The organism is Priestia sp. YIM B13491 (assembly GCF_042787605.1).
Lineage (GTDB): Bacteria > Bacillota > Bacilli > Bacillales > Bacillaceae_H > Priestia > Priestia megaterium_E.
Genome location: NZ_JBHZOR010000003.1, coordinates 229,008 through 448,450, shown reverse-complemented (window position 1 = coordinate 448,450; position 219,443 = coordinate 229,008). Strand labels below are relative to the sequence as shown.

The window sequence follows — 219,443 nt, the reverse complement described above, 5'->3', positions numbered from 1 at the left end:
AGTAAAAAGAGTTCATAAAAAACGGCGGGGCAATCACCCCGCCGTTTTTTTAGTGATGTGATGAAATGTGCAGCTTCTTTTTTCGATACATGAGCGCAGTCATCTTCATTTCTTTTCGAAACTGATTAATAAAATAGCTTGTACTATTAAATCCTACTTGATAAGCGACGTCCGTCACATTTGCTTCCGCTTGCTGCAGCATAACTAAGCTTTGCTGAATTCGATAGTTTAATACATAGGTCAAAGGCGATTTTTTTAACATTTTCTTAAAATATCGACAGCATTCAGAACGGCTCAATTGTCCGGCTTTGGCAATATCATCAAGCGTAATCTTTTCAGCAAAGTGCAAATGAATCCAATTGAGCATTTGCTTCATCCGCTGATTTTTGATCATTTCTTTTTCATTGTATTTCAGCTGCAACCCGTTAAGAATTAAATTTTTCCACAGTATGCTGAGTTCAGAGGCAATCTCTATTTCATAGTGGTGCAGCTTCTTATGAATCCATGTGTGTATCTTATGTATAGACTCTAACACGTTATTTCCCCAGGATTGCTTTGGACCGATGAATAAATGTGATAGATTCGTTGCATGAATGTAGGGATAAACGTAATTTGTAAAAAGCTCTTGCGGCACAAGAAAATGAGGAGAAACATTTAAACAAATGTACACGCAGCCAGATTTGTTTGTGTCTTCAGTCATATGAAGACATCCGCTGTTAATAAACAGTCCGTAGCCTTGTTTTACAGTCACTGTTTTTTCATTTATTTGAAAAGACGCATCTCCTTTTATAACTAATACAAATTGAAGCTCATCATGCCAGTGAAGAGGGATGTAGCCGTTGATGTGATCACTGATCGTCGTTTGATAACATGCTACTGGCAGCTCAACGGTGCGATGGGTCGTTAGCTCTTTTAAGTTTTCATCAATTTTAAAATGGGCTGCTGGCATACATGGTCACCTCAATATATTTATATTTTTTAATGCAATATGCGTATTTCCCGCCCCGTTTTTCATTTATTATAACACTATTCTTATAATAAAAGTGAGGGATGAAAGATGAACAATCTCAGCCGGAAAAAAGGGTTCTTCTTTGTAACAACTGGAGCTATATGTTGGGGGATGGGAGGAACGGTTGCTCAAAAGCTTTTTCAAGAATTTGAAATCAGTGTAGACTGGCTTGTTTCAGTACGGCTGCTCATTGCGGGTTTTTTGCTGCTAATGATTTCATGTATAAAAAATAATCGTTCTCACGTACTTGGAGTATGGAAGAACCAAAAGGCAGCTCTTCAGCTCGTCGTTTTTGCCATATTTGGTATGCTCGCCGTTCAGTATACGTATATGGCTTCTATTAAGCATGGAAATGCAGCAGTAGCTACGCTGCTGCAGTATTTATCACCGGTGATGATTATCGTTTATTTGCTTTTGCGCAAGCAGTCTATATTTACGCGACAAGACGTCATCACTGTTTTGCTGGCACTGGGGGGCTGCTTTTTTTTATTAACAAACGGCTCTATTTCTCAGCTGTCTGTTCCTGTATCTGCCGTTGCTTGGGGAGTGCTGTCAGGTGTAGCAGCAGCATTTTATACGCTGTATGCGGTGCCGCTGATCAAAAAGTACAGTTCGCTTGTCATCGTTGGCTGGTCAATGGTAATTGGGGGAAGCGTAATGAGCTTTATTCATCCTCCTTGGGAAGCGTCAAGCTTATCACCAATAACCTGGGGATATATTTTATTTGTCATTATTTTTGGCACGATGCTTGCTTTTTGGTTTTATGTAGAAAGCCTGCAAAGTCTTTTACCTAAAGAAACGAGTTTGCTTGGAAGTTTAGAGCCTTTAGCCGCTGTTATTACAACCGTTGTTTGGCTGAAAGAGCCTTTTGGTTTTTATCAATGGATAGGCACAGCTTGTATTATTGGATTAGTTTTATTACTCACACGAACGAAACAAGCATCTTCTAAGACGACACTTTCAGCATAAATAGGGGCTTGCTAAAAGAAGAAGCAAACCAATGTCACTTTTCCGCCGAATCTGTAGAAACTCGTTTGACTTTTAAAATCTTTACATATTGAATAAACACTCTTTCTTTTGTAGAGACATTTAATTTAGCAAGTCTTGATGCGTCATCCCGGTTTTTAGCAGATTCTATCACAAAAGTTCCTTTGATTTTGGCTTCATCTTTTAGAACGGAATACTGTATTTCAAATCGTTTTGCTTTCGTTTTCTGCATAGTGATTGATAAGCTCCTTTGCCTGGTAAATTGATGTATTGCTATGAAATAAGCTTCGATAAAAAGGAATAAAAGAACGTAACATATACTACTAAATGAAATGCAGAGCGGCAGTGACTTTTATCACACCACAACCTAGTATTTCATCTTTTTACCAAAAAAGATAGGGTGTTTTACCGTCGCTGCTTATAAAAACTTTTATTCTTTCTGCTTGACCTAGAGTTAACTCTATGGTTTATCTTGTAGTAGTATCATTTCAAGGAGGGGCTTTATATGAAGTATCATACAATTGCTAATACTGACTTACACGTATCAAATTTAATTATGGGAAATATGCGTTTAACAGAGCTTTCGTTACCAGAAGCAGAGAAGCTAATCCGCACAGCGATGGAAGAAGAAATTAACTTTTTTGACCATGCTGATATTTACGGTCCTGATTATGTGGGACAATGCGAAGAGTATTTTGCAAACGCTATACAAATGAATTCAAGTCTTCGTGAGAAAATGGTGATTCAAAGTAAATGCGGCATTAACGCAGCGAAAAATTACTATGACTTTTCAAAGAAGCATATCATAGACTCTGTTAACGGTAGCTTAGAGCGCTTAAAAACAGATTACTTAGATCTTTTATTACTTCATCGCCCAGATCCGCTAATGGATCCTGAAGAAGTAGCAGAAGCGTTTAATGAGCTTCAAAGCAGCGGAAAGGTACGTCACTTCGGGGTGTCGAACCACAACCCAGCGCAAATTCAGCTGCTTGAAAAATATATCAACCAAAAGCTTGTCGTAAACCAAGTGCAGTTCAGCATTGCACATACGCCAATTATAGACTCTGGTATTTCTTTAAATATGGGCATCGACCAAGCTGTGAACCGCGACAGCAGCGTGCTTGAATATTGCCGTTTAAATGATATAACGCTTCAAGCGTGGTCGCCATTCCAAAACGGATTTTTCGAAGGACCTTTCTTAGGCGACAAAGAGAAATTTGGAAAGCTAAACGAAGTGATTGATCGCATAGCAAGTAAGTATAGCGTGACGAATACAGCGATTGCCGTTGCGTGGATCACAACTCATCCTGCAAATATTCAAGTGGTGCTTGGTACTACAAATATTCAGCGTATGAAAGATGCAAGTAAAGGTTCAGAAATCAAGTTAACGCGCGAAGAGTGGTACGATATTTATAAAGCCGCTGGCAACATGGTGCCTTAAGCGCTGCAGTTTTTAAAATAAAGCAGGTAACTCCGTTCGGATATGGAACGGAGTTACCTGCGTTTTACGATAAGTAACTACTGGTTAAGCTAGAAAAAGATTTAGCAGCAGCTCAATTATTTTTGTGACGCCAAGACCTAACAAAAAGGCAATAAAACCGCCAATTACAATGGTAAGCATCATGTGAGCAGTATTCATCGTATTCATCCTTTCAGGTTTAAATATATGTTGCTTGCTGCTTGTACAAAAAGGCTGCAGCATAAAGAGCTCAATGAAGAAGACTATAAAAGAATAAATCCTCGAGATAACTAGAGGTCAAGACAAACTCATCATGTTTTTCTGAGAAGTTTAAGGTGTAGGAGGAAGCAGTATGACGTATACCATTTCACAAGTGGCAAAAAAATTGAACGTGACAATTTATACCATTCGCTATTATGATAAAGAAGGGCTTTTTCCATTTTTAGATCGTACAGCGTCAGGGAATCGTATTTTTAAAGAACAAGATATTGAATGGATTGATTTAATCTGCTGTTTAAAAAGCACAGGTATGCAAATCAAGGACATTCGGACGCTTATTGAAAACTGTACGCTTGAAAATGCCGTGCTTGATAAAAGCCTGCAAATGCTGATGGATCATAAAAAAGCGGTACAAAAAGAAATCGAAGAAATCCATCACAAGCTTGAGACGATTGATTATAAAATTAAGCACCTGCCGGAAATGTACGAGCGAATTGTTAACAAGCCTTCAAACTAAACAAAAAAGGAAGCGTAAAAATGATCGAAAAAGTAGTACCTCTCACTGCAGAGAATATGCAGCAGTGCATTAACTTGTATATGAATGTATTTACAAAAACACCTTGGAATGAGCCGTGGACAGAGAAATCAGCTAGAGAAAGGCTGACTGATTTACTGAACACACCTAAATTTATGGGCTATTTATTTTATGACCAAGGAGAGTTGATTGGAATGATTGCAGGTCACGCAAAAAAATCATACAGCGGTATGACCTTTTACGTGGCCGAGCTTTGCGTCAGCGCAAGCGCGCAGGGAAAAGGGTACGGTTCAGCTATCTTAAGCCGGTTTGAGAACGAACTTCAAAGACACGATATCAACAGCTTGTATCTCTTGACGGCGACTGGAGGAGCTGCACAGGCTTTTTATGAAAGAAACGGCTATAGTGTCAATGATCAGCGCGTTGTCTTGAAAAAAACGTTTGTTTAATGTTTAGCATCTACATAGAGCAGGAAGAGAGTTGCAGAGTGACTCTCTTTATAATTAATCTTTTTATCTATTAATATGTAGAAGAAAAGGAAGTATGAACAAGAAAAATAAGGTGATGGGAAGAAATAGACAAGAAACAGCAGATTAAAAAAATCTATTTTTTTATAATGGCTAGTCTTATTATTACCTGGTTCATAAGCACATTTAAAAACAGTGCCCATTATGTGGACACTGCTTTTTCATAATAAAGTGGAAAGCTAGCTTTTGGTAAAAAAATTAGCGGAAATGAAGCTGTTTATCACTATTTCTAATGATTAGCAACCGCCAAATCCTCCCCAGCAAGCACAGCCGATGATGATTAATAAAATGAATAATACGATGATTAAAGCAAAGCCACTGCCAAATCCGCAGCCGCCGCCGTAACCGTAACCGCCATAACCACAGCCACCATAGAAGCCCATATATTTCACCTCCAAGTTCTGAGTACATTTTTAACATATGCCTGAAATGCAAAAGTGCTCCAAAAATATCCAATGATTTCAATGAAAATAAAAAAAAGATAAGAAAATAAGATGGACACGGTACTTTTTTTCACTTTCTACATAGGATGAATCATCCCAAGATCTCATATATGAGCCCCCATGTTATAACAAAGCAGGCTAATACCAATTCCTCCTTAGCCTGCGTACATAATGAAGGAGAAGCCGAAGAATTTTTTCTTCGGCTTCTTATTTTTTACTATGAAATAAACACGTTAGTACTTTCCCTATACCATTCTAAGTCAGGATCCGCTTTTTTGTATGTATTAGGTACTAAAGAGAAATCAAGCTCATTTTCATATAAACCTAGTAATTTGTTTTTTTTCGTAATTCTTTTCCCTTATTTTCAGCATAACCAAGATATTTGCCCAAGACAGCGACTAGGTAAATGCATATTCATGGGTGAAAGCAAAAACAAAAAAACGGAGGTTTCTCTTATGAATTCAGAAATGCATTTTTTACCTACTATGTATTCTCAAGATCATCATCAACTTCAACACACAGATGAAAGGTTTATTGGCAGACCGTTTGGCTTTGGCAGACCGTTTGGTTTCGGACGCCCGTTTGGCTATGGCTTTGGCAGACCATTCGGCTATGGCTTTGGAGGTCCATTTTTAGGAGGATTAGCAGGAGGGCTAGTAGCAGGTTCACTGTTATCACCATATGGCTTTGGCGGCTACGGTTACGGTGGTTATCCTTATGGTGGCTTTGGCGGTTACGGCTATGGCTTCGGCGGCTGCTGTTAAACGTAAATAAAAGAAAAATCTCAGAAAAAGTATTTTTTACCCCATTCTTTTCTATAAAGAAGTCTGTTTTGGAACGTAAGGCTTTATATCCATCCACAGTTAATCAGAGCGTGCACCCCGCTTAATATAAAAAACCACTTGGTGATTTCCCAGGTGGTTTTTTATTTTTACATAGGGAAGAAATTAAAAATAGCCGCAGAAAGGGATAAAGAAAAGATGTTAGAATCGTGCTTTTGGTTCTTTACATTACAGTAAGAAACGCTTACTATGTGAGAAAATGGAAAATGTTAATGAAGCATTCTTTTTACATAACTTTCTGTGAGAAGTAAAAAAGGGAGAGACATACCATGGTCGAAAGTCATACTATTTATTTACGCCCCTTAACTGTCAGCGATGCGCACGACAGCCTTCGGTTGCAAAAGGACAATCGCGGTTTTTTTGAACGGTTTTCTATGATTCGAGAGCATTCTTTTTATACGTTGGAAAGCCAAGTAGAAAAAATTCAGCGTCATGAAGAGAACAGGAAAAACGATGAAGAATACTATTTTGGTCTTTTTCAAAAAGAGAATAATAAGCTGATTGGCACCATTAGTCTTTTTCAAGTGCTGCGCGGATCTTTACAAAGCGCGTTTATCGGCTATTTTCTAGATCAGCATTATAATGGAAAAGGGTACGCAACAGAAGCCGTAAAAGCACTTGTTGGCTATGCGTTTGAAGAGCTGCATCTTCACCGCATTGAAGCCGGCGTTATGCCACGTAATTTGCCTTCTCAGCGCGTACTTGAAAAAGCAGGGTTTCATAGGGAAGGAATTGCTAGAAAAAATGTAAATATTAATGGTATATGGGAAGACCATCAAGTCTTAGCTATCCTTAACCCTAATGATGACATAGAAGAAATAAACGAGTTCTTAAAATTTTGATATACGTTTTTACATTTAAATTTTATAATGAGAATAAGAGAATAGAACAGTCTATATTTAAATAGTAGGTGACTAAGGTAATGGAAGAGAGGAACATCAATGAAAAAGCCGTTTGGGATGTATTGCAGATGGCTAGCGAAGTAGTCGGAAGCAGGACGCTGTTTGTAGGGATTTTCGACGAACAATTTTCAGTTATGAAAGCCTTTAATAAAGAAGGGGGAAGCCTTGTAGAGGATGGACTGACGCTGCCGTTAGAGCTTGCGGTATGCAACTTAGTCACGTGTGATGAGCCCCTTGTTATTCCCAATACAAAACGCGATGTTAGAACGTCTAATTTAGCCATCATTGATGGTGCCCGGGTAGGTTCTTATTTAGGAACACCGATTGTGCTAGAAGACGGGAGAATGTTTGGTACTTTATGCGCGGTCGATCCGGATCCTTATCAGTTTAGCGAAAGTGAAATTCAAGGGTTAAACCGGCTGGCTGGTATTTTGTCTCATATTATTTATAAAAATCAAGCGGCTGTTTTGCCGAAAATTGAAGAGAAAATTCTGCAGCTTGATAAACTGGCGCTCGTAGGGCAGCTGGCAGCAGGGTTAGCGCATGAGATTCGAAACCCGATGCAGTCGGTGCGCGGTTTTATTCAATTTTTATTTAATGAAAATGAACAGGCAGAGCCTTTTCAAAAAATTGTTCTTGATGAACTGGACCGTATGAATGAACTTATTAACAACTTCTTGCTTGTCACGCAGCCAACAGCGCCTAAAAAAGAAATCGTATCGATTGTAGAAGTTATTCATGATACCGTTGCTTTCTTGAAAAGTGAAGCTGCGCTGTATAATGTCGAAATGAACGTAAGAATAGAAGGAGCCATTCCGCTTGTATCAATCGATCCTGCTCAAATGAGACAAGTGTTTATGAATCTTTTGAAAAACGCCATTGAAGCAATGGAGAAAAAGAAACGCGGGGAAGTAAATCTTATTATCAAAAAATGGGAAGATTGTGCTCTTATTGATATTCAAGATACCGGTTCTGGGATTCCGCTATCCATTATTAATAAAGTAGGAAATCCATTTTTCTCAACAAAAGATGGAACAGGCATGGGGTTAGGGCTTTCTATTTGTAAAACAATCATCAACGAGCATAACGGTAAGCTTTCGATTGAAAGTGATGAGAACGGGACAGTAGTGACGGTTAAGCTGCCTTTGACGCTTTAAGATAAAACAAAAAAGAAAGGAGAGCAAGCCTCATCCTTTCTTTTTTTGCTGACCTTTTTAATATGCTGAACTGTCTTCAATCCAGTATTCATAGTCTTCCGCATCTTTTTTATTTAACTTTTTGCCGTTGATGTAAATTTTGTCCCATTCGTAAATTTGTTTATCCAAATAAACATTAAATACAATGCGTACATGCTCTTTTTCTGTATAATCGTAGCCGGTAAATTGTACAACGTGATGACGGCCTTCTTTTTTAATATAGGTCCATTTTGGATGATCGTTGTACATTTCAAGCGTAATTGCTTCGTCGCCGTAGCGAACTACATCTTTAATATTCGTTTTTGTTGGTAAAAATGATAATCCCGCTCCGACTCCAAAAGTAATCACAAGCGCTAAGATGCTTAAACCAATAGCAATTCCGATGTGAGTGCCGCCTTTTATTTGCAGATAAGCTTCTTTCCGCTGCTCCGGCTGAGCTTCGGCTCGAACTAACACGTTTTTAACTTGGTTATAATACCAGCGGTTGGCACATAGCCCTGTAATAAGTGAAGCACCGCCGAACACAATTGCATCCGACCACTCTGGTATGTCTACAAAGCACAAAAGGGAAAACCAAATTACCTCAATAAGCGTTAAAATAAAAAAGTGCTTATACATTTTTCGGTATGCAAACCACGCGCTTGTCAGAAAAAAGGCTGCCCAGTTCCACGTGTTGTTTTTAGCTGGATTAGCTTTTTTTCCCCACTTCAAATCATAATAGGACGTATTTGTTCGAACTACTTTATGCTCTTCTTCAAAAGACAGGAGTTCATTTACTGCTTGTTCTTCCATTTAAAACACCTTTCATTGGTTATAATCTATCATCTAAAATGACTCTATTATTATACATTATTTCTATTATTTTTCTATTCTTCCTTAAATTATTTTTAAAGTAAGAATATTTGTGCTATGGGTTTTTTAACGGGAACTTTCATAAAAAAGAAGAATATGGTAGATTTGAAGAAAAAGGAGGTGCTTAAACGTGAATCGTTTAAAGAAAGCCCTGCACCAATCGTGGTCAATTCATTCAAGCACGAAGTGGACGGCTGACAATCCTTCCAAAGGACAGTGCGGCGTGACAGCTCTTGTCGTTCAAGATATCAAAGGAGGAGGTATTTTAAAAACTCCGTGTAAAGAAGGCTGGCATTTCTATAATCAGCTCAACGGACAGCGCTGTGATTTTACACAAGAACAATTTCGCGAGCCTCTCCATTATGCAGACATTTTGTCCAGTCGGAAAGAAGCGTTTATGGATACGAATAAAGAGCAATATGAGGCTTTAAAGAAAAACGTAATGGCCTGTTTCATACATAAAAATTCCCTTTAGAAAGGAACACATAAATGAAAAGTATTCAGTATTCCATTGTTGATGTATTTGCACAGAGAAAATATACGGGAAATCAGCTCGCAGTTTTTAAAGACGCAGGAAGCCTTTCAGACAAAGAGATGCAGCAAATGGCTAAAGAAATTAATTTCTCTGAAACGACGTTTATTACGTCTTCTTCTGCAAAAGGGGAATATAACGTGCGGATTTTTACACCTAATGAAGAAGTGCCATTTGCAGGCCATCCGACGCTCGGTACCGCTTATGTTATCCGAGAAGAACTAGAAGAAAAAGATACAGAGGAGCTTATTCTTCATTATAAAGCAGGTCCTACGCCCGTTACATATGATGAACAAAAAGATGTACTATGGATGACACAAAGTCAGCCGACGTTTGGGAAAGTGCTTGATAAAAAGCAAGTGGCGGATGTGTTAAACCTTGATGAAGCTTATATCGACACGCGTTTTCCCGTTCAAGAAGTATCCACCGGTCTGCCTGTCATCCTTGCCCCGTTAACATCATTAGAAGCAGCTAAAGAAATAAATGTAGACAAAGAAAAATATTTCAAACTGATAGAAAATACAGAAGCAAAAGCAATTATGGTCTTTTCGCGGGAAACCTATCACCAAGATCATCAGCTAAACGTACGGGACTTTGCCGACTACTACGGCGTTCCAGAAGATGCAGCAACCGGCAGCGCCAACGGCTGTTTGGCAGCATATTTAGTTAAATACGGCTATTTTAATCAGACCGTGATTGACATACGTGTAGAACAAGGATACGAGATAGAAAGACCTTCACTGCTGTATGTAAAAGCTAGTTATGATGGAGAAGCTTTTCACATTAAAGTAGGCGGAAAAGTAGAGATGATTGCGCGCGGTGAATGGATTTTGTAACAAGCCGTTCATCTGCTGTTCACAATAAGTTCTTATCCTAATAAAAACGCAATAGGACCACGGCGTTTGGTTACACTAGTAAACAGATAGATACTGAAAGAATAAATGATGGCGGCCAAAAGGCCGCCATTTTAAATGGTTGATAAAAGGAGTGGCAGAAGAAATGATTCACATTTTACTGGCGGATGACGATGAGCATATGCGGCAATTAGTTCGTCACTATTTGCAGCTTGAAGGTTATGTGGTGCATGAAGCAAAAGACGGTGAGGAAGCTTCGGGTCTGCTTGCTAAGCAGCACATTCATTTAGCGGTTGTCGATATTATGATGCCTCATAAAGACGGATATGAAGTTTGCGAAGAAATACGCAGCTATTATGATTTTCCCATTATTTTATTAACAGCAAAAGATCAGCTGGAAGACAAAGAGAAAGGCTTTTTAGCGGGAACGGATGACTATGTTACAAAGCCGTTTGAACCAAAAGAATTGATTTTCCGAATCAAAGCCCTGCTTCGCCGATACGAAGTGGTAAATGAAAAAATGATCGTGCTGAACAACACCTCTATCGACCGAAAAAGCTATGAAGTGCACTGCAGCGGACGACTGTTAATTCTTCCAATGAAAGAATTTGAATTATTAGCTCAGCTTGCGAGCTATCCAGGAAGAATTTTCACAAGAGAAGAATTAATTCATCTGATATGGGGAGCGGATTTTAACGGAGATAACCGCACAATCGATGTACACGTAAAAAGGCTGCGCGAAAGGTTTGGACATACCGATGATTTTGTCATTACGACGGTTCGAGGCGTCGGCTATAAGCTTGAGGTGACGGCAAAATGAAGACGCTCTATTTGCGGATTGTCCTGACAACCATTGCTGTAATGGTATTTAGCAGTCTCCTAGCGTTTATTTTAGCAAACGTTTATTATCAGTACAGCTTAAAGCCTTATAACGATCAAAAGCTTACGCGTATGGCAAAAGACATTGCGAGCTTTTACGAAAGTAATAGGGGCGTGGATCAACAAGCTTATTTACAGCATATCAGTAAATTGGGCTATCAAATATATGTGGTGGACAGGAGCGGACATGAGACGTTTTACGGACGGGAATTTAGAAATCAGCGCTTAGAAAAGAGTGCTGTCAAACAAGTACTGGACGGAAAAATGTATCACGGAATTGCAAACTTTCCTTCACAGGTGTTTGTGACGGGATTTTTTGATAATGTGTTAGCCAATACCATCGGCGTGCCGTTAAAAGGAGAAAGTAATAAGCAGCAAGCGCTGTTTATCCGCCCTGATATTCAGCTGCAGTTCGGGGAAATGCGCATTTTTTTCTCGGTTATTTTACTGCTGATGATTGTATTAAGTATTTTATTTGTACTTATTAGTACGCGTTATTTAGTAAAACCAATTGTCAAACTAACGGAAGCGACAAAACAAGTGGCAAAAGGAAAATACAACGTCGATCTGTACGTGAAGCGCCGAGACGAAATCGGGGCGCTTGCTTCACATTTTTCCGAGATGGCTAAAAGTTTAGAGCAGCTTGAAGAGATGCGCCAAGAATTTGTATCCAACGTGTCGCATGAAATTCAGTCTCCGCTGGCGTCCATTCAAGGGTTTTCGAAAACGCTCCGTTCTGCTCATCTTTCAGATGAACAGAGAAATGAGTATCTGTCTATTATTGAAGAAGAAAGCCGGCGCATGTCGTCACTCAGCAAACAGCTGCTTACGCTTGCTTCACTTGATAAAGAAAGTGAGCATATCGAAAAAAGTACGTTTGATGTTGCAGCTCAAATCAAGCAGGTGCTGTTTATGACGGAGTGGAGCTGGCGTGAAAAAGAGCTGGCTATTGAAATGGATCTTCCTTCAACGATGATTTCAGGCGATCAAAAACTGCTTCATCAAGTGTGGACAAATTTGATTACAAACAGCGTAAAGTTTACGGAAGAAGGAGGCACGCTGTCTCTTCGCGTTGGTATGGAAGACACGCATTGCCACGTGGAATTTCAAGATACGGGAATCGGCATGTCAAAAGAAAGCCTCCCGCATATTTTTAATCGTTTTTATAAGGAAGATAAAGCAAGAAGCCGGACCGAAGGAAGCAGCGGGCTTGGCTTAGCGATTGTGAAGCAAATTGTCGAAATGCACGGAGGTTCCATTCACGTTGAAAGCGAAAAAGGAAAAGGCAGCACCTTTCACGTTTATCTTCCGAAAATGTAATGAGCCGTTCATCTTCCATTCATTTTCTATTTTTATACTTTAAATAGAATGAAAAAAGGAGATGAAAGAAACATGTTTTTGGCTTTACGTGAATTGAAACATGCGAAGCTGCGCTACTTACTCATTGGCGTGATTATGGTGTTAATTGTATGGCTTGTGCTTTTTGTATCAGGCTTAGCAAAGGGGCTTTCCTCTGACAATGCTTCAGCTGTTCAAGAAATGAAAGGAAATTACGTTGTGCTTCAAAAAGAAGCGGATCAGCGCCTGACGCGCTCTGTTTTATCCATAAACAAAACAGAAGATATTCAACAATTAAGCGGCAAGAAAAATGCTGAGCCGCTTGGTGTGATGATGACAGCAATTATAAATGAAGGAAAAGCGAAAAAAATAGACGCCTCGTTTTTTGCCATAAGCACAAGCGGCTTTTTAGCTCCGAACGTAACAGAAGGGAAGATGATTACGGACGATGCGAAACATGAAGCCGTGGCGGACTCTTTGCTAAAAGAAGAAGGAGTAAAGCTAGGTGATATGATAAAAGATACGGCTTCAGGAAAAAGCTTTAGGATTGTTGGTTTTACAAAAAATCAGTCGTTTAGTCACGCGCCTGTTATTCATATTAATCTTACAGAGTGGAAGACAATTGAAAGCACAGGTGCTTTTAATGCAGTGGTGTTAAACATGAACGATAAAAAAGCACATGCTCTTCAAAAAAAGGAGTCTAACATTGACGTGATTAGTAAAGATGAAGCGTTAAAAGGAATTCCTGGCTATCAAGAAGAACAAGGCTCGCTTTTAATGATGGTCGCGTTTCTGTTTATCATTGGCGCTTTTGTATTAGCCGTTTTTTTCTACGTGATGACGCTTCAAAAAATGAATCAGTTTGGCGTGTTAAAAGCGATAGGAGCAAAAACAAGTTATTTAGCGCGAACGATTTTATCTCAAGTGGTTATGTTAACTTTATGCAGTCTCGCTATCAGTATTGGATTGACATACGGAGTAGCTGCCATTTTGCCTGATTCGATGCCATTCCACTTGGATGTATCGCTAATTGCCGGCTGTTCGGCGCTGTTTGTAGCTGTTTCTGTACTGAGTTCATTATTGTCGCTGTATCGCGTAGCAAAAGTAGATGCGGTTGAAGCGATTGGGAGGGCTGTTTAATGAGTGAAGAAAAATTAGTTTTAGAGAATGTTAGCAAGTCGTTTGGAGACGGAGAAAACGCTGTAGTTGTGTTAAATGACCTATCGCTGCGTGTAAAAGCAGGAGAGCTTGTGGCGATTGTCGGTCCTTCTGGTTCTGGGAAAAGTACCTTTTTATCCATTGCAGGCGCGCTGCTTTCACCGTCTAGCGGACGTGTGATTATTGACGGAGACGAGATTAATAAAATGTCTCCATCACAAATGAACAGCATTCGCCTGAAGAAAATTGGCTTTATCTTTCAAGCAGCTAATTTAATTCCGTATTTAACGGTTCGCGATCAGCTTCTTCTTGTCACGGAACTAGAAGGAAGTCGAAATAAAGAAGCGAAAAAAAGAGCGGATGATTTGCTTGAAAAGCTAGGGCTTGCTCATCGAAAGCATCACTATCCTGAAAGTCTATCGGGCGGAGAACGCCAGCGGGCAGCGATTGCAAGAGCGTGGATGAATAACCCTGAAATTATCTTTGCAGATGAACCGACGGCAAGCTTGGATTCAGAGCGAGGAAGAGCAGTCGTGCAAATGCTCGCAGATGAAGTAAAGCTAAGGGGCAAATCAGCTGTAATGGTTACGCATGACCAAAGAATGCTGGATTTATGTGACCGCATTGTGTGGATGGAAGATGGAAAATTAGTAGAATCAAACAGCGTGCAAGTTTAAAAAAGTGCTGCTCTTGACAAGAGCAGCGCTTTTTTTGCGTTCTTCATTGTGCATATATTTGTCGTCTCGATTTGGAGCTTCCATACGTTTGCTTCTTTATTAGTAGATGGGTTAGTTATTCATATTCCACTTCTTTAAAAAGCGTATAGCCAAAATAAAACAACGCTATTTAGGAAGGAAGAAAATAAGAAACAGGAAATGAAAAGGCAATGAAGAAATAGTAAAAAGGTGATGAAACGATGAGAAAATGGAAAACAGCCGCGTTTGGACTTATCGTAGCAAGCTTTACGGGATGTTCAAGCAGTGGAGTTCTTGAAGAATCCCCGCCAAAAGCGTATCTCGAAGCAAACAACCACCTTTATGAAACAAAAGTTGGCACATACTGCTGGAAAGAGACGTGTGTGGATAAAGCAGGCCCTTTAGAATTGTTAAAAACCGAAAAGCCTATTGAAGTTAAAGCAAATAAATCGCTAGCGCTTACTATCAAACATAAGCGGCAGCCTAACGAGAGGCATATGGTACAAATACAAAACAAAAATGAAGTGGACGTACCACTAAAGAAAAATAAGCTGAAAGCACCTTCTGAAGCAGGCACTTACTACTACTCATATTCAGTATTGTGGATGGATAAAAATCAAAAAAATGTATCCAATGGAGATGCGTTGTACGCGTTTGTGCTGGAAGTAAAATAAGGAGAGAGCATATGCAAACCCCTATTATTCTCATTGGACCTATGTGCGCTGGAAAAACGACGGTCGGTGAAAAAGTGGCAAAAAAACTAAATGTTCCTCAGTGCTCAATGGATGAAGTGCGATTTTCCTACTACCGGGAAATAGGATTCAGCAAAGAAACACAGCAAAACGTTCGAGAAAAACAAGGATTTCAAGGCATGTACGCCTATTGGAAACCGTTTGAAGCCTATGCTGTTAAAAGAATACTAGAAGAGTACAAACATGCGGTCATTGATTTTGGCGCGGGTCACTCAGTGTATGAAGACATGGGGTTGTTTCAGCAAGTAGAAAAGACGTTAAAACCTTACCAGTCTCTATTTTTATTGCTTCCTAGTGCTGATAAAGAAGAGTCTATACAACTATTACATCAAAGATTGCAGCAAATAACGGATGATAAAGATGTTTTTGAACTTAACAAACATTTTGTAACGCATCCATCAAATGAGATGCTGGCAAAGCAAACGATCTACACAAAAGAAAAATCGGCAGATACAGTAGCCGAAGAAATTATTTTATCTATATCAAAGGAGTGGAAGAAATGATTAAAAAAGTTGGTCAAATTATGGTGTATGTAAACGATCAAGATCAAGCGGTAAAGTTTTGGACAGAAAAAATGGGATTTCAAGTTATGTCTGAACAAAATAATAAACAAGGCATGAAGTGGATTGAGCTAGCGCCGGTAGCGGGTGCTGAAACAACTATTATCCTTCATAACAAACAGCTAATAGCAAAAATGCAGCCAGAATTAAATGTCGGGACTCCTTCGCTGCTGTTTTTTACAGAGAATGTGGATGAACTATACGGAGATTTAACAGCTAAAGGCGTAACGGTAGGAGAAATTGTATCCATGCCTTCAGGAAAAGTCTTTAACTTTTCAGACAGTGAAGATAACTATTTTGCAGTTATGGAAACCGTAAGTAATAAATAGAAGAAAAACAAAAAACACCGGGAGTATATACATTCTTCTCGGTGTTTTACAGGCAAAACAGGGGGAATTACTCTTCATTACCATTAGTGAAATTAAATTCAGTTAGCTTATTTCGCCCGTACTTTCCTGCGATTTGTCCTTCTTGATTAGCATTTTGCCCGCCGTTTTTGGCAATTTGTCCACCTTGAGATGCGTTTTGTCCACCGTTTATAGCAATTTGTCCGCCTTCATATGCAATATTTGTATAATAATTAATGGTTACACAGCATGGTTTTTTCTTGCGAGAACGCTTTTTAGAAGAATAATCGCTTTCTACATAATATTTTCCATCTGCTGAATTGTAGTAGCAATAATATTTTTTTATAAGATTCACTCCTTTCATCATAACTACTATATTTTATTCGTTATGCAAAGGTGTGCTTGTACACACGTGTATTAATATTCGTTTTATTTCTACAGAACGTAATAAGCTATTTTATAAGTCAAGGAGTGATGCTTCTCATGATAAAACTAATAGGAGAAAAAGTGTCGTTAAGAGAAGCGACACAGGAAGACGTTAATGAACTTTATTACTGGAAGTACGAAGAAAAAAACCAAGAAGCAAAAAAGTGGAATGCTCCGTACATACCAGAACGAAGACTCACGAAAGAAAAGTATATAAACTCATGGAAAAAAGAATATGAGCTTTTTCCGTCAGTTCCTCGAATACTTGCGATTATTATTAATGAAAAAACGGTGGGGACCGTGAGCTGCTATTGGGTGGACAAGCATACAAACTGGCTGGAAACCGGAATTGTCATTTACGACCCAGACTATTGGAGCGGAGGATACGGAACGGAAGCTTACCGCATGTGGATTGATTTTTTATTTGAATCTACACATTTACATAGACTCGGTATGTCCACATGGTCAGGCAATATCAGAATGATCAAAACAGCGGCAAAAATAGGGATGAAAGAAGAAGCGAGAATCCGAGAAGCACGTATCGTAAACGGTAACTATTTTGACAGCATTAAAATGGGCATTCTGCGAAGGGAATGGAACAAAAAGATGCAGCAGGAGCTTTAATACCCTGTGTGCTATGTTTTCCTGTAAACGTTTGTTTTTTATCCATAAGAATTAAGCAGTTTAGTTTGATATATCCTAATACGGGGAATAGAGGGGAGATGGGGACGTGTAAGATTTTTATATAATTTAAAACTTCTTCTTTCATGAACGGAAGAAGTTTTTCTTATGTGAAATCATGTCATATGTCAAATCTAGCATGTATAAGATAGAAAAGAGGCAATATAGCCGTACTCTCTCATACTACAAAAAAGTTAGAAACAAACTGTGTGTATCTTTATGAAAGAATGCACTTATGGCAGAGAGAATGATGGTTGCGATGGAGGTAACTAGATGAACGTTGATGGAGAAAATAAAGTTCCTCATTTTTATTCACTGCGGTCTGTTTCGCAAAAATTATTTGAGGTTATTACCAACCAGCTGAATGTCCGCACAACGTACGTAACTAGAAAAGGAGAAACAGCGATGACGGTCCTCAGCTCATATAACGAGAAGGAAGAAATTATTCCTGAAGGATACAGCGTTGAATACGGAGGTACATACTGCCGCTTAATCATTATGAATGACGGAGACGTTATGCATACGGCAAATCTGATGAAGGATGCCGTTACCAGACAGCTAGAAGTAACGGATCAATTGCAGGTAAAAGGTTTTTTAGGTGTTACATTAAAAGATTTAAAAGGAAATGTATTTGGAACACTCTGTGTAATGGACAAGGAAGAAAAAGAATTTTCAGGAGAAGATATTGCTTTTTTACAATCAATGGCAGGTATCTTATCTCATATGATCGATCTGGATGAAACACGATATCAGATGGGGTTTTTAAGTGTCCCAATCATTCCAATTACAGAAGGTGTTTCGATTCTTTCTCTTCAAGGTATTATTGATAAAGAGCGTGCGGATCAGATTATGACAGATGTGCTTCACGATGCAGCTCATAATGAAATAGATTACTTTATCATTGATTTATCGAAGCTGCTTCTGAGAGAAAAAGAGTTTCCGAATTTCTTCTTAAAAATGATTACAGCACTTCAGCTCATGGGTGCTCAAGCAGTTATAACAGGTGTAACGCCCACATTTGCGAAAGAGCAAATTAAAAATCATGATTTGAAAAACTTACAGTTAAAAGTCGTGAAAAATATTCAACAAGCTCTTCAATGTGTGGGGTATAACTTAATCAAAACATGAAGCAAGCCTTAGCTCTATGAGCCAAGGCTTATTTTTGTGTATGTATATAACAAGCTGGTATGATCAGAAGCTGTGAAAGCATCAAATGCAGCATAAAGTGAATATAGATAAAAAATATAACTTTATTGAAGCCTTGCGTGATGATTATTACGCATCTTTTGACGGTGTAAGAAATAGCCGCGGGAGAGGCCTGCGTATGGCTGATGATCTTTTTTGTGGTATGCAAAAACATCATGGGGGGAAATACATGCGAGTAAACTTCAAAAGGTCCGCACAAACGGATGTGAATATGAAAAAGAAACAGCCGAGAACACTTCAGTCCACGTTAAACACAATAGGGATACTTATGTTTATTGGAATTTTGATCAGGTGGTGGACCGTGCCGTTTGCCGTTAGTAAGGATCTTCAAATTTACTATAATCCAGATTTTCAAATGAAGCCCAGTGAGTGCAAGGAATTTCTTGCGTTCGTTTTATGCGCAGTAAGCGTGTATTTTAGTTTAGTAAATGTCTACTTTTTAGGAAAAACAGGTAAAACACTAGTCTATACCGTTCTTGTTTTACTGGCTGTCTTTAACCTCTATATGATGCTTGCACTTCTTGCTGTAGCCACGCATTAAAGGCGTGCGTGCAGCTTAAAAGAAAGAGGACAAACTCTCCTTTCTCCTTTAGAGTGTTTTACAATTTTTCTATGTAAAAAAACTGATAGGTCTTCAACTATCTTCATTAGTTGAGCTTTCATAGCACTTCCACCTTTTGATATTTTTTACCTGGCACATATGTAAATAGTATGTATGTTTTTACTTTCATACAATTCTATCAAGTCCATTAAAACAGTTTTATTTTCTAAATTCAACTGAAAAGTATTTTCATTATTTTTCCACAAACTAACCGAGATAAGCTGCTATAAGGTTTAAATAAAAAAAGAAAATTGAAATGATTTTTTACGAGTTTAATATCTTGACGAAAAAATATTTCAGGAATAAGATATGTTACATAAAGTAACGAGTGAAAGAAAAGTTACTTTTAAAAGATTATATTTTTCCTAACAGGAGGAAGAGATATGGAAGCGATGACTTTTGTTTTATTCGGTTCAACAGGTGATTTAGCGAAACGCAAAATTTATCCTGCACTCTATAATTTATTTGTAGATGGGAAAATCCCTAAATCAATTTCTGTTGTAGGACTAGGCAGAAGGAAGATGTCCGATGCAGATTTTCAGAAAAAAGTAGAAGAATCTATTCATACTTTTTCACGTCGCGTCGAAAAAGATTCATCTCTTATGCAGCATTTTCTTTCAGCTTTTCGCTACAGTCAATTGGATGCAACGAATGTTGAAGACTATAAAAGTCTGTTAAATCTAGTAGAAGCACGAGAAGCAGAACTAAACATTCCAAGCAACCGAATGTTTTATCTCTCCGTTGCCCCAGAATTTTTCGGTACGATCGCCGAGCATATTAAAAACAGTGGCTTAGGTGCTACAAAAGGTTGGAAACGGTTAATTATTGAAAAACCGTTTGGCCATGATCTACAGTCAGCTCGACAATTAAACGAAAACTTGAGCAAAGCGTTTAAAGAAAAAGAGATTTACCGCATTGACCACTATCTTGGCAAGTCGATGGTGCAAAATTTAGAAGCGCTGGAATTCGCTAATCCTATTCTTCAATCATTATGGAATAACGAACATATTGCGAATATACAAATTACAGCAAGTGAAACGGTCGGGGTAGAGGAAAGAGCAAGCTATTATGACCATTCGGGAGCCATTCGAGATATGGTTCAAAATCATATGCTGCAAATGCTGATGATGACGGCTATGCACTTACCGGCCCGCATTAGCGCTGATGATATTCGAAACGAAAAAATAAATGTGTTAAAAGCACTTCGTCCGCTTGTAAAAGAAGATATGGATCTAGACGTTATTCGCGGTCAATATGAGGCCGGAAAAATAAACGGCTCTTCAGTGGAGAGCTACGTAAATGAGCCCGGCGTATCACCATCTTCGCAGACGGACACGTTTTTAGCAGCCAGACTATATATCGATAATTCGCTTTGGAAAGGCGTTCCTTTCTACATTCGTACAGGGAAAAGAATGGCTGAAAAAGCGACGCGAATTGTTATTGAATTCAAAGACTCGTTAAAAGAGTTGTACTTAGACAAAGGAGAAACAACATCTCCAAATCTGTTGATCATTGAAATTAACCCGCATGAAAATATTACGCTGCAGTTGAACAGCAAAAATCCATTTAATCATGGTCATATTGAGCCTGTACAAATTAATTTTTCAGGTCAGCAAGAAGGAGCACCGGAAGCATATGAGCGTCTTATTGCAGATGCATGCGCCGGAGATTCTACATTTTTTGCTCATTGGAAAGAAGTAGAGCTAGCTTGGGAATGGGTTCAGCCGCTTCTTGAAGCATTTGAGGAAAATACAGTGCCGCTTTATAAATATTCTGCTGGTTCACACGGCCCTGATGCATCACATGCACTTTTAGAAAAAGACGGTTTTAAATGGTGGCTGGATGAAGAAACAGCAAGTCAATCACGCGAAGTGCAGCCAGTTTAATACAAACAAAGCGAAAGAAGGATGACACATGAGTACCAACATAGACACACTTGCAGTTAATACGATTCGCACCCTGTCAATTGATGCGGTGAACGCAGCCAATTCAGGCCACCCCGGGCTTCCGATGGGAGCGGCTCCGATGACCTATGCGCTATGGGCGAATCACTTACAGCATAATCCGGCAAATTCAAGCTGGTTTAACCGAGATCGTTTTATCTTATCAGCCGGTCATGGCTCAAGCTTGCTGTATAGCATGCTTCATTTAAGCGGATACAATGTATCAGTAGAAGATTTAAAAAGCTTTCGCAAGCTAAACAGTAAAACACCGGGACATCCTGAATTTGGCCATACGGACGGCGTGGAAGCCACAACAGGTCCTTTAGGTCAAGGAATTGCAAATGCAGTCGGAATGGCAATGGCAGAAGCTCATTTAGCGGCAAAATTTAACCAGTCAAAATTCCCAGTCATTGATCACTATACGTATACGTTAGTAGGCGATGGTGACTTGATGGAAGGCATTTCTTATGAAGCAATGTCCATGGCTGGCCATATGAAGCTTGGTAAACTTATCGCTTTATATGACTCCAACGATATTTCGTTAGACGGGGAATTAAATCTTTCGTTTAGTGAAAATATCCAAAAAAGAGCGGAATCTGCAAACTGGCAGTATTTGCGTGTAGAAGATGGAAATAACGTAGATGAAGTCACAAAAGCCATCGAAAAAGCGAAGCAGAACACCGAGCAGCCAACGCTTATTGAAGTGAGAACAATTATTGGCTACGGAAGTCCAAAAGTAGCGGGAACAAATAAAGCACACGGTAATCCGCTTGGAGAAGAAGAAGCAAAAGCAACAAAGCAAGCCTACGGCTGGAAAGCTGAAGAAAACTTCTATGTTCCAGAAGAAGTAAAAGCCCATTTTGAAAAGCTAGAAGAAAAAGGGATGAAAGCAGAAGCAGAGTGGAACGAGCTGTTTGCTTCTTACCAAAAAGAATACCCTATGCTCGCTGATGAATTAGAGCGTGCTATCACAGGCGAAGCGTTAATTGAAGTGAATGATATTTTAACATTCTCATCAGAAAAAGCGATTTCGACTCGTGTTGCAAGCGGAGAAGCTATTAATTATTTCACTAAATCTGTGCCATCTATTTTTGGAGGCAGCGCTGATTTATCGCATTCCACGATGACGGACATTAAAGAAGAAGGCCCTTACGCACCAGGATATTTCGGAAATCGAAATATTTATTTCGGCGTACGTGAACATGCAATGGGAGCGGCCGGAAATGGAATGGCCCTTCACGGCGGTGTGAAGCCGTTTGTCAGCACATTCTTTGTTTTTAATGATTACTTGCGTCCAGCGATTCGTTTGGCTGCACTGCAAAAGCTGCCGGTCACGTATGTGTTTACTCATGATTCCATAGCAGTAGGAGAAGATGGACCGACTCATGAGCCCGTTGAACATTTAGCTTCTCTTCGTGCAATTCCAAGGCTTACCGTAATCCGTCCGTCTGATGCAAACGAAACAGCTAGCGCTTGGGCTTATGCGCTTCAGCAAGCGGAAGGTCCTGTAGCCTTAGTGCTTAGCCGTCAAAACTTGCCTGTGTTTGAAGAAACAAAACAAAATATCAACGACCTAGCTAAAGGAGCTTACGTATTAACCGAAACAAACGATAAGCCGGAGCTGATTTTTATCGCTACAGGTTCTGAAGTAGCACTAGCGGTCAGTGCTAAAACTCAGCTAGAGCGTGAAGGTATATCTGTACGTGTTGTAGCAATGCCTAGCTGGGAGCTGTTTAACAAGCAGTCAAAAGAGTATCAAGAGCGCATCTTGCCTGAATCTGTTTCAAAACGAATCTCTCTAGAAATGGGAATTTCACTTGGTTGGGAACGCTTTGTAGGACCAAAAGGAAAAGTGTTAGCTATTGACACATTCGGTGCTTCAGGAACGGGAGCTGATGTGATGAAGCTGTTTGGATTTACAGAAGAAAACGTAGTGGCACAAGCAAAAGAATTACTAAAGGCTTAAATAAGAAGATAAATAGAAGGAGCTGTTCACATGAAAGTAGGATTAGTTGGTTTAGGGAAAATGGGGATTAACTTAGGACAAAACTTATTGGATCAGCGTCATAACGTTGTAGCATTTGACGTAAATTCAAACGCAGTGGAACAAATGAAAGAGTACGGTGCTTCAGGAGTATCAAGCTTGCAGGAGCTTGTGCAGTCACTAGAAACACCAAGAGTTGTATGGCTGATGGTTCCTCATACGGTTGTTGATTCTGTTATTAGTGAAGTGAAGCCTCTTTTAGCTGAAGGAGATATCGTAATTGAAGCTGGAAACTCTCATTACAAAGAGTCTATTCGACGCTATAACGAGTTAAAAGAAAACAAAATCCGCTTTATGGACGTTGGAACATCTGGCGGAATGGAAGGCGCTCGTAACGGAGCTTGTTATATGATTGGCGGAGATCGTGAAGCGTGGGAAATTGTTGAACCTATCTTCCGCGATACAGCAGTAGAAAACGGATATCTATACGCTGGTGAAGCAGGCAGCGGCCACTTTTTAAAAATGGTTCATAACGGCATTGAATACGGCATGATGGCTGCAATCGGAGAAGGATTTGAAGTTCTTGAAAAAAGCCAATTTAACTATGATTACGAAAAAGTAGCGAGAGTATGGAACAATGGATCTGTTATTCGTTCATGGCTAATGGAATTAACAGAAAATGCATTCTCTAAAGATGCTAAGCTAGATGACATCAAAGGAGTTATGAACTCTTCTGGTGAAGGGAAATGGACGGTAGAAACCGCTCTAGACCTTCAAACAGCTACGCCGATTATTGCAATGTCTTTACTGATGCGCTATCGCTCGCTTGAAGATGATACCTTTACAGGAAAGGTAGTTTCCGCACTTCGAAATGAGTTTGGCGGTCATGCTGTGGAAAAGAAATAACAAGTGAAATAGTGGGTATAGTAAAAAAAACTAATGGAGGAATGAAAAAATGAAATTTTTTATTGATACTGCAAACCTTGACGATATTAAAAAAGCATACAAAGTGGGCGTTTTATCTGGCGTCACAACAAACCCTTCTCTTGTTGCAAAAGAAGGCGTAAAGTTTGAAGATCGTATTGAAGAAATTTTAAAAACTGTTCCAGAAGTAGAATCCGTTTCAGCAGAAGTGACGCCGGATGCCCAAACAGCAGAAGACATGATTGCGCAAGCAGAAGAACTAATTAAAATTAATGGCGGGGATCAAAATATTACGATTAAGCTTCCAATGACAATCGCTGGATTAGAAGCGACTCGCTACCTTGCTAAAAAAGGTGTAAAAACAAACGTAACGCTTATTTTCACTGTGAACCAAGCGCTTTTAGCAGCTCGTGCAGGTGCAACATATGTATCTCCATTCCTTGGTCGCCTTGATGATATTTCAGAAGACGGCGTACAGCTTGTGGCTAAAATTGCCGAGTTGTTCCGCATTCAAAATATTGACTCTCAAATCATTGCGGCTTCTGTAAGACATCCGGATCACGTTACACGCGTAGCCCTTGCCGGAGCTCATATTGCAACGATTCCATATTCAGTAATCGAGCAGCTTGTTAAACATCCTTTAACCGAACAAGGAATCGAAAAATTTGCGGCTGATTGGAAAAATGCTGTTCAAAATTAAGTAAAAGATAAAGAACGTGCGCATTCTAGAAAAAGAATGCACCCGTTCTCTCATAATATCCTTAAAGAGGTAAACACCATGAATACAGTAGATGCTAAGATGATTAAAACCCAATACGGTTCAGAGGTTTATGTAGATGATGTAGAACATATTAACTTTAAAAGCCTTCATGCGCCGAAAGTTAACCAGCCGCTCTATCGCATTGAATTTGAAATTGGCTACTTTTTATTAAAAGAACACAGATATTACGAGTACGAAAAAAACTATTTTTGGCTTGCAGTAAGCGAAGATTTTAGTAAGCTAATTATTCAAGAACCTGATATGGAAAGCTTATTTGGAGCTAAAAGCGAAGAAGAAAGAAAGGCGACAAAAGAGCTTTTAAGTCAGTGGCTCATTCATACAGAGGCTTATAAAAAACAATTAAATCAGCATATTAATGAATGCAAGAAAAGTAATAAGACAAATGAGGGCATAACGGCTGTTTTAGAAAAGCTGCTGAATATTTCAGCAGCAGACATTGAACAAGCCCCGATTGAGAAATTAGCTGCCTCACGATCAGTTTAACTTAAAAAAGTAGGTAGGCATTCATAGCTGCACTTGAAAAAGATGCTTCGTTTAAAACGCGAAGCATCTTTTTTTCAGTTTCAACTATTTAACTCTTTAAAATTCCTATGTTAAAACGACTCTATTACTTATTTCGCTAAAGCCCCCGTTACTTGAATAACTTATACCAGTATAAAGTGGTTCCAATAGTAGGATTATATGACTGCTTTAGTGTGTCAACTCCACCTAGTATGAATCCTTGTTTTACATAAAATCTGCATGCACCAAGATTATCATCTTGTGCTTCCAAGGACATTCCTATAAGTTTTCTTTGTTTTGCCCACTCTTCTGCTTTATTTAAGAGAAACTTTCCAACTCCGCTGCCTCTATAGTCTTTTTTAGTAGCAATGTTTTCAATATAACAGAAGCGATTCCAATCCTTAATGATTCTAATCTGTCCTATGCAAGTATTATTCATATAAGCTAAAAACAAAGCTTTATCCTCTCGGTTTATATATTGGCTCCAATCAAGTTTGTCATCTGGAAAACGTGTTTCTCTAGCTTCATCAAAAAGAACTTCTTTATAAGACCACCTTCCTGATTGTAAACTGGGGACAACTCTGCCATATAGCTTAAAATAATCATTTGTCATATTGATATCCTCTATTAAGTCATTATTTAATGGAGAAATAATGAGTTTACTTTCACTGCCCAATAGTACACACTTCCTTTTATGATGTTTTGAAAATATTTTATTTAAGGATAAATAAACCCTATCTTATTCAATATGACTGCCCGTTAGCTGAATAAGCCTTTCTTTATACAATACTATAAAAAGGAAATTTTCCCTTGCTATAATTAAAAGCAGCAATCCTTACAAAAAGCACCTTAGGAAAATAAAGGATAGTAATAAAAACGACATAATTGTCGTTTTTACATTGACGAATCAATTCCAGGAGGTTACATTATATTAAAACGACAAAATTGTCGTTTTAATATAAGGAGGCTGAAATGATGCTTATTACGATGTTAACAACAGGAACGCGGGGAGACACCCAGCCTTTTATGGCTTTAGGATTAGAGCTAAAAAAGAAAGGATACCGTGTACGAATTGCGGCTTCAGAAGCTTATCAAAACTTCATAAAATCGTATGGATTCGAATATGCCATGCTTCGAGGAGATGTTTCTAAAATTATAGAGAGCGGAGCAGCAGACGACGCGATTAATGCAGACAATCCTCTCAAATTTTTTTCGAGCTTAAAAAATGAAAAGATGATGGGTATGATGATGAATATACAAGAAGATTTGCACAAAGCATGCAAAGGAGCCGATGCAATTGTATATCATCCAGGTGCGGCAATTGGTTACTTTGCTGCTAAAGAGATGAATATACCAAGCATTCTAGCCAGCCCTTTTCCAATGACACCAACAAAAGACTATCCAGCTTTAATTTTTTATGATCGACCACGATTTGGAAAAATATATAATAAGCTGACGCATCGTATTTTTGAATGGGGATTTTGGAAAGTAGTAAATGGTCCTTTAAAAAAATATTGGGTTCAGCAGCATGGAACAGGACCTAACGATTTTTCATGTCCATATCCAAAGCAGCGTACAGCAGCTAACCCAACCATTATTTCGTCAAGTCCCACTGTATTTTCCTTATCTAAAGATTGGCCTGAACACGTTCATTCCTACGGAAATTGGTTTATGGACAGTGACCATAGCTATCAGCCGGAAGAGAAGCTGGAAAGGTTTTTAAAGGCTGGAGAACCGCCAGTTTATATTGGATTTGGAAGTGTTGGTGATAAAAAAAACGCAGGCGAAACGACTGCTTTAGTGATTAAAGCCTTAAAACTTGCCGGGAAACGAGGTATCATCAATACAGGAGGAAGAGGAATGAATCACACGGAAGAGATAGCAGAAGACCTTTTATTTGTAAAAGATATTCCTCATGAGTGGCTGTTTCCTAAAATGTCTGCCGTTGTTCATCATGGAGGAGCAGGAACAACAGCCGAAGGCCTCCGAGCTGGTGTACCAAGTATTATTGTTCCTTATGGAAATGACCAATTCGCTTGGGGAAGAAAAATTCACGAGCTAGGAGCTGGAGCAAAAGCCATTCCGAGAAAAGAATTGACGGCTGAAAAATTATCCGCAGCCATTTCCTGTACGCAAGTTAATGAAATTCGATCCAAAGCACAAGAAATCGGAAAACAAATCCGAGCTGAAAAAGGAGCTGAAAAAGCAGCTCAGGTTATTATTGATGCACTCGAGACATTCGAAAATAAATAAAAAAGTAAGCGAGCGTGAAAAAATGCCAAAAGTAAGGGAAGGATACGCTGAAAAAAAGAAGCAAGAGATTTTAGAAGCAGCCAAAAGAGTATGCAGAAGCAAACCGGTGCATGATGTAGCCATGCGAGATATCGTTTTGGAAGCTGGAATGAGTCAGGGAGGCGTGTACAAATATTTTTCAAACCTTGATGAAGTATTTGTTGGACTTCTTAATCAAGAAAGCGTCAGCTATAAAGTAAAAGATAAAATTGAAGCCCTACTTCAGACAAAAAAAGATTCCTTTGAAATGTTGCATGATTTTATTATGTATATTGGAGAGCATATCCAAGAATCGATGACAGCAGGAGGAGAAATTTACTTTGAACTAGTAGCGTTGTATTCAAAAGACCCTCAGCGTTTTATGAAAATTGAAGATCAGCTAGTTGAAGTCTCTAACCTTAAATATATTCAAAAAAAGCTTCACGACTTTATTACGCAGCAAATAGAAGTAAAGAATTTCTCTCCGGCTGTACCAACAGATGATCTGCTGGCTTTTATGGCTACAGCGATCAACGGAATTACACAAAATCCAGCGCCGGTTTACAACGTCGATGAAAAGAAACAAGTTGCTGAGGCGGCAAACGTAGAACGGCATGTCAATACGCTTTCAATAGCCGTTCGAAAGCTATTAGGAGAATAAGTACAGCTGTAATATTAAAATGTATCTTATAATATTGTTAGCAGCGTTAAGTATATTTTTTAAAAAGGTTTTTTCACTTCTCCGTCTCCTTTGAATAGTTTTGCAAAAATTAAGCATAATACGACTGCAAACTATATTTAAGGAGATGGAAAAAATGAAAAAAGGGCTTATCATTGCTTCTTCAGTTCTTTTTCTTTCAGGCTTAGCTGCATGTGGAGGAAATAAAGACAATAACGCAATGGACAATACTCAAAATGACTTACGCAACACTTCTACAAACGACGGAGTTAATAACAATATCCCAATGGATAACACTGATCAGCCGACCAAGTCAGTTAAAGCAGCGCAAAATGTAGAAGATATGAAGGAAGTTGATGATGCATATGTGCTTCGCGATAATAATAATGCCTATGTAACAGTAGACCTAGCTGGAAATGACGCAGCGGACAACAATGATACCGGCAAGGTGAATACCGTAACGTATAACGGCGATACTTATCATGAAGTTTCAACTGATTTTGAGCAAAAAATTGCAGACCGCGTAAGAGAAGCAGATAGTAAAATCGACAAAGTATACGTGGCGTTTGTAAACACGGGCTTAGACAATATGAACAACAATAATAACGTACCTGGTGTAGATAAAAATGACAAGATGTATCGAGACGATGAAAAAGACAACAACCGTGATCCCGAAGATATTGTAGAAGATCCAAAAGATATGATGGACCGTAACAACAAAGATCAATAACATCAAAAAGGCCTCTGAATCACCAGAGGCCTTTGGTTCATTAACTAAGTTCAAGTAAAGAAATAAAAATCGGAAGAACACAGCAAGAAACGGCTGAAATAAAATCAAGCTCGTTCTGCTTTTTTGCAGAAAGCGTGAACTCCATCAAAATAATTGTGAGGATACTCATGAAAAGCGTTGCATAAAAAAGAAAATCGCGCTGACTTTCCACTAAAAACAACACCGCATTTAAAATCAAAATAACGGCATAAAGAAACTTAAGCAGCAAGTGAAGCTGCATGCTAAATTTATTCTCTTGTTTGTAGCGCAAGATATAAACAAAAAAGAAAATAAATAAAGTTAATTGCCATGAGGCAGGGAGTAGCTGCTGCCATAGATTGTCCAAGAAACTCATTCCTCCTATAAAACGATGATGCATATATGTAACACACACGTTTTTATTTTAAAAGTGAAGAGTATCTTTAGGCAAGAGCAATTTTTCATTTTTTATAGACTTTTAATATAAAAAAAGAAAGGTCATCACGACCATTCTTTTTACTTCACTTCAATTAAAACCTTCGTACCGTCAGGAAACTCGTCTACTTGATGGGAGATCCAAGACCCGGCGCCTCGGTTGTCTGAAGGCTTTACATATTCAATATCAGCACCGCTTCCGCCTTCTTCACAAAAGGCCATCGGAAACTCATCTCGGTCATAGCCGCTTTTAGTCGGAATGCCTTTTAAAGACTCACGGCGGTTTTCCTCAGCCCCGTCTCGGTCAATTGTACAAACAGCCGATTTTCCTTTATCGATTGCATGTTGAATGTGCGCTGCAGTTTCAGGGTAACGATCAGCAGGGAAGGTAATTACTTCATCGTAGGAGGTATTCGTTGAAGAGTTCTGCTCTAACGGATTTCCTTCAATCATAACAATAACGGCTAATACTAAAATTAAAATACCAGAAACAATTTTTTTCAATCTGTAAAACTCCTTTATAAAACGTTTATCACTTTTATTTTAAAGTAATAAGAAAAAAATGTAAAAACATATAATGGAACTAGTCAAAATTCATAAGAAAAATATAAGCTCACGTACAGTCGCTGAACGTGAGCTTATGTCTAATGATGAGAGTGATGATGATGCGTTTCGTTTTCAGCTGGCTGCAGTGAACGTAATTCTTCTTTCGATAATTCGCCTACTGCGACTTGCTGAGTAGGAAGGATGTGTTCACCGCGCGCGTTAATATCGGTTTTAATATAATAAATACCATCCTCTTTAAAGGTTGCTTTGGCTTTATACATACTGCCGTCATAATGCGCTTTTACTGTTTCAACTTTACCGGGAGCATCTTTTTTCCACACTTTAAACTGAACGCTTTTGGCATCATCCACCGTTTTATTTTCTTGTATTACGTGCACTTCTAGTACCTGTGTGCTCCGTGGTTTTATAGTTTCAGGAAGCATCACATGCGCAGACAGAGGATTTGGCTGCTTGTAGAGCTGATCTGCGTTACTGTTTACAGAGCACGCGGAAAGTAAAATCGTACTGAGTATGATCAATCCGGGTATTTTCCATTTGTTCATTGTTACTGCACCTCACATCGTTTCATAAATCATGCGTTTAAAAACCGCTTCAATGCTGGAATTCGTTTGATGACAAAGAAATCTAAAAGCCACACGATAACTAAGGACAGTCCGACTAAAGGAAAGACGAGACCAAACACCACGATTATACACGTCACAATTCGCATTGCATTTCCTTCAGGAACTTTAGGAGCGCCTATGTTTTTAGCTGGTTTTCGTTTCCACCACAGTAAGGCTCCGCTGATAGCAATACCAGCAATTCCGATACAAACAATGAGGCCCATAAGCTGATTTATAAACCCAAACTGTGTACCTTTATGAAGCGTAATACCAAGTGCAATCAATTTTCCCATAAATCCATAGTTGTCGTACCGATAATCGGCTAACAAAGCGCCGGTGTATTGATCAAGGTGAATGGTTGCTTCATCCTGAGCTCTTGGTGAAAAAACAGAGAGCGTATACACGCCTTGAGGTTCCTGTGGAATAGAAATGGTATAGCCGTCGTGCATATGCTGTTCTTTTGCCATATCTACAATGTCATCAAGCGATACTTTTGTATATTGCGAAGCTGTGGAGCTTGGAACTTCTAACGTTTCAGCTCCCCAAGGCACGTCCGCTACATCTTTTGTTTGCACGGTTGAAGTAGGTGCACTGCCTACCCAAATAGACGGAGGGTACCCAACGCCTGCGTTTGTGGCGATTTGCTGAAACGCATTGCCCCACAGTCCTGACCACGGAAGGCCCGTTAGTACGAGAAAAAGCATACCAGCTGAAATCCAAAAGGCCGGTACCGCATGAAGGTCTCGGATCAGTACGTTTTTACCTTTTGAAAAACGTGGAATCAGCACGCCTTTTATTTTGTCTTTTTTGCGCGGCCACCATAAAAAAGCGCCGGTTACAATTAAGACAACCGCCCAGCAGGCCGCAAGTTCTACGATACGATCACCGGCTGTTCCTGCCATTAGCTCTCCGTGAAATTCTTCAATTTGATTCATTAAGCGACTCGAATCATCCAGTTTTCCTACAATGTGACCATTGTGAGGATTAACAAAAATCGTATATGTATGGTCTTTTAATGAGATTCCTACTTCTGAAGAACGAGTGGAGCGTTCACTGGGCTTATACGTCAACACGTCAGCGCTTGGATACTTTTCCTTTACAGCCTGCACTTGTGCTGAAGGGGATGTAGACTGTGATTGAGCTTGAACATGATACAAGTCGTGGTACAGTCTTTCTTCAATTTGAGGCTTGAATAAATACACGCCCCCAGTAACAGCTAATATAAGAAGAAACGGAGTAAACACTAAGCCCGCATAAAAGTGCCAGCGCCATATAGCTTTGTATAGACCTTGAGAACGCGCCGTGCTTTTTTTAGTTGTACTCGTTGTTTCTTCGCGCTTTTCCTGCATCATTTTTTCCTCCTTTTTACTAACGAACGTGCTTTTATTATAGAAGGAAAGGGAGAATTAGCCATCACTCCTGAGAGTGATTGTTGGGACTTATAAGAGAAAGGTGCTGATAAAAAAAAACAGCTCGTGAAAGCTGTTAGTTCATTAAGCCATTTTGAAACGCATAGCTTGTCAGCTGCACGCGATTTTCTAAATGAAGCTTGCTTAAAATGTTTTTTAAATGACTTTTTACCGTGTGTTCAGAAATAAATAACTGCGCGGAGATATCTCGGTTTGACAGTCCTTTAGCCACTAATTGAAGTACTTCAAGCTCTCGTGCAGAAAGGGGAGTGTCGGGTTTTTTTATCGATGTTTCTTGCGGAAACTCTTTTAAAATTTGAAACGCAATTTCCTTTGACATAGGAACTTCATCTAAAGCGAACGCACGCAAATAGTCGTACCACACTTCAGACTGCAGGTTTTTTAACAAATAGCCCTGTGCGCCTTTTTTCAGCGCATCAAATAAATCCGTAATATCGTCTGAAACCGTGATAACCACAATTTTAACGTACGGAAACCGAAGTTTAATTTGTTTTGTCGCTTCCAACCCGTCCATCACAGGCATTCCAATGTCCATTAGTACGATATCGGGCATTAACTTTTCAGTCAGTTCAATGGCTTCTTGGCCGTTGGTTCCTTCGCCAACAATAATAAAATCTTCATATTCTTCTAAAATATCGCGAATGCCTTCTCTCGCATGGGCATGATCATCGACAATCAAAATCCGAAACGGCTGCATTTACATAACCCCCTTTTTAATGCTAACAATGGTTTGGTTCTGTTTTCGCTCAATGGAAAAGTCCCAGTTCATGTCCTTCGCACGATCTTTCATAATTTGCAAACCAAGACCTGACTTGAGAGAGTCGGACGTAAAACCTGTACCGAAATCTATAATTTCACAAATCCATCCCCCGGCCGTTTCAGTGGCTGTAATCCAGATTTTATTCGTTTTTGCATGTTTGATTACATTCATAGCCGCTTCCTTTACACAAGCAAACAGCTCGTTTTTTTCTTTCCTCGACAGCGTTGTTTCTGACAGTCTCCAATCTAGGTTTACATCTAGTAAATGAGTATGTGTTAAATCATCGACGTATTGATGAATGCTTTCGGTCCAGCTTTCGGAAGAGTCAGACGGAGAGTGTTTTAAATTCGTAATCGCTTGACGCGTATCATCATGGACATGCTGAAGGGTTTGTTTCATCCGGATAAAGTCAGGATCCTGTTCTAATTTATTTTTTCTTCCGAACTTGTTCATTTTAACAGATAGGAGAAACAGCGACTGTGCAATGCCGTCATGCAGTTCACGAGCTAATTTTTCACGTTCAATAAGTGCTGCTTTCTTTTCTTTTTCTTGTCTTAGTTCCTCTTGCATTTTTTCTAAAATAGAAAATAAATAGCGGACAAACACAAGCGTTACAGCAAAGACAAGGAGCGGAGAAAGCACATTTCCCATATCCATTGAGATGTAAGGGAGCAAAAAGGCATGACGAACATACTCCCAAAGCGCGATGGTCAGAGTTGGAAGAAGCAAAATCAGCCATTTAATTTGTCTATATTTCACGGTATCCCTTCTTTCGTCCATAAAATGTGTCTATATTTTATCATTTGAGCGGAAAATTACTAGAGGAAAGAAGAGAAATCACTCTTAAGAGTGATTAGTACCACCGGTAGCTGAACGGATAAAAGTAATGGAAAAAAGTCTCATCTGCAATATCATACAAGAAAAATTTTTGAGTGAATGGTATGGTTAAAAAGCTTAGTATGTGACAAGGAGGGGTCATTGATGGTAAAAGAAATTCGCACGGCGCACGTTGACGCCGATTTACATATTGAAGCTTATCGTTTTAAAGGGATTATGCAAAAGTTTCCTGCTCATTTTCACGAGTATTATGTGATTGGATTTATTGAAGAAGGTCAGCGTCATTTAATTTGCCAAGGCAAAGAATACGTCATTAATCCAGGCGATTTGCTGCTGTTTAATCCGTATGATGTCCATAGCTGTGAACAAATAGACGGCAAAACGCTTGATTATCGCTGTATTAACGTGCCGCCAGAAGTGATGAAAAAAGCTGTTTTTGACATTAACGGAAGTGAAAGTCTTCCGCGTTTTAACAGCAGCGTGGTGCAAAGAAGTGATGCTGTCTCTAGTTTAAAAGAGCTTCATTTGCAAATTTTAAATGGTGAGCGGGAGTTTAAGAAAGAAGAGTTATTTTTATATTTGCTAGAAGAACTCATGCAGGATCATTCAAATCTTTCTTTTCTTTCGTCAGCCGTTGACACGTCCCATGAAATTACAACGATCTGCAGCTATTTGGAAGACAACTATACAAACAAAATCACGCTGGATGAGTTAAGTCAGCTAATTGGATGGAGCAAATACCGGCTGCTGCGCTCTTTTACAAAACAAAAAGGAATCTCTCCATACAGCTACTTGGAAACAATGCGAATCAATCAGGCTAAAAAACTGCTAGAGCAGGGGAAAAAGCCCATTGATGTATCCTTTCTAACGGGATTTAGTGATCAAAGTCATTTGACTAAATTTTTTAAAAGTCAGGTGGGGTTAACGCCAAAACAATATATGAAAATATTTGAAAGTGAAAAGAAAACAGGATGCTAGCAATAGCTTAAAAGGGAGAGAAGAGCTGTGGATCATTTAGCTGCTTACATGCTGATGGCGCTGGTTATGTCGATGATACCTGGTGCTGATACAATTCTTATTATGAAAAATACGCTTCATCACGGAGCAAAAGCAGGACGTTTTACCATACTCGGCATGGCTACAGGCCTCACGTTTTGGACGTTAATTGCTGTGCTTGGCTTGTCTGTTGCTATTGCGCAGTCGGTGTATCTGTTTAACACGATTAAATACATAGGGGCAGCGTACTTATTTTACTTAGGCATCAAAATATTTCTGACAAAAAATACGCTCTCATTGAAGGCTATTTCAGAAGAAACAAAAACTGTAAAGTCTTCATCTAATCGCTGCTATAGAGAAGCATATATGCAAGGGGCTCTTAGTAATTTTCTTAATCCTAAAACGGTATTAGTTTATATTACGTTTATGCCGCAGTTCATTAACTTGGATGCACACATAAATCAACAGCTGCTGATACTTGGCTTTATTCTGACGCTTATAGCAGTAGGGTGGTTTTTAATCTTGGTGTATGTAATAGATTATGTGAAAAAATGGTTTAAAAAACCGATGTTTCAAAAAGCCTTTCAACGATGCAGCGGCGTGCTGCTGATTGGTTTTGGAATAAGAACAATAGTGTGATTATAGTTAGTAAGCAAAAAGAGGCTGGTATGAAAATTGTTAGTTGAAGGAAGATCCGAACGAGTTTGATTCTTGATTGAAAATCAAACTCGTTCGGATTTTTTTATTAGTATGATGAACATAGCTTTCATATATTTATTCAGTTATTTCTAGCTGTTGATTGGAGGGCAAGGCGAAGTCTTGCACGGAAATCAATAGCGGTGTCACAAGCCCCCCATACTAGTTCATGTATCCAATTTGCTCGTCTTTAGGTTGTATTGATTTAACTATGTCTCAATTTCTTTTCTTAACGTTTAAAAACACGTAAACGAAACAATTTGTCGTGTATCCACACCGAAAATGGTCCAAAAACGTCCGTTCCATCTAAATCCTGCAACCGATCGCGGGCCTACAAAAATAGGAAAATACCAGAAGCTAGAGCCGTTTCCAAGCCATATGAACGTGTTGCGGAATAGACATAGAGAAATGGCTCCTGGGTCAACAGCAAATGGAGTTGCCGTTTGTTGAGCCGGAATAAATGCCGGCGGAGGAGAAGTTGGGGCTTGCTGTGGGCTAGGTGTAGGTAAACCGCCTGGTGGTCTAGGTGGACCGGGGGGGAGTTGAGGTCCAGGAAATCTTGTCGGGTACAAATAAAAATCCATGTAGTTAATGTCCATTTTTTAATCACCTCGATTTTTTTATCACTATTTTATAAAGTATGAGAAAGTTGCCTAAATGGATTGGGCAATTATAGCGTTTTTTACATAGGCCTTTTTTACGAATAAAAGTTTGGTTCCTAAGTCCGAAGTAAATTCCTTCATGAACTCGATAAAAGCTGAATAGGATAAAACAGAGTGTGTTTTTAGAGGAGGACTTTTCATGGATAACAATCCAAAAAAGATGTTTACACCGGTTAAGACCTATCAACCTTTCCACAGTATCTATGATCCTTGCCGGCCGATAGGAGTTAAATATTATTCTACGCCGCCTCAATTATACATGGGATTTCAGCCGCCGAATCTGCAGCAGTTTTCACCGAAAGAAGCGCTAAAAAAAGGAACGCTGTGGCCGGCTTTTTGGGACTACTATGAAAATCCATACAAAGATAAGAAGAGGGATGAAGAATGAAAAATCTACCTCCGGAGTACTATCAGGATTTAGAAGAAATACAGGCGATTGATTTTGCACTAGTAGAATTAACGCTGTATTTAGATACCCATCCAAATGACCAGCAGGCTATGCAGCAGTTTAACGAATACGCGCAGCAGGCTATGCAGTTAAAAAGAACCTTTGAAACAAAGTACGGGCCGCTTCAGCAATATGGAAACAGCTATACCGACGGAAAGTGGAGCTGGGGAACAAGCCCTTGGCCATGGCAAATATAAGCAGATAAAGGCGGGAACGATATGTGGGTGTATGAAAAGAAATTGCAGTATCCAGTGAAAGTAAGCACGTGTAATCCAACGCTTGCCAAATATTTAATGGAACAATACGGGGGAGCGGACGGAGAGCTTGCGGCAGCACTGCGTTATTTGAATCAGCGCTATACAATTCCCGATAAAGTGGTTGGACTGCTAAACGATATCGGGACAGAAGAGTTTGCTCATCTTGAAATGATTGCTACGATGATTTATAAGCTAACAAAAGATGCAACGCCGGAGCAGCTGAAGGCAGCAGGATTAGCAGAACACTATGTGAACCATGATAGTGCACTTTATTACAATAATGCTGCTGGGGTTCCGTTTACAGCTACTTATATACAGGCAAAAGGAGATCCGATTGCAGATCTTTATGAAGACATAGCTGCAGAAGAAAAAGCAAGAGCTACATATCAATGGTTAATTGATATATCAGATGATCCTGATTTAAACGATAGCTTACGATTTTTACGAGAAAGAGAGATTGTTCACTCACAGCGGTTCCGCGAGGCCGTGGAGATTTTAAAAGATGACAGAGACAGGAAGAAAATCTTTTAACTAGTAAAAAAACATCCCCCTTGGCGAATGCATACGAAAGGAGGGATGTTTTTTATTATGGCAGCGTCGATTATACGCTGGAACTGCAGTGACAAGAAACAACCTTTAATTTCCCTTCAACATCTTTCCAAACTCGCGTATAGCTGTATTCGCCTCCGATCGATTCACCGGTTGCCAGTGCCCCATTCAACGCTATTTTTGTAATCGTAACGGCAAGTTCTTGAAACAGTTTAACTTCTTGTTCCAACACTTCAATACCCGCTATATCCAAACTTTTTGAGCGATGAGCATTTATATCTTGCTCTTTTGACAACCATTGCCCAAGATGATTCACAAAAATAAGTTCATCTGAAAGTAACTCTTCTAATAGCTCTACGTTATTAGAAAGCATGGCTGAGCGAAGCATTTCTTCGTATTCTATAACTCTTGCTTGATTCATTTTTAATCCTCCTTTACGCCTTGTGTAACTCTTTTCTATTTCCACGTTGCTTTTCCTTTAAACTTCTGCCCTTAATAAGGTGTGTTAAATTATGTTAATAGAGGGGATAAGTGGACTAATTTTCTGTAAGCACAAAAGATTCTGAAAGACTCGGTTAATTACCTTTAAATGGTATAAAATTAGAATGAAAGAACCTTTTCTTTCCACTTTTCTAGTTATCTTTTTACTATTAAGATGCAGTTTTTTATACTTGTAATTGTAGCGGAATGAACGTTCATTCCGTTTTTGGAAAGAGGTGATAAAGTGGAATCTACTCCAACAAAACAAAAAGCGATTTTTTCTGCTTCGCTTCTGCTGTTTGCAGAAAGAGGATTTGATGCAACCACGATGCCAATGATTGCAGAAAATGCCAAAGTAGGAGCAGGAACAATTTATCGCTACTTTAAAAATAAAGAAAGCCTTGTAAACGAACTGTTTCAGCAGCATGTGAACGAGTTTTTACAGTGCATTGAAAGCGGCCTGGCAAACGAAAGAGAAGGATACCGAGATGGGTTTCATCATATCTTTGAAGGTATGGTGACATTTACTAAAAATCATCCTCGTGCTCTTGGGTTTATTAAAACTCATAGCCAAGGAGCTTTTTTAACGGAAGAGAGCCGCTTCGCATATCAAAAGCTGGTGGAATTTGTTTGCACGTTCTTCAGAGAAGGACAAAAGCAAGGTGTGATTAGAAATCTTCCTGAAAATGCGCTAATTGCTATTTTATTTGGAAGTTTCATGGAAGTATATGAAATGATTGAAAATGACTATTTATCTTTAACTGATGAACTTCTTACCGGTGTAGAAGAGAGTCTGTGGGCAGCACTTAGCAGACAATCATGAAACTTAACAAGTGAAAGAGGGATAACATGACAATTAAAGAAATGCCTCAGCCAAAGACGTTTGGAGAGCTTAAAAATTTACCGTTATTAAACACAGATAAACCAGTTCAAGCTTTGATGAAAATTGCGGATGAACTAGGAGAAATCTTTAAATTCGAAGCGCCTGGTCGTTTAACGCGTTACTTATCAAGTCAGCGTCTAATTAAAGAAGCATGCGATGAATCACGCTTTGATAAAAACTTAAGTCAAGCGCTTAAATTTGTACGTGATTTTGCAGGAGACGGGTTATTTACAAGCTGGACGCACGAAAAAAATTGGAAAAAAGCGCATAATATCTTACTTCCAAGCTTTAGTCAGCAGGCAATGAAAGGCTATCATGCGATGATGGTCGATATCGCCGTGCAGCTTGTTCAAAAGTGGGAGCGTCTAAATGCAGATGAGCATATTGAAGTACCGGAAGATATGACGCGTTTAACGCTTGATACCATTGGTCTTTGCGGCTTCAACTATCGTTTTAACAGCTTTTACCGAGATCAGCCTCATCCGTTTATTACGAGTATGGTCCGTGCATTGGACGAATCAATGAACAAGCTGCAGCGAGCAAATCCAGATGACCCAGCTTATGATGAAAATAAACGCCAGTTTCAAGAAGATATTAAAGTAATGAACAACCTAGTGGATAAAATTATTGCAGATCGCAAAGCAAGCGGTGAACAAAGCGATGATCTATTAACTCATATGCTAAACGGAAAAGACCCAGAAACGGGCGAACCGCTTGATGACGAGAACATTCGCTATCAAATTATTACATTCTTAATTGCGGGACACGAAACAACAAGCGGTCTTTTATCATTTGCGCTGTATTTCTTAGTGAAAAATCCACATGTATTACAAAAAGCAGCAGAAGAAGCAGCACGAGTTCTTGTAGATCCTGTTCCAACCTACAAGCAAGTCAAGCAGCTTAAATATGTGGGTATGGTCTTAAACGAAGCGCTGCGCTTATGGCCGACGGCTCCTGCGTTTTCTCTATACGCAAAAGAAGATACGGTGCTTGGAGGAGAATATTCGTTAGAAAAAGGCGATGAACTAATGGTTCTGATTCCTCAGCTTCACCGTGATAAAACGATTTGGGGAGACGATGTGGAAGAGTTCCGCCCAGAGCGTTTTGAAAACCCAAGCGCGATTCCGCAGCATGCATTTAAACCATTTGGAAACGGGCAGCGCGCGTGTATCGGTCAGCAGTTCGCTCTTCATGAAGCAACGCTGGTACTTGGTATGATGCTAAAACACTTTGACTTTGAAGATCATACAAACTACGAGCTGGATATTAAAGAAACTTTAACATTAAAACCTGAAGGCTTTGTGGTAAAAGCAAAATCGAAAAAAATTCCGCTTGGTGGTATTCCTTCACCTAGCACTGAACAGTCTGCTAAAAAAGTACGCAAAAAGGCAGAAAACGCTCATAATACGCCGCTGCTTGTGTTATACGGTTCAAATATGGGAACAGCTGAAGGAACGGCGCGTGATTTAGCAGATATTGCAATGAGCAAAGGATTTGCACCGCAAGTCGCTACCCTTGATTCACACGCCGGAAATCTTCCGCGTGAAGGAGCTGTTTTAATTGTAACGGCTTCTTATAACGGACATCCGCCTGATAACGCAAAGCAGTTTGTCGAGTGGTTAGACCAAGCGTCTGCTGATGAAGTAAAAGGCGTTCGCTACTCCGTATTTGGATGCGGCGATAAAAACTGGGCGACAACGTATCAAAAAGTGCCTGCTTTTATCGATGAAACGCTTGCCGCTAAAGGGGCAGAAAACATCGCTGACCGCGGTGAAGCAGATGCAAGCGACGACTTTGAAGGCACATATGAAGAATGGCGTGAACATATGTGGAGTGATGTAGCAGCCTACTTTAACCTCGACATTGAAAACAGTGAAGATAATAAATCTACGCTTTCACTTCAATTCGTCGACAGCGCCGCGGATATGCCGCTTGCGAAAATGCACGGTGCGTTTTCAGCGAACGTCGTAGCAAGCAAAGAACTTCAACAGCCAGGCAGTGCACGAAGCACGCGTCATCTTGAAATTGAACTTCCAAAAGAAGCTTCTTATCAAGAAGGAGATCATTTAGGCGTTATTCCTCGCAACTATGAAGGAATAGTAAACCGTGTAATAGCAAGGTTCGGCCTAGATGCATCACAGCAAATCCGTTTGGAAGCAGAAGAAGAAAAATTAGCTCATTTGCCACTCGCTAAAACAGTATCAGTAGAAGAGCTTCTGCAATACGTGGAGCTTCAAGATCCTGTTACGCGCACGCAGCTTCGCGCAATGGCTGCTATAACGGTCTGCCCGCCGCATAAAGTAGAGCTTGAAGCCTTGCTTGAAAAGCAAGCCTACAAAGAACAAGTGCTGGCAAAACGTTTAACAATGCTTGAACTGTTTGAAAAATACCCGGCGTGTGAAATGGAATTCAGCGAATTTATCGCCCTTCTGCCAAGCATACGCCCGCGCTATTACTCAATTTCTTCATCACCTCGTGTCGATGAAAAACAAGCAAGCATCACGGTCAGCGTTGTCTCAGGAGAAGCGTGGAGCGGATATGGAGAGTATAAAGGAATTGCGTCGAACTATCTTGCCGAGCTGCAAGAAGGAGATACGATTACGTGCTTTGTTTCCACACCGCAGTCAGGCTTTACGCTGCCAAAAGATTTTGAAACGCCGCTTATCATGGTCGGACCGGGAACAGGCGTCGCGCCGTTTAGAGGCTTCGTCCAGGCTCGCAAGCAGTTAAAAGAACAAGGACAGTCGCTTGGAGAAGCGCATTTATACTTTGGCTGCCGTTCACCTCATGCAGACTACCTGTATCAAGAAGAGCTTGAAAATGCCCAAAATGAAGGCATCATTACGCTTCATACTGCTTTTTCTCGCGTACCAAATCAGCCGAAAACATACGTTCAGCACGTGATGGAACAAGACGGCAAGAAATTGATTGAACTTCTTGATCAAGGAGCGCACTTCTATATTTGCGGAGACGGAAGCCAAATGGCACCTGACGTTGAAGCAACGCTTATGAAAAGCTATGCTGACGTTCACCAAGTGAGTGAAGCAGACGCTCGCTTATGGCTGCAGCAGCTAGAAGAAAAAGGCCGATACGCAAAAGACGTGTGGGCTGGGTAAATAAAAAATAACCTTCGCTATTTAGCGGAGGTTATTTTTTATAGCCAGATTGAGACATAACTAAACCCATATCATCTAAAGACGAACAAAATCGAGAAATGAACTCGTATGGATCGCTTGTGACACCGCCGTTGATTTCCGTGCAAGACTTCGCTTTCCGCGGGCGGCCGGTGAGCCTCCTCGTCGCATGCGCTCCTGTGGGGTCTCACCTGTTCCGCTGTTCCCGCAGGAGTCTTCGTCTTGCCCTCCAATCAACTGCTAGAAGTAGCCATATACGTGAAACCTACATAATGAAAAAATCCGGACGAATTTCATTCTCTATTAAGAGTCTCAGTTCACCGTTCCTTCCCTCAAAAACTATTTTTGTCTCCACCTCATTTATATCGCCTTAGCGTTTCTTCTGCGTGACAGCAGATCTTTTGAATTAGCTCCTGAGGTTCTTCAATAAGGGCATGAGCCCCTAAGGTATAGAAAAAAGAAGCCATGTAGCTTAATTCATTTCCATCAGTTATTGTATCGATATAGCCATTCCCATCACGCGCCACCTTGACGTGATTTTCAAGCCACGGAACGCCTTTACACTGACGAACGCCTTCGTGTGTCAAGGTTACTTTTAACGAAATCGGCTGTGAGTTTACCGGTTCTGTTTCAAGCCATTCCTTTAACGTAAGAGATATATTTTTGTCTTTTTCTAAAACCTTTAATGAGTGAATACGATCCGCTCGAAACAATAATACTTTTTGCTTATCGTAAGAATAGGCAGGGCAGTACCATAAACCGTTATGAGCATAAATTCCAAGGGGTTTGACTTGTTTTCTTGTTTGACCCGCCTTTGAATCATAAAGAAATTCAATATATTTTCCTGCAAGGATTGCTTCTAAAAGCTCTTTTAAATAAGGAGTGTCAAGGTTTCTTTTAGGATTCCAAAACGCAATATGAGCACTCATTTTATCTACTTTTTTCTTTGTTTCCTCAGACAGGTACACATAAAACTTTTGAAGAGCCGCATGAATTTCTGCATCAAACGGAAGGTCATGATAATACTGCAGAGCTTGATAAGCAAAAAAGATAGAAATAGCTTCTTCTTCCGTAAACAAAATAGGAGGGAGAATACGATTTTTTAACACTTTGTAACCGCCGCTCCGTCCTTTTTCACTGTAAAGAGGCAGCCCTAATTCACTTAAGTCCAGTAAATAGCGCTGGACGGTCCGCACGGAAAGACCAAATTCCTCCGCTAGTTCTTTTGCCGTAAACGTTCTTTTTGTATTAATAAACATGAGCATATCAACAAGCCGTCTAGACTTAGCCATTTATTTTCACCTTTTTCTTTTAATATGACAAAAAGTGTCGTATTAAGATGATATCATACAGAAACAGTAAAGTTGAAAGGAGAAAAGAGAATGAAGAAAAAAATCGTCGTATATATTGCGGCAAGCTTAGACGGGTATATTGCAAGAGAAAACGGAGAGATTGACTGGCTGGAAAGCGTAGAAGGAGAGGGAGACAACGGCTACGAAACGTTTTATCAAACGTGTGATGCGGTCGTTATGGGAAAAGCCACGTACGACCACGTGCTGAAGCTCACACCTGAGTTTCCGTATCTCGATAAAAAGTGCTACGTGTTTAGCCGCTCAGCTCAAAGAAAAGATCAGTATGCAGAGTTTATAAATGAAAGCGTGGCGTCATTTCTCAATAACCTCAGTCAAGATACGAAAAAAATATGGCTGGTGGGAGGCGCTGATATTCTCGCTGATTTCTTAAAAGCAAAGAGGGTGGATGAATTTATTATATCGGTCATTCCCGTTTTGCTTGGGGCTGGTATTCCGCTGTTTAAACGAGGAATTCCCGAAATGAACTTGAAGCTTACCGATATAAAACAGTACGGGCAAATTGCTCAGCTTTATTATGAAAAAGAATAAGCTTTTCGTAATAAAAACTCTTTCTGCAGTGTCAGTGTGCTCAGCGTGTATGTAACATCCAGCTATTGTTATTTTAGGGACAGTGACATCAAGAGCGTCCTTTTTTCATAGTATATTTTTGGGGTGAAAAAATGCCAAGAGTAAATTATCGAGATTCAGACGTTGCTTTAATGGCAAGGATGATGAGAGCAGAAGCTGAAGGCGAAGGAAAACAAGGAATGCTGTATGTTGGAAATGTCATTGTCAATCGTCTTAAAGCAAACTGTTTAGATTTCAAGAATTTAAGATCCGTTCCGCAAGTTATTTATCAGGTGCAGGGAGGCAACTACTCGTTCGAGGCTGTTCAAAAAGGAAACGTATTTTATCAAAGAGCAAGAGGTGTTGAAAAAAGGTTAGCCAAAAAGAATTTGGATTATTGGAGAGAACATCCGGGGAAATATGCACTGTGGTACTTTAATCCATCCGCTCCATGCCCTCCAACCTGGTACGGTCAACCGGCTTCTGGTCAATACAAAAATCACTGTTACTATGAGCCAAAGCCCGGAACATGCGCTAGCGTTTATAACGGATAGCTTAGAAAATATGCTGCATTCTGAAAGTCTGGCCTCAAATCCAAACCTTTAGCTGCAGGTGACAAGGCAATCGTTCTTCATATAATAAGAGAAAGCCCTCTTTTAATAAAGGGGGCTTTTGCTAATTGATGCATTTCTCATTTTGCTTCAAATTTTATGTTTTTACCAGCAGCAAATTCAGATTGATCCTTCGCTTTTGTATCCTTTACCACCCAGGACGTCTTTACCTTAGCTGCTGCTAAAATTTCTTTAATTTGCTTATCGTTTAAGCCTTTCGTATAAAGGACAAATTCTCTTGTATAGATGTTTTTATTTTCTTGCTCTTTATCTGCACCGCTGCCAAACCAATATCTTATTTGCTGATCGTCTTTGATGTTATTAAAAGCTTCTTTATAGTTAGGTAGCTTAACTTGAATATTCGACAGGTAATCCGTGCCGCGTAACGTAAGGATCATATGTACTTTGTGAAAATCTTTTTTTGAAGGGCTTGTTAACCCTGATGTTCCAACTTCACTAAATTCTTTTTTCGTCAGCTGTTTAACTGTAGTAGAAACAGAAACTTTTGGATCTGAATTATTTGTCACAACGTCTTCGGTACTGCAGGCACCTAAAATGAACAGCGTTAAAAGAGCATAGACTGCTCCAAATGCTTTTTTCTTCATGCTCGTTCTCCTTTGTAATTGATAGATAATGGTACTCATTCGCTATGTTCATTGTATTTACCTCCATTTGTTTCAATGTCATGATTAATGAAGAAAAGTATAGAAACATTAAAAAGAGAAATGCCGAAGCATTTCTCTTTTGATTCTATGAATCTGGATTAAGCGAAGTATGCGTATACTCGGGCATACGCTCTTCTTTTTCCGTTAGCTGAGTATCGGGGCTTTGCTGCTCTTCTGAAATAGGAGACAGCGTAGATTTTTGTTCAGGATTCATGTTTGTTATTCCTCCTTATATAAAGTGAGCTGTTAATCAAGCGAAAGCAAATCATCTTGAATTTGTTGCGTTAAAGATGCCACTTGCTGCGTTAAACTGTCATTTTCCGCCTGGAGTTTTTGATAAGACTGATTTGCTTTTGAACATAGGTAAGGGTCTGTTTCCCACCAGTCCATGCCAATTTCTCTTGCTTTATCAATAGAAGCGACAAGCAGCCGGATTTTGATTGTTAAGAGTTCAACATCAGCAATTTGCACTTTAATATCTCCAGCAATAACAAGACCTTTATCTAATACTTTTTCTAATACTTCTACAATGGTGCCCAGATGCCCGTTATGTTCCGCCGCCATTTTTTCACTCCTTGTTATAACACTTTTCCTAGGGGACCTAGATCAATATTTAAATCTTCATTTGTAAAGCTAAACACTGATTTTAGCTCCTCCATTTTGTTCTCTAACTTCATCAACGCCACGCCCAGGTCTTCGATTTGAGCATCCGTCAGGTTTCCGCTGTCGACTCGGCGAATCGCATGCTTTTCAATGAGCTGCCGCAGTAATTCAATGACAGTTAAAACAAGCTGCGCTAGGCCTTGTTCAGCATTTTCCGCACTCAGCTCAATGCGGCCGTTTCGTTTGAGGTTATTTTCCATTTCGCAACGCCTCCGTTTCCTGTTCAAGCTGCCGAGAAGAAATGATTTGACGGTCATGAGAGCCTATCAGCGTTTCTACAGAAGAAATCAATACCCGCAAATCAAGATAGACTAAATCAATTCCGGCAATTGAAATCAATAAATCACCTTTAATGGCAATTCCTTTATCGAGGATCACATCTAATATATCAATGAGGGCGATGTCCTTTTGCTCCAGCGTTTGTTTTCGCAGCGATGTCATCCCGCATCTTTCTCCGAGCGCAGAGTGTCGATATGATAAGCAGGCCATGGTCCCGTTACTTCGATGTTCAGTCCCATTTCACTATAAAACGTTTGCTTGTCGCTAATGGCTTTTAAAAACGATTCTACATTGTTCTTTGAAAGAAGGTAGATGCTGTTCCAGCACATGCTGTAGCTCTCGCCGGTTATTTTTTGACTCCAGTTATTTTTGATTGTGTGGTAAGCGGCGTGGGGGCTTATCTCACTGTGTAAATGATCACAAAGCGACAGCTGTTCTTTTTCTGTTTCTTCTTCGATCAGCTTTTCTATCTTTTTACGTTCAAAAAACTGCCTGCCTGGAGGCAGCGTATTTATTTCTTCTTTTTTCTTTTGGATCGTTTCATTGTTCGTTAGCAGATAGTTCTTTAAAGAATTCGTATGGGCATATACTTTTATATTCCATTCTTCAGATCTTTTTAAAAGATGAAGAGAAGAGAGGGTTTTTTCTTTGTTATCAGCAATACTTTTTTGACAGCTATCCTTGCTTTTGTAGACCGTACAAAATTTCATGGGAAGAAGCGTGTAGTGACTTTGTAAGAAAAGAAGAATCTCATGGTGATGCATGGCTTTGTCCTGCAGCCATTTCATATCGTGCTCGATCTTTTCTTTCAGCATTTCTTCCGAATACTCATCGCTTGGCAAGTCGCATACAAATGCGGTAATGTCATCAAAGCAAAGAGCATAGATAGGGTTGTTCTGATCCATACCTTCAAGTGAAGGAAAGGGCATTTCATTAGCTTCTTCGGTTGGAACTAGACCATATAAATAAATGAGCTTTTCCATCTTTTAACCTCACTTTTGTTTCTTCGTCATTGATTCCCATCTTTTTAATTCATATTCTTTTGCTGCTTCATACCTCAGCAGCAGTTCTTTTTCTTTTTCCATATATGCATCTTCTGGTATTTCTCCAAGCTCATACATCATTTGAAGATGAACGATTTTTTGCTGAATAAAAGAGACATCGTAAAGTTCTTTATCCGCTTCTTCCTTGATTTTCTGTCCGACTTTTACAATGAGCGTAACAGGAGACAGCAGCAGTTTATGAATCATACATTCTCTTCTACTTTTAATTGAATATTGATAAAGTTATAAGCAGCCCACGGCCCGGAGTATTTAAAATCTGCTTTGTGCTTCCATTTTTCATACAGGTCATTTACACGTTCATCAAACGCTGCTTCTTTTTTTCGGTCAATTAAAAAAGAAGCGTTCAAAAGCATTGTTTCGACAATAGGAGGGTTTAGCTTAGACGCTTCAGCTATCGGTTCTAACTGTTCATACAGTTCGTTTTTACAGTCGTGCTGAAGCTTTAAAAAGAATTTCTGAGCTGTTTCTCCGTGGGCAATTTGTTTATAAAAATCAGCACTGGCAGAACGCTGGTTTCGTACTTGGTGCAAAGAAGAATCTTGATTCACTTTTTGTTTCAGCCAGTCCGGTTTCCCAATTACTTTTAGTCCGACTTCTATTTTTCCTTTTAACTGTGGGAAAAGAGAGGCGAACTGTGGATATAAGTTTTCTAACAGCATTTCAACATCTTGTTGGCTATGAAACACATTGCCAAAGCTGATGGGAATAACGGAATCATGTGCATTCATTACTTTGGAAATCACCTGCTGGTGCGCTGTGACGTTCTCTTTTGTAGGGTGATAAATTTTAAGAGGAAAGGCAGCGGCCACTATAGCGGCATCACGGTAATGAATGGTAAAAGTAGATCGTTCCTCGTGATCAATCGTAACGCTGCCAAACGTATGTGCCTCGGTAGCGGGGATGCTGCAAAAAATATAAATGCCCGTTTCTTCACTCATCGATTTTTGTTTCATTCCTTTCCATTAAAATAATTAGCCTATTTCTCTGCCGGAGAGCTTCGATAGCGCAGACTGGTGCGTGAAAAAGACGTAATGTTATGCTGCTTATTGACCAGCACTTCATAGATACCGAGCAGTTCATCTTTTGCATAGCGCCTCATATACTCCTGTTCTTCAAATGCTTCAAGTGTTATTTTCCATCCTCCATTTTGAATCGATTCATACGAAATAATTCGGTGAGGAGGAGCGACGTGTTCTTTAAAAAAATCAGTTACGGATTCCATGATTTCGGCTACTTTCACTTCTCTAATCCACCTTTATGAGTTTATAAATCTAAATCTTGTAAAAGGTTCAGCTGTTCAAGTTTCTTTCCGCTGTTATTCGAAGAAAGAAACTCTTCTCTTTCATTATGAAGCAGCCGAACTGCCTCGGCGTACCTCAGCCATGTGTCTACGCTCGCAATTACGATTCTGGCTTCAATGGTAATTAATTCAATACCAATAACGGAAATGCGCGCGAATACGTCAATTACGACACCTTTATCTAAAATTCGCTCCACCACTTCAGCTAGACTAGAGAAATCGTTTGATTTGTGAATCGTCATGATGAAAAATCCTCTCATGTTGCATAGTAGAATAAATACGTTTGCTAATCTTGCTATTAATGTGTGTGATATTGTAAAAAATATACAAATAAAACGTGCATAAATTAAAAATAGTATAAAATACCATGATTATTTTTGTTTAGATACGGGTAGAGTTAAGTACATTACTTTTATCCATTGATGAATGAAAACACATACATAAAAAACAAAGGGAGTGGAGAAAGATGAGAAAAGAAGAGCAGCCGGTATTATCTGATTTTATTGAAAAGGACCAATTTGAGTTAAATTCATATTTAACCTCTTTACTTGAAACGACAAGTGAAAAGAAAGAAAGTCAAAGTTGATGAATTGAAAATATAAAAAACTACTTTCCATATGGAAAGTAGTTTTTTCATTTACGAACTTGATATATTGGACAACGAGGTGAGAAAGATGAACAAAAGAGACGTGGTTTCGAGAAGTATTTTAACAAAAGCGACCGGCTTTTTGGCATCTGGTTATACTCATAGTTTAAATCCGTATGCCGGATGTGCATTTTCCTGCAAATTTTGCTACGTGCGAGAGCTGCCAATTCAGCGTTTTAAAGAGATGGAGTGGGGGACATGGCTAGAGCTGAAGGTCAACGCAGCTGAAGTCTATCAAAAAGAAATACAAAAACTGCGAAAAAAAGAGCAGCCGGTGCGCATCTTTATGTCTTCAGCGACAGATCCCTATCAGCCTGCTGAGCGTAAAGCAGGCATCACACGTGCCCTTTTAGAAACGATGATCAATCATCCACCTGATTTTTTATTGATTCAAACAAGGTCGCCCCTTGTGACGAGGGATATCGATTTGCTTTTACAGCTTCAAAAAGTATGTGATCTTCGCGTATCGATGACTGTTGAAACGGACCGAGAAGATGTAAAACAAATTTTTTCTCCTTATGCTCCGGGGATGAAACTTCGTATGAACGCGTTAAAAAAAGTAAAAGAAAGCGGAATTTCAACGCAAGTAACCATTGCTCCAATGCTTCCTTTCACGCCTGAATTCCCTAAAAAAATAGAAGGAATGATGGACCGAATTTGCATTGATACCTTGTACTTAGGAGACGGTTCCTTAGGTAAAACGTCTAAAAGGCTAGGGATGCCGGAATTATTTGAGAAGTACGGTTTCCTAGACTGGTATGACAAAGACATTCATGTCAAAGCCATTCGTTATTTTGAAAAATTTTATCCTTCTTCGATGATTTATCTTTCTCAAGAGGGATTTGCCCCGTAAAAAAAGAAGGGCTAGAAGAGCCCTTCTTTTTTGTATTAGTTTTTATACGTATCAAACATGTTTGTATCGTCAGGTACGTTTTCTAAGTAGCTGATTTTTCCGCTGTCATCTAGCTTAGCAATATCTTTTCCCGTTTGAGTAAAGACGCTGCCAGATGCACGTTTTCCGCACACTGCCCAAGGCGTTTCAAACTTATCTGTACCTTCAACTGCTTTCCAGCCTTCGAACATATGCTTAATATCAGCGTTTTCTTTAAACACCATTTTCACAAACAGCTTCCAGTTTTCAATGCCTTGCTTTTCGTGGCCGTTTAAGACAAATACGATATCGTCTGAAAAAAGTCCTACTAATTCTTCAAATGCTTGTTCGCTTGTACGTGATTGATCGAATAAATCAAAATATCTATTTAAGTTTTCCATGATGATCTCCTTTGGGTGCTACAGCACCATTTTTTCTTCTACTGTTGCTTTTAACATGTCCAGGTTTTCTTTCGGACATTTTTTGTTAATTTCATTTGTGAGCGTAGCAATGGTTTGCCGTTTTAAGATAGACTGCCACGAAGATTCAGCTTCTTCCATTAAATCGGATAATAAGCAAATATCTTTGTCTTTTAAGTTAAGCATGTCGTGAAAAATACCGCTTGATGAGTAAAGAGACTGCTTACCTTCAATGGCTACGTATACGTCATAAATACGAATTTTTTCCGGCGTTTTTTTTAAGCGAAATCCACCTTTGCTACCAGGAACGGAAGCAAGTAAATCAGCGCTAACCAGCTTGCGAAGAAGCTTTTGAAAATACGTAGGCGAGCCCCCAAGCTGAGTGCTGATGACATCTCCTGGCAACACAGCTTTTTCAGGCAAAAACGTAAGAAGCAAAATGGCATATACCGATTGCTCAACGCCTGTTTTCATATGCAAAAACATCATCTCCTGCTTTATGTGTACAACGTGGATAATGATTATCCGCGTTTAAGTTATCATACCGCTTATGAATCAAAAAGTAAAGCAGTTACTTAATATGCACGCGATATTCGTGTATACTGTGAAAGAAGCAGCAACAAAATACGGAGATGAGAGAATGACAACTATTGCAGATATCGCTCGGCTTGCAGGAGTAGCAAAAAGCACTGTATCCCGCTACCTTAACGGAGGGTCTGTGAGCGATGCGACAAAACGAAAAATCGAAGAGATTATTAAAGAAACAAACTATAGCCCAAATGCGTTTGCTCAAAGCTTAAAAGCAAAAAAAACAAACATCATTGGTGTAATTGTTCCGCGCATGGGTTCTTTTGCGACTTCCCGCACATTAGATGGTATTGACCAAGAACTTAGAGACCACCACTATCAAATGATTATTTCCAATTCTAATCAAGATTTAGAAAGAGAAATCGAAAATATCTATACGCTGGCTAAGCAGAAGGTAGCAGGTATTATTCTTCTTGCCGTTCAAATCACAAAAGCTCATTTGGAAGCGTTCCGCACAATTTCAATTCCCGTTTTGTTAATTGGACAGCAGCATGAAGAAGTCCATAGTTTAATTCACCAAGACTACGAGGCTGCATGCGACATTGGAAGGTACATAGGAGAAAAAGGACATAAAAAAATCGCTTTTTTAGGCGTAACCGAAAAAGACATAGCTGTAGGTGTAAAGCGAAAAGAAGGCGTAAAGGAAGGTCTTAAAGACAGAGACTGCGAGATCCGCTGTTATCAAACAAGCTTTAGCATGAGCGATGCAATCGGGGCCGCTACGGCTGTGATGAAAGAATTTAATCCGTCCATCATTGTATGTGCGACCGATAACATTGCGCTTGGCACATTAAAGGCAGCTTATTTAAACGGACTGCGCGTTCCGCAAGATGTATCCATTACCGGCTTTGGAGGCTACGAAATTACAGGTGTGATTCATCCCAGCTTAACAACCGTAAAATATTACTATAAAGAAGCGGGACAAATGGGGGCACAGCGAATTATTAAGCTAGTCAACGGAGAAGAAGTCGAAAAGCTTACACTTTCTAACTATGAATTGATTGAAAGAGAAAGCGTTGACAATCGCTTTGCATAAAAAAACGATTGACAGAATGTAGGAGATGCTATAGTATAAGTGGTGTAAATACAAACAAATAATTGAACGTATCTCCTAAAGGGGAGTAGCTTTAACAGCAAAGTCGTCATTACAGAGATTATCTCTCGGCTTTGTTGGCGACATTATGTTGTTAGCAAGACCTTTACCGCTTATTTGGTAAGGGTCTTTTTTGTATTCAATTATAAAAAGGGAGGAAAAGGCTCGGACATTTAGAGGAGAAACGTTACATAAAAAGAGAAGGTGGAGGTAACTATGGAGGAACTAATTGGCGTATCAGTGCAAGGTTTGCTGCAAATTATTTTTCTTGATTTAATTTTAAGCGGGGATAACGCAATTGTTATTGCAATGGCGGCTCGTAACGTACCAAAAGATTTACAAAAAAGAGCGATTTTAATTGGAACAGGCGGCGCAATTGGTCTTCGATTATTATTTGCGGCTATTATTGTCCCTTTATTGAAAATTCCATTAATCGGAGCGGTCGGCGGTTTAATGCTAGTATGGATTGCATATAAATTATTAGCGGACAATCACGATCACGGCGACAATCCTAAAGGTGGAGCAACGGTATGGAGCGCGGTTAAAACGATCATTATTGCAGATGCGGTCATGTCATTAGATAACGTATTAGCTCTAGCAGGTGTAGCTCACGAATTTGTCCCGATTATGATTGGTGTATTAATTTCAATTCCGATTATTATTTGGGGAAGCAGCTTTATCATGAAAGCAATGGAAAAATTTCCGATTATCATTTACGCTGGAGCGGCGATGCTTGCATGGTCTGCTGGAAAAATGATTGTTGAAGATAAAATTATCGGCGGATTTGTTCCAAGTACAGCTTTACATCTCGCTGTTCAAGTTATCTTAACTATTGCAGTTGTAGGCATTGGGTACATGAAAAACAAAAAAATGAAAAAAGAACAAGCCCACGCAGCTTAAAAAAAGAGCGTACGGATGATCCGTACGCTCTTTTTTTATGATTCGGGGTAGTGCATAAGCAAAAAAAAGCTTGCTTCTTCTTCAGAAGAATTGATATAGCTGTGAGAGGTATTTCCTGAAAAATGAAGAGCGTCTCCCGAGACTAATTCATGTTCTTCATTTTCAAAACGAACCGTTAATTCGCCTTCTTTAATAAGTAAGTATTCATCTCCTAAATGAGTTTTCGCTTCGTGCACGCATCCAGGCTTTAATGTGACGATGTAAATTTCAAACTTTTTCTCCGGATGATAAGGAAAAAAAGAATATACTAAGTAATCACCTTTGTTGTCCGTGATGGGATCTAGCTGTTTTATGCTTACTTTCTGCACATCCGGGGTGTCTTCTTTCATAAATACAGAAAAAGAGACTTGAAGGCCGTTGGCAATTTTCCAAAGCGTGGTAACCGTGGGACTGGATTTACCTTTTTCAATTTGAGCAAGCATTGCTTTACTAACACCGGTTAATTCGGAAACTTGATCAAGCGTCAAATTTCGATTTTTTCGTAATTTAACAAGATTTTTAGCAATAATATCTTGAATCGCGTCCATTGTTGTACTCCTTTAATTATTATAAAGATAGTATAACATACCGTTGTTTAATATAACGTATAGATGTATAATATAACAGAAAAGGAGGGAGTACGGTGATTGCAGAAAAAGCAGTACAGCAAAGAGAAAAAGTGGACTTAACGTTCAGACAAGGGGCTAAGGATTGTATCCCTACGCTACTCGGTTACATAAGCATAGGGCTTGCGGCTGGGATCGTTGGAGTATCCTCGCATCTTTCCGTTATGGAAGTTGCTTTATTATCAGCGCTCGTGTATGCCGGGGCAGCACAGTTTATTATTTGTGCACTGATGGTTGCAAACAGCTCGATTTCAGCTATTATTCTCACAACATTTATTGTAAACTTACGACACTTTCTTTTGAGCGCTACGGTCGCGCCTAAATTTACAAAATATTCGTTATTAAAAAACGTCGGAATTGGAGCCCTTCTAACGGACGAATCATTTGGGGTGTCTTCAAGTAAAATTGCAAAAGGTGAGCCAATTAATGACCGCTGGATGAACGGATTAAATATAACGGCTTACGTCAGCTGGATTATCGCCTGTACGACAGGAGCTATTTTTGGCCATATGCTATCTAACCCGGAAGCCTTTGGGTTTGATTTTGCCTTAACAGCTATGTTTTTAGCTCTGCTTGTTTTACAAATCGAAAGCGTGTTACCTTCAAAGCTTAATCATTACTTACGTTTAATTCTTTATATGGCGATTATTATGATTGTGCTGTCTTTTTTCGTACCCTCACATGTGGCCGTATTGATTTCAACGATTATTGTAGCGACAATTGGGGTGGTGACGGATAAATGAGCATCCACTACCCAACACTCATCGTTATTTTAGGGTGTGCCCTTGTTACCGTAGTTCCTCGCATTGTTCCGTTTTTAGTTGTACGTAACATCGCGCTGCCAGAACCCGTATTAAAATGGTTATCCTATATTCCTATTTGTATTTTAACTGCACTTGTTGTAGAAAACTTTATCATTCAAGCAAATGACAGCGTAAAGATTAACTGGCCCGTCATTATCGTAGTCATTCCAACCTTACTGATTGCCCTGAAAACAAAAAGTTTATCCATCACCGTTATTAGCGGAGTTGGAATGATGGCGCTGCTTCGTTTTTTTCTTTTATCATGAAAGCTCAAGTTATGCTCTTGAGCTTTTTTACTGTCTCCTTTACGCACGCTTTTTCATATAGTATGATAAGAGTGTAAATTAGAAGCCAATGAAAACTAAAATATAGATGAGGTGCTTTTATGAGCGGAGTAGTATCTAAATAGGAACAATTGAATGAAATAAATTAAATAAGCAAGACGGGTATTTTTTGGAGAATGAAGGTACCCTTTATTTGCTTATGGATTTATTTCACTGCCTATGAAGATACCTACAATGCTTTATAAAGGGTTCGGCATTTGTCGCGAAAGAGGCGTCTGTTTTTACAGAGCTTTCTTTCGTGATATGTGTTTAGACACCTTATGAACGCAAAAAGCTGTGGGATCACCACAGCTTTTTTTGTTTACCTTTTTCATTGCCTTCTAATAAATAGGTATCTTCATATGTGATGAAAAATCATAGTGAGGAGAAAAACCATGAATACGATGACATTTGAAAAATTACAGTATCAGGAATTAAAAGAAATCGTAAAAGCTCACTGCGTAAGTGAGCTGGGAAAAAAATTAATGGATAAACTTCAGCCGAGCACATCTCTTAAAACAGTAAAAAACCGACTTAAAGAAACAACGGAAGCACGAAGACTTCTAGATGCTGAGAAATCACTTCCGCTATCAGGTGTCTCAGGTATAGGAAGGGTCATCGAAAAGCTTGAAAAAGGCATGATTTTAGAGCCCGAAGAGCTAATACGCGTATCCGATTTTTTAAAAGGCTGCAGAAAAGTAAAACAATATATGGTGGATAAAGAATTTTTTGCTTCGCTCTTAAGTTCCTATGCCCATTCGATGAAAGAACTGACAGGTATAGAAGAGGAAATTAATTTTGCGATCAAAGCTGGAAAAGTAGACGCTGAGGCAAGCAAAGAGCTCAAGCGTATCAGAAGACATATAGAAGGAACGGAAGCGAAGATTTCAGAACAGCTTGCGAAATTTTTACGAAACGGGAAAAACAAAGAGTATATTCAAGACTTCTTCATCAGTAAAAAAGGAGACCGCTATACGATTCCGATCAAGGCATCCTATAAAAATCATGTTGGAGGAACGATTGTTGAAACATCTTCTAAAGGGTCAACAGTGTTTATAGAGCCGGCATCTATTACAAAGCTGAATGCGGAACTAGCGATTTTGAAAGCAGAAGAAGAGGTAGAAGAATATCAAATTTTAGCGTTTTTAACAGGTTTAGTGTTAGAGAAGCTAGCTGATATTCATATTAATTTAGAGCTAATTAGCCAATACGACATGGTGTTTGCCAAAGCAAAATACAGTAAACAGGCAGACGGAATCGAACCTAAAATTAATGATTATGGATATATTCATTTAAAAGGCGCATATCACCCGCTGTTAACTGGTAAAATTGTTCCGCTTCACTTCGAAATTGGCGAGAATTATCGAAGCTTAATTATTACCGGACCTAACGCAGGAGGAAAAACCGTTGTCTTAAAAACGATTGGGCTACTGACACTCGCTACAATGTTGGGATTTCATATTACAGCTGATGAAGGAACAGAAATTGCATTGTTTGAGCATATTTTTGTCGATATCGGCGACAACCAAAGTATTGAAAATGCGCTGAGCACCTTTTCTTCACACATGAAAAATATATCGGCTATTTTGCAAAAAGCAACGAACAATACGCTGCTCCTATTCGATGAAATTGGCAGCGGCACCGAACCGAATGAAGGAGCTGCACTTGCGATTGCGATTTTAGAAAAGTTTTATCATATGGGCTGCATAACGGTCGCGACTACGCATTACGGAGAAATTAAGCGTTTCTCAGAAATTCATCCTGACTTTATGAATGCCGCGATGCAGTTCAACAGTAAAACATTAGAACCGCTGTATCAGCTGTTAATTGGCACATCTGGAGAAAGCAATGCGCTTTGGATTTCAAAGAAGATGAAGGTAGCAGAAGAGATTTTACAAAAAGCAAAGTTCTATATGGAAAGCAAATCGTATGATACAGAAGTCGTCAGAAAAAATAAAATAAAAAAACCCACTATTTTGAAGGAACAGAAAAAAGACCGTGTTGAATACCAAATAGGAGATCGAGTCAAACTGTTAGATTATGAAAATCATGCGATTGTGTATAAGTCTAAAGACAACACAAACAATATAGTCGTACTCTATCAGAATGAGTTAATTGAAGTAAACGTTAAGCGAGTAGCTCTTGAAATCAAAGCTGCTGAATTATATCCCGAAGGTTATGACCTCAATTCGTTATTTATTAGCTATAAAGATCGAAAAGAACAGCATGATCTGCAGCGAGGATCAAAAAAAGCATTGCGGAAAATTGAAAAAGATATACGCGAAAATAGATAAAGCAGAAGCCCAGCACTTATAAGAAAGTGCTGGGTTTTGTTTTTATGCAGCTTCTCAAAAATACATAGCGCCCTTTTGTTAATGACTTAAAAGGTAAGGAGGCTTCCTTTAGCTATATTAGTAATCTATAGGTATAAAAAACATCTCTCACCTCTCTAATGTACCTGAGAGATGCGTTTAATAAATTATTCGTTTGTCGGAACGGGAAGACTCTTGAGAGTTGTAAAACAAAAAGCCATTTTTTTCGCAAAGTGTAAAGGAGGCTCTACAGATTGAATATGAAGATACATAAGGACCGGTTCTGTAAAAAGCCAATGGTTATGCAAAGCGCTTACGATAAGACCTTGCCGCGCAGCAGCTTCTGTAAAACGGGGGATTTCTTCTTGTAAAATAGCAATCTCAGCCAAGTTTAACGCGTTTCCCTGTGCGTCTATCGCTTCAAATGATACACCAACAGGAACGACAGAGCTGCTTTTCCGCCCTTGAACATAAGCTTGAAAGCTTCTTTTAAGAGACACTGAGCATCCTGTTGGACTAACTTTGCTTTTAGCGTTTAAAATCTGACCAAACTGCTGACAAATTTCACTTGTAGTATACATATAAGCTCCTGCCTTTCTTCTATACTCTTAGTAAGCTTTATGACATCAGAGCTTCACTTATGCAAACAGTGTTCTTATAAAAAAATCCCCTTCACGATGAAGAGGATTTTTTTATTATTCAGCATGCGATGAGCGTTCATTTAACAAATTTTCATAAAAACGGGCAAGTGAAGCAGAAAGGTATGGAATAGACCATAAAAAGCCGATTCCTAGTGTAATAATACTTAATAAAAACCAGCCCAGAAAGCTTAGCAGCAGCAGGAAGTACTGTCCTTTATAACCATTCATCAACCTGCGGCTTTCTGTAATCGCTTGATTCATCGAGTAAGTAGGATTGTCTTTACAAATATAGTACGTTTGTGAATATGCCAGTGCTTTGATAATTCCAGGAATCAGTAAAAGCAGTGACCACAGCATCACATAAAGAGTCATAAGTACATAAATCCCTAGTGACTTGACATAAAGACCGAAGTCTTGGAATGTTTTAAACAAATGTCCCAATCGGACAGATTCACCTCGCGCCAAGCCTAAAAATGCCCAGTAGTTCGCCATGAGAAGAGGCGAAAAGACAATGGCAAAGGCAGTTGAAATCCATGACGCCGAATCAGATTCATCTTTCATCCAATTGTCATAGCCGCCGCTTGCCACAATTTCAAATGGAATAGGCAGAAGCGTATATACTCCGTACGTCACCACCGTCAGTAGAATCGCAAGTCCCCAGCGATTCTTTAAAGAAGCTTTAGCTTCTCTTTTAATCGTACCGATGTTCATGTTGTTCCTCCTTTAATGTTGCAAAACAGTATCTTTTTGCTTGTATTAACATGTAAACCATGCACAATTGTTAATTTTGTATGAAATGAAAATAATAGTCAATAGGTTCTGAGATGAAAAGCAAAGCTCCTGCGAAAAATTTTTACTAGACAGATAGAAATCGCTAAATAGGGACAATCTGCTTTTGAAGAAGGAGGAGGTGCAAAAGCACTGTGTGCGATGCTTTATTTTAGTATGAAGTGAAACCCTCATGGAAAGACTTTCTAAGATAGGAGGGATTTCTATGTTTGAAATGATTAAAATGATGCAAGAAGTCTTAAATAAAAAGGAATTTTCTTATTGGGTTCATCAAGATCTTTTTAGTTTTCAATGGTGGCTCATAGTGGTGATAAACGCTCTTTTTCTGCTGCTTTTTTACTTTTTTATTGATAGACAGCGTCTCTTTTTTATGCTTCTCGTTTTTTTTATCAGCTTTGACATAGTCGGTTTGGTAGATGAATTCGGGAAATTTTTTAACCTATGGTGCTATCCTCACCAGATGCTTCCGTTTACAGATCGCTTCAATACGGTTGACTTTGCTATTATTCCGGTAAGTATCGCGCTTGTCTATCAATTTTTCAGTAAATGGAAATTTTTCCTTATCGCACATATCGTTACGTCTGCTGTTATTGCTTTTGTAGGTATTCCGCTATTTAGAGCGCTGCATTTATATGAATTGCTGAACTGGACAATTTTTTATTCTTTTCTCACAGTATTTATCATAGGAATTGTGGTGAAAATCATTAGCGATTGGATGGCAGGTAAGAATAGACGCTATAGAATCAGCTGAACAAACCATACTTATATCTATACGGGATATGAGTATGGTTTGTTTGTATGAAAATAACGCGTTATTTCTTTATAATAGGCGTAAGAGGAGATGAATAAAAAATGGAGAACGCTACCCAAATATTTTATGAATTAGAATGCATGCACTTAAAATCAGAAGTACGAACCTCTGCTAAAGAGCTTGTTAACATTCTTGCAGATGATTACGTGGAGTTTGGCAGTTCGGGCACGGTATGGAAACGAAAAGATTACAATACCAATCATGTACTTTCGCCAGATGTATTCGAAATCTCTCATTTTCATATAGACGTATTGTCTCCTGAATGCGTATTAACTACCTATCATCTTATGAACCATACGGCAAAAAAAAAGACGCTTCGCAGTTCTATTTGGCGAAAAAGAGAAGAAAAGTGGCGTTTGTTTTTCCATCAAGGCACCGCCACAAACGGTGATCAATAAATAAGATTATTCGGTTATTATTATACTTTCCCTCTATTTGATGCTATGATGAAAGTATATTTTGACGTAAGGGATGTTTTGAGATGAGCAAAAATAACGTAAAAAAAGAAGTGTTTTCATGGATTAAGTCCATTGTTATTGCATTGGTTATTGTAGTGGGAGTTCGCCATTTTTTATTTGCGCCAACTACAGTTCACGGTGAATCGATGTATCCAACGTTTGAAGATTCAAACCGCGTTATTTTAAATAAAATCAGTGATGTTGATCGCTTTGATATGATTGTATTTCATGCACCGGATGCAGATGAAAATTATATTAAACGTGTAATTGGACTTCCAGGAGATACGGTAGAAATGAAAAACGACGTTCTATATATTAACGGTAAAGCTTATAAAGAGCCGTATTTAAAAGAATCTAAAAAATCTCTTGCACCTAATGAAAAATTCACGGAAGATTTTACGCTTCAAACGCTGCCTGCAACTGATGGCAAAGTGAAGGTACCGAAAAATTCACTGTTTGTAATGGGGGACAACCGTCCTGTAAGTCATGATGGACGAGCATTTGGCTTCATTCCACAAAAATCAGTTATCGGAAAAGTGCAGTTTCGCTACTATCCGTTAAATGAAGTAGGCGAACCGAAATAAAAAAAGGAAAAAAGGCTGGCGGAATTTAATTCGCCAGTCTTTTTTATTGGGTTAAAAGAACTGATTTTAAAAAACGATTTGCTTTATGCACGTTAAACATCTTCTAGGAAATCAGTAAATTAGACCTTGTTTTTTTCTTTGTTTAGGAAATCATAAGGGTGTTTAAAAAGGGACTTCTAGGTGCCTATGTTACTTCAAAGTAAGAGATAGTACTGATAGGTAAGTAGTTTTTATGGGTATACAGATATATGAAGATAAAGAAACAAGGATTTTGGAAAGGAGCAGGTCAGCATGAAAAACGTATTAATCATTAATGGACACGAGTATTATAAAAAATCAAAAGGAGAGTTAAATCAAACGATTTTTAACGAAATGCAGCATTTACTCACTGATCAATTTGACATTAAAACAACGGTGGTTGATAAAGGCTACGAAGTAGAAGAAGAAATTGAAAAGTGGCTATGGGCTGATGGTGTGATTATGCAGACGCCTATTTACTGGTTCAGCATTCCTGGAAAGTTTAAGCAATATATTGATCGCGTGTATATGGATAACATTTTCTTTAAAGGTTCCAATCAATACGGGCGAGGCGGCTTATTAACGGGGAAAAAATACATGTTTTCTCTCACATGGAATGCGCCGGAAGCTATTTTCGACAATGACGAAGCTTTCTATGAAGGAAAAAGTTTAGACGAAGCCATTATGCATTTGCATAAAATGAATCAGTACGTCGGTATGAGTCCACTTCCAACTTACTCTATTCATGACGTAGTCAAACATCCAAACATTGATCACTACAAGCATAAATTAGAAAATCATGTAGCAGAAGTATTTGGAATAGGAGAGCATCAATAAGAGTATAGCCGTTCGTTTTCTAAGAGTATCCTTAGATTTTACAGCTAGTAAAAGAAAAAAATATAAAAAAGCTGCTTTCTATCCATGTAATGGATAGAAAGCAGCTTTTTTACGTGACAGTTTCAAACTTCAAAGTGTGAGGTGGGATAGTTTGTGTTTACCCGTCTATATCTAAATAAAACAATCTAAATGATAATGAAGTAGAAATTATTTATTCCGTTTGTTTATAAATTGTTTAAATATAAGAAGAAGCAGTTTAGCTTTGGAAAATAAGGGAAGAAACATACTAACTTGCCTGTGTATATTTAGAAAAGGAGGGATAAAGATGTCGTTAGCTCATTTTGATGATATTTCAGAAATTTGCTATGCATGTGAAAAACAGCCTCTTGGGAAAAGACAAAAACGCATTGGCGTATGGACGGAAAAAGAAATGAGAAAGCCTGTTGAAGAGAGAGTAGAAAATCAAAAGGTGGTCGCACTTTCTCGTTAATGTAAAAAAGCCTTTAGCTCATCTAAAGGCTTTTTTACATATTGGCGTTTGGACATGTGTGAAGGGTCATAGAAGCAATCGTTATAAATCTTCTAGTCTTTGAACTTTTTTGCCTTCTATTTTATGCTGTTCCATCGTTTCTTTTAACTCTTTGTTCGCCGTTGTCATCGTTGTTTCATTTGTTACGCCCATAAATGACCAGCCGTGAGATTCAAGCCAGTACTTGAATTCCCGCAAAAACTCTTCCTGCGTTCCTCCCGTATGATAAAAAGCTCCTTGAATTGTAATAGCCGGTTTCTCCGTGTTATACGTCACATACATTTTATTTGCACACATCCAAATAGACCTCCTTTATTAATAAACAAACGTAAATTGACAAAGAAGCGCTGAATCATTCCTCAATAGTTACACTATTTCTCTATTTGACTGCTGTTTTCCTTTTTATCTCTGCGATTAATCATAATTAAATCAAGTTTTTTACAGAAAGAGGAATGTAAGTAAACAGATAAAAAGCTCGTTTCGCAATGAAATCGTCATATTTCTACATATTCTTTAAGGGTCATGTAAAAGTTGTAACATAATGAATGGCACTGTAAGAAACTTAATCCAATTAGAACAAATGTTACTGTTTTTTTTAATGAAAAGGCGAATCTATGTGCTAAGGTAATAACAGGTTCAAATTTTAGGAGGTAGTTTTTGTGAGTAAAAAACGTGTAAAAAAATGGGCAGTTGCTTCTGCAGCGTCTGTAGCATTTCTAGCAAGTCAAGGAACAGCATCAGCAGCAGCTTCGCACAAAGTCGTAAAAGGAGATACCTTGTGGGGGCTTGGCCAACAAAATGGGGTTACGGTAGATGAGCTGAAAGGTGCTAATAACCGCCAAAACGACATGATTTACGTTGGAGAAACATTAACGATTCCTGACCAGGGACAAGCACAACCTGCCGCTAGCCCGGCAACATCTGTACATACAGTAGCACAAGGCGAAACGTTATATCATATTGCAACACAAAACGGCATGACTGTGGATCAGTTAAAAGCTGTTAACGGTTTACAAAGTGATATCATTACCATCGGACAAACATTAAAACTTCAAGGAGAAGCACCGGCGCCGGCACAAACTGCTCCGTCTACATCGGTTTCTGCACAAGATCAAGATTTACTAGCTAGATTAGTAGAGGCAGAAGCAAAAGGTGAGCCGTACCAAGGAAAAGTAGCGGTAGCAATTGTGGTATTAAACCGTGTAGCTTCACCGGAATTCCCAAATAACATTCACGACGTTATTTATCAGCAGCTAGGAAACGGCGTATATCAATTTTCACCAGTAGCAAACGGAGCAATTAATCAGCCTGCATCAGAAGAATCAAAACAAGCGGTAAGTGAAGCATTATCAAACCCGCATGAAAACGATGCACTGTTTTTCTATAATCCGAAAATCGCTGAAAGCCAATGGGTTGCAACGCAGCAAGTAACGGCAGTTATCGGAAACCATGTATTTGCAAAATAAGTAGATTTCTTTCAAATATAAACATATATTTCATATATATGTAATATTGATACAGAGGGACTTCCACAAAAAGTATTTTACTTAAAGTTAAATCCGAACCATTAATAGTTATTAATGGTTCGGATTTTTTTGTTGTTATGGTGAACATAGATTTCATGTATGTAGTTGTTTCGATCTCTTATGTATGAAGAGAGAAATAGCTATTTTTAAGTCTAATTAAACCTTGAAATGCCTTAACAGATCCATCTGTTAAGGCATTTTTTTGCTTAAATTTTAAGAAAACCATTGATTATTTAGAGAATAATGATATGATAAAGAAAGTCAATTGATAATGATAATCATTTACATATGATGTAGAGGAGGAGATAACTAGACTTCTAGATGAAAGAAAGGAGCAAGGAAAGTTGAAGTTTTATCAGTTAATTCTTGTGTTTGCTGTACTATCGATTTTGTCTCTTTTTGTAGGAGTACAAGATCTGTCAGCGATGGATCTGTTTCATTTAACAAAAGAAGAAAGCCAAACGCTGTTTTTTAGTCGTTTTCCTAGGCTTTTGAGTATTATTATGGCGGGAATGAGCCTTAGTATTTGCGGATTAATTATGCAGCAAATTACGCGAAATAAGTTTGTATCTCCAACAACGGCAGGAACGATGGACTGGGCAAGACTTGGTGTGTTGATTTCTCTACTAGTATTTGCTTCAGCAAGTCCTCTATTAAAAATGAGCATTGCTTTTATTTTCTCACTGGCGGGCAATCTATTGTTTATGAGAATACTAGACAGAATTAAATTTAACGATACGATTTATATTCCGCTAGTCGGTTTAATGCTCGGCAGTATCGTAAGTTCCTTAGCTACCTTCATCGCCTACAAATACGATTTGATTCAAAACCTTTCTTCATGGCTGCAAGGCGACTTTTCGCTAGTAGTCAAAGGGAGATATGAACTTTTATACCTGAGTATACCGCTCTTAATAATTGCTTATCTTTACGCAGATAAGTTCACGGTTGCTGGTATGGGAGAAAGCTTTTCAATCAATTTAGGTGTGAAATACAAACAAATCGTAAACATTGGATTAGTCATTGTGTCGCTTATTACGTCAATTACGATTTTGACCGTTGGCATGCTGCCTTTTTTAGGATTAATCATTCCAAATATCGTATCGATTTACCGTGGAGATCATTTGCGAAAAAGCCTGCCTCATACAGCGCTGCTTGGAGCTGTGTTCGTACTGGCGTGCGATATTTTAGGCAGAGTCATTATTTTCCCTTATGAAATCTCTATTGGGCTAATGGTCGGTGTAATAGGAAGTGCGATCTTTCTTTTTATGCTGATAAGGAGAGGTCGTTATGCATAACAAACATAAAATCATCATTCTCGCCGCGCTGGCCGTTTTATCAGTGGCGCTGTTTATCAGCTACGATTTAGGCTACTGGCAGTACACGCTGCCGCGAAGAATTGAAAAAGTCGCTGCGATTGTTTTAACCGGAGGAGCCATTGCGTTTTCATCCGTTATCTTTCAAACGATTACCAATAACCGAATTCTAACTCCTAGTATTCTAGGACTGGATTCACTGTATTTATTTCTGCAAACGTTTATTGTGTACATTTTTGGCTCGACGAATATTGTCATCATGAACAAAAATCTTAACTTTCTTCTTTGCGTTTCGCTGATGATTATCTTTTCGGTCTTGCTTTACATACTGATGTTCAAAAAAGCCGGTAAGAATATTTTCTTTATTTTACTGGTTGGAATTGTGTTCGGCACGTTATTTAAAAGCATGTCTTCATTTATGGAAATGCTGATTGACCCGAATGAATTTCAAGTTGTACAAGATAAATCATTTGCAAGCTTTAACAATGTGAATACCGATTTGCTATATATAGCAGCCGTCATATTTATCCTGCTTGGCATTTACGTGTGGCGCTTTACATCCATTTTTGATGTACTGTCGCTAGGGAGAGAACATGCGGTAAATTTAGGGATTGATTATGACGGGCTCGTCAAAAAAATGCTGATTGTGATCGCCATTTTTGTCTCAGTGGCTACAGCGTTAGTTGGGCCGATTACCTTTCTTGGACTGCTTGTTGTGAACCTTGCGAGAGAGCTGTTCAAAACGTACAAGCACACCTATTTAATGATGGGATCACTTCTGCTTAGTGTTATAGCCCTCGTCGGAGGAGAATTTATCGTTGAAAAAGTGTTCACCTTCAGCACCACGCTGAGCGTCATCATTGACTTTGCCGGCGGAATTTACTTTATTTATTTGCTGCTAAAGGAGAATAAATCATGGTAGAAGTAACAAATGTCAGTAAAACATACGGAGAGAAAACCGTTTTAGAAAAAACATCCGTCGTGATTCCAAAAGGGAAAATCACGTCATTTATCGGTCCAAACGGAGCGGGGAAAAGTACGCTGCTTTCAATTATGAGCCGTCTCATTAAAGCCGACTCAGGATCAATATCAATAGAAGGAAAAAATATAGAGAATATTGACAGCTCAGATTTAGCCAAAAAAATGAGTATTTTAAAACAGTCCAATCAGCTGAATATCAGGCTTAGCGTACGTGAACTCGTAAATTTTGGCCGGTTTCCTTATTCAAAAGGCCGGTTAACAAAAAGCGATGAACAAGCGGTTGATCAGGCGCTGAGTTACATGAAGCTTGAAAGTATTCAAGATAAATACTTGGATGAACTGAGCGGGGGACAGTGTCAGCGGGCTTTTATCGCCATGGTCATCGCACAGGACACGGAGTATATCTTCTTAGATGAACCGCTCAATAACTTAGATATGAAGCATTCTGTTGAAATTATGAAGCTGTTGAAACGTCTTGTAGAAGACTTAGGCAAAACGATTGTGATTGTCATTCACGATATTAATTTTGCGTCTGTCTATTCGGATTACATCGTGGCGCTTAAAAACGGTGAAGTAATCCGTGAAGGCCCAACAGAAACCATCATTCAAACGTCTGTATTAAAGGATATATACGATATGGATATTCCAATCGAAACGGTTAACGGACAGCGTATTTGCGTGTATTTTTCATAAAATTTATTCATGAGGTGACGAAAGTGAAAAAAGTGTTAGTAATGTTTGTAGCAGTTTTAACTGCGATTGTTGTAGCTGCTTGCGGTAATCAAGGAGCAAAAGAAACAACAGGTGGAGAAAGTAAGCAAAAAGAGACGGTAACAGTAACCGATCAGTTCAATAAAGACGGAATTAAAATTAAGAAAAATCCTAAAAAAGTTGTAGTATTCAGCATGGGTGCACTTGATACACTAGATAAACTAGGGGTTGAAGTAGCAGGCTTGCCAAAACAAGCGATTCCTGAGTATTTATCAAAGTATCAAGATGATAAGTATACGAATGTAGGGGGCTTAAAAGAACCTGATTTTGAAAAAATTGCAGAATTAAAGCCAGACTTAATTATTATTCAAGGCCGCCAAGCGGATTCATTTGATGAATTTTCAAAAATTGCGCCGACGATCTATATCGATACGGACAACCAGCACTATATGAAGTCATTTAAAGAAAATACAAAAGTACTAGGACAAATTTTTGATAAAGAAGATCAAGCGAAAAAAGAGCTAGCAGCAATTGATAAGCAAATTGCAGATTTGAAAAAACAAGCGGACAAACTAGATAAAAAAGCGCTTGTAATGATGGCAAATGACAGCAAAATGACAGCGTTTGGTCCGGGTTCTAAATACGGATTAATCCACGACGTATTCGGTATCAAAGCAGCAGACGACAGTTTAGATCCATCGGCTAAGCACGGCCAAAGCATTTCATACGAATATTTAGTTAAGCAAAATCCAGACTACTTATTCGTCGTTGACCGCGGTGCAGCGATTGGTGAAAAATCATCTGCTAAACAAATTGTTGAAAACAAGTATGTAAAAGAAATCAACGCGGTGAAAAACAATCACGTTGTGTATCTTGATCCAGGCCTTTGGTATTTATCTGGAGGAGGCCTTGAGTCAATGGCTGGCATGATTAAAGAAATCAAAGCAGGTATAGACAAGTAATAGAGAAAAGAGAAACTGAAACAAAAGTATTTTAATTGAAAGTAAATCCGAATGATTAATTAAATCATTCGGATTTTTTATTGTGGTGGAGAGAATATAGGTTTCATATCTGCAGCTGCTTCTAGCTGTTGATTGAAGTAATTAGTTATGTCTCAATCTCATTTTTAAGTGAACATTTTTCTGTCTGGCAGTGGTTTTGACTATAAAACGTTATAAACTGAACGAATACTAAAGAGCAAAGCGCAGGTATTTCTTTCTCTTTAGGTGTCTTTCTACTTATTAAATTAAGTTTATTAATAGGTGATTTTATCCATTTTCGTTCCAGTAGGAAAAAGATACAAGTTTAGTGATTAATTGAATAGCGAGAGGGAACGGAAAAAAGAGGAAAAAATCTCTAAAAGGAATTTAGTATATTAAAGGAGGAGTTAACATGTTTGGTCATCAAAAAGAACTGCAATTTGAAGTCAAAGTAGATCGCCCGGATCCGATGCTTGCTCGCCAGATTCAAGAAGTACTAGGTGGACAATTCGGTGAAATGACGGTAATGATGCAATACCTCTTTCAAGGATTTAACTGTCGAGGAGAAGAGAAATATAAAGATATGCTGATGGATATAGGTACAGAAGAAATTGGACACGTAGAGATGCTCTGTTCACTTATTAGTCAATTACTTGATGGAGCATCTCCAGAAGATCAAGCAGAAGCTGCGAAAGATCCTGCAACAGCAGCTATCATGGGAGGAATTAATCCTCAGCATTTATTAGTGAGCGGCCTTGGTGGTTTGCCTACTAATTCAAATGGAGTTCCATGGAACGGTTCATATATCGTAGCAAGCGGCAATTTATTAGCAGACATGCGTTCGAACTTGCATGCAGAAAGCCAAGGTAGACTTCAAGTAGCTAGGTTATACCATATGACAAAAGATGAAGGTGTACGCGCGACATTCCGCAAAATGCTAGCGCGTGATCGCTATCACCAGTATCAGTGGATGGAAGCTATAAACGAACTAGAAGAAAAAAATGGAGTAGTTGTTCCTGCATCTTTCCCTCCTGAGGCTGAAAAAGAATCACAGCCAGAAGCTTATGAGTTTTGGAACCTCTCAGAAGGCGCTGAATCAGAAGAGGGACCGTGGGCTACTGGAAGTGCCCCAGACGGAAGCGGTGAATATGTATATATCAAAGATCCTGTAGCAAAGGGACAGGTTCCCAATCCGGAAATTCCTGATACTTCGTTGCATCATGATTTAACTCGTAAAAAAGTTTCCTCTAAATAAAAGAAAGAAAGGCCCTCGATATGTGCGAGAGGTCTTTTTTTTTGCCTATAACAAAGGGTGTTATCCACGTGTTTCAATCAAGTTACCTTTTAATATCTAGAATAAAAAAGGCGCATAGGGAAACAGTAGGTATGTGCATATGTTAGTTTAAGAAAACAATCAGGTAATGTCAGTAAAAGGAGTGTTTGATATGTATTATTACAAAGAAGGATTAATCAATGGCATTAAACCGGATAAGCCCGATCCTGCGGCCGCGAAGGTACTGCAAGAAGCCTTAGGCGGGCAGTTTGGTGAAATGCGGACGATGATGCAATATTTCTTTCAAAGCTCTAACTTCAGAGGAAAAGAGACGCAGTATCGCGATTTAATGAAAGGTGTTTTTTTAGAAGAAATAGCTCATGTAGAACTCGTTCAAAATACCATTAATGCATTGTTAGATGAATCTGGCGGAGCCGGGGTAGGAAGTCAAGGTTCAGATCAGGCTCCTCTTGATGAAGCCGTAAAACATGCTAATCCTCATCACTATATCATGGGCGCTCAAAGCTCACTGCCAGTAGATGCGGGCGGAAATCCATGGAACGGCTCGTGGGTTTATAATCACGGAAATCTAGTGGCTGATTTGCTGAATAACGTTGTATTAGAATCAACCGGCGTTTTACAAAAAACAAGAATATACGAAATGAGTTCTAACCAAACGTTAAGAGAAACGCTAGGTTTCTTAATCGTTCGAGATAATGCTCATCAAAATGCGTTTGCAAAAGCTCTTGAAACATTAGGCGTGGACTGGGGAAAACTATTCCCTGTACCAAATTATGATATTAACAAATACCCTGAATGCAGAAAATTTGTCGAGATGGGGTATCATAACACGCAATTTGATTTTAGGTTAGATCCGCATCGAATGGGAGAAATATTTCAAGGACAGACGCCAAGCAGAAATGGCGGAGACTTGAGCGTAACACCTCCACCGGAAGCTTTTCCAGTCCCTCATTTATCTGAAATGCCAAATGAGCATGCTCCAGGTTTAGGAGATATGAATGCATAAAAGTATGTGAATCGACTTTAATTAAACAAAGCTAAAATAAATAAAAAACATTGACTGGGAGATAATAGTCAATGTTTTTTATTTGCTTTAGCGAAATTCTTTCATTTCGCTAAAGCAAAGCACATCTCGCCATTCCTGTAAGCGCATGATAACGAGCTTTTTTACATCTGTTTGTTAGTTTATTTGTTTTTTACAAGAAGAACAGGGAATACTTTCTTTAATCGCTTGTGATAGAAAGCTAATAAGGGGTATGCTGCTATGAGTAACCAAAAAGATGAATTTTTATTTAAACGAGAGCTCTATCGCTTAGTACAAGAATACAAACGCTGTAAAGTTGAAGAAATTAGACGGGCAATTAAAAAGGATATTCTTCTTTTGAAGAAGGTTATAAATAACTAAAATAGATAAGCACCGGCAAAAAAAGCTCATGTTAGTTAATAAATGAGCTTTTTTTTGCTGCTTTAAACTTGTTCAAACGAATTAGTATGTCTGTAAATAGTTTCAGGAAGATTATGGACCATGTTAAACAGAGCTAACGCAGTTGTTTCTAGTTCCTCATAACGATAAATGATATCGTTTTCAACATCGAAGATTTGAAAACTGTTTAATTGTTTTGAATAACTTAGTGTAAACCTATTGGCAAGAGTATGAGTAATGTCGCTATCTCTATAATTTACTAAATTTGCTATCATATGCTTAATTTCAGTTAGGTTCATCCACCAAGTCACCCTTTCATGTTATTTAGGTTATCATACCATGTCCAGGTAATTTGAATACTGTTTTTTACAATTTGTAACAACAATTTTTAAAATGAAACATAAAGGTAATAAAAAGTTAAAACGAGCAGCTTAACGTACGCTGAATATTTCCTATGAGGGTGTAGGCTTTTCTTTGTAGTGGGTCAACTCCAACTTTTTATCCGCGATTTCTTTTAGCCCAATACGAATCATACTGAATACCAAAATCCATAATATAACCGTTAAAATCGTATGTCCCGCTGGGAAAATACCTAGTATAGGTGAGTCCCAAAGAGCGTGCATAAAAACGACAAGCAAAAATACACCAAGAAATTTGGGTTTTATCAACATGTTCCACTGAAATTTCTTATCTCCTTGCACGATGCAGATGGCAGCGCCAGTCAAGGCAGCCCAAGCCACATGTCCTCCAGGAGCAAAAATACTGCGCCAGAGTATTGTAGAATAGAGCATGTGAAAGCTGCCGGAAAGAAGTGCTCGCAAAGCATAGCCAGCGGTTTCAAAAGCAGCAAAACCAGCTCCTATTGCAGCTCCTAAGAGAAGTCCGTTAAGGATATATCTATATTTAAGATTGCGTACAAAATAAATAACAGCGATAACTTTAGCCAGTTCCTCACATATTCCAATCACGATCACGTTTGTGTTATTTCCAAGAATATCATAAAACACAAGTGCTAATAAAAGTGAGAGGATTCCGCCAATAAAAACGACATAAACAATTTTGTAAATAGCAATATTCTGCGGAGCGTTCATTTCCCAAAAGAAAATGAGCGTAGTAAATGGCACTGCAAAAGCACCGACTACAATAAGACCGGGTATAAAGTTGATGTTTTCGAATAAGCTTACGCCTAGATATAGTCCTAAGTATGCAACAAGCGCAATAAGAAAGACTCTTGCAAAAAGCCAAGGCTTTGGCCATGTATTTACAACTTCTTCTATTTTAGGAGTCGTAAGCCCTGTTCCTACAATAAAAAGCCGTTCAGCTTCCATTTCACTGTGCTGTCGGAAGACTCGAGAGAATATATTTCGAAATTTAGGTTCAACCGAACGTTCATTTCTTGGAATTTTATCAACACGATGGGCAAACAAGTAGAATATGCTGTAGTTTTCGTCGTGGTCCACGATTTCATGGCCGCAATTTAAGCAGAATTTTACCCCTTCCGGATTAGAATAAGCGCAATGGGGGCATTTCATTTATCTTCCTCCTTTTTCTAGATACAAATCGTTTGACGCTTGTCTTATGACATCTTCTACATATATTATGTGAACTGATGAAAAAAGCATAAGAGGGTTTGATAGGTAATTTGCTTAAATAATGGAATGGTATGTATATAAAAGACAGAAGCTATTGCTAAAAGAGACCTCATGAAACCAAAAAAAGGCTGCGTCATAAGCCGAACATTCGACTTACAGCACAGCCCTTTATATGATTAAAAATGTGGATTTAAGCCTGTTTTCTTTACAATGCTACTACGCAATAAAAAAGCTTCCTGAAATAAAAACGATGACACCAATGACCATCATTAATGTTTCGCGGTCTTTTTTTCCTGGTTTTTTATTAGCAGGAAGCAGCGATTTTGAAAGAGGCTTGGCAAAAATGATGACAAGCATGCAAACAGCAGCAAAGATGCCAAGCGCCACCTGAAAATTACCTTCAATAAAGACGCATGCCATTAAAAGTACAAGACTTATTTTCAGAAAAATTTTTGATAGGTTCACTATCAACACTCCTTTAGAACACTTAATACGAAAGACTTAGTGATTTTTTTATATGCCTGTTGTTTTCTACGGCTTGAAGAAGAAAGTGAGCGACGTCAGAACGGCTGATGTTGCGTCCGTTTTCTGGTATGCTAGCTTCTCCTATACGATAATACGTAGTTAATGGACCGCTCGTTAAACCCATTGGCCGAGCAACAGTCCAGTCGAGCCCGCTTACCTTCAAGAGCTTCACGGCTTCGTGATGATCGCGAAGCACATTTTTTAAAATACGCTGAGCAAGCCAGCCCGTCATGCCTGGAATTTCTCCGTCGATTCCGGCAGAAGCCGTGTAGGCGATACGCTGAATTCCGTTTTCATTCATACATTGAATCAGCAGATTTGTCGTTTCTACTAAAAGGGTAGAATGCCCTAGATTTTCGGTTCCAAGACAAGAAATTACTGCATCACACCCTCGCATGGCCTGACACACTTCATAATAATCAAGCACGTCGCCTTGTATGATGTGTACGTTCGCATGCGTTATCTTAAGCTTAGATGGATTTCGCACAAATGCTTTTACATAATGTCCGTTTTTAATCGCTTGCTTTATTAATTCCTGTCCGGTCCTGCCGCTTGCGCCAATCAAAAAAATGTTCATACGATCAACCCTTTCGTTTCAATGTAGGTAGTAAAAACGAAATTTTCTTTTACCATAACACATTTTTCTCGATTTAGCTTGTCAAAACATAAAAGCTGCTTACGAGATTCACCAAAGTAAGAGGTATCCTCTGTTCTTTTTTAAAACTTATGTCATAGACTGTCTAGAAAACAAAGAAATGTACGAACGGTTTATAAAGGTGTTTAATGCTATAGAAGCGAAAGGGTATTATAGGAATAAGGGACGAACAGAAGGGGCGATGCACTATGAAAAAATCGGTAAGCCGAGCACGTATCATCATAGTACTAATAGGTTTTCCGCTCATCTTTTTCATTATGGCGCTTGTGACGGGTGAGTGGCGATATATGACTTGGACCATTCCGCCTGCACTGATGTCATGTTGGACGGCACTCTTTGTATTAAGGAAGCAAGAAGAAAGATAACAGGAAATTTGAACTATTGCATCGAATTTATAGAAAAAGTATAAAATGATAGAAAGCTATAGTAAGAAAATTTAATGAAGGACGGTGTGAAGATGAACGGACAACAGTTATTGTATGGGTTGCTTACGTCTAAAGGCGATATCCTAAGAGCTGCTTATGTGTTATGTGACCACCGCATTTATAGGGAAATGTCAGCACAGTATCAGCAAACGGAGCATACGGATTTTCAAGCGTCATTGGTAGAAGAAATGAAATTGCTTGAAAAACAGCCTGAAGTAGACATGCATCTGCATATTTTGCTTGAAATGGCGAAGTTTTTTGAACTTCCTGTTTCCCATGCTACAACAAATGGCGAGCTGTACGAGCTAAGCGATAACATTGGAAATTTGCTTGTATCTAAATACAATGAGCTGTTTTCAATTGCACGCTGTCATACGCTAGAAGACGTAATGCGCCATCAAATCCGACTGTTCTTTCATCTAATTGATTCGCAATACATGATTGCTACAAATCGTCAGCAAGCTGTGTTTCAGCAGCAGCTGATGAATTGGATTGAACAGCTGCCCCCCATGTATCAGGAAAGAATGATTGATGCATTAGGAGAATATCAGCAGGAAGCACTTGTGAAACTGCTGCAGAAAAAAGGGACAATTGAACTGTACAAACAGCTTCCTCCGCACGCATACCCTGCTATTTCAGGCCTTATGGCAACCGTAATGAGTATCTTTATTCCCGTTAATTACCCGCCAGCACTGCTATTTAGTATGAATGCGCCGCTGTTTTTAATGGCGAGCTTTGAAAGTCATGAAATTATTGCAAAACGCAAAGAAGCTGGAACTTTTTTACCGCTGTTATTAGTAGTTGTTCAGCTGATGTGGACGTACAAGCTTGAGCATCAGGATGAGCTGTTAAATTATCAGTCTCTGCTGATCAAGTGGTCATCTGTACACACAGCGTATCAAGATTATATGAAAAAGAAAGAGCAGTCACTGTTTGACCGTGAACGGTTAGACAGCTTTATTTACAAAACAGAGCAGTATGTTAAGCAGCTCCGCGCTACGGAGAAAAAGACGGTGAAGCAAATTGAAACGCTCAAAACAGCCATTCGCCATCAGCTTGATGAAATGGAGCTCACATCGTTAAACGGAGGGCTTGTGCTTCAAAAAATGATTGAAGAGCATGAATCATTAAAACAAGATGTAGAAGAACTGCAGCGCAAGCTTTCGATTAAAGGTGACTTCTTCTCTAAAGTAAGGCTGACGTTCCGTTCTGCAGAACGAGCCGTCAAAAGCAAAGTGAAAGAAGTAGAGCGTAAAAAAGTGCTTATGCAAATGACGGACTTTATTTTAGCAAATCGCTTGCCCGTATGCGTGGATATTCAAAATGAAATTTATAATTATCAAGACGAGCTGACGACGACTATTTTTCAAATTAATCAGCAGGTCGAGCTGCTTGAAGAAACAAAACAAAGCCGTCAGCTAGCCGATGCAAAAGTACGCCGCTATGATCAAGAAATAAAGCGATTTGAACGGAACTACTATGGCTTGAAAGAAGGGACCTTTGAAGAGATGGCACAGTAAAACTGGGACAAACACATTTTATCCGAACGAGTTTGATTCTCCATCAAGAATCGAACTTGTTCGGATTTTTTTATGGTGGTCGTGAACATAGGTTTTATGTATGTAATTGCTTCTAGCTGTTGATTGGAGAGCAAGGCTCTGCACGGAAGTTAACAGCTATGTCTCAAGCGATCCATACGAACTCATTCACCTCATTTGTCTGCCTTTACATTGGCGTAATTTAGTTATGTCTCAACCTTATTCTCTGTCTGTAGGAGAGGACAGCTGATCTTTATACTCATCTACATAGAGCATGCCGTTTGTTGACACAACTGCATACAGCACTTGGTTCAACTGAAGCTGACGATTTGAAAGCTCAAGGTTAATCCACTGTTCCGTATATTGAGATGTTAAATTTTTATGAATAATTTCTCCGTCCATGATGAGTTCTACCGGTAAATTCATTTCTTTAAACGGCTTAGACAAAACGTCCTGTTTGGCAATGTTTTGATAAGCAGTTTTCTTTAATACCGACAGTTTTCCGCTTACTTCTAAAACAGCAAATTCTACTTCAGCAATGTTGAACGTTCCTAGTTCTCGTAAATGCTGATTCAAGTCGTCAATAGAATATTTGACTTTTTTCATATTTGCTTCAAGAAGCTTTCCTTTTTCCATAATAACCGTCGGGCGTCCTGTAATCCATTTTCGCAAGCGCCTGCTTTTTAGAGCTGTTGATGCTAAAAGAAAATGAATGGCCACAAGAAAAGCAAAAGAAGCGAACATCGGCAGAAATTTTAATTTTAAATCAAATCCCATATTTGCAATGAACGACCCAATGATGATGGACATCGCAAATGTAAAATGATTATTATGCGTGTTAATTTGTTTTCCAATCAGGAAAGTTGTAATGCTTAAGATAATAAAAGAAACAAAGGTTCTAAGAAGGGACATGAGAATGTCTTCCATAAGTTGTGATGTCACCTGCTTTCTCATAAATAGAAAGAGTATCTATCTCTATAGCGTTATCCATTTAAAGGATCGTTATACAAGAAAAAACATCAAGAAAAATTGCGAATAATGCGTTCACATTCAGCTGCTTAAAAAGGGGCAGAAAGGCTGTAGGTAAGGGATAAAACCAAACAAAAAGAATGTGCAAATTCCTTTGAAATTTTTTGGAGGATTTGTTACAATAAAAGTGCTTATTTTTGTTCGGTAAGGATAGTTCGAAGTGTTCGTCTTGACTTATTGTAAGAGCAGGAATAGAGTAATACACAATGTGTGGATTGTCACACAAGGAGGAAAAGAGATATGTTACAAGGTAAAGTAAAATGGTTCAACGCTGAAAAAGGTTTCGGTTTCATCGAAGTAGAAGGACAAGACGATGTATTCGTTCATTTCTCTGCTATCCAAGGCGAAGGTTTCAAAACTTTAGAAGAAGGTCAAGAAGTTACATTTGAAATCGTTGAAGGCAACCGTGGACCACAAGCTGCTAACGTTCAAAAGTAATTTTTTTTATAAAGTTTAAGCCGATCAGCAGAACGTTTCTCTGGTCGTTCGTTAAACTAAACTGGGAGAAGGCCCCTTTTATAAAAGGGGTCTTTTCTTGTTCGCTTTTTACACCTTGTTGACGATTTCTTTGATTTTGTAGAAGTATTCAAATATGAAAAAAACTAGTCACGCAGTATAAAAAAAGCGTATAATGAAATGATGAAAATAGGAATTGTAGAGCAGAAAGGATTTTAAAACGTATGAACAACCAACTTCAAGAAACGATGGTCGATTCACGTCGTACATTCGCCATTATTTCTCACCCGGATGCCGGGAAAACAACGTTAACAGAAAAAATGCTGTTACTGGGCGGAATGATTCGTTCAGCCGGAACGGTTAAAGGAAAAAAATCAGGTAAGTTTGCTACATCTGACTGGATGGAAATCGAAAAACAACGTGGAATTTCGGTTACATCAAGTGTTATGCAGTTTGAGTATAAAGATCACTTTATTAACATCTTGGATACACCAGGACACGAAGACTTCAGTGAGGATACGTATCGTACCTTAACGGCTGTAGACAGTGCGGTCATGGTTATTGACGGAACAAAAGGGATTGAAGCACAAACGCTTAAACTTTTTAAAGTTTGTCGTATGCGTGGTATTCCTATTCTAACATTTATCAATAAATTAGACCGTGAAGGAAAAGAGCCGCTTGAGCTGCTTGAAGAAATTGAAGATGTACTCGGTATTGAATCATACCCTGTAACGTGGCCAATTGGCATGGGGAAACGATTCCAAGGAACGTATGACCGTTTTTCAAAACAAATTGAAGTATACCAAGGAAACAAAGAGTCATATTTTGCAGACTTTGACGGTGAAAATATCGACGATGAAATTAAAAAACACGTCGATGAAATGTATTTACCAGGCTTAGTGGATGATTTATCTCTATTAGACGAAGCAGGTAATGATTTTTCAATTGAAAAAGTAAAGCAAGGCCTGTTAACACCTGTTTTCTTCGGAAGTGCGATTGCAAACTTTGGTGTACAGTCTTTCTTTAATTCATTTTTACAATTAACATCACCGCCGCAGCCTCGTGAATCAACGAATGGCACCGTTCAGCCTACGGATGAAAACTTCTCAGGTTTCATCTTTAAAATTCAAGCGAACATGAACCCAGCTCACCGCGACCGCATTGCGTTCGTACGCGTATGTTCAGGGAAATTCGAGCGTGGAATGAACGTGACGTTAGCAAGAACGAACCGTAAAATGAAGCTAGCTCAGTCTCATCAGTTCTTGGCATCAAGCCGTGAAACAGTAGACACAGCGTATCCAGGGGATATCATTGGCTTGTATGACTCGGGTACGTATCAGATTGGCGATACCATTGTAGGAGAGGGAAAAGTATTCGAATTTGATGCTCTTCCAAAGTTCCCGCCTGAACTGTTTGTAAAAGTTCGTGCGAAAAATGCCATGAAATCTAAGCACTTTGAAAAAGGGATTAATCAGCTTGTACAAGAAGGAGCCGTACAGCTTTACCGTACGCCGTTCTTTGGAGATTATATTTTAGGAGCAGTCGGTGAACTTCAGTTCCAAGTGTTTGAACACCGTATGAAAGGTGAGTACAACGTCGATCTTGAATTCACGCGCATGTCTCATAACATTGCAAAATGGGTAGACAAATCAACAATTGAAGATCGCATGCTAGATTCTCGCGTGATGCTAGTAGAAGATCGTGATAAACATGCCGTTCTTATGTTTGAAAACGATTTTGTATGGCGTTTGTTCCAGGACAAATATCCATCTGTTAAATTCCTAGACCCGTTTAATCTATAAAAGAGTATAAAAAAAAGGAAAACGATACATACTACTTTCATAAGTAGACAGTCGATTTTCCTCCTTTGCTTAAGAGTCAGTATTTACTGGCTCTTTTTTTAGTGAGCCACTGATTTTAAATTTAAAAGAATGACTCCTGCAATGATTAATACGATGCCAAATACCATCGTGAGACTGCCGCTTTCTTTCCAAATGACTACGCCAATCACAGCTGTTACAGCAGTTCCTACACCAGACCAAATGGCATACGCAACGCTGAGTGGAATGTGCTGAAGCGATGTGGAAAGCGCATAGAAAGCAAGACCAAACCCTAATAAAACACCAAGACTAGGCCAAAATTTTGTAAATCCGTTTGATGCTTTTAACATAGATGTACCAAATAACTCTGAACTAATAGCAATCGCTAAAAATAAATAGGCTTTCATCGAAAACCCTCCTCTGTTAATTTCCGAAGTTGTTGTTGAATCTGTTTTTGCATGTCTGGGTCCACGGGTGCGAGCCCAAACATTTGACTGAACCATAATCCGTCAGCTGCTAAGCGCACAATGGTAGCAAGGACTGGATCAATGTCGTCTTGTTCAATGTGCTGTTGCCACTTTTCGTATTGCTTTTGAAAGTGCTGCAGGAGTTCAGGATTGGTTGCAATACCTGCAAGTAACCCCGCGCTCATCACTTGTTCACGCTGAAGGTCATGAAGCGTCTCAGCGAGATAAGCCCGGCTCCATTTGCCAGGAGAATCGTCATGTTCAACTTGTACGTTTAGTCCGTCATCATATTTCTTTGTGACTGAATACAGCATTTGCTTAATCAATTCATCTTTTGAAGAGAAGTGATACAACAAACCGCCTTTACTGACGCCGGCTTCTTTTGCTACTTTTTCAAGCGTCAAATTTCCAACGCCGTCACGCTGTACAACCTGCGTAGCTGCAAGCAATATATCATCAAATGTAGACACATGAATTTCCTCCTTTTTGATTTTCCCTAGAATACTTTACCGTCTGGACGGTTTGTTTGGCAATACTTTTATTTCGAATTTCAAAAAAAATTTTTGTGCACACTAAAATATAAAGTATAAAAACAAAAATAAATGAGTAAACAAAGGGTTAATCCCTTTACTATATGAAGAAAAAGGAAAAATAAAGCCTGGGTATATTAAGATAAAAGAAAGGTGTGAAGAAACGGATGAGGGATGTGTATCAAAGTTTTCAAGAATTATCTCAGTGTGAACGAGCCGGAATCGATTACGAAATAGAATGTGTCATTCGCCGGAGGGAAATTGTCGTGCTTGCGATTCATGGAGGAACGATGGAAATTGGGACAGAAGAAGTAGCGGAAAAAATAGCAGAAAAGCTGAATGCAACCGTGTACGTATTTAAAACGCTGAAAACAGAAAATCCGTTTGAATTGCATGTTACGTCTGCAAACTACGATGAAGAAATGGCGCGTCATCTTGTTAAAAAATCAGAAGTCACGATTTCTCTTCACGGTGCCTATAGCGATGTCTGCACGACTTATATCGGAGGAAGAGACGAAGAGTTAGAAAAAGCGGTGCGTCATGCGCTCTCAGGTTTTCCGATCAGTGAAACGCCCGTGCATTTAAAAGGCGTTTCACCTCGAAATATCGCCAACGGCAATCAGCGGCATAAAGGACTGCAGCTTGAAATCACCACTCCGCAGTATGAACAATTATTACAGAATAATCAGCTGTTTAACGAGTATGTGAATGCGGTAGTATCAGCTGTGAACTCAGTGATGTAAAGATAAATTCAACAGCTTCCTGTATATTAGCTGCAATAAAGGTTGCTTGTACGTCAGCCCATTTTTCCCGTGCATGTAATGTGTCGTGCCCAGCTCCTGTTAACACTAAAATACATTGTGCCCCTGCTGCATGGGCCGCTACGAGATCTTTCCACCGGTCGCCAATCACGATGCAGTTAGCCAAATTCAAGCTGTGCTCCTCGGCTGCTTTTAACAGCATGCCTGGCCTTGGTTTGCGGCACGAACAATTGTCCGAATCTTCATGAGGACAAAGGTAAACATCATCAAATCCAAAAGATAAAAGTTCAGAGAAAAACTGTGATTTCTTTACCTTTCCTTTTGCAATATCGGGCTGATTGGTAAAGGAAAACAGCGGAATGTTTTGTTTCTTTATGTCGATAATCGCTTGCTTTGCTTGGGGGAACAGCTGAAAATCACCTGGATATTGTATTTCATTACTGCCGCCAATGGTTCCGTCTCGGTCTAAAAATATTGCTTCAATCATATTCTTCACCTCTTTTTCTATCATAATATAAAACAGGATTAATTTGGTAAAAACTTTGTTTTTTGAAAAAAATCAAAGAAATATGACTGTCTTTTTACTTCTCATCATATGGATAAGTTAAATAGAAATGGTGAGGAGGGGAAGACAAGTGAACGAAGAATCGTTTTATTCACCATTTATAAGCGAAGAAGGAAAGAAAAAAACAATTGGAGAAATTGAGTTTTCAGATGTGCAGCGCATGATGGAAAAACATTTAGAAGAAGGCTATCAGCTTGAGTTCAAGCGCGAAGTAAGCTCAACGGTCAAACGGAAAATCCCAAATATCATCGCTTCGTTTGCCAATGAAAAAGGAGGGTGGCTTATTTTTGGCGTAGATGAAGACGACCATTCCATTAACCTGCTCGAGCGCAAGGAATATGAGCTGTTTATTAATAATATGCTTAAAGATGTCACCAATCCCATTCCTCGTATCGTTACGCGTTTTTTATCACCTGAAGATCACCCCGGGCAAGGTGTTTTTGTTATTTGGATTCCTGAAGGTCCGAACCCTCCGTACATGTCTTACGGGAAAATTTACAGAAGAATTGGAAGCGGCACATCTCCTGTTACGGAAATCGATGACCGCTATCATTTAGATCGACTCTATCAAAAATCCGAGGATCAAACGCAGCGAATAGAGGACTTTTGCACAAAAGAACTGTCTATCTATAACAGAAAATGGCAGATGCACGGGAAAAGCTATATTCATTACGGGATGTGTAATATGTACGTGCTGCCACTATATGATTTGCATTTAGTTGAACAAATGGAAGAAGAACGGTTAAAGCAATATATTTTAAGCAAGTCTAGCGAACCCAAACACTATTGTTTGGACGAGGAAAGTACGGTGATGCTGCATACACCGTTTGTTAAAGCCTCTTATTCAGCGGAATCCATCATTTTTCGAAGCACAGATGTGATTGATGCGTATGATAAAACAATTGCGTGGGAGCAGTTTTATAACGGATCAGCTAAGTTTCATATTCCTATTCCGTACATGGAAGAATCAAAACAAATTCATGACGTATTAAAGTCAAGGATTTCAAGCTACATCGATGAGACGATTTTTGAGCAGTTTCAATATATAAACGGACCCTTTTTTCTCACATCTTTAATCAGCTGCATCGGCGGATACATCGATTGTATGATGGAATTAAAAGCGGAGCTGGAAGATATGATTATTGTCATTGACTTAGAGAACGTTCGAAACGATGTGCTTTACTTTCCGCATGAGCAATTTCAAACATTTCTGGAAGGAGAAGGGCTCGTCTTTTCAGATAAAAAGCAATACCGATTTAATCGATCATTTAAAACGACAAAATTAGGAGGGAATTTGGAGCTTCTTGCCTACGTTGATTATATCGTGACAGCGTTTGGCCTTTCAAAAAACCAGTCCATTGACTTCCTTAAACACTCGTTAAATCAAGGATAAAATATACAATTTTTTGACAATAACTAAAAAAATGACAAAAGTGAAAAAAAGTATGATAATATCTTTCGTAAGTAATGAGCAAGTAAAGAAGAGAAAGGGGACTCTTTTTTACGGATGCCGTTGCTAGGTAGGGTTAAACATAAGGGGAGAAAAGGCAATGAAAAAAGCGACATCCATACTTCTAATTGTCCTAGCACTGGCTGGGTTAGGAGGAGTATGCGCTGCTTATTACCATCTGGAGCAGCAAAAGCAAACGGAAGAAATGACGTATGAACAGAACTACATAACCGTAAGAAATGCATGAAAAAACCAGCCGATCGGCTGGTTTTTTTGGGTTTCAAGTCATAGTAAGTAAAATAAAGATTTTGCTTGTTCAGTTTTTTTAAATAACTCCAATGATGTATAGACGCAAAATAGAAAGCCAACGCTTGAAAAAACAAAAAACAAGCGGAGAAAAGGGCGTTTTTTTTGAATGCGAAAGTACGTAAAAACAACGAGTGAACATACAAGCAGTACGCTCATAGCAGCAAATCGAATCGCGAGGTCTGCTAAATCATCAACCGTACGCTGAAACAATTTTAGCGTTTCATCGTTCAAATCAGTCTCAGGAATGTTCGTTTTGTCTTGCTGATTTAACACCCCTACATCCCATTTTTCTCGACTATAATCATGAGAAACCGTGTAGTAAAACGGACCAAGCTTTTTTTCATCTGCACCGTCGTCAGCAAGTGCTGAAGCTGGATGCATGAATGCTAGAACAAAAAATAAAAAGCTCCACTTTCTCATTACCAAAGCCTCTTTCTAACTCAGACTATCTCCCATTATAAACCAAAAATTTTTATGTTTCCATCATCCCTCTTTCCTATTTCCATTTCTATATATAAAGTGAAAGGGGGAATAAAAGATGGCAGAAAAAATTCAGCATTCAAGCCAGCTTCGCTTAGTATTAGAACAAGGAATAAAAGAGGATGGAAAACCCGATTTAAAGACCAAATCCTATATGAACATTCAGCCTGGAAGTTCTGCAGATGCACTCATTACAGCAAGCGAAACCATTGCCAGCCTGCAGTCGCTGCCGCTTGTTGAAATCAACGAAGTTGTCACGTTTTCACTTTTAAAATAAGAAAAGAGGTAGAGTATGAAAACTTTAACGATGCAGTTTTTAAATGAGTCACAAAAAGCAGTAAGTCTATCGATTGAATCACCAAAAGATACGTTAGACGCAGCAGCCATTGCAGCAGCAATGAACGCGCTGATCGCAAGCGATGTCTTTACTTCAAGCGGCGGAGCGCTCGTTGGCAGAAAAGGCGCCCAAATTGTCGAGCGAAATGTAACCGAATTTACGATTTAAAAATGAAAGTCCTTCCACTTCGGTGCGAAGGGCTTTTTTAAAAGGAGAGAGGAAGATGACAGAGTGGTTTACGCTTATCTCAGACGTTGGTTTTCCCGTTGTGGTGACGCTTTATTTACTTCACCGAATTGAAGCCAAGCTCGATACAGTTGTGCTATCCATTCAGCATTTAACCGACGAAGTAAAAAAGTGATTATGACAATTGTAAGGCAGTTGTCATGGAAAAGTTGACGGATTTGACACCTCACACTACAATTAGTAGTGTGAGGTGTCAAATATGAAAATTGAAAAATTCAAATTTAACGAAACCGGCCTTAATCGCTTTTTTGGCCCGCTGGAAGCAAAAATTATGACGGCTTTATGGGACGGAAGTGAAATGTCCATTAAAGATGTGCAGCACGTGCTTGAGAAAGAAAAAGCAGTGAACTTCAACACCGTTATGACCGTTATGAATCGATTGGTGGAAAAAGGCGTGTTGCAAAAGCGTTTAAAAGGACGTACGTCGATGTATCAGCCGATTCTTTCTAAAGAGGAATTTATCGACGCTCAGTCGAAAGAGTTAACGCACGAATTGATCGACGAATTTGGCTCGCTTGCTGTTACTCATATGCTTGATGCGTTAGAAGAGGTCGATGATTCACTGTTAAGCATGCTCGAATCAAAAGTCAAACAGTTAAAAAAGGATGAATAATCAATGAATCAAGGAATACTAAAGCGTTCTAAGCTTATTTTTAACCTGTGCTTTTTTATTGCCGTGACGTTGCTTATGCAAATGGGCATGTATGTGCTGCATTTGCTGTTTGGATGGAATTTATCGTTTAACTTAATTTTACTTTGTAACAAAGTAGCCCACTTTTTCGGCTTGTTTTTTATTGAATACATGCTGAATGCGGTTATTTTTCATACGATGTTTGTACTGTTCATTAAAGCTGTAAAGCAAGTGATTCAAATGCGGAAAGTCCGTAAAATGATTACGAAGCTGCGAAATGAAACAACAACGGCTCGCCTGCAAAAAGCGTACGGAAAGAATGTAACAGTTTTAACAACAGATCAGCCCATTGCATTAACAATGGGGTTGTTTACACCGCACATCGTTCTGTCTACAGGGTTGCTCTCAGTGCTTGATGAAAATGAACTAGAAGCTGTTATTTATCACGAGCAGTCACACGTTGCAAACAAAGATCCGCTCAAAACATTTTTACTCAGCACGCTTGCTTCTGCATTATGGTATATTCCGTTTATTAAATGGAGCCATAAACGTTTCAAAGTCATGCGTGAAGTGCTGGCTGATCAAGATGCCATTGTGAAAAACGGTACGTCTGCTCACATCGGCAGCGCCCTTTTAAAAATGGTTAAAACGGGACAGACAAGTCTTTCGTGTGCGCACGTATCGTTTGCTGATACGTCGGTTAATTATCGCATTCAATATATTTTAAATCCGGAAACGAAAATGCCGATGCAGCCTCCTGTTATTTTAACGCTGACGTCGCTATACGTGTTTTTTATTTTGTGCGCGCTAATTTTTACAGCTCTAACAGCTTTGTAAGTTTGTAAGAGAGAAAGAAAAGAAGGAGATGAGATTGTGTCAAAAGCAAAGAAAAAGAAAAAAGTAACGCCCAATCAGCAAACGCCCTCAAGCAAGTGGATTTTTTGGGTGATTGGAATTATTGCGGTCTGTATTTTAGGATTAATCGTCCTTTCGAATATGTCAAAGGGCGGAGGAGATGAAAAGGCCGCTCTTACATATGATAATCAGCCGTATCTTGGAAAAGAGTCAGCTCCGGTAGAAGTGGTAGAGTTTGGAGATTACAAATGCCCGGCTTGTAAAAACTTCACGGAATCTTTTTTCCCGCTGATTCAAAAAGATTATGTGGATACAGGTAAAGTGAAATTCTACTTTATGAACTATGCGTTTATCAACAACGACTCCTCTCGTGCAGCAGAGTTTGCCGAGACGGTATACAAAGAGCTTGGGAACGATACATTTTGGAAATTCCATGAACTTCTTTATAAAAAGCAAAACGCAGCGGATGAAAAGAAAGATGTCTTAACGGAATCTTACTTAGAAGATACGCTGAAAGAAGTATCTAGCGATGCCGATGCGAAAAAAGTAGCGAGTGCTTTTAAAGACGGAAAAGGAAAAAATGCGTTTGATCAAGATATGAAGACAGCCAATGATTTAGGCATTACGGGTACACCAACGATTTATGTAGGCGGCAAAAAATTTGAAGGAAAAACAATCGATGACTTTGATCAAATGGTCAAAGATGCGGCTAAGGAGAACAAATAATGAACAAGTCTTTGGTTTTCGGGTGGATTACAGCGCTTATCGCGATGCTTGGAAGCTTGACGTTTAGTGAAGTTCTTCACTTTATCCCGTGTGAACTTTGCTGGTATCAGCGAATTTTAATGTATCCGCTCGCGATTGTGCTAGGTGTAGCCGTGTACCGGAATGATACGTTCATCTACAAATACGTTCTGCCGTTTTCTGTGATTGGTATGACGCTTTCAGGCTATCATTATTGCCTGCAGAAGATACCGGCTCTTAAAGCATTTGAAACGTGTACAAGCGGTGTTCCTTGCTCAGGTCAATATATTAACTGGCTTGGGTTTATCACCATTCCTTTTTTAGCGTTTATCGCGTTTACCATCATTACAATTATGATGCTTGTTCTTCGCAAGCAGACGAAAAAAGCTTAACCTCCGGGTTAAGCTTTTTTGTATGAAAACAAAAAAAGTCCCGCTTCCAAGAAGCGGGTGCAAATAGGGTACATCTATGAAAAATGATGAAATTGTTTTGACAAGAACAGTATATAAAAGAAAAGTGAAAAAACGGTGAAAAGAGAAAAGCTTTTTTGAAAAACAAGGAGAAAAATATGTTTTTCTTATAAAAAAAGCCCCGCTCACAAAAAGCGGGGAATAAATAGGGGTCATTTATGAAAAATGATGAAATTGCTTTGACAAACTTAGTATACAAAAGAAAAGTGAAAAAACGGTGAAAAGATGGAAGCTTTTAGAAAAAATAAAAAAAGACCTGTTTTTGGGAAACAGGTCACTAGAAAGGGAGTAAAACTATAAAAAATATGCTAATTGGCTTTACACATACTATCTTACCGCCCAATAGTGAAAAAACAGTGAAAAGAAACATCAAACAAAAAAAGACCTGCTCTGGGGAAGCAGGTCTTCACAAAGGAGTAAAACTATGAAAAAAATATGCTAATTGGCTTCGCAAGTACTATCCTATACCTTTATGGTGAAAAAATGATGAAAAGAGAAACGGAATATAAAAAAAGACCTGCTCTGGGGAAGCAGATCTTCAAAAGGAGTAAAACTATGAAAAAAATATGCTAATTGGCTTCGCAAATACTATCCTATACCTTTATGGTGAAAAAATGATGAAAAGAGAAACGGGATATAAAAAAAGACCTGCTCTGGGGAAGCAGATCTTCAAAAGGAGTAAAACTATGAAAAAATATGCTAATTGGCTTCGCAAGTACTATCCTATACCTTTATGGTGAAAAAATGGTGAAAAGAGAAACGGGATATAAAAAAGACCTGTTTTGGGGAAACAGGTCTTTAGAAAGGGAGTAAAACTATGAAAAAAATATGCTAATTGGCTTCGCAAGTACTATCCTATACCTTTATGGTGAAAAGATAGTGAAAACGATATTAGGATATAGCTCCTATTTTTCCATATTATAGATTCATTTCTCTTTAATAGGGTATACGTTCATTAGAATCGATATAAACTTAAAGAGCTGCCAGGGAGGTATATATATGGAAAAGAAACACGAAGCAACTGCAAATCAGCGCGTGGTTCATCGCACTCGAAATAGCTGGTCAGGCTTTTTGTTTGGCGTAGGGTTAGTTGCTTTTATTGATGAAGCAGTGTTTCATCAGCTGCTTCATTGGCATCATTTTTATGATAAATCCACAACGGCCGCTGGTTTAGTGTCGGACGGTTTGTTTCATGCGTTCAGCTGGTTCGCTACAATTGCATCACTTTTTATGGTGGCAGATCTAAGGCGCCGAGGCGGCTGGTGGGTGAAAAGGTGGCTAGGAGGAGTATTGCTTGGAGCCGGGGCGTTTCAGCTTTATGACGGGACCGTGCAGCACAAGCTTATGGGACTTCATCAAATCCGGTACGGAGTGAAGATCGCACCTTACGACATTACATGGAATTTACTTGCATGTTTGATGCTGCTTATTGGCATCATGTTAACATGGTTTACACGTAAACAAGGTGCACATCATGATTAAATATGAAGTATTATCTCAGCTTTTATTAGCCCTGCCTTTTGTCGCTGCCTTTTTTTTATACATGTGGGCTGTAGCTTCTTCGAATGCAACGTATAGAAAATGGTCATTATATAGGACGTCCAGCTGGACACTTGGTATTTTATGCGCCATATTTTCTGTAGCCGGACCGCTCGCAGCCCGTGCTCATATGGACTTTACTGCGCATATGACGGGGCATTTGCTTTTAGGTATGCTAGCTCCGCTTTTAATGGCGTTAGGAGCACCTCTTACGCTGCTGCTTCGCACGCTTCCGGTTCATGCAGCCAGAAAAGTGTCAAAACTTTTAAAAGGACGGTTTGTTCGGTTCATCAGCAGTCCAGTGACAGCTTCTGTTCTTAACGTAGGAGGACTTTGGATTCTTTATACAACAAGTCTGTATGGCATGATGCATCACTCTTTTTTCGTACATGTCGCTGTACATATTCACGTGTTTTTAGCCGGCTATTTATTCACCGTATCGATGATTTCAATCGATCCTTCGCCGCATCAAAAAACTTTTACGCACCGAGCGTCCGTATTGGTTCTTGCTCTTGCCGCTCACGGTATTTTATCAAAATATGTGTATGCTCACCCGCCTATGCACGTCTCGGCGGAAGGGGCGCAGCAAGGGGCTATGCTGATGTATTACGGAGGCGATTTAATCGACTTATGTTTAATTGTGCTTCTTTGTTATGAATGGTTTAAGCGGGTTCAAAAAGTATCTCTTATATAAAAAACGCGCAGAAAGCATGGTGCTTTCTGCGCGTTTTTTTAGTGAATGTTTCGTTTTTTAAAGCGTCCTCCGCGGACTTCGGTAATATCTGCAACGGCTAAAAAGGCAGTAGGGTCAAAATCTTCAACAATGGTTTTTAGCTTTGATTCTTCAAGGCGCGTAATGATGCAGAAAATCACTTTTTTATCATCGCCCGTATAAGCACCTTCACCGTGCAAATAGGTAACGCCTCGACCTAGACGCGCATTAATCGCATCGCCGATGTCATCAGAATGATCACTAATAATCCAAGCTGATTTTGATTCTTCCAATCCTTCTACAACCGTATCAATGGCTTTAGCTGCAATGATGTACGCAAGGATGGAATACATGGCGCGGTCCCAAGTGAACACAAATCCCGCTGCTCCTAAAATGAAGAAGTTGAAAAACATCACAATTTCTCCTACAGAAAACGGAATTTTTTTACTGATTAAAATGGCAAGTATCTCCGTGCCGTCAAGCGCTCCGCCGTAGCGAATTACGAGTCCAATTCCAATTCCAAGAATAATCCCTCCAAAAACGGTAGCAAGAAGAACGTCTGCGGTAAACGCGGGGACTTTATGAAACATAGAAGTTAAGATGGATACAACCAGTATGCCAAAAATAGTGGAAATGGCAAATGTTTTCCCCATTTGCTTGTACCCGATAAATACAAACGGAAGATTTAGTACAAAAAGAAAGATTCCTAGATTTACCCCAGTAATATGCGAAAGCATGATGGAAATACCGGTAATTCCTCCGTCGACAACGTGGTTTGGAACAAGGAAAATCTCAAGTCCTGTGGCCATGAGCAGGGCACCGATCGCAATAGCGATGGCCCTTCCAAATACCTGTCCCTTGGACAGCTTTCGGTGCTGAATTTTCGCTTTTTCGAGTTCTGTCATTTGCATGTCTCCTTTGATGTCTCCTATGTATTTCTCACTTTAGAAAAGTGAAACTATCTTTAATTATACCTTACTATGCACAATTAGTGGGGATAGACGGCTTAATTACTTGTTTCACCATATAAAAAAAGCCTGCTTCAGAGTCATAAGCAGGCTTTTTAAGGAGTAAAACGATGAAAAAAGATAGTTGGCTTCACGGCTTTAACTATATAGAAACTTGATGAAAAAACAGTGAAAATGCCGGCATGTGCGCCAAGAAAATCGGGGATACTAGTTAAAAAAGCCAAAAGGAGATGACGAAATGAGCGTGTGGATGATGTATAATCACTTGATGCATTCGCAAACCTTTTTAAGCAGCGTATTAATTAGCGGTATTCTTCTTGTCAGCGGAGGATTTGTGTACGGCAGAATAATGAGCAAAAAGTGAACCTAATATTGCCACGGATAGGTTGTTGATGGAAGATGCTCACTAGTAGCTTGGTTAATGTTATACTTGCTCCATAAGCTTAGCGTGGAGGTGTCAGCATGAGCAAGCATCATGATTTAACAGCATCATACGGAGAATCGTTAGTGACGTGTGAACATCAGTTTGAAGCTAGCTATTACTATCATCAAGTGCGCGAACAGTGCATGAATCACATTCATGAAATAAGCAAAGCGGTAGATGAATTCACCGTTGATTTTACAGATGAAAGTTTGAAAATATTAGAGCTTCTTTACTATGATCTAGAAGACAGCAATTGTTTTGACTATTTTTCGATGACAAAAGAAGAATTCGAAGAGTGTATGGGCGTATACTTTGGTGAGGTGGTTACGTCTACTATTGACGAAGCGCGCTGGGTTGTGAAAGAATATCCGCTTATGGAAAACAAGTATGTGACCGGAATTGAAAAAGGGAATCTTTCACTCATGTTTCCCCACGGCTTTTTTAACCATAAAGAGCGTCATCCAGAGTGCGTTTTTACTCTTTACCATTTATATAAACAGCTGCAAAAATAGGAAAAAGGTGAACTTACGTTCACCTTTTTTATTGTCCCAGCTTTATGGGAATATAAATATCCATTTCATATGTATCACTATATAAATTGCTGTGTATAGCTGTATTTACAATTTCAAGAGCAGGACCTTCAATCATGCTGTAAGGAGAGTTCGGCAGCCATTCATTCCAGATGCTGTTGTACGTCGACCCGAGCGATGTAATGGGACCTCTGTGTTTAAACTGCAGGTATGTAAACGAAGGAAACGTATGAACGCTCATACCATTTGGAATACAAGCCGTATCAGCCACTTCTGTCCCTGCAATATAAAAATAATTTTCTTTTTTCGGAGCCATGCAAATGCCTGTAATCATATGAGGTTCTTTTGAAGAGCTAATCATTTCTTTTTCTTTAAGTATTTGCTTCAAAAGATTCTCTTTTTGATACTCTCCGTTTTTTGCTATGCCTATCACTGAAAATCCTTCTTTATATACAACTTTACCTTGCATAATCCACCTCGAATTTTTCAAGCTCTAGCTTTTATTCTATCAATCATAAATTACTTTACCGTGATTGTAACATAATCTTAAGTAGATATCGATGCAGAAAATGGAACATGAGCAAAGCTTCAAACACATGCTTAAGTTGCTCTATTTATTACATAAAAACAGCGCGGGAATTCGCGCGCTGTTTTTGCTGATGCAACACTTTATTTATATAACGTTTAGGAAGAGTAAATCCGGGAAACTCCTTAATATAAGTCAAAATGGTAGCTAAACCAGTAGTCGTCCTGCACATTCTTTGTGTTTGAAGCAACAATATGCTCATGACCTTGTTCATCCGTGGCAATCCAATTATAGTTGATATCCATTTTAATCGGATACATATTGCCTTTTTTAAACAAAATAACGGGGGGAGTTACTTCAACAAACTCGTTTAGTTTTTTAACAACATTTTCTTTACAGCGAATTAGCTCCATGTCTTTTTCTCCTTCGGTGTTATTGCACAATCATATTTTTTGCGTTGTGCACAATATATAATTTAAAATAACAAAGGTAAGTTTAGCACATTTTACAAAAAACAGAGAAATAAAAAGGAGCGATATCGATGAATGAACAAATTTTATTAGCAGAACGCCCAAAAGGAATGCCAACAAAAGATACATTTAAATACGAAAAAATTGAAATGCCTACAGCAAAAGAAGGCGAGGTACTTGTTCAAACACTGTATCTTTCTGTTGATCCGTATATGAGAGGACGCATGAACGATACAAAATCATATGTTCCTCCATTTGAGCTAAACGCACCGCTTGCAGGCGGCATTGTAGCACGCGTAACGGAATCAAAATCAGATCGCTTTAAAGAAGGCGATATCGTGACGGGTATGCTTCCTTGGAAACGCTATTCAGCTGCAGAAGCAAAAAACTTACAGAAAGTTGATCCAGAGCTAGCGCCAATTACAACGGCTATCGGGGTTCTTGGTATGCCTGGTCTCACAGCTTACTTTGGACTGCTTGAAATTGGTCAGCCAAAAGAAGGCGAAACAGTAGTCGTTTCCGGTGCAGCAGGTGCTGTTGGATCTGTTGTTGGTCAAATCGCTAAAATTAAAGGCGCACGTGTTGTCGGCATCGCAGGTTCTGAAGATAAAATTGCTTATTTAAAAGATGAGCTCGGATTTGATGAAGTGATTAATTATAAAAAAGGAAATGTAAAAGAAGCATTGAAAGAAGCGTGTCCTAATGGCGTTGATGTTTACTTTGAAAACGTCGGTGGAGAGATTTCAGATGCAGTTGTTAGCTTATTAAATAAATTTGCGCGCATTCCGCTTTGCGGCCAAATTTCACTGTATAACTTAGAAAAACAAGACGTTGGGCCACGTGTTCAAACACCTTTATTAATTAACAGTGCGTTAATGAAAGGCTTTATCGTAGCCGACTATGCAGACAAATTCCCTGAAGGCATTAAGCAGTTAGGCGAATGGGTGCAGCAAGGGAAAATCAAGTACAGCGAAAACGTTGTAGAAGGTTTTGAAAATGTACCTGAAGCGTTCCTTGGTTTATTTGAAGGAGCAAACTTAGGAAAACAACTTGTAAAAGTAGCAGAATAAGCGTAAAAACCGTGCGGGATCATTCCCGCACGGTTTTTTTACATGGTTGAAGCCGTTTGTTGTTTCGTTTCTTCTTCCATATGTTCACCAGTTCGTTCGATTGGCGAGCGTTTGTGATAGCGTCCAAGCAGTCCTGTCATGATGAAGATACCGATTAACGAATAAAGAACTTGAACTACGCCGAATACCACCGTTGCAGAGCCTACAATCAACACATCTGTCAAAAGCATTGTTTTACCTGGATTAATGCCAAATCGTTTATCAAGAAACACGCATAGCATGTTGATGCCGCCAAGAGAAGAGCCGTGGCGAAACAAAAAGATTAGTCCAATGCCGACAATAATGCCGCCCAAAACCGCGGCTACAAGCGGATGCGGAAGCGCAAATGAAAAGTTGGCAGCTAATAAATCGGACATCACTGACATCAGGCTAACGCTGATGAAGCTTTTTATCGTAAATTGCAGTCCAATTTGTGTAAGAGCCATAAAATAAAACGGTAGATTGATAATAAAGAACAATACCCCAAATGAAATACCGGTTAAATGCTGCAGCACGATGCCAAGTCCTGCCGTTCCGCCAATAACGAGGTTAGAAGCGGTTAAAAATTGAATTCCGATGGCAACGCATAAGCAGCCAAAGGTAATCCATCCCCATTGTTTTACGTGATTCATATCTCCATCCCCTTTTGTATATTTATACAATACTTTCGATAGAAAACACCGTCTTTTAATTCACAAAATCTATTTTACTATATATCTTTTCAAAAAAAAGCACTTTTGTGAGAGAATCTAACACAAGATAAAAAGTTAGATAATTCAGATTTATTAAGTTGTTTTGGAGCAAATTAATGATAAATCGATATGTTTCTAAAAAAAGATTAAAAAGAAAGAATGAAAAAAACGGATTTTGGAAAATGTATAAACAAATATTTGGATAATGGTTAAAAAAAGGGAGAAAACATTAGTTAAAACGAACTATTTAACTTTACATTTAAAATATTATTCGTCTTTATATTGATTTTTTGTGTATTTAAGGTAATATATAACATTATTAGAATGAAAATATGTAGAGATGGATGTGGATGCGAAATGAATAAGAAATTATCAGCGTTGACAGGGGTGGCTGTACTTGCTTTTTCACTGACGGCATGTGCCCCTCAACAGGAAAAAGAAGCGTCTGCTGAGAAAAAAGAACCCACTCAACACCTAGCTGATCAGCAAATCATGGCGGACGCTTGGTATCAAACATCCGGCGAAATGAAAGCTTTGTATTACCAAGGTTACAATACGGGCAAGCTGCGTTTAGATGAGGCGCTTGCAAAAAGTACCGATAAAAAGCCTGCCATTATTTTGGATTTAGATGAGACTGTGCTTGATAATAGTCCATTTCAAGCATCAGCAATCAAAACCGGCAAAGGATTTCCTTATAAGTGGGATGAGTGGGTGCAAGCAGCAAAAGCGAAAGCAGTACCAGGTGCTGTTGATTTCTTGACGTATGCGGATCAAAAAGGCGTAGATATTTACTATATTTCGGGCCGTACAACTTCTCAGCTTGAGGCAACAATTAAAAACTTAAAGAATTTACATATTCCTCAAGCAACCAAAGACCATGTGCTATTAACGGGTCCAAAAGATGAAGGAAAAGAAACGCGTCGTCAAAAAGTAGCGACAAATCATAATGTAGTTCTGCTGTTTGGTGATAACTTATCTGATTTTAGCGGCTTTGATAAAAAGTCCATTACTGATCGAAATAAGCTTGTAGAGGAGCAAAAAGAAGCGTTTGGCCAAAAGCTAATCGTATTTCCAAATCCAATGTATGGAGATTGGGAAGGAGCTATTTATAACTACGACTACTCAATTTCGGACAAACAAAAAGCTAAGCTTCGCCGCGAACAGCTTCAGTATTTCAATTGAAAAATAGGTTGAAACATAACGAAATCGCTCCAATCAAAAGGCGAACAAATTGGATACATGAGCTGAACCGCTTGTTACACCGCTGTTGATTTCCGTACAAGACTTCGCTTTCCGCGGGCGGCCGATGAGCCTCCTCGTCGCTTCTCTCCTGCGGGGTCTCATCTATTCCGCTTTTCCCGCAGGAGTCTTCGTCTCGCCCTCCAATCAACAGCTGGTAGAATGAAACCTATGTTCACCATCACAATAAAAAATCCGAACGAGGTTGATTCTTCATTAAGAATCAACCTCGTTCGGATTTCTCTTCAACTCACATATTGTTGTCCCAGCTTCTTTTAATCTTTTTACTATACCCTATTTAAACGATAGCTTGTCCAAATGATCCTGCCTTTTAAGAAAGAAGCCAAGGAGCATAAGGAGCTTGCTTCCACTCGTGTTTTAACATGCCATAAATCACAAGGTCATGGTAGTGATCATATAGGTATTCACCTTCTCTGCAAATGCCTTCTTCTGTAAAACCTAGGCGCGCAGGGATGGCTTTACTTTTTTCGTTATTAACGCCGCAGCGTATTTCGACTCGATGAAGGTTTAGCGTATTAAATGCATAGTTCAGGCATCCGTGTACGGCTCTTGTCATAATACCTTTTCCTTGAAAATCATGTCCAATCCAATAGCCGAGACTTGTACTTTTGTTTCCCCAATTAATTCCGTGAAAACCAATCATCCCGGCGATTTCTCCGTAGTACCGAATGATGGCCTGGAATCCTTGGTTATTATAATATTGAGCTCTCCATTCAGGGATGAGTTCATCATAGTCAGCAATACTTTGCATGCTATCTACCCATGGGAGCCATTCTTTTAGGTAAGGTCTTGACTCGTTAATAAGAGAAAGCAAGGGGAAAGCGTCAGTTGATTCAATCAAATGCAAACTAACTTCGTCATCAATTTTGTATTCAAACATACGAAAGCCTCCTGTGATGATGGGCCTGCTGAGATAAGCGTAACGTGTAGGCAGTTCTAACATCTAGTTTTTCTTTATTCTACCACAAGTAACAGAAGGGAGAACGAGGAAGTTTAGGCTAAAAGTAAATAACGCATAAAGTCGATAGGATTTTAATGATTAAAAAAATTAATAATTGAAAGCACTTTTATCAATATTTTTACAGAAAAGAAGCATATACAGTGATACAATGGAAGAAGAGATAAGGCGTTGTAAGTATACATACTTTCTAACAAACATGATATTGGATTGATAAAAGCAGGTGGTAAAAACATGGATGTACAACTATTAATAACGGTATTTGCACTCGGGTTTTTCGGGTCATTTTTAGCAGGTATGCTTGGAATTGGAGGATCAGTTGTTTTGTATCCGCTGCTGCTATTTGTTCCGCCTCTTGTAGGAGTGGGAATGTTCAGCGCGCACGAAGTAGCTGGTATAGGAGCCGTGCAGTCGCTGTTTGCGTCTGTTTCAGGAGCTCTTGCTTACAAAAAGGGCGGCTATTTGAATAAACCGTTAATTTTATATATGGGTATCAGCGTCTTAGTTGGCAGTCTCATTGGTTCAACGCTATCAAACTCGTTTTCAGAAGGAATGATCAATTTCATTTACGGCGTGATGGCAACAATTGCTGCAGGATTAATGTTTATGCCCAAAAAAAATAATCCAGCGGCCGATTCATTCGAAGTGACGTTTTCAAAACCTTTGGCAGCAGCTCTGGCGTTTTTAGTTGGAATTTGCGGGGGGATTGTTGGAGCAGGGGGCGCATTTTTACTTGTTCCTATTATGATTACCGTGTTAAAAATTCCTGTGCGCGTAACGATTGCAAGCTCATTAGCCGTGACGTTTATTTCGTCTATGGGAACAACATTTGGTAAAGTAATGACGCATCAAGTCCTTTTGCTTCCGGCGCTTATGATTATTGGAGCAAGCTTACTAGCAGCTCCAATCGGCGCTTTTGTCGGGCAAAAGACGAAGGTAGCGTCACTGCAAGTTATCTTAGCGATCGTTATTACGGCGACTTCGCTGAAAATATGGTTTGATTTACTAATGAAATCTATTCATTAAAAAAAGCTGCCTTTTTAAGGACAGCTTTTTTTATTTTGTTGTTGATGACACAAGGTGAGCGACTAAAATATAGCGTTCAGGTGCTGAACCAACGTAATTAAACGGATAACAGGTGCTGACGGTTAAAGTGGCTCTAGGCTTCGGCACAATAACAGTCCGGTCATCCGCATCAACGATTCGTACTTTGTTCACTTTGTATGTGAAGGTGCCTGCTGCCGTGTTCACCACGAGCGAATCGCCTTCACCCACGTCGCCAAGCTTACGAAAAACCGTATCGCGATGTCCTGATAGAACAGAATTGTCGTTTTGACCAGGCAGCACACTTCCTGCAAAATGACCCACGCCTTTTTCTAATTCATCTTCGTTCGTACCGTGATAAATCGGCAGCTTAGCGTTTAATTTAGGGATATATAATTCTCCCATTAAATCACCGATTTTCGGCTGTTTCGGGTAAGACACATTTGACACTTTCGGCTTTTTTTCCGGGCTAGCAGTACGAGAGTGTACCGTTTTTTTAGCTTCAACAGAAGAAGCTTCAGCAGAAGAGTCTGCTGTTGAAGAATCCTTGCTTTTAGAAACTGAAGCTGCGGCTGGTTCTTCTGTATCCATTGTTTTAAATGCCAAATAGCCTCTTGCAAATTTATAGGCGTTTGTGGTCGTAAACCAAAGACCAAAGCAAATGACGGCGGCTAAAAGGGAAAGAACAATCAACCGCTTTTTGCGATTGATTGTTCTTCTTGTTTTTCTTGGTTCCATTTTATGCGCGTCTCACTTTGCGGAAAAGAACAAAGCCAGCGGCTACAAGCACTAATCCAATTAATGTATTTGTTACATAATTAGAAGCCGTTTCCGGAAGTTTTCCGCCTTTAACGGTTTTTTGTACAGCGCCATTCGTTTGTTTCTTTACAGGTTCTTGTTTCTTTTCTACTGCTGGTTTTTGCGCTTGAGCTGGTTTTGCTGCAGCTTCAGCAGATTTTTCCACTTCTTTTCCTGTGTCTGTGATGATATCAGAATTAAACATATCGCCTGTGATCACCATGTCTGCTAAAAATTTACCGTCTGTTGTATAAAGAGAAATTTTTAGACTTGCATTTTTTAATTCTTCTAAGTTGATTAAATCAGTAAGAGAAAGCGGTCTTTCATTTCCGCCTTGTACAAGTGAAAACTTAGCGTCTAAATGGAAGATTGATAGCATTTCTTTATAAATAGACATTAATTCAGCGATTTGATCAGCAGATAATTCTGTTGCTGTATCAAAATCTTCGAATGCGGCTAAGCGCTCGCCTAATTGATCTAAGCGGTTAAGCGTTGCTTCGTTTGAAAGCTCATCTTCTAACGATGTAAAATGTGCTTCAATTCGATTTAATTCTTCTGAAGTTAAGCCTAATTCAGACTGCATAAACGATAGTAAGCCGCTTAAATCTTCTTCGCTTAATAATTCATCATCGTAAGAAGCGTCTTCTTCGTCATATGACTCATCATCTTCATACCAGTCGTCGCCCTCTAGATAGAAGCCAACATCCTCGTATAAATCATCTAGGTACACATAGTCGTCTAAGCTTTGACCGTTCTCTTTTAATAGCGCATTTAAGCTTGTTTTGTCTAAGTCAAAATCTGCATACACATCTTGCACGTTATGTAAGTCAGCTGCAATTGGTTCACCTAAAAAATCTTCTAAATCTGCGATTGTATCGAAGTTTTCAAGACTTTCATCGTACAGTGAAAGCGAATATTCAACGTCGTCTTTGGTTACTTCAAAGCCTCGCGTTTGGCTTACCGATTTTAAATACTTGTTGAAATCTGCGTCAAATGTTGACGCTGCTGCGAATGAAGACGTTGGAAATAAGCCAACAAACAGCAGAAATGATAATAGTATTGCCCCCAGTTTTTTCATCAATTTTCTCCTTTTTTTACGTTTTCTACAAGATTATATATGAAGAGTTATAAATTTACAATATATACTTATATTATATATACCTTGAATATAGTGGTAATTTAAGGGATTTATAGAACTATATATTTTGAGAACACTGTACGAAAGGGAGTGGAAAGCCCTAGATAGAAAAAGGAGGAAATAAAGAAAAAGGTTTATAATTTTTTTTAACAGAGGCAGAAATATAAAAAAGTATCAAAAAAGAACAGCACTTAGAAGCTGTTCTTTTTGAAATGATATGTAAGCCTTAGCATAGATAGTTGAAATTCGATACCGTTCCGCTTTAGAAAAAGGTGGTTACGAGTTATGATTTTAGTAAGGATAGTGAAGAAAAGTGAGAGCGCGGTTTTGTCAGCTCTATTTTGATTCCTTTTAGCCTTAAACGTTCTACAAACTGTTTGCGTTTTTTTCGCTTTTCATGCGGGGATTGATTCATATTTGCCTCATCCTCCATATTTAGTCAAGTAGCTAACATATCATTATCATAATCAAAAGATGACGGTTACACAATAAACATTCTCAAATATTCACAAAGATTTAAAATTTGTTACATTGATAGTGTACATGTACCCCATTCTCTTTTTTTATAACATCTCAATGTGCTGTTTTTAAATTGAAGTTTTGTAAATCCTGTCGCAGGCTAAAAAACGCGCTGACTTTTATATTTTGATTCACTGTGCTTAAAAGCTATACTAGTAGTGCGTATAGAAAAGAGTAAAACGAATTTTTACATCTCATCTATTCGTATACAAAAAAGAAAGAGGGATTTTGATGAAAACAGAACAGCAGTATTTTGAAGAAGGAAAATCAATTCAAACATATATGAACGACATGAGTACATTAAAAGAGGAAAGTTTAGCTGTTTATGAACAATTTCAGCTTCCTAAAGATGGACTGGCTGACAAACTAAAGGCTCACAAGCTTCATTTCTTAGCGATTACTGAAGATTGGTGCGGAGATGCGATGATGATTAACCCAATCATTCGTAAAGTAGCTGAAGCTGCCGGTATCGATGTGCGCGTTGCACTGCGAGATGCGGACACCGAATTAATTGACCGCCACTTAACAAACGGAGGACGTGCCATTCCGATTATTTTAATTTTTAATAATGAAGGGACGCTACTTGGGAAGTGGGGCCCCCGTGCTCCCGAAGTTCAGCAAATCGTCGATGAGCTTCGTGCCACGCTTCCTTCAAAAGAAGATCCTTCGTTTGAAGAAAAACAAAAAGAAGTCTTTTCTTCGTTACGAAGAAGATATAAAGAAGAACCGGCTCTTTGGTCTTATGTTTATAACAGCTTTAAAGAAAGGGTATTAGCTATTGTGAAATAACTTAAAAAAGCAGGATAAAATGAAGCGCTCATTTTATCCTGCTTTTTTTCTGGTTATTGCAACAAGATCGTTTGTATATCACTTTAAGGGAAAGGCAGCTCTTATGAATGTTAGTGTTCAAAACGCGTACTTTTAATTACAAAAACGCAAAAAATTCTAAAAATAAAAATATTTTTTATTCAAAACGCGTACTTTTTAACTTGATGATGATATAATAACAAATAATAAATGAAGAAAGGGGGCGCGTAAATGAATGGAAAAGCTTTTGGTTAGTATTTTTAAGCAGCATTTTTAAAGTTCAAAATGGATTTTATTTTTTAAATTTAATGAAAGCGCTTAATAACTCACTTCTCAGAAAATATAGAAGAAAGGTGTTAGATACATGAATAACTTACATAGAAAAATGGGAACGTTTTCTCTCATGATGGTCGGTCTTGGATCTATTATTGGATCAGGATGGCTGTTTGGGGCATGGAGAGCTGCTCAAATTGCAGGCCCCGCAGCAATTGCTTCTTGGATTATTGGAATGGTTGTTATTTTATTTATAGCTCTTTCTTACAGTGAACTAGGATCGATGTTTCCAGAAGCAGGAGGTATGGTTAAGTATACGCAGTACTCGCACGGCTCATTTCTTGGCTTTATTGCGGCTTGGGCAAACTGGATTGCAATCGTATCGGTTATTCCTGTTGAAGCCGTTGCTTCTGTTCAGTATATGAGTTCATGGCCGTGGGAGTGGGCGAAATGGACAGGCAGTTTAGTAGAAAACGGGATTCTTACCGGAAAAGGCTTGGCTATTGCTACAGGACTATTAATCATTTATTTTCTTCTAAATTACTGGACCGTAGGCTTATTTTCGAAAGCTAATTCACTTATTACTGTTTTTAAGATTGTAATTCCAGGGCTTACAATTGGTGCTCTTTTATTCGCAGGGTTTCACGGAGGAAACTTTTCATCTGCAGGAGGCGTTGCTCCAAATGGATGGGCAAGCGTTTTGACAGCTGTTGCTACGTCTGGGATTGTGTTTGCTTTTAACGGTTTTCAAAGCCCTATTAATATGGCGGGAGAAGCAAAAAATCCAGGTCGCTCTATTCCGATTGCAGTAGTAGGCTCAATTTTAATTGCAACCGTGATCTATGTATTGCTTCAAATTGCTTTTATTGGAGCGGTAAATCCTTCAGAAATCGTAAAAGGATGGAGCCATCTTAACTTTAATTCGCCGTTTGCGGATCTAGCGATTGCGTTAAATATTAACTGGCTTGTTATTGTGTTATATGCCGATGCTTTTGTATCGCCATCAGGAACAGGTATCACGTATACAGCTACCACGTCACGCATGATTTATGGTATGGAAAAAAATAAATATTTGCCGAATATACTGGGACGAGTTCATCCGCTTTATGGAGTTCCTCGTCAAGCCATGTTTTTTAATCTATTTGTCTCATTCATCTTTTTATTTTTATTTAGAGGCTGGGGAATTTTAGCCGAAATTATTTCTGTAGCTACGTTAATTTCATATCTTACTGGTCCTATCACAGCTATGACGTTAAGAAAAACGGGGACCGATCTTTATAGACCTTTACGTATAAAAGGGTTAAATGTAATAGCGCCTCTTGGCTTCATCTTTGCTTCACTTACTCTTTACTGGGCAAGATGGCCGTTAACTGGACAGGTATTATTTATTATTTTAATAGGGTTACCGATTTATTTTTACTACCAAGCAAAATCAAAATGGAAAGGCTTTGGTCAAAACTTCCGAGCCGGCGTTTGGATGATTGTCTACTTATTATATATGATGACAATCTCTTGGATAGGAAGTGAAAAATTCGGGGGACTCAATATTATTAAATACGGCTGGGATATGGGTCTTATTGCAATTGTTTCACTATTCTTTTATGCTTGGGCACTTAAAAGCGGATACAAAACCGAGTATTTAAAAGAAGCCATCGACGTTAATAATGAAATGAAAGCAGCGGAAGCACAGACTGCCTCAGCTAAAGAACAGATCATAGAAAAACAAATTAAATAAGTAGTGAAAATGAGGCTGGGACAAAAGTATTTCAGTTGAAGTCAAATGCGAACTATTAATTATTTTTTGATTGGTAGTTCGTGTTTTTTTGTTGTTATGTTGAATAAAGATTTTATGTGTATAGCTGGTTCTAGCAGTTAATTGGAGGGCAAGGCGAAGACTCCTGCGGGAAAAGCGGAATAGGTGAGACCCCGCAGAAGCGCAAGCGACGAGGAGGCTCACTGGCCGCCCGCGGAAAGCGAAGCCTTGCACGGAAATCAACTGCGGTGTAACAAGCAGTCCAGCTTATGTATCCAATTTGTTTGTTTTTAGATTAGATTGATTTAGTTATGTGTCAGCCTCTTCTTTTGTGGATGAATTTTATTTTTTTGAATACTAGATAGTAAAAAATGTTATAATGGTTGGAAAAATCATGCAGGGGGAGAACGACTTATGGATATCGTATCAATCACTTCTTTTTTAGGCGTAGCCGTTTTGCTTACGGTTATGCCTGGACCTGATAACTTATTTGTTTTAGCACAAAGCATATCAAACGGTAGATATGCAGGAATCTCGACTTCATTAGGGCTTTGTACGGGCTTGCTTGGTCATATAGCTGCAGCAACATTGGGTCTATCGGCTGTTATCTATCAATCGGCTTTAGCGTTTGCTATTGTAAAATACGCTGGAGCAGCTTATTTATTATATCTGGCTTATAAGACGTTTACAGCAAAAGATTCCGCTCTCGCTGTTGAAAACAAAGAAGCGCTTGAGTACAAGGTGCTATATAAAAAAGGAGTGATTATGAATCTGCTAAATCCAAAAGTTTCGCTTTTTTTCCTTGCTCTTTTACCTCAGTTTGTTAATCATTCAACCGGACACGCCACACAGCAAATGCTCGTTTACGGCGCCGTATTTTTAGTTCAAGCGCTGATTATTTTTACGTTAATTAGTCTATTTGCAGGGAAAGTAGGGGAGTTTTTGCGAAAATCTCCGGCGCTGTCTAAGCGGCTTAATCTCGTGCAAGGCTCTATCTTTACGCTTATTGGCTTAAAAATCGCTTTTAGTGAGAAATAGCAGAAGATAAGACGGCGAACCTGCTTTTTATCTCTATTAAAAGGCGTTGACATAAGTTAGTTAAAGGGAGATCCGAACGATAAATCCAATTCGTTCGGATTTTTTTATGTCTATGGTAAAAGCAGGTTTCATGTATGCAGTTGCTTCTAGCTGGTGATTGGAGGGCAAGGGGAAGGCTCTTGCGGAAAGCGAATTCTTGCACGGAAATCAACAGCGGTGTAATGAGATTCACGCTAGCTCATTTATCCGTCTTTATTTTGTGCTTTAAAACAGCGGAGAATACCTAGCGAAATCCTGCTTTCTTGTGTGAGTTTTTTTGAATGTTTTAAGGGGACGAACCCTTCTTGTCCAATCACATATATATATAGAATGAGAGATAACACATCAGGCAAAGCCGGTGTTAATCACAAGTTCTTTCATATTATGATTGAAAGGAAAGGTTCACATGAAAAAAGTATGGCTAGATGCAGGACACGGCGGTACAGATTCAGGCGCTTTAGGAAATAATTTGCGTGAAAAAGATATTACGCTGCAGCTTGTACTACACGCGCGGGCGTATTTAGAACATAACTATTCCGTAGATGTTCAAGTAACCCGTTCAACCGATGTGTTTGTTTCATTATCAGATCGAGCGAACCGGGCTAATGCATGGGGAGCGGATATTTTTGTTTCTATGCACATTAATGCTGGAGAAGGTACTGGATTTGAAACGTATCGGTATCCATCACAAGAGGGAAGTCAATCTTCTCTTTTACAAAAAGAGCTGCACACGGAGATTTTACCAACCATGCGCAAATTTGGGACGATTGCAGATCGCGGCTTAAAAACGGCTAATTACGCTGTACTGCGTGAAACAAATATGCCAGCTGTTTTATCAGAAAACTTGTTTATCGATACGACAGCCGATGCTGAAAAATTAAAAAACGCGACGTTTCTTCGAGAAGTGGGCGAAGCACACGCGCGTGGAATTGCTAAGTATTTAAACTTACCTTCTAATGGAGTTACATTCTATACCATTCAATCTGGAGATACATTTTATAGCATTGCAAAGAAGTATAATATCACCGTTCAGCAGCTGCAGGATGCAAATCCTGGCGTAGATCCTGCAAAACTGCAAATTGATCAGCAAATTGTTCTTCCTGTCACTACGTATACTGTACAAGCAGGAGATACGTTTTATAGCATTGCGAAAAAATATAGCATGACCGTTCAGCAGCTGCAGGATGCAAATCCTGGCGTAGATCCTGCAAAATTACAAATTGGCCAGCAAATTATCATTCCAGCTGTTTAATATCTGCAAATAAAAAAGATGACACGCTGCCGTGTCATCTTTTTTATTTATTGAACTAATCTTACAAGCATATGGGCAAGGTGATGCTGCTGTTCTTTGTCTCCAACCTTCCACAGTTCGTGAAGCAGGTTTTCCTCTCGATTGCGCGGCTCTTCATGTTTGGCAAGGTAATCAGCTACTTTTTGAGCTGTTTTAGCAAGCTGTTCTTCATTCATCCCTAACTTTTCGCCTTTTGAGACCTTGTCCCCTAGATAACTTTTGAATCCTTCGAAGCTTGAGAGAATATCCTCTTTTTTCTCCTCGCTCATAGAATTAATTGCTCCTTCAACTTTTGCTGAATGATTTGTTTCTACAGAATTACTCATAGTTTTTTTCTCCTCTCATGGTTATATTTGGGTGTTAGAAAGCATATTCCCTGAGGATTCAGTAAATAAACGTCCAAATGTGTTATTTTTACATTATGGCGTTTTACAAGGACTTAAAAAGGTGAGGTCAACCGAGATTTTATCAACCAATAGTAAAATGACAAAAAAGACTTTGAATAAAGAAATCAAAGTCTTTTACTAATTTTTATTTTATACTGAAGCATCATACCTGGGGCGTAGGAGTAGGCGGGGCATAGCCTTCCTTATATTTATCATCGATTTCTTGGCGAATGTCTTCGATGCTTTTGCCTTTGCTGTAGTCTACTACAGCTTGAGCCGCTATTTCTAAACAGACGCCGCATTTTGTTCCGTGATCATCCCACGTCACTGCCCCGTTTTCTTTGTTTTCGAAGATAAAACAGTCGTAGTTGTTTTGATGATTAGCTTCTTCTCCACATCCGCAGTAGCAAGGAATGTTTTCTAGTAAGGTTTGATGCTTAGCAGCGGCTGCATAAATAAGCTGCATGTCTTCGGGCTTGTCACTTAGAAAAGAGGGAAGAGTTTCACTATTTTTTGTTTCTTCTCGCTTATCACCTAATGTGTGCTGCTGATGTTCTTTATGTTGTGTTGCTTCTGTACGTTTGCCGCCTGAACTTTCTTTACTTTCGTTTCCGCAGCCGGAGACCATGCTTGCTGCAAGAACAACTGTTATGACCTTTGATTTTATCATCAAAATGTTCATCCTTTCTTCAATTAAAGCTAGACAATAATATGTAGACCTATCATGTTAAACAGGCATCATTCGTCTTTGAAGTCATTCATCAACTTTCTGCAAAATAATTTTCCGATACATACCTTTCAACATGACGCTTGAATTCTCCTTCAAGATAAGCTGATCTCGGCTTGCTTCAAACACATGTTCAAAAGAGAGCCCAATATCCGTTCCTAGTAATTTTACGAAAGGGCGGAATATTTTTTTAGGAAAAGCCGCTGATTTCTTTTTAGTTTCAAATTTATCAAAAATCAGGATAGTTCCCTTAGGCTTTACTACTCTTGTCATTTCTTTTAAAGCTTGCTCCGCATCAGGTACTACGCTAAGAATTAAGCTTGCTACAACTACATCAAACGAAAAAGAGTCGAATGTTAGCTGCTGAGCGTCCATTTGGTGGAAGGTTATAGATGGATTTTTGTATTTATCTTTTGCTTTTTGAAGCATTTCACTGGAATAGTCGATGGCTGTTACATTTACTTCATGAGGAATAAAAGCTAAATCTGCACCCGTTCCAACACCTACAAATAAAATGCGCTGTTCAGATGAAAAGTGGACGTCTTGAAAGACTTTTTTTCTGGCTCGATAAAACATCCCGTTATTAAAAAACGCATCATAAAAAGGAGCCCAACACTTATAAATAAATTGATTCCAGCGGTTATTCACGTAAACCCTCCTAGAAAATAAGCTTTCCAACGCCTGCTGGAAAGCTTATGGATTACATTTAATTTTTCATTTTGAGTAAGCGAAGACTGTTTAAAATAACAAGTAGCGCTGCTCCTGTATCGCTTAAGACGGCAATCCATAGAGTAAGCCACCCTGGGAAGATAAAGGCTAAGGCGATGACTTTAACAATAATAGAAAACCAAATGTTTTGTTTGATGACAGCTAATGCTTTGCGGCTTAGCTTCATCGTATGAGGAAGCTTTTCTAAATTGTCTGCCATGAGAACAATATCAGCTGTTTCCATGGCCGTATCAGTACCAGCACCGCCCATTGCAATGCCGAGATCAGCAGTTGCGAGGGCAGGGGCGTCATTAATTCCATCTCCAACCATAGCCGTTTGATACCCTTCATGTTGAAGCTGCTGTATGGCTTTCACTTTGTCTTCAGGCAGCAAATCGGCGAAATAGCGGTCTATCCGAGACTGAGAAGCAATCATTTTAGCTGTTCCTTCGTTATCACCAGTCAACATCACAATTTGCTGCATACCGTTTTGTTTGAGGCTTTCTAAAGCAGATACGGTTGTATGTCTGATGGTATCAGCTACGCTAATAATACCTAGAACACTTTTAGCTGTTCCGACAATAATAATCGTTTTACCTTCGTTTTGAAGCTTTTCAATATGAGACCAGCAGTGGGATAGAGGTGTTTCTAAATCTGAGAATAATTTTGCATTACCTGCGTAATAAACCGTTTCTTGAATTGTTGCCTGCACGCCTTTTCCTGTAAGGATTTTAAAATTTGATCCTTGTAAAGAACCGACTTTTTTCTCCTCTGCATAATCCACGATAGCACGGGCAATGGGGTGATTCGAATAGTCTTCAAGCGTTTTTGTTATCGCTAAAAGCTGATTTTCTTCAGCAGCAAGGGAAACAACCTCTGAAACAGCTGGTTTGCCTTCTGTCAGCGTTCCTGTTTTATCAAAAGCAATTGCATTGATTGCACCAGCTTTTTCTAAAAACGTCCCGCCTTTAATGAGCACGCCATTTTTCGCCGCGTTTCCAATCGCAGATACAATGGCCACGGGAGTAGAAATGACTAGCGCACATGGACAAGCCACAACTAATAATTCAAGCCCCTTGTAAAACCAGTCACTCCATGCACCATCAAAAAGGGGAGGGATGACCATAATGAATAAAGCTAAAATAAAGACGATAGGCGTGTAAATGGTTGCAAATTTATCAACAAATGCTTGAGTAGGCGCTTTTTTCTCCTGTGCTTCTTCCACTAAATGAATAATTTTGGAAATCGTCGTATCTTCCACTAGCTTTGTTACCTTAATTTCTAACGATCCGCTTTCGTTAATGGTGCCTGCATAAACCGTATCACCGATTACTTTATCAACTGGAATAGATTCGCCTGTAATAGGAGCTTGGTTGATACTGGATTCGCCGTTTATAATTTCACCATCTAGCGGAATTCGGTCTCCTGGCTTTACGACAATCACAGTGCCGATTGAAATATCTTCCGCTGCTTTTTTAATCAGCTGGCCGTTTTCTTTCACCCATGCTTCAGAAGGAGCTAAGTCCATCAAACCTCGTATCGAGTTTCTTGTTTGTTCAATCGACCTTGTTTGCAGAGCAACACCTAAAGCAAACAGCCAAACGACCGTAGCACCTTCAAGCCATTCCCCAATAACAGCTGCTCCAAGTGCTGCAACGGTCATTAAAACATTCATGTCTAAAGAACGGCTTTTAATTCCGTAATAAGCACTTTTAGCCGGCTTATATCCGCTGACAATCATGGCAATAGCGTAGAGTACAGTTGTCATATAAGAAGCAATTCCTGTATGAGAACCGATAAAACCTAATGCGATGAAAATACCCGAAAAAACAATCGGTCCATTTTGGCCTTTATGGTGCCGCGATTCAGCAGACTGCCTGCTGCTGGTTACTAAAGTAGCAGTATACCCAGCTTTAGATACTTCTTTAATAATGTCCTCCGCTTCGTTATCGTGCTCAATTTGTGCTTTTCCCGTTGAAAAGTTAACGCGTACGTCTTTGACAGCAGGAACTGTTTTTAAATGATTCACAATCGTGTTCGCACAAGCCGCGCAGTCCATTCCTTCAATCAAATACGTTTTCATTTTTTTATTTGATTGGATAGCCTCAATGTTAAACCCTAGTTTTTCTACTGAGCTTGGAATGAGTGACAAAGCTGACTCACTTGCAGCCGCTACCTGGAGCTTCCCTGTATTATAGTTGAGGGTTACGTGTTGAATATCGTTTAATGTTTTTAAACTTTTTTCAATCGTCGCGGCGCAGGAAGGGCAATCCATTCCATATACGCGGTATTCAGCCCTTTCTTCTATGTCACTGTCGCCTGGTACTATATCGTGATCACTGCAGCAAGAATGCTGGCCTTTGTCGGTTGTTAACGCAACCGTATCTGAACAGCAGCTGTGACTGTGTTCATGACTCTTTGTGCCACAGGAAGAAGGCTCCTCAGTAGATGCGGCTTCTGAAGAAGAGGAGCAGCAGGTCTTGCTTTCAATTTCTGTTGAAGAAGATCCGCTGCAGCAGCTTCCGGTATGCTGATGATTTTTTTTATCTTCGTGTTTCATTGTGTCCCACTCCCTATACGGTAAAAAAAACTTAAATGGTTACGTCTTCTTTTTTAGCAAACATGATATCAATTACTTGTTTAATATGTGCATCTCTTAAAGAATAAAAAGCTAACTTTCCTTCTTTGCGATAATTGGCAATTCCTATATTACGCAGCAGTCTTAAGTGATGAGAAGCAGTCGCAACTGTAGAGCCTACAATATTGGCTACGTCACATACACATAATTCCTCGCCTTTATACAGAGCCAAGACAATTTTAAGCCTCGTTTCATCTCCTAACGCTTTGAACAGGGCAGAAACCCCTTGAACAGCTTCGGCATCGATGGCAGGCTTAATACGATTTACTTTTTCTTCATTAAAACAATAAATATCACAGCGGTCTTTTGGCATGATTTCCTCCTTCATTCAAACGTTCAAATGATTGTTTGTTTATAATATATGTCAATTTTTAAAAATGTTCAAACATTTATTGAGTATTCGGAATTTTTTTCTGAGCAAAACATAAATATAGGAAGAATAAATATGGAGAGTATGCCTATTAGTGTATGTACTCTGTACTAAATGGTGCGGGCGAAAAGAGAATGACTTTACATGCAGAACAAAACAAAAAGCCACCCCTATAGGTAGCCTTTCAATGACTTTAAAAATGATAGCAATAATGAAATATAGCTTAAACTTTGTTTACTTAATTAGCGTTTTAATCGGTTAAATAATAAATCTGCTGCATTATTTAACACCTTGTCCGATTCTTTTAATCGTTTGTCTGAGTTTTCTAAATAGGATTGAGCAGATAATACAACATCTAACGGATCCTTGACATTCTTCTTCTCGGTACATACTAAATGCCCTACACCATTTTTCCAATGAATCGTGCACTTAAAATTTACAAATGTATCCTCGCTCGTTCTCAAACGCAAATGCCTGATGATGGGGTTAGATGAGGAGTGCTGTGACAGCATCCACATTGCTTGTTTCCGGTCGTCTTTATGAATAATGCTCCACAGACTGGAGACTGAAGAAAAATAAGAATGTGCTTGACTAGAAAAATGAAGGATTTCACCTTCTTGATTTAATTGAAAGTAAGGAACGGGGATCCATTTAAGTATGTTACTTTCCATCATGCACCTCTCCCAACTTAAGTAATCTCTTTTACCATATCACAATTACCTAATATTTGTATGATTTTTATTATTTTCCCCATGCTTTTCCCCGGTTTAAGCTGTAAAAGCTAAAGAATTATTCAGTTTAAAACACTTGAAAAAAGAACATACGTTCTATAAACTAAAAATTAAAGGAGCGAATTCTATGCGACAGCTACTTCAAGAAAGCTACTCTTCAAAACGACCTGTTGAAATTATTTATATGGACGATAAAGGATGTTTGACACAGCGATTTATTATTGTGTATAAAATTTATCCTCAGAGCGTAAAAGCTTGGTGCTTACTAAGGAACGAGAAGCGAACGTTTAAAATAGAGAATATCCTTTCATGCGGATTCAGCAATAAAAGGAAAAGCAGTTTTAGGCAGAAAGCTCACTCAATTTAAGAGGGGCTTTTTCATATCATTTCCTCTTATGGCGTGTGAATTATTTTCATACACTATATCCACCAGAAAGGGGAATGAACATGACATTAAATCAAGGAAATAAAACTAAACACATCACTAAAGGAAGAACGGAAAAAGGTGATATGACAATGCAGGGTGAGAAAAAACAGCATGAAGCACAAAGTACCTCTTTGTCTCATAACAATTGTCGGGCAAACCTTGATGGAGATTAATCTAAAAAAGGAAAGCTTTCGTTTCCGAAGCTTTCCTTTTTGGTGTATATCGCATTTTTAAGTTAACTTGTATTTTTCTGAGCCAATCATAATATAGTTTCTCGCTTCACGTGTTCATACTAAGCTATCTCGCATCCTTCACTCTTAGAATCATTTTTCTGACGCTTGTGCAACATTGGTTCTAATGTATTACTCATAAGCGAACCTCAGTTTTAACGCGAAAGAAAAGGGGAAATGAAAATAAAAATTCTGCGTTTCTTCATTATAATAAGAAAAAACGATCTGTTTACTAGTATTTAAATCTTTCGAAAAATCAAAATAAATAATGATTGATTTCGTCACTTTATTGTGGTTTCATAATAAAGTGTAAAAAGACCATTTTTCTTTCAGAGAGAAATGAGATAGAGTGCTTCTGTGTTGATTCTTTCTTTTGAATATAGTATACATACAGGGGTATAGAAATTAATTGGGAGGAAAACATGGCGATACTATATATGAGCATAGGTATTTTACTTTTATTAATTTGTTACAGTTTTTATAAACGCTATGTGCCGGTGCAGGGAATAAAGAAAGTGACGACCGCCGACTGTGCTTCTACAACGATTTCGTATGTAGATGTTCGTCATTTTCATGAAATGAAACAAAACCCCTGTCAAAAAGCAATCCATATTCCGCTTCCTTATTTAGAGAGACAGCATGAGGAAATTCCATATAAAGAAGTGGTCGTAATTGTTCCTGACAGCATTTCCCGAAATTTAAGCATTCGGCAGCTCAAAAAACATGGGTATCAGGTCAAGGGATACATGTGTGCGGAAAGATGTGTGTAATAAAAAGAACAGCAAATGACCCTTTATAAGGTTTCCTTTTGGAAATCTGTGATGTATAAGCTGAAAGATACCTGTGTCAAAACGGGTATCTTTTTTTGTTATGAAGATGAGAAGGGGGCAGGGAACGGTTTCTTTTGGTTCAACAGTTACTGAGTCTTTTAGCGTATTTTCATGACAAAAGGTTTGAAAAATCCCTTTTGTGGTAAAAAAAAACGTAGTTCTCCTAGTGCATAGACAGAGGTTTAATAGGCAGTTATAATTTAGGCAATTACATAAAAGGGGAGTAAGCTAAGGAAGGTGAATAGATGTGCGAAAGATAAAGCGGTTGCTATTTCTGTTCATTTGTATAGCGGTTGTAATTGTTGCGTATGAGATGATTCGATATCCGATTGAAAACAATGCTGCAAGTGTGCAGCAGCATTTGCGAAATTGGGAGCATAAAGAAAGTATTGATGGTTCTGCAAAGATTACGCTGCAAGATTTTAAACGGGTTGATCACTCTAATACATACATAGCCTTATTCTCCATACCTGGTGATAAAGAAGGAATGGCCGTATTGAAGCAAGGATGGAACAAACGCCTGCGTATTGAAGTCAGTACCAAAATGAGCAATTTAGTGGATTATGATGATATCCATACAAATAAAGGGACATATGCTCTGTTTACAGGAACAAATAGAAGTAAACAAATTGAGCGAGTAAAGGCGGCTTTGGTGCACGATACATATACAATTGATGCCGCGGTCCCAAAAAGTGATTATTTTGTGCTGTATGAAAAGATACCGAGTCATATTAAACATCCGTTTCCAGCAACGACAACGCTGCTGGATAAAGCAGGGGATGATATCACGGTTAAAGAATTTATGGATCAAGAGCTGCGTGAATAACACGCAGCTTTTTTCTATAATAAAAGCTTTTTAAAAAAATTCACGTTTTGTTCATATTTTCGAAAGAAAGAATTTTAAGCAAAAAAATCAAATATTTGCTACAAAGTAAAGGGGAATTAACGGGCAAAATAAGTTTCATACAGGGCGTCACATTTTCTTTGAAAATTTGTCACAAAATATTCAATTATGTCGATGTGTATTGATATATCAATGTTGAAGCAAACATACAAAGCTAATTTTGCAGTTATTCCTAAAGAAATAGTTAAGAAATGGGAGCTGAATCCTTTTATTTACATTTATTCATACCAAATTATGTGATAGAATATCGCAAGGTTGAAGCACTCTAACCCCATTGGTACAGTCACTATATTAGAATATTTTTAATATAAAAAAATAAAGCAAAAGGGACGAAAAAAATGTCATTTTGTATTACAATAGTAGTGGCCTACAAATAAGGGGGAAGAGAGTCTGTATAAAAATGTCGTTATCTAGCGAAAGATAGCGCATTTTGAATGTTCATCAATATAGGCTTCGCATCATGTGTTGTTAGAAAGGAGAGTTTTAAGTGAAACCAAAAAAAGGATTTTGGAAGCTAGTAGGTTTACTATCTGCGCTTTCACTAGTATTTTTGAGCGGTTGTTCAAAGCTTGCTGTATTGAACCCGCAAGGTCCTGTTGCAAAAACGCAATCTGATTTAATCATTTGGTCTATGTGGATGATGTTGATCGTGGTTGTTGTCGTATTTGCTATTTTTATATTTGTTCTTGTCAAATATCGTGAAAAACCTGAAAACATGGACTATGAGCCACCTGAGCAAGAAGGTAACTTAAAGATGGAGGTTATTTGGACAGCATTCCCAATCATCATCTTAATTCTATTAGCAGTGCCAACTGTTAAAGCGATCTATTCTGCAGAAGAAGTACCGGCAGAATCAAAGGATAAAGATCCAATCGTGATTCACGTTACATCTGCAAACTGGAAATGGATTTTCAGTTATCCGGAACAAAATATCGAGACGGTTAACTACGTAAACATTCCAGCGGATACGCCAGTGAAATTTGAGTTAACAGCTCAAGGGCCTATGAACTCATTCTGGGTACCAGAACTTGGCGGACAAAAATATTCGATGAACAACATGTCAATGCCATTATACTTAGAAGCTGATAAGCCTGGTTCTTATATGGGACGTAGTGCTAACTTCTCTGGTGAACATTTCACTCAAATGCAGTTCGAAGTTCAAGCTCAAACGGACAAAGACTTCAAAGAGTGGGTTAGTGACGTAAAAGGCACAGCTGGTAAATTGACTGAAAAGAAATATGATCAAATCCTAAGCCCAGGCGTTGTTGGTCGTCAAACTTACAACGGTACACATTTAAAATGGATTGACCATGCAAAAGATGTATACATTCCTGGCAAAGAGCTAGAACGTGGTACAGGACATGATCACAGCAAGATGAAAGAAGACGAAAAAACGAGTAATGAAGAAATGGAAAACATGGATCACTCAAATCATGAATAACATTCATTTATTACACTAAATAACGTAATGATTGGGGGAAGACATAATGAAGCTAGATGAATTTTTCGTCACTGGCGAACCTATGATTTACGCTGCTGATGCAGCAATCGCTATGACGGTCATCGGTATCGTTTTTGTCTTAACATATTTCAAGAAATGGAAATGGTTATGGACAGAATGGTTAACAACAGTTGACCATAAAAGACTCGGTGTCATGTACATCCTTTCAGCTGTATTAATGCTTTTCCGCGGCGGAATCGATGGAATCATGATGCGTATGCAGCTAGCATTCCCGGGTATGAACATTTTAGATGAACATCACTACAACGGAGTCTTCACGGCTCACGGTGTTATCATGATCTTATTCATGGCAATGCCATTTATTATCGGACTAATGAACGTAATCGTTCCATTACAAATTGGTGCGCGTGACGTAGCATATCCGTTCTTAAACGCAATTAGTTTCTGGACATTCTTTATGGGAGCAATGCTATTTAACCTTTCTTTCGTAATCGGAGGAGCTCCTGATGCAGGTTGGACAAGTTACTTCCCGCTTGCAGGTAAAGAATTCAGTGAAGGTATCGGAAATAACTTCTATGCCGTTTCACTACAGATTGCTGGTGCTGGTACATTAATGACTGGTATCAACTTCTTTGTAACAATCTTAAAAATGCGTGCCCCTGGCATGACAATGATGAAAATGCCAATGTTTACTTGGTCAATCTTCATCACATCAATTATTATTATTTTCGCGTTCCCTGTATTAACAGTAGCGCTTGCACTTATGACACTTGACCGTGTATTCGGAACAGCCTTCTTTACAATGGCTAACGGCGGTCTTCCAATGATGTGGGCTAACTTATTCTGGATTTGGGGTCACCCTGAAGTATATATCGTTATTTTACCGGTATTCGGTGTCTTCTCAGAAGTTATCAGTACACATTCTCGTAAGAACTTATTCGGTTATAAAGCAATGGTTGTATCAATGGTCGGTATCGCATTCTTAAGTTACCTTGTATGGGTGCATCACTTCTTTACAATGGGTAACTCACCGTCAGTTAACTCGTTCTTCTCAATCACAACGATGTTAATCGCCGTACCAACCGGAGTTAAAATCTTTAACTGGCTCTTTACAATGTATAAAGGCCGTATCAAATTTACGACTGCCATGCTTTGGTCATTAGCGTTTATTCCAAACTTCGTAATCGGTGGGGTAACAGGGGTTATGCTTGCGATGGCATCAGCCGATTATCAATATCATAACAGTTACTTCCTAATCGCTCACTTCCACTATGTATTAATCTCTGGTACAGTGTTTGGCTGTTTCGCAGGTTTATACTTCTGGTATCCAAAGATTTTCGGTCACACGTTGAACGAAAAATTAGGAAAAATTTCATTCTGGATTTTTGTTGTTGGATTTAACGTATGTTTCTTCCCACAATTCTTCCTAGGTTTAGACGGTATGACTCGTCGTATGCAAACTTATGCAGACAACCTTGGCTGGAACGGATTAAACTTAGTTTCAACAATCGGTGCATTCTTAATGGGTCTTGGCTTCTTCGTATTAGTAGTTAACTTATTATACAGTGCATGGAAAAACAAACGCGACACTGCAAACGATCCTTGGGATGGTCGTACACTTGAGTGGTGGACTAAATCACCAGTTCAAGCTTACAACTTTGCAGTAATTCCTCATGTGAAAGAGATGGATGCATTCTGGCACATGAAAAAACGTAATGAAACAGAAATTAAAGCAGAAGACTTAAAACCAATTCACTTACCAAGCAACTCTGGTGTGCCGTTTATCTCAGGTATTTTCTGGTTTATCGGTGGATTTGGCTTAGTATTTGAATGGATTCCAATGGCAATCGTTGGATTAGCAGGTATTTTTGCTTGTATGCTTGCTCGTTCATTTGATTATGATCCGGGCTTCTATGTAAAAGTAGATGAAATCAAGAAGGTTGAAGGAATTACAGGGGGTGACAAATAATGGCAGGACATTTAGATAAATCATTGCCGTTAGAATACCAAGAAGAACAAAGTCGCCTGAATATCCTTGGATTCTGGATTTTCTTAGGTGCCGAGATCGCGTTGTTCTCTACGCTGTTCGTAACGTACTTAACGTACCATACGCGCACAGCGGGTGGCCCTACTGCAGAAGAACTGTTCGTTGTTAAAGATTTTATGATCGAAACGCTGTTACTACTATTCAGTAGTTTCACGATGGGAATTGCCATCTTTAAAATGCGTAATAATGATTTAAAAGGACTTTTAGTTTGGTTTGTTATTACGCTTGTTCTTGGTGGAGGATTCCTTTTCTACGAAATTCGTGAGTTTTACATGTACGCAGTTCACGAAGGTGCAACAATGCAAACAAGTGCCTTCTTATCAGGGTTCTTTACACTACTTGGAACGCACGGTCTTCACGTAACAGTCGGTGTATTCTGGGCAATCAGTATTATTATTCAATTAGTAAGACGAGGATTAACACCAGTTACTGCTCGTAAAGTATTTATTATCGGTTTATACTGGCATTTCCTTGATGTTGTATGGATCTTCATCTTCACGCTTGTATACTTGAACGGATTGGTGGGATAAGACATGGAAAATAAACAAGGCCAAAAAGCAGGTTTTCCGCTTAGTCATGTATTTGGGCTTATCCTTTCACTAGCCTTAACATTCGCAGCGCTTGGTTTAGTAGTGCTAGCTGATCTATCAAGAAGCATTACGATGACTCTTATCATGATCCTAGCGTTATTACAAGCAGCAATGCAGCTAGTAATGTTCATGCACATGACTGAAAGTGAAAATGGTAAAGTACAGGTTGCAAATATTCTTTACAGTTTCTTTATTGCACTTTGTATCGTTGTTGGTACACTGTGGATTCTTGCAGCTCACTTTAACCATTAAAAATAAAACCACTTACTTCGGTAAGTGGTTTATTTTTTTTCATTCAGTTTATATTTCAACGTTTGATATTCTCCCGTAGCCACTTTTTTTACTACTTTTCCTTTATCATCTCTATAAACATTTACTTGTTCGTATACTTCAATTCGGTATCCGCCTCTTTTTTCTGTTTTAACATGAACTTCTTTGACCGACATATTTAATTGTTCCGCCTCGTCTTCATCAGCAGAGGTTTCAACAGCTCCTCCATCAAGTGAAAGGTGAGATAAGCTGTTAAACGACTGCTGGGAATTGTTATCAACGTAGCTTGTCACGACTAAAATGCCGGCAAAAAACAATACTAAAAAAAGCGTCCGGACTTTTATCTTCATTTTAAAACACCCCCGTAAACTGACAAACAAGCACGACTGCACCTAATATCCAAACGTAAATCGCAAACGTTTTTAACGAATGATGCTTTAAATAATTGATCATCCATTTTACGGCTACATAACCAAATAAAGCAGATGAAAGGGTAGCGACGAATAAAAAGAAAACGGAGAGCTGCTCGACTTCACCTGTGACTACATCTTTTAACTGAAGTAACACTGCTCCGCAAATGGCCGGAGTCGACAATAAAAAGGAAAAATAAGCGGCTGTTTCACGGTCTAATTTTCGCATTAACGCAGCTACCATCGTTAAGCCTGACCTGGATACAGCAGGGAATATCGCAGCTGCTTGAAACGAGCCGATAAAAAAAGCATCTCCGTATGAAATATGATCCATTTTTTTATAGCCATTTTTTACGGAATCACCAAACCATAACAGCAGTCCCGTCGCAAGAAATTCCCAGCCGATCGTTAGGCCAGATTTAGAAATGCTGTCAAAATAGTCTTTAAACAAAAGACCAATCGCAACTGCAGGGATCGTTCCTATCACTAAAAGCCCTGTAAGCTTGCTAAAGGGATGCCGAATAATATGCCATAGCTCACGCTTATAAAAGACAAACACAGCAAGCAGAGTGCCCATGTGCAGCATCGTATCTAAATACAATCCCGCATCGTCTAAGCCAAATAAGTGGCGCCCTAAATACAAATGCCCCGTGCTGCTTATCGGTAAAAACTCTGTAAGCCCCTGAATGATTCCCAAAATAAATGCTTCAAACCACGACATCTTATCACCTCATACAGCGTGTCCTTATTAGTAGTGTATAGAGGAAGTTCTGAGAACATGACAAAAACATGGAAGTATAGGCATTCATTTAGTGAAATAAATACGTAAAAATAGGTCATAGTATAAGAAGAGACGACCATTCTTATCTCCATCTCATCCACTATGGAAAGAGGTGCTTAAAATGATACGAAAATGGGTTGCTGTATGCGTCGTATTCGCTGCTTTTATTTTTCCGCAAGCAGTAAGTGCTGAACAGCCAAAAGTAGAGGTGTTTCAAATTGAAACGGGCAGAGTCGTTCGTTCAACGCCCAAACCTCCAAATGTTCAAAAAGAAGCCGAAAAAAGTATTGCGTCCATTACTGGTTTATATAAAAAGGCAAGTCCGCTTCCTAAAAAAGGCTATCTTGTTAAAGTACCTCTTGATCCAGCCGTGAAAATTGAAAATAGTGCGGTCAACACGCTGGCAAGTGAAGTTATTTTTGTTCTTGAACCGAACCAAAAACCAATCATGATGGTATTTGACAATGAAAATAGAACCTATTTTTTTGAATTTACTCATGATTTAACTCTTCTCAGAAAAGCATTACAGCTATAAGTCATCGAAATGATGGCTTTTTTTTACATAGACAGTTGACAGTTTATTATGATAAATGTAATATATTTAGAAAAGTCAGAAATAATAAGGGGGAGAATTATGTGATAGCTCTACGACCGTTCTCCAAAAAAGACTTTAAACAGCTAATGGATTGGATTCCCTCCGAGTCATTTATGGTGCAATGGAGCGGCTCTAGCTTTTCTTTTCCGCTTACTCCTAGACAGTTAAAACACTACATTCGATATGCAAATGAAGATGGTGCCTCTACCTATGCTTTTTCTGTCATAGATGACAATGAACAGCTTATTGGGCATATTTCTCTGGCTCATATTGATTATTATCATAAAACAGGAAGAATTGGCCGAGTGCTGCTTGGTGAAAAGTATAGAGGAAAAGGGTTTTGCGCGCACATGTTTGAAAAAGTGTTAGCTTTCGGTTTTGAAGAACTGGGCCTTCACCGAATTTCGCTCGGCGTCTTTGATTTTAACGAGCGGGCGATTCAGTCTTATGAACGAATTGGCTTTACACGCGAAGGCCTTCTTCGAGATGTCCGGCTTGTAGATGGACAGTACTGGAGCTTAATTGAAATGAGTATGCTAGAAAGTGAATGGGCACAGCGTGATGTGCATCAAAAATCAAGCTAACATCTACTAGTGAAAAGCCAGCTTCTCAACAAGCGGGCTTTTTTGACGTGTGCTTAAATTTCCTCAAGAAGGTATAAATTTTCATTCATTAAGGCATATAGAGAGTAAGTGATGTGTAAAGGAGGCCGTATGAATGAAAAAATACAAAGTAGGCATCTTAGCGGCATGTATGTTGCTTTTAGGAACCGCTGGGTTTGGAATTGTCTATCAGCATCAAACATCTGCTAAAGAGCAGCCTCATTCGTTTAATGTACTCGTTATGGGCGTAGATGAAAGGCCAGGCGATACGGGCCGCTCAGATGTATTAATGGTGGTCAATTTAGATAAAAGCCATAATAAAGCAAAAGTTATGCCGATCCCTAGAGATACGCGCGTGCACATTGATGGAAAAGGAACGGATGAGAAAATTAACCATGCTTATCGATACGGAGGCATTCCTTTAACCGTGCGCACGGTTGAGAATTTTTTAAATATTGACGTTGACTACTATGTGAAAGTAAATATGGAGGGGTTCAAAGATGTAGTCGATGAACTTGGCGGCGTGAACGTGAATAACCCGTTTCCTTTTGTGTTTGATTCATTTATCTTTCCTCAAGGAGAAAATGCGTTGAACGGTGAAAAAGCTCTTGCCTATGTACGGATGAGACATGAAGACCCAAAAGGTGATTTAGGAAGAAACAATCGCCAGCGTCAAGTGGTGGAAGCTCTATTAGATAAAGGAATGAACATGTCAACGGTGAAAAATATCCCAAGTCTTCTCACGCTCGCAAAAAAGCATATCCAAACGAATATTGATGTCAGCGATGCATTTACGATGTATAACGTCATTAAGAATGGACGGCCTGATTTCGAAACGGTAACGGTAAAAGGAGAAGGACAAATGGTAGATGGTACATGGTATTATGTTGTAAAACCATCTGAAAAAAAGCAGCTGAGCGCTATGTTTCAACAAACCCATTAATAAAAAAGAGGGCTGAATTTTTTCAGCCCTCTTTTTATTCACCAATTTCTTCTTGACGCTGCAAGCAGGAAATTTGTTTTTTCTCTGGATGGACACCAAATGTATAGCCCCACGTTTGCAATTTATCTAGAATGATTTCGTCTTTTTTAAAGCCAAAGATCATCACTACATCTTGGTTTTCATCTAAAAGCAAATACTTTTCATCTTTGCGCCACATCGTTAAGTTTGACGCATAGAAAAGATTCCAGCCGTTATTCATGCGATGGCCGGTTGCTTGGTTTTTATAGTTGACAATCATATTTCTTCCTCCATTAGTGAATCTTTCTAAAAGTAAAACTTCAAAGAATATTATAAACGTTCTCTTCCTAGAAATCTATTATTTATCCTGTTAAGGGGAACTCGCCGTGATGTTTATAAAATACATGTGATAAAAGATTTAGTATATAAGAATATATCTGTATAAAACGAGAGTCGATAAGTAAGAAAACGGAGAAAAAAAGGGTCTAAAAGCGTATATAATTGAAAAAAATATAAGTTATCTAGCTTTAAAGACTTAAAAACACGCTTTTCAGACCATGGACATGCTTTTTCGAATTTCTACCTACAAGAAAGAAGGCAGAGGTGCGAAATGTGTAGGTGAATCTAAATGAGTTTACGGTAAACATGGAGCCCCAAAACGTGGTACACGCTAGAAAAGGGGGAAATTCAACGATGTCCAAAAAAGCGCTATGGATTAAAAATGCTTCGCAAGTTGTAACGGCCAAAGAAAATAAAGGTCCTTTAGCTGGAAAAGAAATGAGAAACTTGACGGTGATTGAAAATGGCTCAGTCTGGATAGAAGGAGATCAAATTGTGACTGTAGGTACAACAAAAGAGCTAGAACAAAAATATGAAAGGGAAAGAAATGATGCAACGATTATTGATGCTTCTCACAAAATTGTAACTCCAGGTCTGATTGATCCCCATACACACACTGTGTACGCTGGCTCTCGTGAAGAAGAATTTTATAGGCGGTTTGAAAGACCAACTTCTTACTTGGATTTATTAGAAGAAGGTGGAGGTATTCACTCCACTGTCGTTCAAACACAGGAAGAGTATGCGTATCGAATTTATCAGCAGAGCTATGAGCGTCTTACGTCTTTTCTAGCTCACGGAGTCACAACTGTAGAAGTGAAAAGCGGATATGGCTTAGAACTAGAAACAGAACTAAAGCAGCTGCAAATCGCTAAAATGCTGAATGATACGCACGCAGTTGATGTCATAAGCACCTTCTTAGGAGCACACGTCGTACCTTTAGCATATAAAAGAGATACGCAGAAATACGTCAATTTACTTATTCACGAAATGATTCCTCAAATTTCTTCTTATAAGCTCGCAGCGTTTAATGATGCTGTATGTCTTCCAAATGCTTTTTCATTCAAACAATGCCAAGAAATACTCGAAGCCGGGAAAAGCCATGGCATGCTTCCTAAAATACATGCCGACCCCTTTGAATACTGCAGAGGAGCAGAGCTCGCAGCAGAGGTAGGAGCGATATCAGCAGATTATCTTTTGTATGCTTCTGATGAAGGGTTAAAGAAACTGGCTGAAAAACGGATCGTAGCCACACTTTTACCGGGGAATTCCTTATTTGTTGGAATGAAATGGCCAGATGCTAGAAAAATGATCGATTTAGGCGTTCCGGTTACTCTTTCTACAGACTGCAATCCAGGTTCATCTCCAACGACTTCACAGCAATTTGTGATGAATCTGGCATGTATGAATATGAACATGAGTCCTGAAGAAGTGCTTGTAGCCACAACTATTAACGCAGCTCATGCTATTAATCAAGGAGATAAGATTGGGAGTATTGAAGCCGGAAAACAAGCTGACTTAGCGATTTTTAATGTCTCTAGTTATCGAACCCTTCAATATCAGTATGGCTTGAATCATATTGATAGCGTAGTGAAAAAAGGAGAAGTAGTTGTAGAAAACGGTAAAGTTTTGTAAAACAAGTTTATAGAAAAAGAGAAAAGGGTAAAGAATAGAGAATTTGTCACACATGCAAAGGCAGGGAATTTAGATATGATTACAAAACAAAATGTTATTCCATTACTAAAAGAAGCTTGCCCATCTTTTGAGCCAAGCGAAGAAATCAACTTCAACGATAAAGAAGAGCTGCAGCATGAATTAAGCCGAGTAGCGGGTCATTTGATCTCTCTTGAATATAACGGCCAGCTCGAACGTGAACCGGATGTGTTTGAAGCGATTGAACAGCTGTATATAGAAGGTGAATCTGATGTGAAAGAAGCTGTTACAACAGGACTCTTTCAAGCAATGCATGAAATGATTATAGATCAGCAAATTAGTCCAGAAGAAATTGGAATGCTATTAAAACCTCACTCACTGAAGTGGTGGAAAACGATTGATCACTTTAGCGAAAACAGTGCGGAACAGTAAGGAAAAAGAACGTCATGGAAACATGATGTCCGTGACGTTCTTTTCTTTTACTGTTCTTTTTTCAGCTGGCGCTCTAAAATAAAAGGGCCAAACGGAATAACCGACATAAGAAATGCAAATAAAGAGCGGCCGATTGACCATTTATGCGCGAATTTTACATGAACGACTGCAAGAGCGTACAGCACAAAAAGTGCACCGTGTGCTGCGCCTACAACTGATACAGCTTCGGGTATGCCTGCTGCATATTTTAGCGGCATAGCAATGCCAAGAAGCAGTAAAAATGAAATTCCTTCTAAAATGCCTACTAAACGCAGGCGACCGATTGGTGATGTAAGAACCATGTTTTCTCCTCCCGTAACGACGGAATAAATTTCTGTATCAATGACAAAAATGTACCATAGCGAGCTCTTCATATACAAGCATCATTTGTATCTGTCACAAAAAAGTCGAAAACGCTTTAATTTGCTCTATAGAAGTATTTGGTTTGAAAAACTGACATACTCTTGTGATGCAATGGATAAAAGAGCACACTATGTGTTGACAAGTTATTTTAATTATTTTATATGTATAGTATCGAAAACGTATGAGAGGATTTTTTATCATGACAAACCGAAAACAGCAGCGAGAGAAAATTTTAGATGCTGCTTTTGAAGTGTTCGGATCCAAAGGTTACTATGAAGCAAAAATGATTGATATTGCTAAACTAGCGGGTGTATCTAAAGGAACGCTTTACTTGTACTTTTCGTCTAAAGAGTCGCTTTATATCGCTGTGAACAATCGTTCGTTTGATGAGTTTTTGTATCACGCAAAGCGAAGAACGGATGAATGCCAAACGTTTTATGAAAAGCTGTATTCAGTTGCGAAGCATCACCTGCTCTTTTTTTACGAAACTAAAAAATATCCGGACTCTTTTTGGCAAGCCCCTCACCAAATGCCAGAAATGATGGGTCGTCTTCATCAATTTTTTGAGGATTATCACGGGCTTGTTGCTAAATTGATTGAAGAGCAAAAAATAAAAAATGCTTTTTTACACTCACAAGCGTTTTGCAGCATGTTAAATGGGTATAGGATGGATATCGTTTCCGATGATGATATAACAGAAGAAGATATCATGAACTATGCGGAGTTCATTGTGAACTTATACATTGAAGGCTGCTATTTTGAGACCCAAAAATGACTCATCGGTACTGGTTGATAATGGAGGGATATGATGAATAACAGCAGCACAGTAATTAACTTTTCATATTTTCAAGAGCAAATCGTAACCAAGGTGAACACTGACAATACACTGCCGTTTTCTCTTGGATTTAGTAAAGGTGGACTTGTGGCAGAATGTCCATGGAGACTAAAAAACAAACGCAGCATCTTGCTTGGTCAAGCGGACTGGAAATCGCTGCATTCTGCCGAGCAGCGCCAGCAAGTCGAAGCGCTGCTGCTTGGCCAGCGCATTCTCTCTATACAGTGGTATGAAGATATCGGTATCCTTCGAATTGCGTTTTCTAATGGGTATGCGCTAGATATGTTTCACGACAGCTCGTTTTTTGAAGGTTGGGATTTATATGGTCAAGACGGCTTTTCCTTTATCTCGCTGCCAGGGGGAGCGTGTGACCATCAAATTTCAGTTTGTATAGACAGTTCATCAGCACATGAGAGGAGGTGAGTTTTTTTTGTGAAAAACTGACCCGTGGGTACTCTAAAATTGTTGAAAAATTAAAACGGGTCTGCAGCTATTAAAGGATGAAGGCTTCTCAAATAACTTAGTTACGTAACGGAGGAAAAAGATGAATTTTTTGACGAGATTTAGTTTAAAAAATGCGGTAGCTGTGTTTATCGTTTCATTTTTACTTATTTTAGCGGGGCTATATTCATTTTCAAAACTAAAAATTGATTTACTGCCGAATATCGAATTTCCGCAGCTGTCCATTGAAGCAACGTATCCTGGGGCTTCTCCTGATGACGTAAATGAAAGCGTCACGTCGAAAATCGAAGACCAAGTGAAAGGAATTGAAGGCGTTAAAAGCGTACAAAGCGTATCGTATGAAAACGTTGGTATTATTAATTTAGAATTCCCGTTTAATACGGATTTAGATAAAGTTGAACAGCAAATTAACTCGTCGATAAAAGAATTAGATTTACCAGAGTCATCAAATGTAGACGTAAATCGTTTTTCGTTTGGTTCATTCCCGATTTTCAACATTTCACTGTTTGCGAAAGATGATGCAAATCTTGAAAAAGTATTAAACGATGAAGTGATTCCTGAATTGAATAAAATTCAAGGTATTAACTCCGTCTCAGTTGGCGGCGTGAAAGAGGACCTTTTACAAATTACGGTCGATAAAGAAAAAGCAGCTCAAGCTGGCTTGACGCTTGATGAGATGAAAGAACAAATTAATCAAAAAGCTGTTTCATTCCCAGCAGGAACATTAAACGGAAAAGAGCTTCAAATTCCAGTGCGAGTAGAAGAAAAAGTTGCGACGATCGATGCATTAAAGAAAATCCAGCTGAAATCTACGATGAATCCTGAAGCAAAGCCTGTGAAGCTTGGCGATATTGCCAAAGTCGAAGCCGTAACAGAACAAGGTGAATATACGCGCTATGACGGCAAAGATGCGCTGTCGATGGCCATCACAAAAAAACAAGATGCCAATACGGTTGAAGTAGCAAGCGAAACGATGAAAATTTTGAAAAAATATGACGATCAGTTAGACTACGCAATCGGCTTTGACTCAGCTGACGGCATTGAAAAGTCTGTTGAAACATTAGTGCGTGAAGGATTGCTCGGAGCATTATTTGCGTCACTCGCCGTGCTGATTTTCTTGCGTAACTTCCGCGCTACGATCATTGCGATTATATCGATTCCATTATCGCTGTTAGTATCAGCTATTTTCTTAAACCAGCTTGATATTTCACTTAACATTATGACACTAGGCGGAATGGCTGTAGCCGTTGGGCGCGTAGTGGATGACAGTATTGTTGTTATTGAGAACATTTTCAGACGCGTACGCCGTTCAGAAGAAGGCATGAGCAATGAGCTTGTCGAATCGTCCACAAAAGAGATTTTAAAAGCCATTACCTCGTCTACGATTACAACGGTTGTCGTATTCTTGCCAATCGGTTTTGTAGGAGGAATTACAGGAGAGTTCTTCTTGCCGTTTGCCTTAACAGTTGTTTTTTCACTGTTAGCCTCTCTTCTTGTAGCGATTACAATCGTGCCGATTTTAGCAAAGTTTGCATTTAAAAAAGTACCGCCTGAAGAAAAAGAAGGAAAGCTGCAGCGCGGGTATGCAAAAGCGATTGCATGGTCGCTTAATCATAAAATTAAAATTTTAATTTTATCCTTTATTTTACTGTTTGGTTCATTTGCGCTTGTGCCTTCATTAGGCTTTACGTTTATTCCAAATGAAGAACAAAAGATGCTTCAAGCCAATGTTCAATTACCGGCATCTACATCACTTGAAAAAACAAACGACGTATCTTTAAAAATTGAAAAGATGTTTGCGGATCAAAATGAAATTTCAGATGTGACCACGGAAGTTGGATCACGCGACTTTTCAACAGGTGTAAAACGTCCGAACCAAGTTGGCTATTTCTTGAACGTAAAAGAAGGCGTGAATGTTGATACGTTTATTGATAAAGTTCAAAAGAAAATGGAAAGCATCACGAAAGAAGAATCACCGAAAGCAACGGTTAATGTGCAAGAAGCATCAACAGGAGGGCCTCCTACAAATAATAACGTAACGGTTGATTTATATTCTTCTAATTTAGATGACTTGCAAAAGGCAGCTAAGCAAGTGGAAAACCACTTAAACAAAGACAAACGTCTTAAATATGTAACAAATAACTTCTCAGATAAGCAAAAGCAGCTTGTAGTCGAAGTAGATCCTGATAAAGCCGCAGAGTACGGGGTATCTGGATTTCAGCTGCTTGGTACGATCTCTGATCAAACCAAACCGGTATCCGTCGGAGACTTAAAATTAGATAATACAAAACGAGCGGTCCAGCTTTCGTACGATAAAGACCTTGCCTCAGTAAAAGAAATTAAAGATCTTCAAGTATTTACAGAACGAGGACCTGTGTTAGTAAAAGATATTGCTGACGTTCGTACAATTGATACGTTCACTTCTATTCAAAAGCTTGACGGCAAAGTATTTGCGCGAGTGGAAGCAGACATTAAAGGCGATGATGTTCAAGCCGTGACCAAAGATGTTGTAGATGGAGTGAAAAAGTTAGACTTGCCAAAAGATGTGAGCTTGGACGGTGGAGGGGGAAGCGACGAGACAGTGGAAGTCTTTCAATCTCTAGGTCTAGCTATTTTAACAGCAATCGGCCTTGTGTATTTAACGATGCTCGTTACGTTTGGAAAAGCGCGTATTCCATTTATCATTTTATCGTCACTCATTTTTGTGCCAATCGGTTCGTTAGTTGGTCTAGTCCTTGCAAAAGAACCGCTGTCCGTCAGTGTCATGATAGGATTCTTAATGCTGATTGGAATTGTTACAACCAACGCGATTGTACTTGTAGATCGAATTACCCAAAATCGTGAACAAAAAGGCATGACGATCCGCCAATCACTTATTGAAGCTGGGAAAACGCGCTTGCGTCCAATTTTAATGACAGCATTTGCTACCATTGCTGCATTGATTCCGCTGGCGCTTACTACGTCAAGCGGAACGTTGATTTCAAAAGGCTTAGCTATCACGGTGATCGGAGGGCTTGCGTCATCTACCCTTCTTACCTTAATTATTATTCCAGTGGTATACGAACTCTTCTTCGCAAAGCAAGTGAAAAGAGAAAAACAGCTGGAAAAAGAAACGACATAAGAACTATTTTCTAATAGAGGAAAATATGACCATAGGCTATATGTTATAATAAAAGTACGTTTTAACCCCTTATATTATAGAAAAAGAAGCGGCGCTTTCAAGCGCCGCTTCTTTTTTATGTAAAATCATTATTTACAAAAAATGATTAAATGTCTTGTATGGAGGGAAAGAGTGTTAACAGGAAGCTTTACTATATCATCGTAGAGTTATCTAAAAAACATACAAAGTACAGGAGTGTCGTTTTCGTGAGTTCAACAAAGAAAGTTGTATTTATCAGTTCCATTATTTTAAATGTCCTTTTCATAGGTGTTTTTGCTTTTTATGCGACAAGCAGCAGCGCGATGAAAAATCCGCTGTCATCTAAGGATTCGTCTAAGCAAAGCTATAGAGATAATCCTTATTACATTGAACGGACCACTTTGTTCAAGCAATTAAGTATTCCTAAAGAGTCAATCGTATTTCTCGGTGATAGCATTACCCAGCGCTCTGAATGGAGCGAACTTTTTCATAATAAGCAGATTGTCAATCGAGGCGTAGCCGATGATACAACAGAAGGGGTATTGCACCGTCTAAAAAGTATTACAGATGCTAAGCCAAAAAAGATTTTCTTAATGATTGGCATTAACGATTTAAATGAGCAAAAATCTGTAAAAAAAACCAAAGCCAATTATGCTGAAATTCTTGAGCGTATTCATAAAGAATCACCGAATACAAAAGTCTATATTCAAAGTGTACTGCCCGTGAACAATAAAAAATGCGGCGACGCAGTGGACAATAAAGATGTTATCGCATTAAATAACTATTTAGAGCGTCTGGCTAAGAAACACAATGATTCTTACATTGACCTGTATTCGAAAGTATCTACACATAATCAGTTAAAAAGTAATTTCACGGTTGATGGTCTTCATTTAAAGGGCAAAGGCTATGCTATTTGGAAACAAGAAGTTCAGGCATACGTAAACCAATAAAAAAAGCGCTCCGAAAGGAGCGCTTTTTTTTTAGATAAGCTCTGGTAAATGTTTTTTAGCATCGTATTCGACAAGAGCATCTCCGTTTTTGATGCGCTGTAAATAATCAGGATTTGAAATAAGTGGGCGGCCAATAGCAGCTACGTCGATCCAGCCGGCTTGCAGCGCTTTTTCAGCTGATTCAGGCGTTAAGTCACCTACACCGATAATCGGTCCATCCCAGTACTTACGCGTAATTTCATAAAGATTTTGACCGTTTTGAACATCTTCATAAAAATCCAGCATAGACGGATGAATGATCTCAATTCCTGTTTCTTTAAATGCTTCTGTATACGTTTGAATAGCTTTTTCAGTATCATCCCAGCGATAGTCGGGTTTATCAAGCTTATGAGGAGAGAAGCGAATCACAACGTGCTCTTTTCCAATGGCGTCGATAACAGCAGAAATCACTTCTTTCATAAACGTTAATCGCTGTGCAAGGTCGCCTCCGTATTCATCAGTCCGTTTATTAGACCAGTCTGAATTAAACTGATCGATTAAATAGCCGTGAGCCCCGTGAATTTCAACGCCGTCAAATCCTGCCTCAATGGCGTTTTTAGCGGCTTGAGCATACTGTCCTACAACTTCTTTAATATCTTCTTTTGACATTTCTTGAGGCTCTTCATAGGGCTTGCGGAAACGAGGCACTTGGCCTTGTGCTGCAATAGCGGAAGGGGCCTGAGGCTTATGTCCATTGATTAATCCGGAATGACTCAAGCGGCCAACGTGCCAAATTTGAGCAATAATCGTGCCGCCTTCTTCATGAACAGCTTCTGTTACAGGCTTCCATGAATCAATTTGTTCTTGGGTATAGATACCCGGAACGCCAGGATTTCCTTTTGCGCGTTCGCTGATAACAATTCCTTCACTAATAATTAAGCCAATACCATCCTTTGCGCGGCGGCGGTAATAGTCTACAACGTCTTGACCGACTACGCCTGTCTCTGGATCAGCAAAGCATCTTGTCATCGGTGCCATTGCTGTACGAGTGTGTAAATCAAATGCTTCAATGTTTGTTGGTTGGAATAGTTTTTCAAATGTACTCATTTTATATTCAGCTCCTTAAGAGGAAAGTATAGCTGCGAACGTTTTGCAGCGGGTTCAGTTTATTGTAACAGGGGATTTGTTTTATCTTCAAACATTTCGACTTCCGAAAAAAGTTCAAAAAAAAAGCCGGCTGTCTTTACAGCCAACTTTTACAACATTAATGCTGTTTGTTAGGAAGTTTTTTCTCAGGATGTCCAGTAGCTTGACCCTGCTTATTTTTACGCTGCTTTTCTTGATTATCATTCAGCTTTTGAACAAATTCATTTGTGTTTTCCATATTATCTAAACCTCCTTTATGAGCCTTTCTCTGTTACTATAACCCATTGCACTCAAAAACATGACGCCAATCCGCTAAAAGCAGCTTCATATATACACTGGTATATAGAAATTAACAGGAAAATCGTGTATACTGTTGTAAAAATAACGTTAATGTTTCGTGAGTTTATAATTTCTTATTCCTTCATGAACAAGAAAAGGTGTTACGCAATGAGTGATTTTTTTAGCGGGAAAGAAATGTCGTTTATTTTAATTTTGACATTCAGCGTGTACATATTTGTCTGGAATGTGCCCCTTCAGGCGACAAATGCCATGATGATCTACTTTATCCTGCTGTTTTTGTATACAGTCAGTAAGCTGCTTTTTTCTCCTCAGTTCCGACAATTTCCGCTTGTTAAGGTGCTATTGGCCATTTTATTCGTTCTTATGCTGGCTGAAATAATCGTTGCTTACAGCACTCATAGCATAAAGATTACAGATTTAAATCATATTTTCGATTATTTCAGTCATATGGATTTGTATTCATAGTATGTATGGCAAAAAAATGATTTATGACGAAATCCTCTCTGAGTTCTGGCTGTGCTTTTTTATATTTTTTACACACTGCTTGCACAAGGAAAGAGAAAGAGTACGTTCTTTGACCAAAAGATCAGGGGAATGCCAAATTTCTTTGAATAGCTCTGTTAAGATGCTTTCGCAAGCATGTGGATCTTTTACTGCTGAATAGACAAGACGATACAAAAGCGATTCATATCGATTGTAAAGCTGATGAAGTGCTTCTTTCTTTCGGATTTTTATCTCTTGAATGAGTAAAAGATCATTGTTCATAACCGAGCCCCTTCGAAAATCAATTATAGTTCATTGTACCCTTGTCAAGATGAGCATAAACACCTAAAAAGGAGAGGCTTATGAGCTATGTAGTATCAAAAAAACAAGGCAAAATATTCAACGAGATATCAAAAAAGAGAACTTGGGGAAAGTGAGAGATCGCCTGCACGCTTTGCTCGTTACGTATCCAAATGGGCTGATAAACTTATTGTAGCTGGATGTGCATTGTTTTTCCTTACAGTCGTCAGTTTGCTAATCATTGGCATATATACAGTTTGTACATGGCTGGTTTAATGAAAAAAGGTGCACAAATGTGCACCTTTTCTCTATGAATATTGTTTCACTACGTGATTTACTATTTTTTCGGCTGCAGCGGCGGGGCCAGCTGCCTGTTCGAAACTTACGTTGATTTCTTTTATCCCTTTTTTGTAGCGGTCGTCATGTATGACTTCGTCAACGGCATTCCTTAACAGAGAAGCATTTACCGTTTCTTTTGCTAAGCGATACCCGGCGTTTAGTTCCACGAGCCTTTGAGCAACGAGAGGCTGGTCTTTCCCATGAGGTAAAACGACTAACGGTACGTTAAAATGTATACTTTCATTTACGCTGTTCATGCCTCCGTGCGTGATAAAAACATCAGCTTCTTTTAGCACGTCAAGCTGTGGAACATAGGGTGAAATAATAAAATGCTCCGGTGCTTTTTTTATTTTTTTAAAATCAGCCCGGTCTCCTGCTGCAATCACAACTTTTCCTTCAAAGTCGCTAAATGCGTCGATGCAAAGGTTGAAAAAGCCTTCTACATCATGAAGCACCGTTCCCATTGAAATATAAAGAACTTTTTCGTTCTTTAGCTTTTCTAGCGGAAAATCGTGAGAGCCGTGACGCTTTGGAAAGCTTGGCCCAATAAATAAACACGAGTCGTCAAAATGTTCATGAAGCGGCTGAAAAAAGCGGCTTGTATATACGACCGTTAATTCGCCTTCATTGTTCATAAATTGAAGCAGATTTTTAGGTTCTACCCCAAACTGATTTTTTAGCAAGCTGAGCCCGTACTGAGCTTTTTCGTCAGGTTTAAATGGAACGTCTGAATCGGGATGCAGAGGCATCATTGCTAAGCGTTCTTTTGGCATTAAAAAAGAAGCGGATGATACAACCCCGGGAATCCGCAAATAATCACGGACTAATTCGCCTGCTCCAAACTTGTCGTAAAACACAAAGTCAAAGTCAATTTTTTTTGATAATGTATGAACAAGCTTCAGCGTATCTAAAGACGTTTGGATGTGGATATTTAAAAAAGCGTTGATTCCTTGAGGAGTTTCAGGCTTGATGGATACACCGCTTAATAAGTCTCGGTGAGTGTGTACGATAGCCCCGGCGTTTTCAAGGCGCTCTTTGAAACGCTCGGCCGTAATGTAGTGAACGGTATCACCTCGGTCTGAAAAAGCTTTTACCATTCCAAGCGTTGGGTTTACGTGACCTTCAGCGGGAAAATTAATCATTAAAATGTGTGCCATTTTTTCACTTCACTTTCGGTAAGATTTCTTCAAGCGTAATCAAATATAAGGAAGTTGACAACTAATTTGGCTAGCTCATTTATCTTTTCAAACTCTACCTTTGAGTGTAAAATGTGAAAAAATATAACTTTTTTCCTAAAAAATAACATCATTAAGCGGAGATTATGGTAGAATTTTGAGAGGACTAGAGAGAAAGAATCATTTTTGGAGGTTGCTATTTTGAGTGCGTTATCAACAAATTCAGAACCGATTTTAAAGCCTAAAAAGAAAAAAGAGTTTACTTACTTCACGCTGCTTCTATTTATCGTGTTGGGCTTTGGTCTGCAGATTATAGCCGGAATTGGAGTAGCTATTTACGATGAAGTTACGGGTTCAAATATGACGGGAATTTTATTAGAAGGACCATATGCTCTGCTGGTAGACGCGGCGTTTTTTCTAGGCGTTTCGGTACTGTACAGACCTGTGCGCAGATTTTTAAAGCCTATGTGGAACTTCTCGGTATTAAAAGAAAGAAAAACGTATGTATATATTGTAGTAGGCTTTTTGATTGTAGCCGCGGTGCAGTACGTGATGCTTTCATTTTTAAACGTAGAAAGCGCAGATCAGCAGCAAAAAGATTTAAATCAAGGCAGTTTTAATCAAACGCTGCTTTCGAGCTGGATATTTTTTATAAGTGTAGCAGTTATCACGCCTATTAAAGAAGAGCTGCTTTACAGAGGTGTTTTATGTGGTTTCTTAACCAAACGCCACCACATGCTTGTGGGCATTTTCGTTTCCGCTCTTGTATTCGGTCTTTTACATATTGGCTTTCCGATTACAGCTACCGTCATGGGACTTGTCTTTGCCATTATTTATTACCGGACAAAATCTATTTTCCCATCTATGATTTTACATATGCTGTGGAATGGATTAGTGAGTATAACCGTCTTCTTTTGAAAGCCGCTTAAGCGGCTTTTTTATTTGGATAAAGACGCAGAATGCTTTATGCGAATTTTCCCAACTATTAATAATCCAAGAGGGTAAAACAGCCCAAATAGCAGACTGTACGGGATCCACGTATCTCTGTCCCACGTTTGTTCATATGGAATGCTTGGATACACGATAAGTGAAAATGTAACGGCAATAATGCCTAGCGGAAGAGTTAAAATTCGGTAGTTTTTTAATTCAAGAATTTGAGCGAGTCCAGAAACGGTCGCATAATAGTAGAGAGACGTTTTAAAATAAAGAGATAAAAACCACATAATAGCCATAATTACTTCAATGTTTTTTAGAAAATCCGCAACTTCGATCCGTCTTGCAAGCTCATAGCTTGGATATAAAGCAATACGTGTATACGTATTTCCAAGTACAAGAATGCCAAGCAGTAAGATAATAATCATAATGCCTCCGCCGATTAAGCTTCCCGTAAAAAAAGCGCGGTTTCGCTGTGCTGGTTCCGCTACGTGAGCAGGGAAAACGGTTAGCAATACAATAAAAGTGAGAGATGTAATACTTGTAAATACCAGAATAGATCTGATAATAGGCTTAACGCCTACCTCTAATAAAGGCTGCAAATTCTCATAATGAATTTGAGGGAAAATCGAAAAAACTAAGATTAAGAACGGAATAACAAACCAAGGAAAGAGAATTTCAGCACAGCGGGCAATCGTTTCAATGCCAAGCCGAACGCCGACAATCACAATTCCCATAAACAAAATATGAACAGCAAGCATAGGCGTTTGAATAATAATCCGAGTTGTTAGAAACGAGCCCACGTAAAACAAAACTTGACTGCAAAAAAGAAGAGTAGAAGCGACAAATAAAAGAGAGACAAACTTTCCTAGCCACTTGCCTAAAATGGCTTCGTTTAGTTCTATAAGGGTTTTATTCGGATAAAGGCTAGAAAGTTTGATATACATCCATACAAGAAAAACGCCTACACACACGCCTAAAATAGCTGGAATCCATGCCTCTTGTTTTGAATCAGCCGTTAAGCTTCCAGGCACGACTAAAATAGTGTCGCCTAAACTATAAAAAATGACGAGTATTCGAAACTGTGCTGCGGATAATTTCATCTGACTGTGCACGTTGTTCACTTCCTTTTACTTCAACAGACTGAACAAAAAATCACTAAAAGGTTTTAATAAAAAAGCAATGCCGTCTCCGGGGTTAGGGATCTCCACACCGCCGTATTTTAAACTAACAATTAAAATACTTACTATGAACAAACTCCAAAAAATTTGCTTTTCTTTTTTACTGTTCACTTTTTTTAAATAAGGTATTTCTACTAAACAAACAGCTGCACAAAGTGAAAAAATCCCTAAAAATATAAGCATGTATCAACCTCAATTAGTAACCCTTCAAAAATAATGAAGGGATGTTAAAGACGCCTGTGTTTCAAAAATAGTATCACCCAAGATGGCTTCATTTATGAAAAGTAAGACTAAAGGCAGTGCAAAACCGTGTTATAATGACCAAGTTAAGCGTTATAATAGAGAAAAAACAGCATGATTACAAACAAGTAGATACATAACAAGGTAAGGATGGGAGAGAGATAGATGGCAGACGAATTCAAAAAAATGCTAGATGACAAAGAAAAGGTACAGCTTATGATCGCAGCCGTTGTCATGCTCGGAGGCCTGGTCGTTTTGTTAAAAAGCGTTGCAACGGGTCAGGCAATGGGCCAAAGATGGCTAGAAAGTAAAGGGAATGTAGACACGGATCTGTATCTTGAAACGGTAAAAAGCTACATACACCTGTATCAAATTGTGGGTGGCGTCATGTTTGGAGGAGGCCTTCTCACGTTACTTCGTGCTAAGCTAAACAAATAAAGCGGCAGCAAAATAAAAGATCATAGTCCAAAAGAAGTGTCATATCTTTTTAATAACTTAAAAAATAGTGAAAAGGAGTTATGTATGAATAATGAAGAAAATACACCGGCTTATCATCTGTTTATGATGATAGGAGCGCTTGCTATGCTGATTTTTGGTGTTGTCGGTTTCTTTATTCAGTATCCTGCTACGTTAAGTTTTGTGATGTGCATTGGCGGAAGTATCATATTTTTGCTGCATTTATTTGAATATATGAAACCTAAAAATGAACTATAGCATCTTCAAACGAGGAAATCTAGAAGCAAAGGAAGATGAGAAATGCGGAAACACCGTACGTATGAAACGCTAGTTGATCTTTATCAAAAAAGCGCCAAAATTCATTATGAAATCGATTATCGAGATAAAAAATCTGTAAAAAAAGGCAATCGAGCTGCAGAAGATATGAAAAAAATTGCGCAGCTCATTCATTTATATTATCCAGGCATGCTGTTTGAATTTGCAACACTGCTGACGAATCCTACTTATCGAATTGATTTATGGGCTGCACATCATATTTTAGAAATCATGAGCTATTCACCAATGCTTGAGGACAACGCGCTTTCCGTCATTGAACGCTACGCCGATGAAAATGATTTTACAGCTTTAGGAAATCGCATGTGGTTAGATCAGTGGAGAGAAAAACAGCGCTAAAACTCGGCTAAGCAAACAAGAATAACTAAAAGGAAGATAGGTATATGAGTTTACGTACATTAAAGAATGGTATAGGCGTCACCATTCGAGAAGCAGAATCAAAAGACGCAGAGAAAATGATTGCTTTTTACAACCGGGTAGGAGGAGAAAGCGATTTTCTGTCATTTGGAGAAGGTGAGTTTCTTACACCTCTTTCAGAGTACGAACTGTTTTTAGCTTCTGTAAAACAAGAGCAAAATGCTCTTATAGTTGTGGCTGAAAAAGAAGAGAAAATCATTAGTATTGCATCCATCACCTCGTCTCAAAACCCGCGTAATAAGCATGTGGGAACCCTCGGTATTGTAGTAGAGAAATCTTATAGCGGGCTAGGGTTAGGCAGACAGCTAATGATTGAGCTGATTGAATGGGCACGTACGAATAAACAAACAAAAAAAATCGAACTTGTGACGCGAGAAGATAACAAAAGAGCTATTTCTTTATACAGGGAGCTAGGGTTTCAAACAGAAGGATTAAAAGAAAAAGACACCTATATAAATGGCGTGTACTATAATACAATGCTTATGGGTCTTCATTTATAAAAAGAGGCTGGAACAAAAGTATATTAAGTGAATGAAAATCCGAACGATGAATCGTTCGGATTTTTTCATTGTGGTGATGAACATAGGCTTCATATAGGTAGTGCTTCTAGCGGTTTGGGAGGCTCAGCGGCGCCCGCGGAACGCGAAGCCTTGGACGGAAATCAACAGCGGCGGAACAAGCAGTTCAGATCATATATGCTAATTGTTCGTCTTTAGATTGCATTGATGTAGTTATATCTCAGTCTTTTGGTTTATTATTTTTAGCATCTGCAAATACACTCATCGCCTCGTTCATGAATTTCGCTAATCCTTTTCCGTATTGATCGATGTTGGTTGTAAACCGCTCATCTTGTACATACATCTCTCCAAGACCTTTAAAGGCTTCTAACGAATACGTTCCAAAGTTCTCATTTAAAAATTGATACCATTGCTCAATGGCTTTTTGAGCTTCTGTAGAGGATGGTGACAGATCACGCAGAGAAGCTAAGTGAGTGTAGATACTTTCCCATTCGTTTGACATGTGCTGCTGTTCTTCATGTGAAAAGCTTTGTACTTTTTCATTCGCTTCATCTACGCGCTGATTTCCCCAGCGCTTCCGGGCTTCTTCTTCGTATGGGTTATGCGAAAAATCCAGCCCTTTAAACCGCTCTTTTTCGTTCATTTCAATCGCTCCTTTTTCATATTGAATCGTTTTATTAATGGTTGCAATCATTTGATCGAGCCGACTGCGTTTTTCAATCAGCATGTTTTTTTGCAGTATTAACGCTTCTGTGCGATTAAATGTTGGGTCTGTTATAATCTCATGAATTTGTTTTAAAGGGAAGCCAAGTTCTTTAAAAAATAATATTTGCTGAAGCATATCAAGATTAGCCGGTGAATAAAGCCGGTAGCCGGATTCACTGACAGCATCAGGTTTTAATAGCCCGATTTCATCATAGTGATGCAGCGTGCGGATACTGATTCCTACTAAGTCAGCCACTTCTTTTACTTTTCTGTTCATTCTTTCATCTCCCTTCTGAAATCTACTATAAAATATAACGCAGCGTAAGGGTCAATACTAAAAAAGAAATAATTGACTTTTAGTTTATATGCATTTATATTTAATTAGCATTAACTATTTATAACATGAAATAAATAAGCAAGCCTGGAGGAATAGATGTGACAAAAAGCAATCAGTATCTTGGGGAGATTCGTTCATCGCTTCAAGTGCTATTTGAAAAAATGCAGCCCGAAATGATGGAGAGCCTTAATGAGCATGAGATGACTCCTACGCAATTATTTGTTCTTTCTTATTTAAAGAAAGTAGGGAGCAGTAAGGTTTCTCAAATTGCAGAGCTAATGGATGTAAAACCGAGCGCCGTGACTCTTTTAGTGGATCGTCTTGAACAGCACAATTTTGTTGTAAGAGAACACAATAAAGAAGACAGAAGAGTTGTTGACATTACCTTAACGGAGTTTGGGCATCGCAAACTTGAAGACGTGCTAAATGGTCGAAAAGCCATTATGGACCGCTACCTTTTGCATCTAACAGAAGAAGAGCTTTCCATGATGGCTTCTATTACGAAAAAGCTTGCAACATCAGCTGCTTCTTATAAAGATAAGCAGCAGTAACAAAAAAGAGGAGAGACACACGATGGAAAATCAAAAAAATTCAAAGCGCACGCTTTTATTAATTGGGTTAATTATTGCGATGTTCTTTTCTGCACTTGATGGAACCATTGTCGGAACAGCTATGCCAAGAATCGTAGGAGATCTTGGTGGTTTAAGCATGATGACATGGCTGACAACAGCCTATTTATTAACGTCAACAACGGTTGTTCCGATTGCAGGAAAGCTCGCTGATTTAGTAGGACGCAGAGTAATTTATGTTACAGGACTTATTATTTTTATGGTGGCTTCTGCTTTATGCGGAATGGCAAATAATATGACAGAGCTTATTTTATTCCGTGCATTACAAGGAATTGGCGGCGGCGTTATGATGCCGATGGCAATGATTGTAATCGGTGATTTATTTACAGGAAAAGCACGAGCAAAGTTTCAAGGAGTATTCGGAGGGATTTATGGTCTTGCTTCTGTCATCGGTCCGCAAATTGGCGGATGGATTGTTGATTCACTGAACTGGAAATGGGTGTTTTACATTAACTTGCCGGTAGGGATACTCGCTACCGTTTTTATTGCGCTCGGACTTCAAGGAAAAAAACATACAGGACCTGTTAAATTCGATGTAGCTGGTATGTTCACAATGGTTATCGGAGTAGTAAGCTTGCTTCTTGCCCTGAGCTTTGGAGGAAAAGATTACGACTGGAACTCTTGGCAGATTATTAGTTTGTTTGCACTTGCTATTGCTGGGATTATAAGCTTTATTATTGTGGAAACGAAAGCTAAAGAACCAATTCTTCCGATGTATTTATTTAAGAACCGAACGTTTACGCTTTTAAACATCATTGGCTTTTTTATGAGCATTGGCATGTTCGGAGCTATTACATTTGTTCCGTTCTTTATGCAAGGAATCGTTGGAGTAAGCGCCTCAGAATCAGGTACCATTATGACACCGATGATGATTTCAATGATTGTAACAAGTATTATTGGAGGACAGCTTGTTTATAAAGTTGGAATCAAACCTCAAATCGTTACTGGTATGCTCATTATGGCAGGAGGGTTCTTCTTGTTAACAACATTAGACCTTCATACTAGCAAGCTTGTTGCCACTTCTTATATGGCCATAATCGGTTTAGGAATGGGGCTTGTGATGCCAATTTTAACGCTTGCTCTTCAAGAAAGCTTTTCAAAAGAAGAGCTCGGTGTTGTTACATCATCAAGTCAATTTTTCCGTTCAATTGGAGGAACGTTCGGTATTACCATTTTAGGAGCGATAATGAACGCCAAATCAGGTACGCTTCTTACTGACAAACTCGTTCCATATTTAAACTCATTGCCTGCTCAAGCAAGCGCTTTTGCCGACGGGTTCAAAAAAGCGATTGATACGAATCCTGAAAGTGTGCTGCAGATGCTGTTTAGTCCTGAGGCGCTAAAGAGTATTCCAGCTGCGCTTTCAGACAGCATTGTGCCTATTTTGAAGACCTCGCTAATGAGCGCATTGCACAGCGTCTTTTTCATGGGCTTAGCTTTTATTATTTTAGGAGCGGTATGCACATTGTTCTTAAGACAGATCAAGCTTTCAAATAAAAAAGCCGAAGAAAAACCAGAAGAAGGCATTGCTGAAGTAGAGCCATCACATTAAAAAAAGCGCACAAATTTGTGCGCTTTTTTTCTATATTATTAGCTAGTTGTTTCATTAGGCTTGCGAAGAAAAGGGGATTGTTTAGACGTGTCATACGAAATTTGATCAAGCAAATACGATAAATATAAGTTCAGTTCAAACCGATCTTCCGTCACAAAATCTGTAAGCGCTTGCTTATTATCTTTCCACATAGTAATTCCTCCTTAATTTTACATACTAATGAATGGATTTAATATCAGAAAGCAAAAGGGAAACAACGGCTTCATTTTCGTCTTTTACGGATAGAATTTGCTGATGGAGATTTAAGTTGTGCACGCGGCCTTTGCACGTTTGCAGCGTTCCATCTTTATAGTAAGAAACAGTTATCGTCCCACTTTTCGTTAATTCTCGTAAAAACATTCAAGAAGCCTCCTTAAAAAAGATTACCTGATTTAAAAGCCAGTCCTTTCATTTGAGATGAGCAAAAGGGAATGGTATGTACTGCAAGCTTCCCTTTATATTCTTCACCGTGTATGAATAGATAAAAGGTTGCTAGCTCACCTATAAACTGTCCTAAATTTCAGAATATACTGTCTTTTACGTATAGTGTTTTTTAAAAGGGTTAATGTTACATTTATTATGTAACATTCTGATGAGAAAGAAAACCGTTTCTACAAAACTTCTCTAAAAATTACAAAATATTCATATTCGTGTGAAGGATGTAGAATGAGCAGATATGGAAGTAACTGCATTTATAAAAAACGTAACGACAGCTTCAATTATTAATGATCTTAATACTAGTTATCAATTATATGTATTTTACTAATTTATTCTTCTCCGATAAAATGCAGGTAGACGAATTTGATAAGAATTTTCTAATGATTTATATAATTAAATTTGATATAATCTATAGGAATAATAATGTATGAAGGGAAACATCATTGATTAATTAGACACAGGTATTACATGTTGTTGAAGATGATTCGTAAAAGCATACATATTTAAATTATATATTTTTGTGAGGTGGACAGTGTTGCAACTTAAGGTAGTAAACAGCCCTTTTAATCAAGAACAAGCAGATTTGCTTAATCGCCTTCTGCCGACATTAACAGAAGCACAAAAAATGTGGTTGAGTGGTTATTTAACAGCATCTCAATCTACGTCTGCCGAAGGAACGCCAGACGTTTCTACAGCAGCGCCTGCTCAAGCGGAGCAGACGATTTCAAAAGACGTAACGATTCTTTACGGATCACAGACAGGAAATGCTCAAGGTCTTGCTGAAAATACAGGCAAAACGCTTGAAGCAAAAGGTTTTAATGTAACTGTATCTTCTATGAATGATTTCAAACCAAATAATTTAAAGAAACTTGAAAATTTATTAATTGTCGTAAGTACACATGGAGAAGGAGAGCCGCCTGATAATGCGCTATCTTTCCATGAATTTCTTCACGGCCGTCGAGCGCCAAACCTTGAGAACTTCCGCTTCTCTGTCTTATCGCTTGGAGACAGCTCATACGAATTTTTCTGTCAAACAGGAAAAGAATTTGATGTGCGCTTAGCAGAACTTGGCGGTGAAAGACTGTATCCGCGCGTTGACTGTGACTTAGATTTTGAAGAGCCCGCGAATAAATGGCTTAAAGGTGTTATTGACGGATTAAGCGAAGCGAAAGGACACAGCGCTTCGGCGACTGTTCCAGCGGAAGCTCCTGCAGGAACTTCACCATATTCAAGAACAAATCCTTTTAAAGCAGAAGTGCTTGAGAACTTAAACTTAAACGGCCGCGGATCAAATAAAGAAACGCGACACTTAGAACTATCTCTAGAAGGTTCAGGTTTGACGTATGAACCAGGAGACAGTTTAGGTATTTATCCTGAAAATGACCCGGAACTTGTTGATCTTCTTCTTAACGAATTCAAGTGGGATGCAAGTGAAAGTGTAACGGTGAATAAAGAAGGAGAAACGCGTCCTCTTAGAGAAGCGCTAACCTCTAATTTTGAAATTACCGTTTTAACAAAACCGCTTTTAAAGCAAGCAGCTGAGCTTACTGGAAACGATAAGTTAAAAGCGCTTGTAGAAAATCGCGAGGAATTAAAAGCATACACACAAGGCCGTGATGTGATTGACTTAGTTCGTGACTTCGGCCCATGGAACGTATCGGCACAAGAGTTTGTAGCCATTCTACGTAAAATGCCAGCGCGCCTTTACTCGATTGCAAGCAGCTTATCAGCAAACCCTGATGAAGTTCATCTAACAATCGGAGCGGTACGCTACGAAGCGCATGGACGCGAGCGCAAAGGTGTTTGTTCAGTCCTTTGTTCAGAACGTTTGCAGCCGGGCGATACGATTCCTGTATACCTTCAAAGCAATAAAAACTTTAAGCTGCCTCAAGATCAAGAAACGCCAATTATTATGGTAGGACCTGGTACAGGTGTGGCTCCGTTCCGCTCATTTATGCAAGAGCGTGAAGAAACAGGGGCAAAAGGCAAGTCATGGATGTTCTTTGGAGATCAGCACTTCGTAACAGACTTCCTTTACCAAACAGAATGGCAAAAGTGGTTAAAAGATGGTGTACTGACAAAAATGGACGTGGCGTTTTCACGCGATACTGAAGAAAAAGTATACGTACAAAACCGTATGCTCGAACATAGTAAAGAATTATTCCAATGGTTAGAAGAAGGCGCATCTTTTTATGTGTGCGGAGATAAAACAAATATGGCACGCGACGTGCACAACACGCTAGTTGAAATTATCGAAACAGAAGGCAAGATGAGCCGTGAACAGGCGGAAGGTTACCTTGCTGAAATGAAGAAACAAAAACGTTATCAGCGTGATGTATACTGAGGATTGAAAGGAGATTTTCAACATGGTAAACAAAATTTTAAAAGCGCCCGAAGGTCCTCCAAGTGACGTTGAGCGCATAAAAGATGAAAGTAATTATTTGCGCGGTACATTAGGAGAAACAATGCTAGACCGCATCAGCTCAGGTATTTCTGAAGACGATAATCGTTTGATGAAGTTCCACGGAAGCTACTTGCAAGATGACCGAGATCTTCGTAACGAACGCCAAAAACAAAAGCTAGAGCCAGCTTACCAATTCATGCTGCGCGTCCGTACGCCAGGCGGTGTTTCAACACCAGAACAGTGGCTAGTGATGGATGATTTAGCACAAAAATACGGAAATGGAACGTTAAAGCTGACGACTCGTCAGGCATTCCAAATGCACGGAATTTTAAAGTGGAACATGAAGAAAACGATTCAAGAAATTCATGCTTCTTTATTAGACACAATTGCAGCTTGCGGAGATGTAAACCGTAACGTAATGTGCAACCCGAATCCCTATCAGTCAGAAGTGCACGCTGAAGTATTCGAATGGTCAAAAAAATTAAGTGATTACTTATTACCTCGTACAAGAGCGTACCACGAACTTTGGCTAGATGAAGAGAAAGTGATCAGCACACCGGAAGTGGAAGAAGAAGTGGAACCAATGTATGGTCCGCTCTATTTGCCAAGAAAGTTCAAAATTGGCGTAGCTGTTCCACCGTCTAACGATATTGACGTGTATTCACAAGACCTTGGCTTTATTGCTATTTTAGAAGACGAGAAACTTGTTGGGTTTAACGTAGCAATCGGCGGCGGTATGGGTATGACGCACGGAGATAAAGCAACTTACCCTCAGCTTGCAAAAGTGATTGGGTTCTGTCGACCTGATCAAATTCTAGAAGTAGCTGAAAAAATCATTACGATTCAACGTGATTATGGAAACCGCTCTGTACGTAAAAACGCGCGTTTTAAATACACGGTTGATCGTCTGGGATTAGAAACGGTAAAAGAAGAGCTTGAAAATCGTCTGGGCTGGAGCTTAGACGAAGCAAAATCTTATCACTTTGATCATAACGGCGACCGCTACGGCTGGGAAAAAGGTGTAAAAGGAAAATGGCACTTTACTCTTTTTGTTCAAGGTGGACGTATTGCTGACTTTGAAGACTATAAGCTTATGACGGGTCTTCGTGAAATTGCAAAAGTTCATAGCGGTGATTTTCGTTTAACGGCCAATCAAAACTTAATTATCGCGAACGTATCAACTGAAAAGAAAAAACAAATTAGTGATCTTATCGAACAATACGGATTAACTGACGGCAAGCATTATTCGGCTCTTCGCCGCAGCTCATTAGCTTGCGTATCGCTTCCAACTTGCGGGCTTGCGATGGCAGAAGCTGAGCGTTATCTCCCAGTTCTTCTTGAGAAAATTGAAGCAATTGTAGATGAAAATGGTCTTCGCGATAAAGAAATCACGATTCGTATGACGGGCTGTCCTAACGGCTGTGCACGGCCTGCTTTAGGTGAAATTGCTTTTATTGGTAAAGCACCGGGCAAATACAACATGTATCTTGGAGCAGCATTTGACGGTAGCCGCTTAAGTAAAATGTACCGTGAAAATATCAGTGAAGAAGAAATTTTAAATGAGCTGCGCGTCTTACTTCCTCGCTATGCAAAAGAGAGAGAAGAAGGCGAGCACTTTGGTGACTTTGTCATCCGCGCTGGAGTAATTGAAGCTGTAACAGACGGCACGAATTTCCACGCGTAATATGTATAAAGGGACTTTTCTAACTTACAGAAAAGTCCCTTTTTCTATTTTAATATTCTCTAACAAATACAGCTACTCCAAATACGCCTAATCTTTCAGCAGTAATTTGTTCAAAGCCGTTGTCAAGTAAACAATGAGCTGCAGTGCGGTAGCGCTGACCTTGAGCTAACAAGCGTCCGCAAGGATTTGCGCTGCCGATTACTGTTGCTTCTACGACAGTACGAGGAGCTTGTCTATCCAAAGGGTTTCGCTCCCAAAGAATTGTCACCACATCCGGAGGACGGGGAATAGATACATTACCTGTGTGTTCATGCATAGCCATCACCTCCTTACACTATAGTAAATGCAAAAAATGACAGACTGCTTGTACACGCGCTGATTTTTAGTAAAAAAGGCGTTTGGCTATGCCTAACTTAACCAATTTCATAGCAATGAGGTGATGAATAGAAACGGCTGGTAGAAAAAAAGAATGCTACAATGTAAAAGAAAGGAATTTTCACCAAGGAGGGAGAAACATGCAGCAAAAACGAGTAGCGGTTATTACAGGGGGAGCAAGCGGAATTGGCAAAGAAACTGCCTTAAAGTTCGCGCAAAAAGGAGACGCAGTGGTCATTGCTGATTATGATGAAGGAAAAGGAAAAGAGACTCTTCAAAAAATTGAAGAAGCTGGAGGCCACGCTTTATTTGTGCAAACGGACGTCACCAAGTTTGAAGAAGTGGAAGCACTGATTGAGAAAACGGTGAATACATTTGGACGAATTGATGTGATGTTTAACAATGCAGGGATTGGACGTCCTACATCTATTTTAGATCAAGACTTAGAAGAATATCACCGTATTATTAATGTGAATCAGCACGGCGTTACATATGGGATTATGGCAGCAGGCAGGAAAATGAGAGAGTTAGGTATTAAAGGCGTCATTATCAATACGGCCTCTATTTTTAGCTTCTTAGCCTCACCCGGAACGTATGCTTATCATGCAACAAAAGGAGCTGTTGTGATGATGACAAAATCAGCTGCGCTAGATCTCGCTAAATACGGTATTCGCGTCGTCGCCGTTGCGCCAGGATTTGTTGATACGCCTATTATTCAAGGCTATAAAGACAACGGTATGATTGAAGGAATGAAAGCGAAAACAATGAGCAGAGAGCTCACTAATCCAAAACAAATTGCAGATATGGTTTATTTGCTGTCCTTAGAAGAAGCGGGAGCTGTAAACGGCAGTGTCATCATGGCTGATGATGGGTATGCGGCGTTTAAATAAAACGAAAAAGGATTCTTTTCTTAAAAAGAATCCTTTTTTTATTATGTAGGAGGCAGGGAGCTATAAACAAGCGTATCGTAAGCTTTTCCGTTTTGATACATATAGTTTTTTAACACTCCTTCTTGTTGAAACCCGAGCTTTTCAAGCACGTGCTGAGATGCCTTGTTTTCAAGAAACACAACAGCTCCAATTCGCACTAGCTGAAGGGTATCAAATCCATAAGCCATAACAGCCGAAGCAGCTTCCGAAGCATAGCCGTGACTCCAGTGCTGAGGGTGTAGCTCATAGCCAATTTCCGCGCGCTTATGCTTTTGGTTCCACTGATTCAATCCAACTGTCCTGATTAGTTCCCCCGTATCGAGCCGTTCGATTCCCCAGCGCAAACCTTTTTGATTTCTGTAGTTTTCAGCAAAAATATCAATCAGCACCAAAGCTTCTTGGAAAGTTGTGAATTTTTCTTGCCCGTAATATTTGATAACTTCTTCCTGAGAGAAGCAGTCGAAAATAGTATCTGCATCCGCTTCTGTTATTTCACGCAGTGTAGTGCGAGGTGTACGAAGAATAGGAAACATACGTTTCTCCTTTCTATTTTATATAGAAAGATTTCGTCAGCTCAGAGAAAATACCTTTTATTTTTCTGTTATAAATTAAGTAGAAATATGAGCTAAACGACTAAGAAAAACATAGGAACAGCTTCTAAATAACGCAAACATTTGTTACGTACTAGCACTAAAAACAGTATACTAAAAAAACAAATAGGACTAGCTGTACGTTTAGCAGCTAGCTTTCCCATTTGCAAGAACCTATTTTTTCGTTAACTGATTGCGATCTTCAATTTGAGGAGGCTCTTCAAGCCAACCGTTTTGAATCATAATTTTTCCGCCTTCTTTTGCCAAACTGTAAATGTCTTTTGCAAGCTGTAGCATCTTTAATGGCAAATCACTTCTTAAACTAAAGGCTCCTCCTAAGGCGTTACTCCCCAGACCGAACGTACTCAAAAGACTCGTATTGTACATCATCAGCTTATCTGAAAAAGGAGGAACGGTTGAATTCGTCGCTTTTCCAGCATGAGTAGCCGGAGGTTCTATGTAGCTATGGCGTAAAATATCACCTAATTCTGTTTCAATTTTCTTCGAAAGCTTCATACCCCTGACAAAATGCTGCTGTGCCTCTTTGTTATTGGCCACTTGAGCAAAACCAATCATCAGCTGCATTCCGACAAGATTTGTATCAACAGCATGTTGAATAAGTGACACTTCAATGGTATTCAACGATCTTTTTTCGCTAAACCAGCTCAATCCGCCTATATAATTTTGCGCATGGACAAAATGAACTTCCTTCGGCATAGAAACGTATGGGGGTTTTGCGATGACACCCGTTTCTAACAATACTTGTGTGGATTGATTATATATGTCCTGTGCTTCTGCTGTTGCATCTACGAAGAAATTCCGGATATCTTCTCGGTAAGACATGGTCGAATGCAAAGCAAACAGTCCTGTTTCAATTTGAGACATTAAGCGTATATACATAACTTCAAACATATGGTCGTATAGCTTAGGAACTCCTACATTCACGTCATCTTTCGTAAAACCAATTGGGATAACAGCGCCTTCGTTCTCAAATATTTCTTTTATTTGCGCTACACTTTTTAAAGATCGGCTGTAATATAGCTCAAAAAGTTCTTTGTAATCCTGTTTATCTTCCAGAAAATATTCTAAGAACCTCAAAATCATCGTTTTTTCCTGATAAGTCATCCATAAGTTAGCAAGCTCTGAGGACGTGAGCGGCGGAAGTTTTGATGTGCTCATTGTACACATTCCTCCTGAAAATAGTGATAGGTAAATATGTATAGCTTCCTTAGTATTGCTTTTATTTATAGGAATATTCTTCTTTTTAATTTATTGAAAGACCTCAGTAGCGGTTATTATAGTAGGATAATTGAAGGGAATAAACCTTACCAACAAGTCAGTTGTATGATAACTGATATGAATAAAACTGAGTTTTTCTATTACTTTAAATAATTTGACAATTGATGTTATTCTTACTATTATGGAAACATAAGTTTTACATATATTGCTAGAGTTCAGCAACACATTCTAGCAGCACTATAAGTAAGGAGCTTACGATGAAGCACATTGTCCAAGCAACAGATCATCCTAGAACGAAAGAGACGTTAAAAGAAGATTTACGCAGGTTAGGCATCACACAAGGGATGACTATCATGGTTCATTCTTCGCTATCTTCATTAGGGTGGGTAAACGGAGGTTCAGTAGCCGTTGTTCAAGCTTTAATGGAGACAGTGACAGAGGAAGGAACGATCGTTATGCCGTCACAGTCGGTCGATCTTTCGGATCCATCAGAGTGGGGCAATCCGGCTGTGCCAAAAGAGTGGTGGGAAACTATTCGGGAAACGATGCCTGCATATGATTCAGCCCACACGCCAACAAGCGGGATGGGACAAATCGTGGAAACTTTTCGAACATATCCTGGCGTAAGAAGAAGCAGCCATCCAATGTATTCATTCGCCGCTTGGGGAAAGGACAGCGAAGACATCTTAAGAGATCATCCCCTTGAATTTAGTTTAGGCGAAAATTCTCCTCTTGAAAGGCTTTACAAAAAACATGCCTTTGTTTTATTATTAGGTGTCGGGTTTGGGAATAATACTTCTTTTCATCTAGCAGAATATCGGATTCCATATCGAAATGTGATTCAAAAAGGATCTCCAGTTATAGATTCAGAAAAGCGAGTATGGAAGACGTATAAAGAATTAGAGTTTCGAGAAGGGCTGTTTGAAGAGATAGGTGAAGCGTTTATTGAAGCAAAAGGAATAAAAGCTGAAAAAATTGGTTCAGCACGTGCATACTTCTTTTCAATGCCTAAAGCCGTCGATTTTGCTGAAACGTATTTGAAAGCGCTATAGTGAGCGCTTGTATGTTTTCTAAGTTGTCTGTATATCAGACAACTTGAAGTGAGACAAACAAGAGTTGCCGACACGTCTAGACTTTATATTAACGAAGCGCAGCAGTGGTTTAAGCAAGATAGTTTACTTTTTATGTTTCTTGTTTCATAATGGCACTTGTCTGTGAATTTATTCAGTCAGGTTGTCTTACAATTATGGAGATAAAAAGCAAGTGTTAAATAAATTCATTAAAAAATTTAAATGTATAGAAAAAAAGGAGAGAATACAATTATGTCACTACGTGATCAAGCACTACATATGCATCAAGAAAAACAAGGTAAGTTAGAAGTTAAATCAAAAGTTGAAGTTCAAAACGCTCAAGATTTAAGCTTAGCTTACTCTCCGGGAGTAGCAGAACCTTGTAAAGAAATTCATGAACATCCAGAAACGGTGTATGATTACACAATGAAAGGAAACATGGTCGGCGTTGTGACAAATGGTACTGCTGTTCTTGGTCTTGGAAATATCGGACCTGCGGCTTCACTTCCCGTTATGGAAGGAAAAGCAATTTTATTTAAAAGCTTTGCAGGCGTAGATGCATTCCCAATTACACTTGATACAACAGATACAGATAAAATTGTTGAAACTGTGAAATTAATGGCTCATACATTCGGAGGCATTAACTTAGAAGATATCGCAGCTCCACAGTGCTTTGAAATTGAAGAGCGCCTAAAAAAAGAAGTAGATATTCCTGTGTTCCATGATGATCAGCACGGTACAGCAATCGTAACGGTAGCAGGACTTGTAAATGCATTAAAAATTGTAAACAAATCAATGGAAGACTTAAAAATCGTCTTAAACGGAGCAGGAGCTGCCGGCATTGCTATTACAAAACTTCTTTATTCTTACGGTGTACGTGACATGATTATGTGTGATACAAGAGGTGCGATTTATGAAGGCCGCTCTCAAGGTATGAACAAAGTGAAAGCTGAAGTGGCTTCGTATACAAACGTAAACAAAGAAAGCGGTACGCTAAGCGATGTAATTAAAGGCGCGGATGTATTTATCGGTGTATCTGCAGCAGATGCATTATCTCAAGAGATGGTTAAATCAATGAATGAAGATGCAATTATCTTTGCGATGGCAAATCCTAATCCAGAAATCAAGCCGGACGCTGCAAAAGAAGCAGGAGCGGCTGTTATTGGAACAGGTCGTTCAGACTTCCCTAACCAAGTAAATAACGTTCTTGCATTCCCTGGAATTTTCCGCGGTGCGTTAGACGTTCGCGCTACTCATATCAACGAAGAAATGAAAAAAGCTGCTGTTGAAGCAATTGCAGCTCTTATTACAGAAGAAGAGCTAAACGCAGATTACGTTATCCCTGGACCATTTGATCCTCGCGTAGCGCCAGCTGTAGCAGAATCTGTAGCAAAAGCGGCAATGGACTCAGGCGTTGCCCGCATTACAATTGATCCGGCACGTGTAAAAACACATACAGAACAATTAACAAAAATCGAAAACTAATAACGGATAAAAAAGCCCTTTGAAATGCTGTTTCAAAGGGCTTTTTATGTTAAAGACCTGCTGTAACCGCAGTGAAATCTAAACGTAACACCATTTCATCTCCCATATGATGTACAATAAAGAGAAAAGAACCCAGGTTTTGTATCATAAAGGGAGGAACAAAGATGTACACCGTATTTTCAACATTTAATGTACCGGATGAAAAAGCTGAAGAAGTGATTGGAATCTATAAAAATCGTTCAAAATCAGTCGACGAGGCTCCAGGATTTGTAGACTTTCTACTTCTTCAAAACGATAAGCGAGCAGGGGAGCTCACCGTTCAGCTTACATTTGATACGAAAGAGAATTATTTAAGCTGGGTACGAAGCGAAGATTTCAAGCGTATTCATGATTTAGAGAAAAAGTACCCTGATCAAGAACTGGCAGCCGTCATCCCAAAAGTTTCTCAGTACAAAGTGGTGGCACGATGAGTTCACTTCCCATTAATAAGATCGTCGAAAGAGTAACGGAGAAAATCTACGAGTTAGAACCTTCTTTGCTCGAAAAATTCGGAGAGCGCGGCAAAGAAAGATGTCATGAAGATAATCACTACCATATGAAGTATCTTGAGACAACATATAAGTTAGACAACCTGCAAATTTTTACGGACTATGCCTTATGGTTAAACAATTTACTCACAAGCCGAGGCATGAAAACCCAGCATATTATTGATAATTTTAATTTTATACAAGAAGCGCTGTTTGAACTAGATAATTATGGTGATAAACAAGTACAGGCGTATGTGGCTTACTTAGAAGAAGCAAATCATATACTGAAGCAACAGCAGCTTTAAAAAAGAGGCTAGTACAAAAGTGTTTTAGTTAAAAGAAAATCCGAACGGGTTTGATTCTTGATAGAGAATTCAACTCGTTCGGATTTTTTTATTGGTAGGGTTAGCGTAGGTTTCCTGTATGTAGCTATGTCTCACTTTTTTGTTTTACATATGTATAAAGGTGGAAATAAAAAAGAAAAAGGAGAATACATATGCAAAAACAGCTAACAAAAGGAATCATGTTCTTAATCGCTATGTGTATGATTGGAAGTGCGGTAGCTTGTTCAGGTGAACCAGCTAACAAAACAAAATCTGATAATCATAAAGCAGAGGAAAAACCAATTGAAGACCGTCAAGAATTGACAAAGCTACAGCAGTATTCAAGCGACCCAGACATTAAAAAAGGGAAAGATGAAGATTTTGACTTGATCGGTACGTTAAAAAAAGACGCTGAAAAAGAAATAACGCTGAATATCGATGATCAACTCGTTAAAGTACCAAAAAGCTCTGGGATGGAAGTGGAAGGCTCACAGCTAAAAGATATGATTAATAAAGAAGTAGAAGCTGAAATTGACGCAGCTAAACAAGAAGCAACTAGTATTGAATTAACTCCAAAAGCAAAAGCAGATAAAGATGGCGTGTATGAACAAGATGGAAACGAACGTAAAATTGTGGGTATTTTTATAGAAGAAAGTAACAAACATATAACGGTAAAAGTTCCAAACGGCAAAAAAACGTATCAAAAAAGCACAGACTTTGAAAAAGAAGAAAAGGGCAGTTTAAAAGAAAAGACGGTATACCTTGAAATCAACTCAGCTAATGAAGTAGAAAGTATAGAAAAAGAAGACCGTGAATAAATAAAGCGACAGTTCTTCTTTCCCTCCTTGCTCTCTTGACTTTTCCAACTGTGTCACTTAACGTTACAGTAGAGAAACAAAAAAGGTGGTTTATGGAAGATGAACAGTGAATTTACCATTGCCGTGCACAGCTTAGTGTTCCTAGCAAATTTACCAGATCACCGAGCAAGCAGTGAATCGATTGCTTATAACATCTGTACTAATCCTGCACGGGTTCGGAAAATAATGAGTACACTCAGAAAAAACAACTTGGTTCGGACAAAAGAAGGGCTAGGCGGCGGTTATACTTTAGGCTGCAGCCCTGCTGAAATAAGTCTTGGATTGATTTATCGGGTTATATCGACAGGAACGCTGAAGCCTCACTGGTGCAGCGGCGACCCTGACGCTGACTGTATTGTCAAATCAAACATTCAAACAGTGATGGACGACATTTTTACAGAGAGTGAGCAAAGCGTAATCAGGCATTTAGATCAAATGACGATCGAAGACGTGCTGAAAAAAGTTAGAACTGCTCACTAAAAAGCACCTTGCATGAGCAAGATGCTTTTGTTATGACTCTTTGGAAGCGGCTGTTTCAGCCGCTGCTGCTTTTAAGCCGTCATTTACTTTTCTTCCATTCTCTAAATACTCTGTTTTGAAGCCGCTTTTTAAAGCCCATGTGTAGAAGAGAAGGGAAACAACAACAATAATTCCCATATCCCATCCATATTTAATAACATTAAGGCCTCCAAACTTTTCGCTTCCAAGCCATGAAATAGTCATCATACAAAGTAAGTATACAACCATCCATACGCCGCCTTTGAAGTTTTGTCGAAAACCTTTCCATTTAGCCTTTGCTTGATAATAAAAATAAATAGGAAGGCCGATTAAAATAATAAACAAAACTTGTCCCGTCAGCGGCCAGCGCGCCCAATATAGTGTTAAAGAGGCGAAAATAAAACCTAGCGGCGCAATAATGCTTAATCCTTTTAAACGAAGGGGACGATATAAATCGCTGCCAGTTCGTCTTAGCGTCATAACCGTAACAGGACCTGTAATGTAAGAAATAAGCGTAGCGACTGAAATAATTTCAGCCAGCACGCCCCAGCCCCGAAATAAAAACAAAAAGACAAGAGCAACAGCTAAGTTAAAAAACATGGCTTGACGCGGAACACCATAAATAGGATGAAGGCGTCCTAGAACACTTGGTAAATATTTATTTTGTTCCATACCATAAATCATTCGAGCAGTAGTAGCTGTATACGTAATACCCGTTCCAGATGGTGAAACAAACGCATCTGCATACAGTACAATGACAAGCCAGTTAATGTTAAGGGCAATAGCTAAATCTGCAAATGGAGAGTTGAAATTTAAATGACTCCATCCCTGCGCAATATCAGAAGGATTTACCGCACCGATAAAAGCAATTTGAAGAAGCAAATAAATGACTGTAGCCACTAAAATTGAGCCTACAACCGCAATCGGAATAGCTCTTCCAGGATTCTTTGCTTCTCCAGCCATATTAATGGGGCTTTGAAAACCGTTAAAAGCGAATACAATTCCAGATGTAGCAACAGCTGTTAGCACACTAGCCCAGCCGTTTGGTGCGATGCTGCTTCCAGAAGTGAAGTTCTCACCGTGAAAGCCTACAAATAAAAGTGCTCCAATTGTAAGTCCCGGTATAACAATTTTAAAAATAGTGATTAACGAGTTGGCCTTAGAAAATAGTCCAACTGTCCAATAATTCAGTAAAAAGTAAATAATCAATAGCACAGTAGCGATAGCTAATCCTTCGCCAGTTAACGTTCCTTTTTCTACGAGGTGGCTTGTCCACTGTGCCCACTTCCAAGGCCACGAACTCATATACTGTACAGAAGCTACTGCTTCCACTGGAATAACGGATACAATCGCAATCCAGTTTGCCCAAGCAGCGATAAAACCAATAAACGAACCGTGTGAGTACTGCGTATACTTGACCATCCCGCCGGCTTCGGGAAACATGGATCCTAATTCACTGTAAGAAAGTGCAATAAATAAAATAACGACCATTCCAATGACCCATGATAAAATAGCAGCCGGCCCTGCAATTTGAGCTGCTCGCCAAGCTCCGAATAACCAGCCGGACCCAATAATTGATCCAAGTCCCGTCATGGTTAACGCGAATGTTCCCATTCTTCGATGTAAATTGTTCATCTGACTAACACCTTTCATGTAAAATAAGTCTTTCATTTAAACATTGTTGCTTTATTATTATTATTCTGAAATCTTTGGTTGTCAACTTTTGTCGTTACATGCAGTTCTTAATACCTATTGATTTCCAGTTATGCAGGACAGCTATCCTCAACCTTTCTGTCACGGTAATTAAAGCGCTTTACTTTCTTTTTCATCCTACAGGAAACCCTACAGAAATAGATAAAAACCGACAAAAAGTTATCAAGTTCATACCTTATGCACTAGCAATATGAAAAAAATAGGGGATAAGTGGTAGTTGTATTCCCTAAAAATGTGAAGAAAAAACACGCTTCATAATAAAGCCCCTTTTGAATAGAGGAATACATACCTTCAAAAGGGGGGAGAGTTGGACCTTTATCTTTCTTGATGTTTATACTCAAGCAGTTTTACAACGTTTTCTACATCATTTTCAGCAGAAAGTTCGTTAATATTCACTTTATAAATAAGCGTATCCGTTGCAAAAAATTCATCTTCTCCTTCAGGCTTTACTTTTAAGTTTAAGATTTTTACCCGCACAATATGAGTGAACTTACCGCCTTTACCGGGCTGTATTTCACCCATTTGTATCCCGATATCATCTTTTTTAATCGGGCGAACTTTTACTTTTTTATGCTGTTTACCGTAAACCTTCTCATAATGAGAAGTAATATCTTGATGTACCCAAGGTTCAAGAGATTGATAAATAAAATCTTTTACTACAGGCTGACTTACGTGTGATTCTATATTTTCTTCTGGTATATTTTCTTCTGCGGAAATGGAAAGCGTAAAACAAAAAAAGACAAATGCTGCTAAAAATAAAAATTTTCCCACGAAAAAACCCACCTTACCTGTTCGTTTATGTAGCCGATTTTCTAGATCTGCCTCTTTATCTTTTGAACAAAGGCAGGAAGGTATGCACAATTTTTTTGTGGAATTTACCTTATTTAAAATCAATTTAGTTTAAATAAAATATGTTCTAAATAATTGATTGAAAATTCAAATGCGGTTTACGTACAAAAATAGCCAAGTGCGCCTTTACATAGGGACACTTGGCTATTTTCATGAACATTTTATGCTGCTGTTTTCTTATTGCCTTTGAAAATAAAATAAAGAGCTAATAACATAAATGCTACACCAATCCAGCGGGATAGATCAAAGGGTACTTCCTTGCTTCCAAACCAGCCGAAATGGTCGATAATCATACTTGCAAATAACTGACCGATAACAGTTGAGATATTAGCTGCTGTTACACCAATTTTAGGTACAGCTAAAACCGTTAGAAATAAATAAGATGCTCCGAATAAAGCGCAGGTAAGCTGCCATTTAGGGACATCGAAAACCGAGAGAATGTTTCCTTGACCAAAGAATACAACGACAATTGTTAAAATCATGGCACCTGTCGCAAAAGTTAAAAAAGCTGTTTCAAACGTACCTGTTTTTTTACTTAGTGTGCCGTTAATAGAAGACTGAGCGCTTAGCGTTAATCCTCCTATTAAGGTAAGTATCACCATCAATAAACTCATCGTAAAATCCTCCTAGAAAATAAGTACAAGCGCAATTCCCATACATACAATAGCCATTACGCGTTCTTTGTTAATTTTAATTTTGCTGCTGCCAAGCCAACCAAAATGCTCAATGATCATGCTTGTAATCATTTGGCCCACAATAACAGCAACCATTGAAACGCCAATTCCGATAAAGGGGATACTAATCACTAGAATTGTTAAATACACCGTACCTAATAAACCGCCGGTTAAATTCCACTTAGGTGCTTTTAAGACGTAAGGTAAATCTCCTTTTCCAGCAAATAAAGTGGTCAGACCTAAAATGAGCGTTCCCATGATAAAAATATAATAACTGCTTTCAAGTTTCCCCACTGTTTTTCCAAGTTCTCCGGCAATAGCGCCTTCCATACTTAAAGCAGCGCCGCCTAGAACCGCAACCAAATAAACCAACAACTTCACATTTATCACTCCAATATTTCTTTATATTTGTATATCTAGAAAAATAGATATAATAAGTGAAAAAAACTCGTTAAAGTTTTTTTCGTAAGAATGAAGAAAGCTCTTGAAGCGTTTCTTCATTTCGGCGATAGTATGTCCATTGACCGTGCCGAATTGACTCTAACAAACCTGCTTTTTGCATCATGGAAAGATAACTGGACACTGTGGATTGAGACAGCTGAGCTTTTTCCTGAATATCTCCCACGCAAACACCGCCTCTGCTGCTGACCTCCTTAGGCAAATGTGCTTGTTTGTCTTTAAAATGCTTTTCAGGTTCTTTTAACCACTCCAATATATTTAATCGAGTTTCATTAGATAATGCTTTAAAGATATCAATAGGTTTCATACTTATTATTTTATTCGTAACAGCTCAGATGTCAAATGTTCAAGTTTGCATTTTATAGTCGAATAACAAGCGATGGGTTGAATTATAACAGCTGTGCAAGAAAAGTCAACTTATAATAGAGGATAAAGAAGAACGGTTTACCCAGTCATCTTTCTATGTTATATGACCAAGAAGTATCTTATTCTTTTGAGTAGAAAAGGTGACATATTCCTTATTTTTCAAGGGATAGTTTAGTAAAATAGAAAAAAGTGAATAACAAAAGAAGCTAGTCTATTTACTCAGGGGGAGGGCTGCATATGCAAGGGAAAACAAAACAAGTGCGCTTTCGTAATATGGTAGCGTATGGATTTGGGGATTTGTTTGGCGGAGGATCCTTTTTTATCATCGGCACATTATTTATGGTTTTTTTAACGGATGTAGTCGGGCTTTCTCCTGTAGAAGCAGGAACGATTGTAGCTCTTGGAAAAGTGTGGGATGCTTTGTTAGATCCAACCATCGGGTACATATCTGATCATCTTCAGACGAAAAAAGGACGAAGAAGAGTCTTTTTTCTTTTTGGAATCATTCCAGTTGCCATCACGTTCAGTATGCTGTGGATTCCTATTGAAGGCTCGCATATGTTCAAATACACCTATTTTATCTTAGCCTATCTTTTATTTAACACGGCGTTTGGTATGGTCATGGTTCCTTACAATACGCTAGCAGCAGAGATGACAACAGATTATAGCATTCGTTCGAAAATGACGGGAATACGCATGGTCTTTTCACAAGGCGCTTCATTTTTAGGCGCTTTCTTCCCAAAACGAATCATTGATGCGTTTCCAGGTGGACAAGGGTATTTAATCATGGGCATTATCTTTGGTCTTCTTTTTGCTCTTCCATGGATTTTTGTCTATAAAGGAACATGGGATAGCGGAGAAGTAGTGAAACGAAAAAAGCAAAACGGATTTTGGTTAGAATTTAAGCAGCTTTTTATCAGTTTTGGAAGTGCATTTAAAAACAAGTCGTTTAACGTGTATCTTGCCATGTACTTAGCATCTTACATTGCAATGGATGTATTTAATGCTCTTTTCTTTTATTTTATTGCCTATTACATGCTGCGCGAAGCTATTTATGCAGACACCCTAAGCTTTGTCCAAATTACACAGGTGCTATTTATTCCTCTTGTTACGTACATAGCCATTAAGTTAGGAAATAAATTAACCTATAACTTCAGCATGATCATATGGGGAACGGGCATTATTTTATTCAGTTTCCTAACAACAGATAGCTCTTTAGTTCTTATTTATCTAGCAGCATTTTTCTTAGGAAGCGGTCATTCAGGAGCGATTATGATTCCATGGAATGTACTGCCGTTCGTATCAGATGTAGATGAAATGATTACGACAAAAAGAAGAGAAGGCGTGTATGCAGGGCTGATGTCGTTTATTCGAAAATCTTCTCAGGCGCTTGCGATTTTTCTTGTTGGTGTTGCCTTAAAAAATATTGGCTATGTACCAAACGCCGAGCAGTCAGCGTCTACGCTAGCGGGCTTGCAAAAGCTGTTCATGATTGTACCTGCTATTTTGATTCTCGCTGGAATTATCGCAACCATATGGTTTAAAATAAGTCCCGAAAATCACAAAATCTTATTAACTGAAATTCAAAGAAGAAAAAAGGGAGGCCGAGCGAAAGACGTTACTCCTGAAGCGAAAGCGGTTTGTGAAAGTTTAACGGGTTATAAATACGAACAGCTTTGGAAAGACGTAACCATTTCAAAAGAAATTCGAGATAAAACGGTTGTTTAACCTATAGCTTCGCGAAAATGCGCAAAATTTTTAGCGCAAACATCCGCTAATTATATCCAATAAGAAACTTCCTCTGACGTATTGCCTTTTGACAAGAAAAGAAATTCTCCTGTCTATCGACTCATTTTTCAGGTGAATTTTAGAAAGGAAGAATTTCTTGCCATTAAAGATGTGCAATTTGGCACGTCTTGATAGGGTGGATTGTACAACTTATAATAAAACTATAAACTAGCCATAGGCGCTTTCAATGCGCAGGTATAAATTAGAAAGAAGGAAGGTACAGTTTATGCCAATTCGATATGTTTGTCCACAATGCCAAGGAGCCGGTAAGAAATTTGGATTTATAAAGTGCAAAGTGTGCAACGGCGATGGAAACATTATCATGTCTTCGAATGAGCCAGATCCAACTAAAAATAAAAAATTAAAATCATCTTCTAAACAAGATAAAGCAATGTAAGGTATTGCTAGTAAAGGTATGTATAAACCCCGCTTTTCTACAAAAAAGCGGGGTTTTCTTCTAGACAGACGAACGCTTTTCTTATGATACAATAAAATGAAAGTCGCTAAAATAAGGGGTAGGGAACCGAAAGAAGAGGGAGATAGATGGAATACACCGCAAAACAATTTACGCCGCAGTTAGAACAACATATACATACAGTTGAAAGATCTATGCAAGAACTTCTCAAATCAATATATGCACAATATAAAGAAGCTTTTGAAAAAAAAGGGATGGAGCTTTCTGTAGAAGTGATCCGTGAAGGGGCAAATCCTTTTCAGCCTGGTTACCATGCCACCATTCAAGTGGGTATTTTGGAAAAAGGTGAGTTTTTAGACGGTCTTTTTATTCCTATCTGGCACTGTGTACGCACGTTTTGGGGCATCCGTTCTTCGAGGAAGCTCCCAGGCAGCAAGATAACCGGCGAGCTGCTGGAAGAAACAGAAGAGGAAATAACAAAAGAAGTAGTAGGGTATTTAGAAATGCAGCTAGAAGATTAGAAGCACCCTGCTTCTAATCTTCTTTAAATTGAAGAAGGTGCAGTTTCTTTTTCAATTTGTCTTTTAGCACGAATAAAAGCCGTCAGCTGCTGAATTTCTTCTTGAGATAGTTCCGCACCGTCGACTGTAATCGTATGAGGTTGAGGCGATGTTAATTCGATTGATGCATCTGAAAGAGAATGAGGTTCCTTTTCCTTACCTAGCAAGTAGTCTGTTGATGTATCAAATAGTTCTGCGATTGTAACGAGTGCTTCAAGAGAAGGACGACGATAGCCAGATTCGTATCCTGCGTAAGTGCTTTTAGCAATTTCAAGCTGGTCAGCTGTATATTGAAGAGACCATTTTTTTTCTTTCCTGAGTTGAGCTAATCTGCTTAACATTCATGACGCTCCTTTGTAGGTATAGTATGTAAAAAAACCGAGGCATTCAGCTCGCGCGCAGATCTTTGTAATCAAACCGTGAGCTAATTTACATTTTTATTCATTATATCATTGCTGCAGAAAAAAGTGTACGCGAAACGAATAATTTTTCTCTTGATTTATTGATTTTTGGTTACTATAATTACAGGTGAAGTACGCGAAGTGAATATAATTTATTTGATAGATTGTCAGGTTTTTTTACAAAAATTAAGCAAAGGGGATGTCGGTTTTGAAAAAACTATTATTGTTATCAACTGGTGGAACGGTCGCTTCACTTGAAGGTGAAAATGGACTTGTTCCTGGAATGGAGCCAGATCAATTACTAAGCTACATACCTGATTTAAATGAACACTGTCAAATTGACAGCAAATCTCTTATGAATCTTGATAGTACAAATATGCAGCCAGAATGTTGGATAGAGATGGCAAAAGCGATTGAAGAGCATTATAATGAATACGATGGTTTTGTTATCACCCATGGAACTGATACAATGGCCTACACATCGGCAGCTCTTTCTTACATGCTTCAGCATTCTAAAAAACCAATTGCGATTACAGGATCTCAAATTCCTATTTCATTTAGTAAAACGGACGCGAAGCGCAATATTGCAGATGCGATTCGCTTTGCTTGTGAAGAAACAGGCGGAGTCTATGTAGTCTTTGACGGTCGTGTGATTCAAGGCACAAGAGCAATCAAGCTTCGTACCAAAAGCTATGATGCATTTGAAAGCATTAATTATCCATACGTGGCGTCTATCCATGATAATGCGGTGGAATATACAAAACCCGTTCGCTCTAGTAAAGAAGAGCTGACGGTTAATACATCTCTTTGTACGGATGTAGCGGTTGTTAAACTGTTTCCCGGCATTAAACCCGAATTTTTCGATGGATTAAAGGATGTATATCAAGGCGTTGTTGTTGAAAGCTATGGAAGTGGAGGTATTCCATTTCAAGTTCGCAACATTTTAGCCAAGCTTGTTGAGTTAACACACCACGGTGTATCCGTTGTCATTACGACTCAATGTCTTGAAGAAGGAGAAGACATGGGCATTTATGAAGTAGGCCGAATGATTAATCATGATAGCGTCGTTCGCTCAAAAAACATGAACACAGAAGCCATTGTTCCCAAATTAATGTGGGTGCTCGGACAAACCAAAGACCCTCACCAAGTTAAAAAGATGATGGAAACGTCGATTGCAGAAGATATTAATTAAAAAAGAAAGCAGGTACAGCTATGAAACAAGAAACAGCAGGATATCGTACAGAAGCTGATTTTCTAGGAGAAAAACAAATCCCAGCAGACGTATACTACGGTGTACAAACCGCACGTGCCGTAGAAAATTTCCCGATTACGGGTTATAAAGTACATGAAGAAATGATTAAAGCGCTTGCTATTGTAAAAAAAGCGGCAGCGCTTGCAAATATGGATACAAAGCGCTTGTATGAGGGTATTGGAAATGCGATTGTGCAAGCAGCTGATGAAATCTTAGCAGGTCAGTGGCATGAATACTTTATTGTGGACCCTATCCAAGGTGGAGCAGGAACGTCAATGAATATGAATGCTAATGAAGTTATTGCAAACCGTGCCCTTGAAATTATGGGAGACAATAAAGGCGAATACGGTAAATTAAGTCCGAACAGCCATGTGAATATGTCTCAGTCAACAAATGATGTATTTCCAACGGCTATTCATATTTCAACGCTGAACTTATTAAATAAACTTCTTGTTACAATGAATGATATGCACGATGTGTTTAAACGAAAAGCACAAGAATTTGATCATGTAATTAAAATGGGCCGTACGCACCTTCAAGATGCTGTACCCGTTCGTCTTGGTCAAGAGTTTGAAGCATACAGCCGCGTGTTGGCGCGCGACATTAAGCGTATCAGCGCAACGCGTGACCATTTGCATGAAGTAAATATGGGAGCGACAGCTGTTGGAACAGGCTTAAACGCAGATCCTCGCTATATTGAAAATGTAGTCAAGCACTTAGCCGATATCAGCGGTCTGCCTCTTGTGCATGCAGAGCATTTAGTGGACGCTACTCAAAATACAGATGCTTATACAGAAGTGTCTGCAGCGCTTAAAATCTGTATGACGAATATGTCTAAAATCGCAAATGACCTGCGTTTAATGGCATCTGGACCTCGTGCAGGTCTAGGAGAAATCAGCCTTCCTGCTCGTCAGCCTGGTTCTTCAATCATGCCAGGAAAAGTAAACCCGGTTATGGCTGAATTAATCAATCAAATTGCGTTTCAAGTAATGGGAAATGACCAAACGATCTCTCTTGCTTCAGAAGCAGGTCAGATGGAGCTTAATGTCATGGAACCTGTGCTTGTATTTAACTTGCTTCAATCAATCAGCATTATGAATAACGGTTTCAGAAGCTTTACAGACCACTGTTTAGCAGGAATTGAAGCAAACGAAACGCGCATGAAAGAATATGTAGAAAAAAGCGTAGGAATTATTACAGCTGTTAACCCTCACTTAGGCTATGAAGTCGTATCACGTATTGCGCGTGAAGCGATTTTAACAGGAAAACCAATTCGTGAGCTTTGCCTTCAATACGATGTGTTAACAGAAGAGGAATTAGATCTCATTTTAAATCCATTTGAAATGACGAACCCTGGTATTGCAGGAAGTTCATTGTTTGATCGTCAGTAAAAAGAACGGCTTCCCTAAGGAAGCCGTTTTTTTATAAAGACATTTGCTGAATGACTCGGCGCATTTTCTGAGCTGTTGCAGCCAAAGCGTCATCTTTTTCAGCAAACTGGGGAATTTGCGTATAAAAATCTCCGAAACACTCCTCTTGGTAGCGTGGAACGATGTGCATGTGAAAATGAGTTAACTCGTTAAACATTCCCCCGTTTTGAGAGAGAGTAACTCCGTCTGGAACAAAGAGTGTCTTCACTGCTTTTGTCATTAGTTTCGCTGCATTCATCACGGACAGCATGTGTTCAGTATCAAATTCGTCGATTTCCACTATATGTGTTTTAGGAAGAATTAAGAGGTGGCCTTCGTTAAATGGCTTGTGGTCTAACAGACATGTCACAAACAAATCTTCAAATATCACATGTGATTTCTCTTGGTTATTTGCTAATCGACATCCCAAACAATCTATACGTTGATTCCCCACTATGCGTTCTCTCCTTTTTATAAAGTATAGCGTAGTAATTATTGGAAGAAATAGCTTGAGATATAAGCAGCTATTTTTTACATTACCTTTTTTAATTCTCTTATATTTTACAAATTTTTACCATGGTTTTAATTGTAAAAACAAAATGATTACAGTATAATGACAGTGTAACAGTTAACTGTAACTAACAAGGGGGAATTGTTTGAATACATATACAGGCAAGCAAATTACGGAGTTATTAAATAATGAAGGTGCGGACTTGAACCTGCGTACGGTACGATATTACACGCAAATAGAAATCGTTCCTCCGCTAGTTCTAGTAGGGAATAAACGCGTGTATACAGATCAGCACATTCACTACTTTCGAGCTGTTTTAACATTATCAAAAGCAGGGGAGTCATTAGCTTCCATTCAAGAAACGCTGCGTTCAATGAGTGATGAAGAAGTAAAAAACATCGGTGCGCAGCTTCCTCTTTACCGAAGTAAACAAATTCAAAATCAAGAAATGCATCAAGTGAATGAAGATGTATTTGTCGCTATGAACCGAAATTTATCAGCGGACGTACGGCAAAAAGTGATTGAGTCTGTTACTCAGATTTTAAAGGATCATTCATCGCATGATTAAATTGGCCTTAGCAAAATCAGTGATGGAAAAAGAAGAAGGAATGAACCACCTTTGTATTGCATTTGAACGTTCGCAAGTAAAAGTAAAAAACATCACGATTGATATTCAGCTGCCCGAAGGTCTGTTTAAAACGACAAACTTAAATGGATACCTGGAAAACGAACAGGGGCAAATCGAAGTAAAACATATCGACGATGAACCTCTATTAATAGAGCTCTACACGGAAGAGGCCGTTTTATATCCACAGGCAGAGATTGCAGTTGCTGTGACTTACCGGGATGAAAGCTTGCATATGCAGCAAGAAAGACATTCTCTAATAATTAAATTTACGGATGAAGACTTGATAGGGGATTCATTTTTAAATCATGAAATCAGTACAAAAGTGAAAAAATTTGCTCGTACTAATTCAGGGGAAAGAGGCGGTCACATGAACTTAACTCCATATGTAGTAGAACAAACAAGCAAGGGAGAGCGTGCCTATGATATTTATTCAAGGCTTTTGCTCGACCGAGTGATTATGCTCACAGGTGAAGTTACGGATGAAGTGGCTACTAGCATTATCGCTCAGCTTTTATTTTTAGATGCAGAAAACCCAGAAAAAGATATCAGCATTTATATTAATTCACCGGGAGGATCTATTACAGCTGGCATGGCTATTTTTGATACGATGCAGCTTATACGTGCAGATGTAAGCACATTGTGTATAGGGCTAGCAGCATCTATGGGTTCATTTTTACTAGCGGGCGGTCAAAAAGGGAAACGTTTTGCTCTTCCTAATAGCGAAGTGATGATTCATCAGCCGCTAGGAGGGGCAAAAGGACAAGCAGCTGAAATTGAGATTCGAGCAAAGCGTATTTTGCGGTTAAAAGACCACTTAAATGCACTGCTGTCTGAACGAACAGGACAGTCGCTTTCAACAATTAAAAAAGATACTGATCGAGATACATTTTTTACAGCGGATGAAGCAAAAGAATATGGCATGATTGATCAAATTTTAGTTCATCAATAAGGAGGGAATTCTGTGGAAAAAGCAAATCGTTATTCAGTAGAATATGAATGGGAAAACGTAGTTTTTTATCAAGAGGTAGAAGCAATGACGATACAAGAAGCAAAAGAGTACGTTCAGCAGGCAAAAATAAACGCCTCTATTCGCGCTGTTCATGTCATAGAAGATGTCGAATCGTAACGAAAAACTGGATCCTTTCGGGGATTCAGTTTTTTTGAGGAAATGAAGCAGGGATTTAGATGAAGAAAGGAGAATGCAAAAAGAGATTTAAAAACGAGCAGCTGGTAGCATCATTCAACAAGAACATCTCATTTCAATTACACAAAGAAAGGTAGATGTAAATGAAAAAAGTATGGTCTGGATTAGTTGTTCTCATTGCTATTTGTTGGGTGATAACAGGATGTCAGCAAAGCAGTGCTTCAAGCGGCACTGTTGAACAAAAGCTCGTAATCGAAAAATACATAGCCGATAATCAATATGGCCATGCGGTTAAAATGAAAGACCAAAATCAAGTGCAGAAAGTGGAGCAGTGGTTAAAAGATGTATCATGGAGAGAAGAAAAAGCTGAAATGATTCGAAAACCTAACTACATTCTCCACTTTGAACCGGTGGAAACAAAAAAGGATATAAAGGTACAATCTTATCGAATGTGGGTCAACTTAGAAAACGAAACCGTTGAATTAGCTACAGATACACACTACGCACAGTTAAAGGGCAAACAAGCAAGATCATTTATTGAATTAGTAGAACCGAAATAGAAAGCAGCTATACAACAATGTTCAATGAAAGCTAAAACTGCACTTGTTCATATTGAAGCTATCTTCACCGATATGCTTGATGATCTCGAAGGTCCAAAGCTGCTCATTACTAACGCGCTTGATATGAGGGTATAGAAGTATTAAATGTGAGAGGTGACAAGCAGCAATTTTTAAATGTAGCAACAAAGAATTACACTTACAGGTAGGTCCATTGTTAAAATATTTTACTACAAGAAGTAAGGAAAAAAGAGAAATCAAAACGCTGATTTCTCTTTTTTATTCAGGCATGTCGATGATTGTTATTTCCGCGCATTTTGCGTAAAACAAAACTCACAATTAAGACTAAAATAACAGCACCAATAATAGCAGGAACAATTGCGAATCCGCCGATCTCTGGACCGAAATCTCCAAAAATTAGAGAGCCTAACCATGCTCCAATGAACCCAGCGATGATGTTTCCGATAATTCCACCTGGAACATCTCGTCCCGTTAACACACCAGCAAGCCAGCCGATAAGTCCTCCAACAATAAGCGTCCAAATAAATGACATATACCTAACCTCCTTTTTATAGGGAATTCCTTTTCATTCTTTCCTAAAACACACCCTGTCATGCGACATGCTTGCTGCAAACCCTTTTACATTTTTTCATTTATTTATCATATATGCTAAGATAGCCCAACATTAAATTGAAGAGTTATGTATGAGAATTCACTGTGAAAGTAACGATAAAACGAAGGAGAGACGTTCAGCTTATGTACGGTTTAAATTCAATTTAGCTCATTCTATTCGTAAAAAGGGACATCCGGTTCACTTTTTAAAGCTTTTTCCCCTAGTTTTACTTTTTTTAACGGTATTTGTGATATCATTTTAAATAAACAAATTCTTAACGGGAGAACAATATGGAGTCATTATTATTAGATAAAAAGCTTAAACACATTACGAATTTAATTCTAGAAAAAAAAGAAGAGTTCTCGAAACAAAAACAATATGAAGAAAAAAATATTCAACAACAGTTAGAACCGTGGCGCGTTCATTTAATTCAAATATATGCTGATTCTGTCTCAACAAATGATACAAAAAACTTTGAAGTGCTTGAGGAGTGGGGAAGAGAAGTAGCCAATTTACTCGTTGTCCTTCAGCTTCCTTTGGATGTAGCATTAGAAGAAATCAGCTATTACCGAAATCTTATCGGGGAAATTATTAAAGAAGAGGCAAAAGCCGAAACGTTTACGTTTGATGCCTTCTATCAAGTTATTTCTCGTTTCAACGTAGTAGTAGATAAGGCCGTACACTGGGTTAGTAAATCATATATGACCGACTTTGCAAACAAAATCCAATCGGCTCGCTATGCAATTGATGAACTTTCAATTCCTGTGGTACGCATTACGAAAGAAATTGGTGTGATTCCTCTTGTTGGCGATTTAGATACAAACCGTGCTCAAATTCTAATGGAAAATGCGCTTCAACACGGCAGCGACTACAAGCTAAATTGGTTGATTATTGATTTATACGCGGTTCCAATTATTGATACGATGGTAGCGGACCAAATTTTTAAAGTAATCGGTGCTTTAAGATTATTAGGAATTCAAGTGGTTTTAAGCGGGATTCGTGCTGAAATTGCTCAGACGATGGTGAACTTAGGGTTAGATTTGGCTGACATTACGACTTTCAGTAGCCTTCACCAAGCAGTGGAATACGTTAATCAAGCGGACTAATACAACACAAAAGCCCATGAGTATGTAACCATATCATGGGCTTTTATTGGTAAAAGAAAATTTGAAGCTTATTTAATAAAGCATCTAATGATTGACTAACTTGAAGTGTGTTGGGACTTGTCATTCCTTCACGGACAGCCGTTTGAATCATTAACGTTCGTGTCTGTTCGATTTCTTCTATTAGTATTTGGTACATGGATTTGTCTTTTGAGTGGGTTGAAAGCAGCATGTTAATTCCTCTTTTTTCTATAGTGATTATGGTTAAATTAACATTAATAGGTTTATTTTTCAATATTATGAAATTAAAAATAGTAAATTTTAAGAATTTTTCATATAAAAAAAGAACCTCTTTTTCAACAGAGGTTCTTTTTCTAATATAATAATTTATTAGGCATGTTTATGACTGCCACGCATTTTTCTCATAATGAAACTTACGATTAACACTAAGATGATTGATCCGATAATAGCAGGAATAATAGCAAATCCACCTACAACTGGTCCGAAGCTTCCAAAGATAGCTGAACCTAACCAAGAACCGATAAAACCGGCAATAATGTTACCAATAATACCTCCCGGAACGTCTCTTCCCGTAATTAATCCGGCAAGCCACCCAATAATACCACCTACAATAAGTGCCCATAAAAATGACATAAATATCATCCTCCTTTTTAATGATGTATTGCTTATATAGGTTAATACCCCACTTAAAAGAAAACTATTCATAGAATAGCAAAAAAAATAAAAAAAACTTGTAAAAGGATTTAAGAACTGCGATAGAGTCATAGAAAATAGACTAACTAGTATATAATAGAAAACGGAACATAGTTTAGAAAAGAAAGGAGACATGAAGTGAAAATGAAAAATCAAAGCGAGGTAGTAGAACAGCACTTGATTCAGCATTGGATGTATTTTCAGCATACGAAGAAATCTGTGAAGGTGGATACATCAGAAATTAAATGGATTTCTGCATCTCCTTACAATCGAGGCATATATGCAGGAACCCGCCATATTGAGCCTGCGTTGGGAATATGCCCTCGGCAAGGGGAGGAACCTCTATGGATTGTTGGTCCATCTTCATATGATAACCTTGGGCCAGTTCTCCATAAAAACGGATTTGTTCCTTCTGAAAAATGGATCGGAATGATTCAGCACATTCAAGAAAAAGAATACATACATACAGGAGTAGAAGGGTTTCAATGTAAGCGAGTGCGCACAGAAGCTGAACTGAAAGAATGGATAACGGTATACATAGACGGCTATCAAAAACCAAAAGAATATCAAGCTGACTTTCTTGAAAGGTTTAGGGAGCTTATGCAGCACGGTGACCAATATCAGTTATATCTGGGCCTTTATCACAACCAGCCAGCTGTAGCCGGGTCTCTCTTTTTTTATGACGGTACAGCGGGTTTGTATTGCATCACTACAGCTAGACATATGAGGAGAAAAGGCCTGGCCACCGCATATTTGAAGGAAGTTCTTACTGAAGCAAAAAAACAGGCGGATACGTGTATTTTGCATGCGACAAGTGCAGGAAAGCCAGCCTATGAAAAAATTGGTTTTACAGCGGTTAACGAATTTGATGTATACAGATGGAGAAATAGAGATGGAACATAATGTGCTGAGGTTTGTGAGAAAAGAGACAAATTTCGACAAATTTTTAAAAAAGTGTAGCTTCCACTTCGTTTTTGGTGTATCCTAGGAAAAAGCAGCAGCATGAGCTAGTGTTGTACATAGAACACAGATAAAAGGAGTCATTATGAAACATTTTTTTAAAACGAGCACGTTTTGGATAGGTTTGGTTGTCGGAATCGCGCTCACATTTGGGGGATATTTTACTGTTACTAGTATTTATGATTATTATTTAGGACGAGAACAGCTGAAAGTATTGACTGCCTCTCAGAAAAACCTTCAAACTGCTTTTAAAGAGTATAATCAGCTGATGGCCGAAAAAAAAACCAAAAAGCAATTTATCAATGAACTCGATGATATTTCAAATACTATAAACTATGAATATAATGAATTAGCTTCCCTTGATCCTACGATGAAAACGATGTATAAGCATACGGGCGTCATCGATGATATGGAACTGATGATTGATAATATCGATAGCATCTATGAATTAACGATGAATGATCACAAAACCGCAACAAAACCGCTTCAAACCTACGTATCTGATTTAATGGAATATGTAGAAAAAGATATGAAAAAAGAAATCAGCATGCTAAGTAAATAGAACAAAACAGCTGTCTAAACAAATAGGCAGCTGTTTTTTTGTTGATTATAAAAGGAATCTTTTGGTTGCAGGCGAAAGAGTATACTATGCACCCACTCACTTACGTGCACCACGTTTACAAAAAAGGGAGGACATAGTATGAAGAAAGTGGTGATTATCCTATTTAGTTTGTTTTTATTAGCGGCATGTCAGGTTCCTACAGCTGAAACGCTTGAAGATTCTTATCCACCCGCTATAAAAATAATAGCGGAAGGCAAAGAAGCCATCATCAAGCCTTTATTCTTCTGCTGGACCGAATGTGAAGCTGATTTTGGCGAACGAAAAAATTTTAGACAAATTGTTATGAAAGATAGTATTCCCGTCTCTCAAGGTGGGCAAGTGTCCATTAAAATAGATGGTAAAGAACCTAATGCCCTTTATTACAAACAAATTCGTAATCAGTCTATTTATGAAAACATCGTAGAAAAAAAGGACATAAAAAAAACATCTGCTATTACAGTAGATTCTGCCTCTCACAGTGACAGTGATCGGTATATACTCGTAGCAGACTGGAAAGATAACAACGGGAAAAAGTTAATCGGGCGTGTTTACTATACCCCAGTAAAATTTGAAACACCATAGATATGGCTCTCTATGCTGTAATAGAGAGCCATATGCTTAACCAATAGAATTAAGAGCTTGTGCAAGAGAAGAAGTAGTTTTAACATGTTCAAATGAAAGTCCTAAACGAATGGCAGTTTGAGAAATTTCCGGTCGAATTCCAGATAAAATGGTTTGCACACCAATTAAACGGAGAGCTTTTACCAAATTAAAAATCTCTTGTGCCATCATCGTATCAATCGTAGCTACACCGAGCAGGTCAATACATAAATGTTCAACGTCTTTTTCCGAGCATTGCTGAAGCGTGTTTTCTAAAATAAACTGACTTTTAACCGTTCCAATATCTCCCACAAGAGGCAGAAGGGCAACTTTGTTTTGAAGCATGATCACAGGAGAACTTAATTCATTAATTAACTCTTTCTGAGCGTTCAGCTGTTCTTGCGTATTTTTATGATATTCTTGAATAAAGATATAAATAGATAGATCAAACGCTTTAACAATAATGTCATACCACATAAATATCTTGTCCACGCTTACCTCTTCTGAATGCAAAGAGATAAACTTCTTTAAGTAATTAACAACAATTTTTTGTGAATTAAAATATTCTCGAATAACAAAGTGAAGAGGCGTACTTAAATGCTTTGGGTCACGTGCAAGTTCGACCGACCACTGCTGGAAATCGGAAAAAAAGTATTCCTCATCTTTTATAAATACGTCAAATAAATGCTGAAAATAATCTTGATTTTGCTGCTTCAGTTCTTTCACAATTACTGGATTTTTACTCGAATACACGGAGAACTCGTTTTCATCGTCGAGCTGATTGTACCAGTCTTCGGTTAATTGAAGAGAATGTTCTTTAAAAAAATGATATAAGTCCTGATTTTTATGCATGAAGACTCTCCTTATATATGTATAGTCTAATTGATTTATAAATAAAGGCATAAAAGCATCCCCTGATCTAGAGTGAGGATGCTTATAAATAAATCCATTATGGAGCGCATTTATTTTCCTATACGCCTTGTTTTCCCTAACTGTATACTCTCAAACCCAATTTATTAAAAAATAAACATTTTTTAACTACCATATTCATGCATTTTACCTATTTTTCATAAAGAACCACTTCTTGTGCTTATAGCTTTAGCTTGGGTAAGGCATCTTTAATGCTTTGATAGACTAAAATAAAGGACATATCATCTTCCATAGTGCTCATATGTATGGCCATGTCAGGAGAAATTCCTGTTAAAACAAGCTGAGTTCCCATGAGCTTCAGCCAATTGTAAATATTAAGAATATCACGGCCGAATGAATCATTAAATCGCGCTAACCCTGAGACGTCTAGGATTAAATAACGATCTTTGCTCCTTGTGTTACGTGAGGTGAAGCTATTAAATAGCATTTCTATACGCCGTTCGTTTAACGTTCCGATTAATGGAAGAACAGAGATTCCTTTCTCTATTGGCACGATAGGAGTGGATAGCCTTTCAACTTCTTCCAAAGCTTGCTGTAGCTGTTCCTGGGCTGTAATCTCTATTGTTACGTCTTTTTGAACCCCGATAAAGTAGTATTTATCTTCTTCTTCTATATATGTCGGGTCAATCGTTAGCTGATTATGAAAGAAAGAGCCGTCTTTTCGATAATTAACAAGCGTAACAGAGACTGACTGATTGCGGCTGATAGCGCTGCGAATTTCATCAATGTGGTGCGGGTTTGTTAGAGGCCCTTGTAGAAAACGGCAATTTTCTCCTAATACTTCTTCTTCCTTATAGCCGGTCATAAGGGAAAACCCTTGATTGAGGTAAATAATTGGGTTATCAGGCAAAGAAGGGTCTGTCACGATAATGCCAGATTGTGAGCTATGAAGGGCTTTATTTAAAACGGACCATTTTGAATCTTGAGCTTCGGGTGTAGTCAATGCATTCCCTCATTCCTTGGAATTTTTATAAAAATATTGTGACATAAACACATTAAAAAAACAATTTTCGACGCGTGTGCTCCTAGAGAAAGAATGAAGATAAGGAAAAATATGTTATAATAGTTTCAGGGGCAAAGGGAGTGTGAACAAACGTGATAACCATCAATTTATTTAATGTTAGTTTCTTTGTGATGGCGCTAGTAGGCTTTATTCTTATTTTTTGTTTGCGTCTAAAGTTTAACCGGCCACTGTCATTATTTAAATGGTCTTTTTTGTTCGGAACGGTGCTGCTGTCGCTAAGCTTATACTTGTTTATGGCGACCAGCCAATATATTCATTTGATATGCAATACAATCGGCTCAGTTATGACAGCGCTCTATCTTATCAGTATTATGGTCGGAGCAGAAGAGTCATAAATACATATGTTTAAAAGTCTATTGAAAGTGGAAAAAAGAAAGATGCATAAAAGAGAAAGATACAAACTTACATTCTTTTAGCTGAAATGATGACGACTGGAAAAACACCTCGGTATAAAATGCCGAGGTGTTTTTCATAAATAAAAGGGAAAGGAGAATATTTAGAGAAATACTAGTCATATTCTACTGAGTGTAGTAAAATAAAAAGTTATTATTCTATTTTTATGTTGTTGCTATTGGCAACATGTGTTAGTCTAAAAGTGGTATACATTTTAGGCGATCCTGAAAAAGAGAGACGAGAAGCTTTTATTCAAGTTTCTTAAAAGCTTTACGTTTACTGAGGTGAAACAATGAAATCTCAAGTACAAAAATTTGTAGGCTATTTATTAGCTGGTGATCAAGACAGCGCTTGGGAAGTTGTGCTGGAAGAAATCCAACAGGGAAAGAACAGCCTAGATATTTATGAAAATTTAATTACAACCGCAATGCGAGTAACTGGAGATATGTGGGAAGAAAATATCATTTCTGTAGCTGATGAGCATGTTGCAACTACGACATGTGATTATGTGCTAACTCGCTATCGCTTTTATAAAAAAATTCAGGGACACGCTTCAGACACCGCTCCAAGGGCACTGCTTCTATGCTTGGAACAAGAACAGCACTTCATTGGTTTAAAGATGGTGGCTTTATTGTTTGAGGAACATGGTTGGAATACTCGCTTTTTAGGGGCCAATCTCCCTCTGGAATACGCTGAGAAAATGGCTATAGAATGGAAGCCGCATATGGTAGGATTATCTGTCAGCATCCCTTATCATATTGAGAGGCTTGCTGAATATACCAAAACTTTGGACAAATTAGAACCAAGACCAACTGTAATGGTAGGGGGGCGCTTAGTTTCTCAAATTGATTTCCGTTCTTACTGTTCTGAGCATACACGCCTAATTCCGGATCTTCACCAACTAAATAACTGGTTAATCAGTTATCACAAAGGAGTGGAAGTTAATGTCGATGCTTGAATATGTTCCAATTCCTTACTTTTTATTGGATACTGAATTTAATATTTTGGAATGGTCGCAACAATCAGGTCATTTATTTAAGCCTTCAGCTAATTTTTTAGATCTTGTAGACGTATTTAGTCAAGAAAAGGCGAGAAAGTTTTTAAGCCTGCGCCAAAAAGATTCTCGAGAATTGTCTGTAGACGAACCCCATGATGAGCAAACGCTTGTCCAAAGCCGAGGCCAGGCTATTCAGAAAGTAGAGCTTGTGATGCAAACCAATGATTCGCCTTATTCACTGTTTGAATGCTTAATTCAATGGGATAGTGATATAGGTCATTTAGTTTGTATTCGCCAAGATGAACGTATACAAGAGCTAACGAATCTTGTTCAAGACCATCGGAAACGATTAGCAGATACAGATTTTGAACTGCTTGAACAAAAAGAACGTCTTGAAAAATCATTACAAAAAATTAAGCAGTTGTCCGCTTCTTTTATTAAGTTATCCTCTAAAGTAGGACTTATACCTCTTTTTGGAGACTTAGATACAGATCTTGTAGCTGAAAATACGTCCATTTTGCAAAACTTTGCGCATGAAGGAAATTACACCACGCTTCTATTTGACTTTGGGGGACTAGATATATTAACGACCGAAGGAATTCAAGCTTTTGCAGGCTTTATGCAGTCCTTCTATCTCATGGGTATCACATGCTATATTATTGGCATGAAGCCGCACCATACGGCTGCTCTGAAAAATAGAACGTTTGGTGAGCAAATTATTTATATGAATAACCTGAGTGAAATTATTGCTGTGAATAAAAATGTGAGTTAAAAGAGTGGAGGAGAAGAAAGTTATTCTTCTCCTCTTTTTGTATACACTTCTCTTCTTATAATTAAACATCTATTAAAGAATCTTTTTATATTTCAGCTGAAAGAATGGCGTTAAGACGTTGAAGTCCTATGTTCAAATCAGTATCACTAAGGAGGGAATAGCTTATTCGAATGTAAGCATGAAGCGGTTTGTGAACAAAACAAGCTTCACCAGGTAAAAAGCAGATATTGTGCTCCTGGGCTTTTTTTAATAACCCAAATGTGTTTACTTTTTGAGGCAGTTTTAACCATAAGTTGAATCCTCCTTTAGGAACTTGGAATTGAACGGATTCGGAAAGAGGCGAAAGCAGGTCGCTTGCATGATCTCTTCTCAGCTGCAAAGCGGTCCTCAGTTTTTCCATGTGATGTTTCATTCGCTCAGTCCGTAAAAAAGCTAGCACGGCTTTTTGAGTTAGCAAGGGACTACCAATATCCATCAGTGCTTTAACCGCATATAGCCAATCAAATACAGAACCTTGTGCATAAAGTAATCCAATTCGAAGTCCTGGAGCCAAAGTTTTGCTAAACCCCTTCAAGAACAAAACATGCCCATTTTTATCAAACGTTTTGATCGGTGGAGGCACCGATATATCATCGAAATAAATCTCTCCAAACGAATCATCTTCAACAATAAAAAAGTGATACAATTCGGCCAAATCAACTAGTTCTTTGCGGCGCTGTCTGCTCATTAGTATACCTGTAGGGTTTTGAAAAGAAGGGTTCACGTACAAAAGGGAAGGCTTTATTTTTCGGCAGACTTCTTCTACTAAATCAGATTGTATTCCTTCTTCATCTAGTTCAATTGAAATGACGTTGACACCTTTATTGGTGAAGACATCAATTGCAGCTCCGTAGCATGGACTCTCTACTATAACCGTATCCCCTGGCTTTAAAAGCGTTTGAGCAATTAAATCAATACCTTGTTGAGCACCACTTGTAATTATAATTTCATGAGGATCAGCTTTTATTCCTTGCTCTCTCTGTAAATAAGAAGAAAACTCTATGCGAAGCTCCCGATCTCCTTGAATTGGGCCGTATGTGGCTAAAACAAGCTCATTGGTACGTAACAGACTTTGCATTTCTTGCGCTAAAAACTGATTAGGAAGGAGACGAGGGTAAAGAATAGCCTGAGAGAAATCATAATATTTACGATCACGATTTAAGCTATACTGAGAGCGCGTGATATTTACGTTTAATTCATCTTGCCATGAAAAATTATTTAATACCTTGGAAGAACGTTTAGTAACCCCTTTAACAAAAGCTCCTTTTCCTGACTGTATTACGATTAATCCTGATTTTTGTAAGAGCTGATACGCTTTTCGTACCGTTAATAAGCTTATTTCTAACTCTTGTGATAGCTTTCGTAAAGAAGGGAGCTGATCACCAGGTTTTATCATGCTCGTTTGGATGCGATAACGAATCTGCTCATAGATTTGCTGATAAATGGGGGTAGAAGATTTTTTATGTACATTAAATCTCATTGTGTCACCTAACTATTCTTTTTCTTTAGTTAACCTCAAAATAAGCATGGGCGCAACTGAAAAAACAGCAACTGTTATAGTCAAGGTTTTACTGTTATACTTCCTTTCTTTTATACTCGTGGCATATTTAAAGGAGGAAGATATATGATTATTATTAATTACGTACTTATCTGTTTTATTTTCGGCACGACATTTTTAACTATTAAATTAGGGATTGAAGCAGGAATGCCTCCACTTTTTTCAGCTGGAACTCGGTTTCTTTTAGCAGGAATCTTAGTAATCTCGTACTTTGCATATAAAAAAGACGTTCGACGCTCGTTATTATTTTCAAAAAAAGTGATGATGGTAGGGTTTTGTTTGACCTTTATGACATTTTCAACGCTCTATTGGGCAGAACAACATGTGACATCGGGTCTTGCAGCTGTTTTATCTGCTACTGGCCCAATGATGATATTGCTTATTCAAGTGATGCAAAGAAAAATGGAATTAAAAAAAGAGCAGTTATTCGCTTTGCTTCTGGCTTTTACCGGTGTTATTTGCATTTCACTTCCAAATGTGACAGCCACTATGTCTTATTCGTGGACGTTAGGGTGTATCATTATCATAATAGGAGAGGTATTTTACGGCATAGGCAGCAATTATTCGAAAGCTTTGTTAAATGAACTAAAAGAAGTGTCACCATTTTTAATTAACGGTATTCAAATGTTTTACGGGGGAATATTTCTACTGGTGCTATCTTTGTGTACAGAGCAGATCCATGTTTCAACTATTATGCCTTGGAACGCAGTATGGTCTATTGTATATTTAATTTTTGTTGGTTCAATTGCTGGACACGGCTTATATTATTGGCTAATCGCCCAAACAAATCCGGTTTTTCCATCTACTTGGTTGTATGTATCTCCTTTAATCGCAGTGTTAATCGGCTATGTAGTCTTAAATGAAGCTATCACGCCTTCTATTATTGGCGGAGGCCTTCTTATTTTAATAGGAGTGTTTATGGCCAATCGTGAAGCTTTGGGAGTACATTTTAAAAAAGATGTGCTATTCAAAAAGCAGCTGTAAAACAAGTCGCCATTTGCTGACTTGTTTTTAGTTGATCGCAAGACAAAAAAGATTGAAGAAAGATATAAAAGATGACTAAAAGCCTCTTCCTAATGAAAGAAGAGGCTTTTTTGTTAAGAGTTTGCTGACATCGTATGAGACGGCAAAATGATATCTTGGTCTACTAGGAAGGATAAAAGTTCCCGTGTAGCATATGACATATAGCGATCTTTTTTCAAAATGATGCCGAGCTCCCACATTGGGGTAGGTGCGGCAATTGGAATACTTTTAATAAAAGGGTTATTGATCTTTGGAAACACGGACTTTGGTAAAATTGCAATACCTAATTCAGAAGCGACTAGTTCAATAATCAAATCCCATTGCGAACTTTCGTACGCTATTTTTGGATGAAAACCCGCTTGAATGCACTCATGAATAATGCGATCATGAAGAGAAAAATCTTTGCTGAACAGGACAAACGGCTCTTCTCTAAGCTCGCTCAAAGCAACGATTGATTTAGATGCCAGCGGATGCTCATGATGAATGTATAAATTAAACTCTTCTTCAATAAACGGATAGACGTGAAAAAGAGGGTTTTGAATAGGCAGCACGATAATGCCAAGGTCTACTTGTTCGTTTTCTACAAGTTCGACAATTCGCTTTGCGCCAAGCTCCACAAGCTCTAATTTTACCTGAGGATGTTTTGATGTAAAGTTTTTTGCAATCATCGGGAAAACAACAGTTCCTACTAAAGGAGGAATTCCTACTTTAATATCTCCTGTAGGAAGATTTCGTAAATCATCTAACAGAGCATGCAGCTCGTGAAGAGTGGATACCAGCTTTTGGCTTTGCCCATACACAATCTGTCCTGCATCGGTTAACGTCAGCTTTCGAGTAGAGCGATCAAAAAGATCTACGCCGAGTTCTTCCTCTAGTTTTTTTACAATTTTACTTAATGCTGGCTGAGACAAATGAATTGCAGCTGCTGCTTTCGTGAAACTTTTTTGATTAACTACTTCCATGAAATGTTGCAGTTCTCGAATATCCATAAATTCTCCTCACTAGTATTCTTAGTTTTCATACTATTTATTCTATTTATCTATTTTACTTATGATTCAAATAAATGTAAACTCTTACATAAGGAAGTGAATAGAGATTCATCTAAAAATAGTACATCAAATTCCTCTAAATACGTTAGAAACCCACATATTTGTAAGCGTTAACAAAAAAGCACCCTCGAAGAAAATCCTAGAAAAATATTTTTTTCTCCTGTAAAACAAAGCCGCGAGCGCAGAAATAACACGTGTTGAAATGTTCATTTTGTATACTGTTCTGACAATTAAGAAAGAGGAATAAAATGGTATAGTGAACCACTAAGGTGAGTCTATTCATTCTGCAAACGAGCCGTACATAGAAAAAAGGGCCGGTTTGTTAAAAATAATTGGGGGAGTGGTTGAGATGACATACGTTAAAGGACTAGAAGGAATCGTTGCAGCTGAAACAAAAGTAGGGCACGTTGATGGAGAGAAAGGTCAGCTGATTTATCGCGGATATTGGGCAAAAGATTTGGCGATCAATTATTCTTTTGAAGAAGTTTCTTATTTAATTTGGAACGGCACGCTGCCAAATCATGATGAGTTAAAAGCATTCAAACAAAAAATGGTGACTCATCGTACGCTTCCGGCTAATATTGTTGCGTTAATGGACTGTTTGCCAAAAGATACAGAAGTGATGAGCGCGCTTCGCACATGTATCTCAGCATTAGGAGACCCTTCATACAGCTGGCCTCCGACAAAAGAGCAGGCGCTTGCGATTACAGCGGTAACACCTACCATTATTGCCTATTGGTATCGTAAAATGAATGATTTAGAAGTAGTAGAACCTAACGAGCATTTGGATCATGTAGCAAACTATTTATATATGATTAACGGAGAAATTCCAGATCAAAGTTTGGTTACTGCACTGAACGCCTATTTTGTTTTGACAATTGAGCATGGGATGAACGCCTCAACCTTCTCATCACGCGTTATTTCATCTACCGAATCTGACATGGTTTCAGCTATTTGCGGAGCAATTGGCGCGATGAAAGGTCCGCTTCACGGAGGAGCTCCTTCTGGCGTTATTACCATGTTTGATGAAATTGGAAGTGAAGAGAATATTGAGCCTTGGGTTCGTAAAAAATTAGATAATAAAGAGAAAATCATGGGATTTGGTCATCGCGTTTATCGTACACATGACCCAAGAGCAGAAGCATTAAAAGAAGTATCGAAACAAATCTCAGGAGACAACGGGCTATTTGATTTAATTGTTAAAATTGAAGATAAAACCATTGAATTACTCAATGAATACAAGCCGGGTCGAGGCATTTATACCAATGTAGAATATTTCGCTGCAGCGGTTATGAAAGCGGTTGAGCTTCCGTCTGAACTATTCACCCCAACCTTCACAGCAAGCCGTGTAGTTGGCTGGACAGCTCATGTCGTAGAACAGTCAGAAAATAATCGTATCTACCGACCTCAGTCTGCGTATATAGGTTATACGCCAGTTGAACAAAATCAATAAATAAACTCGCTTTCACATAAAAAACGTCGGTAGATCCGACGTTTTTTTCATATGGTTAAATATATTCTTTTTGAGAATAAAATCGCTTTAATAAATAGAATAATCCGACTGCTAAGCATAAACTTGCTGCAGCTAAGCTAGAGGTAATCATGGCGTGCTCACCTTCGGTAGGGGTATGTGAAAGTTTATAGCTGCTGTAGCATAAGAGAGCTGTGATACATAAACAGCAGGAGCTAATCAATCCATACCGCTTTTTGAAGCCAATAATAGATAGTAATACAATCAAATAAATTCCGCTCACCATCATCATAATTGGAAACTGAGGGTGGAATTTAATTGTATATAACAAATAATCGATGTGAGAATAGTGATGAACCGCCGAGGACTTTGTTAGCCCTCCGGTCAAACTAGCTGATAAAGGTCCTTCAAGCATCGAAGAGCCGTTATACCAAGTAGCGACTGAGGAAAGTAAAAAAACAAAACAACTTGCAAATAGCTGCGTCATGCATTTTATTGACACGTATAGAAAGCTCCTCTCAATAACCATCTTTTGTTAATACAAGTCCGAAAATTATTATAGCAGGTTTTGAAAGTAAAAAAAGTACTATTGGAATGGTTTCATAAAACGTTCATATTTGAAAAGGTTTGTTTTTTAAAAATAAAGGGAAAAAAAGTGAAACGGAAGATATGAATAGAGGAGAGAGAAAGATGAAGGCAGCAGTGATTTTGAATCCAAACGCAGGAAACAAAAAATTAGTAAATGAAATTGACTTTATATGTGATCGGTTAAACACTGCATTTGAGACGGTTACTTTATATAAAACAGAGCAACCTGGAGATGGTGCCGATCTGGTAAGAAAATTGGAAGGCAAAGCGGATGTGATTATTGGAGCAGGAGGAGACGGGACAATTTATGAACTCATTAATGCTCTTGCTCCGCTGCAGCAACGTCCTGTATTTGCTATTTTACCTGGTGGAACGTGCAACGACTTTTCGCGTGCAATTGGAATGAATCAAAATCCTTTAAAAGCGGTGGAGCAAATTATAGAAAAGCAGACCGAGGCAGTGGATGTTGGAAAACATGGCGAAGATTATTTTTTAAACTTTTGGGGAATCGGCCTCGTAGCTGATGTATCTGAAAATATTTTGGAAGAAAATAAAGAGAAATTTGGTAAGCTCTCTTACTACATGAGCGTAGGCAGAACTTTAAATCAAGCAGAGCCTTTTCAATTAAAAATGACGAGCGAAAAAGCTTCCTATGAAGGAGAAGCTGTTATGGTGTTAATTGGAAACGGTCCTTTTTTAGGAGGAACTCGCGCTATGCTAGGAAACAGCTCATTTCAAGACGGATTATTAGATGTATTCGTTATTAAAGAAATGGGAATCGAGCCGGTTATGGCATGGTTACAAACAAGCCCTGATGAGGAACAGCTTACCCCTGAAAGCAACCTTATGCATTTTCGTGCAAAAGAAGTTCATATTGAAACTACTCCTGAAAAAACGGTAGATTGTGATGGAGAAAAAGAAACGACGACACCTTCAACGATTACGGTTCTCCACAATCACATCAATATGATAGTCGGAAACAGATAAAAAAACGCTGGAAGTTCCAGCGTTTTTTTTATGAAGACAGCCATCGCGGAGAAGTAAAGAGCATAATCATTATGCTGCTCATCGTAATAACAAGCATGGAGTAGCAAAAAGCAGTAAATCCGATAATATGTAAGCCCACTATCATAATCGTACTGTCTAAGATAAAAATGGTTATTCCTATATTGATTTTCCATTTTTTAGATACAATAATGGCAATTAAATCAAGCCCATCCGAACTGATGCCGTAGCGAAGCATCAGCCCTATTCCCATTCCTACGAGTGCGCCTCCAAGCAATGAGCTAAAGAGCAAAGGAAGCTCCAGCGTACCTTCGAGAATAGAGAGCCATTCTGTCATAAAAAAAGAAACAAATAAACCTATACTTCCATAAAAAAAGTTTTGACGATGACGAAAAAAAGCATATAAATAGACAGGTACGTTCAAAAAGAAAATGGACAGTCCGATAGGAGTTCCAAACACATAATATACGATAAGCCCAAATCCTATAAGTCCACCGTCTAGTAAGTGATAGGGAGCAATAAATCCGTTTAGCCCTAGTCCAATTAATAAGCTTCCACAGCAAATCGAAACCACTCTCGAAAAAATATTCCTCACCCTATACGTTAAATTTTAATAGGAGTACTCGTCCATCTATGTATATGGCAAGCTTAGGTTATTTAGAAGTAAAGAAGAAAAAAGAAAATTATGTAAAAAGTATTGATTCTATACCTCTGATATTCTATAGTTAATCTAACTTCGTTTTCACGACAATTTCTTGATTTTTTACGATACTGTTTAACTGTTTGTATTTTTTAATATATATATAAATTGTGTTTTGTAAAAAGCATACGATTGTAATAAGTCGGTAAAAGCAAGCCGCTATATAAAAGGGGTTGATTACGTGTAGGATTCTCTTTCTTTTCAGTCATACTAAAAAGAAAGAGGGATTGTCGTGAAAAATCGTTCCGTACTTTTTTTATGGTTTGGTCAAAGTCAAGCCAATTTAGCAGATGTATTATATATTGTTGCGTTAATCAGCATTCTTTATGCTCAAAATAGTTCTCCTGTGCTGCTTTTATGCATTCCATTTACCATTACGACTGCTAAGTTTTTGAGCAGTTTTACTGTGCCTTTTCTTATAGATCGCTACAGGGCTAAGCGTATTCTTGTTGTGTCTCAGCTGTTAAAAACCAGTGTTTTGTCTATGTTTTTCCTGTGGCATATGTCGCTTATCAGCATGCTGTGCTGCGTGTCGCTTATCGCTTTTTTCGATGGGTGGGCAGCTCCGGTTCAAAGCTCTATGCTTCCTCATTTAGTAGATAAAGAGAAGCTGTTGAAATGGAACAGTATGTTTAATGTCACCGATCAAACGATTCAAATTGCAGCCTATCCGCTTGGAAGCTTTCTGATCATTAGCTGGGATGCTACTGGCCTTTTATGGCTGTCATTTTCGTTATTCAGTTTGTCAATCGTATTTATGCAGGCTATTCGCATTAACGCTCATTCTTCTAAAACGAAGCAAAAACAAGGGTTAAAAGAGGGATGGAAGCTAATTTGGCATTATCCGCGCCTGCGGGTTTTATTAGTCATGGAGGTTTTAGAAGGAATGGCTGCCGGCGTTTGGGCATCAGCAATTGTCTACGTGTTTGTGAAAGAGATATTAAATAAAAATGAAGCTTGGTGGGGATATATCAACAGCAGTTTTTTTGTTGGAACGGTTCTTGGAGGTTTCGTTTTGTTGAAGATTTCAGTTGAACAAGAGAAAAGTCTTTATCATATCGTAACACTAGGCAGTCTTTTATCAGGTTTCTTTACATTATTGTTCGGAGTGATGCCTGCTCCTTTTCTTTCACTTTTACTTAGTTTTGCTATTGGCATTGCCCTTCAAATAAGCGCTACGTGTTCTTACACGCTTACACAAACGGCCGTTCCTTTAGAAAAGCTTTCTAAGGTACTTTCCGCTACGCTTAGCGTTTCATATGTGACGTTTGGGCTTTCGGTGCTGCTGCTTGGAGCTGTTGCTTCGCTAAATGTAACGGCGGCGTTTCTAACAGCAGGAGGACTGATTGTAATCAGCGGCTGTGTAGGTTTATTCTTACGAAATTATGCGCTTGCTAACTAAAAAAGGTTGCTATTTGCAACCTTTTTTAAAACATCGTATTTTCTCTCCTCAACCATAAGCCGTATAAGGTTGTTTGCCTTAAATACCCCTTGTGTAAAAGTAGGGAGCTTTTCACGAAAACGAAAGGAAATAAAGTATGGCTATCGAATTATGTTAAGAGCGTTCAGCTAAAAGGAGTGATTAAATGGTTGTCATTCGACAGGCGGTTGAAACTGATCGAGAGCGACTGGCTACGTTAATGCAAGAATATATAGTAAAATTCTGTGAGCAGCCTGCCCCTTCCCGGAAAGCTTTAACTTTACATATTAAGCGCTTATTGAATAATCCTTCCTATGGTATCCAGTTTGTTGCTGAATTGGAAGGGAAACTAGTAGGTTTTGCGACGGTGTACGTATCGTGGAGCACCAATTATTTTAAAGAAACAGCCATCTTAAAAGACTTGTACGTATCTCCTTTAAACAGAGGAAATAAAATTGGTGAACGTTTGTTTAAGATCTGCCTGGCCTATTCTCAAAAGTATGAGTTTGCAGGGATGACCGCTGAGTGCAGCAGTGAAAATAAAGTGGCTCAAAACCTTTATCAAAAAATGAACGGTAAAGAAAATGCAGGGGTTCAATACCTTTTTTTTTAAGAGAAGTGCAGCTTTTACTTTTAAGACTTCTACTAAATGGCAAAAATATGTTATAGTATGAAAAGTGAAATTGATGAAAATGTCGGTGGGCTATATGTTAGATGATCGTATCAATAGTAGGGGGAAGTTGGACTAGCTGTTTGAAAGGCGGCCATCCTATTTTTAGTATAGCCGCAAGGAAGGAGCAGGACCTTGAAAAAAAATCCAATCTTAAACGCGTGGAAAATAGTAACTGCGACGAGCGGTTTTTTACTTGCGCTGTTTATCTTTAAAGTCCGAAAAGGAAGATAATCATATAAAGAAAGCTCCTCGATTGAGGAGCTTTTTATTATTTAGTAATAGGAAACGCCAAGGGAGTCACGGTTGATAAAGAATCTCTGTAAGAATGATAAGTGAAATAATGACGTGTTGGACTATAAATAGTCATGTAAAGTAAATAATCATATTTCGTTTCCATATAGAAAAAAACGCCGTCTATGTGGAGTGTATAGAAAGAGTACGAAATCCCGAGCAGCGTTTGCTTTTGTACACGTGTGCTGGGGTTTTCTTTAATCCATTCGTACAGTTCAAACACACTCACTCCTGGTGATGATTGCAGCGTATGTACTTTGTCATATAACTTATCAGATACATCAGAAACCGACTGTTTTAATTGGTGAAATAAGTTGGACATTTGTTCTTTCATTGTGGTGAGCTCCTTTACGGGTAGTCAGCTATTAGCATGCTCAGAGAAATCCACGCTTATGTATAGTTAGTGGATGGCTGATTTGAATTTGCCGCCATGCGCTTCTTGGGTATCCATAATGGTTGTAAAGGCATGTGGATCTATTTCGGAAATAATGGTTTTAAGCTTGGTAATTTCTAAACGCGTCACCACTACGTATATGACTTCTTTTTCTGTACCTTCAAATCCGCCTTTACCATACAGTTTCGTCACGCCGCGGCCTAAACGATGCGTAATAGCGTCTGATAGCTCTTCATAGTGATTTGAAACTATAAAAGCTGCTTTTGTTTCATCAAGCCCTTGAATAATCGCATCGATTGTTTTAGAAGCAATATAGTACGTAAGAATTGAGTACATGGCCTGTTCCCAACCTAGCACAAACCCTGCCCAAGCAAAAATGAAGATATTTAAAAACATCACAAATTCGCCCACAGAAAACGGGATTTTTTTTGTTAATAAAATACCTAAAATCTCAGTTCCGTCTAATGCTCCGCCGTGACGAATGACCGTTCCTACACCTGCTCCCAACAGCAGCCCGCCAAATACAGTAGCAAGAAGCGGTTCAGATGTTACGGCTGGAACATGGTGCAATTGAGATTCTACAATGGATAAAGCAACGACTGCAAACATAGATGAAAAGCAAAAATTACGACCAATTTGTTTGTATCCACTATATAAAAAAGGGAGATTAAAGATGATGATAAGAAGACTGAACGGCAATTTCGTTAAGTACACTAAAATTAGAGAAATACCGATAATACCGCCATCAATTACGGAATTTGGGACTAGAAATAATTCGATAGAAACGGCAGCCAAGGAAGCCCCAATTAACATCATAATGTAGCGATAAATGAGCCGACCTGCCTTTTCCTTTTTGTGCTGTTTCGTTGTCATAAAATCTTTCCTTTCAAAATACTGCCTATACGCAACTCTTACTAGTATAACTAAGTCTTGGGAACTCTATCCAATTATCTACTTTAAAAAAGACTAGCCAGAATAAACAAAATCCTGTTAAATTAAACGGTAGACATTTGCTGAAATAAAGGAGCTGTACATATGATAAACGTATATATTCCAGCGCTTCAAACAAGCGCTGGCGAAAAAGCGGCACGCTATATTGATACATTAACCAAACCGATCGGAAGCCTTGGCAGACTCGAAGAAATAGCAGTGGAATTAGCGGCCATGACCGGGGAAGTTTTTCCGACGGTCACGCCGCCAGGAGTCCTCGTTTTTGCAGGTGATCATGGAATTGTAAAAGAAGGAGTTTCAGCTTATCCACAAGACGTAACGGCACAAATGGCGCTGAATTTTTTACAGGGAGGAGCAGCTATTAACGTGTTTAGTCAGCAAATAGATGCCCAGTTCAAACTGATTGACATCGGCATTGCTTCTGACCTTTCCCATAAGGACCTTGTACAACGCAAAGTGAAGCTGGGTACAGCAAGTTTTTATAAAGAAGACGCGATGACGCGCAGTGAGGCAGAACTGGCTGTTCAAGTCGGATATGAAGAAGCTGAAGAGCTTATTGCCCAAGGAATCAAATGTTTGATTGTAGGAGAAATGGGCATCGGAAATACTACGTCAAGCACGGCTATTTTAGCTGTATTGACAGGAGAAAAAGTCTCTAAGCTTGCAGGAATGGGCACAGGGATTTCTGATGAACAACTGCGCCACAAAGTGAACGTGATTGAAGAAGCGCTGCAAAACAGGCACATCAACCCTCAGGATCCGATTGATATTATCAGTAAAATAGGGGGTCTTGAAATTGCCGGGATGACAGGCGCTATGCTGGCGGCAGCTGCTCACCGTATTCCTATTTTAGTAGATGGTTTTATTTGTACAGTTGCAGCCCTTCTAGCGACAGAAATCAATACACAAGCAAGAGACTATATGTTTGCTAGTCACGAATCTGTTGAACAAGGCCATGCGTGTGCAATGAAGCTTCTTGACAAGAAACCGCTCCTCAACCTCAATCTTCGGTTAGGTGAGGGAAGTGGAGCTGCTGTTACATTTCCGCTGCTGCACTCGGCTTCACTGATGATTGCCAATATGGCCACGTTTCAATCTGCGGGAGTGTCTGAGAAAGAATAAACCTAAAAAAGACATGGGAACAAAACCATGTCTTTTTTCTTTATTTTATAAAAAAATCTTATATTTTTAACATCATAAACCAATAAATGCTAAAGCTAGCACCTGTTAAAATAAATGATCCAATAATTAACAATACCAGTGCAACGCGTCGTTTAATCGCTTGAATTTCTCTATCTTTTGGCAAACGTCCCATTGGTCTTCCTCCATTATGTAAATATTTCACGTATTTTCCTATTTTACTCCGCTTTAAAAAGAGAGAACATATGTCAAAGTTACTAAAAATCAAATTATTTTACAAAAAAATTGTATCCCCGTTACAGCAGGGCAAAGAATACGTATTTTTTCAGTTAGAAAAGGACTGCTCTAAAGGTTTACTTACATGGCAACAACCTTTATCATATAACTGACTATACTATGATGTTATCCAAAGTTGGAAGAAATCTCAATAAATGTGAGTGTTATAATTACATGATAAGAGTCAGAAAATTTTAAAAAAGAGTGTGAGCAAACAATGAACGGTATGTTGATTATTCGGAACGGTGCTCCTTTTTATGAAGGAGCTTCCGTGCCTATTCCAAAAGATAAATCCTGTATTATCGGACGAAGCAGTGAAGAATGGGAGCCTTATCTGGCCTTTCAAAGTGCTTACATTTCACGCAAGCATTTTGAAGTAACGTACGAAAGCAATGCTTTTTTCATTACAGACTTGTTTAGTAAACACGGGACAAAAGTAAATGGAGAAGAGTTACAGCCTGGAACCCCTCGTTTATTGAAAGAGCAGGATGTCATTACCTTAGCAAATGAAGAGGCAGCTTTAGTATTTAGAAATGATGATATGGATGCAACCCTCGATTTAGGACCTTTGCTAAAACAAATAAATAAGCCATTTTACACATTAGATCCAATTTTGCAGAAAGTAAAAGTAAAAGAGGAAACGTATATTCTGTCAGATAAAGAATACGCGTGCTTAGCTTATCTTCTAGAATACAACAATCAATTTGTTTCAAAAGAAGCATTAAAAAAAAGCGTTTGGCCTGAACGAGTAGAGTCAAATGGAGAAATTCTAGTAGCAGCAGAAGAGCTGAATGCGCTGATTTACCGGGTTCGCAAAAAAATAGGAACATATTTAGAAATCGAAGTGATTCGAGGAAAAGGATATTGGCTGCACTTTAACGAAAATGGACGTGAATAGAATCACGTCCATTTTTTAATCTCGTTTTACAGCATGTACACGTATATGTTTAGCTTCTGCCAGCCAAGATCCGTTTTGAAATAATTTGTCTTGCATTCGATTTTCTAAGCGCGTAATGAGGACATTTTTAGTTTCTGTCGTCACGTGAGCAAAAAGAGGGGCTGCATTTGTTTCTAACCAATTACGCAAGCCGTTTTCCCCTTTTAACAAGAAGGGACGGCTGTAGTGAATAGCCGTGGTGACTTGAAAATTCTGTGATTCCAAAAGAGAAGAATATTCAGCTACAGAAGGAAAGTACCATGGGAAATCTACATCGTTATAAGGAATATCAAACGTTTTAAATTGACGAATGATTTCTGTGAAAATTTCGTCCATGTTTCCTTTTCCCCAAAATTCTGCTACAAATCGGCCGTTTGGTTTTAAAGCATTGTAAATGTTTTTAATGACAAGGTGAGGAGGACGGATGTCGTGTAAAGTTGCATTGGAAAAAACTGCGTCAAATTGTTCGTAATAAGGAAGGTTAAGGGCATTTAACTGTTCAAAGGATAGAGTTGGATACTGATGACGAGCTTGTTCAATCATATTTTCAGAGCAATCGATGCCTGTTGCACGGACATGAAGCTTATTGAGCTGCGAAATAAATTCGCCAGTGCCACAGCCAATATCTAAAATATGTTCGCCAGCTTGAGGAGAAAGAAGGTTCATAGCACTTCCTCCAAATGAAGAAACAAACGGAAGATGATACACTTGAGCAATTTTTTGTTGATTAACAGTTTGACTCATGAAGTGATTCCTCCTTTGTAAAAGATGATGACTATCGTTTTATAAGAAGAAACAAGCTTTGAATAGTAGATATGAAGTTATTGATAGAATTATACCATATATCTTACTTATTATGCCGAAAACTCCAAAGAAAAAGCGCACCAAACTTCTAGTTTGGGCGCTGATAAGCATGAACTATTTTATAACCATTAACCGAACTGAACAAATAGAGGAAGATCTGTATGACCCATCTCACGTACGTAGACGTATAAATTTCCTTTATGATGAATTTCATGGTCAATGGCCATTTGTAAAAGTTGTCTTCCAGGAAGCTTTCTTCCAAACGCTGCAGTTGCGTCAATGGTCTTGTTTAAATCATCTTCGCTAAGTGAGCGTAATACGTCTACTGTTTTTTTCGTATATTCAGCTGCAAGGTCCGATAATGATTTATTACTGAAATCAGCTTTTTGACCAAGTGGAGATAAATCACCGGATTTTACCACTGATGCAAATGCATAAAAGGATGTTAAAATATGCGTAGATAAGTCAAAAGCGGACATAGATGTCGGGGCAGGCTTGTATTCGTAGTGACCTGCTTCAATTTTGTTGATTAATTCATTAGTTACGTTTCGATGTGCTAAAAAGTGATGAGTCATTTGTTCAACTGTCATGATGAAAGGCTCCTTTATTATGTATTCGCTTCTGAGTATAGCATTTGAAAATCAGAAAGCGAAGAAAAAACTTTATCAATAAGAAAAACAGCTGCATATGAGCAGCTGCTTTTCTTAATATTAGAAATTACGTTGTTTTAACTCTTCAAGCAATAACTCCATACCTTCGCGGCTTAAAGTTAATTTGCCATCTGCGATTGTTACGTTGTCAGAAGATACTTCGCCAGTAATCGCACAAGCACCGTTCGGCTCATATTTCTTTAAAATAATTCGATCTGTTTCGACAAAAATTTCAACAGGATCTTTTACATCTATTTCAAGAACACGTCTTAACTCTTTAGGAATTACGATACGACCTAAATCATCTACTTTTCTTACAATACCAGTCGATTTCATTTTTTAATCACCTTTACTTTTATATTTTATTGAGTACGCAAAATATTATTTTTGGAATTTCTAAGATGATTATATACTAGATAACCGCTAAATTTGTCGAAGTTATTAATATGTAAATGAACTGTAATATTATTGAAATATTATCTGTAAATACAAATCCTCCTACAATATGGAATATGTAGGAGGATTTGTATGATATAGGAGATGCAGGAATTAATTACATTTGACATACAATTTTATTTATGTTTATGCAGCAGCCTAGAGTTAGGCTACATGTAAGTGTGGAAGCAAACAAGTTGAAAGAATGAAGAGAATATGATTAAATTAAAAAAGTAACTTGCTCAAAATAATTAAATCGTAATGATTACGTATTTCAAATAAAAAAGTAATAAAACGAAAGGATGACAAAGAGTTTGGCTAAAAAATCAAAAGTTGTAAAAGAACAAAAGCGTCAAGAGATGGTAGCGAAGTATGCGCAATTGCGCCAAGAGCTGAAGGAAAAAGGAGATTACGAAGCGTTAAAAAAATTGCCTAGAGATTCTTCGCCAACGCGCTTAAATAATCGCTGCCGCGTTACCGGTCGTCCGAGAGGCTACCTTAGAAAATTTGAAATGTCACGCATCGCGTTTAGGGAATTAGCCTACAAAGGACAAATTCCAGGTGTTAAAAAAGCAAGCTGGTAGTATAAAAGCCCTCATAATGAGGGCTTTTATTATTTATTAGCTGCAAAATATCGAGCAATTCCTTGGTAAATACCTGTAGATATTTGCTGCTGATACGCGTTAGAAGAAACAATTTGCTCATCGTGAGCATTTGATAAAAAGCCTAATTCAAGAAGTACAGCCCGCTGGTTGTTTTCTCGAGTAACATAATAATCTCCAAAACGAACCCCCATATCCTTCATAGAAGGCGCGTTTTCAGCCATGCTTTCTTGAATGTATTTTGCTAATTCTTTATCTTTAGATTCACTGTAATAAAATGATGCGATGCCGTTTGCAGACGATGAAGTAGACGCGTTATAGTGAATGCTGATAAATGCATCTGCATGCTTTGCTTCACTAACGTTCACTCGTCCGCTTAGTGAAATAAAAGTATCGTTTGAACGCGTCATAAATACATTTGCTCCAGCATTAGCTAAGCGGCTTGCCACAAGTTTTGCTGTTGTTAACGCTAAATTTTTCTCAATCGATGACTTGCCTGAAGTGCCAGGATCATATCCGCCGTGCCCAGCGTCTACTACAATAATTTTATCTTTTAAAGCAGCAGATGAGGAAGGCAAACTAGCTGAAGTTGTAGAATCAGCCGCAGCTGTTAACCCTTTTGATACCCATGCTGTTTGACTGGCAGAGTACTGAATTTGCACCCAGTCATTCGTTTCGTTTACTTTTTTGAATCTTTCACCTGCTTTTGCTACGCGAATGATTCCCGCATTTAAGCTCGGCTGACTGCGTAAATTTGAAGCTTTTGTAATTTGAATCGACTGGGCTGTTTGTGAAGACTGTCCAGAACCTGTTTGTAAGTATTGACTTGCCACCCAGCCTGTTTTGCCGCTTGCTGTTTTAATCTGGGACCAGGATCCGCTTTCTTTTAACACGGTTACTTTTGCATTGCGCGGTAAGTTCGTCACGATGGACGCACTTGTGCTTGCAGAAGAACGAACGTTTAATGAACTGGCGTTAACGACCGCTGGCTTGGTTGACGTAGAACTAGAGTCATTAGTCGGCGTAGAAGAACCGGAACCTGTTTGTAAGTATTGACTTGCCACCCAGCCCGTTTGACCGCTTGCCGTTTTAATCTGCGACCACGATCCGCTTACTTTTACCACCGTTACTTTTGAATTGCTCGGTAAGTTTGTTACGATGGACGCGCTTGTGCTTGCAGAAGAGCGAACGTTTAATGAGCTCGCATTAACGACCGCTGACTTCGATGTCGAATTTGCGGTAGACGTACTGTTTGTTTGCGTTTTATTTATGTATTGAGATGAAATCCAAGCTTCTTTACCGTTATAGGTAATTTTAGCCCATCCTTTGCTTTCATCTACTATATCAACGGTGTTTCCCTTCGTTATTTTTCCAACGATAGCACCGCTTGTACTAGGCGTTGCACGTACATTTAACGATGTAGCAGTTACTTTAGCCGATTCAGCTGCATCTGCATCAATTGAATTCAAAAGCAATGAAGAGCTTAAAAGAACAGAAGAAACGGCTGTGTACATGACATGTTTTTTATTCATTTTTTCCTCCTTGCAAATTACAAATTTCAACATAAGGTTATTGGTATACAAATCATATATCGGCAAATAGTCCAAAATTTTGAGTTAAATCTACTATTATCTCATAATACCGATATTATCCATCATACTATATGTCGAAATTCAATTGTATAATGAATTTGAACTATCTGCCATCTTTGCCGATAAAATTTTACATTAATGTAAAATATAATTATATTAAAGGTGGAATTTAGCGATATTAAAGACCTTTAATCCTTTGTTCATCTACATTTTGAGGATGTGTCTTCTACTAGTAAGAACGTAAAATAGTATAAAACAGCTGAGTGTGAATATGATAGAGGAGAGATAGAAAATAAAAGCGTATCTATCTTTTGGAGGAGGAAACATCCACAATTATGAAACATTTAGAATAAAAATAACAAAAATATATAAAATAATACAAAGTCTGTCTGGAGGGGTATAAAGCTCGTAGCGCAAACCAAAAGTAAATAGTTAGAAAATTCTTTCTTTTTACTTTAAAACATGGTACAGTATAAAAAAGTGAAAGGGTGGAAACTGATATGCGAAAGATTGTTCAGTATGAAACAAAGTGGTCGCTTTTGTATCAAATGGAAAAAGAAGCGTTGCTTAATACACTAAGAGATTTTTCAGTAGACATCGAACATATTGGAAGCACGTCCGTTCCAGGATTGGCTGGTTCACCAATCGTTGATATTTTAATCGGAGTCAAACGCGAAGAAGATATAAATGAAGTGCGCGCTATATTAAAAAATAAATCTCACGTATATGTGGCAGAAAAAGAGATGTTTGTCTTATTAAAAGAAGGCGTTCCAGCTGCACACTACCCTCCAATTATGACAGCTAAAAATGCACGTAAGCTCATTCCACATGATGCGAGAAGAAGTCATGTGTACGTAACGGTCAGTGAATCACCTTACTGGAACGAACGAATTAATTTCAGGGAGCAGTTACGCTCGAACGAACGTGCTAGAAAAAAATATGAAGGTATGAAATACGAGCTTTCAAAACGACTGTGGAACGATATTTCTACCTATGAGTACAAAAAAGAGGAATTCATTCAGCGCAGTCTATAAAAAACGTCATTTCAATTGAAATGACGTTTTTTTAATTAATTATCTTGTAAAACAATGGTCTCAAGCTTGTCAGCAGTATTTACTGCGAGAACCGTATAGTTTTTACCACTTTGAAGATTTGTTCCAGGAAGACTTAGTATTTCTTTTCCATCTGCCGTGGAAACAGATAGATCATACGAACCCGGATTTACTACTTGATAACCTGAAATGCTTTTAAAAGACAGATCTTTAAATAAAGGAGCAGCACCTTTAGGACCTACGTTTACCGCAGGAGCATCAGGAGATAAATGAGCAACACGTAAGCTTGCTTTTCCATCCATTCCTTGCTTATTATTCGTGAAAGCCTGCAGTTCAAGGTTTTCTGCTTTATTTACAGCGGCCACTGTATACGATTTTCCACCGTCTACAACAAGGGTAGCTTCGATGATGGAATCTTTTGTTCCTTTTGTCTTCGCTTCGTATACTTCTACTTTATGAGAACCGGCTGCCAAAGGCAAAGAGTTGGCGACATCTTTAAACTTTGCTCCTTCTACTAAAGCTTTGTCATCCACAAAAATGTCTACAGCCGGAGCATCCGGTGAAGCATGAACGATGCGAACTTCTGCATTTTGAGCTGTTCGCTCATCTGCAGCAGGAGGTGTTTCAGCGGCAAATACTAACATGCGGCTAAGTGCCAAGAAGGCAATCACTGCTGCCATTACGAATAGTCGTTTCATCAAGTATCACTCCTTTTTTAGTATACACAGCTTTATGTAAAGAGAAGGACTGTGCAGTTGTTAGCGTATACTAAATAAAATCAACTATTCGTTTGTTTGTTAACTTTTGATGTGTTTACTGAGATTTCTGACGAAAAAATCGAAGAATAGCCAAAATATTGTACAGAGCTGTTAAGAGCCATGTCAGTAAAAAGCCTAGGCCAAGCCCAATATTGGCATCTATATACGTATGCGTGAAGTCATCATATACGACGTAGGAAAGAGGAGCAATCGACAGTAAAAATAGAAGAAAAAACAAAAGCGTTTTCCATTTGTTTGAAGTGAAGGTTAAACAAAAGAAAAGGAAAGCAGCGAACAATAGAAGACCGTCTCGAATAGCCCAAGGTAAAACGCCGATATGTGGATTAGCAAGAAGAAAAGTCGGAACAATTGAAAGGAGGAAAAGGAGAGAAAGTAAAGTCACGTGAAGAGTGTGCTTTTTTGTAAAAGCCGGCACCAATAAAAACGCTGCGGTTGCGCTTAAAAGAAAATTACAAATTAAAATAAACTCCATATCAACACCTCATTTATCGAGTATTACTTTTAGTCTATTCAGCACGCTGTTAAAGTAGATAAAAAAGCTGCGATGTTCATCGCAGCTTTTGGTTATTCGAATTTAAATCCTTGTTTTTCAAGCATAGTTCGAACTTCTGGGTAATAAATGGTTTTATAAATAGCTGATACAGTTTGTGACCAGTTGCGGTCATCAGCACCGTTTGTTCTCTTTTTCATATATTCTGCCATTTCAGCATCATAGTCTTGAATCAATGACTTTAAGTCATGATTATAGCTTTCACGATGGTGCACAGCAGCTTGTGGCAATCGAGGTTTTTTCGCAGAATGATCTGCCGGATGTCCAACCACAAGACCGCTTACTGGGAATACGTATTCCGGTAAATCTAGCAGTTCAATGACTTCTAGCGGCTTTCTGCGAATTCCTCCGATTGGAACTGTACCTAAACCGAGTGATTCTGCTGCAACTGTTGCGGCTTCTAAAGAAATTCCAGCATCAGTTGCCCCGACTAAAATTGACTCAAGCCCATCGGTTACGCCAAGAGGGGCATCGTTAAGTTCAGCTGCAATCTTAGCACGATTAAAATCTGCACAAAAGATTAAAAATAGAGGAGCTTGGTCAATCCACGCTTGGTTGCCGGCAAGCTCTGAAAGTTTTTTCTTCTTTTCTTTATCTTGGACGCTAATAATAGTCACTTGCTGTCCATTAATAGAAGAAGCGGCTGACTGAGCAGATTGAATAATCGTATCTAAATGCTCGTCACTTACTGCTTCGTCTGTATACTGACGAATAGAACGATGATCTTGAATTGTACGAATTGCTTCATTCATGATGCGTCATCCTTTCAAAGAAGTTATGATTAACCTTGTAATGTTTTTACATCTAAAGGTGCTACAAGTACGCCAGTTTGAGCAAATGCTACAAAACTTTGGAAGTGAGCTGATTTATTGTGTGCTTGAATTGCTTCTTCGCTTTTCCACTCTTCAATCATCATAAATGTGTTAGGTGTAAAAGCATCTTCAAATAGTTGATAGTTGCTGTTTCCTTCTTCTTGTAAAGAATGCTTAATTAGTTCTTGTACGTTTTCTAAAAATTCTTCTCTTTTTGCTGGGTTAACTTTCATTGAAGCTTGTAAATGAATCATGGGTGATTCCTCCTTTAATAATGATGGTGCTTTATATTATTTGTTTTGTTTTTAATCTTTCATTCAATTTATGATTAAAATGAAGATAAGTTCGAATATCATCGAACAATGAAACTATAACATCGATTAAATAACAGTGCAAGGAATTTAGTTCGAAAGTTATCGAACATTGATACACAAAAGAAGCTGTGTTATATTTTAAGCATGAGAAAACCTTATCAACCACCGAAATCTGAAATTAAATTAACGCCTATTTTACACGCGTTGAGTGATCCTAACCGGCTGCGAATTGTACAGTGTTTAGCGACAAGAAAGGAGCAGACCTGTTCGTATTATCAAAAATTAAATGTATCAAAATCAACGCTATCACATCATATTAAAGTACTTCGCGAAGCTGGAATTATCAAACTACGTATAGAAGGTACGCAGCACTATTATTCCTTGCGTTTAGAAGAGCTTGAGGAATTGTTCCCAGGTCTGCTTCCTTCCATTATAAATATAGATGAGCAGTTATTTTAAAAGCTGAACAATGTTTTGTTCAGCTTTTTTGTTCAAAATAAATGTGTCCATGCAGGCTGCATCCAGGATTAAAAGAAGAACGACAGTGAGGGCAAGTCGAGTTACAGGTTAAATATTCATGAATTGATAGCTCATGTTTACATACTCCGCAAAGAATAGCTTTTTCATTAAACATAGCTTTTGGCCACTTTTTAATATCATGATCAGCATATCCGTTATGACATTGATAGCATGGATAATATGTATTACAGCAATAAAATTTTATTGCAATAATATCTTTATCCGTATGATAGTGTGTACAGCGCGTTTCGGAATCCACCGTATCACCTTTTACTATAGGTGCAGATTTGTTCATTATCATCACTCCCTATGAAAAGTATAGCATGCTTTTATACGCCTTATCATACATATGTAAAAAGAAAAATGCTATAATAAAACCATCGTTTTACATGTCAGATTGCATGCTAAAAAGATCAGATAAAAATTGATGTCAAAACAGATCCATTAAGTGAAGTAAAGAGAGGAAGAAAAAATGAGTAAGCAAGTTATCGTTTTTACCGGAGGCGGAACAGCTGGACACGTAACACCAAACATTGCCATTATGAAAGAATTAGACAGTGAAAAATGGGATATCCATTATGTCGGTTCTCACAATGGTATTGAGAAAGAATTAATTACAAAATTAAACGTTCCATATCATGCGATTTCAAGCGGGAAGCTGCGTCGATACGTAGATATGGAAAATGTAAAAGATGTATTTCGAGTAGCAAAAGGAGTTGGCGATGCACGTCGCGTGCTGAAAAAGTTAAAGCCTTCTCTTGTGTTTTCAAAAGGCGGTTTTGTCACAGTCCCTGTTGTAATGGCTGCTAAATCGCTAAACATTCCCGTGTTCATTCATGAAAGTGATTTAACACCGGGACTGGCAAATAAAATTGCGCAGAAATTTGCCACTAAAATTTTCACTTCTTTTGATGAAGCGGCAAACTATTTTCCAAAAGAAAAAGTGCAGGTTGTTGGTTCACCTATTCGAAAAGAATTATTTAGCGGAAGCGCAGCGAACGGGGAAAGCTGGCTTCGCTTTTATGATAAGCGCCCAATTTTAACCATTATGGGCGGAAGTTTAGGAGCACGTCGCATCAATGAGATTGTTCGAGAGTCCTTGCCTGAACTGCAAAAGAAATTTCAAATTGTACACCTGTGCGGAAAAGGCAATGTTGATACAAGCCTTGAAAAAGAGTCGGGCTACCGTCAGTTAGAATATGTAAATGAACAGCTTCCAGATGTTCTAGCGGCGACTGATTATGTGATTACACGCGGCGGATCAAATGCTATCTTTGAGTTTTTAGCCCTTCATAAACCGATGATGATTATTCCTTTGTCAAAAGCACAAAGCCGAGGAGATCAAATTTTAAATGCACAGTCCTTTAAGAAAAAAGGCTACTGTATGGTTGTGGAAGAAGAACAGTTAACAAAAGAAGTGTTTTTGCGTGAAGTAAATGAGCTTCAGCAGCAGGCAAGTACGATGAAGCGTACAATGCGTGAAGCAACAAAAACGGATGCCATTTCAATTCTTGTAAATGAAATTGAGAAAATGAGCTAAAAAAAGCGTTCTTATCGAGGAGATAAGAACGCTTTTTTCTTTGAATCTATTATTTTAAAATAATGAATAAACAGCAAAAAATAAAGCTTTTAAAATTTCAAAAAATGTTGTTGACAGTAAATTTTAACAGGAGTAAGATTACTCTCATGAAACGTTCCACAGTGAAACGCTGAGTCTTTCCTGAAAGAGAGGGAAAGAGCGGAGGAACCAATTACTAGGGGTGAATCTCATAATTGAGTAGGGTTACTTTCTTGACCCGAACCCGTCAGCTAACTTCGTAAGCGTTAAGAGAGAGGATGGTGTAATCGTGGCCGTTTTCTATAAAAGCGGATAGCGCGTTCCTTTCAAAATATAGGCGAAAGGAGCGTTAACATGCATTTATCTAAGCAAATGATTCAAATGATTGAATATCGTGCAATATGTGATCAGCAATCTTTTGATCTAGCAAACCGCTATTTGTCTATGTTAGCTAATCAAAGTATTAAACGCAGCAGTAAAAACCATAATTAAGTCTAAAAATTAAATAACAAATATACGCTTAATCAATTATGAGCGGGGGACCCAATATTTTGTACGTATGTACTAGGGGTGAATCTCTTAACTGAGTAGGGTTACTTCCATAACCCGAATCCGACAGCTAACTCCGTAAGCGTTTTGGGAGTGAAAAAATTCGTGTCGATCACGGCTTATTTGTCGTGCATTAAACCGCGGAAGAGGACTCTCTTCTGCGGTTTTTTTATGGAAAAATAGGAGAGCAGCTTATGTCTGCACCGTAAAGAGGATATAGTAGGGCTTTTAAAACGAGATCAACAATACGTTAGGAATAATCAAAGATAACCTTTCGCTGCTAGCTCACTTGGGCGTGATGCTTTACGCACGGTAACAGTCACTACGCTTAATCATTGGTGGTAAGAAACAGTTAGGAGGGAGCAACTTGGATATAATCATGCTGGGAACGCTTGTCATATTAACAGCTGCTATGTACGGAATTATTTGCTGGTCGTCTCGTGTAGTAGACGAAAGAGAGGAGAAGTGAACGTGTCGTTCATTTTGCTAGGTATTTCAGTTCTCGTTTTAATTTATTTAGTATATGTACTGTTAAATCCAGAACAATTTTAATAAGCGGAGGAATAAAACGTGGGGATTTTTCTACTATCAGTTGCGCTACTGCTTGTTTTTGTAGCGCTTATTGCAAAGCCCGTAGGTATTTATATAGCGAATGTGTTTTCAAACGATAAAAACACTAGCTTGGTAGGAAAGATAGAATCGGTGATGTTTAAAGCGGCAGGAATTAAAGGGCATAATCAGACGTGGAAGCAATATGCAATTGCTCTCGTTTTGGCGAATACGTTTATGATTTTTGTGGTGTATCTTATCTTCCGGTTTCAAGGGGTACTGCCGCTTAACCCAAGCCACATCAAAGGAATGGATCCGGCCCTTGCTTTTAACACGGCCATTAGTTTTATGACAAATACGAACTTGCAGCATTACAGCGGTGAATCAGGTTTGTCCTATTTCTCGCAGATGGCAGCCGTTGTATTTATGATGTTTGCTGCACCAGCAACGGCATTTGCAGTAGCAATCGCGTTTATTCGTGGGTTGGCAGGGAAGGAAATAGGAAACTTTTTTGTTGATTTTGTGAAATCAATTACGCGTGTTTTACTTCCTATCGCTTTTATAACCGGCATTTTATTTATGATTTCAGGTGTCCCTCAAACGTTAAGCGGAACGGTGACTGCCCATACATTAGAAGGGGCAACACAGCAAATAGCAAGGGGACCAGTTGCTTCTTTTCTTTCAATTAAAGAGCTAGGCAACAACGGAGGGGGATTTTTTGGTGTTAATTCAGCCCATCCATTTGAAAATCCTAACGCGTTGAGCAATGTATTACAAATTGTCCTTATGCTTTTATTGCCAACAGCACTTCCTTTTACGTACGGAAAAATGATCGGACAGCGTAAGCAAGGCCGCATCTTGTTTGTAGCGATGAGTATGCTGTTTATCGTTATTTTAAGCACAGCGTTTGTAACAGAGTGGGGCGGCAATCCAAGACTTGATGCTTTTCATCTAAATGAAGCGAGCGGTTATATGGAAGGCAAAGAAGTTCGTTTTGGTGTCGGTATGTCGACTCTTTACGCCATCGTGACGACAGCAAGTGAAACAGGTGCGGTCAACACCATGCACGATACCCTTACACCTCTTACCGGGTTGTTAACGCTTGGAAATATGATGTTAAATACCGTATTTGGCGGTGTCGGAGCAGGATTTATGAATGTCATGATGTACGTCATCATCGCCGTATTTTTATCAGGTTTAATGGTTGGAAGAACACCAGAATACGTAGGTAAAAAAATTGAAGGAAAAGAAATGAAGCTCATCGCCGTGACGCTTATTCTGCAGCCGCTGCTAATTTTAGGAGGAACAGCCGTAGCGCTAACTACTCATTTAGGAATAGAAGGTATATCAAACCCAGGCTTTCACGGGTTAAGCCAGGCACTGTATGAATTTACATCATCAGCAGCAAACAATGGCTCTGGTTTTGAAGGACTCGGTGACGCAACTCCGTTTTGGAACATTTCTACGGGAATTGTTATGTATATTGGACGCTACTTCGGACTAATTACGATGCTGGCGGTATCGAGCTCACTAGCATCTAAGCAGCTTGTTCCTGAAACACCTGGGACATTTAAAACGGATACGTCTTTATTTAGCGGCATTTTAATTGGAACTACCGTTATTGTAGGGGCACTTACGTTTTTCCCAGTGCTTGTACTTGGGCCGGTTGCTGAGTATTTGACACTGTAATCAAGAAAGCGGAGGATTATAATGAATAAACGGAATTTTACGAATAATCTTGAATTGGATCGTAACAGTCACATTCAAGGTGCTGTAGATAAACAAACTTCATCGATTTTTATTCAATCAGTAAAGCAGGCTTTTATCAAGCTAAGTCCAAGAACGATGATAAAAAACCCTATCATGTTCGTAGTAGAAATCGGGTTTGTTATTACGCTTTTTTTAGCTGTTGTTCCAGATCTTTTCGGAGAAAGTACAGTAAGCGCAGGCTTTAATATTGCCGTATCTCTCGTGTTATTTTTCACAATTGTTTTTGCTAATTTTGCAGAGGCATTAGCAGAAGGTCGAGGAAAAGCACAGGCAAACTCATTAAAGCAATCGAAAGGTGATATTACAGCTAATAAACTTCAAAACGGGCAAATGATACAAGTTTCGGCATCGCAACTAAAAAAAGGAGATATCGTCGTCGTTTCACAAGGCGAAATGATTCCTGGAGATGGAGAAATCATTAAAGGACTGGCATCTGTTGATGAATCGGCCATTACCGGTGAATCGGCACCTGTTTTGAAAGAAGCAGGCGGGGACTTTAACTCTGTAACTGGAGGTACAAGAGTTGTCAGCGATGAAATTACAGTTAAAATTACGTGTGAGCAAGGTGAATCATTTTTAGATAAAATGATTTCGCTTGTTGAAGGAGCAGAGCGTCAAAAAACGCCAAATGAAATTGCGCTAAATACGGTTTTAACAAGTTTGACGATTATTTTCTTACTAGTTGTTGTGACGCTTCCTGTATTTACAAACTACTTACATTTTCAACTGGACACGGCTATTTTAATTTCACTGCTCGTTTGCCTCATTCCTACGACAATTGGAGGATTATTATCGGCCATTGGAATTGCTGGGATGGACCGAGTTACGCAGTTTAACGTGATCGCTATGTCAGGAAAAGCAGTAGAAGCAGCTGGTGACATTAACACAATCATTTTAGATAAAACCGGCACCATTACGTTTGGAAACCGAATGGCTCATCAATTAACGACTGTAGAAGGCACAGACGAACGTGAACTTTACAAATGGGCGTTTGTTTCTTCTCTTTATGACGAAACACCAGAAGGACGCTCAGTTGTTGATTTTATTCAAAACCGCATGGGAGTAGAAGATCTTAAAAAAACCGAAGGGACGTTTGTTGAATTCAAAGCTGAAACGCGAATGAGCGGCATTGACTTACAGAATGTATCTGTACGAAAAGGGGCAGTGGACGCCGTCACGGCATGGGTAGAGTCAAATGGCGGGATGGTTCCCTCTGATTTGCAGCAAAAAGCAAACGAAATTGCAGGAGCTGGTGGCACGCCGCTTGCCGTCGCCGCTGATGATAAAATTTACGGCTTGATTTATTTAAAAGACACGGTAAAACCAGGAATGAAAGAACGTTTTGAGGAACTTCGTAAAATGGGCATTAAAACAGTCATGTGTACAGGAGATAATCCGCTAACCGCAGCAACCATTGCAAAAGAAGCGGGAGTAGATGAATTTATTGCGGAATGCAAGCCAGAAGACAAGATTCAAGTGATTAAATACGAACAGCAGCAGGGAAAGTTAGTTGCCATGACAGGTGACGGGACAAACGATGCCCCTGCACTTGCTCAAGCTGATGTTGGCTTAGCAATGAACAGCGGAACCTCAGCTGCTAAAGAAGCAGCAAATATGGTGGACTTGGATTCCGATCCCACAAAAATCATTGAAGTCGTTTCGATTGGAAAACAGCTATTAATGACAAGGGGTGCCTTAACTACATTCAGTATCGCAAACGATATTGCGAAATATTTTGCCATTATTCCAGCGATGTTTACCTTGGCGATTCCGCAAATGGAGGCTCTTAACGTAATGAAGCTGAATTCACCTCTATCTGCCGTATTGTCAGCGCTTATTTTTAATGCGGTCATTATCCCGCTGTTAATTCCCTTAGCCATGAAGGGAATTGCGTATAAGCCGATGAGTTCTAACGCCCTATTGCGAAAAAATTTGTTCATTTACGGGTTAGGCGGGGTGTTGGTTCCATTCATTGGGATTAAAGCAATTGACTTACTACTTTCATTTGTAATGTAGAGGAGAAGAAACGATGATACAAACAGAACGAACGGGAAGCATTATTGTTCGCTTAACAATTATGATGATAATTCTTTGTGGTCTTATTTATCCTGTTGTGATGACAGGTATTGCTCAAACAGCTATTCCAAGTAAAGCAAACGGCAGCTTAATCTATTCAAACAACCACCAAGTTATCGGTTCTAAGCTCATTGGACAGCAGTTTACAAGCAATGAATTTTTCCATGGCAGAGTCTCTAGTATCGATTATAACGGGGTAGGATCTGGGTCGTTGAATTTAGCACCTTCAAATAAAGATCTTACGAATCGTATCGAGAAATCCGTAGCGGCGTGGAAAAAAGAAAACGAGGTGCCAAAAGAAGGAATTCCAGTTGATGCCGTCACAAATTCGGCTTCTGGACTCGATCCTGACATTACGCCACAAGCTGCATATGCACAAGTAGAACGAGTGGCAAAAGCGGCGCACATTAAAACCAACATGCTAAAAGAGCTGATCAAAGAACACACTCAGCAAGGAGCTTTTGGTGAAAAACGAGTAAATGTAGTAGAGCTAAATTTAGCTGTTCAACGAGAGCGCTAATTACATGCACTCGCTTCATGTATTGAAGCGAGTGTGATAAAGGAGTACAAACAATGAAAGAAAAAGAAGCTCATCCATACTTTCGAAGAAAAACTCCGGAAGAACTATTGCGTGAACTTCATGATCAGAAGCGAGGAAAGCTTAAACTTTACATCGGTGCCGCGCCGGGAGTAGGAAAGACGTATAAAATGCTTCAAGATGCGCACGATTTAGTCAAAGAAGGCATAGATGTCGTAGTTGGATATATAGAAGCACACGGCAGGCACGAGACTAAAGAGATGATCGGAAATCTAGAAGTAATCGAAAGAGAAACCGTTTTTTATAAAGGAAAAGAATTGAAAGAGCTTGATTTGCTGGCGATTGTAAGAAGGCGCCCAAAAGTTGTAATTATCGATGAACTTGCTCATACAAATGTTCCGACAAGCCGTCATAAAAAACGTTTTGAAGATGTTTCTTACCTGCTCAACCAAGGCATTTCAGTCATGTCAGCAATGAATATTCAGCATATGGAAAGCGTACATGATCTCGTATATGCCATTACCCAGGTAAAAGTTCGTGAAACAGTGCCAGATTTATTTATTCAGCAAGCAGATGAAATTCAGCTTGTCGATGTTACGCCGGAACAGCTGCAAAAGCGTCTTCGTGAAGGCAAAATATACGAAGTTCATAAAATTGAACAAAGCCTGCAGTCTTTTTTTAAGCTCGCAAATCTCCATGCCCTTCGTGAATTAACGCTCCGAGAAGTAGCGGATGAAGTGGACGGTAAGCTCATTCATGCCCATGAAATTGGCGTAACAGGTATTTGCGAACGCATTTTAGTATGCATTCAATATAGTGGAACAGCTGAAAAATTGATTCGAAGAGGCTGGAGAATGGCAAACCGATTGAAAGCAGATTTGCTGCTGCTTCATGTTTTTACAGGCGAGCAAACTGAAAGGCAAAAAGCACAAATTAAAGAGTGGCGGGAATTTGCTGATCGCTTTCACGCATCGCTAATTGTTGAAGAAGCTAAAAACCAAAAACCAGCTGCAGTGATTGTGAACGTAGCCAAGCAGTATCGCGTTACTCAAATCTTACTAGGGCAATCAGCCAGGACAAGGTGGGAAGAGATTCGAAAAGGGTCTATTGTGAATACGATTATGAGACAGACTTATAACATCGACATTCATATTGTTTCAGATTCAGCAAAGCAATAACAATAAAATGGATGTATACTAAAAGGAGAATATGAGTGAATATTGCGTTTTTTTTACTCCCGAAAAAAGAAGTCGTTACCCTGTCGACACGGTCAACTGTCCGTCAAGCATTGGAGAAAATGGAGTATCATCGCTACTCTTCTGTACCGCTCATTAACCAAAAAGGAGAATATGTAGGGACTTTGGCAGAAGGAGACTTGCTATGGAAGCTAAAAAGCCTAGAACATATAGAACTTCATGAGCTAGAACACCTGCGAATTGAAGAGGTCCCAAGGCATCGTGATTATGAACCTATCACCATTAATGATGAAATGGAAAGTATTTTGTCACGTGCGTCTGAACAAAATTTTGTACCAGTTGTAGATGACCAAAATATTTTTATTGGACTCGTGCGGCGAAGAGAGATTATAGAGTATTGTATCTCTCAACTTTTTATACATGGAGAAACGTCTTTAAATGTGAAGATTTAGTTAAGTTTGCGTAAAAAACATAATTTTTACATAAAAGGTAGTCTCTTTTTATATAATTAATGTTATAATAAGAGATGTAAAGACGAAACTTGCGTAATGTAAGCCTCTAACATTTGTTAGAGGTTCTTTTTTTACATAACATAAAACATTTGATTTCAGTTCTTTCTATGGTTAAGTTAGAATAAGTGTTAAAGTAAGAGGTTTCTTGCTTTTTTACATAAGAAAAGTGAGCTGTACAAAGGAGACAAAGTATATTGACTACGGAAAAAACAAAAAGCGATCAATTACGCAGCATATTCAAAACTATTATCTTCGCTATCGCTCTAGTATTTATGATTCGCGCATTTTTATTTTCTCCGTATATCGTAGAAGGCGCTTCAATGAACCCAACGCTGCATAACGGAGAGCGTTTGTTTGTGAATAAACTGTCGTATTCGCTCCATGATATTCGCCGCGGAGATATTGTGATTATTAAAGATGAGGCTAAGAATAAGCATTATGTAAAAAGAGTAATCGGTCTGCCAGGTGAAAAAATCGAAATGAAAAAAGATCAGCTTTATATTGATGATAAAAAAGTAAGTGAACCTTATTTAAAAACGAATCGTCAAATTGCCAATAACATGGATATGGAGCTTACAGGAGATTTTGAACCCGTTCAAATACCTAAAAACGAAGTATTTGTAATGGGTGATAACCGTCTGTACAGTATGGATAGCCGCAACGGTCTAGGTCTCATTGATGAAAAACGGATTGTCGGAAAAAGCGAATTTGTATTTTACCCCATTAAAAAAATAAGAAAAACAACGTAAAAAGAAATGCCGGCGAAGGTATTTCTTTTTTTGTGCCTATGTCTACTCGGCTTCTAGATGGGCAAGCTAAGGAAAAAAGGTGTGAATTAATTGAAGACAGCCTATGAAAAATTATTTAAGCATTTTAAATTTGTTGATGCTCTTGAGATGAAAAACCGATTAGCAATGGGACCTATCCTCACATACGCTTCACGGGAAAACGGAGAAATATCCGATCTTGATATGTCTTTTTACGAAAAACGAGTAGGGGGCGTCAGTACGGTAATTATCGGCCCCGCGTTTATCACAGAAAATGGCCAAGTAGCACATGGTCAAATCGGCATTCATCGTGATCAGGTTATACGAAAGCTTCATCAACTAACCCAAATGATTCATAGAAGAGGCGCTAAAGCGATTCTTCAACTATCCCACGGGGGAAGAAAGTGCGTAGAAATGAAAAATAAATGGCAAGCCATTAGCCCAAGTGAAAAGCCTCATAAACGTAAAGGCAAAAAGCCTGTTCAAATGACCGAGCGCGATATAACTTATATTGTTCAAGCGTTTGGCGAAGCTACCACCAGAGCTATGGAAGCCGGATTTGATGGAGTAGAAATTGACGGAGGAAATGAATGCTTACTGCAGCAGTTTATATCAAGGCAAGCAAATGAACGAAGCGATTCTTATGGAGGAAGCGCAGAAAACCGCTTCACTTTTGCACTTGAAGTTATTCGTGAAGTGACGCGTCGAGCAGCTCATGCGGGCAAACCATTTATTGTGGGATATACATTAGCACCCAAAGAAAAAGGCTATTTAGGAAATAAAGTGGAAGATACATTTGAGTGGATTGATCGTCTTGTTCATACAGAAATTGACTATTTACATATCAGTTCTTTGCATGAACCTACCTTAAGTAGTGAAGAAAATCGTTCACTGGTTTCTTCGATTATTAAGCACGTTAATCACCGGGTCCCTCTTGTGGGTACAGGAGGACTTACGGCAACAGAAGTAGCAGAAGCTTTTGAGAAAGGGCTGGCTTTAATTACGATTGAACAAGCATTAGTTGTACAGTCAGATTGGGTAGAAAAAGTGATAAATAGCGATGAGCCCGCTTCTATGGATGTGACGTCATTAGATAAAGATGTGAGTTTGCCACCTGAAGTGCTGGCTCACTGGCAAGATATGCATAAAAACGACCGCCCTTACTAAGTGAGCGGTCGTTTTTATGTTGTTGACTTAACAATAAGAATTTTATTTTACTGATACTATAACCAAGCAGCATACATAGACTAAAAGAAAAACTAAAAACACAGTTGACTTCTAGGAATAGTTAGGATTACAATATAAACAACTTATTCATAAAACGGACAGCTGATCGGACATACCGAAGGCTTCTAGCAAACAACTGTTGGAGGCCTTTTTGTGCTTTCTAACAGAAGATGAAAGTGGAGGGACAACATGAAAAAGTTAATTACGTTTGCACTTATTGGCTTTTTAGCTCAGTTAATTGATGGATCACTCGGAATGGCATACGGGGTGACATCAACTACGCTGCTTTTAACGTTTGGAATTGCACCAGCTGTGGCTTCCGCATCTGTTCACTTAGCAGAAGTTGTAACAACAGCAGCTTCTGGTGTTTCACATATTAAATTTGGAAACGTAGATAAATCGATGGTGTTAAAACTAATTATCCCAGGTTCCATCGGAGCTTTTGTAGGAGCCTGCTTTCTAAGTAATTTACCTGGAGATGCAGTAAGGCCTTACGTTTCAACATTCTTATTGCTCCTAGGAGTTTATGTGTTATTTCGTTTTTTATTTACGTTTAAAACAAACGAAGAAAAGAGCACCAAACCTTTATCGACGAAGCAGTCCATTCCGCTGGGATTAATTGCTGGATTTGCTGATGCTACAGGAGGAGGAGGCTGGGGGCCGATAGCAACGCCTGTATTGCTAGCTAAAAAAGGCACAACAGCCCGGAAAGTCGTTGGAACCGTGGATACAAGTGAATTTGCTATTGCCGTCTCGGCTACACTTGGCTTTTTAATTTCTCTTGGCTGGGAGCAGGTAAACTGGTTCTGGGTAGGCGCCCTTATGATTGGCGGAATTATCGCGGCTCCGATTGCTGCATGGTTTGTTCGTATTATCCCGGCTCACTTGCTTGGTTCACTTGTTGGTGGATTTATCATTTTAACAAATGCTCGAACACTCTTAAACACATGGGTATCCAGCAGCTCAACTCAGATAGCTGTATATGCATTCATACTTATTGTGTGGGCCGCAGCGATCATTTACTCACTGTTACAAGGAAAAAAATATAATCAAAATCGAAACGTAGAAGTTTCGTAATAAAGAGGATGGAATAAAAGTAGCTTAGTTAAAGGAAGATCTGAACGCATTTGATTCTTGATGGAGAATCAAATGCGTTCAGATTTTTTTATGGTTAGAGTGAAGGTAGTTTCATGTATGTAGTGGTTTCTAGCTGTTGGTTGGAGGGTAAGGCGAGGACTCCTGCGTGAAAAGCGGAACAGATGAGACCCGGCAGGAGCGGCCGCCCTCGGAAAGCGCAGCCTTGTACGGAAATCAACAGCGGTGTAACAAGGGATCCATATTAGCGTATTATCCTATTTGTTCGTCTTTAGATTGGGGTGATTTCGTTATGTCTCAATCTCTTTTATTATCTGAATTCCGTAAAATAGAGAAGCGTAGATATTTTTTTTGCGTCTTATGATACAATAGACGAGTTCATTCATGAGTGGGAATACTTTCTAACACATATAAAATTCATTGAATCGTCGAGGTGTGAAGAGTAAGTGGTCTATTTTATTTTAGTATTAGTAGCAGCTATCGAAGTAATTGTCTTATTGATTAATCGACCTGTATTTGCAAACATTCCGTATGTTCAAGTATATATTGTTCCTTTGTTAGTAGTAATTGTGATCACGATGTTGCTTTCGCGAAATCCAAAGAGATTTATGCGGTGGTTTAAACAAGGGCTTATTACGATTTCAGTCGTTGTGCTTGTATTCGTACCGGTTCTCTATGCCAAAAATCTCCCGCTGTATGGTTATAATGAAGCAAAAAAAATGCTTGCGCAAAGAGAACAGCTCTTGCTAAGTCAGTTCCAAAAAGGAAAATACGTATATCCAGCAAAAGACAGCCTTAAAAAATACCGTTATCTATTTAAAGTCAATCGTGGAAACGGCATGCTTGAATATGTATTCGACCCATACACAGGCGGTTATGAAGTTGTGACAGATGTGATAAAAAAATAAAGGTTTAGCTTATCTAAAGCTAAGCCTTTTAATATGAGAAAAATTGAAACTTTTTGAAAATCTGTACGTATTTATTAAAGAACGTTCACAAAAAAGTCACAAAAGGAGTTGCATAATGGGAAAGTTAGAATACCGACTGCTAAAGCCTGATGATACATTTGTATCTATTTATCACTATCAATCTATTGAACTTGAACAAATTTTAGCAAGAAGAGAATGCGAATTTTTTGTTAAAGAAGGAGTAACGTATAAACAAACTTCATCTGCAGTCGAAGATGATATACATATTATTTATGTAAAAGAACATGAACATGGACCGAAAGAGCAAGCAGAAGATGATCACAGAGAGATTACATTAGAAGTCCGCGAACTGAATTCTCTTCGAGGACATCCGATTTTATTCGTCTCTTCATTTCATACGCATTTGGACGTACTAAGCTATATCGGAACAGTTTATACATACTACAATGGATGGGAATGGGAAAGAGACTCTGCGGAAATTGATGAAGATCGCAGCGTGTACAGTTTATATGTAACAAAAACAGGCGTAACGTATGAAGGGGGAAAGGCGTAATGTCAAAAACAAAAAAAATGATGACCGGGGTTTTGACCACAGCTTTAATGACATCGCTCGTTGCCTGTGGTTCAACTGATCAGGCAAGACCAGCTAAACCGAAAGATAAATCGTGTGACAAGTGGAAATGGGATGAAGATACCCAAACGTACTACTGTTCAGATTCTTCTTCTTCCCACAGCGGCTCATATTATCACGGAGGCCGCTACTACGGCTCTAAAAAACAGTTGACCTCATCATCGGCCTATAAATCATTTAAATCAAGCAGCTCGTATAAATCTGGAATTGGGAGCGGCTCTAAAGGCGGTTTTGGCGGGTAATGCATAAAGAAAAGCGAGAAATGTTTTATAAAGAAATTGAAGATTTTTGGCACGATTTATACGGAACAGAGTATGCTCTTTATGACGTACATATAGAGTCTTCTCATATCATTGATTCTATTAAAGAAGCTTCAAATCAAATTGGAGAATTATTTTTTAAAACTGCACCTTTACTTCGTTCGTTAGATGATCAGACGCTTTTTTCTTTAGGATTTCCAAAAGACAGCCTCCCGTACCTACGACTGAAAACGATGGAAACAGAAAGTGTGATTTCGCGCCTTGATTTTGCTGTTACGACTGATCAAATCAAGCTTTTAGAACTAAATGCGGATACGCCTACGTTCATTAAAGAATTATTTCATGTAAATGAGTTAGTCTGTCGTCATTTTCAAGTGCAAAACCCTAATAAGCTTGAGGAAGAAAAGCTTGCTTTAGCATTAAAACACGCCATTTTTGAAGCTTATAACGAGCTCGATAGAACGAACTATCCAAACGTCGTTTTTTCTTCTCATGATACACATGAAGAAGATAAGCTAACGACTCTTTATTTAATGAAGCTAGCCGATGTAGATGCTACATACGTTCCATTATCGCAGCTTCGAATTGTCCCTTCCTCTACAGTGGAAGAAGGTGAACATATAGAAGCGGGCGTGTATGATCAATATGGACAAAAAATAGACGTACTTTATCGCCAAACTTATCCGCTTGAACATTTAATTGAAGATGAAGATCCGAGCACGCATGAAAAAGTCGGACACATGCTTTTAACATTGGCACAGCAAAAAAAAGTAGCCATAATCAACCCGCCTTCTGCATTTTTACTGCAGTCCAAAGCCGTGCAAGCACTCATTTGGGCTTTGTATGAACAACATCACCCTTTCTTCACTAAAGAAGAGCATCACATCATTGAAACGTACTTTTTACCAACGTATTTAGAAGAAGATCCATTTATTGAAAGAAAACAAGCATTTGTGAAGAAACCATCTTTTGGTCGTGAGGGAGATACCGTTGAAATTTATAATGAAGATGGAATCAAAATAGACGAAGATCAGCATAAAACATATCAAGAATACACGGCTGTGTATCAACAGTTTATTCCATTGCCAACTGCAACGATGAAGACTCAAACGCAAACAATAGAGGCTCATATTATGTACGGGTGCTTTTTATTAAATGGAAAAGCAAGCGCAGTAGGAATACGAGCTGGAAATCAAATTACGGATAACGAATCGTATTATTTGCCGATTGGATTAAAATGAAAAGGGGAATAAAAATGACACAATGGATTGATTGGGCTAGTATAGGGAGTTTTTTATCTCACGTAGCAGTAGGGTTAGGGCTATTATTTATCGGAGTTATGGTATTTGAATTAACAACAAAGTTTAATGACCGTGAACTCATAAAAAAAGGCAATGTGGCGGTTGCTTTGAAGTTATGGGGAAAAGGAATAGGGCTTGCTATTGTCATTTTTACTGTATGGAGCAACAGCTTAAATTTGGTAGATGCAACTCTTTGGGGAGTAGTAGGTATCATTACTCAAGTAGTGGCATATTGGGTTATTGAATTTATCATGACGCCTAAAACGAGCCTAGCCAAAAAAGTAGAAGAAGGAAATGTAGCGGTTGGAGTAACTCTTTTTGCAGCGTCGGTTGCCGTCGGCCTTATTGTGGCCGGAAGCTTAACATATTAAAAGAAGGCGATTCCTGTTTTACGGGGAATCGCTTTTTTTATGTCCCGATTGCTCGTGTTCACTTAGTAATAATGTACGTGTATTTTCACGATCGGCACGAACAATTTTTTGCTGTGTGTAAAGCGGAATGACAAAGAGCAAAATAAATAAAAAAACATAGCTCATTTTTGTTATCCTCCCATGTAAATTGTAAACGCCTGCTAATAGTGTGTGACAAACAATACGTAAATATAGCATATTTGATTGGATGAACTGGAAAAAATTGAGGGATACAAAAAGAATATAATCTTACCTTCAACAAAAACTAAAAGCAGTATAGAGGCACGTCTTTTATTAAGAAAGGAGTTGGGAAAAGTGAAAAGGTGGCTCATTTTGTGCTTAATGATTATAATCGCAGCTGGATGTGGACGCCCAGATGAAACGTCTCAACCGAGCATTTTCCTTATACCAGAAGGGTACAAAGGATGGGTTATGGTCGAATATGACAAAGATAACGGAAATCCCAGCAAGACAGAAGGAGACTACATTGTATTTAAAGTAAATGACCAGGGAGTCGGGAAAACCAAAACGCTTTTAAGCGGCGGCGGCTGGGCAAGAAATAAATATTTCTATGTAAATAAAAATGGAGAGCGAAAGCAATTGAAGCAGGGGAAGATGATTCATGGAACGACTCAAGGTAACAAAAATCATACGGTAACCTACTTTTTCGTCGGCACCGCAAAAGAGTTCGATAAGGCCGGAGACTATCGAAGAAAACTTACCGAAGAAAGTTCTTCGTAAAAAAAGAAACGTTGCCTCTTCGGCAACGTTTCTTTTCTATCTTCATTTGAATGTGCAAAAGACGGTGTCTTTTAAACGTTGAATTTCGTTTAATGCTTCTTTCTGCTTATGAATTACCCAATCTGGCAATGAATGTTCAACCGACAGCTCGTCGAAACAAGCCCCGCATGTTTTAACTTCAATATAAGATTCAATATACTGAAGGTGATCTAAGTTATAAGCCCAAAGTCGACGTTCAGGGCATATCGTTTCTAAGTAAAGCGGAAGCTGAAAAAAAGGATCTACTGCTTCAGAAAGTTCTAACGGTCCTTGGCTATCAGCATTGGTTACGTCTAGATAACCGCAGTGAGGACACGTGCATGAGTGCGTTGACCCGCTCAATTTTTTATCCAGTTTTACAACTCGCGCACATAGTTCGCAGTTTGGACATTTTACTAAGATAAAATCAAGGAACTTATCTAAAAATTGTTGCTGTATTACTTGCTGATTTGTCATTTTTTGTACCTCTAACTGTCAAACTTTTTTTAGTTACGAAAATAAATCATGAAACCTACATACTATTCATAACACATGATTGGGGTTAAAACAACAAAAACCCTTTTCGACAGAAGGGTTGTATGATATAGTATGACAAATCAGAATAAATAAAGAAAAATGGTGAGAAAAAATGAGTCAAAACGAACAATGGACCTCAAAACTCGGCTTTATCTTGGCATCTGCCGGTTCCGCGATTGGAATCGGAGCCATTTGGAAACTGCCTTATGTAGCCGGAACAAGCGGAGGAGGGGCCTTCTTTTTACTGTTTATCCTGTTTACAGCAATTATTGGTTTGCCGCTTTTACTCGCTGAATTTGTACTAGGTAGACATACACAAAAAGAAGCAATTCGTGCATATGATGCAGTTGCTCCCGGTTCCCTATGGAAAGGAATCGGGTATTTAGGTGTGATCACATGCTTTATTTTATTATCCTTCTATAGTGTAGTAGGAGGCTGGATTTTGCAATATATTTTTGCAAGCGTCACGGGTCAGCTGAATGGAGTAAGTGACTACGGGAGTTTATTTAACTCGACCATTGCTAATCCAACAAGTGCTGTTATCTCTCAACTTGTTTTTCTTCTTTTAACAATTGTTGTAGTAGCAAGAGGCATTCAAAATGGTATTGAAAAAGCAAACAAAATTTTAATGCCTGCTCTCTTTATTTTATTTATTATTATCATTATTCGTTCTTTAACATTAGACGGGGCAATGGAAGGCGTATCTTTCTTTTTGTATCCGGATTTTTCAAAGCTTACATCCCAAACCATTTTGTTTGCGATGGGACAAGCATTCTTTTCCCTTAGCGTAGGCGTTTCAGTTATGGTTACGTACAGTTCGTATCTATCTAAGCAGCAAAACTTGCCAAAATCGGCTATTTCAATTTCGGCGTTAAATATTTTGATTTCTTTACTAGCAGGACTGGCAATTTTCCCTGCGGTCTTCTCAATGGGTGTAAAACCGACGGAAGGACCAGGTCTTTTATTCATTGTATTGCCTTCTATTTTTGAACAGCTTCCGTTCGGAATTGTGTTTCAAACTTTCTTTTTGGCGCTGTTTTTATTTGCCACTTTGACATCTGCGTTTTCGATGTTAGAAATTATTGTTGCTTCTTTAGCCAAAGGAGAGCAGCATAAGCGTATAAAGCTATCTTGGATTTCGGGCTTGCTAATCTTCGTGGTAGGAATACCTTCAGCACTATCGTATGGTTTATTAAGTGACGTATCGATCTTTGGAAAAAGCATCTTTGACTCTTTCGATTTTCTTGTAAGTAATATCCTTATGCCACTAGGTGCTCTTTTAATTGCCATCTTTGTTCCTTGGAAAATGAAAAAAGATGTACTAATTGAAGAATTTAAGCACGGTTCAACGAATGTGAAGCGCTGGTTCTCTTTATGGCTTCTTGCTATTCGATACATTGCACCTGTTTTAATTATCATTGTATTTATTAATATGCTAGGCTTTATCTAACGAAAAAACGCTGTTAAAACGCTTGGTTTTAACAGCGTTTTTTTGAAGGAAGAGGAGGAGTATGATGCTTGATTTCTTATATGATATGTTTGCAGGGGCAGGGGTATTTATTTTATTAATAATTGTGTTGCTAGTAGCGAGAACGTCAGGGAAACGCAAGAAATAGGCGGGTATAATTCCCAGTGTAAAAACCCCAAAAAAGACTAACACCACAGAATTAAACTATGATAATATATTATCCTATGAGCATAATAAATGCTCACATATGTTGTGATGAAGCGTTTTTTAGAAAGAGGGATCATCTTGAGTGGAGAAGTTCTTGTCAAGATTTTATCTCAAGCGTATGAACAAAAAAAGACATTACCAATCGTCTCATTCTCGTCTTTTTTTGAACAAAAAAAGGTGGGCTTTCGTTTAAATAACGATGTGTCCGCTGATATTATCTACCATACGCTTATGTGTATTCAGAGAAAAACGTGTGTCCAAGATGTGTTAGTGGAAGTACTAAAAGTTGATAGTCCAAACAATGACGGGGCATTTTCTGATTGTGTATATATTTTAGCAAATGGTACAAAACAGCAAGTGAAAGAATGGGTTCAACCCTTACATCCTAAAAGAGTGAAACAAGGATATCAGCACGGGACACCCATTGATGCGCCACAGTTAAAAAATGACTACCATGTGTTTGCCGTTACTTGGTCATAAGCGTTTAACCCAAAAAACATCCTGCTGTCGCTGCAGGATGTTTTTTGTTAATAAGGATGAGCATCGTGTCCTTTTTCATTAGCTTCTTCTACCGCATCAGCAGCTTTGTTGCTCCCTAACGGTGAACCGCCTTCTTTTGGCAATTTGCCGTATGTAGGAGTCATTTCTGCTCCCATTTCAATTTCTAGGGAACCATCATCATGCATTAGAAGACCAATGCCATTTGCTACTCGATTGCCATAGTCAAAATCACATTGAGTTAAAAGCTCAATCATCTTTGTTTGAACGGTATGATGACAACATTTTAAGCCGTCTACTAAATTTTGAATAAGCTCATCACGTTCCCAGTCCTCTAGTAAACGATAGCGTTCACCAGCTTGCTTAAAGTCATTTGTGCGATCAATTTTTTCTTTTTTTACATTTCCTTCAACATAAGGCTGATGAGGTTTTGGATGGTCATGCGCTTCTTGAAGACCTCCAAGAGAAGAAGGTTCGTAATTCACGTGCGGGTTCTGACCTGGAGCAGCATCTACATGATAGGCCATTTGACCGTCGCGTTGATTTGTTGCTACATGTTTTTTCGGCGCGTTAATAGGCAGCTGCAAGTAGTTTGTTCCCACCCGGTGACGCTGCGTGTCGGAATAGGAAAACGTTCTTCCTTGCAGCATTTTATCATCAGAAAAATCCAGCCCGTCTACAAGTACACCCGTACCAAATGCGACTTGCTCCGTTTCAGCAAATACGTTGCTTGGATTTTTATCTAGGACCATTTTACCTACTGGTAGAAATGGAAATTGGTCTTCCGGCCAAATTTTCGTGTCATCAAGCGGATCAAAATCCAGTTCAGGATGCTCTCCATCTTCCATGATTTGTATACAAAGTTCCCACTCTGGGTAGTTACCGCTCTCAATCGCTTCATACAAGTCTTGAGTGGCGTGACTGATATTTTTAGCTTGAATTTCTTCTGCTTGCTTTTGGGTCAAATTTTTAATTCCTTGTTTTGGTTCCCAATGGTATTTCACAAGAAACGCATCGCCATCTTTGTTTACCCACTTATATGTATTAACACCGGAACCTTGCATTTGCCGATAGTTAGCAGGTATTCCCCAAGGTGAAAATAAAAAAGTAATCATATGCATAGCCTCAGGGGTGTGAGAAATAAAATCAAAAATACGCTCGGTATCTTGACGGTTTGTCACAGGATCGGGCTTAAAAGCATGAATCAAATCAGGGAATTTAATAGCATCGCGGATAAAAAATATTTTAAGGTTATTTCCTACTAAGTCCCAGTTTCCGTCTTCTGTGTAGAACTTTACAGCAAATCCCCTTGGGTCTCGCATTGTTTCTGGAGAGTCCTTTCCATGAGTTACGGTAGAAAATCTGACAAAAACGGGCGTCTGTTTGCCTGCTCCTGAAAAAACTTTTGCGCGGGTGTATTTTTCAACGGGCTCATCCCCAAGTTTTCCGTAAGTTTCAAAATATCCGTGAGCTCCGGTTCCTCGGGCATGAACAACACGTTCTGGTATACGTTCACGATCAAAATGCGAAAGTTTTTCAATCAGCTGGTAATTTTCAAGAGTAGCAGGTCCTCTGTTGCCTACCGTTCGAGAATTTTGGTTATCACGAATGGGGTGACCTTGACGCGTTGTAAGCGTCTGCTCGTTTTCTCCGGCTGCATAGCGTTTGTCTTCCGAGTCACCTGATCCGCTAACATTTGTACCATGAATGCCTTTATGGCTCATAAAATAATCCTCCTTGTTTCAAACATAACAAGACTATTTTTTTCAGCCCTCGCTTTTTTATTCATTAATATGGAAATAATATAAATTTTTAGAAGAAAAGCTGTTTTACTAAAGAGGGGAACAAATCCGCTAAACGAATAAATTTTAAAAAAGTTTCACATTTCAAAAAAAAATAAATTGTTTTTTTTGAAATATAAAGATAATGTTACGGGTGATTTTTTACCTATTATTAGTGTAGGAAAAGGAATAATATTGGAATATATTAGCTTTTTTGTCGAACTTATTAAGTGTTAAACGACAATAAACTACGACAATATACACCATACACCTGCGCTACTGTCGTTTCCTGTAACATAAATGTAATATTAGTGATGTTATTTTGTAATAATGTGTTGTTACAATGTAAACGTCTTATAGATTAGTAGATTATGGCATTGGAGGAACCTTTTTTTATGAAAAAGTTGATATATTCGTTAGCGTTATGTGGATCTTTAACAGTAGTACCTACAATTAGTGAAGCTGCTTTAGGAGATGCTACGCTGCACCCAGGAACAAGTAATTCAGATGTGAAAGAATTACAGCAAAAATTAAAAAACAAAGGTTATTTTACATACGGTACAACAACAAACTATTACGGTTCAATCACGACTAGCGCAGTAAAGTCGTTTCAGCGTGCAAATGGCTTGTCTGCAGATGGTATTGCAGGTCCATCTACATTTAATAAACTGCTAGGAAGCGGAAGCTCATCAAGTTCATCAATTAGCTCAAGTTCATTGCTGCGCGTTGGTTCAACTGGACCAAACGTACAATCTTTACAGCAGCAGCTAAAGAATAAAGGCTATTTTAAAGGAACTACGACTCAATACTTCGGTTCAATTACAAAAAATGCAGTAATGGCATTTCAACGTGCAAACGGACTGTCTGTGGACGGAATTGCGGGTCCAGCTACGTTGAATAAATTAAAAAATGGCGGTTCTAGCGCTTCAACTGGTGGTTCTAGCTCTAGCAGCTCAACTATTTTACGTCAAGGTATGAAAGGTTCAGCAGTAAGCAGCCTTCAGCAAAAACTAAAAAATAAAGGTTACTTCTCAGCTGGTGTAACAGGCTACTTTGGCTCAATTACAACAAGTGCAGTAAAATCATTTCAACGTGCAAATGGTTTATTAGTAGACGGAGAAGCGGGTCCAGATACGCTGAATAAATTAAATTCAAGCAGCTCTAGCAGCTCAAAACCTTCAACATCAACAGGAAGCAGCACAAGCTCAAGCTCAGCTTCAAAAGTTATTTCATATGGTAAACGTTTTATGGGAACACCTTATGTTTGGGGTGGAGCTGCGCCTGGAGGCTTTGATTGCAGTGGTTACCTTAACTATGTATATCGCAATGCAGTAGGTGTAAGTCTTCCTCGTACAGTTGCTAGCATCTATCAAACTGGTACGCGTGTAAGCTCACCTCAGCCTGGCGATATCGTTTTCTTTGAAACGTACCAACCAGGAGCTAGTCATGCTGGAATTTATATCGGAAACGGTCAATTCATGCATGCAGGTTCTTCAACAGGCGTGACAATCACATCACTAAGCAACTCTTACTGGTCAAAACGTTACTTAGGAGCAAAGCGTTACCTATAAGAGTGTAACAAAAAGGAGTAGTTGTAGAACTATTCCTTTTTTCTATGCACCATAAACGTAAAAGTAGGAAATTTTTGCGCGATTTGGTATGATAACTAGGGAACAAATAAAAGGAGTGTATAACATGGCTATTGTAGATGTAACCATTATTCCGGTAGGTACGGAAACGCCAAGCGTGAGTCAGTACGTAGCTGATATTCAAAAAGTGTTGGCCAAGCATGAAAATGAAATTACATACCAATTAACCCCTATGAATACATTGATTGAAGGGGAATTAAGCACGCTGCTAAAAATTGTTCAAGAGATGCATGAAGTACCTTTTGAAAATGGCATTCAGCGCGTATGTACAAATTTACGAATTGATGATCGCCGTGATAAAGAAAATCATACGATGGCGGGGAAATTACAATCAGTACAGTCTAAATTAAAAGCGAAATAAATAATATGAAATACAATAAAAAACGCCTGAGTATCCACTCAGGCGTTTTTTATTGTATTTATACTTAATTAGCATGCACAAGAGAAAAAATTTGAAAAGCCACGCGCAGCCTAAGAGTTTCCTCTGACGTGTGAATAGGTCTTTTTAATAATTCTTCGCATTTTTCAATTCGATAGATCACCGTGTTCCGGTGAACGAATAACTGCTTAGCGGTCTCTGAGATTTGGCAATTGGAATTTAGATATGTTTCCAGCGTGTCAAGTAAGATGGAGCGATCTTTCTTATCGTACTGCAGCAAACCTTCTAATGTTTGAGAATAGTAATCCTGTAAATCGTTTGCTGGAAGCAACCTCAGCAGTTCTTTAAACTGTTTTGGCTGATAAAATTGAATAAGCTTCGACTGATCTTTAAAATGGATGGTTTCAAGAGCTTCAACAGCTTCTTTATATGAGTCAGCGATTGTAAGTAGAGATTGGCTTTGGTTTCCAACTCCAAATGACATTCGCTTATCGTAGTGACGGTAAACAGCTTCCTGCAAGCGATGCAAGCATTCTATAATCATAGGTTGAGAATGAGGTGTAAACAAAAGAATATAAAGATTGTCATAGAAAAACAAAATGGCCTCTGGATGACCTGCTGATAACTCATAGTGAAGGAGCTCATAGATCATATCATCATCGCTGTAAGGCGTGAATGTAGAGTGGATTTTCCCGACGGCGCAAATATAGCTGTTTGCTGCTGATAAGCCCATCATCTGCGCTTGAAAGGAAGCATCTTCAAGCGTTTTATAATAATTGTTAACAAGCTGATTGAAAAAATCGTTTTTTCGTCGCCGTTCAGCTTCATACAAAGCCTGCTGCCTCATCATTTCGAAGGATAAAACGTTTGTCGCTTGTTCAATCGTTAGGAGCGCTGAATCGGATAAAGAAACTTGATGTTCAATAAGTAAATAACTGTACTTTCTTGTATGTGTCGCAATCGGAAAAAGCGTAACGGTTTTTTTGGTGTGTAAAAAGGAAAAGGTTGTATATTTTGACATTCGTAAAAACAGCTGCTTAGCCCCCGCTACCGCTTCTTCCATCGGGAGTGAAAAAGGTTCGCGTTTGTTTGTATAAAAGAGTTCATGGCCATGGGTATCAAAAAGGGCAACATGAGCATTGCATAACGTTTGAATGGATTGCATAATTTTCTCAATGCCTTTTCCTTGTAAGATGTATGAGGAAAATAGCTGATGTGTGACCATCGCTTGCTGAAGCTCGGCTGTTTTTTTATCTAAAATAAAGCTGAGAGATTCGTTAATAACCGCGCCTAACGTTTCGTCCGTTTGGAAATCAATGATCGGAAAGTGAAGTTCATCAGCTAGCTGACAAATAGAAGCAGGCACGTGTTCGAAAAAGCGCTTCGTTTTGATGGCCAATCCTGCACATTTCTTTTTAGCCATTCCTTCTACAAGTTTTGCTAAGCTTTCTTCATGTTCTTTGAAGTGATAACCCGTTGTAATTAAAAATTCTCCTTCTTTTAAAAAAGATAAAATATCGGGTGCGTCCATCATATTGACGTTATGTACTTTGCGGGTGACTCCTTTTTGCCCAGCTACTACAGATGCTTTCTCATAAATTGGAATGCGTAAAAGAGTTTGTAGTTCCATTATTTATTACTCCTTTTGTTAAAAATTCTCACATTTCCCTGCGCGTATCTTTATCTATCTTTTATTTTATAAGAAAGTTTAGTTAAAATAAATAAAATTTTCAGAAAAAAATGTATAAATTGTTAATGAAGAAGTGTATTCAATCCTGTAAGATAAAATAAATAACATATAATGTTAGAAAAAGTGACGTATATAAGACTTTATATATTTAGTGATAATAGCCAAAAAAACACTAAATCATTGTAGGAAGTGTTAATGAAAACAATCAGTCATTTTCTTAAAATGAAGATAGCAGGAGGGATAGCAATGGTTGCAGATATGACGGGAAAATCTAAGCTTTGTCAGCAAATCGAAGAAAACGTTAGCTGGCTGTCACAGTTTGGGTTAGATGAAAAAGAAGGGGTCACGAGGCTTTTATATACGGAACAGTGGAATGCAGCTCAAAAGGCATTGGAAGAAAAAATGAAGGGACTTCACCTCAAAACGTATTACGATGATGTAGGAAATTTATTTGGACGGTTGCAAGGAACGAGTTCAGAACAACAAGTTATTTTAACAGGATCCCATATCGACACCGTGATAAACGGAGGAAAGTATGACGGGGCGTTTGGTGTTGTGGCAGGTATCATTGCTCTGCAGTACCTATATGCGCATTACGGATCCCCTACAAAAACCTTAGAGGTCGTATCACTTTGTGAAGAAGAAGGCAGTAGATTTCCTCTTACGTATTGGGGATCAGGTAATATGAATGGATTACACAGCAAAAGTGATGCAAAACATGTTATAAATAAAGAAGGGGTTAAGCTGGATGACGCAATGAAACAGCTCAATTTCGGAAAAGGCCTCCACAGCGAGCCGTACCGCACGGACATCGCTTCTTTTATCGAACTGCATATCGAACAAGGAAAGCAGCTTGAAATGTCTCATTGCGATATCGGAATTGTTTCTAGTATCGTCGGGCAGAAACGATTTACAGTATCTGTTAAAGGTGAAAGTAACCATGCGGGCACAACCCCGATGAACATCAGAAAAGATGCATTTTATGTGAGCTGCAAACTTGCTAAAGCATTTATTGAATTGAGCGAAAAATATCATAACGCTTTATACGTAACGGTTGGCAAAATTACACTTTCTCCAAATGCACCGAATGTAATACCAGGATATGTAGAATTCACGGTCGATATAAGACATCATGAATATGAGGCTTTACAAGAGGCAGAACGAGAAATGAAGGAAATTATAAAGCGAACAGCAGGGGATTTAGAAGTGAATATCGACTGCTGGATGGATGAAAAACCTGTCGCCATGAGCGAAAAATTATCTGAACTTTCAAAAATTATTTCCTCGGAAAAGAATATCTCCTCCCGAGAATTAGTAAGCGGTGCAGGACACGAC

At 38.7% G+C, this 219,443-nt stretch carries 264 protein-coding genes, 2 pseudogenes and 2 riboswitches (2 of these 268 cut by a window edge); of the genes and pseudogenes, 164 read left to right on the top strand and 102 right to left on the bottom strand.

Translation table 11 applies throughout. From position 1 onward, the window contains the following. A protein-coding gene (gene gvpU / locus ACFX4E_RS13335) for a gas vesicle accessory protein GvpU (RefSeq protein ID WP_013057987.1) crosses the window boundary here: on the top strand, positions 1-18 show its end. 399 nt of this gene lie to the left of the window's left edge; 18 of the gene's 417 nt are visible here — the last part of the coding sequence; its start codon lies beyond the left edge, outside the window; the stop codon is at positions 16-18. Between the two features lie 31 nt (positions 19-49). Here gvpU and ACFX4E_RS13330 read toward each other — a convergent pair whose 3' ends face one another. Continuing rightward, on the bottom strand, positions 50-949 hold the full coding sequence (locus tag ACFX4E_RS13330; RefSeq protein WP_377238394.1) for an AraC family transcriptional regulator: 900 nt from the start codon (positions 947-949) through the stop codon (positions 50-52). A gap of 108 nt (positions 950-1,057) precedes the next feature. On the opposite strand from ACFX4E_RS13330, the gene ACFX4E_RS13325 reads away from it, so the two are divergent. After that, positions 1,058-1,978, top strand: coding sequence for an EamA family transporter (locus ACFX4E_RS13325; protein ID WP_098332099.1), 921 nt, complete (start codon positions 1,058-1,060; stop codon positions 1,976-1,978). 34 nt (positions 1,979-2,012) lie between these two features. Here the strand turns inward: ACFX4E_RS13325 and ACFX4E_RS13320 are convergent, their stop codons facing one another. After that, positions 2,013-2,228 (bottom strand): hypothetical protein, encoded by a 216-nt coding sequence (locus tag ACFX4E_RS13320; RefSeq protein WP_028409323.1) that lies wholly within the window; start codon positions 2,226-2,228, stop codon positions 2,013-2,015. Between the two features lie 273 nt (positions 2,229-2,501). Here ACFX4E_RS13320 and ACFX4E_RS13315 point away from each other — a divergent pair, with 273 nt between their 5' ends. The 3 genes from ACFX4E_RS13315 to ACFX4E_RS13305 all read left to right on the top strand — a co-directional run bounded on the left by ACFX4E_RS13315 (position 2,502) and on the right by ACFX4E_RS13305 (position 4,658). Beyond that, the gene (locus ACFX4E_RS13315) at positions 2,502-3,437 is read left to right on the top strand and encodes an aldo/keto reductase (RefSeq protein WP_028409322.1); all 936 of its coding nucleotides are present in this window, start codon (positions 2,502-2,504) and stop codon (positions 3,435-3,437) included. A 370-nt stretch (positions 3,438-3,807) separates the two neighbouring features. Continuing rightward, complete coding sequence (locus ACFX4E_RS13310) at positions 3,808-4,191, top strand: MerR family transcriptional regulator (RefSeq protein WP_025751010.1); 384 nt, start codon at positions 3,808-3,810, stop codon at positions 4,189-4,191. A gap of 20 nt (positions 4,192-4,211) precedes the next feature. Beyond that, positions 4,212-4,658 carry a GNAT family N-acetyltransferase gene (locus ACFX4E_RS13305; RefSeq protein WP_028409321.1) on the top strand — a complete coding sequence of 149 codons (447 nt, stop codon included), beginning with the start codon at positions 4,212-4,214 and terminating at the stop codon, positions 4,656-4,658. Positions 4,659-4,972: 314 nt separating this feature from the next. Here ACFX4E_RS13305 and ACFX4E_RS13300 read toward each other — a convergent pair whose 3' ends face one another. After that, positions 4,973-5,119: a YjcZ family sporulation protein gene (locus ACFX4E_RS13300; protein ID WP_013057978.1), complete on the bottom strand. Its 147-nt coding sequence runs from the start codon at positions 5,117-5,119 to the stop codon at positions 4,973-4,975. Positions 5,120-5,634: 515 nt separating this feature from the next. Between ACFX4E_RS13300 and ACFX4E_RS13295 the strand changes: the two genes are divergently transcribed. From ACFX4E_RS13295 to ACFX4E_RS13285, 3 genes are all read left to right on the top strand, one after another. After that, positions 5,635-5,943: a hypothetical protein gene (locus ACFX4E_RS13295; RefSeq protein WP_335570555.1), complete on the top strand. Its 309-nt coding sequence runs from the start codon at positions 5,635-5,637 to the stop codon at positions 5,941-5,943. A 347-nt stretch (positions 5,944-6,290) separates the two neighbouring features. Continuing rightward, on the top strand, positions 6,291-6,863 hold the full coding sequence (locus ACFX4E_RS13290; RefSeq protein ID WP_377238393.1) for a GNAT family N-acetyltransferase: 573 nt from the start codon (positions 6,291-6,293) through the stop codon (positions 6,861-6,863). A gap of 80 nt (positions 6,864-6,943) precedes the next feature. Next, a complete protein-coding gene (locus ACFX4E_RS13285) occupies positions 6,944-8,080 on the top strand; it encodes a GAF domain-containing sensor histidine kinase (protein ID WP_028409318.1) in 1,137 nt (378 codons plus the stop codon). Positions 8,081-8,137: 57 nt separating this feature from the next. Here ACFX4E_RS13285 and ACFX4E_RS13280 read toward each other — a convergent pair whose 3' ends face one another. Continuing rightward, on the bottom strand, positions 8,138-8,911 hold the full coding sequence (locus ACFX4E_RS13280; RefSeq protein WP_377238392.1) for a DUF2628 domain-containing protein: 774 nt from the start codon (positions 8,909-8,911) through the stop codon (positions 8,138-8,140). A 190-nt stretch (positions 8,912-9,101) separates the two neighbouring features. Between ACFX4E_RS13280 and ACFX4E_RS13275 the strand changes: the two genes are divergently transcribed. The 9 genes from ACFX4E_RS13275 (at position 9,102) to ACFX4E_RS13235 (ending at position 16,068) form a co-directional block, all read left to right on the top strand. After that, complete coding sequence (locus ACFX4E_RS13275; protein ID WP_028409316.1) at positions 9,102-9,446, top strand: YunG family protein; 345 nt, start codon at positions 9,102-9,104, stop codon at positions 9,444-9,446. 14 nt (positions 9,447-9,460) lie between these two features. After that, positions 9,461-10,339, top strand: coding sequence for a PhzF family phenazine biosynthesis protein (locus ACFX4E_RS13270; RefSeq protein WP_028409315.1), 879 nt, complete (start codon positions 9,461-9,463; stop codon positions 10,337-10,339). A 163-nt stretch (positions 10,340-10,502) separates the two neighbouring features. Continuing rightward, positions 10,503-11,177 (top strand): response regulator transcription factor, encoded by a 675-nt coding sequence (locus ACFX4E_RS13265; RefSeq protein ID WP_028409314.1) that lies wholly within the window; start codon positions 10,503-10,505, stop codon positions 11,175-11,177. Then, a complete protein-coding gene (locus ACFX4E_RS13260; protein WP_098432243.1) occupies positions 11,174-12,556 on the top strand; it encodes a sensor histidine kinase in 1,383 nt (460 codons plus the stop codon). Before ACFX4E_RS13265 ends, ACFX4E_RS13260 begins: the two co-directional genes overlap by 4 nt. 72 nt (positions 12,557-12,628) lie before the next feature. Then, entirely contained in the window at positions 12,629-13,714 is a 1,086-nt protein-coding gene (locus ACFX4E_RS13255) for an ABC transporter permease (protein ID WP_377238391.1), read from the top strand. Continuing rightward, positions 13,714-14,409, top strand: a complete 696-nt coding sequence (locus tag ACFX4E_RS13250; RefSeq protein WP_098580101.1) for an ABC transporter ATP-binding protein — start codon at positions 13,714-13,716, stop codon at positions 14,407-14,409. Before ACFX4E_RS13255 ends, ACFX4E_RS13250 begins: the two co-directional genes overlap by 1 nt. A gap of 239 nt (positions 14,410-14,648) precedes the next feature. Then, positions 14,649-15,101: a hypothetical protein gene (locus ACFX4E_RS13245; protein ID WP_377238390.1), complete on the top strand. Its 453-nt coding sequence runs from the start codon at positions 14,649-14,651 to the stop codon at positions 15,099-15,101. 11 nt (positions 15,102-15,112) lie between these two features. Then, positions 15,113-15,682, top strand: a complete 570-nt coding sequence (locus ACFX4E_RS13240; protein WP_377238389.1) for a shikimate kinase — start codon at positions 15,113-15,115, stop codon at positions 15,680-15,682. Continuing rightward, positions 15,679-16,068, top strand: coding sequence for a VOC family protein (locus tag ACFX4E_RS13235; protein ID WP_377238388.1), 390 nt, complete (start codon positions 15,679-15,681; stop codon positions 16,066-16,068). Before ACFX4E_RS13240 ends, ACFX4E_RS13235 begins: the two co-directional genes overlap by 4 nt. Positions 16,069-16,135: 67 nt before the next feature. Here ACFX4E_RS13235 and ACFX4E_RS13230 read toward each other — a convergent pair whose 3' ends face one another. Further along, positions 16,136-16,441 (bottom strand): hypothetical protein, encoded by a 306-nt coding sequence (locus tag ACFX4E_RS13230; protein ID WP_377238387.1) that lies wholly within the window; start codon positions 16,439-16,441, stop codon positions 16,136-16,138. Positions 16,442-16,569: 128 nt separating this feature from the next. On the opposite strand from ACFX4E_RS13230, the gene ACFX4E_RS13225 reads away from it, so the two are divergent. The 8 genes from ACFX4E_RS13225 to ACFX4E_RS13190 all read left to right on the top strand — a co-directional run bounded on the left by ACFX4E_RS13225 (position 16,570) and on the right by ACFX4E_RS13190 (position 25,115). After that, a complete protein-coding gene (locus ACFX4E_RS13225) occupies positions 16,570-17,136 on the top strand; it encodes a GNAT family N-acetyltransferase (RefSeq protein ID WP_098432238.1) in 567 nt (188 codons plus the stop codon). 330 nt (positions 17,137-17,466) lie between these two features. Further along, entirely contained in the window at positions 17,467-18,321 is an 855-nt protein-coding gene (locus ACFX4E_RS13220; protein ID WP_028409306.1) for a GAF domain-containing protein, read from the top strand. Positions 18,322-18,517: 196 nt separating this feature from the next. After that, on the top strand, positions 18,518-18,940 hold the full coding sequence (locus tag ACFX4E_RS13215) for a hypothetical protein (protein ID WP_334036723.1): 423 nt from the start codon (positions 18,518-18,520) through the stop codon (positions 18,938-18,940). Between the two features lie 443 nt (positions 18,941-19,383). Further along, positions 19,384-20,886, top strand: coding sequence for a glucose-6-phosphate dehydrogenase (gene zwf / locus ACFX4E_RS13210; RefSeq protein ID WP_377238386.1), 1,503 nt, complete (start codon positions 19,384-19,386; stop codon positions 20,884-20,886). A 28-nt stretch (positions 20,887-20,914) separates the two neighbouring features. After that, a complete protein-coding gene (tkt, locus tag ACFX4E_RS13205) occupies positions 20,915-22,909 on the top strand; it encodes a transketolase (protein ID WP_377238385.1) in 1,995 nt (664 codons plus the stop codon). 30 nt (positions 22,910-22,939) lie between these two features. Further along, complete coding sequence (gene gnd, locus ACFX4E_RS13200; RefSeq protein WP_377238384.1) at positions 22,940-23,833, top strand: phosphogluconate dehydrogenase (NAD(+)-dependent, decarboxylating); 894 nt, start codon at positions 22,940-22,942, stop codon at positions 23,831-23,833. Between the two features lie 49 nt (positions 23,834-23,882). Continuing rightward, the gene (gene fsa, locus ACFX4E_RS13195; protein WP_098332086.1) at positions 23,883-24,551 is read left to right on the top strand and encodes a fructose-6-phosphate aldolase; all 669 of its coding nucleotides are present in this window, start codon (positions 23,883-23,885) and stop codon (positions 24,549-24,551) included. 78 nt (positions 24,552-24,629) lie between these two features. Continuing rightward, positions 24,630-25,115 carry a hypothetical protein gene (locus tag ACFX4E_RS13190; RefSeq protein WP_028409300.1) on the top strand — a complete coding sequence of 162 codons (486 nt, stop codon included), beginning with the start codon at positions 24,630-24,632 and terminating at the stop codon, positions 25,113-25,115. A 148-nt stretch (positions 25,116-25,263) separates the two neighbouring features. On the opposite strand, the gene ACFX4E_RS13185 is transcribed toward ACFX4E_RS13190, so the two are convergent. Continuing rightward, complete coding sequence (locus tag ACFX4E_RS13185) at positions 25,264-25,809, bottom strand: GNAT family N-acetyltransferase (RefSeq protein ID WP_060745312.1); 546 nt, start codon at positions 25,807-25,809, stop codon at positions 25,264-25,266. A 296-nt stretch (positions 25,810-26,105) separates the two neighbouring features. Between ACFX4E_RS13185 and ACFX4E_RS13180 the strand changes: the two genes are divergently transcribed. The 3 genes from ACFX4E_RS13180 (at position 26,106) to ACFX4E_RS13170 (ending at position 28,813) form a co-directional block, all read left to right on the top strand. Continuing rightward, complete coding sequence (locus ACFX4E_RS13180) at positions 26,106-27,386, top strand: glycosyltransferase (protein ID WP_377238383.1); 1,281 nt, start codon at positions 26,106-26,108, stop codon at positions 27,384-27,386. A gap of 22 nt (positions 27,387-27,408) precedes the next feature. Then, positions 27,409-28,065, top strand: a complete 657-nt coding sequence (locus ACFX4E_RS13175; protein ID WP_028409297.1) for a TetR/AcrR family transcriptional regulator — start codon at positions 27,409-27,411, stop codon at positions 28,063-28,065. A gap of 154 nt (positions 28,066-28,219) precedes the next feature. Further along, positions 28,220-28,813 (top strand): hypothetical protein, encoded by a 594-nt coding sequence (locus tag ACFX4E_RS13170; protein WP_377238382.1) that lies wholly within the window; start codon positions 28,220-28,222, stop codon positions 28,811-28,813. 40 nt (positions 28,814-28,853) lie between these two features. Here ACFX4E_RS13170 and ACFX4E_RS13165 read toward each other — a convergent pair whose 3' ends face one another. The 6 genes from ACFX4E_RS13165 to ACFX4E_RS13140 form a co-directional block, all read right to left on the bottom strand. Continuing rightward, positions 28,854-29,207 (bottom strand): DUF1516 family protein, encoded by a 354-nt coding sequence (locus ACFX4E_RS13165; RefSeq protein WP_225049451.1) that lies wholly within the window; start codon positions 29,205-29,207, stop codon positions 28,854-28,856. A gap of 140 nt (positions 29,208-29,347) precedes the next feature. Next, positions 29,348-29,770 carry a NucA/NucB deoxyribonuclease domain-containing protein gene (locus tag ACFX4E_RS13160; RefSeq protein WP_013057949.1) on the bottom strand — a complete coding sequence of 141 codons (423 nt, stop codon included), beginning with the start codon at positions 29,768-29,770 and terminating at the stop codon, positions 29,348-29,350. Positions 29,771-29,910: 140 nt separating this feature from the next. Further along, entirely contained in the window at positions 29,911-30,375 is a 465-nt protein-coding gene (locus ACFX4E_RS13155) for a FixH family protein (RefSeq protein WP_377238381.1), read from the bottom strand. Between the two features lie 29 nt (positions 30,376-30,404). Beyond that, a complete protein-coding gene (locus ACFX4E_RS13150; RefSeq protein ID WP_377238380.1) occupies positions 30,405-31,787 on the bottom strand; it encodes a PepSY-associated TM helix domain-containing protein in 1,383 nt (460 codons plus the stop codon). Positions 31,788-31,920: 133 nt separating this feature from the next. Continuing rightward, on the bottom strand, positions 31,921-32,562 hold the full coding sequence (locus tag ACFX4E_RS13145) for a response regulator (protein ID WP_098248051.1): 642 nt from the start codon (positions 32,560-32,562) through the stop codon (positions 31,921-31,923). Beyond that, positions 32,563-33,384 carry a sensor histidine kinase gene (locus tag ACFX4E_RS13140; RefSeq protein WP_377238379.1) on the bottom strand — a complete coding sequence of 274 codons (822 nt, stop codon included), beginning with the start codon at positions 33,382-33,384 and terminating at the stop codon, positions 32,563-32,565. Positions 33,385-33,606: 222 nt separating this feature from the next. On the opposite strand from ACFX4E_RS13140, the gene ACFX4E_RS13135 reads away from it, so the two are divergent. Next, entirely contained in the window at positions 33,607-34,440 is an 834-nt protein-coding gene (locus ACFX4E_RS13135) for an AraC family ligand binding domain-containing protein (protein WP_377238378.1), read from the top strand. 27 nt (positions 34,441-34,467) lie between these two features. Further along, positions 34,468-35,097, top strand: coding sequence for a LysE family transporter (locus ACFX4E_RS13130; protein ID WP_377238376.1), 630 nt, complete (start codon positions 34,468-34,470; stop codon positions 35,095-35,097). A gap of 293 nt (positions 35,098-35,390) precedes the next feature. Here the strand turns inward: ACFX4E_RS13130 and ACFX4E_RS13125 are convergent, their stop codons facing one another. Further along, positions 35,391-35,753, bottom strand: a complete 363-nt coding sequence (locus tag ACFX4E_RS13125; protein ID WP_377238375.1) for a transporter — start codon at positions 35,751-35,753, stop codon at positions 35,391-35,393. A 202-nt stretch (positions 35,754-35,955) separates the two neighbouring features. Between ACFX4E_RS13125 and ACFX4E_RS13120 the strand changes: the two genes are divergently transcribed. The 3 genes from ACFX4E_RS13120 to cotJC are packed head-to-tail and all read left to right on the top strand — an operon-like array spanning position 35,956 to position 37,052. Beyond that, positions 35,956-36,204, top strand: a complete 249-nt coding sequence (locus ACFX4E_RS13120) for a spore coat associated protein CotJA (protein WP_013057939.1) — start codon at positions 35,956-35,958, stop codon at positions 36,202-36,204. Further along, positions 36,201-36,461: a spore coat protein CotJB gene (locus ACFX4E_RS13115; RefSeq protein ID WP_028409289.1), complete on the top strand. Its 261-nt coding sequence runs from the start codon at positions 36,201-36,203 to the stop codon at positions 36,459-36,461. Before ACFX4E_RS13120 ends, ACFX4E_RS13115 begins: the two co-directional genes overlap by 4 nt. Positions 36,462-36,482: 21 nt before the next feature. Beyond that, on the top strand, positions 36,483-37,052 hold the full coding sequence (gene cotJC, locus ACFX4E_RS13110) for a spore coat protein CotJC (RefSeq protein ID WP_013083974.1): 570 nt from the start codon (positions 36,483-36,485) through the stop codon (positions 37,050-37,052). 70 nt (positions 37,053-37,122) lie between these two features. Here cotJC and ACFX4E_RS13105 read toward each other — a convergent pair whose 3' ends face one another. After that, the gene (locus tag ACFX4E_RS13105; protein ID WP_060745318.1) at positions 37,123-37,491 is read right to left on the bottom strand and encodes a nuclear transport factor 2 family protein; all 369 of its coding nucleotides are present in this window, start codon (positions 37,489-37,491) and stop codon (positions 37,123-37,125) included. Positions 37,492-37,794: 303 nt separating this feature from the next. On the opposite strand from ACFX4E_RS13105, the gene ACFX4E_RS13100 reads away from it, so the two are divergent. Together ACFX4E_RS13100 and ACFX4E_RS13095 are read left to right on the top strand one after the other, a co-directional pair. Next, positions 37,795-38,373 (top strand): TetR/AcrR family transcriptional regulator, encoded by a 579-nt coding sequence (locus ACFX4E_RS13100; protein ID WP_028409287.1) that lies wholly within the window; start codon positions 37,795-37,797, stop codon positions 38,371-38,373. A gap of 26 nt (positions 38,374-38,399) precedes the next feature. Next, the gene (locus ACFX4E_RS13095) at positions 38,400-41,549 is read left to right on the top strand and encodes a bifunctional cytochrome P450/NADPH--P450 reductase (RefSeq protein ID WP_377259031.1); all 3,150 of its coding nucleotides are present in this window, start codon (positions 38,400-38,402) and stop codon (positions 41,547-41,549) included. A 75-nt stretch (positions 41,550-41,624) separates the two neighbouring features. On the opposite strand, the gene ACFX4E_RS13090 is transcribed toward ACFX4E_RS13095, so the two are convergent. Then, the gene (locus tag ACFX4E_RS13090; protein WP_279620433.1) at positions 41,625-41,804 is read right to left on the bottom strand and encodes a hypothetical protein; all 180 of its coding nucleotides are present in this window, start codon (positions 41,802-41,804) and stop codon (positions 41,625-41,627) included. A gap of 119 nt (positions 41,805-41,923) precedes the next feature. After that, on the bottom strand, positions 41,924-42,859 hold the full coding sequence (locus ACFX4E_RS13085; protein ID WP_263034010.1) for a helix-turn-helix transcriptional regulator: 936 nt from the start codon (positions 42,857-42,859) through the stop codon (positions 41,924-41,926). Between the two features lie 90 nt (positions 42,860-42,949). On the opposite strand from ACFX4E_RS13085, the gene ACFX4E_RS13080 reads away from it, so the two are divergent. Next, positions 42,950-43,468 (top strand): dihydrofolate reductase family protein, encoded by a 519-nt coding sequence (locus ACFX4E_RS13080; protein WP_098334362.1) that lies wholly within the window; start codon positions 42,950-42,952, stop codon positions 43,466-43,468. A 131-nt stretch (positions 43,469-43,599) separates the two neighbouring features. Then, positions 43,600-44,040 carry a cell wall hydrolase gene (locus ACFX4E_RS13075; protein WP_013083968.1) on the top strand — a complete coding sequence of 147 codons (441 nt, stop codon included), beginning with the start codon at positions 43,600-43,602 and terminating at the stop codon, positions 44,038-44,040. 137 nt (positions 44,041-44,177) lie between these two features. Here the strand turns inward: ACFX4E_RS13075 and ACFX4E_RS13070 are convergent, their stop codons facing one another. From ACFX4E_RS13070 to gvpJ, 10 genes are all read right to left on the bottom strand, one after another. Further along, a complete protein-coding gene (locus tag ACFX4E_RS13070) occupies positions 44,178-44,702 on the bottom strand; it encodes a hypothetical protein (RefSeq protein ID WP_098248058.1) in 525 nt (174 codons plus the stop codon). Positions 44,703-44,847: 145 nt separating this feature from the next. After that, on the bottom strand, positions 44,848-44,976 hold the full coding sequence (locus ACFX4E_RS13065) for a hypothetical protein (RefSeq protein ID WP_255257713.1): 129 nt from the start codon (positions 44,974-44,976) through the stop codon (positions 44,848-44,850). A 32-nt stretch (positions 44,977-45,008) separates the two neighbouring features. Next, complete coding sequence (locus ACFX4E_RS13060; protein WP_377238371.1) at positions 45,009-45,326, bottom strand: gas vesicle protein; 318 nt, start codon at positions 45,324-45,326, stop codon at positions 45,009-45,011. A gap of 14 nt (positions 45,327-45,340) precedes the next feature. Continuing rightward, positions 45,341-45,625, bottom strand: coding sequence for a gas vesicle protein K (locus ACFX4E_RS13055; RefSeq protein ID WP_028409281.1), 285 nt, complete (start codon positions 45,623-45,625; stop codon positions 45,341-45,343). Beyond that, positions 45,615-45,866: a gas vesicle protein gene (locus tag ACFX4E_RS13050; RefSeq protein WP_028409280.1), complete on the bottom strand. Its 252-nt coding sequence runs from the start codon at positions 45,864-45,866 to the stop codon at positions 45,615-45,617. Before ACFX4E_RS13050 ends, ACFX4E_RS13055 begins: the two co-directional genes overlap by 11 nt. After that, positions 45,863-46,687, bottom strand: coding sequence for a GvpL/GvpF family gas vesicle protein (locus ACFX4E_RS13045; protein WP_098334363.1), 825 nt, complete (start codon positions 46,685-46,687; stop codon positions 45,863-45,865). The genes ACFX4E_RS13050 and ACFX4E_RS13045 overlap by 4 nt, the downstream gene beginning before the upstream one ends. Positions 46,688-46,696: 9 nt before the next feature. After that, complete coding sequence (locus ACFX4E_RS13040; protein WP_014459264.1) at positions 46,697-46,954, bottom strand: gas vesicle protein GvpG; 258 nt, start codon at positions 46,952-46,954, stop codon at positions 46,697-46,699. Beyond that, positions 46,951-47,721, bottom strand: coding sequence for a GvpL/GvpF family gas vesicle protein (locus tag ACFX4E_RS13035; protein WP_060745324.1), 771 nt, complete (start codon positions 47,719-47,721; stop codon positions 46,951-46,953). Before ACFX4E_RS13035 ends, ACFX4E_RS13040 begins: the two co-directional genes overlap by 4 nt. A 23-nt stretch (positions 47,722-47,744) precedes the next feature. Beyond that, on the bottom strand, positions 47,745-48,008 hold the full coding sequence (locus ACFX4E_RS13030) for a gas vesicle protein GvpO (RefSeq protein ID WP_013057922.1): 264 nt from the start codon (positions 48,006-48,008) through the stop codon (positions 47,745-47,747). Positions 48,009-48,031: 23 nt separating this feature from the next. After that, entirely contained in the window at positions 48,032-48,310 is a 279-nt protein-coding gene (gene gvpJ, locus ACFX4E_RS13025; RefSeq protein ID WP_028409276.1) for a gas vesicle protein GvpJ, read from the bottom strand. Positions 48,311-48,742: 432 nt separating this feature from the next. Between gvpJ and ACFX4E_RS13020 the strand changes: the two genes are divergently transcribed. After that, entirely contained in the window at positions 48,743-49,567 is an 825-nt protein-coding gene (locus ACFX4E_RS13020) for an SPL family radical SAM protein (RefSeq protein ID WP_098334364.1), read from the top strand. A 35-nt stretch (positions 49,568-49,602) separates the two neighbouring features. Here the strand turns inward: ACFX4E_RS13020 and ACFX4E_RS13015 are convergent, their stop codons facing one another. Together ACFX4E_RS13015 and ACFX4E_RS13010 are read right to left on the bottom strand one after the other, a co-directional pair. Beyond that, complete coding sequence (locus tag ACFX4E_RS13015; protein ID WP_028409274.1) at positions 49,603-49,986, bottom strand: nuclear transport factor 2 family protein; 384 nt, start codon at positions 49,984-49,986, stop codon at positions 49,603-49,605. A gap of 18 nt (positions 49,987-50,004) precedes the next feature. Further along, a complete protein-coding gene (locus ACFX4E_RS13010; protein WP_028409273.1) occupies positions 50,005-50,484 on the bottom strand; it encodes an RrF2 family transcriptional regulator in 480 nt (159 codons plus the stop codon). A gap of 160 nt (positions 50,485-50,644) precedes the next feature. Between ACFX4E_RS13010 and ACFX4E_RS13005 the strand changes: the two genes are divergently transcribed. Together ACFX4E_RS13005 and ACFX4E_RS13000 are read left to right on the top strand one after the other, a co-directional pair. Beyond that, positions 50,645-51,628: a LacI family DNA-binding transcriptional regulator gene (locus ACFX4E_RS13005; RefSeq protein WP_028409272.1), complete on the top strand. Its 984-nt coding sequence runs from the start codon at positions 50,645-50,647 to the stop codon at positions 51,626-51,628. Between the two features lie 273 nt (positions 51,629-51,901). Next, a complete protein-coding gene (locus ACFX4E_RS13000; protein WP_028409271.1) occupies positions 51,902-52,585 on the top strand; it encodes a TerC family protein in 684 nt (227 codons plus the stop codon). Between the two features lie 35 nt (positions 52,586-52,620). Here the strand turns inward: ACFX4E_RS13000 and ACFX4E_RS12995 are convergent, their stop codons facing one another. Then, positions 52,621-53,172, bottom strand: coding sequence for a helix-turn-helix domain-containing protein (locus ACFX4E_RS12995; RefSeq protein ID WP_013057914.1), 552 nt, complete (start codon positions 53,170-53,172; stop codon positions 52,621-52,623). A gap of 95 nt (positions 53,173-53,267) precedes the next feature. On the opposite strand from ACFX4E_RS12995, the gene ACFX4E_RS12990 reads away from it, so the two are divergent. The 3 genes from ACFX4E_RS12990 to ACFX4E_RS12980 all read left to right on the top strand — a co-directional run bounded on the left by ACFX4E_RS12990 (position 53,268) and on the right by ACFX4E_RS12980 (position 56,670). Then, the gene (locus ACFX4E_RS12990; RefSeq protein ID WP_377238369.1) at positions 53,268-53,993 is read left to right on the top strand and encodes an AzlC family ABC transporter permease; all 726 of its coding nucleotides are present in this window, start codon (positions 53,268-53,270) and stop codon (positions 53,991-53,993) included. Beyond that, positions 53,990-54,319 carry an AzlD domain-containing protein gene (locus ACFX4E_RS12985; RefSeq protein WP_016764847.1) on the top strand — a complete coding sequence of 110 codons (330 nt, stop codon included), beginning with the start codon at positions 53,990-53,992 and terminating at the stop codon, positions 54,317-54,319. The genes ACFX4E_RS12990 and ACFX4E_RS12985 overlap by 4 nt, the downstream gene beginning before the upstream one ends. Positions 54,320-54,771: 452 nt before the next feature. Beyond that, positions 54,772-56,670 carry an endonuclease MutS2 gene (locus tag ACFX4E_RS12980; RefSeq protein WP_377238368.1) on the top strand — a complete coding sequence of 633 codons (1,899 nt, stop codon included), beginning with the start codon at positions 54,772-54,774 and terminating at the stop codon, positions 56,668-56,670. 185 nt (positions 56,671-56,855) lie between these two features. Here the strand turns inward: ACFX4E_RS12980 and ACFX4E_RS12975 are convergent, their stop codons facing one another. Together ACFX4E_RS12975 and ACFX4E_RS12970 are read right to left on the bottom strand one after the other, a co-directional pair. After that, positions 56,856-57,269 (bottom strand): DUF1259 domain-containing protein, encoded by a 414-nt coding sequence (locus ACFX4E_RS12975; protein WP_377259028.1) that lies wholly within the window; start codon positions 57,267-57,269, stop codon positions 56,856-56,858. A 114-nt stretch (positions 57,270-57,383) separates the two neighbouring features. Next, a complete protein-coding gene (locus ACFX4E_RS12970) occupies positions 57,384-58,040 on the bottom strand; it encodes a DUF975 family protein (protein ID WP_043981401.1) in 657 nt (218 codons plus the stop codon). Positions 58,041-58,323: 283 nt separating this feature from the next. Between ACFX4E_RS12970 and ACFX4E_RS12965 the strand changes: the two genes are divergently transcribed. The 5 genes from ACFX4E_RS12965 (at position 58,324) to ACFX4E_RS12945 (ending at position 61,316) form a co-directional block, all read left to right on the top strand. Further along, positions 58,324-58,869, top strand: coding sequence for a CBO0543 family protein (locus ACFX4E_RS12965; RefSeq protein WP_377238367.1), 546 nt, complete (start codon positions 58,324-58,326; stop codon positions 58,867-58,869). A 101-nt stretch (positions 58,870-58,970) separates the two neighbouring features. Next, the gene (locus tag ACFX4E_RS12960; protein ID WP_377238365.1) at positions 58,971-59,327 is read left to right on the top strand and encodes a nuclear transport factor 2 family protein; all 357 of its coding nucleotides are present in this window, start codon (positions 58,971-58,973) and stop codon (positions 59,325-59,327) included. Positions 59,328-59,410: 83 nt separating this feature from the next. Further along, complete coding sequence (gene lepB / locus ACFX4E_RS12955; protein WP_025751067.1) at positions 59,411-59,971, top strand: signal peptidase I; 561 nt, start codon at positions 59,411-59,413, stop codon at positions 59,969-59,971. Positions 59,972-60,262: 291 nt separating this feature from the next. After that, entirely contained in the window at positions 60,263-60,826 is a 564-nt protein-coding gene (locus ACFX4E_RS12950; RefSeq protein ID WP_377259025.1) for an NAD(P)H-dependent oxidoreductase, read from the top strand. 325 nt (positions 60,827-61,151) lie between these two features. Then, positions 61,152-61,316: a hypothetical protein gene (locus tag ACFX4E_RS12945; protein ID WP_013057894.1), complete on the top strand. Its 165-nt coding sequence runs from the start codon at positions 61,152-61,154 to the stop codon at positions 61,314-61,316. A gap of 81 nt (positions 61,317-61,397) precedes the next feature. Here ACFX4E_RS12945 and ACFX4E_RS12940 read toward each other — a convergent pair whose 3' ends face one another. Then, positions 61,398-61,652: a hypothetical protein gene (locus ACFX4E_RS12940; protein ID WP_013057893.1), complete on the bottom strand. Its 255-nt coding sequence runs from the start codon at positions 61,650-61,652 to the stop codon at positions 61,398-61,400. 362 nt (positions 61,653-62,014) lie between these two features. Here ACFX4E_RS12940 and ACFX4E_RS12935 point away from each other — a divergent pair, with 362 nt between their 5' ends. From ACFX4E_RS12935 to ACFX4E_RS12900, 8 genes are all read left to right on the top strand, one after another. Beyond that, on the top strand, positions 62,015-62,821 hold the full coding sequence (locus ACFX4E_RS12935) for a cell wall hydrolase (protein WP_097822769.1): 807 nt from the start codon (positions 62,015-62,017) through the stop codon (positions 62,819-62,821). A 404-nt stretch (positions 62,822-63,225) separates the two neighbouring features. After that, positions 63,226-64,176, top strand: coding sequence for an ABC transporter permease (locus ACFX4E_RS12930; protein ID WP_013057891.1), 951 nt, complete (start codon positions 63,226-63,228; stop codon positions 64,174-64,176). Next, positions 64,169-65,116: an iron chelate uptake ABC transporter family permease subunit gene (locus tag ACFX4E_RS12925; RefSeq protein ID WP_060746379.1), complete on the top strand. Its 948-nt coding sequence runs from the start codon at positions 64,169-64,171 to the stop codon at positions 65,114-65,116. Before ACFX4E_RS12930 ends, ACFX4E_RS12925 begins: the two co-directional genes overlap by 8 nt. Beyond that, positions 65,110-65,868, top strand: a complete 759-nt coding sequence (locus ACFX4E_RS12920; RefSeq protein ID WP_028409263.1) for an iron ABC transporter ATP-binding protein — start codon at positions 65,110-65,112, stop codon at positions 65,866-65,868. Before ACFX4E_RS12925 ends, ACFX4E_RS12920 begins: the two co-directional genes overlap by 7 nt. Before the next feature lie 23 nt (positions 65,869-65,891). Next, a complete protein-coding gene (locus ACFX4E_RS12915; protein ID WP_377238361.1) occupies positions 65,892-66,848 on the top strand; it encodes a siderophore ABC transporter substrate-binding protein in 957 nt (318 codons plus the stop codon). 430 nt (positions 66,849-67,278) lie between these two features. Continuing rightward, entirely contained in the window at positions 67,279-68,121 is an 843-nt protein-coding gene (locus tag ACFX4E_RS12910) for a manganese catalase (protein ID WP_377259022.1), read from the top strand. 190 nt (positions 68,122-68,311) lie between these two features. After that, positions 68,312-69,166 carry a manganese catalase family protein gene (locus tag ACFX4E_RS12905; protein WP_013057886.1) on the top strand — a complete coding sequence of 285 codons (855 nt, stop codon included), beginning with the start codon at positions 68,312-68,314 and terminating at the stop codon, positions 69,164-69,166. 258 nt (positions 69,167-69,424) lie between these two features. Next, entirely contained in the window at positions 69,425-69,565 is a 141-nt protein-coding gene (locus ACFX4E_RS12900) for a hypothetical protein (protein ID WP_013057884.1), read from the top strand. A 470-nt stretch (positions 69,566-70,035) separates the two neighbouring features. On the opposite strand, the gene ACFX4E_RS12895 is transcribed toward ACFX4E_RS12900, so the two are convergent. From ACFX4E_RS12895 to ACFX4E_RS12885, 3 genes are all read right to left on the bottom strand, one after another. Next, positions 70,036-71,115: a PrsW family intramembrane metalloprotease gene (locus tag ACFX4E_RS12895; RefSeq protein ID WP_328152958.1), complete on the bottom strand. Its 1,080-nt coding sequence runs from the start codon at positions 71,113-71,115 to the stop codon at positions 70,036-70,038. Positions 71,116-71,391: 276 nt separating this feature from the next. Then, entirely contained in the window at positions 71,392-71,640 is a 249-nt protein-coding gene (locus tag ACFX4E_RS12890) for a hypothetical protein (RefSeq protein WP_013083940.1), read from the bottom strand. Positions 71,641-71,662: 22 nt separating this feature from the next. After that, positions 71,663-72,277 carry an NAD(P)-dependent oxidoreductase gene (locus ACFX4E_RS12885; RefSeq protein ID WP_028414459.1) on the bottom strand — a complete coding sequence of 205 codons (615 nt, stop codon included), beginning with the start codon at positions 72,275-72,277 and terminating at the stop codon, positions 71,663-71,665. A gap of 266 nt (positions 72,278-72,543) precedes the next feature. Here ACFX4E_RS12885 and ACFX4E_RS12880 point away from each other — a divergent pair, with 266 nt between their 5' ends. After that, the gene (locus ACFX4E_RS12880) at positions 72,544-72,720 is read left to right on the top strand and encodes a hypothetical protein (RefSeq protein WP_162871486.1); all 177 of its coding nucleotides are present in this window, start codon (positions 72,544-72,546) and stop codon (positions 72,718-72,720) included. A gap of 92 nt (positions 72,721-72,812) precedes the next feature. After that, positions 72,813-74,300 carry a hypothetical protein gene (locus tag ACFX4E_RS12875; protein ID WP_377259019.1) on the top strand — a complete coding sequence of 496 codons (1,488 nt, stop codon included), beginning with the start codon at positions 72,813-72,815 and terminating at the stop codon, positions 74,298-74,300. A gap of 237 nt (positions 74,301-74,537) precedes the next feature. On the opposite strand, the gene ACFX4E_RS12870 is transcribed toward ACFX4E_RS12875, so the two are convergent. Continuing rightward, a complete protein-coding gene (locus tag ACFX4E_RS12870) occupies positions 74,538-75,260 on the bottom strand; it encodes a DUF421 domain-containing protein (protein ID WP_231504525.1) in 723 nt (240 codons plus the stop codon). 327 nt (positions 75,261-75,587) lie between these two features. Between ACFX4E_RS12870 and cspD the strand changes: the two genes are divergently transcribed. Together cspD and ACFX4E_RS12860 are read left to right on the top strand one after the other, a co-directional pair. Further along, on the top strand, positions 75,588-75,785 hold the full coding sequence (gene cspD / locus ACFX4E_RS12865; protein ID WP_013057877.1) for a cold-shock protein CspD: 198 nt from the start codon (positions 75,588-75,590) through the stop codon (positions 75,783-75,785). A 242-nt stretch (positions 75,786-76,027) separates the two neighbouring features. Then, positions 76,028-77,605, top strand: coding sequence for a peptide chain release factor 3 (locus ACFX4E_RS12860; protein ID WP_016764821.1), 1,578 nt, complete (start codon positions 76,028-76,030; stop codon positions 77,603-77,605). Between the two features lie 98 nt (positions 77,606-77,703). Here the strand turns inward: ACFX4E_RS12860 and ACFX4E_RS12855 are convergent, their stop codons facing one another. Together ACFX4E_RS12855 and ACFX4E_RS12850 are read right to left on the bottom strand one after the other, a co-directional pair. After that, positions 77,704-78,030 (bottom strand): DMT family transporter, encoded by a 327-nt coding sequence (locus ACFX4E_RS12855; protein WP_013057875.1) that lies wholly within the window; start codon positions 78,028-78,030, stop codon positions 77,704-77,706. Further along, the gene (locus ACFX4E_RS12850) at positions 78,027-78,560 is read right to left on the bottom strand and encodes a TetR/AcrR family transcriptional regulator (RefSeq protein WP_034276194.1); all 534 of its coding nucleotides are present in this window, start codon (positions 78,558-78,560) and stop codon (positions 78,027-78,029) included. Before ACFX4E_RS12850 ends, ACFX4E_RS12855 begins: the two co-directional genes overlap by 4 nt. A 227-nt stretch (positions 78,561-78,787) precedes the next feature. Between ACFX4E_RS12850 and ACFX4E_RS12845 the strand changes: the two genes are divergently transcribed. Beyond that, positions 78,788-79,363 (top strand): poly-gamma-glutamate hydrolase family protein, encoded by a 576-nt coding sequence (locus ACFX4E_RS12845; protein WP_028409253.1) that lies wholly within the window; start codon positions 78,788-78,790, stop codon positions 79,361-79,363. On the opposite strand, the gene ACFX4E_RS12840 is transcribed toward ACFX4E_RS12845, so the two are convergent. Further along, on the bottom strand, positions 79,314-79,868 hold the full coding sequence (locus ACFX4E_RS12840; protein WP_098965183.1) for an HAD-IIIA family hydrolase: 555 nt from the start codon (positions 79,866-79,868) through the stop codon (positions 79,314-79,316). The genes ACFX4E_RS12845 and ACFX4E_RS12840 overlap by 50 nt on opposite strands. Positions 79,869-80,016: 148 nt before the next feature. Here ACFX4E_RS12840 and ACFX4E_RS12835 point away from each other — a divergent pair, with 148 nt between their 5' ends. Both ACFX4E_RS12835 and ACFX4E_RS12830 read left to right on the top strand, forming a co-directional pair. Then, positions 80,017-81,339, top strand: a complete 1,323-nt coding sequence (locus ACFX4E_RS12835) for an AlbA family DNA-binding domain-containing protein (RefSeq protein WP_028409251.1) — start codon at positions 80,017-80,019, stop codon at positions 81,337-81,339. A gap of 157 nt (positions 81,340-81,496) precedes the next feature. Further along, on the top strand, positions 81,497-81,643 hold the full coding sequence (locus ACFX4E_RS12830) for a hypothetical protein (RefSeq protein WP_165351766.1): 147 nt from the start codon (positions 81,497-81,499) through the stop codon (positions 81,641-81,643). 38 nt (positions 81,644-81,681) lie between these two features. On the opposite strand, the gene ACFX4E_RS12825 is transcribed toward ACFX4E_RS12830, so the two are convergent. Beyond that, complete coding sequence (locus ACFX4E_RS12825) at positions 81,682-82,125, bottom strand: hypothetical protein (protein ID WP_028409250.1); 444 nt, start codon at positions 82,123-82,125, stop codon at positions 81,682-81,684. A 118-nt stretch (positions 82,126-82,243) separates the two neighbouring features. On the opposite strand from ACFX4E_RS12825, the gene ACFX4E_RS12820 reads away from it, so the two are divergent. From ACFX4E_RS12820 to ACFX4E_RS12780, 9 genes are all read left to right on the top strand, one after another. Beyond that, complete coding sequence (locus tag ACFX4E_RS12820) at positions 82,244-82,462, top strand: DUF1659 domain-containing protein (RefSeq protein WP_013057868.1); 219 nt, start codon at positions 82,244-82,246, stop codon at positions 82,460-82,462. Positions 82,463-82,477: 15 nt separating this feature from the next. Next, positions 82,478-82,690: a DUF2922 domain-containing protein gene (locus tag ACFX4E_RS12815; RefSeq protein ID WP_028409249.1), complete on the top strand. Its 213-nt coding sequence runs from the start codon at positions 82,478-82,480 to the stop codon at positions 82,688-82,690. 55 nt (positions 82,691-82,745) lie between these two features. Next, positions 82,746-82,883: a YvrJ family protein gene (locus tag ACFX4E_RS12810; RefSeq protein ID WP_013083928.1), complete on the top strand. Its 138-nt coding sequence runs from the start codon at positions 82,746-82,748 to the stop codon at positions 82,881-82,883. Positions 82,884-82,967: 84 nt separating this feature from the next. Next, the gene (locus ACFX4E_RS12805) at positions 82,968-83,381 is read left to right on the top strand and encodes a BlaI/MecI/CopY family transcriptional regulator (RefSeq protein ID WP_028409248.1); all 414 of its coding nucleotides are present in this window, start codon (positions 82,968-82,970) and stop codon (positions 83,379-83,381) included. Positions 83,382-83,384: 3 nt separating this feature from the next. Next, entirely contained in the window at positions 83,385-84,236 is an 852-nt protein-coding gene (locus ACFX4E_RS12800) for a M56 family metallopeptidase (RefSeq protein WP_028409247.1), read from the top strand. 36 nt (positions 84,237-84,272) lie between these two features. Then, entirely contained in the window at positions 84,273-84,980 is a 708-nt protein-coding gene (locus ACFX4E_RS12795; RefSeq protein WP_377259016.1) for a DsbA family protein, read from the top strand. Next, on the top strand, positions 84,980-85,390 hold the full coding sequence (locus ACFX4E_RS12790; protein ID WP_098432216.1) for a disulfide oxidoreductase: 411 nt from the start codon (positions 84,980-84,982) through the stop codon (positions 85,388-85,390). Before ACFX4E_RS12795 ends, ACFX4E_RS12790 begins: the two co-directional genes overlap by 1 nt. A 1,077-nt stretch (positions 85,391-86,467) precedes the next feature. After that, entirely contained in the window at positions 86,468-86,950 is a 483-nt protein-coding gene (locus ACFX4E_RS12785; RefSeq protein ID WP_377238354.1) for a DUF2243 domain-containing protein, read from the top strand. Continuing rightward, entirely contained in the window at positions 86,943-87,701 is a 759-nt protein-coding gene (locus ACFX4E_RS12780) for a cytochrome c oxidase assembly protein (protein WP_028409243.1), read from the top strand. Before ACFX4E_RS12785 ends, ACFX4E_RS12780 begins: the two co-directional genes overlap by 8 nt. Before the next feature lie 38 nt (positions 87,702-87,739). Here the strand turns inward: ACFX4E_RS12780 and ACFX4E_RS12775 are convergent, their stop codons facing one another. Next, entirely contained in the window at positions 87,740-88,624 is an 885-nt protein-coding gene (locus ACFX4E_RS12775; protein ID WP_098248075.1) for a YitT family protein, read from the bottom strand. Between the two features lie 301 nt (positions 88,625-88,925). Between ACFX4E_RS12775 and ACFX4E_RS12770 the strand changes: the two genes are divergently transcribed. Both ACFX4E_RS12770 and ACFX4E_RS12765 read left to right on the top strand, forming a co-directional pair. Beyond that, positions 88,926-89,051, top strand: coding sequence for a hypothetical protein (locus tag ACFX4E_RS12770; protein WP_013057857.1), 126 nt, complete (start codon positions 88,926-88,928; stop codon positions 89,049-89,051). Between the two features lie 98 nt (positions 89,052-89,149). Further along, a complete protein-coding gene (locus ACFX4E_RS12765) occupies positions 89,150-89,623 on the top strand; it encodes a hypothetical protein (protein WP_013057856.1) in 474 nt (157 codons plus the stop codon). A 28-nt stretch (positions 89,624-89,651) separates the two neighbouring features. On the opposite strand, the gene ACFX4E_RS12760 is transcribed toward ACFX4E_RS12765, so the two are convergent. After that, positions 89,652-90,110 carry a GyrI-like domain-containing protein gene (locus tag ACFX4E_RS12760; RefSeq protein ID WP_028409241.1) on the bottom strand — a complete coding sequence of 153 codons (459 nt, stop codon included), beginning with the start codon at positions 90,108-90,110 and terminating at the stop codon, positions 89,652-89,654. A gap of 242 nt (positions 90,111-90,352) precedes the next feature. After that, positions 90,353-90,580 carry a hypothetical protein gene (locus ACFX4E_RS12755; protein ID WP_013057853.1) on the bottom strand — a complete coding sequence of 76 codons (228 nt, stop codon included), beginning with the start codon at positions 90,578-90,580 and terminating at the stop codon, positions 90,353-90,355. A 128-nt stretch (positions 90,581-90,708) separates the two neighbouring features. Here ACFX4E_RS12755 and ACFX4E_RS12750 point away from each other — a divergent pair, with 128 nt between their 5' ends. Continuing rightward, positions 90,709-91,707, top strand: coding sequence for an NADP-dependent oxidoreductase (locus ACFX4E_RS12750; protein ID WP_028409240.1), 999 nt, complete (start codon positions 90,709-90,711; stop codon positions 91,705-91,707). Between the two features lie 38 nt (positions 91,708-91,745). On the opposite strand, the gene ACFX4E_RS12745 is transcribed toward ACFX4E_RS12750, so the two are convergent. After that, positions 91,746-92,378 carry a YitT family protein gene (locus tag ACFX4E_RS12745; protein WP_377579744.1) on the bottom strand — a complete coding sequence of 211 codons (633 nt, stop codon included), beginning with the start codon at positions 92,376-92,378 and terminating at the stop codon, positions 91,746-91,748. A gap of 417 nt (positions 92,379-92,795) precedes the next feature. Here ACFX4E_RS12745 and ACFX4E_RS12740 point away from each other — a divergent pair, with 417 nt between their 5' ends. Next, positions 92,796-93,620, top strand: coding sequence for a 5'-nucleotidase, lipoprotein e(P4) family (locus tag ACFX4E_RS12740; protein ID WP_377238352.1), 825 nt, complete (start codon positions 92,796-92,798; stop codon positions 93,618-93,620). Positions 93,621-94,008: 388 nt separating this feature from the next. On the opposite strand, the gene ACFX4E_RS12735 is transcribed toward ACFX4E_RS12740, so the two are convergent. Beyond that, positions 94,009-94,578, bottom strand: a complete 570-nt coding sequence (locus ACFX4E_RS12735) for a GNAT family N-acetyltransferase (RefSeq protein WP_025751097.1) — start codon at positions 94,576-94,578, stop codon at positions 94,009-94,011. A gap of 312 nt (positions 94,579-94,890) precedes the next feature. Here ACFX4E_RS12735 and ACFX4E_RS12730 point away from each other — a divergent pair, with 312 nt between their 5' ends. After that, positions 94,891-95,682: a sulfite exporter TauE/SafE family protein gene (locus ACFX4E_RS12730; RefSeq protein WP_013057848.1), complete on the top strand. Its 792-nt coding sequence runs from the start codon at positions 94,891-94,893 to the stop codon at positions 95,680-95,682. 30 nt (positions 95,683-95,712) lie between these two features. Here ACFX4E_RS12730 and ACFX4E_RS12725 read toward each other — a convergent pair whose 3' ends face one another. From ACFX4E_RS12725 to ACFX4E_RS12715, 3 genes are all read right to left on the bottom strand, one after another. Then, positions 95,713-96,438: a class D sortase gene (locus tag ACFX4E_RS12725; RefSeq protein ID WP_028409236.1), complete on the bottom strand. Its 726-nt coding sequence runs from the start codon at positions 96,436-96,438 to the stop codon at positions 95,713-95,715. A gap of 1 nt (position 96,439) precedes the next feature. Continuing rightward, on the bottom strand, positions 96,440-97,576 hold the full coding sequence (locus tag ACFX4E_RS12720; RefSeq protein WP_098579644.1) for a processed acidic surface protein: 1,137 nt from the start codon (positions 97,574-97,576) through the stop codon (positions 96,440-96,442). Positions 97,577-97,919: 343 nt separating this feature from the next. Then, a complete protein-coding gene (locus tag ACFX4E_RS12715; protein WP_013057845.1) occupies positions 97,920-98,051 on the bottom strand; it encodes a hypothetical protein in 132 nt (43 codons plus the stop codon). 335 nt (positions 98,052-98,386) lie between these two features. On the opposite strand from ACFX4E_RS12715, the gene ACFX4E_RS12710 reads away from it, so the two are divergent. The 4 genes from ACFX4E_RS12710 to ACFX4E_RS12695 all read left to right on the top strand — a co-directional run bounded on the left by ACFX4E_RS12710 (position 98,387) and on the right by ACFX4E_RS12695 (position 103,317). Then, positions 98,387-98,944, top strand: a complete 558-nt coding sequence (locus ACFX4E_RS12710; RefSeq protein WP_377238349.1) for a thioredoxin family protein — start codon at positions 98,387-98,389, stop codon at positions 98,942-98,944. A 382-nt stretch (positions 98,945-99,326) separates the two neighbouring features. Then, a complete protein-coding gene (locus tag ACFX4E_RS12705) occupies positions 99,327-100,970 on the top strand; it encodes a glutamate/serine transporter AimA (protein WP_377259013.1) in 1,644 nt (547 codons plus the stop codon). A gap of 432 nt (positions 100,971-101,402) precedes the next feature. Beyond that, positions 101,403-102,026: a LysE family translocator gene (locus ACFX4E_RS12700; RefSeq protein ID WP_377238347.1), complete on the top strand. Its 624-nt coding sequence runs from the start codon at positions 101,403-101,405 to the stop codon at positions 102,024-102,026. A 445-nt stretch (positions 102,027-102,471) separates the two neighbouring features. Next, positions 102,472-103,317 carry an N-acetylmuramoyl-L-alanine amidase family protein gene (locus tag ACFX4E_RS12695; RefSeq protein WP_377238346.1) on the top strand — a complete coding sequence of 282 codons (846 nt, stop codon included), beginning with the start codon at positions 102,472-102,474 and terminating at the stop codon, positions 103,315-103,317. A 47-nt stretch (positions 103,318-103,364) separates the two neighbouring features. Here ACFX4E_RS12695 and ACFX4E_RS12690 read toward each other — a convergent pair whose 3' ends face one another. The 6 genes from ACFX4E_RS12690 to ACFX4E_RS12665 form a co-directional block, all read right to left on the bottom strand. Next, positions 103,365-103,682 (bottom strand): DUF3243 domain-containing protein, encoded by a 318-nt coding sequence (locus ACFX4E_RS12690; RefSeq protein ID WP_013083905.1) that lies wholly within the window; start codon positions 103,680-103,682, stop codon positions 103,365-103,367. Positions 103,683-103,905: 223 nt separating this feature from the next. Further along, positions 103,906-104,412: a PCYCGC motif-containing (lipo)protein gene (locus tag ACFX4E_RS12685; RefSeq protein WP_098248084.1), complete on the bottom strand. Its 507-nt coding sequence runs from the start codon at positions 104,410-104,412 to the stop codon at positions 103,906-103,908. Between the two features lie 84 nt (positions 104,413-104,496). Further along, positions 104,497-105,117 carry a class I SAM-dependent methyltransferase gene (locus ACFX4E_RS12680; RefSeq protein ID WP_013083903.1) on the bottom strand — a complete coding sequence of 207 codons (621 nt, stop codon included), beginning with the start codon at positions 105,115-105,117 and terminating at the stop codon, positions 104,497-104,499. Between the two features lie 58 nt (positions 105,118-105,175). Beyond that, positions 105,176-107,737, bottom strand: coding sequence for a heavy metal translocating P-type ATPase (locus ACFX4E_RS12675; protein WP_098334377.1), 2,562 nt, complete (start codon positions 107,735-107,737; stop codon positions 105,176-105,178). Between the two features lie 31 nt (positions 107,738-107,768). Beyond that, complete coding sequence (locus ACFX4E_RS12670; protein ID WP_013057833.1) at positions 107,769-108,128, bottom strand: ArsR/SmtB family transcription factor; 360 nt, start codon at positions 108,126-108,128, stop codon at positions 107,769-107,771. A gap of 299 nt (positions 108,129-108,427) precedes the next feature. Continuing rightward, a complete protein-coding gene (locus tag ACFX4E_RS12665; protein ID WP_228116989.1) occupies positions 108,428-108,856 on the bottom strand; it encodes a PAS domain-containing protein in 429 nt (142 codons plus the stop codon). A gap of 187 nt (positions 108,857-109,043) precedes the next feature. On the opposite strand from ACFX4E_RS12665, the gene ACFX4E_RS12660 reads away from it, so the two are divergent. The 8 genes from ACFX4E_RS12660 (at position 109,044) to qoxD (ending at position 115,658) form a co-directional block, all read left to right on the top strand. After that, positions 109,044-109,283 (top strand): hypothetical protein, encoded by a 240-nt coding sequence (locus tag ACFX4E_RS12660; RefSeq protein ID WP_025751108.1) that lies wholly within the window; start codon positions 109,044-109,046, stop codon positions 109,281-109,283. 80 nt (positions 109,284-109,363) lie between these two features. Then, on the top strand, positions 109,364-109,516 hold the full coding sequence (locus tag ACFX4E_RS12655; protein WP_377259010.1) for a hypothetical protein: 153 nt from the start codon (positions 109,364-109,366) through the stop codon (positions 109,514-109,516). 479 nt (positions 109,517-109,995) lie between these two features. Further along, entirely contained in the window at positions 109,996-110,343 is a 348-nt protein-coding gene (locus tag ACFX4E_RS12650; RefSeq protein WP_028409228.1) for a rhodanese-like domain-containing protein, read from the top strand. Positions 110,344-110,650: 307 nt separating this feature from the next. Next, entirely contained in the window at positions 110,651-111,229 is a 579-nt protein-coding gene (locus ACFX4E_RS12645) for a hypothetical protein (RefSeq protein WP_025751110.1), read from the top strand. 565 nt (positions 111,230-111,794) lie between these two features. Continuing rightward, complete coding sequence (qoxA, locus tag ACFX4E_RS12640) at positions 111,795-112,748, top strand: cytochrome aa3 quinol oxidase subunit II (RefSeq protein WP_013057827.1); 954 nt, start codon at positions 111,795-111,797, stop codon at positions 112,746-112,748. A gap of 46 nt (positions 112,749-112,794) precedes the next feature. Continuing rightward, positions 112,795-114,738 (top strand): cytochrome aa3 quinol oxidase subunit I, encoded by a 1,944-nt coding sequence (qoxB, locus tag ACFX4E_RS12635; RefSeq protein WP_013083896.1) that lies wholly within the window; start codon positions 112,795-112,797, stop codon positions 114,736-114,738. Continuing rightward, a complete protein-coding gene (gene qoxC, locus ACFX4E_RS12630; RefSeq protein WP_013057825.1) occupies positions 114,738-115,346 on the top strand; it encodes a cytochrome aa3 quinol oxidase subunit III in 609 nt (202 codons plus the stop codon). Before qoxB ends, qoxC begins: the two co-directional genes overlap by 1 nt. A gap of 3 nt (positions 115,347-115,349) precedes the next feature. Beyond that, positions 115,350-115,658, top strand: coding sequence for a cytochrome aa3 quinol oxidase subunit IV (qoxD, locus tag ACFX4E_RS12625; protein WP_013057824.1), 309 nt, complete (start codon positions 115,350-115,352; stop codon positions 115,656-115,658). A 29-nt stretch (positions 115,659-115,687) separates the two neighbouring features. On the opposite strand, the gene ACFX4E_RS12620 is transcribed toward qoxD, so the two are convergent. Both ACFX4E_RS12620 and ACFX4E_RS12615 read right to left on the bottom strand, forming a co-directional pair. Next, the gene (locus ACFX4E_RS12620) at positions 115,688-116,026 is read right to left on the bottom strand and encodes a hypothetical protein (protein ID WP_377238192.1); all 339 of its coding nucleotides are present in this window, start codon (positions 116,024-116,026) and stop codon (positions 115,688-115,690) included. Position 116,027: 1 nt separating this feature from the next. Then, positions 116,028-116,807 carry an undecaprenyl-diphosphate phosphatase gene (locus ACFX4E_RS12615; RefSeq protein WP_025751115.1) on the bottom strand — a complete coding sequence of 260 codons (780 nt, stop codon included), beginning with the start codon at positions 116,805-116,807 and terminating at the stop codon, positions 116,028-116,030. 181 nt (positions 116,808-116,988) lie between these two features. On the opposite strand from ACFX4E_RS12615, the gene ACFX4E_RS12610 reads away from it, so the two are divergent. From ACFX4E_RS12610 to ACFX4E_RS12600, 3 genes are all read left to right on the top strand, one after another. Continuing rightward, positions 116,989-117,402, top strand: coding sequence for a hypothetical protein (locus tag ACFX4E_RS12610; RefSeq protein ID WP_033580565.1), 414 nt, complete (start codon positions 116,989-116,991; stop codon positions 117,400-117,402). Positions 117,403-117,503: 101 nt separating this feature from the next. Next, entirely contained in the window at positions 117,504-118,046 is a 543-nt protein-coding gene (locus tag ACFX4E_RS12605; protein ID WP_028414422.1) for a GNAT family N-acetyltransferase, read from the top strand. Positions 118,047-118,179: 133 nt separating this feature from the next. Continuing rightward, positions 118,180-119,007: an LCP family protein gene (locus tag ACFX4E_RS12600; protein ID WP_377238191.1), complete on the top strand. Its 828-nt coding sequence runs from the start codon at positions 118,180-118,182 to the stop codon at positions 119,005-119,007. A gap of 34 nt (positions 119,008-119,041) precedes the next feature. Here ACFX4E_RS12600 and ACFX4E_RS12595 read toward each other — a convergent pair whose 3' ends face one another. After that, positions 119,042-119,305 carry a hypothetical protein gene (locus tag ACFX4E_RS12595; RefSeq protein WP_013057818.1) on the bottom strand — a complete coding sequence of 88 codons (264 nt, stop codon included), beginning with the start codon at positions 119,303-119,305 and terminating at the stop codon, positions 119,042-119,044. A gap of 413 nt (positions 119,306-119,718) precedes the next feature. Between ACFX4E_RS12595 and hutI the strand changes: the two genes are divergently transcribed. Together hutI and ACFX4E_RS12585 are read left to right on the top strand one after the other, a co-directional pair. After that, positions 119,719-120,996 (top strand): imidazolonepropionase, encoded by a 1,278-nt coding sequence (gene hutI / locus ACFX4E_RS12590; protein ID WP_377238190.1) that lies wholly within the window; start codon positions 119,719-119,721, stop codon positions 120,994-120,996. A gap of 75 nt (positions 120,997-121,071) precedes the next feature. Next, positions 121,072-121,446, top strand: a complete 375-nt coding sequence (locus ACFX4E_RS12585; RefSeq protein WP_028414419.1) for a DUF7674 family protein — start codon at positions 121,072-121,074, stop codon at positions 121,444-121,446. Between the two features lie 47 nt (positions 121,447-121,493). Here the strand turns inward: ACFX4E_RS12585 and ACFX4E_RS12580 are convergent, their stop codons facing one another. Then, positions 121,494-121,787: a DUF3817 domain-containing protein gene (locus tag ACFX4E_RS12580; protein ID WP_013083888.1), complete on the bottom strand. Its 294-nt coding sequence runs from the start codon at positions 121,785-121,787 to the stop codon at positions 121,494-121,496. A 260-nt stretch (positions 121,788-122,047) separates the two neighbouring features. Here ACFX4E_RS12580 and ACFX4E_RS12575 point away from each other — a divergent pair, with 260 nt between their 5' ends. From ACFX4E_RS12575 to ACFX4E_RS12560, 4 genes are all read left to right on the top strand, one after another. Next, positions 122,048-122,623, top strand: coding sequence for a TetR/AcrR family transcriptional regulator (locus ACFX4E_RS12575; protein ID WP_221784242.1), 576 nt, complete (start codon positions 122,048-122,050; stop codon positions 122,621-122,623). Positions 122,624-122,656: 33 nt separating this feature from the next. After that, positions 122,657-123,106 (top strand): DUF6188 family protein, encoded by a 450-nt coding sequence (locus ACFX4E_RS12570; protein ID WP_377259007.1) that lies wholly within the window; start codon positions 122,657-122,659, stop codon positions 123,104-123,106. Between the two features lie 121 nt (positions 123,107-123,227). Beyond that, positions 123,228-126,266 (top strand): efflux RND transporter permease subunit, encoded by a 3,039-nt coding sequence (locus ACFX4E_RS12565; RefSeq protein ID WP_098778938.1) that lies wholly within the window; start codon positions 123,228-123,230, stop codon positions 126,264-126,266. Between the two features lie 245 nt (positions 126,267-126,511). Continuing rightward, complete coding sequence (locus tag ACFX4E_RS12560) at positions 126,512-127,234, top strand: GDSL-type esterase/lipase family protein (RefSeq protein ID WP_098778936.1); 723 nt, start codon at positions 126,512-126,514, stop codon at positions 127,232-127,234. A gap of 30 nt (positions 127,235-127,264) precedes the next feature. Here the strand turns inward: ACFX4E_RS12560 and ACFX4E_RS12555 are convergent. Together ACFX4E_RS12555 and ACFX4E_RS12550 are read right to left on the bottom strand one after the other, a co-directional pair. Continuing rightward, a pseudogene (locus tag ACFX4E_RS12555) lies at positions 127,265-128,305 on the bottom strand (alkene reductase); the annotation flags it as partial. Positions 128,306-128,477: 172 nt separating this feature from the next. Further along, positions 128,478-128,597: a DUF4023 domain-containing protein gene (locus ACFX4E_RS12550; protein ID WP_013057809.1), complete on the bottom strand. Its 120-nt coding sequence runs from the start codon at positions 128,595-128,597 to the stop codon at positions 128,478-128,480. A gap of 209 nt (positions 128,598-128,806) precedes the next feature. Here ACFX4E_RS12550 and ACFX4E_RS12545 point away from each other — a divergent pair, with 209 nt between their 5' ends. Next, entirely contained in the window at positions 128,807-129,124 is a 318-nt protein-coding gene (locus ACFX4E_RS12545; RefSeq protein WP_013057808.1) for a hypothetical protein, read from the top strand. A 21-nt stretch (positions 129,125-129,145) separates the two neighbouring features. Here ACFX4E_RS12545 and ACFX4E_RS12540 read toward each other — a convergent pair whose 3' ends face one another. Beyond that, on the bottom strand, positions 129,146-129,424 hold the full coding sequence (locus tag ACFX4E_RS12540; RefSeq protein WP_028409216.1) for an RNA polymerase sigma factor: 279 nt from the start codon (positions 129,422-129,424) through the stop codon (positions 129,146-129,148). A gap of 94 nt (positions 129,425-129,518) precedes the next feature. On the opposite strand from ACFX4E_RS12540, the gene ACFX4E_RS12535 reads away from it, so the two are divergent. After that, positions 129,519-129,638, top strand: coding sequence for a DUF6584 family protein (locus tag ACFX4E_RS12535; protein ID WP_306472667.1), 120 nt, complete (start codon positions 129,519-129,521; stop codon positions 129,636-129,638). Positions 129,639-129,750: 112 nt separating this feature from the next. On the opposite strand, the gene ACFX4E_RS12530 is transcribed toward ACFX4E_RS12535, so the two are convergent. Next, a complete protein-coding gene (locus tag ACFX4E_RS12530) occupies positions 129,751-130,938 on the bottom strand; it encodes a macrolide family glycosyltransferase (protein ID WP_377238187.1) in 1,188 nt (395 codons plus the stop codon). 219 nt (positions 130,939-131,157) lie between these two features. On the opposite strand from ACFX4E_RS12530, the gene ACFX4E_RS12525 reads away from it, so the two are divergent. After that, positions 131,158-131,874 (top strand): CPBP family intramembrane glutamic endopeptidase, encoded by a 717-nt coding sequence (locus ACFX4E_RS12525; RefSeq protein ID WP_377238186.1) that lies wholly within the window; start codon positions 131,158-131,160, stop codon positions 131,872-131,874. Positions 131,875-131,894: 20 nt separating this feature from the next. Here ACFX4E_RS12525 and ACFX4E_RS12520 read toward each other — a convergent pair whose 3' ends face one another. Together ACFX4E_RS12520 and ACFX4E_RS12515 are read right to left on the bottom strand one after the other, a co-directional pair. Continuing rightward, positions 131,895-133,004, bottom strand: a complete 1,110-nt coding sequence (locus ACFX4E_RS12520; RefSeq protein WP_028409213.1) for a GerAB/ArcD/ProY family transporter — start codon at positions 133,002-133,004, stop codon at positions 131,895-131,897. Positions 133,005-133,019: 15 nt separating this feature from the next. Continuing rightward, positions 133,020-133,253: a hypothetical protein gene (locus ACFX4E_RS12515; RefSeq protein WP_377238185.1), complete on the bottom strand. Its 234-nt coding sequence runs from the start codon at positions 133,251-133,253 to the stop codon at positions 133,020-133,022. Between the two features lie 222 nt (positions 133,254-133,475). Between ACFX4E_RS12515 and ACFX4E_RS12510 the strand changes: the two genes are divergently transcribed. From ACFX4E_RS12510 to ACFX4E_RS12495, 4 genes are all read left to right on the top strand, one after another. Beyond that, positions 133,476-133,748, top strand: coding sequence for a hypothetical protein (locus ACFX4E_RS12510; RefSeq protein ID WP_028409211.1), 273 nt, complete (start codon positions 133,476-133,478; stop codon positions 133,746-133,748). Between the two features lie 84 nt (positions 133,749-133,832). Beyond that, on the top strand, positions 133,833-134,024 hold the full coding sequence (locus tag ACFX4E_RS12505) for a hypothetical protein (protein WP_014459359.1): 192 nt from the start codon (positions 133,833-133,835) through the stop codon (positions 134,022-134,024). A gap of 42 nt (positions 134,025-134,066) precedes the next feature. Then, the gene (locus tag ACFX4E_RS12500) at positions 134,067-134,438 is read left to right on the top strand and encodes a hypothetical protein (protein ID WP_013057801.1); all 372 of its coding nucleotides are present in this window, start codon (positions 134,067-134,069) and stop codon (positions 134,436-134,438) included. 44 nt (positions 134,439-134,482) lie between these two features. Then, positions 134,483-135,016, top strand: coding sequence for a GNAT family N-acetyltransferase (locus tag ACFX4E_RS12495; RefSeq protein ID WP_098579633.1), 534 nt, complete (start codon positions 134,483-134,485; stop codon positions 135,014-135,016). Between the two features lie 238 nt (positions 135,017-135,254). Here the strand turns inward: ACFX4E_RS12495 and ACFX4E_RS12490 are convergent, their stop codons facing one another. Then, positions 135,255-136,016: a MerR family transcriptional regulator gene (locus ACFX4E_RS12490; protein ID WP_377238184.1), complete on the bottom strand. Its 762-nt coding sequence runs from the start codon at positions 136,014-136,016 to the stop codon at positions 135,255-135,257. 158 nt (positions 136,017-136,174) lie between these two features. Between ACFX4E_RS12490 and ACFX4E_RS12485 the strand changes: the two genes are divergently transcribed. Together ACFX4E_RS12485 and ACFX4E_RS12480 are read left to right on the top strand one after the other, a co-directional pair. Then, positions 136,175-136,627, top strand: coding sequence for a MarR family winged helix-turn-helix transcriptional regulator (locus ACFX4E_RS12485; RefSeq protein WP_013057798.1), 453 nt, complete (start codon positions 136,175-136,177; stop codon positions 136,625-136,627). A 22-nt stretch (positions 136,628-136,649) separates the two neighbouring features. Next, on the top strand, positions 136,650-138,257 hold the full coding sequence (locus ACFX4E_RS12480) for an MDR family MFS transporter (protein WP_028414403.1): 1,608 nt from the start codon (positions 136,650-136,652) through the stop codon (positions 138,255-138,257). A 38-nt stretch (positions 138,258-138,295) separates the two neighbouring features. Here ACFX4E_RS12480 and ACFX4E_RS12475 read toward each other — a convergent pair whose 3' ends face one another. Then, a complete protein-coding gene (locus tag ACFX4E_RS12475) occupies positions 138,296-138,448 on the bottom strand; it encodes a hypothetical protein (protein ID WP_165573525.1) in 153 nt (50 codons plus the stop codon). Between the two features lie 25 nt (positions 138,449-138,473). Then, the gene (locus ACFX4E_RS12470) at positions 138,474-138,656 is read right to left on the bottom strand and encodes a YolD-like family protein (protein ID WP_013083869.1); all 183 of its coding nucleotides are present in this window, start codon (positions 138,654-138,656) and stop codon (positions 138,474-138,476) included. Between the two features lie 613 nt (positions 138,657-139,269). Here ACFX4E_RS12470 and ACFX4E_RS12465 point away from each other — a divergent pair. Further along, complete coding sequence (locus tag ACFX4E_RS12465; protein ID WP_377238183.1) at positions 139,270-141,078, top strand: assimilatory sulfite reductase (NADPH) flavoprotein subunit; 1,809 nt, start codon at positions 139,270-139,272, stop codon at positions 141,076-141,078. 22 nt (positions 141,079-141,100) lie between these two features. Continuing rightward, entirely contained in the window at positions 141,101-142,822 is a 1,722-nt protein-coding gene (gene cysI, locus ACFX4E_RS12460) for an assimilatory sulfite reductase (NADPH) hemoprotein subunit (protein ID WP_016764771.1), read from the top strand. A gap of 49 nt (positions 142,823-142,871) precedes the next feature. Here cysI and ACFX4E_RS12455 read toward each other — a convergent pair whose 3' ends face one another. Beyond that, positions 142,872-143,138 (bottom strand): hypothetical protein, encoded by a 267-nt coding sequence (locus ACFX4E_RS12455; protein WP_034650713.1) that lies wholly within the window; start codon positions 143,136-143,138, stop codon positions 142,872-142,874. Between the two features lie 199 nt (positions 143,139-143,337). Between ACFX4E_RS12455 and ACFX4E_RS12450 the strand changes: the two genes are divergently transcribed. Continuing rightward, the gene (locus tag ACFX4E_RS12450; RefSeq protein ID WP_377238182.1) at positions 143,338-144,087 is read left to right on the top strand and encodes an SDR family NAD(P)-dependent oxidoreductase; all 750 of its coding nucleotides are present in this window, start codon (positions 143,338-143,340) and stop codon (positions 144,085-144,087) included. 41 nt (positions 144,088-144,128) lie between these two features. On the opposite strand, the gene ACFX4E_RS12445 is transcribed toward ACFX4E_RS12450, so the two are convergent. Next, entirely contained in the window at positions 144,129-144,659 is a 531-nt protein-coding gene (locus tag ACFX4E_RS12445; protein ID WP_377579739.1) for a GNAT family N-acetyltransferase, read from the bottom strand. 231 nt (positions 144,660-144,890) lie between these two features. Further along, positions 144,891-145,895, bottom strand: a complete 1,005-nt coding sequence (locus tag ACFX4E_RS12440; RefSeq protein WP_045293334.1) for a DUF3231 family protein — start codon at positions 145,893-145,895, stop codon at positions 144,891-144,893. Between the two features lie 317 nt (positions 145,896-146,212). Here ACFX4E_RS12440 and ACFX4E_RS12435 point away from each other — a divergent pair, with 317 nt between their 5' ends. From ACFX4E_RS12435 to ACFX4E_RS12410, 6 genes are all read left to right on the top strand, one after another. Beyond that, positions 146,213-147,007 carry an AAC(3) family N-acetyltransferase gene (locus tag ACFX4E_RS12435; RefSeq protein WP_274862550.1) on the top strand — a complete coding sequence of 265 codons (795 nt, stop codon included), beginning with the start codon at positions 146,213-146,215 and terminating at the stop codon, positions 147,005-147,007. 270 nt (positions 147,008-147,277) lie between these two features. Further along, on the top strand, positions 147,278-148,510 hold the full coding sequence (gene ystJ, locus ACFX4E_RS12430; RefSeq protein WP_057244466.1) for an NADP-dependent malic enzyme: 1,233 nt from the start codon (positions 147,278-147,280) through the stop codon (positions 148,508-148,510). 164 nt (positions 148,511-148,674) lie between these two features. After that, positions 148,675-148,980: an antibiotic biosynthesis monooxygenase family protein gene (locus ACFX4E_RS12425; protein WP_013057785.1), complete on the top strand. Its 306-nt coding sequence runs from the start codon at positions 148,675-148,677 to the stop codon at positions 148,978-148,980. Further along, the gene (locus ACFX4E_RS12420; protein WP_377238180.1) at positions 148,977-149,342 is read left to right on the top strand and encodes a hypothetical protein; all 366 of its coding nucleotides are present in this window, start codon (positions 148,977-148,979) and stop codon (positions 149,340-149,342) included. Before ACFX4E_RS12425 ends, ACFX4E_RS12420 begins: the two co-directional genes overlap by 4 nt. A 191-nt stretch (positions 149,343-149,533) precedes the next feature. After that, complete coding sequence (locus tag ACFX4E_RS12415; protein WP_377238179.1) at positions 149,534-150,178, top strand: hypothetical protein; 645 nt, start codon at positions 149,534-149,536, stop codon at positions 150,176-150,178. 99 nt (positions 150,179-150,277) lie between these two features. Further along, positions 150,278-150,697, top strand: coding sequence for an Rrf2 family transcriptional regulator (locus tag ACFX4E_RS12410; protein WP_028409194.1), 420 nt, complete (start codon positions 150,278-150,280; stop codon positions 150,695-150,697). Positions 150,698-150,727: 30 nt separating this feature from the next. Here the strand turns inward: ACFX4E_RS12410 and ACFX4E_RS12405 are convergent, their stop codons facing one another. The 5 genes from ACFX4E_RS12405 to ACFX4E_RS12385 all read right to left on the bottom strand — a co-directional run bounded on the left by ACFX4E_RS12405 (position 150,728) and on the right by ACFX4E_RS12385 (position 154,717). After that, on the bottom strand, positions 150,728-152,350 hold the full coding sequence (locus ACFX4E_RS12405; protein WP_098524736.1) for a glutamate/serine transporter AimA: 1,623 nt from the start codon (positions 152,348-152,350) through the stop codon (positions 150,728-150,730). A 393-nt stretch (positions 152,351-152,743) separates the two neighbouring features. After that, complete coding sequence (locus tag ACFX4E_RS12400; protein WP_014459377.1) at positions 152,744-153,199, bottom strand: hypothetical protein; 456 nt, start codon at positions 153,197-153,199, stop codon at positions 152,744-152,746. Positions 153,200-153,438: 239 nt separating this feature from the next. Continuing rightward, entirely contained in the window at positions 153,439-153,891 is a 453-nt protein-coding gene (locus tag ACFX4E_RS12395; protein WP_013057779.1) for a DMT family transporter, read from the bottom strand. 12 nt (positions 153,892-153,903) lie between these two features. Beyond that, positions 153,904-154,332: a DMT family transporter gene (locus tag ACFX4E_RS12390; protein WP_028409192.1), complete on the bottom strand. Its 429-nt coding sequence runs from the start codon at positions 154,330-154,332 to the stop codon at positions 153,904-153,906. A gap of 70 nt (positions 154,333-154,402) precedes the next feature. Beyond that, positions 154,403-154,717: an ArsR/SmtB family transcription factor gene (locus ACFX4E_RS12385; protein ID WP_013083854.1), complete on the bottom strand. Its 315-nt coding sequence runs from the start codon at positions 154,715-154,717 to the stop codon at positions 154,403-154,405. A 296-nt stretch (positions 154,718-155,013) separates the two neighbouring features. Here ACFX4E_RS12385 and ACFX4E_RS12380 point away from each other — a divergent pair, with 296 nt between their 5' ends. The 3 genes from ACFX4E_RS12380 to ACFX4E_RS12370 all read left to right on the top strand — a co-directional run bounded on the left by ACFX4E_RS12380 (position 155,014) and on the right by ACFX4E_RS12370 (position 157,500). Further along, positions 155,014-156,504, top strand: a complete 1,491-nt coding sequence (locus ACFX4E_RS12380) for an MFS transporter (protein ID WP_028409191.1) — start codon at positions 155,014-155,016, stop codon at positions 156,502-156,504. Between the two features lie 286 nt (positions 156,505-156,790). Further along, positions 156,791-156,961, top strand: coding sequence for a hypothetical protein (locus ACFX4E_RS12375; RefSeq protein ID WP_377238178.1), 171 nt, complete (start codon positions 156,791-156,793; stop codon positions 156,959-156,961). Positions 156,962-157,107: 146 nt separating this feature from the next. Further along, entirely contained in the window at positions 157,108-157,500 is a 393-nt protein-coding gene (locus tag ACFX4E_RS12370) for a hypothetical protein (protein WP_028409190.1), read from the top strand. A gap of 23 nt (positions 157,501-157,523) precedes the next feature. Here ACFX4E_RS12370 and ACFX4E_RS12365 read toward each other — a convergent pair whose 3' ends face one another. Next, positions 157,524-157,880, bottom strand: a complete 357-nt coding sequence (locus ACFX4E_RS12365; protein ID WP_028409189.1) for a helix-turn-helix domain-containing protein — start codon at positions 157,878-157,880, stop codon at positions 157,524-157,526. A gap of 268 nt (positions 157,881-158,148) precedes the next feature. Between ACFX4E_RS12365 and ACFX4E_RS12360 the strand changes: the two genes are divergently transcribed. Both ACFX4E_RS12360 and aspA read left to right on the top strand, forming a co-directional pair. Beyond that, positions 158,149-159,132: an asparaginase gene (locus ACFX4E_RS12360; protein ID WP_025751148.1), complete on the top strand. Its 984-nt coding sequence runs from the start codon at positions 158,149-158,151 to the stop codon at positions 159,130-159,132. Positions 159,133-159,152: 20 nt separating this feature from the next. Beyond that, entirely contained in the window at positions 159,153-160,583 is a 1,431-nt protein-coding gene (aspA, locus tag ACFX4E_RS12355) for an aspartate ammonia-lyase (RefSeq protein WP_014459383.1), read from the top strand. Between the two features lie 31 nt (positions 160,584-160,614). Here the strand turns inward: aspA and ACFX4E_RS12350 are convergent, their stop codons facing one another. Then, positions 160,615-161,058 (bottom strand): HIT family protein, encoded by a 444-nt coding sequence (locus ACFX4E_RS12350; RefSeq protein WP_098334391.1) that lies wholly within the window; start codon positions 161,056-161,058, stop codon positions 160,615-160,617. 199 nt (positions 161,059-161,257) lie between these two features. On the opposite strand from ACFX4E_RS12350, the gene ACFX4E_RS12345 reads away from it, so the two are divergent. The 4 genes from ACFX4E_RS12345 to ACFX4E_RS12330 all read left to right on the top strand — a co-directional run bounded on the left by ACFX4E_RS12345 (position 161,258) and on the right by ACFX4E_RS12330 (position 163,444). Further along, positions 161,258-161,680 (top strand): MerR family transcriptional regulator, encoded by a 423-nt coding sequence (locus ACFX4E_RS12345; protein WP_098332019.1) that lies wholly within the window; start codon positions 161,258-161,260, stop codon positions 161,678-161,680. 427 nt (positions 161,681-162,107) lie between these two features. Continuing rightward, positions 162,108-162,689, top strand: a complete 582-nt coding sequence (clpP, locus tag ACFX4E_RS12340; RefSeq protein WP_060746381.1) for an ATP-dependent Clp endopeptidase proteolytic subunit ClpP — start codon at positions 162,108-162,110, stop codon at positions 162,687-162,689. Between the two features lie 12 nt (positions 162,690-162,701). Next, entirely contained in the window at positions 162,702-162,866 is a 165-nt protein-coding gene (locus tag ACFX4E_RS12335; protein ID WP_165918639.1) for a hypothetical protein, read from the top strand. Positions 162,867-163,027: 161 nt separating this feature from the next. Next, a complete protein-coding gene (locus tag ACFX4E_RS12330; RefSeq protein WP_028409188.1) occupies positions 163,028-163,444 on the top strand; it encodes a YhfM domain-containing protein in 417 nt (138 codons plus the stop codon). Between the two features lie 280 nt (positions 163,445-163,724). On the opposite strand, the gene ACFX4E_RS12325 is transcribed toward ACFX4E_RS12330, so the two are convergent. Next, the gene (locus ACFX4E_RS12325; RefSeq protein WP_013083843.1) at positions 163,725-163,994 is read right to left on the bottom strand and encodes a GlsB/YeaQ/YmgE family stress response membrane protein; all 270 of its coding nucleotides are present in this window, start codon (positions 163,992-163,994) and stop codon (positions 163,725-163,727) included. A gap of 350 nt (positions 163,995-164,344) precedes the next feature. Between ACFX4E_RS12325 and ACFX4E_RS12320 the strand changes: the two genes are divergently transcribed. After that, positions 164,345-165,160 (top strand): STAS domain-containing protein, encoded by an 816-nt coding sequence (locus tag ACFX4E_RS12320; RefSeq protein WP_028409187.1) that lies wholly within the window; start codon positions 164,345-164,347, stop codon positions 165,158-165,160. A 43-nt stretch (positions 165,161-165,203) separates the two neighbouring features. Here ACFX4E_RS12320 and ACFX4E_RS12315 read toward each other — a convergent pair whose 3' ends face one another. Together ACFX4E_RS12315 and ACFX4E_RS12310 are read right to left on the bottom strand one after the other, a co-directional pair. Continuing rightward, complete coding sequence (locus tag ACFX4E_RS12315) at positions 165,204-165,389, bottom strand: aspartyl-phosphate phosphatase Spo0E family protein (RefSeq protein ID WP_013057763.1); 186 nt, start codon at positions 165,387-165,389, stop codon at positions 165,204-165,206. Between the two features lie 158 nt (positions 165,390-165,547). Further along, entirely contained in the window at positions 165,548-165,811 is a 264-nt protein-coding gene (locus ACFX4E_RS12310) for a GlsB/YeaQ/YmgE family stress response membrane protein (RefSeq protein ID WP_013083841.1), read from the bottom strand. 204 nt (positions 165,812-166,015) lie between these two features. Here ACFX4E_RS12310 and ACFX4E_RS12305 point away from each other — a divergent pair, with 204 nt between their 5' ends. The 3 genes from ACFX4E_RS12305 to ACFX4E_RS12295 all read left to right on the top strand — a co-directional run bounded on the left by ACFX4E_RS12305 (position 166,016) and on the right by ACFX4E_RS12295 (position 168,014). Then, entirely contained in the window at positions 166,016-166,774 is a 759-nt protein-coding gene (locus tag ACFX4E_RS12305) for a GNAT family N-acetyltransferase (RefSeq protein WP_231504538.1), read from the top strand. Positions 166,775-166,916: 142 nt separating this feature from the next. Beyond that, entirely contained in the window at positions 166,917-167,393 is a 477-nt protein-coding gene (locus ACFX4E_RS12300) for a hypothetical protein (RefSeq protein ID WP_028409185.1), read from the top strand. A gap of 138 nt (positions 167,394-167,531) precedes the next feature. Beyond that, entirely contained in the window at positions 167,532-168,014 is a 483-nt protein-coding gene (locus ACFX4E_RS12295; protein ID WP_028409184.1) for a membrane lipoprotein lipid attachment site-containing protein, read from the top strand. Between the two features lie 36 nt (positions 168,015-168,050). Here ACFX4E_RS12295 and ACFX4E_RS12290 read toward each other — a convergent pair whose 3' ends face one another. Beyond that, complete coding sequence (locus ACFX4E_RS12290) at positions 168,051-168,884, bottom strand: STAS domain-containing protein (RefSeq protein WP_028409183.1); 834 nt, start codon at positions 168,882-168,884, stop codon at positions 168,051-168,053. A gap of 238 nt (positions 168,885-169,122) precedes the next feature. Then, positions 169,123-169,905, bottom strand: a complete 783-nt coding sequence (gene ytvA / locus ACFX4E_RS12285; protein WP_377238176.1) for a YtvA family blue-light photoreceptor — start codon at positions 169,903-169,905, stop codon at positions 169,123-169,125. Between the two features lie 152 nt (positions 169,906-170,057). Between ytvA and ACFX4E_RS12280 the strand changes: the two genes are divergently transcribed. The 3 genes from ACFX4E_RS12280 to ACFX4E_RS12270 all read left to right on the top strand — a co-directional run bounded on the left by ACFX4E_RS12280 (position 170,058) and on the right by ACFX4E_RS12270 (position 172,148). Then, positions 170,058-170,321 (top strand): hypothetical protein, encoded by a 264-nt coding sequence (locus ACFX4E_RS12280; RefSeq protein ID WP_080781662.1) that lies wholly within the window; start codon positions 170,058-170,060, stop codon positions 170,319-170,321. 350 nt (positions 170,322-170,671) lie between these two features. After that, positions 170,672-171,337: a cobalamin B12-binding domain-containing protein gene (locus tag ACFX4E_RS12275; protein ID WP_028409181.1), complete on the top strand. Its 666-nt coding sequence runs from the start codon at positions 170,672-170,674 to the stop codon at positions 171,335-171,337. Beyond that, positions 171,324-172,148 (top strand): STAS domain-containing protein, encoded by an 825-nt coding sequence (locus tag ACFX4E_RS12270; protein WP_377259004.1) that lies wholly within the window; start codon positions 171,324-171,326, stop codon positions 172,146-172,148. Before ACFX4E_RS12275 ends, ACFX4E_RS12270 begins: the two co-directional genes overlap by 14 nt. Before the next feature lie 85 nt (positions 172,149-172,233). Here ACFX4E_RS12270 and pdxR read toward each other — a convergent pair whose 3' ends face one another. Next, positions 172,234-173,667 (bottom strand): MocR-like pyridoxine biosynthesis transcription factor PdxR, encoded by a 1,434-nt coding sequence (gene pdxR / locus ACFX4E_RS12265; RefSeq protein WP_272767192.1) that lies wholly within the window; start codon positions 173,665-173,667, stop codon positions 172,234-172,236. 144 nt (positions 173,668-173,811) lie between these two features. Here pdxR and ACFX4E_RS12260 point away from each other — a divergent pair, with 144 nt between their 5' ends. After that, positions 173,812-174,729 (top strand): DMT family transporter, encoded by a 918-nt coding sequence (locus tag ACFX4E_RS12260; RefSeq protein ID WP_377238175.1) that lies wholly within the window; start codon positions 173,812-173,814, stop codon positions 174,727-174,729. A gap of 113 nt (positions 174,730-174,842) precedes the next feature. Here ACFX4E_RS12260 and ACFX4E_RS12255 read toward each other — a convergent pair whose 3' ends face one another. Then, positions 174,843-175,757: a LysR family transcriptional regulator gene (locus ACFX4E_RS12255; protein ID WP_028409179.1), complete on the bottom strand. Its 915-nt coding sequence runs from the start codon at positions 175,755-175,757 to the stop codon at positions 174,843-174,845. Positions 175,758-176,166: 409 nt separating this feature from the next. On the opposite strand from ACFX4E_RS12255, the gene ACFX4E_RS12250 reads away from it, so the two are divergent. After that, entirely contained in the window at positions 176,167-177,270 is a 1,104-nt protein-coding gene (locus ACFX4E_RS12250; protein WP_016764746.1) for a citrate synthase/methylcitrate synthase, read from the top strand. 55 nt (positions 177,271-177,325) lie between these two features. Here the strand turns inward: ACFX4E_RS12250 and ACFX4E_RS12245 are convergent, their stop codons facing one another. Next, a complete protein-coding gene (locus ACFX4E_RS12245) occupies positions 177,326-177,790 on the bottom strand; it encodes a DUF4306 domain-containing protein (RefSeq protein WP_223260182.1) in 465 nt (154 codons plus the stop codon). 188 nt (positions 177,791-177,978) lie between these two features. Here ACFX4E_RS12245 and ACFX4E_RS12240 point away from each other — a divergent pair, with 188 nt between their 5' ends. Continuing rightward, positions 177,979-178,863 (top strand): diacylglycerol/lipid kinase family protein, encoded by an 885-nt coding sequence (locus ACFX4E_RS12240; protein ID WP_303527093.1) that lies wholly within the window; start codon positions 177,979-177,981, stop codon positions 178,861-178,863. Between the two features lie 28 nt (positions 178,864-178,891). Here the strand turns inward: ACFX4E_RS12240 and ACFX4E_RS12235 are convergent, their stop codons facing one another. Continuing rightward, positions 178,892-179,455: a YitT family protein gene (locus ACFX4E_RS12235; RefSeq protein WP_016764744.1), complete on the bottom strand. Its 564-nt coding sequence runs from the start codon at positions 179,453-179,455 to the stop codon at positions 178,892-178,894. A gap of 358 nt (positions 179,456-179,813) precedes the next feature. On the opposite strand from ACFX4E_RS12235, the gene ACFX4E_RS12230 reads away from it, so the two are divergent. Together ACFX4E_RS12230 and ACFX4E_RS12225 are read left to right on the top strand one after the other, a co-directional pair. Continuing rightward, entirely contained in the window at positions 179,814-180,983 is a 1,170-nt protein-coding gene (locus tag ACFX4E_RS12230) for an MFS transporter (RefSeq protein WP_377259001.1), read from the top strand. A 184-nt stretch (positions 180,984-181,167) separates the two neighbouring features. Beyond that, positions 181,168-181,614 carry a GNAT family N-acetyltransferase gene (locus tag ACFX4E_RS12225; RefSeq protein ID WP_028409176.1) on the top strand — a complete coding sequence of 149 codons (447 nt, stop codon included), beginning with the start codon at positions 181,168-181,170 and terminating at the stop codon, positions 181,612-181,614. A 328-nt stretch (positions 181,615-181,942) separates the two neighbouring features. Here ACFX4E_RS12225 and ACFX4E_RS12220 read toward each other — a convergent pair whose 3' ends face one another. Continuing rightward, positions 181,943-182,299 (bottom strand): hypothetical protein, encoded by a 357-nt coding sequence (locus ACFX4E_RS12220; protein ID WP_028409175.1) that lies wholly within the window; start codon positions 182,297-182,299, stop codon positions 181,943-181,945. A 66-nt stretch (positions 182,300-182,365) separates the two neighbouring features. Beyond that, positions 182,366-183,232 carry a YitT family protein gene (locus tag ACFX4E_RS12215; RefSeq protein ID WP_013057742.1) on the bottom strand — a complete coding sequence of 289 codons (867 nt, stop codon included), beginning with the start codon at positions 183,230-183,232 and terminating at the stop codon, positions 182,366-182,368. Positions 183,233-183,394: 162 nt separating this feature from the next. Here ACFX4E_RS12215 and cobT point away from each other — a divergent pair, with 162 nt between their 5' ends. Next, positions 183,395-184,432, top strand: coding sequence for a nicotinate-nucleotide--dimethylbenzimidazole phosphoribosyltransferase (cobT, locus tag ACFX4E_RS12210; RefSeq protein WP_098334398.1), 1,038 nt, complete (start codon positions 183,395-183,397; stop codon positions 184,430-184,432). A gap of 58 nt (positions 184,433-184,490) precedes the next feature. On the opposite strand, the gene ACFX4E_RS12205 is transcribed toward cobT, so the two are convergent. Beyond that, positions 184,491-184,655: a hypothetical protein gene (locus tag ACFX4E_RS12205; protein ID WP_155727968.1), complete on the bottom strand. Its 165-nt coding sequence runs from the start codon at positions 184,653-184,655 to the stop codon at positions 184,491-184,493. Positions 184,656-184,943: 288 nt separating this feature from the next. Between ACFX4E_RS12205 and ACFX4E_RS12200 the strand changes: the two genes are divergently transcribed. Further along, positions 184,944-185,624 (top strand): FHA domain-containing protein, encoded by a 681-nt coding sequence (locus ACFX4E_RS12200; RefSeq protein WP_050689859.1) that lies wholly within the window; start codon positions 184,944-184,946, stop codon positions 185,622-185,624. A gap of 15 nt (positions 185,625-185,639) precedes the next feature. Here the strand turns inward: ACFX4E_RS12200 and ACFX4E_RS12195 are convergent, their stop codons facing one another. From ACFX4E_RS12195 to ACFX4E_RS12185, 3 genes are all read right to left on the bottom strand, one after another. Continuing rightward, a complete protein-coding gene (locus tag ACFX4E_RS12195; protein ID WP_013057738.1) occupies positions 185,640-186,407 on the bottom strand; it encodes a class I SAM-dependent methyltransferase in 768 nt (255 codons plus the stop codon). Between the two features lie 188 nt (positions 186,408-186,595). Next, positions 186,596-187,057 (bottom strand): DinB family protein, encoded by a 462-nt coding sequence (locus tag ACFX4E_RS12190; RefSeq protein WP_028409172.1) that lies wholly within the window; start codon positions 187,055-187,057, stop codon positions 186,596-186,598. A gap of 120 nt (positions 187,058-187,177) precedes the next feature. Further along, complete coding sequence (locus tag ACFX4E_RS12185) at positions 187,178-187,453, bottom strand: AbrB/MazE/SpoVT family DNA-binding domain-containing protein (RefSeq protein ID WP_013057736.1); 276 nt, start codon at positions 187,451-187,453, stop codon at positions 187,178-187,180. A 413-nt stretch (positions 187,454-187,866) separates the two neighbouring features. Between ACFX4E_RS12185 and rpsN the strand changes: the two genes are divergently transcribed. Then, on the top strand, positions 187,867-188,136 hold the full coding sequence (rpsN, locus tag ACFX4E_RS12180; RefSeq protein WP_013083817.1) for a 30S ribosomal protein S14: 270 nt from the start codon (positions 187,867-187,869) through the stop codon (positions 188,134-188,136). Positions 188,137-188,165: 29 nt separating this feature from the next. Here rpsN and ACFX4E_RS12175 read toward each other — a convergent pair whose 3' ends face one another. Continuing rightward, positions 188,166-189,686, bottom strand: a complete 1,521-nt coding sequence (locus tag ACFX4E_RS12175; protein WP_377238174.1) for an N-acetylmuramoyl-L-alanine amidase family protein — start codon at positions 189,684-189,686, stop codon at positions 188,166-188,168. A 560-nt stretch (positions 189,687-190,246) separates the two neighbouring features. On the opposite strand from ACFX4E_RS12175, the gene ACFX4E_RS12170 reads away from it, so the two are divergent. After that, a complete protein-coding gene (locus ACFX4E_RS12170; RefSeq protein ID WP_028409170.1) occupies positions 190,247-190,780 on the top strand; it encodes a GrpB family protein in 534 nt (177 codons plus the stop codon). Between the two features lie 35 nt (positions 190,781-190,815). Here ACFX4E_RS12170 and ACFX4E_RS12165 read toward each other — a convergent pair whose 3' ends face one another. From ACFX4E_RS12165 to ACFX4E_RS12150, 4 genes are all read right to left on the bottom strand, one after another. After that, positions 190,816-191,496 carry a DUF4397 domain-containing protein gene (locus tag ACFX4E_RS12165; protein WP_025751171.1) on the bottom strand — a complete coding sequence of 227 codons (681 nt, stop codon included), beginning with the start codon at positions 191,494-191,496 and terminating at the stop codon, positions 190,816-190,818. Positions 191,497-191,611: 115 nt separating this feature from the next. Continuing rightward, positions 191,612-192,049: a hypothetical protein gene (locus ACFX4E_RS12160; RefSeq protein ID WP_016764734.1), complete on the bottom strand. Its 438-nt coding sequence runs from the start codon at positions 192,047-192,049 to the stop codon at positions 191,612-191,614. A 92-nt stretch (positions 192,050-192,141) separates the two neighbouring features. After that, positions 192,142-192,879 (bottom strand): oxygen-insensitive NADPH nitroreductase, encoded by a 738-nt coding sequence (gene nfsA, locus ACFX4E_RS12155; RefSeq protein ID WP_336064440.1) that lies wholly within the window; start codon positions 192,877-192,879, stop codon positions 192,142-192,144. Between the two features lie 29 nt (positions 192,880-192,908). Next, positions 192,909-193,193, bottom strand: coding sequence for a putative quinol monooxygenase (locus ACFX4E_RS12150; protein WP_013057729.1), 285 nt, complete (start codon positions 193,191-193,193; stop codon positions 192,909-192,911). Positions 193,194-193,397: 204 nt separating this feature from the next. Here ACFX4E_RS12150 and ACFX4E_RS12145 point away from each other — a divergent pair, with 204 nt between their 5' ends. Then, positions 193,398-193,712 (top strand): ArsR/SmtB family transcription factor, encoded by a 315-nt coding sequence (locus ACFX4E_RS12145; RefSeq protein ID WP_013083811.1) that lies wholly within the window; start codon positions 193,398-193,400, stop codon positions 193,710-193,712. A 19-nt stretch (positions 193,713-193,731) separates the two neighbouring features. Here the strand turns inward: ACFX4E_RS12145 and ACFX4E_RS12140 are convergent, their stop codons facing one another. After that, complete coding sequence (locus tag ACFX4E_RS12140; protein ID WP_016764731.1) at positions 193,732-194,067, bottom strand: CHY zinc finger protein; 336 nt, start codon at positions 194,065-194,067, stop codon at positions 193,732-193,734. Positions 194,068-194,244: 177 nt separating this feature from the next. On the opposite strand from ACFX4E_RS12140, the gene ACFX4E_RS12135 reads away from it, so the two are divergent. From ACFX4E_RS12135 to ACFX4E_RS12060, 16 genes are all read left to right on the top strand, one after another. Then, positions 194,245-195,312, top strand: a complete 1,068-nt coding sequence (locus tag ACFX4E_RS12135; RefSeq protein ID WP_013057726.1) for an undecaprenyldiphospho-muramoylpentapeptide beta-N-acetylglucosaminyltransferase — start codon at positions 194,245-194,247, stop codon at positions 195,310-195,312. Positions 195,313-195,469: 157 nt separating this feature from the next. Then, a riboswitch (cyclic di-AMP (ydaO/yuaA leader) is annotated at positions 195,470-195,612 on the top strand. A 72-nt stretch (positions 195,613-195,684) separates the two neighbouring features. After that, positions 195,685-195,822 carry a hypothetical protein gene (locus tag ACFX4E_RS12130; protein WP_155920457.1) on the top strand — a complete coding sequence of 46 codons (138 nt, stop codon included), beginning with the start codon at positions 195,685-195,687 and terminating at the stop codon, positions 195,820-195,822. A 15-nt stretch (positions 195,823-195,837) separates the two neighbouring features. Further along, a riboswitch (cyclic di-AMP (ydaO/yuaA leader) is annotated at positions 195,838-195,980 on the top strand. Positions 195,981-196,344: 364 nt separating this feature from the next. Continuing rightward, positions 196,345-196,431 (top strand): K(+)-transporting ATPase subunit F, encoded by an 87-nt coding sequence (gene kdpF / locus ACFX4E_RS12125; protein ID WP_080754503.1) that lies wholly within the window; start codon positions 196,345-196,347, stop codon positions 196,429-196,431. Between the two features lie 24 nt (positions 196,432-196,455). Continuing rightward, a complete protein-coding gene (gene kdpA, locus ACFX4E_RS12120) occupies positions 196,456-198,117 on the top strand; it encodes a potassium-transporting ATPase subunit KdpA (protein ID WP_263036063.1) in 1,662 nt (553 codons plus the stop codon). Between the two features lie 21 nt (positions 198,118-198,138). Further along, positions 198,139-200,214: a potassium-transporting ATPase subunit KdpB gene (gene kdpB, locus ACFX4E_RS12115; protein ID WP_098332036.1), complete on the top strand. Its 2,076-nt coding sequence runs from the start codon at positions 198,139-198,141 to the stop codon at positions 200,212-200,214. Between the two features lie 13 nt (positions 200,215-200,227). Beyond that, a complete protein-coding gene (gene kdpC / locus ACFX4E_RS12110; RefSeq protein ID WP_098332037.1) occupies positions 200,228-200,794 on the top strand; it encodes a potassium-transporting ATPase subunit KdpC in 567 nt (188 codons plus the stop codon). 53 nt (positions 200,795-200,847) lie between these two features. Then, positions 200,848-201,990, top strand: a complete 1,143-nt coding sequence (kdpDN, locus tag ACFX4E_RS12105) for a KdpD-like non-kinase potassium sensor (RefSeq protein ID WP_060746321.1) — start codon at positions 200,848-200,850, stop codon at positions 201,988-201,990. A 35-nt stretch (positions 201,991-202,025) separates the two neighbouring features. After that, the gene (locus ACFX4E_RS12100; protein WP_028409161.1) at positions 202,026-202,460 is read left to right on the top strand and encodes a CBS domain-containing protein; all 435 of its coding nucleotides are present in this window, start codon (positions 202,026-202,028) and stop codon (positions 202,458-202,460) included. Between the two features lie 254 nt (positions 202,461-202,714). Beyond that, positions 202,715-203,269, top strand: coding sequence for a signal peptidase I (gene lepB / locus ACFX4E_RS12095; protein ID WP_013057720.1), 555 nt, complete (start codon positions 202,715-202,717; stop codon positions 203,267-203,269). Between the two features lie 90 nt (positions 203,270-203,359). Continuing rightward, entirely contained in the window at positions 203,360-204,454 is a 1,095-nt protein-coding gene (locus ACFX4E_RS12090; protein WP_377238170.1) for an oxidoreductase, read from the top strand. A 249-nt stretch (positions 204,455-204,703) separates the two neighbouring features. Continuing rightward, a complete protein-coding gene (locus ACFX4E_RS12085) occupies positions 204,704-205,591 on the top strand; it encodes a sulfite exporter TauE/SafE family protein (protein ID WP_013057718.1) in 888 nt (295 codons plus the stop codon). A gap of 464 nt (positions 205,592-206,055) precedes the next feature. After that, positions 206,056-206,517, top strand: a complete 462-nt coding sequence (locus ACFX4E_RS12080; protein WP_377238169.1) for a hypothetical protein — start codon at positions 206,056-206,058, stop codon at positions 206,515-206,517. Between the two features lie 115 nt (positions 206,518-206,632). Further along, positions 206,633-207,091, top strand: a complete 459-nt coding sequence (locus ACFX4E_RS12075) for a hypothetical protein (RefSeq protein WP_053487435.1) — start codon at positions 206,633-206,635, stop codon at positions 207,089-207,091. Further along, positions 207,091-207,411 (top strand): hypothetical protein, encoded by a 321-nt coding sequence (locus tag ACFX4E_RS12070; RefSeq protein ID WP_029322662.1) that lies wholly within the window; start codon positions 207,091-207,093, stop codon positions 207,409-207,411. Before ACFX4E_RS12075 ends, ACFX4E_RS12070 begins: the two co-directional genes overlap by 1 nt. Continuing rightward, entirely contained in the window at positions 207,411-208,670 is a 1,260-nt protein-coding gene (locus tag ACFX4E_RS12065) for a glutathionylspermidine synthase family protein (RefSeq protein WP_029322660.1), read from the top strand. Before ACFX4E_RS12070 ends, ACFX4E_RS12065 begins: the two co-directional genes overlap by 1 nt. A 14-nt stretch (positions 208,671-208,684) precedes the next feature. After that, entirely contained in the window at positions 208,685-209,101 is a 417-nt protein-coding gene (locus tag ACFX4E_RS12060) for a DUF350 domain-containing protein (RefSeq protein ID WP_013057713.1), read from the top strand. Positions 209,102-209,119: 18 nt separating this feature from the next. On the opposite strand, the gene ACFX4E_RS12055 is transcribed toward ACFX4E_RS12060, so the two are convergent. Then, positions 209,120-209,266 carry a hypothetical protein gene (locus ACFX4E_RS12055; protein ID WP_016764718.1) on the bottom strand — a complete coding sequence of 49 codons (147 nt, stop codon included), beginning with the start codon at positions 209,264-209,266 and terminating at the stop codon, positions 209,120-209,122. Positions 209,267-209,455: 189 nt separating this feature from the next. Here ACFX4E_RS12055 and ACFX4E_RS12050 point away from each other — a divergent pair, with 189 nt between their 5' ends. Continuing rightward, positions 209,456-209,881 carry a DUF6843 domain-containing protein gene (locus ACFX4E_RS12050; protein ID WP_013057712.1) on the top strand — a complete coding sequence of 142 codons (426 nt, stop codon included), beginning with the start codon at positions 209,456-209,458 and terminating at the stop codon, positions 209,879-209,881. Positions 209,882-209,923: 42 nt separating this feature from the next. Here the strand turns inward: ACFX4E_RS12050 and ACFX4E_RS12045 are convergent, their stop codons facing one another. Then, complete coding sequence (locus tag ACFX4E_RS12045) at positions 209,924-210,376, bottom strand: hypothetical protein (RefSeq protein WP_013057711.1); 453 nt, start codon at positions 210,374-210,376, stop codon at positions 209,924-209,926. Between the two features lie 172 nt (positions 210,377-210,548). Here ACFX4E_RS12045 and ACFX4E_RS12040 point away from each other — a divergent pair, with 172 nt between their 5' ends. Continuing rightward, entirely contained in the window at positions 210,549-211,886 is a 1,338-nt protein-coding gene (locus ACFX4E_RS12040; protein ID WP_028409155.1) for a sodium-dependent transporter, read from the top strand. A 303-nt stretch (positions 211,887-212,189) separates the two neighbouring features. Continuing rightward, the gene (locus ACFX4E_RS12035) at positions 212,190-212,591 is read left to right on the top strand and encodes a hypothetical protein (RefSeq protein ID WP_013057709.1); all 402 of its coding nucleotides are present in this window, start codon (positions 212,190-212,192) and stop codon (positions 212,589-212,591) included. 217 nt (positions 212,592-212,808) lie between these two features. Here the strand turns inward: ACFX4E_RS12035 and ACFX4E_RS12030 are convergent. Next, positions 212,809-214,333: pseudogene (locus tag ACFX4E_RS12030) on the bottom strand (catalase); the annotation flags it as partial. 452 nt (positions 214,334-214,785) lie between these two features. Here ACFX4E_RS12030 and ACFX4E_RS12025 point away from each other — a divergent pair. Then, the gene (locus tag ACFX4E_RS12025; protein ID WP_098334410.1) at positions 214,786-215,961 is read left to right on the top strand and encodes a C40 family peptidase; all 1,176 of its coding nucleotides are present in this window, start codon (positions 214,786-214,788) and stop codon (positions 215,959-215,961) included. A 124-nt stretch (positions 215,962-216,085) separates the two neighbouring features. Next, a complete protein-coding gene (locus tag ACFX4E_RS12020) occupies positions 216,086-216,400 on the top strand; it encodes an MTH1187 family thiamine-binding protein (RefSeq protein ID WP_028409152.1) in 315 nt (104 codons plus the stop codon). A 64-nt stretch (positions 216,401-216,464) separates the two neighbouring features. Here the strand turns inward: ACFX4E_RS12020 and ACFX4E_RS12015 are convergent, their stop codons facing one another. Then, the gene (locus ACFX4E_RS12015; RefSeq protein ID WP_377579734.1) at positions 216,465-218,048 is read right to left on the bottom strand and encodes a PucR family transcriptional regulator; all 1,584 of its coding nucleotides are present in this window, start codon (positions 218,046-218,048) and stop codon (positions 216,465-216,467) included. 306 nt (positions 218,049-218,354) lie between these two features. On the opposite strand from ACFX4E_RS12015, the gene allC reads away from it, so the two are divergent. Beyond that, positions 218,355-219,443, top strand: the 5' portion of a protein-coding gene (gene allC, locus ACFX4E_RS12010; protein ID WP_255257721.1) for an allantoate deiminase. 153 nt of this gene lie beyond the right edge of the window; 1,089 of the gene's 1,242 nt are visible here — the first part of the coding sequence; the start codon lies at positions 218,355-218,357; the stop codon falls past the right edge of the window.

What these genes read in the sequence shown, in the direction of transcription:
- ACFX4E_RS12040 (WP_028409155.1), top strand. Translation starts at nt 210,549, where the DNA reads ATGAGTCAAAACGAACAATGGACCTCAAAACTCGGCTTTATCTTGGCA.
- ACFX4E_RS13135 (WP_377238378.1), top strand. Translation starts at nt 33,607, where the DNA reads ATGGTAAAAGAAATTCGCACGGCGCACGTTGACGCCGATTTACATATT.
- ACFX4E_RS12060 (WP_013057713.1), top strand. Translation starts at nt 208,685, where the DNA reads ATGACACAATGGATTGATTGGGCTAGTATAGGGAGTTTTTTATCTCAC.
- ACFX4E_RS13120 (WP_013057939.1), top strand. Translation starts at nt 35,956, where the DNA reads ATGGATAACAATCCAAAAAAGATGTTTACACCGGTTAAGACCTATCAA.
- ACFX4E_RS12330 (WP_028409188.1), top strand. Translation starts at nt 163,028, where the DNA reads ATGAAAAAAGTATGGTCTGGATTAGTTGTTCTCATTGCTATTTGTTGG.
- ACFX4E_RS12510 (WP_028409211.1), top strand. Translation starts at nt 133,476, where the DNA reads ATGGCAGACGAATTCAAAAAAATGCTAGATGACAAAGAAAAGGTACAG.
- nfsA (WP_336064440.1), bottom strand. Translation starts at nt 192,879, where the DNA reads ATGAATGAAGCAATTCGTACAATTCAAGATCATCGTTCTATTCGTCAG.
- ACFX4E_RS13305 (WP_028409321.1), top strand. Translation starts at nt 4,212, where the DNA reads ATGATCGAAAAAGTAGTACCTCTCACTGCAGAGAATATGCAGCAGTGC.
- ACFX4E_RS13015 (WP_028409274.1), bottom strand. Translation starts at nt 49,986, where the DNA reads ATGGAAAACTTAAATAGATATTTTGATTTATTCGATCAATCACGTACA.
- ACFX4E_RS12140 (WP_016764731.1), bottom strand. Translation starts at nt 194,067, where the DNA reads ATGAACAAATCTGCACCTATAGTAAAAGGTGATACGGTGGATTCCGAA.
- ACFX4E_RS13035 (WP_060745324.1), bottom strand. Translation starts at nt 47,721, where the DNA reads ATGAAACAAAAATCGATGAGTGAAGAAACGGGCATTTATATTTTTTGC.
- ACFX4E_RS12580 (WP_013083888.1), bottom strand. Translation starts at nt 121,787, where the DNA reads ATGGTTCTTACATCACCAATCGGTCGCCTGCGTTTAGTAGGCATTTTA.
- ACFX4E_RS12595 (WP_013057818.1), bottom strand. Translation starts at nt 119,305, where the DNA reads ATGATTGTCAACTATAAAAACCAAGCAACCGGCCATCGCATGAATAAC.
- ACFX4E_RS12305 (WP_231504538.1), top strand. Translation starts at nt 166,016, where the DNA reads ATGAAAAATCAAAGCGAGGTAGTAGAACAGCACTTGATTCAGCATTGG.
- ACFX4E_RS12320 (WP_028409187.1), top strand. Translation starts at nt 164,345, where the DNA reads ATGGAGTCATTATTATTAGATAAAAAGCTTAAACACATTACGAATTTA.
- aspA (WP_014459383.1), top strand. Translation starts at nt 159,153, where the DNA reads ATGAAACAAGAAACAGCAGGATATCGTACAGAAGCTGATTTTCTAGGA.
- ACFX4E_RS12655 (WP_377259010.1), top strand. Translation starts at nt 109,364, where the DNA reads ATGACATTAAATCAAGGAAATAAAACTAAACACATCACTAAAGGAAGA.
- ACFX4E_RS13215 (WP_334036723.1), top strand. Translation starts at nt 18,518, where the DNA reads ATGGCTGATGATCTTTTTTGTGGTATGCAAAAACATCATGGGGGGAAA.
- ACFX4E_RS12300 (WP_028409185.1), top strand. Translation starts at nt 166,917, where the DNA reads ATGAAACATTTTTTTAAAACGAGCACGTTTTGGATAGGTTTGGTTGTC.
- ACFX4E_RS12715 (WP_013057845.1), bottom strand. Translation starts at nt 98,051, where the DNA reads ATGAATCAATCCCCGCATGAAAAGCGAAAAAAACGCAAACAGTTTGTA.
- ACFX4E_RS12675 (WP_098334377.1), bottom strand. Translation starts at nt 107,737, where the DNA reads ATGAAACACGAAGATAAAAAAAATCATCAGCATACCGGAAGCTGCTGC.
- ACFX4E_RS13260 (WP_098432243.1), top strand. Translation starts at nt 11,174, where the DNA reads ATGAAGACGCTCTATTTGCGGATTGTCCTGACAACCATTGCTGTAATG.
- kdpDN (WP_060746321.1), top strand. Translation starts at nt 200,848, where the DNA reads ATGAAAGAAAAAGAAGCTCATCCATACTTTCGAAGAAAAACTCCGGAA.
- ACFX4E_RS12610 (WP_033580565.1), top strand. Translation starts at nt 116,989, where the DNA reads ATGATACGAAAATGGGTTGCTGTATGCGTCGTATTCGCTGCTTTTATT.
- ACFX4E_RS12735 (WP_025751097.1), bottom strand. Translation starts at nt 94,578, where the DNA reads ATGTTTGAATACAAAATTGATGACGAAGTTAGTTTGCATTTGATTGAA.
- qoxC (WP_013057825.1), top strand. Translation starts at nt 114,738, where the DNA reads ATGGCAGGACATTTAGATAAATCATTGCCGTTAGAATACCAAGAAGAA.
- ACFX4E_RS12055 (WP_016764718.1), bottom strand. Translation starts at nt 209,266, where the DNA reads ATGAGCTATGTTTTTTTATTTATTTTGCTCTTTGTCATTCCGCTTTAC.
- ACFX4E_RS12975 (WP_377259028.1), bottom strand. Translation starts at nt 57,269, where the DNA reads ATGTATACTACAAGTGAAATTTGTCAGCAGTTTGGTCAGATTTTAAAC.
- ACFX4E_RS12025 (WP_098334410.1), top strand. Translation starts at nt 214,786, where the DNA reads ATGAAAAAGTTGATATATTCGTTAGCGTTATGTGGATCTTTAACAGTA.
- ACFX4E_RS13325 (WP_098332099.1), top strand. Translation starts at nt 1,058, where the DNA reads ATGAACAATCTCAGCCGGAAAAAAGGGTTCTTCTTTGTAACAACTGGA.
- ACFX4E_RS13280 (WP_377238392.1), bottom strand. Translation starts at nt 8,911, where the DNA reads ATGGAAGAACAAGCAGTAAATGAACTCCTGTCTTTTGAAGAAGAGCAT.
- ACFX4E_RS12450 (WP_377238182.1), top strand. Translation starts at nt 143,338, where the DNA reads ATGCAGCAAAAACGAGTAGCGGTTATTACAGGGGGAGCAAGCGGAATT.
- ACFX4E_RS12700 (WP_377238347.1), top strand. Translation starts at nt 101,403, where the DNA reads ATGGATATCGTATCAATCACTTCTTTTTTAGGCGTAGCCGTTTTGCTT.
- ACFX4E_RS12550 (WP_013057809.1), bottom strand. Translation starts at nt 128,597, where the DNA reads ATGGAAAACACAAATGAATTTGTTCAAAAGCTGAATGATAATCAAGAA.
- ystJ (WP_057244466.1), top strand. Translation starts at nt 147,278, where the DNA reads ATGTCACTACGTGATCAAGCACTACATATGCATCAAGAAAAACAAGGT.
- ACFX4E_RS12045 (WP_013057711.1), bottom strand. Translation starts at nt 210,376, where the DNA reads ATGACAAATCAGCAAGTAATACAGCAACAATTTTTAGATAAGTTCCTT.
- pdxR (WP_272767192.1), bottom strand. Translation starts at nt 173,667, where the DNA reads ATGAGATTTAATGTACATAAAAAATCTTCTACCCCCATTTATCAGCAA.
- ACFX4E_RS12940 (WP_013057893.1), bottom strand. Translation starts at nt 61,652, where the DNA reads ATGTGTGCAAATAAAATGTATGTGACGTATAACACGGAGAAACCGGCT.
- ACFX4E_RS13005 (WP_028409272.1), top strand. Translation starts at nt 50,645, where the DNA reads ATGACAACTATTGCAGATATCGCTCGGCTTGCAGGAGTAGCAAAAAGC.
- ACFX4E_RS13295 (WP_335570555.1), top strand. Translation starts at nt 5,635, where the DNA reads ATGAATTCAGAAATGCATTTTTTACCTACTATGTATTCTCAAGATCAT.
- ACFX4E_RS12440 (WP_045293334.1), bottom strand. Translation starts at nt 145,895, where the DNA reads ATGAGCACATCAAAACTTCCGCCGCTCACGTCCTCAGAGCTTGCTAAC.
- ACFX4E_RS12145 (WP_013083811.1), top strand. Translation starts at nt 193,398, where the DNA reads ATGAGAAAACCTTATCAACCACCGAAATCTGAAATTAAATTAACGCCT.
- ACFX4E_RS12415 (WP_377238179.1), top strand. Translation starts at nt 149,534, where the DNA reads ATGCAAAAACAGCTAACAAAAGGAATCATGTTCTTAATCGCTATGTGT.
- ACFX4E_RS12620 (WP_377238192.1), bottom strand. Translation starts at nt 116,026, where the DNA reads ATGAAGATAAAAGTCCGGACGCTTTTTTTAGTATTGTTTTTTGCCGGC.
- ACFX4E_RS13045 (WP_098334363.1), bottom strand. Translation starts at nt 46,687, where the DNA reads ATGGAAAAGCTCATTTATTTATATGGTCTAGTTCCAACCGAAGAAGCT.
- ACFX4E_RS12805 (WP_028409248.1), top strand. Translation starts at nt 82,968, where the DNA reads ATGAAAATTGAAAAATTCAAATTTAACGAAACCGGCCTTAATCGCTTT.
- ACFX4E_RS12575 (WP_221784242.1), top strand. Translation starts at nt 122,048, where the DNA reads ATGACAAACCGAAAACAGCAGCGAGAGAAAATTTTAGATGCTGCTTTT.
- ACFX4E_RS12410 (WP_028409194.1), top strand. Translation starts at nt 150,278, where the DNA reads ATGAACAGTGAATTTACCATTGCCGTGCACAGCTTAGTGTTCCTAGCA.
- ACFX4E_RS12880 (WP_162871486.1), top strand. Translation starts at nt 72,544, where the DNA reads ATGAAAAAATCGGTAAGCCGAGCACGTATCATCATAGTACTAATAGGT.
- ACFX4E_RS13050 (WP_028409280.1), bottom strand. Translation starts at nt 45,866, where the DNA reads ATGACATCGCTGCGAAAACAAACGCTGGAGCAAAAGGACATCGCCCTC.
- ACFX4E_RS13290 (WP_377238393.1), top strand. Translation starts at nt 6,291, where the DNA reads ATGGTCGAAAGTCATACTATTTATTTACGCCCCTTAACTGTCAGCGAT.
- ACFX4E_RS12565 (WP_098778938.1), top strand. Translation starts at nt 123,228, where the DNA reads ATGAATTTTTTGACGAGATTTAGTTTAAAAAATGCGGTAGCTGTGTTT.
- ACFX4E_RS12905 (WP_013057886.1), top strand. Translation starts at nt 68,312, where the DNA reads ATGTATTATTACAAAGAAGGATTAATCAATGGCATTAAACCGGATAAG.
- ACFX4E_RS12740 (WP_377238352.1), top strand. Translation starts at nt 92,796, where the DNA reads ATGAATAAGAAATTATCAGCGTTGACAGGGGTGGCTGTACTTGCTTTT.
- ACFX4E_RS13145 (WP_098248051.1), bottom strand. Translation starts at nt 32,562, where the DNA reads ATGCAGCCGTTTCGGATTTTGATTGTCGATGATCATGCCCATGCGAGA.
- cobT (WP_098334398.1), top strand. Translation starts at nt 183,395, where the DNA reads ATGATAAACGTATATATTCCAGCGCTTCAAACAAGCGCTGGCGAAAAA.
- ACFX4E_RS12860 (WP_016764821.1), top strand. Translation starts at nt 76,028, where the DNA reads ATGAACAACCAACTTCAAGAAACGATGGTCGATTCACGTCGTACATTC.
- ACFX4E_RS12275 (WP_028409181.1), top strand. Translation starts at nt 170,672, where the DNA reads ATGAAATCTCAAGTACAAAAATTTGTAGGCTATTTATTAGCTGGTGAT.
- ACFX4E_RS12435 (WP_274862550.1), top strand. Translation starts at nt 146,213, where the DNA reads ATGAAGCACATTGTCCAAGCAACAGATCATCCTAGAACGAAAGAGACG.
- ACFX4E_RS12965 (WP_377238367.1), top strand. Translation starts at nt 58,324, where the DNA reads ATGTTTGAAATGATTAAAATGATGCAAGAAGTCTTAAATAAAAAGGAA.
- ACFX4E_RS12425 (WP_013057785.1), top strand. Translation starts at nt 148,675, where the DNA reads ATGTACACCGTATTTTCAACATTTAATGTACCGGATGAAAAAGCTGAA.
- ACFX4E_RS13235 (WP_377238388.1), top strand. Translation starts at nt 15,679, where the DNA reads ATGATTAAAAAAGTTGGTCAAATTATGGTGTATGTAAACGATCAAGAT.
- ACFX4E_RS12405 (WP_098524736.1), bottom strand. Translation starts at nt 152,350, where the DNA reads ATGAACAATTTACATCGAAGAATGGGAACATTCGCGTTAACCATGACG.
- ACFX4E_RS12820 (WP_013057868.1), top strand. Translation starts at nt 82,244, where the DNA reads ATGGCAGAAAAAATTCAGCATTCAAGCCAGCTTCGCTTAGTATTAGAA.
- ACFX4E_RS12530 (WP_377238187.1), bottom strand. Translation starts at nt 130,938, where the DNA reads ATGGCACACATTTTAATGATTAATTTTCCCGCTGAAGGTCACGTAAAC.
- ACFX4E_RS12480 (WP_028414403.1), top strand. Translation starts at nt 136,650, where the DNA reads ATGGAAAATCAAAAAAATTCAAAGCGCACGCTTTTATTAATTGGGTTA.
- ACFX4E_RS12290 (WP_028409183.1), bottom strand. Translation starts at nt 168,884, where the DNA reads ATGCATAAAAATCAGGACTTATATCATTTTTTTAAAGAACATTCTCTT.
- ACFX4E_RS12065 (WP_029322660.1), top strand. Translation starts at nt 207,411, where the DNA reads ATGCATAAAGAAAAGCGAGAAATGTTTTATAAAGAAATTGAAGATTTT.
- ACFX4E_RS12825 (WP_028409250.1), bottom strand. Translation starts at nt 82,125, where the DNA reads ATGAGAAAGTGGAGCTTTTTATTTTTTGTTCTAGCATTCATGCATCCA.
- ACFX4E_RS12540 (WP_028409216.1), bottom strand. Translation starts at nt 129,424, where the DNA reads ATGAACAATGATCTTTTACTCATTCAAGAGATAAAAATCCGAAAGAAA.
- ACFX4E_RS12665 (WP_228116989.1), bottom strand. Translation starts at nt 108,856, where the DNA reads ATGGAAAGTAACATACTTAAATGGATCCCCGTTCCTTACTTTCAATTA.
- ACFX4E_RS12790 (WP_098432216.1), top strand. Translation starts at nt 84,980, where the DNA reads ATGAACAAGTCTTTGGTTTTCGGGTGGATTACAGCGCTTATCGCGATG.
- ACFX4E_RS12130 (WP_155920457.1), top strand. Translation starts at nt 195,685, where the DNA reads ATGCATTTATCTAAGCAAATGATTCAAATGATTGAATATCGTGCAATA.
- ACFX4E_RS12780 (WP_028409243.1), top strand. Translation starts at nt 86,943, where the DNA reads ATGATTAAATATGAAGTATTATCTCAGCTTTTATTAGCCCTGCCTTTT.
- ACFX4E_RS12185 (WP_013057736.1), bottom strand. Translation starts at nt 187,453, where the DNA reads ATGAAATCGACTGGTATTGTAAGAAAAGTAGATGATTTAGGTCGTATC.
- ACFX4E_RS12135 (WP_013057726.1), top strand. Translation starts at nt 194,245, where the DNA reads ATGAGTAAGCAAGTTATCGTTTTTACCGGAGGCGGAACAGCTGGACAC.
- zwf (WP_377238386.1), top strand. Translation starts at nt 19,384, where the DNA reads ATGGAAGCGATGACTTTTGTTTTATTCGGTTCAACAGGTGATTTAGCG.
- ACFX4E_RS12220 (WP_028409175.1), bottom strand. Translation starts at nt 182,299, where the DNA reads ATGAAAGAACAAATGTCCAACTTATTTCACCAATTAAAACAGTCGGTT.
- ACFX4E_RS13220 (WP_028409306.1), top strand. Translation starts at nt 17,467, where the DNA reads ATGAACGTTGATGGAGAAAATAAAGTTCCTCATTTTTATTCACTGCGG.
- ACFX4E_RS12310 (WP_013083841.1), bottom strand. Translation starts at nt 165,811, where the DNA reads ATGTCATTTTTATGGGCACTTATTGTAGGTGGTATTATTGGGTGGCTT.
- ACFX4E_RS13315 (WP_028409322.1), top strand. Translation starts at nt 2,502, where the DNA reads ATGAAGTATCATACAATTGCTAATACTGACTTACACGTATCAAATTTA.
- hutI (WP_377238190.1), top strand. Translation starts at nt 119,719, where the DNA reads ATGTCCAAAAAAGCGCTATGGATTAAAAATGCTTCGCAAGTTGTAACG.
- ACFX4E_RS12490 (WP_377238184.1), bottom strand. Translation starts at nt 136,016, where the DNA reads ATGAACAGAAAAGTAAAAGAAGTGGCTGACTTAGTAGGAATCAGTATC.
- ACFX4E_RS13270 (WP_028409315.1), top strand. Translation starts at nt 9,461, where the DNA reads ATGAAAAGTATTCAGTATTCCATTGTTGATGTATTTGCACAGAGAAAA.
- ACFX4E_RS12895 (WP_328152958.1), bottom strand. Translation starts at nt 71,115, where the DNA reads ATGAAATGCCCCCATTGCGCTTATTCTAATCCGGAAGGGGTAAAATTC.
- ACFX4E_RS12840 (WP_098965183.1), bottom strand. Translation starts at nt 79,868, where the DNA reads ATGATTGAAGCAATATTTTTAGACCGAGACGGAACCATTGGCGGCAGT.
- ACFX4E_RS12685 (WP_098248084.1), bottom strand. Translation starts at nt 104,412, where the DNA reads ATGATAAAATCAAAGGTCATAACAGTTGTTCTTGCAGCAAGCATGGTC.
- ACFX4E_RS12945 (WP_013057894.1), top strand. Translation starts at nt 61,152, where the DNA reads ATGTCGTTAGCTCATTTTGATGATATTTCAGAAATTTGCTATGCATGT.
- ACFX4E_RS12800 (WP_028409247.1), top strand. Translation starts at nt 83,385, where the DNA reads ATGAATCAAGGAATACTAAAGCGTTCTAAGCTTATTTTTAACCTGTGC.
- ACFX4E_RS12020 (WP_028409152.1), top strand. Translation starts at nt 216,086, where the DNA reads ATGGCTATTGTAGATGTAACCATTATTCCGGTAGGTACGGAAACGCCA.
- fsa (WP_098332086.1), top strand. Translation starts at nt 23,883, where the DNA reads ATGAAATTTTTTATTGATACTGCAAACCTTGACGATATTAAAAAAGCA.
- gnd (WP_377238384.1), top strand. Translation starts at nt 22,940, where the DNA reads ATGAAAGTAGGATTAGTTGGTTTAGGGAAAATGGGGATTAACTTAGGA.
- ACFX4E_RS12775 (WP_098248075.1), bottom strand. Translation starts at nt 88,624, where the DNA reads ATGACAGAACTCGAAAAAGCGAAAATTCAGCACCGAAAGCTGTCCAAG.
- ACFX4E_RS13075 (WP_013083968.1), top strand. Translation starts at nt 43,600, where the DNA reads ATGCCAAGAGTAAATTATCGAGATTCAGACGTTGCTTTAATGGCAAGG.
- ACFX4E_RS13330 (WP_377238394.1), bottom strand. Translation starts at nt 949, where the DNA reads ATGCCAGCAGCCCATTTTAAAATTGATGAAAACTTAAAAGAGCTAACG.
- ACFX4E_RS13285 (WP_028409318.1), top strand. Translation starts at nt 6,944, where the DNA reads ATGGAAGAGAGGAACATCAATGAAAAAGCCGTTTGGGATGTATTGCAG.
- kdpC (WP_098332037.1), top strand. Translation starts at nt 200,228, where the DNA reads ATGATACAAACAGAACGAACGGGAAGCATTATTGTTCGCTTAACAATT.
- ACFX4E_RS12295 (WP_028409184.1), top strand. Translation starts at nt 167,532, where the DNA reads ATGAAGAAAGTGGTGATTATCCTATTTAGTTTGTTTTTATTAGCGGCA.
- ACFX4E_RS13115 (WP_028409289.1), top strand. Translation starts at nt 36,201, where the DNA reads ATGAAAAATCTACCTCCGGAGTACTATCAGGATTTAGAAGAAATACAG.
- ACFX4E_RS12215 (WP_013057742.1), bottom strand. Translation starts at nt 183,232, where the DNA reads ATGACAACGAAACAGCACAAAAAGGAAAAGGCAGGTCGGCTCATTTAT.
- ACFX4E_RS12765 (WP_013057856.1), top strand. Translation starts at nt 89,150, where the DNA reads ATGAGCAAGCATCATGATTTAACAGCATCATACGGAGAATCGTTAGTG.
- ACFX4E_RS12980 (WP_377238368.1), top strand. Translation starts at nt 54,772, where the DNA reads ATGAATACGATGACATTTGAAAAATTACAGTATCAGGAATTAAAAGAA.
- ACFX4E_RS12395 (WP_013057779.1), bottom strand. Translation starts at nt 153,891, where the DNA reads ATGAGTTTATTGATGGTGATACTTACCTTAATAGGAGGATTAACGCTA.
- ACFX4E_RS13060 (WP_377238371.1), bottom strand. Translation starts at nt 45,326, where the DNA reads ATGGCGGCGGAACATAACGGGCATCTGGGCACCATTGTAGAAGTATTA.
- ACFX4E_RS12170 (WP_028409170.1), top strand. Translation starts at nt 190,247, where the DNA reads ATGCGAAAGATTGTTCAGTATGAAACAAAGTGGTCGCTTTTGTATCAA.
- ACFX4E_RS12420 (WP_377238180.1), top strand. Translation starts at nt 148,977, where the DNA reads ATGAGTTCACTTCCCATTAATAAGATCGTCGAAAGAGTAACGGAGAAA.
- ACFX4E_RS13065 (WP_255257713.1), bottom strand. Translation starts at nt 44,976, where the DNA reads ATGAATCCTGAACAAAAATCTACGCTGTCTCCTATTTCAGAAGAGCAG.
- gvpJ (WP_028409276.1), bottom strand. Translation starts at nt 48,310, where the DNA reads ATGACGATTCACAAATCAAACGATTTCTCTAGTCTAGCTGAAGTGGTG.
- ACFX4E_RS12570 (WP_377259007.1), top strand. Translation starts at nt 122,657, where the DNA reads ATGAATAACAGCAGCACAGTAATTAACTTTTCATATTTTCAAGAGCAA.
- ACFX4E_RS13070 (WP_098248058.1), bottom strand. Translation starts at nt 44,702, where the DNA reads ATGAAGAAAAAAGCATTTGGAGCAGTCTATGCTCTTTTAACGCTGTTC.
- tkt (WP_377238385.1), top strand. Translation starts at nt 20,915, where the DNA reads ATGAGTACCAACATAGACACACTTGCAGTTAATACGATTCGCACCCTG.
- ACFX4E_RS12370 (WP_028409190.1), top strand. Translation starts at nt 157,108, where the DNA reads ATGGAATACACCGCAAAACAATTTACGCCGCAGTTAGAACAACATATA.
- ACFX4E_RS12190 (WP_028409172.1), bottom strand. Translation starts at nt 187,057, where the DNA reads ATGACAGTTGAACAAATGACTCATCACTTTTTAGCACATCGAAACGTA.
- ACFX4E_RS12785 (WP_377238354.1), top strand. Translation starts at nt 86,468, where the DNA reads ATGGAAAAGAAACACGAAGCAACTGCAAATCAGCGCGTGGTTCATCGC.
- ACFX4E_RS12845 (WP_028409253.1), top strand. Translation starts at nt 78,788, where the DNA reads ATGAGGGATGTGTATCAAAGTTTTCAAGAATTATCTCAGTGTGAACGA.
- ACFX4E_RS12810 (WP_013083928.1), top strand. Translation starts at nt 82,746, where the DNA reads ATGACAGAGTGGTTTACGCTTATCTCAGACGTTGGTTTTCCCGTTGTG.
- qoxB (WP_013083896.1), top strand. Translation starts at nt 112,795, where the DNA reads ATGAAGCTAGATGAATTTTTCGTCACTGGCGAACCTATGATTTACGCT.
- ACFX4E_RS12150 (WP_013057729.1), bottom strand. Translation starts at nt 193,193, where the DNA reads ATGATTCATTTACAAGCTTCAATGAAAGTTAACCCAGCAAAAAGAGAA.
- ACFX4E_RS12755 (WP_013057853.1), bottom strand. Translation starts at nt 90,580, where the DNA reads ATGGAGCTAATTCGCTGTAAAGAAAATGTTGTTAAAAAACTAAACGAG.
- ACFX4E_RS12920 (WP_028409263.1), top strand. Translation starts at nt 65,110, where the DNA reads ATGGTAGAAGTAACAAATGTCAGTAAAACATACGGAGAGAAAACCGTT.
- ACFX4E_RS12270 (WP_377259004.1), top strand. Translation starts at nt 171,324, where the DNA reads ATGTCGATGCTTGAATATGTTCCAATTCCTTACTTTTTATTGGATACT.
- ACFX4E_RS12015 (WP_377579734.1), bottom strand. Translation starts at nt 218,048, where the DNA reads ATGGAACTACAAACTCTTTTACGCATTCCAATTTATGAGAAAGCATCT.
- ACFX4E_RS13155 (WP_377238381.1), bottom strand. Translation starts at nt 30,375, where the DNA reads ATGAACAAATGGAAAATACCCGGATTGATCATACTCAGTACGATTTTA.
- ACFX4E_RS12545 (WP_013057808.1), top strand. Translation starts at nt 128,807, where the DNA reads ATGAGTGATTTTTTTAGCGGGAAAGAAATGTCGTTTATTTTAATTTTG.
- ACFX4E_RS12615 (WP_025751115.1), bottom strand. Translation starts at nt 116,807, where the DNA reads ATGTCGTGGTTTGAAGCATTTATTTTGGGAATCATTCAGGGGCTTACA.
- ACFX4E_RS12085 (WP_013057718.1), top strand. Translation starts at nt 204,704, where the DNA reads ATGAAAAAGTTAATTACGTTTGCACTTATTGGCTTTTTAGCTCAGTTA.
- ACFX4E_RS13240 (WP_377238389.1), top strand. Translation starts at nt 15,113, where the DNA reads ATGCAAACCCCTATTATTCTCATTGGACCTATGTGCGCTGGAAAAACG.
- ACFX4E_RS13245 (WP_377238390.1), top strand. Translation starts at nt 14,649, where the DNA reads ATGAGAAAATGGAAAACAGCCGCGTTTGGACTTATCGTAGCAAGCTTT.
- ACFX4E_RS12315 (WP_013057763.1), bottom strand. Translation starts at nt 165,389, where the DNA reads ATGCTGCTTTCAACCCACTCAAAAGACAAATCCATGTACCAAATACTA.
- cspD (WP_013057877.1), top strand. Translation starts at nt 75,588, where the DNA reads ATGTTACAAGGTAAAGTAAAATGGTTCAACGCTGAAAAAGGTTTCGGT.
- ACFX4E_RS12365 (WP_028409189.1), bottom strand. Translation starts at nt 157,880, where the DNA reads ATGTTAAGCAGATTAGCTCAACTCAGGAAAGAAAAAAAATGGTCTCTT.
- ACFX4E_RS12600 (WP_377238191.1), top strand. Translation starts at nt 118,180, where the DNA reads ATGAAAAAATACAAAGTAGGCATCTTAGCGGCATGTATGTTGCTTTTA.
- ACFX4E_RS12855 (WP_013057875.1), bottom strand. Translation starts at nt 78,030, where the DNA reads ATGAAAGCCTATTTATTTTTAGCGATTGCTATTAGTTCAGAGTTATTT.
- cysI (WP_016764771.1), top strand. Translation starts at nt 141,101, where the DNA reads ATGGTAAACAAAATTTTAAAAGCGCCCGAAGGTCCTCCAAGTGACGTT.
- ACFX4E_RS12255 (WP_028409179.1), bottom strand. Translation starts at nt 175,757, where the DNA reads ATGGATATTCGAGAACTGCAACATTTCATGGAAGTAGTTAATCAAAAA.
- ACFX4E_RS13225 (WP_098432238.1), top strand. Translation starts at nt 16,570, where the DNA reads ATGATAAAACTAATAGGAGAAAAAGTGTCGTTAAGAGAAGCGACACAG.
- ACFX4E_RS12475 (WP_165573525.1), bottom strand. Translation starts at nt 138,448, where the DNA reads ATGTGGAAAGATAATAAGCAAGCGCTTACAGATTTTGTGACGGAAGAT.
- ACFX4E_RS13125 (WP_377238375.1), bottom strand. Translation starts at nt 35,753, where the DNA reads ATGGACATTAACTACATGGATTTTTATTTGTACCCGACAAGATTTCCT.
- ACFX4E_RS12160 (WP_016764734.1), bottom strand. Translation starts at nt 192,049, where the DNA reads ATGGAGTTTATTTTAATTTGTAATTTTCTTTTAAGCGCAACCGCAGCG.
- ACFX4E_RS12470 (WP_013083869.1), bottom strand. Translation starts at nt 138,656, where the DNA reads ATGTTTTTACGAGAATTAACGAAAAGTGGGACGATAACTGTTTCTTAC.
- ACFX4E_RS12445 (WP_377579739.1), bottom strand. Translation starts at nt 144,659, where the DNA reads ATGTTTCCTATTCTTCGTACACCTCGCACTACACTGCGTGAAATAACA.
- ACFX4E_RS12770 (WP_013057857.1), top strand. Translation starts at nt 88,926, where the DNA reads ATGAGCGTGTGGATGATGTATAATCACTTGATGCATTCGCAAACCTTT.
- ACFX4E_RS12720 (WP_098579644.1), bottom strand. Translation starts at nt 97,576, where the DNA reads ATGAAAAAACTGGGGGCAATACTATTATCATTTCTGCTGTTTGTTGGC.
- ACFX4E_RS12705 (WP_377259013.1), top strand. Translation starts at nt 99,327, where the DNA reads ATGAATAACTTACATAGAAAAATGGGAACGTTTTCTCTCATGATGGTC.
- ACFX4E_RS12760 (WP_028409241.1), bottom strand. Translation starts at nt 90,110, where the DNA reads ATGCAAGGTAAAGTTGTATATAAAGAAGGATTTTCAGTGATAGGCATA.
- ACFX4E_RS13190 (WP_028409300.1), top strand. Translation starts at nt 24,630, where the DNA reads ATGAATACAGTAGATGCTAAGATGATTAAAACCCAATACGGTTCAGAG.
- ACFX4E_RS12585 (WP_028414419.1), top strand. Translation starts at nt 121,072, where the DNA reads ATGATTACAAAACAAAATGTTATTCCATTACTAAAAGAAGCTTGCCCA.
- ACFX4E_RS12745 (WP_377579744.1), bottom strand. Translation starts at nt 92,378, where the DNA reads ATGAATCACGTAAAACAATGGGGATGGATTACCTTTGGCTGCTTATGC.
- ACFX4E_RS12660 (WP_025751108.1), top strand. Translation starts at nt 109,044, where the DNA reads ATGCGACAGCTACTTCAAGAAAGCTACTCTTCAAAACGACCTGTTGAA.
- ACFX4E_RS13250 (WP_098580101.1), top strand. Translation starts at nt 13,714, where the DNA reads ATGAGTGAAGAAAAATTAGTTTTAGAGAATGTTAGCAAGTCGTTTGGA.
- ACFX4E_RS12690 (WP_013083905.1), bottom strand. Translation starts at nt 103,682, where the DNA reads ATGAGTAATTCTGTAGAAACAAATCATTCAGCAAAAGTTGAAGGAGCA.
- cotJC (WP_013083974.1), top strand. Translation starts at nt 36,483, where the DNA reads ATGTGGGTGTATGAAAAGAAATTGCAGTATCCAGTGAAAGTAAGCACG.
- ACFX4E_RS12730 (WP_013057848.1), top strand. Translation starts at nt 94,891, where the DNA reads ATGGATGTACAACTATTAATAACGGTATTTGCACTCGGGTTTTTCGGG.
- ACFX4E_RS12750 (WP_028409240.1), top strand. Translation starts at nt 90,709, where the DNA reads ATGAATGAACAAATTTTATTAGCAGAACGCCCAAAAGGAATGCCAACA.
- ACFX4E_RS12260 (WP_377238175.1), top strand. Translation starts at nt 173,812, where the DNA reads ATGATTATTATTAATTACGTACTTATCTGTTTTATTTTCGGCACGACA.
- ACFX4E_RS12195 (WP_013057738.1), bottom strand. Translation starts at nt 186,407, where the DNA reads ATGAGTCAAACTGTTAATCAACAAAAAATTGCTCAAGTGTATCATCTT.
- kdpB (WP_098332036.1), top strand. Translation starts at nt 198,139, where the DNA reads ATGAATAAACGGAATTTTACGAATAATCTTGAATTGGATCGTAACAGT.
- ACFX4E_RS13150 (WP_377238380.1), bottom strand. Translation starts at nt 31,787, where the DNA reads ATGATGCAGGAAAAGCGCGAAGAAACAACGAGTACAACTAAAAAAAGC.
- ACFX4E_RS12815 (WP_028409249.1), top strand. Translation starts at nt 82,478, where the DNA reads ATGAAAACTTTAACGATGCAGTTTTTAAATGAGTCACAAAAAGCAGTA.
- ACFX4E_RS12950 (WP_377259025.1), top strand. Translation starts at nt 60,263, where the DNA reads ATGAAAAACGTATTAATCATTAATGGACACGAGTATTATAAAAAATCA.
- ACFX4E_RS12900 (WP_013057884.1), top strand. Translation starts at nt 69,425, where the DNA reads ATGAGTAACCAAAAAGATGAATTTTTATTTAAACGAGAGCTCTATCGC.
- ACFX4E_RS12650 (WP_028409228.1), top strand. Translation starts at nt 109,996, where the DNA reads ATGGCGATACTATATATGAGCATAGGTATTTTACTTTTATTAATTTGT.
- ACFX4E_RS12695 (WP_377238346.1), top strand. Translation starts at nt 102,472, where the DNA reads ATGAAAAAAGTATGGCTAGATGCAGGACACGGCGGTACAGATTCAGGC.
- clpP (WP_060746381.1), top strand. Translation starts at nt 162,108, where the DNA reads ATGAACTTAACTCCATATGTAGTAGAACAAACAAGCAAGGGAGAGCGT.
- qoxD (WP_013057824.1), top strand. Translation starts at nt 115,350, where the DNA reads ATGGAAAATAAACAAGGCCAAAAAGCAGGTTTTCCGCTTAGTCATGTA.
- ACFX4E_RS12165 (WP_025751171.1), bottom strand. Translation starts at nt 191,496, where the DNA reads ATGAAACGACTATTCGTAATGGCAGCAGTGATTGCCTTCTTGGCACTT.
- ACFX4E_RS12200 (WP_050689859.1), top strand. Translation starts at nt 184,944, where the DNA reads ATGAACGGTATGTTGATTATTCGGAACGGTGCTCCTTTTTATGAAGGA.
- ACFX4E_RS13265 (WP_028409314.1), top strand. Translation starts at nt 10,503, where the DNA reads ATGATTCACATTTTACTGGCGGATGACGATGAGCATATGCGGCAATTA.
- ACFX4E_RS12455 (WP_034650713.1), bottom strand. Translation starts at nt 143,138, where the DNA reads ATGCATGAACACACAGGTAATGTATCTATTCCCCGTCCTCCGGATGTG.
- ACFX4E_RS13310 (WP_025751010.1), top strand. Translation starts at nt 3,808, where the DNA reads ATGACGTATACCATTTCACAAGTGGCAAAAAAATTGAACGTGACAATT.
- ACFX4E_RS13320 (WP_028409323.1), bottom strand. Translation starts at nt 2,228, where the DNA reads ATGCAGAAAACGAAAGCAAAACGATTTGAAATACAGTATTCCGTTCTA.
- ACFX4E_RS13165 (WP_225049451.1), bottom strand. Translation starts at nt 29,207, where the DNA reads ATGAGTTTCTTGGACAATCTATGGCAGCAGCTACTCCCTGCCTCATGG.
- ACFX4E_RS12985 (WP_016764847.1), top strand. Translation starts at nt 53,990, where the DNA reads ATGAGCATCCACTACCCAACACTCATCGTTATTTTAGGGTGTGCCCTT.
- ACFX4E_RS13080 (WP_098334362.1), top strand. Translation starts at nt 42,950, where the DNA reads ATGAAGAAAAAAATCGTCGTATATATTGCGGCAAGCTTAGACGGGTAT.
- ACFX4E_RS13085 (WP_263034010.1), bottom strand. Translation starts at nt 42,859, where the DNA reads ATGGCTAAGTCTAGACGGCTTGTTGATATGCTCATGTTTATTAATACA.
- ACFX4E_RS12830 (WP_165351766.1), top strand. Translation starts at nt 81,497, where the DNA reads ATGAAAAAAGCGACATCCATACTTCTAATTGTCCTAGCACTGGCTGGG.
- ACFX4E_RS12710 (WP_377238349.1), top strand. Translation starts at nt 98,387, where the DNA reads ATGAAAACAGAACAGCAGTATTTTGAAGAAGGAAAATCAATTCAAACA.
- ACFX4E_RS12240 (WP_303527093.1), top strand. Translation starts at nt 177,979, where the DNA reads ATGAAGGCAGCAGTGATTTTGAATCCAAACGCAGGAAACAAAAAATTA.
- ACFX4E_RS13105 (WP_060745318.1), bottom strand. Translation starts at nt 37,491, where the DNA reads ATGAATCAAGCAAGAGTTATAGAATACGAAGAAATGCTTCGCTCAGCC.
- ACFX4E_RS13180 (WP_377238383.1), top strand. Translation starts at nt 26,106, where the DNA reads ATGATGCTTATTACGATGTTAACAACAGGAACGCGGGGAGACACCCAG.
- ACFX4E_RS12925 (WP_060746379.1), top strand. Translation starts at nt 64,169, where the DNA reads ATGCATAACAAACATAAAATCATCATTCTCGCCGCGCTGGCCGTTTTA.
- ACFX4E_RS12515 (WP_377238185.1), bottom strand. Translation starts at nt 133,253, where the DNA reads ATGCTTATATTTTTAGGGATTTTTTCACTTTGTGCAGCTGTTTGTTTA.
- ACFX4E_RS12725 (WP_028409236.1), bottom strand. Translation starts at nt 96,438, where the DNA reads ATGGAACCAAGAAAAACAAGAAGAACAATCAATCGCAAAAAGCGGTTG.
- lepB (WP_025751067.1), top strand. Translation starts at nt 59,411, where the DNA reads ATGAGCAAAAATAACGTAAAAAAAGAAGTGTTTTCATGGATTAAGTCC.
- ACFX4E_RS12670 (WP_013057833.1), bottom strand. Translation starts at nt 108,128, where the DNA reads ATGCCAAAAGACCGCTGTGATATTTATTGTTTTAATGAAGAAAAAGTA.
- ACFX4E_RS12250 (WP_016764746.1), top strand. Translation starts at nt 176,167, where the DNA reads ATGACATACGTTAAAGGACTAGAAGGAATCGTTGCAGCTGAAACAAAA.
- ACFX4E_RS12885 (WP_028414459.1), bottom strand. Translation starts at nt 72,277, where the DNA reads ATGAACATTTTTTTGATTGGCGCAAGCGGCAGGACCGGACAGGAATTA.
- ACFX4E_RS13170 (WP_377238382.1), top strand. Translation starts at nt 28,220, where the DNA reads ATGAAAAAAGGGCTTATCATTGCTTCTTCAGTTCTTTTTCTTTCAGGC.
- ACFX4E_RS12875 (WP_377259019.1), top strand. Translation starts at nt 72,813, where the DNA reads ATGAACGGACAACAGTTATTGTATGGGTTGCTTACGTCTAAAGGCGAT.
- ACFX4E_RS12495 (WP_098579633.1), top strand. Translation starts at nt 134,483, where the DNA reads ATGAGTTTACGTACATTAAAGAATGGTATAGGCGTCACCATTCGAGAA.
- ACFX4E_RS12380 (WP_028409191.1), top strand. Translation starts at nt 155,014, where the DNA reads ATGCAAGGGAAAACAAAACAAGTGCGCTTTCGTAATATGGTAGCGTAT.
- ACFX4E_RS13300 (WP_013057978.1), bottom strand. Translation starts at nt 5,119, where the DNA reads ATGGGCTTCTATGGTGGCTGTGGTTATGGCGGTTACGGTTACGGCGGC.
- ACFX4E_RS12500 (WP_013057801.1), top strand. Translation starts at nt 134,067, where the DNA reads ATGCGGAAACACCGTACGTATGAAACGCTAGTTGATCTTTATCAAAAA.
- ACFX4E_RS12175 (WP_377238174.1), bottom strand. Translation starts at nt 189,686, where the DNA reads ATGAATAAAAAACATGTCATGTACACAGCCGTTTCTTCTGTTCTTTTA.
- ACFX4E_RS12070 (WP_029322662.1), top strand. Translation starts at nt 207,091, where the DNA reads ATGTCAAAAACAAAAAAAATGATGACCGGGGTTTTGACCACAGCTTTA.
- ACFX4E_RS12960 (WP_377238365.1), top strand. Translation starts at nt 58,971, where the DNA reads ATGGAGAACGCTACCCAAATATTTTATGAATTAGAATGCATGCACTTA.
- ACFX4E_RS12325 (WP_013083843.1), bottom strand. Translation starts at nt 163,994, where the DNA reads ATGTCATTTATTTGGACGCTTATTGTTGGAGGACTTATCGGCTGGCTT.
- ACFX4E_RS13000 (WP_028409271.1), top strand. Translation starts at nt 51,902, where the DNA reads ATGGAGGAACTAATTGGCGTATCAGTGCAAGGTTTGCTGCAAATTATT.
- ACFX4E_RS12225 (WP_028409176.1), top strand. Translation starts at nt 181,168, where the DNA reads ATGGTTGTCATTCGACAGGCGGTTGAAACTGATCGAGAGCGACTGGCT.
- ACFX4E_RS12075 (WP_053487435.1), top strand. Translation starts at nt 206,633, where the DNA reads ATGGGAAAGTTAGAATACCGACTGCTAAAGCCTGATGATACATTTGTA.
- ACFX4E_RS12995 (WP_013057914.1), bottom strand. Translation starts at nt 53,172, where the DNA reads ATGGACGCGATTCAAGATATTATTGCTAAAAATCTTGTTAAATTACGA.
- ACFX4E_RS13175 (WP_028409297.1), top strand. Translation starts at nt 27,409, where the DNA reads ATGCCAAAAGTAAGGGAAGGATACGCTGAAAAAAAGAAGCAAGAGATT.
- ACFX4E_RS13040 (WP_014459264.1), bottom strand. Translation starts at nt 46,954, where the DNA reads ATGATTCATAAACTGCTGCTGTCTCCTGTTACGCTCATTGTAAAAGTC.
- ACFX4E_RS12910 (WP_377259022.1), top strand. Translation starts at nt 67,279, where the DNA reads ATGTTTGGTCATCAAAAAGAACTGCAATTTGAAGTCAAAGTAGATCGC.
- ACFX4E_RS13255 (WP_377238391.1), top strand. Translation starts at nt 12,629, where the DNA reads ATGTTTTTGGCTTTACGTGAATTGAAACATGCGAAGCTGCGCTACTTA.
- ACFX4E_RS13020 (WP_098334364.1), top strand. Translation starts at nt 48,743, where the DNA reads ATGAACAAAAGAGACGTGGTTTCGAGAAGTATTTTAACAAAAGCGACC.
- ACFX4E_RS13055 (WP_028409281.1), bottom strand. Translation starts at nt 45,625, where the DNA reads ATGGAAAATAACCTCAAACGAAACGGCCGCATTGAGCTGAGTGCGGAA.
- ACFX4E_RS12505 (WP_014459359.1), top strand. Translation starts at nt 133,833, where the DNA reads ATGAATAATGAAGAAAATACACCGGCTTATCATCTGTTTATGATGATA.
- ACFX4E_RS12970 (WP_043981401.1), bottom strand. Translation starts at nt 58,040, where the DNA reads ATGAACATCGGTACGATTAAAAGAGAAGCTAAAGCTTCTTTAAAGAAT.
- ACFX4E_RS12375 (WP_377238178.1), top strand. Translation starts at nt 156,791, where the DNA reads ATGCCAATTCGATATGTTTGTCCACAATGCCAAGGAGCCGGTAAGAAA.
- ACFX4E_RS13095 (WP_377259031.1), top strand. Translation starts at nt 38,400, where the DNA reads ATGACAATTAAAGAAATGCCTCAGCCAAAGACGTTTGGAGAGCTTAAA.
- ACFX4E_RS12385 (WP_013083854.1), bottom strand. Translation starts at nt 154,717, where the DNA reads ATGAAACCTATTGATATCTTTAAAGCATTATCTAATGAAACTCGATTA.